General features: G+C 68.9%; 202 protein-coding genes, 9 pseudogenes and 1 riboswitch (2 of these 212 running past the window's edge). Of the genes and pseudogenes, 100 read left to right on the forward strand and 111 right to left on the reverse strand.

What is annotated here, in order from left to right; genetic code table 11:
* Positions 1–544, forward strand: the 3' portion of a protein-coding gene (locus G6N25_RS04600; RefSeq protein WP_083073211.1) for a GtrA family protein. It extends 155 nt beyond the left edge of the window; the window shows 544 of its 699 coding nt (coding positions 156–699); the start codon falls outside the window, past its left edge; it ends in the stop codon at positions 542–544.
* Here G6N25_RS04600 and G6N25_RS04605 read toward each other — a convergent pair.
* From G6N25_RS04605 to G6N25_RS04630, 6 genes are all read right to left on the reverse strand, one after another.
* Positions 490–1017, reverse strand: coding sequence for a PH domain-containing protein (locus tag G6N25_RS04605; protein ID WP_083073212.1), 528 nt, complete (start codon positions 1015–1017; stop codon positions 490–492). The two genes, G6N25_RS04600 and G6N25_RS04605, sit on opposite strands and share 55 nt — an antisense overlap.
* A 168-nt stretch (positions 1018–1185) precedes the next feature.
* On the reverse strand, positions 1186–2001 hold the full coding sequence (locus G6N25_RS04610) for a biotin--[acetyl-CoA-carboxylase] ligase (RefSeq protein WP_083073213.1): 816 nt from the start codon (positions 1999–2001) through the stop codon (positions 1186–1188).
* Between the two features lie 18 nt (positions 2002–2019).
* The gene (locus tag G6N25_RS04615; protein WP_083073214.1) at positions 2020–3600 is read right to left on the reverse strand and encodes an FAD-binding protein; all 1581 of its coding nucleotides are present in this window, start codon (positions 3598–3600) and stop codon (positions 2020–2022) included.
* Positions 3601–3623: 23 nt separating this feature from the next.
* On the reverse strand, positions 3624–5252 hold the full coding sequence (locus tag G6N25_RS04620; RefSeq protein WP_083073271.1) for an AMP-binding protein: 1629 nt from the start codon (positions 5250–5252) through the stop codon (positions 3624–3626).
* A 22-nt stretch (positions 5253–5274) separates the two neighbouring features.
* Positions 5275–5829 (reverse strand): nuclear transport factor 2 family protein, encoded by a 555-nt coding sequence (locus G6N25_RS04625; protein WP_456299214.1) that lies wholly within the window; start codon positions 5827–5829, stop codon positions 5275–5277.
* A gap of 82 nt (positions 5830–5911) precedes the next feature.
* A complete protein-coding gene (locus G6N25_RS04630) occupies positions 5912–7048 on the reverse strand; it encodes a PucR family transcriptional regulator (RefSeq protein WP_083073216.1) in 1137 nt (378 codons plus the stop codon).
* A 75-nt stretch (positions 7049–7123) separates the two neighbouring features.
* Here G6N25_RS04630 and G6N25_RS04635 point away from each other — a divergent pair, with 75 nt between their 5' ends.
* The 6 genes from G6N25_RS04635 to G6N25_RS04660 all read left to right on the forward strand — a co-directional run bounded on the left by G6N25_RS04635 (position 7124) and on the right by G6N25_RS04660 (position 13110).
* Positions 7124–8773 carry an acyl-CoA carboxylase subunit beta gene (locus G6N25_RS04635; protein ID WP_083073217.1) on the forward strand — a complete coding sequence of 550 codons (1650 nt, stop codon included), beginning with the start codon at positions 7124–7126 and terminating at the stop codon, positions 8771–8773.
* Positions 8770–9003: an acyl-CoA carboxylase subunit epsilon gene (locus G6N25_RS04640; RefSeq protein WP_083073218.1), complete on the forward strand. Its 234-nt coding sequence runs from the start codon at positions 8770–8772 to the stop codon at positions 9001–9003. Before G6N25_RS04635 ends, G6N25_RS04640 begins: the two co-directional genes overlap by 4 nt.
* Positions 9000–9647, forward strand: a complete 648-nt coding sequence (locus G6N25_RS04645) for a Maf family protein (RefSeq protein ID WP_083073219.1) — start codon at positions 9000–9002, stop codon at positions 9645–9647. Before G6N25_RS04640 ends, G6N25_RS04645 begins: the two co-directional genes overlap by 4 nt.
* Before the next feature lie 209 nt (positions 9648–9856).
* The gene (locus G6N25_RS04650; protein WP_083073220.1) at positions 9857–10750 is read left to right on the forward strand and encodes a sulfurtransferase; all 894 of its coding nucleotides are present in this window, start codon (positions 9857–9859) and stop codon (positions 10748–10750) included.
* Positions 10747–11166: a SufE family protein gene (locus tag G6N25_RS04655; protein ID WP_083073221.1), complete on the forward strand. Its 420-nt coding sequence runs from the start codon at positions 10747–10749 to the stop codon at positions 11164–11166. The genes G6N25_RS04650 and G6N25_RS04655 overlap by 4 nt, the downstream gene beginning before the upstream one ends.
* Positions 11167–11301: 135 nt before the next feature.
* Positions 11302–13110, forward strand: coding sequence for an acetyl/propionyl/methylcrotonyl-CoA carboxylase subunit alpha (locus tag G6N25_RS04660; RefSeq protein ID WP_083073222.1), 1809 nt, complete (start codon positions 11302–11304; stop codon positions 13108–13110).
* 33 nt (positions 13111–13143) lie between these two features.
* Here the strand turns inward: G6N25_RS04660 and G6N25_RS04665 are convergent, their stop codons facing one another.
* Both G6N25_RS04665 and G6N25_RS04670 read right to left on the reverse strand, forming a co-directional pair.
* A complete protein-coding gene (locus tag G6N25_RS04665) occupies positions 13144–13932 on the reverse strand; it encodes an RNA polymerase sigma factor SigF (protein ID WP_083073223.1) in 789 nt (262 codons plus the stop codon).
* Entirely contained in the window at positions 13929–14366 is a 438-nt protein-coding gene (locus G6N25_RS04670; RefSeq protein WP_083073224.1) for an anti-sigma factor, read from the reverse strand. Before G6N25_RS04670 ends, G6N25_RS04665 begins: the two co-directional genes overlap by 4 nt.
* A gap of 107 nt (positions 14367–14473) precedes the next feature.
* Between G6N25_RS04670 and G6N25_RS23475 the strand changes: the two genes are divergently transcribed.
* Positions 14474–14620, forward strand: coding sequence for a hypothetical protein (locus tag G6N25_RS23475; RefSeq protein ID WP_169924610.1), 147 nt, complete (start codon positions 14474–14476; stop codon positions 14618–14620).
* 106 nt (positions 14621–14726) lie between these two features.
* Here the strand turns inward: G6N25_RS23475 and usfY are convergent, their stop codons facing one another.
* The 4 genes from usfY to G6N25_RS04690 all read right to left on the reverse strand — a co-directional run bounded on the left by usfY (position 14727) and on the right by G6N25_RS04690 (position 17554).
* Positions 14727–15038 (reverse strand): protein UsfY, encoded by a 312-nt coding sequence (usfY, locus tag G6N25_RS04675; RefSeq protein WP_083073225.1) that lies wholly within the window; start codon positions 15036–15038, stop codon positions 14727–14729.
* Between the two features lie 127 nt (positions 15039–15165).
* On the reverse strand, positions 15166–15549 hold the full coding sequence (locus tag G6N25_RS04680) for a hypothetical protein (RefSeq protein WP_083073226.1): 384 nt from the start codon (positions 15547–15549) through the stop codon (positions 15166–15168).
* 144 nt (positions 15550–15693) lie between these two features.
* Positions 15694–17049: an L-lysine 6-transaminase gene (gene lat, locus G6N25_RS04685; RefSeq protein ID WP_083073227.1), complete on the reverse strand. Its 1356-nt coding sequence runs from the start codon at positions 17047–17049 to the stop codon at positions 15694–15696.
* 52 nt (positions 17050–17101) lie between these two features.
* Positions 17102–17554, reverse strand: coding sequence for an Lrp/AsnC family transcriptional regulator (locus tag G6N25_RS04690; RefSeq protein WP_083073228.1), 453 nt, complete (start codon positions 17552–17554; stop codon positions 17102–17104).
* Positions 17555–17584: 30 nt separating this feature from the next.
* Between G6N25_RS04690 and hglS the strand changes: the two genes are divergently transcribed.
* From hglS to G6N25_RS04725, 7 genes are all read left to right on the forward strand, one after another.
* On the forward strand, positions 17585–18820 hold the full coding sequence (gene hglS, locus G6N25_RS04695) for a 2-oxoadipate dioxygenase/decarboxylase (RefSeq protein WP_083073229.1): 1236 nt from the start codon (positions 17585–17587) through the stop codon (positions 18818–18820).
* Positions 18817–20328 carry an L-piperidine-6-carboxylate dehydrogenase gene (amaB, locus tag G6N25_RS04700; protein ID WP_083073230.1) on the forward strand — a complete coding sequence of 504 codons (1512 nt, stop codon included), beginning with the start codon at positions 18817–18819 and terminating at the stop codon, positions 20326–20328. Before hglS ends, amaB begins: the two co-directional genes overlap by 4 nt.
* 109 nt (positions 20329–20437) lie before the next feature.
* Positions 20438–21133 (forward strand): methyltransferase domain-containing protein, encoded by a 696-nt coding sequence (locus G6N25_RS04705; RefSeq protein WP_083073231.1) that lies wholly within the window; start codon positions 20438–20440, stop codon positions 21131–21133.
* A 109-nt stretch (positions 21134–21242) separates the two neighbouring features.
* Complete coding sequence (locus G6N25_RS04710) at positions 21243–21905, forward strand: TetR/AcrR family transcriptional regulator (protein ID WP_083073232.1); 663 nt, start codon at positions 21243–21245, stop codon at positions 21903–21905.
* A 32-nt stretch (positions 21906–21937) separates the two neighbouring features.
* Positions 21938–26485: an ATP-dependent helicase gene (locus G6N25_RS04715; RefSeq protein ID WP_163672361.1), complete on the forward strand. Its 4548-nt coding sequence runs from the start codon at positions 21938–21940 to the stop codon at positions 26483–26485.
* Between the two features lie 4 nt (positions 26486–26489).
* The gene (nei2, locus tag G6N25_RS04720) at positions 26490–27245 is read left to right on the forward strand and encodes an endonuclease VIII Nei2 (RefSeq protein WP_083073234.1); all 756 of its coding nucleotides are present in this window, start codon (positions 26490–26492) and stop codon (positions 27243–27245) included.
* A gap of 110 nt (positions 27246–27355) precedes the next feature.
* Positions 27356–27706 (forward strand): DUF732 domain-containing protein, encoded by a 351-nt coding sequence (locus G6N25_RS04725; protein WP_083073235.1) that lies wholly within the window; start codon positions 27356–27358, stop codon positions 27704–27706.
* Positions 27707–27716: 10 nt separating this feature from the next.
* Here G6N25_RS04725 and pstS read toward each other — a convergent pair whose 3' ends face one another.
* Both pstS and G6N25_RS04735 read right to left on the reverse strand, forming a co-directional pair.
* Complete coding sequence (pstS, locus tag G6N25_RS04730; protein WP_083073272.1) at positions 27717–28823, reverse strand: phosphate ABC transporter substrate-binding protein PstS; 1107 nt, start codon at positions 28821–28823, stop codon at positions 27717–27719.
* A 128-nt stretch (positions 28824–28951) separates the two neighbouring features.
* Positions 28952–29869: an alpha/beta hydrolase family esterase gene (locus G6N25_RS04735; RefSeq protein ID WP_083073236.1), complete on the reverse strand. Its 918-nt coding sequence runs from the start codon at positions 29867–29869 to the stop codon at positions 28952–28954.
* 204 nt (positions 29870–30073) lie between these two features.
* On the opposite strand from G6N25_RS04735, the gene G6N25_RS04740 reads away from it, so the two are divergent.
* The 3 genes from G6N25_RS04740 to G6N25_RS04750 all read left to right on the forward strand — a co-directional run bounded on the left by G6N25_RS04740 (position 30074) and on the right by G6N25_RS04750 (position 31334).
* On the forward strand, positions 30074–30427 hold the full coding sequence (locus G6N25_RS04740) for a DUF732 domain-containing protein (protein WP_083073237.1): 354 nt from the start codon (positions 30074–30076) through the stop codon (positions 30425–30427).
* A gap of 268 nt (positions 30428–30695) precedes the next feature.
* Positions 30696–31040 carry a DUF732 domain-containing protein gene (locus tag G6N25_RS04745; RefSeq protein ID WP_083073238.1) on the forward strand — a complete coding sequence of 115 codons (345 nt, stop codon included), beginning with the start codon at positions 30696–30698 and terminating at the stop codon, positions 31038–31040.
* An 81-nt stretch (positions 31041–31121) separates the two neighbouring features.
* A complete protein-coding gene (locus G6N25_RS04750; protein ID WP_083073273.1) occupies positions 31122–31334 on the forward strand; it encodes a hypothetical protein in 213 nt (70 codons plus the stop codon).
* Positions 31335–31343: 9 nt separating this feature from the next.
* Here G6N25_RS04750 and G6N25_RS04755 read toward each other — a convergent pair whose 3' ends face one another.
* From G6N25_RS04755 to G6N25_RS04785, 7 genes are all read right to left on the reverse strand, one after another.
* On the reverse strand, positions 31344–34256 hold the full coding sequence (locus G6N25_RS04755) for an arylsulfatase (protein WP_083073239.1): 2913 nt from the start codon (positions 34254–34256) through the stop codon (positions 31344–31346).
* A gap of 38 nt (positions 34257–34294) precedes the next feature.
* Positions 34295–36937: a magnesium-translocating P-type ATPase gene (gene mgtA / locus G6N25_RS04760; protein ID WP_083073240.1), complete on the reverse strand. Its 2643-nt coding sequence runs from the start codon at positions 36935–36937 to the stop codon at positions 34295–34297.
* A gap of 90 nt (positions 36938–37027) precedes the next feature.
* Positions 37028–38161, reverse strand: a complete 1134-nt coding sequence (locus G6N25_RS04765; protein WP_083073241.1) for a PPE family protein — start codon at positions 38159–38161, stop codon at positions 37028–37030.
* A gap of 139 nt (positions 38162–38300) precedes the next feature.
* Positions 38301–39437 carry a PPE family protein gene (locus G6N25_RS04770; RefSeq protein WP_083073242.1) on the reverse strand — a complete coding sequence of 379 codons (1137 nt, stop codon included), beginning with the start codon at positions 39435–39437 and terminating at the stop codon, positions 38301–38303.
* A 160-nt stretch (positions 39438–39597) separates the two neighbouring features.
* Positions 39598–40458 carry a pseudouridine synthase gene (locus G6N25_RS04775; RefSeq protein ID WP_179961701.1) on the reverse strand — a complete coding sequence of 287 codons (861 nt, stop codon included), beginning with the start codon at positions 40456–40458 and terminating at the stop codon, positions 39598–39600.
* Positions 40459–40466: 8 nt separating this feature from the next.
* Positions 40467–42221 (reverse strand): glycerol-3-phosphate dehydrogenase/oxidase, encoded by a 1755-nt coding sequence (locus G6N25_RS04780; protein WP_083073244.1) that lies wholly within the window; start codon positions 42219–42221, stop codon positions 40467–40469.
* A gap of 67 nt (positions 42222–42288) precedes the next feature.
* Entirely contained in the window at positions 42289–43728 is a 1440-nt protein-coding gene (locus tag G6N25_RS04785; protein WP_083073245.1) for an NAD(P)H-quinone dehydrogenase, read from the reverse strand.
* Positions 43729–43800: 72 nt separating this feature from the next.
* Here G6N25_RS04785 and G6N25_RS04790 point away from each other — a divergent pair, with 72 nt between their 5' ends.
* Positions 43801–44286 carry a gamma-glutamylcyclotransferase gene (locus tag G6N25_RS04790; protein ID WP_083073246.1) on the forward strand — a complete coding sequence of 162 codons (486 nt, stop codon included), beginning with the start codon at positions 43801–43803 and terminating at the stop codon, positions 44284–44286.
* A 58-nt stretch (positions 44287–44344) separates the two neighbouring features.
* Here G6N25_RS04790 and G6N25_RS04795 read toward each other — a convergent pair whose 3' ends face one another.
* From G6N25_RS04795 to G6N25_RS04805, 3 genes are all read right to left on the reverse strand, one after another.
* Positions 44345–45232 carry a hypothetical protein gene (locus G6N25_RS04795; protein WP_083073247.1) on the reverse strand — a complete coding sequence of 296 codons (888 nt, stop codon included), beginning with the start codon at positions 45230–45232 and terminating at the stop codon, positions 44345–44347.
* A 137-nt stretch (positions 45233–45369) separates the two neighbouring features.
* The gene (locus G6N25_RS04800; protein ID WP_083073248.1) at positions 45370–46539 is read right to left on the reverse strand and encodes an amidohydrolase; all 1170 of its coding nucleotides are present in this window, start codon (positions 46537–46539) and stop codon (positions 45370–45372) included.
* A complete protein-coding gene (locus G6N25_RS04805) occupies positions 46536–47720 on the reverse strand; it encodes a M20 family metallopeptidase (RefSeq protein ID WP_083073249.1) in 1185 nt (394 codons plus the stop codon). The genes G6N25_RS04800 and G6N25_RS04805 overlap by 4 nt, the downstream gene beginning before the upstream one ends.
* 120 nt (positions 47721–47840) lie before the next feature.
* Between G6N25_RS04805 and G6N25_RS04810 the strand changes: the two genes are divergently transcribed.
* The 8 genes and pseudogenes from G6N25_RS04810 to G6N25_RS04845 all read left to right on the forward strand — a co-directional run bounded on the left by G6N25_RS04810 (position 47841) and on the right by G6N25_RS04845 (position 60782).
* The gene (locus G6N25_RS04810) at positions 47841–48635 is read left to right on the forward strand and encodes a purine-nucleoside phosphorylase (protein ID WP_142272541.1); all 795 of its coding nucleotides are present in this window, start codon (positions 47841–47843) and stop codon (positions 48633–48635) included.
* 4 nt (positions 48636–48639) lie between these two features.
* Positions 48640–50232: a phospho-sugar mutase gene (locus G6N25_RS04815; RefSeq protein ID WP_083073250.1), complete on the forward strand. Its 1593-nt coding sequence runs from the start codon at positions 48640–48642 to the stop codon at positions 50230–50232.
* A 1315-nt stretch (positions 50233–51547) separates the two neighbouring features.
* Positions 51548–52822: a hypothetical protein gene (locus tag G6N25_RS24080; protein ID WP_158084860.1), complete on the forward strand. Its 1275-nt coding sequence runs from the start codon at positions 51548–51550 to the stop codon at positions 52820–52822.
* A 146-nt stretch (positions 52823–52968) separates the two neighbouring features.
* Positions 52969–54177 (forward strand): hypothetical protein, encoded by a 1209-nt coding sequence (locus tag G6N25_RS04825; protein ID WP_083073251.1) that lies wholly within the window; start codon positions 52969–52971, stop codon positions 54175–54177.
* 98 nt (positions 54178–54275) lie between these two features.
* Entirely contained in the window at positions 54276–55349 is a 1074-nt protein-coding gene (locus G6N25_RS04830) for an AAA family ATPase (RefSeq protein ID WP_083073252.1), read from the forward strand.
* Positions 55350–57423: 2074 nt separating this feature from the next.
* Positions 57424–57909: pseudogene (locus tag G6N25_RS24550) on the forward strand (PE family protein); the annotation flags it as partial.
* A gap of 291 nt (positions 57910–58200) precedes the next feature.
* On the forward strand, positions 58201–59547 hold the full coding sequence (locus G6N25_RS04840; protein WP_083073253.1) for a hypothetical protein: 1347 nt from the start codon (positions 58201–58203) through the stop codon (positions 59545–59547).
* A gap of 164 nt (positions 59548–59711) precedes the next feature.
* Positions 59712–60782 carry an AAA family ATPase gene (locus G6N25_RS04845; protein WP_083073254.1) on the forward strand — a complete coding sequence of 357 codons (1071 nt, stop codon included), beginning with the start codon at positions 59712–59714 and terminating at the stop codon, positions 60780–60782.
* Positions 60783–61518: 736 nt separating this feature from the next.
* On the opposite strand, the gene G6N25_RS04850 is transcribed toward G6N25_RS04845, so the two are convergent.
* Positions 61519–62433, reverse strand: coding sequence for a tyrosine-type recombinase/integrase (locus tag G6N25_RS04850; protein WP_232065700.1), 915 nt, complete (start codon positions 62431–62433; stop codon positions 61519–61521).
* A gap of 239 nt (positions 62434–62672) precedes the next feature.
* Here G6N25_RS04850 and G6N25_RS04855 point away from each other — a divergent pair, with 239 nt between their 5' ends.
* The 10 genes and pseudogenes from G6N25_RS04855 (at position 62673) to G6N25_RS04900 (ending at position 77052) form a co-directional block, all read left to right on the forward strand.
* Positions 62673–64070 (forward strand): PGRS repeat-containing protein, encoded by a 1398-nt coding sequence (locus G6N25_RS04855; RefSeq protein ID WP_083073255.1) that lies wholly within the window; start codon positions 62673–62675, stop codon positions 64068–64070.
* Between the two features lie 196 nt (positions 64071–64266).
* The gene (locus G6N25_RS04860) at positions 64267–65574 is read left to right on the forward strand and encodes a hypothetical protein (RefSeq protein WP_083073256.1); all 1308 of its coding nucleotides are present in this window, start codon (positions 64267–64269) and stop codon (positions 65572–65574) included.
* A 170-nt stretch (positions 65575–65744) separates the two neighbouring features.
* Positions 65745–66812, forward strand: coding sequence for an AAA family ATPase (locus G6N25_RS04865; RefSeq protein ID WP_163672363.1), 1068 nt, complete (start codon positions 65745–65747; stop codon positions 66810–66812).
* Positions 66813–68953: 2141 nt separating this feature from the next.
* Positions 68954–69379, forward strand: a pseudogene (locus G6N25_RS24555) (PE family protein); the annotation flags it as partial.
* A 138-nt stretch (positions 69380–69517) separates the two neighbouring features.
* Entirely contained in the window at positions 69518–70708 is a 1191-nt protein-coding gene (locus G6N25_RS04875; RefSeq protein WP_142272906.1) for a hypothetical protein, read from the forward strand.
* A 165-nt stretch (positions 70709–70873) separates the two neighbouring features.
* A complete protein-coding gene (locus G6N25_RS04880) occupies positions 70874–71950 on the forward strand; it encodes an AAA family ATPase (RefSeq protein WP_163672366.1) in 1077 nt (358 codons plus the stop codon).
* A gap of 20 nt (positions 71951–71970) precedes the next feature.
* Positions 71971–72252, forward strand: coding sequence for a hypothetical protein (locus G6N25_RS04885; protein ID WP_142272910.1), 282 nt, complete (start codon positions 71971–71973; stop codon positions 72250–72252).
* Between the two features lie 1567 nt (positions 72253–73819).
* Positions 73820–74479, forward strand: a pseudogene (locus G6N25_RS24560) (hypothetical protein); the annotation flags it as partial.
* A gap of 53 nt (positions 74480–74532) precedes the next feature.
* Positions 74533–75810 (forward strand): hypothetical protein, encoded by a 1278-nt coding sequence (locus tag G6N25_RS04895; RefSeq protein WP_083077634.1) that lies wholly within the window; start codon positions 74533–74535, stop codon positions 75808–75810.
* Between the two features lie 165 nt (positions 75811–75975).
* Positions 75976–77052: an AAA family ATPase gene (locus G6N25_RS04900; protein WP_163672370.1), complete on the forward strand. Its 1077-nt coding sequence runs from the start codon at positions 75976–75978 to the stop codon at positions 77050–77052.
* A 37-nt stretch (positions 77053–77089) separates the two neighbouring features.
* Here G6N25_RS04900 and upp read toward each other — a convergent pair whose 3' ends face one another.
* Positions 77090–77713, reverse strand: a complete 624-nt coding sequence (gene upp / locus G6N25_RS04905) for a uracil phosphoribosyltransferase (protein WP_083076380.1) — start codon at positions 77711–77713, stop codon at positions 77090–77092.
* A 162-nt stretch (positions 77714–77875) separates the two neighbouring features.
* On the opposite strand from upp, the gene G6N25_RS04910 reads away from it, so the two are divergent.
* The 3 genes from G6N25_RS04910 to G6N25_RS04920 all read left to right on the forward strand — a co-directional run bounded on the left by G6N25_RS04910 (position 77876) and on the right by G6N25_RS04920 (position 81106).
* Positions 77876–78715 (forward strand): alkaline phosphatase family protein, encoded by an 840-nt coding sequence (locus G6N25_RS04910; RefSeq protein ID WP_232065917.1) that lies wholly within the window; start codon positions 77876–77878, stop codon positions 78713–78715.
* A gap of 49 nt (positions 78716–78764) precedes the next feature.
* Positions 78765–80039 carry a protein export chaperone SatS gene (satS, locus tag G6N25_RS04915; RefSeq protein WP_083076376.1) on the forward strand — a complete coding sequence of 425 codons (1275 nt, stop codon included), beginning with the start codon at positions 78765–78767 and terminating at the stop codon, positions 80037–80039.
* An 83-nt stretch (positions 80040–80122) separates the two neighbouring features.
* Entirely contained in the window at positions 80123–81106 is a 984-nt protein-coding gene (locus tag G6N25_RS04920) for a VWA domain-containing protein (protein WP_083076372.1), read from the forward strand.
* 4 nt (positions 81107–81110) lie between these two features.
* Here the strand turns inward: G6N25_RS04920 and G6N25_RS04925 are convergent, their stop codons facing one another.
* Positions 81111–82118 (reverse strand): VWA domain-containing protein, encoded by a 1008-nt coding sequence (locus tag G6N25_RS04925; RefSeq protein WP_083076392.1) that lies wholly within the window; start codon positions 82116–82118, stop codon positions 81111–81113.
* A gap of 107 nt (positions 82119–82225) precedes the next feature.
* Here G6N25_RS04925 and G6N25_RS04930 point away from each other — a divergent pair, with 107 nt between their 5' ends.
* On the forward strand, positions 82226–82474 hold the full coding sequence (locus G6N25_RS04930; protein WP_083076368.1) for an AbrB/MazE/SpoVT family DNA-binding domain-containing protein: 249 nt from the start codon (positions 82226–82228) through the stop codon (positions 82472–82474).
* Entirely contained in the window at positions 82471–82815 is a 345-nt protein-coding gene (locus G6N25_RS04935; RefSeq protein WP_083076364.1) for a PIN domain-containing protein, read from the forward strand. The genes G6N25_RS04930 and G6N25_RS04935 overlap by 4 nt, the downstream gene beginning before the upstream one ends.
* Before the next feature lie 182 nt (positions 82816–82997).
* On the opposite strand, the gene G6N25_RS04940 is transcribed toward G6N25_RS04935, so the two are convergent.
* From G6N25_RS04940 to G6N25_RS04950, 3 genes are read right to left on the reverse strand one after another with little or no spacing between them, the layout of a single operon-like run.
* A complete protein-coding gene (locus G6N25_RS04940; protein ID WP_083076360.1) occupies positions 82998–84098 on the reverse strand; it encodes an adenosine deaminase in 1101 nt (366 codons plus the stop codon).
* Entirely contained in the window at positions 84095–85381 is a 1287-nt protein-coding gene (locus G6N25_RS04945; protein WP_083076357.1) for a thymidine phosphorylase, read from the reverse strand. Before G6N25_RS04945 ends, G6N25_RS04940 begins: the two co-directional genes overlap by 4 nt.
* Entirely contained in the window at positions 85378–85776 is a 399-nt protein-coding gene (locus G6N25_RS04950; protein WP_083076353.1) for a cytidine deaminase, read from the reverse strand. Before G6N25_RS04950 ends, G6N25_RS04945 begins: the two co-directional genes overlap by 4 nt.
* Before the next feature lie 251 nt (positions 85777–86027).
* Between G6N25_RS04950 and sdhC the strand changes: the two genes are divergently transcribed.
* From sdhC to G6N25_RS04985, 7 genes and pseudogenes are all read left to right on the forward strand, one after another.
* Positions 86028–86366 (forward strand): succinate dehydrogenase, cytochrome b556 subunit, encoded by a 339-nt coding sequence (gene sdhC, locus G6N25_RS04955; protein WP_232065918.1) that lies wholly within the window; start codon positions 86028–86030, stop codon positions 86364–86366.
* Positions 86363–86833, forward strand: a complete 471-nt coding sequence (locus tag G6N25_RS04960; protein ID WP_083076346.1) for a succinate dehydrogenase hydrophobic membrane anchor subunit — start codon at positions 86363–86365, stop codon at positions 86831–86833. The genes sdhC and G6N25_RS04960 overlap by 4 nt, the downstream gene beginning before the upstream one ends.
* Positions 86834–86890: 57 nt before the next feature.
* Entirely contained in the window at positions 86891–88645 is a 1755-nt protein-coding gene (sdhA, locus tag G6N25_RS04965) for a succinate dehydrogenase flavoprotein subunit (protein ID WP_083076343.1), read from the forward strand.
* A complete protein-coding gene (locus G6N25_RS04970; protein WP_083076339.1) occupies positions 88645–89427 on the forward strand; it encodes a succinate dehydrogenase iron-sulfur subunit in 783 nt (260 codons plus the stop codon). The genes sdhA and G6N25_RS04970 overlap by 1 nt, the downstream gene beginning before the upstream one ends.
* A 110-nt stretch (positions 89428–89537) precedes the next feature.
* Positions 89538–90155, forward strand: a pseudogene (locus tag G6N25_RS04975) (carboxymuconolactone decarboxylase family protein); the annotation flags it as partial.
* A 9-nt stretch (positions 90156–90164) separates the two neighbouring features.
* Positions 90165–90905, forward strand: a complete 741-nt coding sequence (locus G6N25_RS04980) for a helix-turn-helix transcriptional regulator (RefSeq protein ID WP_083076332.1) — start codon at positions 90165–90167, stop codon at positions 90903–90905.
* A gap of 112 nt (positions 90906–91017) precedes the next feature.
* Complete coding sequence (locus G6N25_RS04985; protein ID WP_163672372.1) at positions 91018–92097, forward strand: alpha/beta hydrolase; 1080 nt, start codon at positions 91018–91020, stop codon at positions 92095–92097.
* Here the strand turns inward: G6N25_RS04985 and G6N25_RS04990 are convergent.
* Positions 92066–92968, reverse strand: coding sequence for a sigma-70 family RNA polymerase sigma factor (locus G6N25_RS04990; protein ID WP_083076329.1), 903 nt, complete (start codon positions 92966–92968; stop codon positions 92066–92068). The two genes, G6N25_RS04985 and G6N25_RS04990, sit on opposite strands and share 32 nt — an antisense overlap.
* Before the next feature lie 32 nt (positions 92969–93000).
* Here G6N25_RS04990 and G6N25_RS04995 point away from each other — a divergent pair, with 32 nt between their 5' ends.
* From G6N25_RS04995 to nagA, 4 genes are all read left to right on the forward strand, one after another.
* Positions 93001–94320, forward strand: a complete 1320-nt coding sequence (locus tag G6N25_RS04995) for an aspartate aminotransferase family protein (RefSeq protein ID WP_083076325.1) — start codon at positions 93001–93003, stop codon at positions 94318–94320.
* 144 nt (positions 94321–94464) lie between these two features.
* The gene (locus G6N25_RS05000; RefSeq protein WP_083076322.1) at positions 94465–95691 is read left to right on the forward strand and encodes a D-alanyl-D-alanine carboxypeptidase family protein; all 1227 of its coding nucleotides are present in this window, start codon (positions 94465–94467) and stop codon (positions 95689–95691) included.
* Entirely contained in the window at positions 95688–97046 is a 1359-nt protein-coding gene (locus tag G6N25_RS05005; protein WP_083076319.1) for a sugar porter family MFS transporter, read from the forward strand. The genes G6N25_RS05000 and G6N25_RS05005 overlap by 4 nt, the downstream gene beginning before the upstream one ends.
* Positions 97047–97060: 14 nt before the next feature.
* Positions 97061–98164, forward strand: a complete 1104-nt coding sequence (gene nagA, locus G6N25_RS05010) for an N-acetylglucosamine-6-phosphate deacetylase (protein ID WP_276005206.1) — start codon at positions 97061–97063, stop codon at positions 98162–98164.
* Here nagA and yhjD read toward each other — a convergent pair.
* Entirely contained in the window at positions 98161–99189 is a 1029-nt protein-coding gene (gene yhjD, locus G6N25_RS05015) for an inner membrane protein YhjD (protein ID WP_083076312.1), read from the reverse strand. The genes nagA and yhjD overlap by 4 nt on opposite strands.
* A gap of 8 nt (positions 99190–99197) precedes the next feature.
* A complete protein-coding gene (gene trpS / locus G6N25_RS05020) occupies positions 99198–100217 on the reverse strand; it encodes a tryptophan--tRNA ligase (RefSeq protein WP_083076309.1) in 1020 nt (339 codons plus the stop codon).
* Positions 100218–100348: 131 nt separating this feature from the next.
* Here trpS and G6N25_RS05025 point away from each other — a divergent pair, with 131 nt between their 5' ends.
* Positions 100349–101143 (forward strand): alpha/beta fold hydrolase, encoded by a 795-nt coding sequence (locus G6N25_RS05025; protein WP_232065919.1) that lies wholly within the window; start codon positions 100349–100351, stop codon positions 101141–101143.
* Here the strand turns inward: G6N25_RS05025 and G6N25_RS05030 are convergent.
* Complete coding sequence (locus tag G6N25_RS05030; RefSeq protein ID WP_158084922.1) at positions 101140–102369, reverse strand: NADP-dependent isocitrate dehydrogenase; 1230 nt, start codon at positions 102367–102369, stop codon at positions 101140–101142. The two genes, G6N25_RS05025 and G6N25_RS05030, sit on opposite strands and share 4 nt — an antisense overlap.
* A gap of 168 nt (positions 102370–102537) precedes the next feature.
* A riboswitch (SAM riboswitch) is annotated at positions 102538–102657 on the forward strand.
* Positions 102658–102847: 190 nt separating this feature from the next.
* Here G6N25_RS05030 and G6N25_RS05035 point away from each other — a divergent pair.
* Genes G6N25_RS05035 through G6N25_RS05045 form a run of 3 tightly spaced genes read left to right on the forward strand, consistent with a single transcriptional unit; the run spans position 102848 to position 106082 of the window.
* Positions 102848–104215 (forward strand): bifunctional o-acetylhomoserine/o-acetylserine sulfhydrylase, encoded by a 1368-nt coding sequence (locus G6N25_RS05035; RefSeq protein WP_083076301.1) that lies wholly within the window; start codon positions 102848–102850, stop codon positions 104213–104215.
* An 11-nt stretch (positions 104216–104226) separates the two neighbouring features.
* On the forward strand, positions 104227–105351 hold the full coding sequence (gene metX / locus G6N25_RS05040) for a homoserine O-acetyltransferase MetX (RefSeq protein WP_083076298.1): 1125 nt from the start codon (positions 104227–104229) through the stop codon (positions 105349–105351).
* The gene (locus G6N25_RS05045) at positions 105348–106082 is read left to right on the forward strand and encodes a class I SAM-dependent methyltransferase (RefSeq protein WP_083076294.1); all 735 of its coding nucleotides are present in this window, start codon (positions 105348–105350) and stop codon (positions 106080–106082) included. Before metX ends, G6N25_RS05045 begins: the two co-directional genes overlap by 4 nt.
* Before the next feature lie 181 nt (positions 106083–106263).
* Here the strand turns inward: G6N25_RS05045 and G6N25_RS05050 are convergent, their stop codons facing one another.
* The 3 genes and pseudogenes from G6N25_RS05050 to G6N25_RS05060 form a co-directional block, all read right to left on the reverse strand.
* Complete coding sequence (locus tag G6N25_RS05050; RefSeq protein WP_083076291.1) at positions 106264–107298, reverse strand: aminotransferase class V-fold PLP-dependent enzyme; 1035 nt, start codon at positions 107296–107298, stop codon at positions 106264–106266.
* Between the two features lie 26 nt (positions 107299–107324).
* Positions 107325–108697 (reverse strand): annotated as a pseudogene (locus tag G6N25_RS05055) (HNH endonuclease signature motif containing protein).
* Between the two features lie 78 nt (positions 108698–108775).
* Positions 108776–110236, reverse strand: a complete 1461-nt coding sequence (locus G6N25_RS05060; RefSeq protein WP_083076286.1) for an FAD-dependent oxidoreductase — start codon at positions 110234–110236, stop codon at positions 108776–108778.
* Positions 110237–110494: 258 nt separating this feature from the next.
* Between G6N25_RS05060 and G6N25_RS05065 the strand changes: the two genes are divergently transcribed.
* The gene (locus tag G6N25_RS05065) at positions 110495–111094 is read left to right on the forward strand and encodes a DUF732 domain-containing protein (protein WP_083076284.1); all 600 of its coding nucleotides are present in this window, start codon (positions 110495–110497) and stop codon (positions 111092–111094) included.
* Here G6N25_RS05065 and G6N25_RS05070 read toward each other — a convergent pair.
* Both G6N25_RS05070 and G6N25_RS05075 read right to left on the reverse strand, forming a co-directional pair.
* Positions 111091–111366 (reverse strand): DUF3017 domain-containing protein, encoded by a 276-nt coding sequence (locus G6N25_RS05070; protein ID WP_083076282.1) that lies wholly within the window; start codon positions 111364–111366, stop codon positions 111091–111093. The genes G6N25_RS05065 and G6N25_RS05070 overlap by 4 nt on opposite strands.
* A 3-nt stretch (positions 111367–111369) precedes the next feature.
* Positions 111370–112218 carry a bifunctional methylenetetrahydrofolate dehydrogenase/methenyltetrahydrofolate cyclohydrolase gene (locus tag G6N25_RS05075; RefSeq protein WP_083076280.1) on the reverse strand — a complete coding sequence of 283 codons (849 nt, stop codon included), beginning with the start codon at positions 112216–112218 and terminating at the stop codon, positions 111370–111372.
* A gap of 26 nt (positions 112219–112244) precedes the next feature.
* On the opposite strand from G6N25_RS05075, the gene G6N25_RS05080 reads away from it, so the two are divergent.
* From G6N25_RS05080 to G6N25_RS05090, 3 genes are read left to right on the forward strand one after another with little or no spacing between them, the layout of a single operon-like run.
* On the forward strand, positions 112245–113450 hold the full coding sequence (locus G6N25_RS05080; RefSeq protein ID WP_083076278.1) for an NADH:flavin oxidoreductase: 1206 nt from the start codon (positions 112245–112247) through the stop codon (positions 113448–113450).
* A gap of 29 nt (positions 113451–113479) precedes the next feature.
* Positions 113480–116164 (forward strand): FHA domain-containing protein, encoded by a 2685-nt coding sequence (locus tag G6N25_RS05085; protein ID WP_163672374.1) that lies wholly within the window; start codon positions 113480–113482, stop codon positions 116162–116164.
* A 36-nt stretch (positions 116165–116200) separates the two neighbouring features.
* Positions 116201–118609 carry an ATP-binding cassette domain-containing protein gene (locus G6N25_RS05090; RefSeq protein WP_083077354.1) on the forward strand — a complete coding sequence of 803 codons (2409 nt, stop codon included), beginning with the start codon at positions 116201–116203 and terminating at the stop codon, positions 118607–118609.
* A 20-nt stretch (positions 118610–118629) separates the two neighbouring features.
* Here the strand turns inward: G6N25_RS05090 and G6N25_RS05095 are convergent, their stop codons facing one another.
* Genes G6N25_RS05095 through G6N25_RS05110 form a run of 4 tightly spaced genes read right to left on the reverse strand, consistent with a single transcriptional unit; the run spans position 118630 to position 122811 of the window.
* Positions 118630–119214: a GTP-binding protein gene (locus G6N25_RS05095; RefSeq protein WP_083077356.1), complete on the reverse strand. Its 585-nt coding sequence runs from the start codon at positions 119212–119214 to the stop codon at positions 118630–118632.
* Positions 119195–119569, reverse strand: a complete 375-nt coding sequence (locus G6N25_RS05100) for a DUF742 domain-containing protein (RefSeq protein WP_083077358.1) — start codon at positions 119567–119569, stop codon at positions 119195–119197. The genes G6N25_RS05095 and G6N25_RS05100 overlap by 20 nt, the downstream gene beginning before the upstream one ends.
* Positions 119570–119575: 6 nt before the next feature.
* The gene (locus tag G6N25_RS05105) at positions 119576–120037 is read right to left on the reverse strand and encodes a roadblock/LC7 domain-containing protein (RefSeq protein WP_083077359.1); all 462 of its coding nucleotides are present in this window, start codon (positions 120035–120037) and stop codon (positions 119576–119578) included.
* Entirely contained in the window at positions 120034–122811 is a 2778-nt protein-coding gene (locus G6N25_RS05110; RefSeq protein WP_142272881.1) for a sensor histidine kinase, read from the reverse strand. The genes G6N25_RS05105 and G6N25_RS05110 overlap by 4 nt, the downstream gene beginning before the upstream one ends.
* 241 nt (positions 122812–123052) lie before the next feature.
* Between G6N25_RS05110 and G6N25_RS05115 the strand changes: the two genes are divergently transcribed.
* Both G6N25_RS05115 and G6N25_RS05120 read left to right on the forward strand, forming a co-directional pair.
* A complete protein-coding gene (locus G6N25_RS05115) occupies positions 123053–123517 on the forward strand; it encodes a tRNA (cytidine(34)-2'-O)-methyltransferase (protein ID WP_083077361.1) in 465 nt (154 codons plus the stop codon).
* A 184-nt stretch (positions 123518–123701) separates the two neighbouring features.
* Complete coding sequence (locus G6N25_RS05120; protein WP_158084941.1) at positions 123702–124979, forward strand: IS110 family RNA-guided transposase; 1278 nt, start codon at positions 123702–123704, stop codon at positions 124977–124979.
* A gap of 274 nt (positions 124980–125253) precedes the next feature.
* Here G6N25_RS05120 and G6N25_RS05125 read toward each other — a convergent pair whose 3' ends face one another.
* A complete protein-coding gene (locus G6N25_RS05125; RefSeq protein WP_083077364.1) occupies positions 125254–125901 on the reverse strand; it encodes a nitroreductase family protein in 648 nt (215 codons plus the stop codon).
* A 23-nt stretch (positions 125902–125924) separates the two neighbouring features.
* Here G6N25_RS05125 and G6N25_RS05130 point away from each other — a divergent pair, with 23 nt between their 5' ends.
* Complete coding sequence (locus G6N25_RS05130) at positions 125925–126335, forward strand: TIGR03667 family PPOX class F420-dependent oxidoreductase (protein WP_083077365.1); 411 nt, start codon at positions 125925–125927, stop codon at positions 126333–126335.
* Positions 126336–126414: 79 nt separating this feature from the next.
* Here the strand turns inward: G6N25_RS05130 and G6N25_RS05135 are convergent, their stop codons facing one another.
* Positions 126415–129693: an error-prone DNA polymerase gene (locus tag G6N25_RS05135; protein ID WP_083077367.1), complete on the reverse strand. Its 3279-nt coding sequence runs from the start codon at positions 129691–129693 to the stop codon at positions 126415–126417.
* Positions 129694–129859: 166 nt separating this feature from the next.
* On the opposite strand from G6N25_RS05135, the gene G6N25_RS05140 reads away from it, so the two are divergent.
* Positions 129860–131227 (forward strand): wax ester/triacylglycerol synthase family O-acyltransferase, encoded by a 1368-nt coding sequence (locus tag G6N25_RS05140; RefSeq protein WP_083077368.1) that lies wholly within the window; start codon positions 129860–129862, stop codon positions 131225–131227.
* Positions 131228–131357: 130 nt separating this feature from the next.
* Here G6N25_RS05140 and G6N25_RS05145 read toward each other — a convergent pair whose 3' ends face one another.
* A complete protein-coding gene (locus tag G6N25_RS05145) occupies positions 131358–131693 on the reverse strand; it encodes a hypothetical protein (protein ID WP_083077370.1) in 336 nt (111 codons plus the stop codon).
* A gap of 604 nt (positions 131694–132297) precedes the next feature.
* On the opposite strand from G6N25_RS05145, the gene otsB reads away from it, so the two are divergent.
* Both otsB and G6N25_RS24085 read left to right on the forward strand, forming a co-directional pair.
* The gene (gene otsB, locus G6N25_RS05150) at positions 132298–133461 is read left to right on the forward strand and encodes a trehalose-phosphatase (protein WP_083077372.1); all 1164 of its coding nucleotides are present in this window, start codon (positions 132298–132300) and stop codon (positions 133459–133461) included.
* Between the two features lie 120 nt (positions 133462–133581).
* Positions 133582–136859, forward strand: a pseudogene (locus G6N25_RS24085) (PE family protein).
* Positions 136860–136976: 117 nt separating this feature from the next.
* On the opposite strand, the gene G6N25_RS05160 reads toward G6N25_RS24085, so the two are convergent.
* Genes G6N25_RS05160 through G6N25_RS05170 form a run of 3 tightly spaced genes read right to left on the reverse strand, consistent with a single transcriptional unit; the run spans position 136977 to position 138546 of the window.
* A complete protein-coding gene (locus G6N25_RS05160; RefSeq protein ID WP_083075108.1) occupies positions 136977–137369 on the reverse strand; it encodes a type II toxin-antitoxin system VapC family toxin in 393 nt (130 codons plus the stop codon).
* Positions 137369–137644 carry a type II toxin-antitoxin system Phd/YefM family antitoxin gene (locus tag G6N25_RS05165; protein WP_083075106.1) on the reverse strand — a complete coding sequence of 92 codons (276 nt, stop codon included), beginning with the start codon at positions 137642–137644 and terminating at the stop codon, positions 137369–137371. Before G6N25_RS05165 ends, G6N25_RS05160 begins: the two co-directional genes overlap by 1 nt.
* Positions 137645–137673: 29 nt before the next feature.
* The gene (locus tag G6N25_RS05170; RefSeq protein WP_083075104.1) at positions 137674–138546 is read right to left on the reverse strand and encodes a MaoC family dehydratase; all 873 of its coding nucleotides are present in this window, start codon (positions 138544–138546) and stop codon (positions 137674–137676) included.
* 95 nt (positions 138547–138641) lie between these two features.
* Between G6N25_RS05170 and G6N25_RS05175 the strand changes: the two genes are divergently transcribed.
* The 3 genes and pseudogenes from G6N25_RS05175 to G6N25_RS05185 all read left to right on the forward strand — a co-directional run bounded on the left by G6N25_RS05175 (position 138642) and on the right by G6N25_RS05185 (position 142482).
* Complete coding sequence (locus G6N25_RS05175) at positions 138642–139355, forward strand: histidine phosphatase family protein (RefSeq protein WP_083075102.1); 714 nt, start codon at positions 138642–138644, stop codon at positions 139353–139355.
* Positions 139356–139397: 42 nt separating this feature from the next.
* On the forward strand, positions 139398–141398 hold the full coding sequence (locus G6N25_RS05180; RefSeq protein ID WP_083075100.1) for an SDR family oxidoreductase: 2001 nt from the start codon (positions 139398–139400) through the stop codon (positions 141396–141398).
* Between the two features lie 128 nt (positions 141399–141526).
* Positions 141527–142482, forward strand: a pseudogene (locus G6N25_RS05185) (nucleoside hydrolase).
* 123 nt (positions 142483–142605) lie between these two features.
* Here the strand turns inward: G6N25_RS05185 and G6N25_RS05190 are convergent.
* The 3 genes from G6N25_RS05190 to guaA all read right to left on the reverse strand — a co-directional run bounded on the left by G6N25_RS05190 (position 142606) and on the right by guaA (position 146563).
* Positions 142606–144213 (reverse strand): DNA polymerase Y family protein, encoded by a 1608-nt coding sequence (locus G6N25_RS05190; RefSeq protein ID WP_276004631.1) that lies wholly within the window; start codon positions 144211–144213, stop codon positions 142606–142608.
* Complete coding sequence (locus G6N25_RS05195) at positions 144171–144818, reverse strand: hypothetical protein (RefSeq protein ID WP_083075098.1); 648 nt, start codon at positions 144816–144818, stop codon at positions 144171–144173. Before G6N25_RS05195 ends, G6N25_RS05190 begins: the two co-directional genes overlap by 43 nt.
* 191 nt (positions 144819–145009) lie before the next feature.
* A complete protein-coding gene (guaA, locus tag G6N25_RS05200; RefSeq protein WP_142272726.1) occupies positions 145010–146563 on the reverse strand; it encodes a glutamine-hydrolyzing GMP synthase in 1554 nt (517 codons plus the stop codon).
* Between the two features lie 66 nt (positions 146564–146629).
* Here guaA and G6N25_RS05205 point away from each other — a divergent pair, with 66 nt between their 5' ends.
* Together G6N25_RS05205 and G6N25_RS05210 are read left to right on the forward strand one after the other, a co-directional pair.
* On the forward strand, positions 146630–147436 hold the full coding sequence (locus G6N25_RS05205; protein ID WP_179961702.1) for a beta-phosphoglucomutase family hydrolase: 807 nt from the start codon (positions 146630–146632) through the stop codon (positions 147434–147436).
* Positions 147433–149799, forward strand: a complete 2367-nt coding sequence (locus G6N25_RS05210) for a glycoside hydrolase family 65 protein (protein ID WP_083075094.1) — start codon at positions 147433–147435, stop codon at positions 149797–149799. Before G6N25_RS05205 ends, G6N25_RS05210 begins: the two co-directional genes overlap by 4 nt.
* Here the strand turns inward: G6N25_RS05210 and G6N25_RS05215 are convergent.
* Positions 149793–150359: a TetR/AcrR family transcriptional regulator gene (locus G6N25_RS05215; RefSeq protein WP_083075092.1), complete on the reverse strand. Its 567-nt coding sequence runs from the start codon at positions 150357–150359 to the stop codon at positions 149793–149795. The genes G6N25_RS05210 and G6N25_RS05215 overlap by 7 nt on opposite strands.
* Before the next feature lie 60 nt (positions 150360–150419).
* Between G6N25_RS05215 and G6N25_RS05220 the strand changes: the two genes are divergently transcribed.
* Complete coding sequence (locus G6N25_RS05220; RefSeq protein WP_083075091.1) at positions 150420–151316, forward strand: TauD/TfdA dioxygenase family protein; 897 nt, start codon at positions 150420–150422, stop codon at positions 151314–151316.
* A gap of 4 nt (positions 151317–151320) precedes the next feature.
* Here the strand turns inward: G6N25_RS05220 and G6N25_RS05225 are convergent, their stop codons facing one another.
* From G6N25_RS05225 to guaB, 3 genes are all read right to left on the reverse strand, one after another.
* Positions 151321–153054, reverse strand: a complete 1734-nt coding sequence (locus G6N25_RS05225) for a GMC oxidoreductase (RefSeq protein WP_083075122.1) — start codon at positions 153052–153054, stop codon at positions 151321–151323.
* A 786-nt stretch (positions 153055–153840) separates the two neighbouring features.
* Entirely contained in the window at positions 153841–154968 is a 1128-nt protein-coding gene (locus G6N25_RS05230; protein ID WP_083075121.1) for a GuaB3 family IMP dehydrogenase-related protein, read from the reverse strand.
* A gap of 14 nt (positions 154969–154982) precedes the next feature.
* A complete protein-coding gene (gene guaB / locus G6N25_RS05235) occupies positions 154983–156581 on the reverse strand; it encodes an IMP dehydrogenase (RefSeq protein WP_083075089.1) in 1599 nt (532 codons plus the stop codon).
* Positions 156582–156743: 162 nt separating this feature from the next.
* On the opposite strand from guaB, the gene G6N25_RS05240 reads away from it, so the two are divergent.
* Complete coding sequence (locus G6N25_RS05240; RefSeq protein WP_083075087.1) at positions 156744–157154, forward strand: DUF5319 domain-containing protein; 411 nt, start codon at positions 156744–156746, stop codon at positions 157152–157154.
* A 27-nt stretch (positions 157155–157181) separates the two neighbouring features.
* Here G6N25_RS05240 and G6N25_RS05245 read toward each other — a convergent pair whose 3' ends face one another.
* The 3 genes from G6N25_RS05245 to G6N25_RS05255 form a co-directional block, all read right to left on the reverse strand.
* Positions 157182–157979: an anti-sigma-D factor RsdA gene (locus G6N25_RS05245; protein WP_083075085.1), complete on the reverse strand. Its 798-nt coding sequence runs from the start codon at positions 157977–157979 to the stop codon at positions 157182–157184.
* Positions 157972–158547 carry a sigma-70 family RNA polymerase sigma factor gene (locus tag G6N25_RS05250; protein ID WP_083075083.1) on the reverse strand — a complete coding sequence of 192 codons (576 nt, stop codon included), beginning with the start codon at positions 158545–158547 and terminating at the stop codon, positions 157972–157974. Before G6N25_RS05250 ends, G6N25_RS05245 begins: the two co-directional genes overlap by 8 nt.
* Before the next feature lie 81 nt (positions 158548–158628).
* Complete coding sequence (locus G6N25_RS05255; RefSeq protein WP_083075081.1) at positions 158629–159417, reverse strand: hypothetical protein; 789 nt, start codon at positions 159415–159417, stop codon at positions 158629–158631.
* A 390-nt stretch (positions 159418–159807) separates the two neighbouring features.
* On the opposite strand from G6N25_RS05255, the gene G6N25_RS05260 reads away from it, so the two are divergent.
* The 3 genes from G6N25_RS05260 to G6N25_RS05270 all read left to right on the forward strand — a co-directional run bounded on the left by G6N25_RS05260 (position 159808) and on the right by G6N25_RS05270 (position 161023).
* Entirely contained in the window at positions 159808–160104 is a 297-nt protein-coding gene (locus G6N25_RS05260; RefSeq protein WP_083075079.1) for a WhiB family transcriptional regulator, read from the forward strand.
* A 200-nt stretch (positions 160105–160304) separates the two neighbouring features.
* Complete coding sequence (locus G6N25_RS05265; protein WP_083075119.1) at positions 160305–160718, forward strand: type II toxin-antitoxin system RelE/ParE family toxin; 414 nt, start codon at positions 160305–160307, stop codon at positions 160716–160718.
* Positions 160715–161023, forward strand: coding sequence for a helix-turn-helix domain-containing protein (locus tag G6N25_RS05270; protein ID WP_083075077.1), 309 nt, complete (start codon positions 160715–160717; stop codon positions 161021–161023). Before G6N25_RS05265 ends, G6N25_RS05270 begins: the two co-directional genes overlap by 4 nt.
* On the opposite strand, the gene G6N25_RS05275 is transcribed toward G6N25_RS05270, so the two are convergent.
* The 4 genes from G6N25_RS05275 to G6N25_RS05290 all read right to left on the reverse strand — a co-directional run bounded on the left by G6N25_RS05275 (position 161012) and on the right by G6N25_RS05290 (position 164126).
* On the reverse strand, positions 161012–162112 hold the full coding sequence (locus G6N25_RS05275) for a cytochrome P450 (RefSeq protein WP_232065920.1): 1101 nt from the start codon (positions 162110–162112) through the stop codon (positions 161012–161014). The two genes, G6N25_RS05270 and G6N25_RS05275, sit on opposite strands and share 12 nt — an antisense overlap.
* A 277-nt stretch (positions 162113–162389) precedes the next feature.
* Positions 162390–162851 (reverse strand): hypothetical protein, encoded by a 462-nt coding sequence (locus G6N25_RS05280; RefSeq protein WP_142272723.1) that lies wholly within the window; start codon positions 162849–162851, stop codon positions 162390–162392.
* A gap of 754 nt (positions 162852–163605) precedes the next feature.
* On the reverse strand, positions 163606–163857 hold the full coding sequence (locus G6N25_RS05285) for a type II toxin-antitoxin system RelE family toxin (protein WP_083075072.1): 252 nt from the start codon (positions 163855–163857) through the stop codon (positions 163606–163608).
* Complete coding sequence (locus G6N25_RS05290) at positions 163854–164126, reverse strand: type II toxin-antitoxin system Phd/YefM family antitoxin (RefSeq protein ID WP_083075070.1); 273 nt, start codon at positions 164124–164126, stop codon at positions 163854–163856. Before G6N25_RS05290 ends, G6N25_RS05285 begins: the two co-directional genes overlap by 4 nt.
* A gap of 170 nt (positions 164127–164296) precedes the next feature.
* Between G6N25_RS05290 and vapB the strand changes: the two genes are divergently transcribed.
* Positions 164297–164521 carry a type II toxin-antitoxin system VapB family antitoxin gene (vapB, locus tag G6N25_RS05295; RefSeq protein WP_083075068.1) on the forward strand — a complete coding sequence of 75 codons (225 nt, stop codon included), beginning with the start codon at positions 164297–164299 and terminating at the stop codon, positions 164519–164521.
* Positions 164512–164922, forward strand: a complete 411-nt coding sequence (locus tag G6N25_RS05300) for a PIN domain nuclease (RefSeq protein WP_083075066.1) — start codon at positions 164512–164514, stop codon at positions 164920–164922. The genes vapB and G6N25_RS05300 overlap by 10 nt, the downstream gene beginning before the upstream one ends.
* A 192-nt stretch (positions 164923–165114) precedes the next feature.
* On the opposite strand, the gene groL is transcribed toward G6N25_RS05300, so the two are convergent.
* The 12 genes from groL to glmS all read right to left on the reverse strand — a co-directional run bounded on the left by groL (position 165115) and on the right by glmS (position 177855).
* Positions 165115–166740 carry a chaperonin GroEL gene (groL, locus tag G6N25_RS05305; protein ID WP_083075064.1) on the reverse strand — a complete coding sequence of 542 codons (1626 nt, stop codon included), beginning with the start codon at positions 166738–166740 and terminating at the stop codon, positions 165115–165117.
* A gap of 83 nt (positions 166741–166823) precedes the next feature.
* On the reverse strand, positions 166824–167126 hold the full coding sequence (gene groES, locus G6N25_RS05310) for a co-chaperone GroES (RefSeq protein ID WP_003873391.1): 303 nt from the start codon (positions 167124–167126) through the stop codon (positions 166824–166826).
* Positions 167127–167430: 304 nt separating this feature from the next.
* Positions 167431–168462 carry a tRNA (adenosine(37)-N6)-threonylcarbamoyltransferase complex transferase subunit TsaD gene (tsaD, locus tag G6N25_RS05315; RefSeq protein WP_083075062.1) on the reverse strand — a complete coding sequence of 344 codons (1032 nt, stop codon included), beginning with the start codon at positions 168460–168462 and terminating at the stop codon, positions 167431–167433.
* Positions 168459–168926, reverse strand: coding sequence for a ribosomal protein S18-alanine N-acetyltransferase (gene rimI, locus G6N25_RS05320; protein ID WP_083075060.1), 468 nt, complete (start codon positions 168924–168926; stop codon positions 168459–168461). Before rimI ends, tsaD begins: the two co-directional genes overlap by 4 nt.
* Positions 168923–169543, reverse strand: coding sequence for a tRNA (adenosine(37)-N6)-threonylcarbamoyltransferase complex dimerization subunit type 1 TsaB (tsaB, locus tag G6N25_RS05325; RefSeq protein ID WP_083075058.1), 621 nt, complete (start codon positions 169541–169543; stop codon positions 168923–168925). The genes rimI and tsaB overlap by 4 nt, the downstream gene beginning before the upstream one ends.
* Positions 169540–170010 (reverse strand): tRNA (adenosine(37)-N6)-threonylcarbamoyltransferase complex ATPase subunit type 1 TsaE, encoded by a 471-nt coding sequence (gene tsaE / locus G6N25_RS05330; protein WP_083075056.1) that lies wholly within the window; start codon positions 170008–170010, stop codon positions 169540–169542. Before tsaE ends, tsaB begins: the two co-directional genes overlap by 4 nt.
* Positions 169997–171052, reverse strand: coding sequence for an alpha/beta fold hydrolase (locus G6N25_RS05335; RefSeq protein ID WP_232065922.1), 1056 nt, complete (start codon positions 171050–171052; stop codon positions 169997–169999). Before G6N25_RS05335 ends, tsaE begins: the two co-directional genes overlap by 14 nt.
* A 52-nt stretch (positions 171053–171104) precedes the next feature.
* Positions 171105–172271, reverse strand: a complete 1167-nt coding sequence (gene alr / locus G6N25_RS05340; protein WP_179961650.1) for an alanine racemase — start codon at positions 172269–172271, stop codon at positions 171105–171107.
* Positions 172272–172376: 105 nt separating this feature from the next.
* Positions 172377–173762 (reverse strand): glutamate decarboxylase, encoded by a 1386-nt coding sequence (locus tag G6N25_RS05345; protein ID WP_083075050.1) that lies wholly within the window; start codon positions 173760–173762, stop codon positions 172377–172379.
* A gap of 31 nt (positions 173763–173793) precedes the next feature.
* Entirely contained in the window at positions 173794–175218 is a 1425-nt protein-coding gene (locus G6N25_RS05350) for an NAD(P)H-hydrate dehydratase (protein ID WP_083075117.1), read from the reverse strand.
* A 39-nt stretch (positions 175219–175257) separates the two neighbouring features.
* A complete protein-coding gene (locus tag G6N25_RS05355; protein ID WP_142272722.1) occupies positions 175258–175965 on the reverse strand; it encodes a rhomboid-like protein in 708 nt (235 codons plus the stop codon).
* Positions 175966–175977: 12 nt separating this feature from the next.
* On the reverse strand, positions 175978–177855 hold the full coding sequence (gene glmS, locus G6N25_RS05360) for a glutamine--fructose-6-phosphate transaminase (isomerizing) (RefSeq protein ID WP_083075048.1): 1878 nt from the start codon (positions 177853–177855) through the stop codon (positions 175978–175980).
* A 492-nt stretch (positions 177856–178347) separates the two neighbouring features.
* Between glmS and G6N25_RS05365 the strand changes: the two genes are divergently transcribed.
* Both G6N25_RS05365 and G6N25_RS05370 read left to right on the forward strand, forming a co-directional pair.
* A complete protein-coding gene (locus G6N25_RS05365) occupies positions 178348–178530 on the forward strand; it encodes an Rv1535 family protein (RefSeq protein WP_083075046.1) in 183 nt (60 codons plus the stop codon).
* 61 nt (positions 178531–178591) lie between these two features.
* Positions 178592–179431, forward strand: a complete 840-nt coding sequence (locus tag G6N25_RS05370) for a dienelactone hydrolase family protein (RefSeq protein WP_083075045.1) — start codon at positions 178592–178594, stop codon at positions 179429–179431.
* 32 nt (positions 179432–179463) lie between these two features.
* Here G6N25_RS05370 and G6N25_RS05375 read toward each other — a convergent pair whose 3' ends face one another.
* The 9 genes from G6N25_RS05375 to eccCa form a co-directional block, all read right to left on the reverse strand.
* Positions 179464–180741 carry a hypothetical protein gene (locus G6N25_RS05375; RefSeq protein WP_163672377.1) on the reverse strand — a complete coding sequence of 426 codons (1278 nt, stop codon included), beginning with the start codon at positions 180739–180741 and terminating at the stop codon, positions 179464–179466.
* 2 nt (positions 180742–180743) lie between these two features.
* Entirely contained in the window at positions 180744–181064 is a 321-nt protein-coding gene (locus G6N25_RS05380) for a hypothetical protein (RefSeq protein ID WP_083075041.1), read from the reverse strand.
* Positions 181065–181121: 57 nt separating this feature from the next.
* Positions 181122–182459 carry a phosphoglucosamine mutase gene (gene glmM / locus G6N25_RS05385; protein WP_083075039.1) on the reverse strand — a complete coding sequence of 446 codons (1338 nt, stop codon included), beginning with the start codon at positions 182457–182459 and terminating at the stop codon, positions 181122–181124.
* Between the two features lie 96 nt (positions 182460–182555).
* Positions 182556–183020, reverse strand: coding sequence for a 30S ribosomal protein S9 (rpsI, locus tag G6N25_RS05390; RefSeq protein WP_083075038.1), 465 nt, complete (start codon positions 183018–183020; stop codon positions 182556–182558).
* A complete protein-coding gene (gene rplM / locus G6N25_RS05395) occupies positions 183017–183460 on the reverse strand; it encodes a 50S ribosomal protein L13 (RefSeq protein WP_083075036.1) in 444 nt (147 codons plus the stop codon). The genes rpsI and rplM overlap by 4 nt, the downstream gene beginning before the upstream one ends.
* A 255-nt stretch (positions 183461–183715) precedes the next feature.
* Positions 183716–184012, reverse strand: a complete 297-nt coding sequence (locus G6N25_RS05400; protein ID WP_083075034.1) for a WXG100 family type VII secretion target — start codon at positions 184010–184012, stop codon at positions 183716–183718.
* Positions 184013–184026: 14 nt separating this feature from the next.
* A complete protein-coding gene (locus G6N25_RS05405) occupies positions 184027–184338 on the reverse strand; it encodes a WXG100 family type VII secretion target (RefSeq protein ID WP_083075032.1) in 312 nt (103 codons plus the stop codon).
* Between the two features lie 41 nt (positions 184339–184379).
* A complete protein-coding gene (locus tag G6N25_RS05410) occupies positions 184380–185624 on the reverse strand; it encodes a type VII secretion-associated protein (protein ID WP_083075030.1) in 1245 nt (414 codons plus the stop codon).
* Positions 185621–189241, reverse strand: coding sequence for a type VII secretion protein EccCa (eccCa, locus tag G6N25_RS05415; RefSeq protein WP_083075028.1), 3621 nt, complete (start codon positions 189239–189241; stop codon positions 185621–185623). Before eccCa ends, G6N25_RS05410 begins: the two co-directional genes overlap by 4 nt.
* A gap of 130 nt (positions 189242–189371) precedes the next feature.
* Between eccCa and eccD the strand changes: the two genes are divergently transcribed.
* Together eccD and mycP are read left to right on the forward strand one after the other, a co-directional pair.
* Positions 189372–190730, forward strand: coding sequence for a type VII secretion integral membrane protein EccD (gene eccD / locus G6N25_RS05420; RefSeq protein ID WP_083075113.1), 1359 nt, complete (start codon positions 189372–189374; stop codon positions 190728–190730).
* Positions 190727–192025 (forward strand): type VII secretion-associated serine protease mycosin, encoded by a 1299-nt coding sequence (gene mycP, locus G6N25_RS05425; protein WP_083075026.1) that lies wholly within the window; start codon positions 190727–190729, stop codon positions 192023–192025. Before eccD ends, mycP begins: the two co-directional genes overlap by 4 nt.
* Here mycP and eccB read toward each other — a convergent pair.
* Positions 191954–193384 (reverse strand): type VII secretion protein EccB, encoded by a 1431-nt coding sequence (gene eccB / locus G6N25_RS05430; RefSeq protein WP_083075024.1) that lies wholly within the window; start codon positions 193382–193384, stop codon positions 191954–191956. The genes mycP and eccB overlap by 72 nt on opposite strands.
* 205 nt (positions 193385–193589) lie before the next feature.
* Between eccB and G6N25_RS05435 the strand changes: the two genes are divergently transcribed.
* Both G6N25_RS05435 and G6N25_RS05440 read left to right on the forward strand, forming a co-directional pair.
* Positions 193590–194411, forward strand: coding sequence for a cutinase family protein (locus G6N25_RS05435; RefSeq protein WP_232065924.1), 822 nt, complete (start codon positions 193590–193592; stop codon positions 194409–194411).
* Positions 194412–194442: 31 nt separating this feature from the next.
* A complete protein-coding gene (locus G6N25_RS05440) occupies positions 194443–195150 on the forward strand; it encodes a cutinase family protein (protein ID WP_083075022.1) in 708 nt (235 codons plus the stop codon).
* On the opposite strand, the gene truA is transcribed toward G6N25_RS05440, so the two are convergent.
* From truA to infA, 8 genes are all read right to left on the reverse strand, one after another.
* The gene (truA, locus tag G6N25_RS05445; RefSeq protein WP_083075021.1) at positions 195147–196007 is read right to left on the reverse strand and encodes a tRNA pseudouridine(38-40) synthase TruA; all 861 of its coding nucleotides are present in this window, start codon (positions 196005–196007) and stop codon (positions 195147–195149) included. The two genes, G6N25_RS05440 and truA, sit on opposite strands and share 4 nt — an antisense overlap.
* A complete protein-coding gene (gene rplQ, locus G6N25_RS05450; protein WP_083075019.1) occupies positions 195988–196539 on the reverse strand; it encodes a 50S ribosomal protein L17 in 552 nt (183 codons plus the stop codon). The genes truA and rplQ overlap by 20 nt, the downstream gene beginning before the upstream one ends.
* A gap of 32 nt (positions 196540–196571) precedes the next feature.
* Positions 196572–197615 (reverse strand): DNA-directed RNA polymerase subunit alpha, encoded by a 1044-nt coding sequence (locus G6N25_RS05455; protein WP_083075017.1) that lies wholly within the window; start codon positions 197613–197615, stop codon positions 196572–196574.
* Between the two features lie 133 nt (positions 197616–197748).
* A complete protein-coding gene (gene rpsD, locus G6N25_RS05460; RefSeq protein ID WP_083075015.1) occupies positions 197749–198354 on the reverse strand; it encodes a 30S ribosomal protein S4 in 606 nt (201 codons plus the stop codon).
* A gap of 23 nt (positions 198355–198377) precedes the next feature.
* Positions 198378–198794: a 30S ribosomal protein S11 gene (gene rpsK / locus G6N25_RS05465; RefSeq protein ID WP_083075013.1), complete on the reverse strand. Its 417-nt coding sequence runs from the start codon at positions 198792–198794 to the stop codon at positions 198378–198380.
* A gap of 6 nt (positions 198795–198800) precedes the next feature.
* Positions 198801–199175 (reverse strand): 30S ribosomal protein S13, encoded by a 375-nt coding sequence (gene rpsM, locus G6N25_RS05470; protein ID WP_007167900.1) that lies wholly within the window; start codon positions 199173–199175, stop codon positions 198801–198803.
* A gap of 232 nt (positions 199176–199407) precedes the next feature.
* On the reverse strand, positions 199408–199521 hold the full coding sequence (gene rpmJ / locus G6N25_RS05475; protein ID WP_003879483.1) for a 50S ribosomal protein L36: 114 nt from the start codon (positions 199519–199521) through the stop codon (positions 199408–199410).
* A gap of 50 nt (positions 199522–199571) precedes the next feature.
* Positions 199572–199793, reverse strand: coding sequence for a translation initiation factor IF-1 (infA, locus tag G6N25_RS05480; RefSeq protein WP_003418601.1), 222 nt, complete (start codon positions 199791–199793; stop codon positions 199572–199574).
* A gap of 247 nt (positions 199794–200040) precedes the next feature.
* On the opposite strand from infA, the gene G6N25_RS05485 reads away from it, so the two are divergent.
* Genes G6N25_RS05485 through rfbC form a run of 4 tightly spaced genes read left to right on the forward strand, consistent with a single transcriptional unit; the run spans position 200041 to position 203456 of the window.
* Positions 200041–200904 (forward strand): LLM class F420-dependent oxidoreductase, encoded by an 864-nt coding sequence (locus tag G6N25_RS05485; RefSeq protein ID WP_083075011.1) that lies wholly within the window; start codon positions 200041–200043, stop codon positions 200902–200904.
* A gap of 35 nt (positions 200905–200939) precedes the next feature.
* Positions 200940–201806 carry an LLM class F420-dependent oxidoreductase gene (locus G6N25_RS05490; protein ID WP_083075009.1) on the forward strand — a complete coding sequence of 289 codons (867 nt, stop codon included), beginning with the start codon at positions 200940–200942 and terminating at the stop codon, positions 201804–201806.
* A gap of 26 nt (positions 201807–201832) precedes the next feature.
* A complete protein-coding gene (gene rfbB, locus G6N25_RS05495; protein WP_083075007.1) occupies positions 201833–202828 on the forward strand; it encodes a dTDP-glucose 4,6-dehydratase in 996 nt (331 codons plus the stop codon).
* 1 nt (position 202829) lies between these two features.
* Entirely contained in the window at positions 202830–203456 is a 627-nt protein-coding gene (rfbC, locus tag G6N25_RS05500) for a dTDP-4-dehydrorhamnose 3,5-epimerase (RefSeq protein WP_083075110.1), read from the forward strand.
* Positions 203457–203665: 209 nt separating this feature from the next.
* Here the strand turns inward: rfbC and G6N25_RS05505 are convergent, their stop codons facing one another.
* From G6N25_RS05505 to G6N25_RS05520, 4 genes are all read right to left on the reverse strand, one after another.
* Positions 203666–204124, reverse strand: a complete 459-nt coding sequence (locus tag G6N25_RS05505; protein ID WP_163672379.1) for a hypothetical protein — start codon at positions 204122–204124, stop codon at positions 203666–203668.
* On the reverse strand, positions 204121–204309 hold the full coding sequence (locus tag G6N25_RS24430) for a DUF4226 domain-containing protein (protein ID WP_083075003.1): 189 nt from the start codon (positions 204307–204309) through the stop codon (positions 204121–204123). Before G6N25_RS24430 ends, G6N25_RS05505 begins: the two co-directional genes overlap by 4 nt.
* A gap of 95 nt (positions 204310–204404) precedes the next feature.
* Entirely contained in the window at positions 204405–204908 is a 504-nt protein-coding gene (locus G6N25_RS05515; RefSeq protein ID WP_142272727.1) for a hypothetical protein, read from the reverse strand.
* Between the two features lie 103 nt (positions 204909–205011).
* Positions 205012–205842: a DUF4226 domain-containing protein gene (locus G6N25_RS05520; protein ID WP_083074999.1), complete on the reverse strand. Its 831-nt coding sequence runs from the start codon at positions 205840–205842 to the stop codon at positions 205012–205014.
* A 114-nt stretch (positions 205843–205956) separates the two neighbouring features.
* On the opposite strand from G6N25_RS05520, the gene G6N25_RS05525 reads away from it, so the two are divergent.
* Genes G6N25_RS05525 through mmsB form a run of 3 tightly spaced genes read left to right on the forward strand, consistent with a single transcriptional unit; the run spans position 205957 to position 209524 of the window.
* On the forward strand, positions 205957–207477 hold the full coding sequence (locus tag G6N25_RS05525) for a CoA-acylating methylmalonate-semialdehyde dehydrogenase (protein ID WP_083074997.1): 1521 nt from the start codon (positions 205957–205959) through the stop codon (positions 207475–207477).
* Positions 207478–207484: 7 nt separating this feature from the next.
* Positions 207485–208645, forward strand: a complete 1161-nt coding sequence (locus G6N25_RS05530; RefSeq protein ID WP_083074995.1) for an acyl-CoA dehydrogenase family protein — start codon at positions 207485–207487, stop codon at positions 208643–208645.
* A 9-nt stretch (positions 208646–208654) separates the two neighbouring features.
* Positions 208655–209524: a 3-hydroxyisobutyrate dehydrogenase gene (mmsB, locus tag G6N25_RS05535; protein ID WP_163672381.1), complete on the forward strand. Its 870-nt coding sequence runs from the start codon at positions 208655–208657 to the stop codon at positions 209522–209524.
* Positions 209525–209535: 11 nt separating this feature from the next.
* Here mmsB and G6N25_RS05540 read toward each other — a convergent pair whose 3' ends face one another.
* The 10 genes and pseudogenes from G6N25_RS05540 to secY form a co-directional block, all read right to left on the reverse strand.
* Complete coding sequence (locus G6N25_RS05540) at positions 209536–210039, reverse strand: MarR family winged helix-turn-helix transcriptional regulator (RefSeq protein ID WP_083074991.1); 504 nt, start codon at positions 210037–210039, stop codon at positions 209536–209538.
* 8 nt (positions 210040–210047) lie between these two features.
* Positions 210048–211106, reverse strand: coding sequence for a pyridoxal phosphate-dependent aminotransferase (locus tag G6N25_RS05545; protein WP_083074988.1), 1059 nt, complete (start codon positions 211104–211106; stop codon positions 210048–210050).
* A complete protein-coding gene (locus G6N25_RS05550) occupies positions 211106–212125 on the reverse strand; it encodes a 3-oxoacyl-ACP synthase III family protein (RefSeq protein WP_083074986.1) in 1020 nt (339 codons plus the stop codon). The genes G6N25_RS05545 and G6N25_RS05550 overlap by 1 nt, the downstream gene beginning before the upstream one ends.
* Positions 212126–212143: 18 nt before the next feature.
* Positions 212144–212791, reverse strand: coding sequence for an SRPBCC family protein (locus G6N25_RS05555; RefSeq protein ID WP_083074984.1), 648 nt, complete (start codon positions 212789–212791; stop codon positions 212144–212146).
* Positions 212772–214514, reverse strand: coding sequence for a thiamine pyrophosphate-binding protein (locus tag G6N25_RS05560; protein ID WP_083074983.1), 1743 nt, complete (start codon positions 214512–214514; stop codon positions 212772–212774). Before G6N25_RS05560 ends, G6N25_RS05555 begins: the two co-directional genes overlap by 20 nt.
* Before the next feature lie 48 nt (positions 214515–214562).
* Complete coding sequence (locus tag G6N25_RS05565; protein ID WP_142272719.1) at positions 214563–215279, reverse strand: anti-sigma factor family protein; 717 nt, start codon at positions 215277–215279, stop codon at positions 214563–214565.
* A 64-nt stretch (positions 215280–215343) separates the two neighbouring features.
* Positions 215344–215880 carry a sigma-70 family RNA polymerase sigma factor gene (locus G6N25_RS05570; RefSeq protein ID WP_083074979.1) on the reverse strand — a complete coding sequence of 179 codons (537 nt, stop codon included), beginning with the start codon at positions 215878–215880 and terminating at the stop codon, positions 215344–215346.
* 63 nt (positions 215881–215943) lie between these two features.
* On the reverse strand, positions 215944–216744 hold the full coding sequence (gene map / locus G6N25_RS05575; protein ID WP_083074978.1) for a type I methionyl aminopeptidase: 801 nt from the start codon (positions 216742–216744) through the stop codon (positions 215944–215946).
* Positions 216745–216809: 65 nt separating this feature from the next.
* Positions 216810–217361: pseudogene (locus tag G6N25_RS05580) on the reverse strand (adenylate kinase); the annotation flags it as partial.
* Positions 217358–218683: a preprotein translocase subunit SecY gene (gene secY / locus G6N25_RS05585; RefSeq protein ID WP_083074976.1), complete on the reverse strand. Its 1326-nt coding sequence runs from the start codon at positions 218681–218683 to the stop codon at positions 217358–217360. The gene secY and the pseudogene G6N25_RS05580, both read right to left, overlap by 4 nt.
* Positions 218684–218894: 211 nt before the next feature.
* On the opposite strand from secY, the gene G6N25_RS05590 reads away from it, so the two are divergent.
* The 4 genes and pseudogenes from G6N25_RS05590 (at position 218895) to G6N25_RS05605 (ending at position 223373) form a co-directional block, all read left to right on the forward strand.
* Positions 218895–219812, forward strand: coding sequence for a class I SAM-dependent methyltransferase (locus G6N25_RS05590; RefSeq protein ID WP_083074975.1), 918 nt, complete (start codon positions 218895–218897; stop codon positions 219810–219812).
* Between the two features lie 741 nt (positions 219813–220553).
* A pseudogene (locus G6N25_RS05595) lies at positions 220554–222188 on the forward strand (IS1634 family transposase).
* A 288-nt stretch (positions 222189–222476) separates the two neighbouring features.
* The gene (locus G6N25_RS05600) at positions 222477–223142 is read left to right on the forward strand and encodes a CAAX protease (protein WP_232065702.1); all 666 of its coding nucleotides are present in this window, start codon (positions 222477–222479) and stop codon (positions 223140–223142) included.
* A gap of 54 nt (positions 223143–223196) precedes the next feature.
* Positions 223197–223373: a hypothetical protein gene (locus G6N25_RS05605; RefSeq protein ID WP_179961651.1), complete on the forward strand. Its 177-nt coding sequence runs from the start codon at positions 223197–223199 to the stop codon at positions 223371–223373.
* Positions 223374–223376: 3 nt separating this feature from the next.
* On the opposite strand, the gene G6N25_RS05610 is transcribed toward G6N25_RS05605, so the two are convergent.
* Both G6N25_RS05610 and G6N25_RS05615 read right to left on the reverse strand, forming a co-directional pair.
* On the reverse strand, positions 223377–224039 hold the full coding sequence (locus tag G6N25_RS05610) for a GNAT family N-acetyltransferase (protein ID WP_083073918.1): 663 nt from the start codon (positions 224037–224039) through the stop codon (positions 223377–223379).
* Between the two features lie 9 nt (positions 224040–224048).
* On the reverse strand, positions 224049–225407 hold the full coding sequence (locus G6N25_RS05615) for a xylulokinase (RefSeq protein WP_083073919.1): 1359 nt from the start codon (positions 225405–225407) through the stop codon (positions 224049–224051).
* A 30-nt stretch (positions 225408–225437) separates the two neighbouring features.
* On the opposite strand from G6N25_RS05615, the gene G6N25_RS05620 reads away from it, so the two are divergent.
* Positions 225438–226427 carry an NAD(P)-dependent oxidoreductase gene (locus tag G6N25_RS05620; protein WP_083074021.1) on the forward strand — a complete coding sequence of 330 codons (990 nt, stop codon included), beginning with the start codon at positions 225438–225440 and terminating at the stop codon, positions 226425–226427.
* On the forward strand, positions 226424–227077 hold the full coding sequence (locus tag G6N25_RS05625; RefSeq protein ID WP_083073920.1) for an L-fuculose-phosphate aldolase: 654 nt from the start codon (positions 226424–226426) through the stop codon (positions 227075–227077). Before G6N25_RS05620 ends, G6N25_RS05625 begins: the two co-directional genes overlap by 4 nt.
* Here the strand turns inward: G6N25_RS05625 and G6N25_RS05630 are convergent.
* Positions 227056–227922 carry a helix-turn-helix transcriptional regulator gene (locus G6N25_RS05630; protein ID WP_083073921.1) on the reverse strand — a complete coding sequence of 289 codons (867 nt, stop codon included), beginning with the start codon at positions 227920–227922 and terminating at the stop codon, positions 227056–227058. The two genes, G6N25_RS05625 and G6N25_RS05630, sit on opposite strands and share 22 nt — an antisense overlap.
* A gap of 75 nt (positions 227923–227997) precedes the next feature.
* Here G6N25_RS05630 and G6N25_RS05635 point away from each other — a divergent pair, with 75 nt between their 5' ends.
* Positions 227998–228636: a class I SAM-dependent methyltransferase gene (locus G6N25_RS05635; protein ID WP_372506919.1), complete on the forward strand. Its 639-nt coding sequence runs from the start codon at positions 227998–228000 to the stop codon at positions 228634–228636.
* A 197-nt stretch (positions 228637–228833) separates the two neighbouring features.
* On the forward strand, positions 228834–229772 hold the full coding sequence (locus G6N25_RS05640) for a class I SAM-dependent methyltransferase (RefSeq protein ID WP_083073922.1): 939 nt from the start codon (positions 228834–228836) through the stop codon (positions 229770–229772).
* A 7-nt stretch (positions 229773–229779) separates the two neighbouring features.
* On the opposite strand, the gene sppA is transcribed toward G6N25_RS05640, so the two are convergent.
* Positions 229780–230686 carry the 3' portion of a signal peptide peptidase SppA gene (sppA, locus tag G6N25_RS05645; protein WP_083073923.1) on the reverse strand. The gene runs 884 nt beyond the window's last position, so only the last 907 of its 1791 coding nucleotides appear in the window; the start codon falls outside the window, past its right edge — the gene reads right to left on this strand; its stop codon occupies positions 229780–229782.

Below are 230686 nucleotides of genomic sequence, written 5' to 3' on the forward strand. Positions count from 1 at the left end.
GCCCAAGCCGGTGACCGCGAAGGTCATCGCGGGCATCGTGGCGGTCATCGCGTCCTACGTGTTGAACCGGGAGTGGAGCTTCCGCGATCGCGGCGGGCGCGAGCGGCACCACGAGGCGCTGCTGTTCTTCGCGTTCAGCGGCGTCGGGGTGCTGCTGTCCATGGCGCCGCTGTGGATCTCCAGCTACGTCCTGCAGCTGCGGGTGCCGACGGTGTCGCTGACCGTGGAAAACATCGCCGACTTCATTTCGGCCTACATCGTCGGCAACCTGCTGCAGATGGCGTTCCGCTTCTGGGCGTTCCGGCGCTGGGTGTTTCCCGACGAGTTCGCGCGCAACCCCGACAAGGCGCTGGAGTCCACGCTCACCGCGGGCGGCATCGCCGAGGTCTTCGAGGACGCCTTCGAGGGCGGCCTAGAAGGCCTGGACGGCTTGGAAGAGGGAAACGTCACGCCGTTGCGGGCCTGGCGCGACAAGGCGATCCGGCTCGCTCAGTTCGGCGACGCGTCGGGCCCGGCGGAGCCCAGGGTGTCGAAGACCTCGTGATACAGCAGCGAGTGCACCTCGCGTAGGCGCGGAATGTCGTAGAACTCCAGCGGGTCCTGCGACGCCGACTCGATGATCAGCGTCCCGGTGCGAAACATCCGCTCGAACAGCCTGTCCCGGAACTCCACGCTGTTGATCCGCGCCAGCGGGATGTCGATCCCGCTGCGCGTCAGCACCCCGTGCCGAAACATCACCCGTCGGCTGGTGACGACGAAGTGTGTGGTCAGCCAGCTCAGGAACGGCCACAGCGTCAGCCAGCCGATCGTCACCAACCAGATTCCCCAGATGACGCCGTAGACGATGTTCTTGGCGAGTTGCTGCCAGTGCGTCGAGTTGAGGTAGCCGGACCCGAACGCCGCCAGCGCGGTCGCCAGGATGAGCACCACGACGGGCCAGATCAAGCGCTTCCAGTGCGGATGGCGGTGTATGACGACCTGTTCGCCGGCGGCCAGGGCGTTGTCCGGATAGCTCATGGTCGCGACATTAGTGGTCGGGCCCGTAAGTTCGTCGGGGTTGTTGCCAGAGGTCGCCGGCGCCGAGTCTGCGTTGGTGGCATCGAGACTGCGCTCAGATCGCGTGGGAGCGCCTCAGCGTCGCTCCCACCGCAGTCTCGGCGCCCCAACGAACTCATGGTCGCGACATTAGCCGCGCAGATGAACGACGTCACCGGCGGAAACCACGACGGACTCGGCTCCCGTCTCCAAGCACAGCCGGCCCTGGTCGTCGACGCCGCTCGCGGTCCCGACGAGCTCCCTGCCCCCGGGCAGCTGCGCGCGCACGAGGGCGCCGATGGTCAGGCTGCGGGCGCGGTAGTCGGCGGCCAGCCGCCAGTCGGCCCCGCGGGCGGCCCGCCAGGCGACGATGCGCCCGCCGAGCTCCCGTAACACGGCGCGGACCAGCCGGCCGCGATCGGGTGCGGCCACGCCGAGGTCGAACAGCGAGGTCGCGCCCGCGCCGTCGACCTCCTCCGGGGCCTGGGTGACGTTGAGCCCCACGCCGATGACCACGACCGGCTTGGCGACCTCGGCGAGGATCCCGGCCAGCTTGCCGCCCGAGGCCAGCACGTCGTTGGGCCACTTGAGACCCGCGTGAACGCCGACCGCGTCAAGCAGGGGGGCCACCGCGTCGACCACCGCCACCCCGGTGGCCAGCGACAGCCAGCCCCATCCCGCCGCCGGGACGTCGACGACGCTCACGCCGACCGACATCGTGATCTGGGCCCGCGGGGACGCCGACCATCCGCGGCCGTGGCGTCCGCGACCGGCGGTCTGATGCTCGGCGATGAGCACGGCCCCGGCGATGTCGTGTCCGGCGGCCGCACGGGCCAGCAGGTCGGCGTTGGTGGACGCTGTTCCCTCGACGACGTCGAGCTGTCGCCAACCCAGTCCGGTGCCGATCAACTCGGCGCGCAGGGCGGCGGCGTCCAGTGGTGTCCTGAGCTGATCGCGGTCGTTCACTGGATCCAGCCTAGGTACTCAGCGGCGCCGGTCTCGCATGTCTAGAACGGCCAGGTGGCTGAACAGCATGCTGGTCCCGATCGGGTTGCCCCCGCCGGGATACGCCGTGCCGCTGGGCGCGGCCATGGTGTTGCCGGCCGCGTACAGGCCGGGGATCGGCTCGCCGGAGGTGTCGAGCACCCGCGCCGCGGCGTCGGTGCGCAGGCCGCCCTTGGTGCCCAGGTCGGACAGGCCGAACGCCGCGGCGTGATACGGCGGCGAGTCGATGGGCACCAGCGGCGACGCGCCCCCCGAGAAGGCGCGGTCGAAGGCCTCGTCGCCGCGGCCGAAGTCCTCGTCGACGCCGGAGGCGGCAAAACCGTTGAACCGGGCCACCGTTGCGGCCAGCCGCTCGCCCGGCACGCCGATCTTGGCGGCCAGTCCCTCGAGGGTGTCCGCGGAGTGCCACAGGCCGGCGGCGACGTACTTCTCGGTCTCGACGACGGTGACGTTGGTCGCCTTCACCGGCGGCACCTCGCCCTCCTTGTCGTCGTAGATCATCCAGTACGGCAACGTGATTGACCCGTTTTGCAGCAGGGCGATGATCTCGCGACCGGCCCGGTCGTAGGCCCGGGACTCGTTGACGAACCGGTCGCCGTCCTGGTTGACGAAGATGCCGCCGGTGAACCACAGCGCGAACGCGGACCGGCCGTCGGGATGGGTCATGCCGGGCGACCACCACGCCTGGTCCAGCAGGTCGGTGTCCGCGCCCGCGGCGATGCCGGCCTGCAGCGCCAGGCCGCGACTTCCCGGGCCGCCCATGGTGTCTCGCGCCACGCCCGGCACCCCGTATCGGCGGCGCAGCTCCTCGTTGCGTTCGAAGCCGCCGGCGGCCAGCAGCACGCCCAGCCGGGTGCGGATGGCCCGCCGTTCGCCGTCGCTCTCCACGATCGCGCCCACGATCCGATCGCCGGAGCGCACCAGCTCGACCAGGGCGGTGTCGCGCCGCAGCGACGCGTTCGGGTACTGCCCGATGGCCGTGAGGAACCGTGCGATCAGGGCGCGGCCGCCGATGTAGTAGTCGGCCGGGGGTTCGGCGCCGAGCCGGTCGGCGTCTAGCGGCCCGCGGATCGCCTCCCGCAGCTCGGGGGCGGCGGCCACCTTCCAGGGCTTCGCGGCGATGTGGCGCTGACCGTCCAGGCGCGCCTTCGGCGCCTTACCGTAGTAGTCGGGCCAGGGCAGCGGCACGAACTTCAGGTAGGGGTCGGCCTCCAGGTACTCGATCAGCCGGGCGCCGCCGCGGACATAGGTCTCCTGCAGCTCGCGCGGGGTGCGGTCGCCGACGACGGCGTGGTAGTAGGTGAGGGCGTCCTCGATGGTGTCGTCGAAGGAGCCGGGGGCGCCGGCCCGGACCAGCACCGGATTGCACGGGAACCAGACGCCGCCCCCGCCGGAGTAGGCGGTGGTGCCGCCGAACTTGTCGGTCGCCTCGACCAGCAGCACGTCGAGGCCCTCGCGCGCCGCGGTGTAGGCGCCGGTGACGCCGCCGCCGCCCGACCCGGCGACCAGGACGTCGCATTCGGCCGCCCAGTCCGCGGTTCCCAACGGGCGCGCGTCCATCAGCGGAGACTACCTCGCCGCGGTCACAAATAGCGCTGCCGGCCGTGCAACACGAATTCCGCGTCGAGCGAGCGCTTTTCGTCGGCGCTCATCCGGTGGTACGCAGGCACTCCGCGCCCGGCCCACCGGTACACCGGTTCGTCGGTGTGCCATCGCTGTCGCTGCAGCACGCGCTTGAGCACCTTGTTGGTGCCGGTGACGGGCAGGCTCGAGGACAGCCGCAGGAACCGGGGAGCGCCCTTGCGACCCAGGTCTTTCTGACCGGACAGGAAGGCAGCGAACCCCGCGGTGTCGAAACGCTCGGGATCGGCCACCTCGATGGCCGCCATCACCTGATCACCGGACCGCGGATCCGGCACCGCATAAACCCCGGCCGCGACCACTTCCGGATGCCGACGCAAGACACGCTCGATCGTCAGCGCGGAGATGTTCTCGCTGTCGATCCGGATCCAGTCACCACGGCGGCCGGCGAAGTACAGGAAACCCGCCTCGTCCCGATACCCGAGGTCACCGGTCCAATACCAGCCGTTGCGGATCCGCTCGGCGTCGGCATCGTCGTTTTTGTAGTAGCCCTCGAACATCCGGGTGCCCGCCTTGTCGACGATCTCGCCCACGGCCTCGTCGGAATTCAGCACCTGGCCGTGTTCATCGAGCAGCGCGGGCGGACAGTCGGCCAATGTCTGCGGATCGACCACGGCGACGCCGGCGTGGGCCGCCCGGCCCAGCGCCCCCGGCGGCGCGTCCGGATCGTGTGCGACGGCGCCGCCACCCTCGCTTGAGCCATAGCCCTCCAATAGTTCCGCGCCGAAACGGCGCCGAAACTCCACCTGGTCATCCGGTGACGCCTCGGTGCCGAATCCGCGGATCAATCGGTTGTCGGCATCGTCGGGCCGCTCGGGTGTGGCCATCAGATAGGCGAGTGCCTTACCCACATAGGTGAAGAACGTCGCGCCGAAGTACCGCACGTCGGGCAAAAACCGCGACGCCGAGAACGCCGGTGTCAGGCACACCGTGGCACCGTTGGCCAGCGCCGGCGCCCACAGCGCCATGATCGCGTTGCCGTGAAACAGCGGCATGCAGCAGTAGTCCACATCGGCGCGGACATGGCCGAACTTCTCGCTCGCCGTGTGCGCGATCCAGGCCAGCCGGCCCTGGCTGCATCTGACCGCTTTCGACGCGCCCGTCGTCCCCGAAGTGAACAGCAACAAGAACAACGAATCCGCGCCGACTCCCGGGGCAACGGCCGGTTCGACACCGCACGCATCGATGCGCCGGCGATAGCCGGGGTGGTCGACTTGCAGGAACCGGTCCGGTTCCAGCCCCAGGTCCAGCCCGCGCAACCGCTGCATCCCTGCGGTGTCGGTGACGATCAATTGGCAATCCGTGTGCCGGATCTCGGCCGCCAGCTCGGCGGCGCCCCGGGTCGGGTTGATGCCCACCACGGTCGCCCCCACCAGCGCCGCCCCGCCGAGCCAGAAGACGAAGTCGGGCACGTTCTCCAACAGCACCCCGATGTGGAACGGCCCGTCGCGGCGCATCGATTGCGCCAACGCGCCGCGCGCCGCGGATTCGCGGACCACCTCGTCCCAGGTCCAGTCGTGGTCGCGGGTGCGCAGCCCGATGTGCTCGTCCCCGAGACGATCGAGCAGCATCGCCGCGATGTCGACCCACACCTCAGGCCGACGCGTGCACGAGGTCCAGGTACTCCTGGGGCAGCTCGTCGCGCGACAGCTTGGTCACGCTGACCACGCCCGGGTTGTAGGAGTCCTCGCCAATGATCTTGCCGCTCTGATCAATTGGCCACAGCAGCAGCTGCCGGAACACCACCAGGTAGTCCCCGTCGGGGTCGTCGACCGGCATCCCGAGGATGCGGGTCAGCTCCGCCGCCGGGTATAGCTGCTTGAGCAGACCCTCGGTCACCACGCAGTCATCGTCGACGACGAGCCGCTGCACCTCGAACTCCAAGATGTTGGTCCGGGTCGCCAGGAAATCGGTGTAGTAGGCGCGCACCCCGTCCGTGGTTTTCGCGCCCACATCTTCGGCCCCGTGCCAAAAGTGGTAGGCCGGCTCGGGGCTCAGCGTCGCCATCAGCCGCTCCAAATCCGGCGCGGCCTCCGCCTTCATGTGCTCGATCACGACGCTCAACACCGCCCGGTGCCGCTCGTTGGTGGTTTCTGCCAACCGCTTCTCCAGCGGTTCCCAGGTCTGGTTGGGGTCGATGATTGCCATGCGCTCATCATCACGAATTCGGCGGCTCGCGGTCATCCGCCAACCGTCGACCGAATCCGCCGATCCGGCCGACGACCGTCGGTCAGGCCTGATCCGGCTCGGCGAGTTCGGCCGAGGACAGCGCGATCCGCCGGATCATGAGTACCAGGGTGGCCGTGAATCGATCCATCGGATCGTTGAGATCCCACCCCATCCGCGCCTCGACGTGCGCGAGCCGCGCCGCGACGGTGCTGTGATGCAAATGCAGTTCCGCGGCCGTGCGCCGTAACGACCCGAATACGAAGAAGGCCTCCACGGTGTCGACGTCGAGCGCACCCGTCGGTGAGGCAGCAATCTCGTTGATCCGCACTACATCTCGGTGCCGGCGCACCCGGTCCAGGGGGATATCGGCCAGCAGCTCCAGCGCGCTGAGCCGCTCGTAGGCGACGGCGCGCCTGCCGTAACCGGTCGACGATGCGAAGCGCAGCGCCCCCAGGGCCTGGCGCCACGATGTGGCGGCGGCCAACGCTTCGACGCTGGCACCGATGCCGACCCAGGGGCCCCGGTCCGAGCCGACGGTCCGCGGTCCCGGGAAAGCGGTGATGATCGCGCTCTCCAACCCGTCGGAGAGCGCTCGGGTGTCGATCGCCCCCTGACACAGCACGGCCACCGCGTTCCCGATGACGGTCGAGCGCACGGACGAGCCCGGAAGCTGGTGCGCGATGATCCGCAGCGCTTCGGGCGGCGAGCGGGCGGACACCGCGAGCACGCAGATGTCGCGCTTCTCGTCCAACCCGAGCAGGCGGACGGCCCGCACCCGGTCCTCCCGCCCCTCCTTGCCGGACAGCACGACTTCGAGCAGCGCGGGATCCCCGATGTGCAATTCGCCAGACGCCCCGGCGCGGGTCGGCACCCGGCGCAGCGTGTGGCACACCCGATCGAGCAACACCGGATCGAGGGCGTGCCCAGGACCGGTGCGTTCCAGCCGCACGCTGGGCTCATCCGCCGACGCCGGCGGCGGGTCCCCGTCCGGGTCCAGCCGGCCCGTCGCGTCGTAACGAATCACCGTGCCCGACGCCCACCGCGCGGTGACGGGGCATTCGGCCAGCAATGCCGCGCACCGCACTACCGTGTCGGCGTTGGCCCCCGACTCGTGGAGTTGGTCGAAGTAGGAAATGATCCGCAGCACGGACGCGGAGTCGGATCCCAGTTCCGACATCCGGACCGGATCGGCGTTCATCAGCGGAGGCTACCGTCATCGGCCGACCTCGCCCTTCACAGGGATGGCCTACCAGCCACGCTAAGCTCGACTCCCATGACAAGCGTTACCGACCGCTCGGCTCATACCGCAGAACCCGCCAAGGAGCACACCATCGACATCCACACCACCGCGGGCAAGCTGGCCGAGCTGCACAAGCGGCGAGAGCAGTCGCTGCATCCGGTCGGTGAGGCCGCCGTCGAGAAGGTGCACGCCAAGGGCAAGCTGACGGCGCGCGAGCGCATCCTCGCGTTGCTGGACGAGGATTCGTTCGTGGAGCTCGACGCGCTGGCCAAGCACCGCAGCACCAACTTCGGGCTGGAATCCAACCGCCCGCTCGGCGACGGCGTGATCACCGGCTACGGCACCATCGACGGCCGCGACGTGTGCATCTTCAGCCAGGACGCCACCGTGTTCGGGGGCAGCCTCGGCGAGGTGTACGGCGAGAAGATCGTCAAGGTCCAGGAGCTGGCGATCAAGACCGGCCGCCCGCTGATCGGCATCAACGACGGCGCCGGCGCCCGCATCCAGGAGGGCGTCGTCTCGCTGGGCCTGTACAGCAAGATCTTTCGCAACAACATCCTGGCGTCGGGCGTCATCCCGCAGATCTCGCTGATCATGGGCGCGGCCGCCGGCGGGCACGTCTACTCCCCCGCGCTGACCGACTTCGTGGTGATGGTCGACCAGACCAGCCAGATGTTCATCACCGGGCCCGACGTCATCAAGACGGTCACCGGCGAGGACGTCACCATGGAGGAGCTCGGCGGCGCGCACACCCACATGGCCAAGTCGGGCACGCTGCACTACGTCGCGTCGGGTGAACAGGACGCGTTCGAGTGGGTGCGCGACCTGCTGGGCTACCTGCCGCCCAACAACTTCACCGACGCGCCCCGCTACGCCGAGCCGCACCCCGAGGGCCCGATTGAAGACAACCTCACCGACGAGGACCTCGAGCTGGACACGCTGATCCCGGACTCGCCCAACCAGCCCTACGACATGCACGAGGTGATCACCCGCATCCTCGACGAGGACGAGTTCCTGGAGATCCAGGCCGGTTACGCGCAGAACATCGTGGTCGGGTTCGGGCGCATCGACGGCCGCCCGGTGGGCATCGTGGCCAACCAGCCGACGCAGTTCGCCGGCTGCCTGGACATCAACGCCTCGGAGAAGGCGGCCCGCTTCGTGCGGACCTGCGACTGCTTCAACATCCCGATCGTCATGCTGGTGGACGTGCCGGGCTTCCTGCCGGGCACCGGCCAGGAATACAACGGCATCATCCGGCGCGGCGCCAAGCTGCTGTTCGCCTACGGCGAGGCCACCGTTCCCAAGATCACCGTCATCACCCGCAAGGCCTACGGCGGCGCGTACTGCGTCATGGGCTCCAAGGACATGGGCTGCGACGTCAACCTGGCCTGGCCGACCGCCCAGATCGCGGTGATGGGCGCCTCCGGCGCGGTCGGCTTCGTGTACCGCCAGCAGCTGAAGGAAGCGGCCGCCGAGGGCGCCGACGTCGACGCGCTGCGCCTGCAGCTGCAGCAGGAGTACGAGGACACGCTCGTCAACCCCTACGTCGCGGCCGAGCGCGGCTACGTCGACGCGGTGATCCCGCCGTCGTACACCCGCGGGTACATCGCCACGGCGCTGCGCCTGCTGGAACGCAAGATCTCGCACCTGCCGCCCAAGAAGCACGGGAACATCCCCCTGTGAGCGACGAGCCGCGGCGGCCGCACGAGCCGCACATCCGGATACTCAAGGGTCGGCCCACCGACGAGGAGCTGGCCGCGCTGATCACCGTGCTGGGCAGCGTCAGCGCCGCCGCCCCCCAGCCCGCCGAGCCCGAGCGCACCCGCTGGGGGCTGCCGGTCGACAGGCTGCGTTACGCGATGTCCAACTACCAGCGGATCACCCTGCAGCAAATGACCCACATGAGGCAGTGACCCGGCTGGTGCTCGGGTCGGCGTCCGCGGGCCGGCTCACGGTGCTGCGCCAGGCCGGCGTCGAACCGCTGGTCAGGGTGTCGGGCGTCGACGAGGACGCCGTCGTCGCCCGCCTGGGCCCGGACGCGTCGACCGACGACGTGGTGTGCGCCCTCGCCCGGGCCAAGGCCGAACGCGTCGCCGGCGAACTCGACGGCGGTGTCGCGGCCGATTGCATTGTCCTTGGCTGTGATTCGATGCTGCGCCTCGACGGCCGGCTCTGCGGCAAGCCGGGATCGGCCGATGCCGCCGTGAGCCAGTGGCGCCTGATGGGCGGCCGGTCCGGCCAGCTGCACACCGGGCACTGCCTGCTGCGGCTCAGCGACGGCGAAATCACCCATCGCGAATGCCAATCCGCTTGCACCACAGTGCATTTCGCCGCGCCGACGGACGCGGAGCTGCGGGCCTACGTCGCCAGCGGCGAACCACTGAAGGTGGCCGGGGGGTTCACCCTCGACGGGCTGGGCGGCTGGTTCGTCGACGGGATCGACGGCGACCCGTCGAACGTCATCGGCGTGAGCCTGCCGCTGCTGCGGTCGATGGTGCGGCGGGTGGGGCTGTCGGTGGCCGCCCTGTGGGCGGCCAGCCCGGGGCTTTCGCCGTGAAGCTACGGCTGCCGGGCGTTCGCTGTGAAGCTACGGCTTTCGGTGTGAAGCCAGGGCGTCGATGCGGCCATTTTCCCGCCGAGCGTTCACACCCAAAGCCGTAGCTTCACACGCAAAGCCCAGGCTTCACACCCGAAGCGCCGGGACGCGCGGTGGAGCCGCAAGCACTGAGAAATCGCCGCCGTTCGGCCAGCGGTAGGCTCGGGACCGTGGCATTACCCCCCGATCCAAGCCCCACCCTGACGGAATACGCCCACCCCGAACGGCTGGTCACCGCCGACTGGCTGTCCGCCAACATGGGCGCCCCCGGCCTGGCGATCGTCGAATCCGACGAGGACGTGCTGCTCTACGACGTCGGCCACATTCCCGGCGCCGTCAAGATCGACTGGCACACCGACCTCAACGACCCGCGGGTCCGCGACTACATCGACGGCGAGCAGTTCGCCGAGCTGATGGACCGCAAGGGCATCGCCCGCGACGACACCGTGGTGATCTACGGCGACAAGAGCAACTGGTGGGCGGCCTACGCGCTGTGGGTGTTCACGCTGTTCGGCCACCCCGACGTCCGCCTGCTCAACGGCGGGCGCGACCTCTGGCTGGCGGAGGGGCGGGAGACCACCCTGCAGGTCCCGACCAAGACGTCGACCGGCTACCCCGTCGTGCAGCGCAACGACGAGCCCATCCGCGCCTACAAGGACGACGTGCTGGCCATCCTCGGCGGCCAGCCGCTGATCGACGTGCGATCCCCGGACGAGTACACCGGCAAGCGCACCCACATGCCCGACTACCCGGAGGAGGGCGCGCTGCGGGCCGGCCACATCCCCACCGCCCGGTCGATCCCGTGGGGGAAGGCGGTCGACGACAGCGGCCGATTCCGCGGCCGCGAGGAACTCGAAGAGCTCTACGGCTTCCTGCAGCCGGACGACAAGACCGTCGTCTACTGCCGGATCGGCGAGCGGTCCAGCCACACCTGGTTCGTGCTCACGCACTTGCTGGGCAAGGCCGGGGTCCGCAACTACGACGGATCGTGGACCGAGTGGGGCAACACCGTGCGGGTGCCCATCGTCGCCGGCGAAAGCCCTGGGGCGGCGCCGGACCGATGACCCTTCCCGCGCCGCTGGCCGAGGTGGTGTCCGACTTCGCCGAGGTGCAGGGCCAGGACAAGCTGACGCTGCTGCTGGAGTTCGCCAACGACCTTCCAGCCCTTCCGTCCGATTTGACCGAGGCGGCGATGGAGCCGGTGCCCGAGTGCCAGTCGCCGCTGTTCCTGCACGTCGACGCCAGCGACCCCACCCGGGTGCGGCTGCACTTCAGCGCGCCCGCCGAGGCGCCGACCACCCGCGGGTTCGCGTCGATCCTGGCCGCCGGCCTCGACGAGCAACCCGCCGCCGACATCCTGGCCGTGCCCGAGGATTTCTACACCGACCTCGGTCTGGCCGCCCTGATCAGCCCGTTGCGGCTGCGCGGCATGTCGGCGATGCTGGCCCGCATCAAGCGGCGATTGCGCGAGATCTCCTGAAAAACCCCGAAATTCCGGCCCGCCTCGCCGGCGCCCGCGGCGCGGCGCTTAGACTTCCCCCGACATCGTTGTAAGAAATTCTCTTAGAGAAGCCCGCAGAAGCAACTCTGCGAAAGATGCCAAACAGGAGGCGCAGTGGCTAGTCACGCCAGCTCGAGGATCACTGGAATTTCCAAGGTCCTTGTCGCCAATCGCGGTGAGATCGCCGTCCGGGTGATCCGCGCGGCCCGCGACGCGGGCCTGGCCAGCGTGGCGGTGTACGCCGAACCCGACGCCGACGCGCCGCACGTGAGCCTGGCCGACGAGGCGTTCGCCCTGGGCGGTCAGACCTCCGCCGAGTCCTACCTGGACTTCGCCAAGATCCTCGACGCGGCGGCCAAATCCGGCGCCAACGCGATCCACCCCGGCTACGGCTTCCTGAGCGAGAACGCCGACTTCGCCCAGGCCGTCATCGACGCCGGCCTGATCTGGATCGGGCCCAGCCCGCAGTCGATCCGCGACCTCGGCGACAAGGTCACCGCCCGGCACATCGCCGCCCGCGCGCAGGCGCCGCTGGTGCCCGGCACCCCCGACCCGGTCAAGGACGCCGACGAGGTGGTGGCCTTCGCGAAGGAGTACGGCGTGCCGATCGCGATCAAGGCGGCCTTCGGCGGCGGTGGCCGCGGCATGAAGGTGGCTCGCACCATCGAGGAGATCCCGCACCTCTACGAGTCCGCCGTGCGCGAGGCGGTCGCGGCGTTCGGCCGCGGCGAGTGCTTCGTGGAGCGCTACCTGGACAAGCCGCGCCACGTCGAGGCGCAGGTGATCGCCGACCAGCACGGCAACGTCGTCGTCGCCGGCACCCGGGACTGCTCGCTGCAGCGCCGCTTCCAGAAGCTGGTCGAGGAGGCGCCGGCGCCGTTCCTCACCGACGCGCAGCGCAAGGAGATCCACGAGTCCGCCAAGCGGATCTGCAAGGAGGCGCACTACCACGGCGCCGGGACCGTCGAATACCTGGTCGGCCAGGACGGCCTGATCTCCTTCCTGGAGGTCAACACCCGCCTGCAGGTCGAGCACCCGGTCACCGAGGAGACCGCGGGCATCGACCTGGTGCTGCAGCAGTTCAAGATCGCCAACGGCGAGAAGCTGGACCTCACCGAGGACCCCACGCCGCGCGGGCACGCCATCGAATTCCGGATCAACGGCGAGGACGCCGGGCGTGGCTTCCTGCCCGCCCCCGGCCCGGTCACCAAATTCCACCCGCCGACCGGCCCGGGCGTGCGGCTGGACTCCGGGGTGGAGACCGGCTCGGTGATCGGCGGCCAGTTCGACTCGATGCTGGCCAAGCTGATCGTGTACGGCGCCAACCGCGCCGAGGCGCTGGCGCGGGCCCGGCGCGCCCTCGACGAGTTCGAGGTCGAAGGCCTGGCCACCGTGATCCCGTTCCACCGCGCGGTGGTGTCCGACCCGGCGTTCATCGGCGACGAGGACGGCTTCTCGGTGCACACCCGCTGGATCGAGACCGAGTGGGACAACACCGTCGAACCGTTCACCGGCGGCGAGCCGATCGACGAGGAGGACGCCCGGCCCCGCCAGAAGGTGGTCGTCGAGGTCGGCGGCCGCCGCCTCGAGGTGTCGCTGCCCGGCGACCTGGCGCTGGCCAACGGCGCGGGAGACGCCGGTGTCAGCGGCGTCATCCGCAAGAAGCCCAAGCCCCGCAAGCGCGGGTCGCACGGCGGCGCGGCGGCCTCCGGGGACGCGGTGACCGCGCCCATGCAGGGCACCGTGGTCAAGGTCGCGGTCGAGGAGGGGCAGGAGGTCGCCGTCGGCGACCTGGTGGTGGTCCTCGAGGCGATGAAGATGGAGAACCCGGTCACCGCGCACAAGGAGGGCACCATCACCGGGCTCGCGGTCGAGGCCGGCGCCGCCATCACCCAGGGCACGGTGCTCGCCGAGATCAAGTGAGCCGCCGAGGCCGAAGGCGAAAGGTCGCGCCCGCTATTGCAACTGGTCCCGCAGCCGCGCCAGCGACTTGGCCAGCAGCCGGGACACGTGCATCTGTGAGATGCCGACCCGTTCGGCGATCTGCGTCTGCGTCATCGACTCAAAAAACCTGAGTACCAACACCATTCGTTCCCGCTCGGGCAGCGCCTCGAGCAGGGGGCGCAGCGCCTCGCGGTCCTCGATGCGATCGAGGCCGGCGTCCACGTCGCCCAACGTGTCCCCGATGGCGCGGGCGTCGTCATCGTCGCCGCCACCGCCGGTGTCGATGGACAGCGTGTTGTAGGAACTGCCCGCCACCAGGCCCTCCACCACCTCGTCGCGTTCCATGTCGAGCTCCGCGGCGAGCTCGGTGGCGGTCGGCGCCCGGCCGAGCCGTTGCGACAGGTCGGCGGTGGCGGCGCCGAGCCGTAGGTGCAGCTCCTTGAGGCGCCGCGGAACCTTGACCGACCAGCTGTTGTCCCGGAAGTGGCGGCGGACCTCCCCCATGATGGTCGGAACCGCGAACGACACGAAGTCCGACCCGGCCTCGACGTTGAAGCGAACCACCGCGTTGACCAGCCCGACCCGCGCCACCTGAACCAGATCGTCGCGCGGTTCGCCCCGACCCTCGAACCGGCGGGCGATGTGGTCGGCCAGCGGCAGGCAGCGCTCCACGATCTTCTCCCGCTGGCGCTGAAATTCCATCGAGTCGGTGCCGACACCCGCCAACTCGCGGAACATCTCCGGGACGTCGGCGTACTCGTTCGGGCGCGAAACCGAACCGCGGGGAGTTCGCGACGTCACCTGCTAGAGGCCGCCCGTCGCGCGGTCAGGGTGATGCCGAAAACGCTGCCGGCCTCGTTGGGTTCGCGGCCGTCGTGGAAGGTCTGGACGTCGTCGGCCAGCGACGTCAGGACGTGCCAGCTGAAGCTGCCGGGCGCCACCACGTCGTGGGTGTCGCACGCCGCGGAGGCCTCGACGATCAACTCGTCGTCGTGCGGGTCGACCACGACGATCAGCGTCGCGTCCGGGGTGGCCGAGCGGATCAACCGGGTGCACACCTCGTCGACCGCGAGTCGCAGGTCCGCGACGGCGTCGAAGTCCAGATCCTCGAAGGTGCCGATGGCGCCGACGAGCGTGCGCAGCATGGCCAGGTTCTCCAGGCGCGCCGCAACGTGCAATTCAACGGCCCGATGGCCGCGTTGGCGTTGGTGGGCGCGCAGTCCCGCGTCGGTCATATGGTCTCCCGGCAATGTCCGATCGACACTACTACTGCCGTGCGGGCCGCCATCGACCGTCGGTTCCAATCGGTTAGTCATGATCGCCGCCGGGTATTCCGCCCGACATGGACGGGCCCGAAACGACCGATCTCCGGGCGCGCCGACTCAGGCGCGTCGCGGTGATCGCCGGGATCACGCTGCTCGCATTGATCATTCTGGCAGTAGGCATCTATGTCGGTGCCTTCGTGATCCTGTCCCCCATGATGGGGTGACCACGCTGGCGCAACTTTTCCCGCACTCATGGTGTTAGGGCTGATACCCATTCGCCGGGCGCGGTAATCCCTCGATCCCCGTTCGCAATAGGAGGATTGGGACCGCTCAGCTGGCCGGCCGCTGCCTGCGCACTTCGGGATGCTCGGTGTACCAGCGATCGCAGAGCCTGCGTATCCGCCGGTGCTCGACCGCGAGCCAGGCCAGGCCCAACACCGCGACGGCGATGGCGGCGACGCCCGCGGTCATTCCCTCGTCGTAGTGTCCGCTGCCGAAGGCCGCCAGGCTTCCGCACCCCCCGATCACGCCCACGACGACCAACAGGTATCCGGGCCAGTGCAGGACGTCGATCAGCGACTCGCCGGCGAGCGGCCGCGTGGTCCGCAAGTGATCGACGGGGTCATGATAGGTGTCTCCCATGGCTGCTCCTATCGGCGATCTTTGACGTTCTATGCAGCTCAAATATGGGTCGCACCCTCAACGGTAGATCTCGCCGGACGCATTGGCGAGACCTCGGAACAGACTCGGAGCAAACTCGAAGAAAACGTCAGAGGGCCAGTACGGGGCCGGCGATCGGCGCGACGCCCAGGCCGAGCGCCACCACCATCAGCGTCAACAGAAACCAGCCGGCGCCGTGCCATCCCCACCAGGTGCCGCGGGCCTTCCAGACCCGGTAGGTCCGCAGGAACGCCCACAGCCCGGAGGCCAACAGGATCAGCGGACCGCCGAGCGCCAGCAGCGTCCGCTGGGGCGCCCCACAGGCCACCGTGTCGACGCCCGAAGCCGGGCAGGTGCTGACCCACAGCGCGGCCAGGATCACGAAGCCGACCCCCGCGGCGGCGGCCAGCACGGCAAACCGGATGGCGGCGCGCACCTCGCGGTCTTCCTGCCCCAGGTGATCGCCGGGTGACCGCTCGTCGGCTTTTTGCATCGCGTGCCCCTCGTGTCCTGCGTCTGGCTGCTCTTAGTCCATCGTGCGCCGCGTCGGATTAGTTACCGCGCCGCGGCGGGTGCCGGCCCGAATGGGAGATCGCACCAGGACAGATACCCGCCGACACCGCACGGTAAACGGCCCCTAACCGCGCGTCACGGCCGTCAAGGCGGCGCGAACGGCGCGGATCGCCGCGTCGATTTCCGCGCGGGAAACGGTCAGGGCGGGGCGGAACCGGATTCCGTCCCGGCCGGAGGGCAGCACGATCACGGCGCGCTGCCACAGCCGGCGGATCAGCTCGTCGCGGTCGGCGGCGGTCGGCAGGCTGAACGCGCACATCAACCCGCGCCCGCGGGGGTCGAGAACCAGCGCCGGGAAGTCGTCGGCGAGTTCGTCGAGCCGATCGCGCAGGTAGCGGCCGTGCTCGGCGGCCCGCTCGAACAGCTCGTCGGACTCGATCACCTCGAGGATGCGGCGGGCGCGCACCATGTCGGCGAGATTGCCGCCCCACGTCGAGTTGAGCCGGGAGGCGACCGCGAAGACGTTGTCGGCGATCTCGTCGACGCGGCGGCCGGCCATCACGCCGCACACCTGCGTCTTCTTGCCGAACGCCACGACGTCGGGGGCGACGCCCAATTGCTGGTAGGCCCAAGCGGTTCCGGTCAGCCCGCAGCCGGTCTGCACCTCGTCGAAGATCAGCAGGGCGTCGTATTCGTCGCACAGCGCGCGCATGGCGGCAAAGAACTGCGGCCGGAAGTGCCGGTCGCCGCCTTCGCCCTGGATCGGTTCGGCGATGAAGCACGCGATGTCGTGCGGGTGGGCCTCGAATGCCGCGCGGGCCTGGCGCAGCGACTCGGCTTCCAGCGCGTCCATCGCAGGCCCGGACTGCCCGGGCCGGAGGTACGGCGCGTCGATGCGCGGCCAGTCGAATTTCGGGAAGCGGTCCACGGCGACCGGGTTGGTGTTGGTCAGCGACAGCGTGTAGCCGCTGCGCCCGTGGAACGCGCCACGCAAGTGCAGCACCCGGGTGCCGAGCGCCGGATCGATGCCGCGCTTCTCGTTGTGCCGGCTCTTCCAGTCGAACGCGGCCTTGAGCGCGTTCTCCACCGCCAGCGCGCCGCCGTCGACGAAGAACAGATGCGGCAGCGCCGGGTCGCCCAGCACCCGCGCGAAGGTCTCGACGAAGCGGGCCATCGCGACCGTGTACACGTCGGAATTGCTCGGCTTGTTCAGCGCGGCGCTCAGGAGCTCCGCCCGGAATTCCTCGTCGTCGGCCAGCGCGGGGTGATTCATGCCCAGCGCCGACGACGCGAAGAACGTGAACATGTCGAGGTAGCGCCGGCCGTCGCGGGCGTCGACCAGGTACGAGCCGGACGAGCGCGCCAGGTCGAGCACCAGGTCGAAACCGTCGGCCAGGATGCTGCGCGACAGCACGTCGTGCACCCGGTCGGGCCCTATGTGCGGGCCGGCGAGCGCGACGGGGTTCACGGCGGCGGTCATGCCCCGATGATAGCGTGGTTTTTACGGAATCATGACGCTGATACAGGAAACATTATGGTATGTATTGCCGATCACTGTAAAAAGTATTGAGGATGATGGTGCTTCGGGTCTGGACGTTGGCCGTGGTGCGGATCCTCCGCAACAGATCCTCGAGCGCCCGCGCGGACTCCACCCGCACCAGCAGGACGTAGCTTTCTTCCCCGGCCACCGAGTGACACGATTCGATCTCCTCGATGTGTTCCAGCCGGGCGGGCGCATCATCGGGTTGAGAGGGATCCAGGGGAGTGATGGCCACGAACGCCGACAGCCGGTGCCCGACCGCCTCCGGGTTGACCCGCGCGGAGTATCCCGACACCACCCCGCGCGACTCCAGCCGGCGCACCCGCGACTGGACCGCCGACACCGACAGCCCGGCGCTGGCGGCCAGCTCCGCCAGCGTGGCGCGCCCGTCGGCGACCAGCTCGCGCACCAGGATCCGGTCGATGTCGTCGAGCGTCTCACCCATGGCCGGAGACTATCGCAGGGACGACACCCCGTGAGCCCGGCCAAACGACTGGTGACCTGGCAGCTGCGCGCGCGGTTCGCCGCCGGGCTGTCGGCGATGTACGCCGCCGAGGTGCCCGCGTACGCCACGCTGGTCGAGGTCAGCGAGCAGGTCAACGCGGACCACGTGGCACGCCATCCGGGTGCCGAACGCTACGGCTCGCTGCGGCGGGTGACCGCCGAGCGGCACGGCGCCATCCGGGTGGGCGGCCCGGCCGAACTGGCCGACGTCGCCGATCTGTTCGCGGCGTTCGGCATGCTGCCGGTGGGCTACTATGACCTGCGCTCGGCCCGCTCCCCCATCCCGGTGGTGGCGACCGCCTTTCGGCCCATCGATCCAGACGAGTTGGCGCGCAACCCGTTTCGGGTGTTCACGTCGATGCTGGCCACCCGCGACCCGCGCTACTTCCGACCCGGCCTGCGCGCCCGCGTGGAGACGTTCCTCGGGCGCCGCCACCTGTTCGACCCCGCGCTGCTCGCCCGGGCGCGCATCATCGCCGCCGAGGGCGCCTGCGACGCCGAGGAGGCGGAGGCCTTCGTCGCGGCGGCGGTGGCGGCGTTCGCGCTGTCCCGCGAACCGATCAACAAGTCCTGGTACGACGAGTTGTCGCGGGTGTCGGCGGTGGCGGCCGACATCGCGGGGGTCGGTTCCACCCACATCAACCACCTGACGCCGCGGGTGCTCGACATCGACGAGCTGTACCGGCGGATGACCGCGCGCGGCATCGCCATGATCGACGCCATCCAGGGCCCGCCCCGCACCGACGGTCCCGCCGTGCTGTTGCGGCAGACGTCGTTTCGCGCCCTCGCCGAGCCGTGCCTGTTCCGCGACCGCGGCGGCGCCGTCAGTTCCGGAACGCTGACGGTGCGGTTCGGTGAGGTCGAGGCGCGCGGCGTCGCGCTGACGCCGCGCGGGCGCGCGCGCTACGACGCGGCAATGGCGGCCCCCGATCCGGCGGCGGTGTGGGGCCAATACTTTCCGTCGACCGACGAACAGATGGCCGCACAGGGGCTGGCCTACTACCGCGGCGGCGCCCCGTCGAAACCCGTCGTCTACGAGGATTTCCTGCCCGCATCGGCGGCGGGGATCTTCCGCTCCAACCTCGACTCCGACGCCCGGCCGGCCGACGGTTCCGACGACTCGGGTTACGACGCGCAGTGGCTGGCCGGGGCCATCGGCCGCGACATCCACGACCCGTACGCGCTCTACCAGGAGGCATCCGGATGAGTACCGAGGAGCTACGAACGCGGGCGCTCGAAGCCTGCGCGGCAATCGGTGTCGGCGCCGAGCTGGGCGAGCCGGGCGGGCGCGGCCTGCCCGCCCGCACGCCGATCACCGGCGAGGCGCTCGGCACCGTCGCACCCACCACGCCCGAGTGGGCCGATCGCGCGATCGCCGAAGCGGCGCAAGCGTTTTCGGCCTGGCGGGCCACGCCGGCCCCGGTGCGCGGCGCCCTGGTCGCGCGGCTCGGCGAGCTGCTCACCGCGCACCGGGACGACCTCGCGACGTTGGTGACCCTCGAGGTCGGCAAGATCGCCTCCGAGGCGGCCGGCGAGGTGCAGGAGATGATCGACGTCTGCCAGTTCGCCGTCGGGCTCTCGCGCCAGCTCTACGGCCGGACCATCGCCTCGGAGCGCCCCGGGCATCGGCTGCTGGAGACCTGGCATCCGCTCGGCGTGGTCGGGGTGATCACCGCGTTCAACTTCCCCGTGGCGGTGTGGGCGTGGAACGCCGCGGTGGCGCTGGTGTGCGGGGACACCGTGGTGTGGAAGCCCTCGGAGCTGACGCCGCTGACGGCCCTGGCCTGCCAGGCGCTGATCGGGCGGGCCGCCGCCGACGTCGGCGCCCCGCCCGCGGTGAGCGGCCTGATCCTGGGCGAGCGCGACCTCGGCGAGCGGCTGGTGGACGACCCGCGGGTCGCCCTGGTGTCCGCGACCGGTTCGGTGCGGATGGGCCGGGCGGTGGGGCCCCGCGTCGCCGGGCGCTTCGGGCGGGCGCTGCTGGAGCTGGGCGGCAACAACGCGGCCATCGTGACGCCGTCGGCCGACCTCGACCTGGCCGTGCGCGCCATCGTGTTCGCCGCCGCCGGCACCGCCGGTCAGCGCTGCACCAGCCTGCGCCGGCTGATCGTGCACCGCTCGGTGGCCGACGATCTGGTGGCGCGCGTCGTCGCCGCCTACCGGCAGCTGCCCCTCGGCGACCCGTCGGCGCCGGGCACGCTCGTCGGGCCGCTGATTCACGAGACCGCCTACCGCGACATGGTGGGGGCCCTGGAACGGGCGCGCGCCGACGGCGGCGACGTCACCGGCGGCGAGCGCCGGCAGACCGACCATCCGAGCGCCTACTACGTCGCGCCGGCCGTGGTCCGCATGCCCGCGCAGACCGCGATCGTGGCCACCGAGACGTTCGCGCCGATCCTCTACGTGCTGACCTACGACGGCCTGGACGAGGCGATCGCGCTCAACAATGGTGTGCCGCAGGGCCTTTCGTCGGCCATCTTCACCACCGATCTGCGGGAGCCGGAGCGTTTCCTGGACGGATCGGACTGCGGTATCGCCAACGTCAACATCGGCACGTCCGGCGCCGAGATCGGCGGGGCGTTCGGCGGTGAAAAGCAAACCGGGGGCGGGCGGGAGTCCGGCTCGGACGCGTGGAAGGCTTACATGCGGCGCGCCACCAATACCGTGAACTATTCCGGCGAGTTACCGCTGGCCCAGGGCGTGCGGTTCGGATAAACGCCGGCCCGCCAAACTTTCCCCAGCGGCGAGCCGCGTCCTAGGCTAGGGGGCGCAGAGCGTGGCTGCGGCTTCACGGCGCCCGGGGCTGGCAGCGGGGGGAGGACGAGTGGATCTCTCGGTACGCAGCACGCTGCCGGAAGTGCTGGACGACGAGGACGTCGACATCGCCGACTACCGGCGCTGCCTGGCCGAGCTCGCCGTCATCAATCGCCTCACCCTCACCCATCGCCCGACATTGCGCTGGCTGGCGCGCGCGACGAAAGCGTTGCCCGCCGGTGAGACATTCTCCGTGCTCGACGTCGGCTACGGCGACGGCGATTTGTTGCGCGCCATCGCGCGCCGGGCGGATACGCCCGGGCCGAGGGCGCGATTATCGGGCATCGATCTCAACCCGCGAAGCGCCGCCGTCGCGCGCGGCGCAACACCGGCGGACATGACCATCGACTACCGAACGGGCGACGTATTTTCCTACACGCCGGACGAGCCGGTGGATTTCATCGTCAGCTCGCAGGTCACGCATCACCTCAGCGACGAGGACGTCGTCGAATTCCTGATCTGGCTCGAGACGAATTCCGTATACGGCTGGCACATCGCGGACCTTCACCGCCATCCGCTGGCTTATTACGGCTTTCCGGTGCTGGCCGGACTGATGCGGTGGCATCCCATCGTGCGCTCCGACGGCATGATCTCCGTCGCCCGCAGTTTTCGGCGCAGGGATTGGCAAGCGTATCTGGACAAGGCGGGATTGAAGGCGGAAATCTCTTGGCACGCATTCCGGTTCTGCGTGCGCCGGATCAAATGAGGGGCCGCCGGAGGACCACGGCGACCGCGGCGCGGCCCCGAGCTGCCCGAATCCATCCCGTGAACGCGGTCTGAATTAAGACTCAGCCTCCGTGGGTACTATCTGACACATGCCAACAGCTAGGAGGCGGTTGTCCCCCGAGGACCGCCGAGCTGAGCTGCTTGCTCTGGGGGCGGAGGTTTTCGGGAAGCGGCCTTACGACGACGTCCGCATCGACGAGATCGCCGAGCGCGCCGGGGTGTCCCGGGCCCTGATGTATCACTACTTCCCCGATAAACGGGCGTTCTTCGCCGCGGTCGTCAAGGACGAGGCCGACCGGCTGTACGAGGCCACCAACCAGCTGCGCCCCGCCGGCCTGACGATGTTCGAGGAGATCAGGACCGGTGTGCTGGCCTATATGGCCTATCAACAACTCCATCCGGAGTCCGCGTGGGCGGCGTATGTCGGTCTCGGCCGGTCCGACCCGGTGCTGCTCGGCGTCAGCGACGAGGCCAAGAACCGGCAGATGGAACACATCATGGGCCGGGTCGCCGAACTGGTGAGCGCGGTCCCCGGGCACACCCTGGAACCCGACATCGAGCGGCACCTGCGGGTGATCCTGCACGGTTGGCTCGCGCTCACCTTCGAGATCTGCCGCCAGCGGATCATGGACCCCACGACCGACGCCGAGGGGCTCGCCGACGCCTGTGCGCACGCCCTGCTGGACGCCATCGCGCGCATCCCGAAGATTCCGGACGGGCTGGCCGAGGCGATGTCCACCGCGCGACTATGAGGCCTGTCGGTGTGCCTTGGCACCATGGTTAGGTGAGCAACCCTGACCCGTTAGGCCGGTTCAGCGCGATCACCCGCGAATGGTTCGCCAGCACCTTCGCCGCGCCGACCACCGCGCAGGCGGACGCCTGGGACGCCATCGCCGACGGGCACAACACCCTGGTGATCGCGCCGACGGGCTCCGGCAAGACGCTGGCGGCGTTCCTGTGGGCGCTGGATAGCCTCGCCGGCGCCGCCGACCGGCCCGCGGGCACCCGCGTGCTGTACGTGTCGCCGCTCAAGGCGCTCGCCGTCGACGTCGAGCGCAACCTGCGCACCCCGTTGGCCGGGCTCACCAGGATCGCCGAGCGCCGCGGCCTGCCGGCGCCCGACATCAGCGTCGGGGTCCGCTCGGGTGACACCCCGCCCGCGCAGCGCCGCCAGCTCCTCGCGCGGCCGCCCGACGTGCTGATCACCACCCCGGAGTCGCTGTTTTTGATGCTCACCTCCGCGGCGCGCGAAACCCTGGCCGGCGTCCAGACGGTGATCGTCGACGAGATCCACGCCATCGCCGGCGGCAAGCGCGGCGCGCACCTGGCGGTGTCGCTGGAGCGCCTGGACGACCTGCGCGACGGGCCGCCCGCGCAGCGCATCGGGCTGTCGGCCACCGTGCGCCCGCCCGAGGAGCTGGCGCGGTTCCTGTCCGGCGGAGGCCCGACGACTCGGACAACCATAGTGGCCCCGCCGTCGGCCAAGACGGTGGAGCTCGCCGTGCAGGTGCCGGTGCCCGACATGGCCAACCTGGCGAATAGCAGCATCTGGCCCGACGTCGAGGCGCGGCTGGTCGATTTGATCGAATCGCACGGCTCGACCATCGTGTTCGCCAACTCCCGGCGGCTGGCCGAGCGACTCACCGCCCGGCTCAACGAGATTCACGCCGAACGGTCCGGGATCGAGCTGACCCCGGAGCCCAACCCGCGGGTGGCCGGCGGGGCGCCGGCGCACATCATGGGCAGCGGCCAGACCTGGGGCACCGGCGCCGTCCTGGCGCGCGCCCACCACGGCTCGGTCAGCAAGGAGCAGCGCGCCCTGGTCGAGGAGGACCTCAAACGCGGGCTGCTCAAGGCGGTGGTGGCGACGTCGAGCCTGGAACTGGGCATCGACATGGGCGCGGTCGACCTGGTGATCCAGGTGGAGGCGCCGCCGTCGGTGGCCAGCGGCCTGCAGCGCATCGGGCGGGCCGGGCACCAGGTCGGCGAGGTCTCGCGCGGGGTGCTGTTCCCGAAGCACCGCACCGACCTGATCGGCTGCGCGGTGAGCGTGCAGCGCATGCTGGCCGGCCAGATCGAGACCATGCGGGTGCCCGCCAACCCGCTGGACATCCTCGCGCAGCAGACCGTGGCGGCGGCCGCGCTCGAGCCGCTCGATGCCGACAAGTGGTTCGACACGGTGCGCCGCGCCGCCCCCTTCGCCACCCTGCCGCGCAGCGTGTACGAGGCCACCCTGGACCTGCTGTCCGGAAAATATCCGTCCACCGAGTTCGCCGAGCTGCGGCCGCGGCTGGTCTACGACCGCGACACGGGCACCCTGACCGCGCGGCCCGGCGCCCAGCGCCTCGCCGTCACCTCCGGCGGCGCCATCCCCGACCGGGGGCTGTTCACCGTCTGGCTGGCCACCGAAAAGCCTTCGCGGGTAGGCGAACTCGACGAGGAGATGGTCTACGAATCCCGTCCCGGTGACGTGATCTCCCTCGGCGCCACCAGCTGGCGGATCACCGAGATCACCCACGACCGGGTGCTGGTCATTCCCGCGCCGGGCCAGCCGGCCCGGTTGCCGTTCTGGCGCGCCGACGGCGTCGGGCGCCCGGCCGAGCTCGGCGCCGCGCTCGGGGCGCTCACCGGCGAGCTGGCCGGCCTGGGCCGCGACGCGTTCGACAAGCGTTGCGCCGGTTTGGGTTTCGACGCCTACGCGGCCGACAACCTGTGGGGGCTGCTGGACGAGCAGCGGGCCGCCGCCGGGGTGGTGCCCACCGACACCACCCTGCTGGTCGAGCGGTTCCGCGACGAGCTGGGCGACTGGCGGGTGATCCTGCACTCGCCGTACGGGCTGCGGGTGCACGGGCCGCTGGCGCTGGCCGTCGGCCGGCGGCTGCGGGAACGCTACGGCATCGACGAGAAGCCGACCGCCTCCGACGACGGCATCGTGGTGCGCTTGCCCGACACCGGGTTTTCCGCCGCGGACGCCCCGCCGGGCGCGGAGCTGTTCATCTTCGACGCCGACGAGATCGACCCGGTCGTCACCGCCGAGGTGGGCGGTTCGGCGTTGTTCGCGTCGCGGTTCCGGGAGTGCGCGGCCCGCGCGCTGCTGCTGCCCCGCCGGCATCCCGGCCGCCGCTCGCCGCTGTGGCACCAGCGCCAGCGCGCGGCCCAGCTGCTGGACGTGGCCCGCAAATACCCCGACTTCCCGGTGGTGCTCGAGACCGTCCGCGAATGCCTGCAGGACGTGTACGACGTGCCCGCGCTGGCCGGGCTGATGGCCGGCATCGCCGCGCGCACGGTGCGGGTGCTGGAGACCGAAACCGCGCGGCCCTCCCCGTTCGCGGCGTCGCTGCTGTTCGGTTACGTGGGCGGGTTCGTGTACGAGGGCGACACCCCGCTGGCCGAGCGCCGGGCCGCGGCGCTGTCGCTGGACAGCACGCTGCTGGCCGAGCTGCTCGGCCGCGTCGAGCTGCGCGAGCTGCTCGACGCGGACGTCGTCGCCGCGACCGGCCGCCAGCTGCAGCACCTGTCCGACGACCGGGCCGCCCGCGACGCCGAGGGCGTCGCGGACCTGCTGCGGCTCCTGGGCCCGCTGACCGAGGACGAGGTCGCGGCCCGGGCCGCGGCCGAGGACGTCGGGGGCTGGCTGGAGGGCCTGCGCGCCGCCCGGCGCGCGCTGACGGTGTCGTTCGCCGGCCGCGGCTGGTGGGTGGCCATCGAGGACATCGGCCGGCTGCGCGACGGGGTCGGGGCGGCCGTCCCGCCGGGCGTCCCGACCACCTTCACCGAGGCCGTCGCCGATCCGCTGGGCGAGCTGCTGGGCCGCTACGCGCGCACCCACACCCCGTTCACCACGGCCGAGGCCGCGGCCAGGTTCGGGCTGGGGCTGCGGGTGACGGCCGACGTGCTGGGCCGGCTCGCGAGCTCGTCAGGTTCGGGAGGCCGGCTGGTGCGCGGCGACTTCGTCGCCGCGCCCGACATCGCCGGAGGCGAGCAGTGGTGCGACGCCGAGGTGTTGCGCATCCTGCGGCGGCGGTCGCTGGCGGCGCTGCGCGCGCAGGTGGAGCCGGTGAGCACGGCCGCGTATGGGCGGTTCCTGCCGGCCTGGCACGGCATGTCGTCGGGCCACTCCGGGCTGGACGGGCTGATGGCCGTCATCGACCAGCTGGCCGGCGCCCGGATGCCCGCGTCGGCGATCGAACCGCTGGTGCTGGCCTCGCGGATCCGCGACTACGCCCCGGCGATGCTCGACGAGCTGCTCGCCAGCGGCGAGGTCACCTGGTCGGGCGCCGGATCGATCTCGAGCAGCGACGGCTGGATCGCGCTGCACGCCAGCGAGACCGCGCCGTTGACCCTGGCCGCGCCCGCCGAGATCGACCTCACCGACGCGCACCGGGCGATCCTCGACACGCTGGCCGGCGGTGGCGCGTACTTCTTCCGGCAACTCGCCGTGGACGGAATCGCCGAAACTGCGCTCAAAGAGGCGCTGTGGGAGCTGATCTGGGCCGGCCGGGTCACCGGCGACACGTTGGTCCCGGTGCGTGCACTGCTGACGGGCGCTGGGGCCCGTAAGCGCTCCGCCCCCGCGCACCGCACCCGCCGCCCGCCGCGGCTGAGCCGCTACAGCGTCGCGCACGCCCAGCACCGCGCCACCGACCCGACCGTGGCCGGCCGCTGGTCGGCCCTGCCGGCCCCCGAACCGGATTCCACCGTGCGGGCGCACTACCAGGCCGAGCTGCTGCTGAACCGCCACGGCGTGCTAACCAGGGGCGCGGTGACGGCCGAGGGCGTGCCGGGCGGCTTCGCGACGCTATATAAGGTGCTGAGCACCTTCGAGGAGGCCGGCAGGTGCCAGCGCGGCTACTTCGTCGAGTCGCTGGGCGGCGCCCAATTCGCCGTCGCCTCCACCGTCGACCGGCTGCGCAGCTACACCGACGGGATCGACCCGGAGCGGCCCGAATACCGGGCGGTCGTGCTGGCCGCCGCCGACCCGGCCAACCCCTATGGTGCCGCGCTGCCCTGGCCCGCCTCCGCCGGCGACGGCGCGGCACGGCCGGGCCGCAAGGCCGGCGCGCTCGTCGCGCTGGTGGACGGCGAGCCGGCCTGGTTCCTGGAGCGCGGCGGACGGTCCCTGCTGACCTTCACCGACGACCCCGCGGCCGACCACGCCGCGGCCGCGGCGCTGGCCGACCTGGTCGCCGCCCGGCGCGTCGCGTCGATCCTGGTCGAGCGCATCGACGGGACGCCGGCGTTGCAGCCGCGCCCCGGCGGGCCGGGCCCGGTCGTCGAAGCACTATCGGACGCCGGATTCGTCCGCACCCCACGCGGAATGCGGCTGCGGTAACCCGATGCCCGAGGGCGATACCGTCTGGCACACGGCGGCCGTGCTGCGACAGCACCTGGCCGGGCGGACCCTGACACGCTGCGACGTCCGGGTGCCGCGGTTCGCCACCGTCGACCTCACCGGACAGGTGGTGGACGAGGTGATCAGCCGGGGCAAGCACCTGTTCATCCGCGTCGGGCGGGCCAGCATTCACTCGCACCTGAAGATGGACGGCAGCTGGCGGGTCGGCAACCGGCCGGTGCGGGTGGATCACCGGGCACGAATCATTTTGGAAGCAAACGGGATTCGCGCGGTCGGCGTCGACCTCGGGGTATTGGAGATCGTGGCACGCGACCGGGACGGCGACGCGGTCGCCCACCTGGGGCCCGACCTGATGGGCGAGGACTGGGACCCCGCGCGCGCCGCCGCCAACCTGAGCAGCCGCCCGGACCGGCCGATCGCCGAGGCGCTGCTCGACCAGCGGGTGCTGGCCGGGATCGGCAATGTCTACTGCAACGAACTCTGTTTCGTCAGTGGACATCTGCCCACCGCGCCGGTCGGCGCGGTGGCCGACCCGCGTCGGCTGGCCTCCCGCGCGCGAGACATGCTGTGGGCCAACCGCTTCCGCTGGAACCGCTGCACCACCGGCGACACGCGGGCGGACCGGCGGCTGTGGGTCTACGGGCGAGCCGGGCAGCCCTGCCGTCGCTGCGGCGCCCGCATCGACTACGACGACACCGGTGACCGGGTGGCGTATTGGTGCCCGTCCTGTCAGCGCTGAAGGAGCCGCCGACCACTAAACCAGGTTTCACCCGTTCGCTCGCGACGTGCGATGATCGCAAGTCAGCGGCTTGCCTTGCCGCCAGCACGGCTCAGCGGGGAGGTTCGGCTATGACCACCGGCCACCCGCGCTCGCCCAAACCCCGGCGACCACGATCGGCCGGCCTTGCCGTGGCGGTCGCGCTGCTGGGCCTCGCGGGAGCGGCAGCCCCGGCCGCGCGCGCCGACGCGGTCGACAACGCGTTCGTGGCGGCGGTGAAGGCCAAGGGCATCGACTTCCCCTCGCCGCAGGCCGCGATCGTCGCCGGCCACGAGGTCTGCGATCAGCTCGATCTCGGCATGCAGAAGTCCGACGTGGCGTCCGAGGTGATGAATAACAGCAAGCTCGACGGCTATCACGCCGGGTACTTCGTCGGCGCGAGCGTCGCCGCGTACTGCCCGAGGCACCGCTCGTCGACCTGATGGCCCCGGCTCACGAGACGGCGTCGACCGCGGTCGACAAGCGCGACATAAACTCATTCGGGATGGGGACATATCCGTTGTCCGCCAGGCCATTCTGGCCGGCGCCGATCGTGCTTTGCAGGAACGCCTTCACGGCGGAACCGACCTGCGGGTCGGGGTACTTCGAGCACACGACCTCATACGTCGCCAGCACGATCGGGTAGGAGCCGGGCTGGTTGGGCCGGTAGAACGAGATCGTGTCGAGGGCGAGGTCGTTGCCCTCCTTGATGAACCAGGCGGCGGAAATCGTCTTGCCCACCGAGTCGGTGCTGATCGCCACCGGGTCCGGATCCGCCGACGTCACGACCCTGGCCATATTCAGCTGTTGGGCCTGGGCGAACGACCATTCGATGTAGGTGATCGACCCCTCGGTGGTTTTGACGGCCGCGGCGGCGCCGTCGTTGCCCCTGGCGCCCTCGCCGACACCGCCGTTGAACTTCTTCCCGGCGCCCTTGCGCCACTCGCCGTTGGACGCGGTATCGAGATATTTCTGGAAGTTGTCCGTGGTGCCGGACTCGTCGCTGCGGAACACGACGCGAATCGGCTCGGCGGGCAGGGCCACGCCCGGGTTCAGCACCTGGATCGCGGGATCGTTCCAGGTCGAGATGCCCCCGCTGAAGATCCTGGCCGCGTTCGGGCCGTCGAGGTTCAACGACGTCACACCGTTAACGTTGTAGGCGATGGCGATGGGCCCGAACACCATCGGCAGGTTCCACACCGGCGAACCGCACCGCTGCTGCCCCCTGGCGTACTCGTCCTTGCTCAGCGGCGAGTCGGAGGCGCCGAAATCGGTTTGGTTGCCCATGAATTCGCTGATCCCCGCGCCGGAGCCGTTGGGCGTGTAGTTCAGGGTCTGGCCCGGGCAGGCTTGTTCGAAGGCCTTGACAAAACGGTCCATCGCGTTGAGCTGCGCCGTGGAGCCGCTGGCCTTCAGGGTCGGCTTGCCGCCGCAGGCCACCTTCGCCGACGACTCGCCCGTCGCGCTTCCCCCGGTGCCGTTGTTGTCACCGCCACACGCCGACAGCAGCACCGCGCCCGCGGCCAGGACGCTCGCGACGCCAAACCGATTGACTCGCACCGCAATATCTCCGTACGGCACGGCCGAGACAACCGCCGCCACCGTGGCCGCGGCCCGCAAAACTGCCGTCTTCCTCGCGGCCATGAGGCATGGTAACAAGATCGCCCCCGCGCGCCGATCGGCCAGGTCTAGCCGCGCGTGTGCGCAAGAAAAAACTGCGCGATGACGTGTGAGGCGTCCAGCGCGCGCGAGGTGCGCCCGATGATCGCCTGGGGCAGATATTGTTTGCCGCCCGGCCAGGTGTGCCCGCCGTTGTCGATCTGGTAGAAGACCACCTCGGTGGACGCCGCGCACGCCGCGGAATCGAAGCGGTGAACGACGGTGCCGTCCCCCACGTCGGGCAACACCTGCGCCGACGGCACGCCCTGGCAGCCGTCGACCGAGCGCCACTTGCCCACCACGTCGTTCGCCGCCATGGAATGGCTGACCCCGCCGCGGCCGTGCACCTTTCCGCCGTTGAACGGCACCAGCGGATCGGCGGTGCCGTGCGCGTCCAAAACCGACACCGGCCGCGACGGATTGCAGGGCACCCCGGCGCCCAGCGTGCCCGCGATCGGCGCGATCGCGGCGACGAGGTCGGCGCGGTCACAGGCCAGCCTGTTCGACATGAAACCGCCGTTGGACATGCCGGTGGCGAAGACGTGCCCGGGCGCGATGTTGTATTCGCTTTCCAGCTTGCCGGCCAGCGCGGCCAAAAACCCGACGTCGTCGACATGGCGGCGATCGGCCGGTGACGCCCCCCGCCCGTCGGCCCAGCTTTTGTCGTAACCGTCGGGATAGGCCACGAGCAGGTTGTCGACGTCGGCGACGGTGTCGAAGTCGGTCAGCCCCCGCTGCCCGACTCCCGTACCGCCGCCGCCGTGCAGGCTGAGCACCAACCCGACCGGATCGCCGGGCGGCACGTGCAGGGTGTAGGTCCGGTCCATGCCGCCGGAACGCAAGGTGCCGGGCAGATCCCGCGCGCTGGCCGCCGACACGTGCTGCACGCCGCAGCCGGCCACACACGCCGCCAGCACGGCGAGCGGCAACCATCGCGCGTGCGGCATGCCGTCAAATTACCGATCGCTCCCGCGAATCCACGAGTCCGGGGGGCCGAGGCGTCGGCCGTCGGCGGACACTAGCCCGAAGTTGCGCTGTTCGCAATCTCGGCGACGACTGTTTCGCCCCTACTCGTAACGTTTTGGCAACGTTCTAGGCCAGACTTTAAGGTGACAAAGCCATCGCACTTATGTTCCAGGGGAGTATCGGAAATGACGAGTGTCCGTACCCGTAATCGCGGCCCGCGGTTGACGCTGTTGGCCGCCGCCCCCCTCCTGGCGGTCGGGCTGCTCGGCCCGCTGGAAGCCGCCCCGACCGCCCACGCCGACGGCACCGACGACGCTTTCATCGCCGCGCTGCACGCCCACGGCATCAGCCACGAATCACCCAAGTCCGCAATCGCGGCCGGCCACCTGGTTTGCCACCAGCTCGACATGGGCAAGACGCAGGAACAGATCGCGACCGACGTGATGAACAGCAGCACCCTCGACGGCGACAACGCCGGCTACTTCGTCGCGCTTGCCGAGCGCGCGTACTGCCCGCAGTACGCGGACGTGCCGTCGTGACGGTGTCTCGCTTCCCCTGACCCGGCGACGCCGGGGCGTCGGCGGGCTCCCGGCGATCCGGGAGCCGGCCGCGGCGCCGCGCGCCCGGCGCGACGCCTCCCCGGGTTCCGTGGTGAACGGGTTGTTGCCAGCGACGGAACAGGCTTCCGATCCCACTGATCGCAATCTCGGGGACCGGCGCGTGTGGGAAGCTGTAACGTGCGGCGGCCGCGGCCTAACGTGCCCGGCCAGCAACCAACTGCGATTTTGCTCTGTGGGAGTGTCGGAAATGACGAGCACCCGGCTACGCGTGCGCGGCGCCTCGCGGGTGGCGTGGGCCGCCCGGCTGGTGCTGGTGAGCGTCCTCGGCCCGTTGGCGGCGGTGGCCGCGACCGCCCATGCCGACGCCACCGACGACGCCTTCCTGGCGGCGCTGACGAGCAAGGGCATCCACTTCGGATCACCGCAGAAGGCCTTCGTCGCCGCGCACGAGGTGTGCGACGAGCTCGGCAACGGCAAGACCCCGGTCCAGGTCGCGTCGACCGTGCAGAGCAACAGCGACATGGACGGCTACCACGCCGGTTTCTTCGTCGGCGCGAGCATCCGCGCGTACTGCCCGCAGTATTCGTCTTAACGCGATCGCAACGCCGCCCTCGTCGGCACGTGATCTGCCCGTGCCTAAAATTCGGGTACCAACTATCGCGGAGAACCATTGGTGGTATCGAGAATCCTGGTCGGCGCCACGCTCGCCGTCGGGGCTGCGGTCGCGGTGGCGGCACCGGCCGGCGCCGACCCGAGCGTGTTCAACAACCTCAGTTGCAGCTGCCCGCAGACGGTCTCCAACGGCGGGCCCTCGCTCATCGACCAGATGGAGCGGGGCATCCAGGCCGGCCAGTCCGGCGTGGATGCCGTCCACGCCGACGAGTGACGGTCGGCGTCAGCCCGCCGCGCCCCGCCCGACGGCCTGCACCGCCGCGTGCTCGTGCAGCGCCCGCTCGGCGTCGTGCTGGACGGGCTTGAGGTCGAAGACGACCTCCCTGACGGTTCCGGTGAAGGCGTAGGGCGCCCTGTCCTCGTAGTCGCGGTCGACGACCAGGCCGTTGTCGCGGCTGATGTCCATCCCCGCGTAGGACGTGAAGGCCAGCGGCACCGTGGTGGCCATCTCGCCCTCACCGATCAGCCGGTCGTCGGCCCACAGCGTCACCCGGCCGCCGGAGCCGGGGACCGGCCGCTCGGATTCGAACAGCATCCGCACCGTCACCTCGCCCGTGGGGATCGGCTCGGTGGACACCTGCCGGTAGGTGTCCACGCCCAGGTACGAATACGTGTGGTGCAGCCGTCGCCTCTCGTCGACCCACAGCGCAAAGCCGCCGATGAAGTCGCCGTTGGCGACGATCACGCCCTGCGCGCCGCCGTCGGGGATCACCAGCCGGGCCTCGATGGCGTACGAGCGGCCGAGGATGCGCGGGACCATGCCGCGCTGGATGTTCTGCACGTCGCCCTTGAAGGCGAACCGGGTGGTGGTCGGCAGCGGCGGCAGGCTGCCGAACATCACCGCGATCCCGCCCAGCAGCGGCAGCACCCGGTTACGTTCGGCCTCCTCCCACCACAGCCGCTTGAGCTCGGCCAGCTTGTCGGGGCGCTCGGCCGCCAGGTCGCGGGCCTGGGAGAAGTCGTCGGGCAGGTAGTACAGCTCCCAGACGTCGGCGTCCGGGTCGTAGGTGCCGGGCGCGAACCGCTGCAGCGTCTCGGGGGACAGGTCCCACGGCGCCTTGTCCAGCCGGGCGCAGGCCCACCACCCGTCCCGGTAGATGGCGCGGCTGCCGAAGTTCTCGAAGTACTGCACCGTGTGGCGCTCCTCGGCCGCGGCGTCACCGAAGGTGTGGACGAAACTGGTCCCGTCCATGGGTTCCTGATCGAAGCCGTCGACGTGGGTCGGCTCGGGTAAACCGATGGCCTCCAACACGGTTGGGGCGATGTCGACGCAGTGGGCGAACTGGGAACGCACCTGGCCGTCGGGCCGGATCCGGCTGGGCCAGGCGACCACCATCGGGTCGCGGGTGCCACCCAGGTGGCTGGCCATCTGCTTGCCCCACTGGAACGGGGTGTTGTTGGCATGCGCCCACCCGCTCGCGAAATGCGGCGCGGTGAACTCGTCGCCGAGCGCCTCGACGCCGCCGTATTGCTCGATGAGCTCCAGCTGCTGGTCGGCGTCGAGGAGCAGGCCGTTCAGGAACGTCATCTCGTTGAACGAACCGGTGATCGTGCCCTCCATGCTGGCGCCGTTGTCGCCCCAGATGTAGAAGACCAGCGTGTTGTCCGATTCACCGAGGTCGTCGATCGCGTCGAGCAGCCGCCCGACGTTCCAGTCGGCGTTTTCGGAGAACCCCGCGAACACCTCCATCTGCCGGGCGTAGAGCTTCTTTTCGTTGTCCGACAGGCCGTCCCACGCGGGGAACAGGTCGGGCCGCTCGGTGAGCTCGGTGTCGGGCGGCACGATCCCCAGCTGCTTCTGCCGTTCGAGCGTTTTGCGCCGGTAGACGTCCCAGCCCTCGTCGAACTCGCCGCGGTAGCGGTCGGCCCATTCCTTGAACACGTGGTGCGGCGCGTGGGTGGCGCCGGTCGAGTAGTACATCATCCACGGCTTCTCGGGGTCCTGGGCCCGCACGCCGTGCAGCCACTCGACGGCCTTGTCGGTGAGGTCGTCGGGAAAGTAGTAGGGCTTGCCGTCCTTACCCTGGGGCACGCCTATGACGGTGTTGTCCTGGGTGATGATCGGGTCGTACTGGCCGGCGGCGCCGGTCAAAAACCCCCAGAAGTGGTCGAATCCCCAACCCAGCGGCCAGTTGTCGAACGGCCCGGCGGCGCCCTGGACGTTGTCCGGGGTCAGGTGCCACTTGCCGAAACCGCCGGTGACGTAACCGTTGTCGCGCAGGATGCGGGGCAGCGACGCGCAGCTGCGCGGCTTGACCGTCGAGTAACCCGGGAAGGGGCCCGGGAACTCGCAGACCGACCCGAAGCCCACCCGGTGGTGGTTGCGCCCGGTCAGCAGCGCCGCCCGGGTCGGCGAGCACACCGCGGTGACGTGGAAGCGGTTGTAGGTCAACCCGTTTCGCGCCACCCGGGTCAGCGCCGGGGTTCGGATGGCGCCGCCGAAGGTCTCCGGGCCGCCGAACCCGGCGTCGTCGATGAGCACGATCAGCACGTTCGGCGCGCCGTCGGGCGCCTTGGCCCCGGGAACGATCGTCCAGTCGCCCACCGACTCCGCCATGGTGCGGCCGACGGTGCCGCCGAAGGCGCGTTGCGGCAGCGGCAGCCGGGTGCGGTCGGGATTGAACTTGCCCATCGCCTCCTCGAGCGCGGCGCCCAGGCTCCGCAACGTCGAACGGCTAAGCTCGGCAACCGATTTCATCGGCGATCCGGCCAAGGCTTGTTCCACGGCGAGGCGGCCCTGCGCCGGCGTCACGGCGATGATCACCGCGCTGCCGGCGGACAGCGCCGCCCCGATCTTGTCGGCCAGCCCGCTCTTGATCCGGTGGTCGGCGAACGTGCCCGCCAACGCCCCGGCCGCCGCGGCCGCGGCCGCTCCAAAGAAGGTGGCCAGCAGCGCCGGCGAGAACAGGCCGACGGCCAGGCCCGCCCCGGCCCCCCACGCGGCGCCGCGGCGGCCCAGCCGGTTGCCGGTGTCGACCAGCACGGGGTTGCCGTCGGCGTCCTTGCCGACCAGCACCGCGCCGCGCAGCGGGGCCCGCTTGGCCTTGGTGTGATCGGTCAGCGTCTCGAAGTCGCGGCGAGCCGAATCGAGATCCTGATAACCGGCGACGATGACCAGCGCGTGGTCTTCGCTCATAAAGAAACTCCTCGTTGGTCGGGCGGGTCGCAGGGAGATTATGTCCGAACGCCGGTGACGTAGTGGAAGCGCGCGGCGCGGCGCCGGACGCGATGGGCGTGTCCGCGGGTGCGATGCGGCTCGCCGGCGGGGCGTATCGGTTCGGCGTAGAACATCATCTTGGCGAGCTCCACGAGAACCAGGTAGACGAGGACGAAGCCGCCCAGCACGGCATAGAACTGCCATGGCAGCGGCCTGAAGCCGAGGGTGTGCGCCAGCGGCGAAATCGTGAGAACGACGCCGACGGCGACCACGGTGAGGCTGGTGCCGGCCAGCAACGCGCTCGGCCGGCTGCGGAAGAACGGGACCGTGCGCGTGCGGATGGCGAAGATGATCAGCGTCTGGGTCGCAAGCGATTCCACGAACCAGCCGGTGCGGAATTCGATGGCGCCGGCGTGCAGCACGCCCAGCATCAGCCCGAAGGTCAAGAAGTCGAACAGCGAGCTGATGGGCCCGAAAATCAGCATGAACCGGCGGATGAAGGCGACGTTCCAGTGCGACGGCGCCTGGAGCTGTTCCTCGTCGACGCGGTCGGTGGGAATCGCCAGCTGCGAGCTGTCGTAGAGAAGGTTGTTGAGCAGGATCTGGCTGGGCAGCATGGGCAGGAACGGCAGCAGCGCCGACGCGGCGGCGGCGCTGAACATGTTGCCGAAGTTGCTCGATGTGCCCATGAGCACGTACTTGATGGTGTTGGCGAAGATGCGCCGGCCCTCGGCCACGCCGGTGGCCAGCACGCCCAGGTCTTTTTCCAGCAGCACCACGTCGGCCGCGTCCTTGGCGACGTCGGTGGCGCTGTCGACCGAGATCCCCACGTCGGCGGCGTGCAGGGCGAGCGCGTCGTTGACACCGTCGCCGAGGAAGCCGACCGATCGCCCCTTGCGGCGCAGCGAGGTGATCAGCCGGGCCTTCTGCTCGGGGGAGATGCGGGCGAAGATGGTGTGATTTTGCGCGACGGCCACGAACTCGTCGTCGCCGAGGGGCTCGAGCTGCGCGCCGGTGACGGTGCCCTTGGACGCCAAACCGAGGTCGGCGCAAACCTTTTCGGCCACTCGCGGGTTGTCGCCGGTGGCTATCTTGACCTCGATGCCCAGGGCGGCCAACCGGGACAGGGACTGGCGCGCCGCGGATTTGGGTTCGTCGGCGAACACCAGAAAGCCGGCCAGCGTCAGGTCGCGTTCGTCGGAGGGGGTGATCCCAGTCAGTTCGGTCAACCCGGGCGCGGGTTTGGCGGCCACGGCCACCACCCGCCGCCCGGCGGCGAACAGGGCCGCCAGGGTGTCCTGCGCGACGGGGTCCGTCATCGTGCAGCGGGCCAGCACCTGCTCGGGCGCGCCTTTGACCACGAGCACGCGCTTCCCGTCGTCGTCGACCAGGACCGACGTCGCGCGGCGCTCGTGGTCGAACGGCAGCAGCGCGACCCGGTGCACACCACCGCCGACCAGCTGCTGCGGCCGCGGGGACTCCCAGAGCGCGGCGTCGAGCGCATTGCCGCTGGCGCCAACCGATTCCGGGTCGACGTCGGTGGCCAGCAGCCCGAGCCGGCGGACCGACTCGTCGCGCGCGCCGGCGGCGTCAACGGTGTCGACCAGGCGGATTCGGCCCTCCGTCAGGGTGCCGGTCTTGTCGGTGATCAAGATGTCGATGTCGCCCAGATCCTCGATGCACACCAACCTTTTGACGAGCACCTTGGCCTTGGCCAGTTGCCGCGATCCCGTCGCGAGGCTGGTGCTGACCACGGCGGGCAGCAGCTGCGGGGTGATGCCGACCGCGATCGCGAGCGAGAACAGCACGGAATCGATGACCGGTTTCCGCAAGAGCAGATTGCTGACCAGGATGACCACCATCAGCGCGATCGCGACCTGCAGCAACAGGTAGGAGAACCGGCGCAGCCCCACCTGGAAGTCGGTTTCGGGTTGCCGCTTGTCCAAACCCGCTGCGATGCGCCCGAATTCGGCGGACGTGCCGGTGGCGTACACCACCCCGGTGCCCTCCCCGGCGCTGACGATGGTGCCCATGAACGCCAGGTCGGTCGATTCGGCCAGCTCGGCGCCGGCGGGCACCGGCTGCGGCGACTTCTCCGAGTTCAGCGACTCCCCGGTCAGGATGCTTTCGTCGCATTCCAGGCCGCTGACGTCGATCAACCGGACATCGGCGGGCACGGCCTCGCCCAACGACAGCCGAATCACGTCGCCGGGAACCAGATCGGTGACGTTGACCGTGACGAATTTTCCGTTCCGGCGCGCGACGGCGTTGTGGTGCACCCGTCCGTGCAATTCGGCGGCGGCGTGCTCGGCGCGGTATTCGTTGACGAAGCCCAAACCTATGCTGGCCGCGAGGATCACGCCGATGATGACCGCCTGCATGCTGTCGCCGAGAAAGTACGAGACGATGGCGGTGCCGGCCAACAGGATGAGGACCGCGTTGCGCAGTTGACGGCCCAGCACGGCGAGCGCGTTGACCTGATGGGTCCGCACCGCGTTCGGGCCGTACCGCGCCAGCCGGGCGGCCGCCTGCGCGCCCGCGAGGCCGGCCGCCGAGCTGTCCAACCATCGCAGAACCTCGTCGACGGGGGCCGCGGCGACCCGCGCGGCGGTCAGCGCCGCCGGTTCCGGCGCCGTGGGCGCCTTCGGTGTTATCGACATCGCGGGGCTTCTCCTAGCGCACCAGTTTGTTGTTCACCGTTTGTCTGCCCGAGTCCGGAGCCTTCGGCAGGCCGCCCCGAACCCGGGGCCTCATCCCGCCGACGGCGGCCGGGTCATGAACGTGCCCTTGATCTCCAACCCGAATTCGATGTCGTCGTAGTCGCGGCCCTCCCGCCGGCGGCGATTGCCCGCCGCGACCCGCGGCGGCATCAACGGTGGCAGCGTGGGCGACCCGGATTCCAGCGGAGAAAGCGGGGACACCGCCGCCGCGAGTTGCACCGGTGTTTGCGTGGCGGGCAGCATCCCCACCAGGGTGGGCGGCGCGGTCAGCTTGCCGATCGAAACCCCCACACCCACCGCGGCCGTCGGCGTCGTTGCCGATCCCACGGCGCGGATCGCGCTCACCATCTCACTCGTCGCCGCCCCCAGGGCCGCCTCGCCCTCCGCCAGGCCCTGGCCCACGTCGCCGCCCAGACCCTGAACCGCCTGGGCCGTGGCGGTCTGCGCTATGTAGCTGAGCAGGTTGATCGGAATGCCGCCCGCGATGAACTGGTTCGCGTAGGTGTTGAGCAGCCCGAACCAGCCCGCCTGGGGGTTGAAGCCGCCGGGGGTGCTGAGCAGGTTCGTCAGGAAGTCCCCGATCGCCGATTGGGCCGAGGCGGCGGCGGGCACGGCACCGGCCTGCGCGGCGGCCGCGGCCGGGTCGGCGATCGGGGGCGGCGACGAGAACTGCGGCAGCGCGAGGGCCTGCGCCGTGGCGGCCTGGTAGCGGTACATCGCCACCGTGTTGTTCGCCCACATGCCCTCGTACTCGCCTTCGGTCGCGGCGATGGCCGCAAGGTTGTTCCCGAACCAGTTCGTCGCCACCAACTGCGCCAGCCGCGTCCGGTTGGCGCCGACCGCCACGGGGACGACCACCGCCCCCCGGGCCGATTCGAATGCGGCCGCGGCGGCCCGCACCGACGACGACAGTTGCTGGCACTGCTGCGCGGTGGTGCGCAGCCAGGAGAGGTAGGGCTGGGCGGCCTGGACCATCGCCGCCGACGACGGTCCCGTCCAGGAGTCATTCAGTGACGACAACACCGAGGCGTGCCGGCCGACGGATTCCTCCAGCTCGATGCCCAGCTGCCGCCACACGTCGGACGCCTCGATCAACGACCCCGCACCGGGCCCGGAGTGGATCAACGCCGAGGTGACCTCGGGCGGCGCCGTCAGGAAATCCATGACGTCTTACCGCGGGATGAGCGTGGGATCGGCGAATGCGTTATGCGACTGGACATTTCGGTGTCCTACTGCCTGTCGCTGTTGACCTGCCCGGTGGCATCGTTCGGCGTGCGCAGCGGTCGGGCACCATAGTCGGCTCTCACCCACCCGAGGGCGACCGGGGCATCACTTTTCCCTTGACCTGCGCGCCGACTTGGAGATCCTCGTACTTCGGCTGCTTCCTCTTGCGCCAGCCGCTGCCCGCCGAGATCGGCGGCGGCATCAACGGCGGGAGCATGTCGAACCCGGAGTCCCCCGCGGGAAGCGGCGACGCCGCCGACGCGAGTTGCACGGGCGTTTGGGCGCTCGGCATGATCCCGACCACGGCGGGCGGCACGGTCAGCTTGCCCACCGTCACCCCCGCGCCCAACGCGCCCGTGGGCGCCGCCGCGGGTATGGCGCGGATCGCGCTCGCCAGATCGCCGGCGATCCCCCCAAAGGCCGACTCCCCCTCCGACAAGCCTTGGCCGACTTCGCCGCCCACGCTCTGCAGCGCCTGGGCCGAGGTGTTCTGCGCGGCATAGCTGAGCAGGTTGATGGGGAAGCCGGACGAGATGAACTGGTTGGCATAGGTGTTGGCCAGTCCGAACCAGCCGGAGTTGGGGTCGAAGCCGCCGGGGGTGCTGAGCAGGTTCGTCAGCAAGTCCCCGATGGTCGATTGCGCCGACGTGGCGGTGGCGGGCACGGCGCTGGCCTGGGTGGCCGCCGCCGTCGGGCTGGCGATCGCGGCCGGCGACGAGAATTGCGGCACGTCGAGGGCCTGCGCCGAGGCCGCCTGATAGCGATACATCGCCGCGGAATTGTCGGCCCACATGGCCTGGTACTGGTCCTCGGTCTGGGCGATGGCCGCGAGGTTGCCGCCCAGCCGGTCGGTGGCCACCAGCCGCGCGAGCCGGGTTCTGTTGGCGGCGACCTGGGCGGGCTGCACCACGCTCGATTGAACCTGGCCGAAGGCCGCGGCGGCCGTCCGCGCCGACGAGGCCAGCTGCTGGCACTGCTGGGCGGTGGTGCGCATCCAGGTGAGGAAGGGCTCGACGGCCTGGGCCATCGTCGCCGCCGACGGCCCCCGCCAGGCCTGCGTCAACGAGGACACCACCGACGAGTAGATGGGGGCGGTCTGTTCGAGCTCGACGCCGAGGTGTTGCCACGCGCCGGACGCCTCGATCAGTGACTCCGCGCCGGGCCCGGAGTGGATGAGCGCCGAGGTGATCTCGGGCGGCAACGAGATGAAGTCCATGATTGTCACACTCACCATGCCGGAAACGGCCTCGAAAACTCGCGCTGACCGCGCCACGAAAACCCGTCAAACATTGCGCATCGACGCCTCCCGTGCCCGGATCCTTCGCCGACAACGATATACCGGTGGCCACGCCTTGGTTCCCGACCGCGCTGACCGCTTACGGGCCCGGCCGGCGGCTGACGAACTCGCGGTGAACCCCGGTGAGCGGGTCGGTGAACGCGATGCGCCGCGCCAGCAACCGCAGCGGCGCGCCGAAGTCGTCGGCCGGCACGTCAATGACGTTGGGATACAACGGATCACCTTCGATCGGCACCCCGAGCGAGGCCATGTGTACCCGCAGCTGGTGGGTGCGCCCGGTGCGCGGCGTCAGCCGGTAGAGGCCGTGTGGGGCTACGAGTTCCACCAACGTCTCCGCGTTGGGCGCACCGGGCTCGCAGACCGCCTGCAGGCGGCCCCGGCGCTTGACGATGCGGCTCCGAACCACCCGCGGCAACACCAGCGCCGGATCGACCGCCGCCCGCGCCAGGTAGGTCTTGGCGACCAGGCCCCGGGCGAACAGCGTCTGGTAGGCGCCGCGCGCCTCGCGCCGGGCGGTGAACAGCAGCACCCCCGCGGTCAGCCGGTCCAGCCGGTGCGCCGGGCTGAGCTCCGGCAAGCCCAGCTCCCGGCGCAGCCGCACCAGCGCGGTCTGCGCGACGTGGCGTCCCCGCGGCATGGTGGCCAGAAAGTGCGGCTTGTCGGCGACCACGATGTCGGCGTCGCGGTAGAGCACCGGGATGTCGAACGGCACCGGCACCTCGTCGGGGAGTTCGCGATACAGGTAGACGACCGATCCGGCGGGCAGCGCCGTGGCCTCGTCGACCACGGCGCCGTCGGCGTCGACGACCTCCCCGGCCAGCACCTTGGCGCGGGCCCGCGGGCCGAACCGGGCGTCCAGCTCGGCCAGCACCGGTCCCCCGCGCAGCCGCACCCGCGCGGGGCCGAGCCCGTCGCGCACCGGAAGCGGCGCGGATTTCAGGCGCGCCCTCAACTGAGCGGCACCGGCTCGAGGATCTCGGCGCGCGCCTCGGGCGCGCTGGCCCGCAACTCGTCCGCCGACACGTCGTCGGGCTGGGCCTGCGACAGGATCTCGGCCTCCACCCGCGCCGTGTAGTTGGCGACCTCGCGGTCGACGTCCTCGGCGCTCCACCCCAGCACCGGCGCCACCACCTCGGCCACCTCGCGGGCGCAGTCGACGCCGCGGTGCGGGTATTCGATGGAGATGCGCATCCGGCGGGCCAGGACGTCCTCCAGGTGCAGGGCGCCCTCGGCGGTGACCGCATACAGCGCCTCCACCCTCAGGTAGCCCGGCGCCTCCTTGATCGGGCTGAGCAGGCCGGGGGTTTCGGCCGCCAGGCCCAGGACGTCGTCAATCAGCGAACCGTAGCGGTCCAGCAGGTGGCGCACCCGGTACGGGTGCAGGCCCTGCAGCGTGGCGACGTGTTCGACCTGGTTGACCAGCGCGAAGTAGCCGTCGGCGCCCAGCAGGCTCACCTTCTCGGTGATCGACGGCGCCACCCGGGCCGGGACGAACTGGGCGGCGGCGTCGATCGCGTCGGCGGCCATCACCCGGTAGGTGGTGTATTTGCCGCCGGCGATCGCGATCAGGCCGGGCGCGGGCACGGCCACGGCGTGCTCGCGGGACAGCTTGGACGTTTCCTCGCTTTCGCCGGCGAGCAGCGGCCGCAGCCCGGCGTACACCCCGTCGATGTCGGCGTGCGTGAGCGGGGTGGCCAGCACGGTGTTGACGGTGCCCAGGATGTAGTCGATGTCGGCCTTGGTGGCCGCGGGGTGGGCCAGGTCGAGGTCCCAGTCGGTGTCGGTGGTGCCGATGATCCAATGGCTGCCCCACGGGATGACGAACATCACCGACTTCTCGGTGCGCAGGATGATCGCGACGTCGCTGACGATGCGGTCCCGCGGCACCACCACGTGCACGCCCTTGGACGCGCGCACCTGGAACCGCCCGCGCTGCTTGGACAGCGCCTGGATCTCGTCGGTCCACACCCCGGTGGCGTTGACCACGACGTGGCCGCGGACCTCGCTGATCGCGCCGTCCTCGGAGTCGCGGACCCGCACGCCGGTCACCCGGTCGCCCTCGCGCAGCAACGCGACCACCTGGCTCGACGAGCGCACCACCGCGCCGTAGTGCGCGGCGGTGCGCGCGACCGTCATGGTGTGGCGGGCGTCGTCGACGACGGTGTCGTAGTAGCGAATCCCGCCGATCAAGGAGGTGCGCTTCAGGCCCGGGCACAACCGGAGGGCGCCGGCGCGGGTCAAATGCTTTTGCGCCGGAACGGATTTCGCGCCGCCGAGGCGGTCGTAGAGGAAGATGCCGGCGGCGATGTAGGGGCGTTCCCACCCGCGCCGGGTGAGCGGAAACAGGAACGGCAGCGGCTTGACCAGGTGCGGTGCCAGCTTGGTCAGCGACAGCTCGCGCTCGTAGAGGGCCTCGCGGACCAGGCCGAATTCCAGTTGCTCGAGGTAGCGCAGCCCGCCGTGGAACATCTTCGACGAGCGGCTCGAGGTGCCCGACGCGAAATCGCGCGCCTCGACCAGCGCCACCTTGAGCCCGCGGGTGGCGGCGTCCAGTGCGCACCCGGAGCCCACCACGCCGCCGCCGATGACCACCACGTCGAACTGCTCGGCGCCGAGCCGCTCCCAGGCCAGCGCGCGTTGCCGCGGTCCCAGCTCGGAGGCCGGCGAGCGCTGCTCGCCGGGTGCGTGGATCGGATCGCTCACGGCGCAGGTCTCCTCATCGCCGAAACTCCCGTCGGTTACTGGCCAGTAGGACGCTGCTTTACCAAGGCTAGTCCAGATCGTCGTGGGCCATCAGCCGACGAGCGGCCTCGGTGATCGAACCGGACAGCGACGGGTAAACGGCCAGCGTCTGCGCCAATTCGTTCACGGTGATGCGGTTTGTCACGGCCACCGCGATCGGCAGGATCAGCTCGGAGGCGATGGGCGCCACGACCACGCCGCCGATCACCACGCCGGTGGACTTCCGGCAGAAGACCTTCACGAATCCCTGCCGCAGCCCCGACATCTTGGCTCGCGCGTTGGTCCGCAGCGGCAGCATGATCGTGCGGGCGGGCACCGAACCGTCGTCGATCATCGACTGCGGCACCCCGACCGCGGCGATCTCGGGCCTGGTGAACACCGTCGCCGCCACCGTGCGCAGCCGGATCGGGCTGACGCCCTCGCCCAGCGCGTGATACATCGCGATCCGGCCCTGCATGGCGGCGACGGACGCCAAAAGCAGCAGCCCGGTGCAGTCCCCCGCGGCGTAGATGCCGGGCACCGAGGTGCGCGAAACCCGGTCCACCGGTAGGTAATTGCCGGGGCCCAGCTCGATGCCGACCCGTTCCAGGCCGAGGCCGCCGGTGTTGGGGACCGACCCGATGGTCATCAGGGCGTGGCTGCCCTCGACGGTGCGCCCGTCGGTCATGGTGACCAGCACGCCGGCTTCGGTGCGGGTGACCGATTCCGCGCGGGCGTTCTTGAACAGCCGGACGCCGCGTTCGGCGAAGGACTCCTCCAGGACCGCCGCGGCGTCGGCGTCCTCGTACGGCAGCACCCGGTCCCGGCTGGCCGCCACGGTCACCTGCACGCCCAGCTCGGTGTAGGCGCTGACGAACTCGGCGCCGGTGACCCCGGAGCCCACCACCACGAGGTGATCGGGCAGCGCCTCCAGGTCGTAGAGCTGCCGCCAGGTCAGGATGCGCTCGCCGTCGGGCCGCGCCGACGGCAGGATCCGCGGGCTGGCGCCGGTGGCGATCAGCACGACGTCGGCCTCGTATTCGCTGGTGACGGGGCCGTCGGGCCCCGGATCGGAATGGGTGGCCCTGACGCGGTGGCGGGCCAGGCCGGGCGCGGAGTCGATCAGCTCGCCCCGGCCCGCGACCACGTGCACGCCCACGCTGAGCAGGTGGGCCTTGATGTCGGCCGACTGCGCCGACGCCAGCGCCTTGACCCGGGCGTGGATCTGCGGCAACGAGATCTTGGCGTCGTCGATGTCGATGTCGATGCCCAGCCGGGGCGCTCGACGCAGTTCGGTGCGCAGCCCGGTGGAGGCGATGAACGTCTTGGACGGCACGCAGTCGTCCAGAACCGCCGCGCCGCCGATGCCGTCGGAGTCGATGATGGTCACCTGGGCGGCGTCGGGGTGTTCCGGGCGCAGCGTGGCGGCGACCAGCGCGGCTTCGTAACCGGCCGGGCCGCCGCCGAGGATCACGATGCGGGTCACCACACGCCCTAACCTAATCGCCCGCGAACCGCTCGGGTGAATAGCGCTCGGGCCTGTGCCGTTTAAGCTTTCCCCGTGCCGCTCTACGCCGCGTACGGGTCGAACATGCATCCCGAGCAGATGCTGAAGCGCGCACCCCACTCGCCGATGGCCGGAACGGGCTGGCTGCACGGGTGGCGGTTGACGTTCGGCGGCGAGGACATCGGCTGGGAGGGGGCGCTGGCCACCGTCGTCGAGGACCCGGGCTCCAAGGTGTTCGTCGTCCTCTACGACATGACGCCGGCCGACGAGATGAACCTCGACCGGTGGGAGGGCTCCGAGTTCGGCGTCCACAAGAAGATCCGCTGCAGGGTGGAGCGGCTGTCGTCGGACACCACCACCGATCCCGTGCTGGCGTGGCTGTACGTGCTGGACGCCTGGGAGGGCGGCCTGCCGTCGGCGCGCTACCTGGGCGTGATGGCCGACGCCGCCGAAATCGCCGGCGCGCCAGAGGATTACGTGCACAACCTGCGGACCCGCCCGGCCCGCAACATCGGCCCCGGCACGAGCGCCCAAGACTGATCGCGAGCGTGCGTGTTTGTACACGACACGCCGCGTCCGGCCGGCATTCTGCGCACGCTCACGCGGCGCTGGCCCGCTCCAGTCGCCGTTCGATCCGGGCAACAAGTTCGCGGGGTCGATACCTGACGTCCCCGAAGACGATCGGCACGACTAGCCACCCCAAGTCCTGGAGCGCCGCGGAACGCCGGCGATCCCGGAGAAAGGCGTCCGGCCCGCTGTGCCAGTCGACGCCGTCGTACTCGGCCGCTACGCGGCAAGCGGGCCAGGCGAAGTCAAGCCGCCAGGTTCGGCCGGTCAGGTCGACGATCTCGTACTGCAACACGGGCGGCGGCAGGCCGCCGTCGAGCATGACCAGCCGCGCCTCGCTCTCCATCGGCGACTCGGCCAGCGGCGAGGCCAACTCGAGCAACTCCCGAGCCGCGACGACGCCGCGCCGCCCGGAATGCCGCCTGAGCACGCGCCGCAGCCCGTCGCGGTCGCAGGTGCCGCCGCGCAACGCGGCGTCCAGCGTCGCCAGGGCTCTTGGCCTGCGCAGGCCGCGCGCCACCTCGATCGCCGTCCACGCGGGCGTGGTGGCCGGCCGGCCGGCGACGATGGCCAGCGGCGCGCCCGCACGGCGGTGTACCACCAGACCGCGGGTCGGCCGCAATTGTTGCCCGCCGGGATTGAGCACGTGCAGGTCCCTGTCCTCTTCAGTGTCGAAGCCGTATGCAGCCGCCGCGGTGCTCAGGCACACCGCGATCGTCGTCCCCGTCGCCAAATCCAGGCCGCGCAGTCGCAGCGCGTCGGTGATCTCGCCGCGGCCGTAAACTCCATACCAAACCTTTTGCAGCACACCGCATTTCAGGCCAAACTCCAGGCCGCGGCGGGTGAGGTGGGTCAACGCCTGGGCGGAGGTCACCACGCCGCCCTGCGCATCGAGCAGCCGTTCGAGCTCCGCATTCACGCCCGGTATCGTCGGCGCACCGCGGCGAGCCCACAATTCACCCCTGTGCACCCCTGTTGACCCCTGCCGAGCGTGCGCAGAATGCCAGCAGCGCGCGGCGTGTCGTGTGCAAACACGCACGCTCGCGGTCGAAGGGGTTACAAAAGACCAGCCTGCTCGACGATGTTGACCAGCACGCGCAGCCCGATCGCCAGGGCCCGCTCGTCGAGGTCGAACGTCGGCTGGTGCAGGTCCAGCTGCGGCCCCTCGCCGGACCAGACGCCCAGCCGCGCCATCGCGCCGGGAACCTCCTCCAGATACCAGGAGAAGTCCTCGCCCCCGCCCGACTGCCGGGTATCGGCCAGCGCGTCGGGGCCGACGGCCTCGATCGCGTGGGTGAGGATGCGCGTCGAGACCTCCTCGTTGACCACCGGCGGCACGCCGCGGTGGTATCGCAGCGTGTGCTCGATGCCCAGCGGCGACAGCAGCGCGGACACCGCCTCGCGGATGATCTCCTCGAGGCCGACCCAGGTCTGCCGGCTCGCGGTGCGCACCGTGCCGGCCAGCACGCCGGTCTGCGGAATGGCGTTGGCGGCCACGCCCGCATTGACCGCGCCCCACACCAACACCGTGCCGTTGCGCGGGTCGATGCGGCGCGACAGCACCCCGGGCAACCCGGTGATCAGGGTGCCGAGCCCGTAGACCAGGTCGGCGGTCAGGTGCGGCCGCGACGTGTGCCCGCCGGGCGAGTACAGCGCGATCTCGATCGAGTCGGCGGCCGAGGTGATCGGGCCGTGGCGGACCGCGACCTTGCCGACCTCGAGCCGGGGGTCGCAGTGCAGCGCGAAGATCCGCGACACCCCGGACAGCGCCCCGGCCGCGATGGCGTCGATCGCCCCGCCGGGCATCAACTCCTCGGCGGCCTGGAAGATCAGCCGCACCCCGACCGGCAGCTCCGGCACCGACGCCAGGGCCAGCGCGGTGCCCAGCAGGATCGCGGTGTGCGCGTCGTGCCCGCAGGCGTGCGCGACGTTCGGCATCGTCGAGGCGTACGGCGCGCCGGTCAGCTCGGCCATGGGCAGCGCGTCCATGTCGGCCCGCAGCGCGATCCGCGGCTCATGCTCGGGACCCATGTCGCAGACCAGCCCGGTCCCGCCGGGCAGCACCTTCGGGTTCAGGCCCGCGTCGGCCAGCCGCTCGGCGACGAACTGGGTGGTGGCGTACTCCTGCCGGCCCAGCTCCGGGTAGCGATGGATGTGCCGGCGCCACGCGATCAGGTCCTCGTGGTGCGCGGCCAGCCACGATTCGGCGGTGTCAACCAGGCTCATGTGGCGGCCCGGCGTTCCGCCGCGGCCAACACCCGGTCGCGTTCGTCGGGGGCCTGAGCCAGCTGAACGACCGTGCGCGCCAACATGATCGCGCCGTCGACGACGGCACGGTCGGCGCTGGGACCGGCGGCGGCCGCGGCGAAGGCGCGCTGGTGCACCGTCGCACCGCCGGCGTCGACGCCGATCACCGGGTGGATCCCCGGCAGCACCTGCGTCACGTTGCCCATGTCGGTGCTGCCCAGGGGAAGCCGCGCCTCGACGTCGGGCGCCACCGGCTCGCGCCCGAGCCGGCGCATCTCCTCCCGGCAGACCCCGGCCAGCCACGGGTCGGGTTTGAGCTCGGCGTAGGGCGGTGCGGGGTTGTCGATCTCGTATTCACAGCCGGCGGCCAGCGCGCCCGCGGCGAAGCACGCGAACATCCTGCCCTCCAGCTCCCGCAGCGAATCCGAATCGAAAGCCCGCATCGCGTACTGCAACGTCGCGCGCCCGGGGATGACGTTGACGGCCTGCCCGCCGTTGGTGACGATCCCGTGCACCAGTTGCCCCGGCGCCAGCTGCTGCCGCAGCACCCCGATGGCCACCTGCGCGACGGTCACGGCGTCGGCGGCGTTGAGCCCCAGGTGCGGCGCGACGGCGGCGTGCGATTCCTTGCCACGGTAGTCCACGATCACCTCGGACAACGCCAGCGAGCGGGCCCCGGCGATGTCGGTCGGCCCGGGATGGACCATCACCGCCACGGCGACGTCGTCGAACGTCCCGGCCCGCAGGAGCAGGGCTTTCCCGCCGCCGGCCTCCTCGGCGGGGGTCCCCACGAGCGCCACCGTCAGCCCCAGGTCGTCGGCCACCTCGGCGAGCGCCAGCGCGGTGCCCACCGCCGACGCCGCGATGATGTTGTGCCCGCAGGCGTGCCCGATCTCGGGCAGGGCGTCGTACTCGGCGCAGATCCCGACGACCAGCGGCCCGCTGCCGAAGTCGGCGCGGAAGGCGGTGTCCAAACCGCCTGCCCGCGCGGTGATCTCAAAACCGCGCTCGGCGACCAGCGCCTGCGCCTTGGCGCAGCTGCGATGCTCCGCGAACGCCAGCTCGGGCTCGGCGTGAATCGCGTGGGACAACTCGACGAGGTCGCCGCCGCGCCGCCGCACGACGTCCTCGACGCCGTCCAGTGCGGTTGCGGTGGGCATTCTGGCAGTATCCCACCGCCCGGGTCCCGCCCTCCGCGAGCAGCCGCAGAATCGCACCGCGAGGTCGCCTCGCGTGCGATTCTGTGTCTGCTCGGCGTCGCCGGGCTAGGCTCCCGCAGTGTGAGCGACCCCGACGAACTGGCTCGGCGGGCGGCGCGGGCGATCGCCGAGCGCACCGGCATCCCCGAGCACGACGTCGCGATCGTCCTGGGGTCGGGATGGCGGCCGGCCGTCGCGGCGCTCGGCTCCCCGACCGTCGCGCTGGCCCAGGCGGAGCTGCCCGGATTCGCACCGCCCACCGCCGTCGGGCACACCGGCGAGCTGCTGTCGATGCGCATCGGCGAGCACCGGGTGCTGGTGCTGGTCGGTCGCGTGCACGCCTACGAGGGGCACGACCTGTGCCACGTGGTGCACCCGGTGCGGGCGGCGTGCGCGGCCGGGGCGCGCGTCGTCGTCCTCACCAACGCGGCCGGCGGCCTGCGCCCGGACATGACGGTCGGCCAGCCGGTGCTGATCGGCGACCACCTCAACCTGACGGCGCGGTCGCCGTTGGTCGGCCCGCAATTCGTGGATCTCACCGACGCGTATGCGCCGCGGCTGCGCGAGCTCGCGCGCCGGGCCGACCCGGAGCTGACGGAGGGCGTCTACGCCGGCCTGCCCGGGCCGCACTACGAGACGCCCGCCGAGATCCGGGCGCTGCGGCTGCTGGGCGCCGACCTGGTGGGCATGTCGACGGTGCACGAGACCATCGCGGCCCGGGCCGCCGGCGCCGAGGTGCTCGGCGTGTCGCTGGTGACCAACCTGGCCGCCGGGCTCAGCGGCGAGCCGCTGAGCCACGCCGAGGTGCTGGCCGCCGGGGCCGCGTCGGCAGGCCGGATGGGCGCGCTGCTGGCCGCCGTGATAGCCCGGCTCTGACGACGTGACGCCCGAGGAGTGGATCGCCCACGATCCCGACCCGAAGACCGCCGCCGAGCTCGCCGCGTGCGGTCCCGACGAGCTCGCCGCGCGGTTCGCCCGCCCGCTGCGGTTCGGCACCGCCGGGTTGCGCGGTCCGGTGCGCGGCGGGCCCGACGCCATGAACGTCGCGGTGGTGTCCCGGGCCACGTGGGCGGTGGCGCAAGTCCTCAAGGATCGCGGCCTGGCCGGCGCGCCGGTGATCGTCGGGCGCGACGCCCGGCACGGCTCGGCGGTCTTCGCCACCGTGACCGCCGAAGTGCTTGCCGCCGAGGGATTTCCGGTGCTGCAGGCGCCCGGGCCGGTGCCCACGCCCGTGGTCGCGTTCGGGGTGCGCGAGGCCCGCGCCGCCGCCGGGATACAGATCACGGCGTCCCACAATCCGCCGACCGACAACGGCTACAAGGTGTACTTCGACGGCGGCATCCAGATCGTGTCCCCCACGGACCGCCGCATCGAGGCGGCGATGGCCGACGCTCCCCCGCCCGACCAGATCGCCCGCGCGCCGGTCGCGCCCGCCGACACCGGCCTCGTCGAGCGCTACATCCGGCGCGCGGCGGCGGTGCGCCGCTCCGACGGTTCCGTGCGGGTGGCGCTGACCCCGCTGCACGGGGTCGGCGGCGCGGTGGCCGTCGAAACGTTGCGGCGCGCGGGACTCCACGAGGTGCACACCGTCGGGGCCCAGTTCGCGCCCGACCCCGACTTCCCCACCGTCGCGTTCCCCAACCCCGAGGAGCCCGGCGCCGCCGACGCCTTGCTCGCGGTCGCCGCCGATGTCGAGGCCGACGTCGCGATCGCGCTGGATCCCGACGCCGACCGATGCGCGGTCGGCATCCCCTTGGGGAGATCCGGGGCGACCGGCTGGCGGATGCTGTCCGGCGACGAAACCGGTTGGCTGCTAGGCGATTACATCCTGTCGCACGGGAACACAGCCGGTGCAGTGGTGGCCAGCAGCGTGGTGTCGTCGCGCATGCTGTCGAAGATCGCCGCGGACCATGGCGCGACCCACGTCGAGACCCTCACCGGCTTCAAGTGGCTGGCGCGCGCCGATGAGAACGTGCCCGGCGGACGCCTGGTGTACGCCTATGAGGAGGCGATCGGGCACTGCGTCGACCCGGACGCGGTGCGCGACAAGGACGGCATCAGCGCCGCGGTGCTGGTGTGCGATCTGGTGGCCAGCCTGAAGCGGCGGGGTCGTTCGGTGCCCGGCGCGCTCGACGACCTCGCCCGGCGGCACGGCGTGCACGCCGTCGCGGCGGTGTCACGACGGGTCGCCGACGCCGACGAGGCCGCCGAACTGATGCGGCGGCTGCGGGCCGCCCCGCCGAGTAGGCTGGCCGGCTTCGCGGCCACCACCACCGACATCGCCGACGCGCTGATCTTCACCAGCGGTGACGACGAAGCTTCGGTCAGAGTGGTGGTCCGGCCCTCGGGGACGGAGCCGAAGCTGAAGTGCTACTTGGAGGTTCACTGCGCGGTGACCGAAGACCTGCGACTCGCCCGGGAACGGGCCGGCGCGCTGCGCGACGAACTGGTCGCTTCGGTACGACGGTGGTGAGCTGCGGACGGTCTGGGGTAATCGCCATGTCTGCTATGCCGTCATAGCGACAACGAGAGTGCCGGCTACTCGCCATCCCACGACGCTTTCTGGTGTGTCAAGAGGACCAGCCAGATCCCAAAATGGCCGCTGTGCAACCACTTCAGGGCATGTGACAACAGAGCGATTCACTGAGGGAGAGCCGGGCTCGGGTAGCTCACGGTGAGGGCCCGTCCTTACGGGTCGGCGAGCTGGACATACCTGAGAAGAACCTGAGTCAGCGGGACTTTCGACAGACATTTGCTGATCACTTCAAGAACACACAGCCTAGCAATCTCCGTGAAGTTAAATAGTAGCTGTTATTACACTGTTTCCACGTATATCAGCAACATTGATCTGCCGCTGTGATAGTTCAATTTGAAAGTACCTGCGGGTAACAAGCAGGACCCGTACCCGCTCCCCGCTCAAGATAGCTCCATCCATTGCCATATAACAGCCTGGCAAGGAATACGGTGAATTGCCGAGTTTGCTGCGACGCACGTCGCAAACATGTCTACGACATGTCGTGAAGCCCTAGGCCATCGGGCACAAACCTGAGAAAAAACGAGATTACCCCCAACCCTCCCGGTTCCCTGATGGACGCGGCCCGTGTCGCCGTCCAGGTAGGCACCCCCCAACAGCACCCGTCACCCCCGGGCGCAGCCCGCGGTGACCGCCGCCGTCAATTCCCGCATCATCCGTGCTGCGGCGGCCACCGCGAAGACAAGACCTACGGTGCCCACACCAGCCAATGGAGTACACCGATAAGCTGGCCGCCGCCTACCTGGGCAACAAGGCGGGGACCCTAAATACGCTGTGATCAAAGGCGATCGCCGAGAAACGCCTTCGTCAACACCGACAAGATCCCCACACCTCGCCGGCCCGCCGACCCGGCCACACCCGCCCCGATGGCGACATTTGCTTCCCACGTCACGAGCCTCGGCGGGTGACCGTCAGACACGTCCGCACTGCCGTCGGGTCAGCACTCGACGACGCCTCCAATCCCGTGAAGGGCAGCGGGGCGAAAACACCACCAAATCCTGGGCGTGGCAGCGCCCGCAAGCATTCCAAAAGACCAATAATTCCGGGGTTATTTTGAACGGAATTTTTTGCTGCGAAATTCCTATCACCGCAGCTCATTGACCACTTTATTGCGCGAATTCCTCAATGTAATTCTCAGGTATGTTCAGCGTGTCGTAATCCCAAACACACTGCGAATCCAGAACGAAAGTCACCAGCCCCCAGCTTTAAACACGGCTCTGACTCGTTTTATCGGTCATGACAGGAAGGCGCTCCCATGAAGCGTAAGCAGCACAGCACCAGGCGGGACCGCCGCAACGCCAAGGCGAGCCGTGGCCGTGTGGTCGGCTTAAGCACCGCAGCCGGCGCGTTCCTGACCGCCGCGATGACCCCGGTGGCCGCCGCACCTTCTGCCCAGGCCGGGGTACTTGACATGATCATCAACCCCATCATCCAACCCGTGATGGGCGCCGTCAGCACCGCCGCTAACGCAGGCACCACCGCGATCAACGGTATCGGTGCGGGCGCGCTCGCAGGCCTGCATACCGCAGCCCTCGAAGGCATCACCAACAGCCTCAACGCCAGCGCCGCCGCCTTCCAAGGCGTTCATTCGGCTGCCCTGGCCAGCATCACCAACAGCCTCACCGCCAGTGCTGCCGCCTTCAACACCGGCGGACTCAACACCGCCCTAGAAGGCCTGCATGCCAGTGCCGCTGCTGCCTTTAGTGGTGGGGGACTCAGCGCGGCCGCGGCTAACGCTGCCGGGAATGTTCAACTGAACAACCTCGTGTACGGCGGCTTCAGCAACGTCTACAACATGATCTACACCGCCGGCCAAACCTGGATAGCCAGCCCCACCGGCCAACAAATCGACGGGATACTCAACGCGCCGTTCCTCTACCTGTTCGGGCGCGATCTGATCGGCAACGGTGTCAACAACTTCACCGGCCCCAACACCTCACTGCTCGGCCAAACCGGGCTCTTCGGCACCCTCCACGACGGTGGATTCCTCTTCGGCAACGGCGGAGCAGGCGCAGCCGGCACCGCCGCAAATCCCCTCGGGCAGGCCGGCGGTGCCGCCGGATTGTTCGGCAACGGAGGCAACGGGGGGACAGGCGCGAACATCACCAGCGCCTCAGGAATCCACCTCAACGACGGGGGCGCCGGCGGTCCCGGCGGCATCCTGATGGGCAACGGCGGCACCGGTGGTATCGGCGGCGACACTATCGGCCTCTTCGGCGGTGCCGGCGGCCGAGGCGGCGCCGGTGGCTTCCTGTTCGGTAACGGCGGCGCCGGCGGCAACGGCAGCACCGGCGTCGCTTCATCCCCCGGTAACGGCGGTGTCGGCGGTAACGGTGCCTGGCTGGTCGGCAACGGGGGCAGCGGTGGTAGCGCATCCGGCAGCGGGAATGGTGGTGCGGCCGGTTTGGGCGGGATGCTCGCCGGCAACGGCGGCAACGGCGGTGACGCTGCCACCGCCACGCGTATCCGCGCCGGGGGCCTCGCCGGGCTTCTCGGCCAAAACGGCTCCCCCGGCAGCGTGACCCCCTAGCGCGGATAGACCTGACGGTCCTGCATGCAACGGATGCAGGCTACGGACACCCAGACCACCCACAGTAAAGGAAGTAAACGCACATGAAACAGCTAGCAGGCCCTCTGCCCCTCGTCATCGCGGCCGCCGCGACAATATCCGCGGGCATGATCGCCCTCACCCCGACGGTCTCCAACGATCTGGCCGCCGACATCCAACACAGCATGACCGATCTGCAGCAACGCGCGGTCGAATTCACCGACTACGTCGCCAACCCCATCCAAGACTGGATCACCACATTCCAGGCCGCGAGCACCAACCTCTCATCGCTGTACACACAATTTCAGCAATTTCCGTTCGCGGCTTCACAACAGATCGCCGCCAACTTTTTGCAATACGCAGTCCAATACGTGCAGCCCTACCAAGCGTTCGGAACCGGCGCGGTCGGCTACCTTCTCGGGACCGCCGCTACACCGGGTAGCGCGGATTTCATACCGGAGATCCTCATTGGACTGACTGATCTGGCGGCGGGAAACTTCGCCGCTGGGATTCCCGCACTTACGTCAACGATATGGGGGGGTCTTGCCTTAGATGTTTTTAAACCGCTCGAGGGCATCCCCACAATTCTTAATCCGATTACGCAGAACCTCGCGAACGCGACCGACTACCTGACAACCACCGGAATAGCCAATATCGCCGGGTACTTTGCCGATCACTTTATGGGCACGGTTTTCACTCCGCTCGGTGTGGGGGTCCAGAATGTTTACAATTCACTCGTCGCGGGAGATCCGCTCGGCGCTGTGATCAACGCGATCGATATTCCCGCGCTGGTGACAAACTCGGTGTTCAACGGAACCCTCAACGCAAAAACCGGGCTCTACAGCACCGGCTTGATCGCTGATGGGTCTGCCGGTTTCCTCAAGTACCTCATCACCGTGACCCCCCAAGGGCTTGCCAACAAGATGGTCGCTCCCAACGCCCAGAACATCATGAGTGGCGGCAGCCTCGAGTACGCGTTGGGATACTTGGGGAACGTCCTGGCCACCGGGTTCCCCACCCCGCAAATCGCCTTCGACAACCTACTCAACGTCATCCGAACCTATGCGGGTATCCCTAGTGCGGCGGCCGCCGCGGCGGCGAATGGAAGCGAGTTCGCGGCCCTGGCCCCGGCAGCCAGCAACGCCATGGCCGGTCTGTCGGCTGGTGTGCTCAAGGCATTTGATCCGGCGGCGGTGACCAATATCGCCGCGTCGCTGGGCCCGTCGTTGGCCGCAGAAGTCGCGGGATCATTGGGGGCGAATCTCGCGGGATCGTTGGCGACAACCCTGTCGGTCGACCTCTCCAAGGTTGCGCTGCACATCCTGTCGGCGCTGTAAGCCCTCCTGTTGTTGTGGCTGCGGTGTATGCCGGCGACACCTATGTGGTGGTGTGGCACTAATTCCTCACTGCCAGCGGGCATGTCCGGTGGTCGCTGATGTCTGTGGGCTGGCAGCAATGGGATGACGAAGACACCACCGACGAGGTCCTGGCCGCTACCGGTATCTGGCTGATTCCACGGACACGCCCGGTGCTCGAAAAGTCGAGATGCCGAAACGTCACCACCAACACCGGTCGGGAGGCGCACGCGGATGCCGCACTGGCTCGCGAGTGTCAGGAAGTGCTGGAGTGGGCGCAAGCACGCATCGACGAACTGATCGGTGTGGCCGAGGCTAAAGACCACTTCACGACATGGCGCACCGCCCTACAAAACGACCACCATCATCGTGTTGAGCACGGCGGCGCGGTGACGTCCTGCCGGGAAAACCATATGGTGTTGCTCGGCGCGCCGGGCACAGCGAAAAAAACGTTCGCCCGAGTGATCGCTGAAGTGCTGTTCGGACTCGGCACAATCACCCGCCCGGAGGTCACCGAGATCACCGCCCACGACATCGTGGCGGGTGATCCTTCGCGCAGCGCGGCCAGGATGAAAACTGTGTGCGACGACGCGCGTGGTGGGGTGTTGCTCCTCGACGAAGCCCACCAACTGGCCCCCCACACCGACAACCACCCTCACGGTGGGGATGTGATCGCCGCCCTGCAGACCCACGTCGCGGATTACCGCGGCGAACTGGTCGTCATCCTCGCCGGCCACCCCACCCCCATGCAGAACTTCCTCACCACCCATGCCGGGCTGGCCGGTCGCTTTCCCCACACCGTGGCTTTCACCAGCCCCACCCCCGACGACATCGTGGCTCTCGGGCGCCGCTTAGCCGGCAAGGAAAACCTGATCGTCGAAGACACCGCATGGGAACTACTGCGCACCGAAGCGGCCCGACTGCGATCCATCCCCTACGGCCACGGCACACTGCTCGATGTTGCCGGTAACGCCCACTACGCATGTGACGTGATTCTGACGTGTCGGCGTGCACGGCTGCGCCGGCTACACCGACTCGCACCCCACCGCCGTGACCTCGAACACCTCGTACGCACCAACCCCGGTGTTCTCCACGTCAACACCACCGACATGCAACGCGCCCTCACCGCAACACACCCAGCCGTGACCACCTAAACCAACGACTGCCCGCAGCCATAGAAATCCCCCCGCCGGCATCGCTAGTGACCAGTGCGGACGGACTGGGGTCCTCGCCCTGGCCGCTATGCCGTACAGCGCCAATGAGAGTGCCGGCTCGCCATCCCCGGCGACGCTTTCTCGCATGTTAAGAGGACCAGCCAGATCCCAAAAGACTGCTGGGCAACCACTTCAGGGCAAGCGGCAACGAAGCGATTCGCTGAGGGAGAGCCAGACTTGGGTAGTTCACGGTGAAGGGCCGGTCCCTACCGGCCGACGAGCTGGACATACCTAGGAAGAACCTGAGTCCGCGGGACTTTCGACAGACATTTGCCGATCACTTCGAGAACACACAGCACAGCAATCACTGTGGACCTTAGAAGTTACTAGTAGATATATGTTTCTGCGTAGATCAGCAACATTTATCTGATGCTGTGATAGTTCAGTTTGAAAGTACCTATCGGTAACAAGTGGGACCCGCACCCGCTCCTCACTCACGATAGCTACGCTCATTGCCATAGAACCATTTGGCAAGGAATATAGTGAATTATCTGATTTGCTGTGACACGCTTCGGAAGCGTGTCTCCGACACGTCGTGGTCGTCCTAGCCCCTCAGCACAAACCTGAGAAAAGCCGGGATTACCCCCAGCCTTCGCGATCCCCCGATGGATGCGACCGGGTCACCGTGCGGTAGACACCCCGAACAACACTAGTCACCCGGGCCCAGCCCCGCGGTGACCGTCACGTCGATTCCCGCGTCAAATATACTGCGCCGGCCCCCGCGAAGACGGGCATCCAGCGCCCACACCGGCCAACAGGGGATGCCGATAAGCGGGCCACCGCTCACCTGGGCAACAGGGCAAGGACCCTAAATACGTTGTGATCGACGACGATCGCCAAGAAGCATCTTCGTCGACGCCGACGAGATCGCCACACCCCGCTGGCCCGGCCGCACCCGCCTACCAGACCCTCCAGGTCGCGGCCCCGCCCCGATGGCGACGTTTGCTTCCCGCGTCGCGAGCCTCGGCGGGTGATCGTCAACACGGCCGCACTGCCGTCGGTTCGATATTCGACGATGCCCCCAATCCCGTGAGGGCAACGGGGCGGAAATGCCACCAAATCCTGGGTGTGGCAGCACCCGCAAGCATTCCAAAAGGCCAATAATTTTAGGGTTATTTTGAGTGGATTTTTTGCTGCCAATTTCCTATCACCGCAGCTTATTACCCATTTTATTGCGCGGTTTCCTCGATGTAATTCCTAGGTATGTTCAGCGTGTCGTTATCCACAACACACTGTGAATCCAGATCGAAAGTCACCAGCCTCCAGCTTTAAGCACGGCTCCGACTCGTTTTATCGGTCATGACAGGAAGGCGCTCAGATGAAGCGTAAGCAGCACAGCATGAGGCGGGACCGCCGCAACGCGAAGGCCAGCCGTGGCCGTGTGGTCGGCTTAGGCACCGCGGCCGGCGCATTCCTGACCGCCACCATGACCCCGATGGTTGCGCCGCCCGCCCAGGCCGGGGTGCTCGACATGATCATCAACCCGATCATCCAACCCATCATCGGCGCTACCAGCACCGCTGCCGCCGCGGGCACCACCGCGATCAACGGTATCGGTGCGGGAGCGCTCGCAGGCCTGCAAACAGGCGCCCTCCAAGGCCTCACCAACAGCCTCAACGCGAGCCCGGCGGCCTTCCAAGGTGTGCATTCGGCCGCCCTAGCCAGCATCACCAACAGCCTCACCGCCAGTGCTGCCGCCTTCAACACCGGCGGACTGAACGCGGCCCTGGAGAGTATGCATGCCAGCGCAGCGGCTGCCCTCAACGTCAGCAGCGTCAGCGCCGCCCTCGAAGGCCTGCATGCCAGTGCCGCCGCTGCCTTTAGCGGCTGGGGGCTCAGCGCCGCCGCGGCTAACCCTGCCGGAAACGTTCAACTGAACAACCTCGTGTACGGCGGCTTCAGCAACGTCTACACCACGATCTACACCGCCGGCCAAACCTGGATCACCAGCCCCACCGGCCAACAAATCGACGGAGTCATCAACGCCCCCTTCCTCTACCTGTTCGGACGCGACCTCATCGGCAACGGCGTCGGCGGAGCCCCCATCACCAACACCTCCCCATTCGGGACATGGCTGCCTGTCGGCAACCTCCACGACGGCGGGTTCTTGTTCGGCAACGGCGGGGCCGGCGCGGCCGGCACTGCCAGTAATTTGAATGGTGGTGCTGGCGGTGCCGCCGGGCTGATCGGCAACGGTGGTGTTGGCGGCGCCGGATTCAGCCCTACCAACGGTCTCGGTGGTGCCGGCGGCGCCGGCGGTGCCGGCGGCTTCCTGATGGGCAATGGCGGCGCCGGCGGCGCCGGCGGCATGGCCGGGGTCCCCCCGGGGGGCGGCCGCTCCGGTGCCGGGGGCCCCGGTGGGAACGCCGGCTGGCTGTTCGGCAACGGCGGCGCTGGCGGTGCTGGTGGCGCTACCAACCCCGCCGGCGGTTACGGCGGCACCGGTGGCGCTGGTGGGAACGCCGCCCAGCTGGTCGGCAACGGCGGCTCCGGTGGTTCAGCCCCGAACAACATCTACGGCAATGGCTTTTACCTTTCTGGCAGATCCGGTGGCAACGCCGGTCTGGGTGGGCTGTTAGCCGGCAACGGCGGCAACGGCGGCAACGGCGGCAACGCCACCCCCGGCTACAGCTACAGCGGCGGGCGGGGTGGTGCCGCCGGCTTCGCCGGGCTCCTCGGCCAGTCCGGTATGGCAGGCGCCAACGGGGCGCCCGGCTTATAGCCCCTTGGGCGGAATGGCCTCTGCACGCCCACGAATACCCAGACCACAGACAGCAAAGGAATAAAGCGCATGCAACAGCTCACAGCCCTTCGGCCCCTCGTCACCGCGGGCGCCGCGGCAGTAGGTGCCAGCCTGATCGCCCTGACACCGGCGGTCTCCAACGATCTCGCCGCCGACCTGCAGCACAGCGCAGCCGCCATCCAGCAGCGCGCGGTCGAACTCGCCAGTACCGATTACGCCGTCAACCCGATCCAAACCTGGATCGGCGTCTTTACGAACTCGGCCGCCAACCTACAGACGCTTTACAGCGACTGGGTGGCCCAGGGTCCTGCACTGCTCTCGCAACAGCTGGCCGCGAACTGGATGCAATACGCGAGCCTCTACGTCGGCTCGTACCAAGGAGCGGCCAATGGTGCTCTCAACTTCTTCACCGGTAACGCCCCCGTGACCGTGACCACCGTCGGACATTTTTGGCCACTTGTGACAACTGCAATCACTGAGATCGGGTCGGGTGACATCAACGATGCGGTTGCGAATCTGACCGCCGCCTTGGCCTTCCAACCAATCGAACTCATTCTCCAACCGCTCGAGAATATCTTGAACATTCCGATATACCTCACCCGGAATCTCGCTAGTGCTACCTATGACGCATTGTCCACTCCGAGCAGCGACCCCAGCTCTATATCGAGCCTCATCGTCGGGCTTGGCGCGTTTGTGCTCTTTCCGTTTGCGGGCGATCTTAACGTCTCGCTCGGTGGTAGCCTTCAGGCTGCTTACGACGCGTTCGCTGCCGGGAACGTGCTCGATGGGGCGCTCAACTTGCTCAATACTCCGGGCGCGGTAACAAACGCTCTGCTCAACGGTATTGCCGGTGGTAATGGTAGTGGCATAACAGGCATCCTTACTCCTAAGGTGTCGGGATTCGCCGGTGGCACCGGTTTGGTTTCTTTGTTGGTGAATCTCTTCCCCCGCTTCTTAGCGTCGGACATCGTGGCTCCCGGTGCGACTAACATCACAGACGGCGGCAGTCTCGCCACGACGTTCCAGACATTGTTGACTCAACTGGCCACCGGTTGGCCAACTCCTCAGCAATGGGTCGATAACACAGTTAATCTCGTCCAGACGTACTTCGGCGTGGGCGGTCTCACCGGCGCAGCGTCGGCGGCGAATGGAAGCGGCTTCGCGGCCTTGGCCCCGGCGGCCAGTAGTGCCATGGCGGGCCTATCGGCTGGTTTGCCTGGTTTGTCGGCTGGTGTGCTCAAGGCGTTTGATCCGGCGGCGGTGACCAATATCGCGGCGTCGCTGGGCCCGTCGTTGGCCGCGGGATCGTTGGGGGCGAATCTGGCGGGGTCGTTGGCGACAACGCTGTCGGTGGATCTGTCCAGGGTGGCGTTGCACATCTTGTCGGCGTTGTAAGCCCCTCCTGTTGTTGTGGCTGTGGCCGTATGCCGGCGACCCGATCAGCGGTCGCCGGCATACCACCGGGGTGTGGGAGGTACCTCGATGATCCGGTGGGTGGCGCGTGTGTGGTGGTGTGGCGCTAATCCCTCACCGCCAGCGGATATGACCGGTGGTCGTTGATGTCTGTTCACTGGCGAGAGTGGGATGACGAAGACACCGCCGGTGAGGTGTTGGGTGCTACCGGTATCTGGCTCATCCCACGAACACCCGCGCTAGTCGTGGAGCCCAGATGCCGAAACGTCACCACCAACACCGGTCGGGAGGCGCGCGCGGGAGTTGGGCTGGCTCGCGAGCGTCGGGAGGTGCTGGAGTGGGCGCAGGCACGGGTCGATGAGCTGATCGGTTTGGCCGAGGCCAAAGAGCGCTTCGCGATGTGGCGCACCGCCCTACAAAACAACCACCATCGTCTTGAGCACGGCGGCGCGGTGACGTCCTGCCGGGAAAACCACATGGTGTTCCTCGGTGCGCCGGGCACAGCGAAAAAAACGTTCGCCCGAGTGATCACTGAAGTGCTGTTCGGAATCGGCACCCTCACCCGCCCGGAGGTCACCGAGATCACCGCCCACGACATCGTGGCAGACGATCCTTCGCGCAGCGCGGCCAGGATGAAAACTGTGTGCGACGACGCGCGTGGTGGGGTGTTGTTCCTCGACGAGGCCCACCGACTGGCCCCCAACACTGAAAGCCCCTCTTTTGGTGGGGATGTGATCGCCGCCCTGCAAACCTACGTCGCGGATTACCCCGGCGAGCTGGTGGTCATCCTGGCCGGCCACCCCACCCCCATGCAGAACTTCCTCACCACCCATGCCGGGCTGGCCGGCCGCTTCCCCCACACCGTGACCTTCGCCAGCCCCACCCCCAACGACATCGTCGCTCTCGGGCACCGCCTCGCCAGCAAAGAAAACCTGACCATCGAAGACACGGCATGGGAACTACTGCGCACCGAAGCGGCCCGACTGCAGTCCATCCCCCACGGCCACGGCACACTGCTCGATGTCGCCGGCAACGCCCACTACACCCACGACGTCATCCACACCTGCCAACGCACACGACTACGCCGACTCCACAAACTCGCACCCCACCGCCGCGACCTCGAACACCTCCTCCACACCAACCCCGGTGTCCTCCACGTCAACACCACCGACATGCAACGCGCCCTCACCGCAACACACCCACCCACAGGAATATGAAACGGCGTATCGACGCTCATCCCACAATGCCGAAACCCAGGGGACACCAGCACCGTCGACAACCAGACCCGACAAGCGTTGTCCCCTTCCCCATTGCGAGGCTGGTGGCGGGTTGGCGGTCCGGTCCGGTGGCGGGCCGCCTGTCGCGTCGTTCAACGTTGTTCGATTTGGGAGGGCCGGGTGCGTCGTGGTGAGGGCTGGTCTTTACCGGTCCGGTCGGGGAGCTAAACGTACTTAAGAAGAACCTGAGTCCGCAGCATTTTCGACACACATTGACCGATCACTTCAGAAACCCACAGCACAGCAATCGATATGAAGTCATAAATCAGCTGGTAGCTAACGTTTCTATAGATGATAGCAACCCTTGTCCGGTACTGTGATAGTTCAGTGTGAAAGTACCTACCAGTAACAAGCCAAACGCGCACCCGCCGCCCACTCACGATAGCTCCACCCTGTGCAATAGGGTCGTCTGACAAGGAATATAACGAATTGTCGAGTTTGCTGTAGCCACGTCGAAAGCGTGTACCCGACAGGTAGCGATGGCCCTAGGCCATTGGCACAAACCTGAGAAAAAGCGAAATTACTCTAATCTTCGCGATTCCCTGATTTGGCGTGACCCGGGTCGTCGTCCAGGGAGACACCTCGAACGACACCACCGATTGCACTTGCAGGGCAGCAGTTTGAACGACCCCAAGGTCGGCGCCCGCGTGACGGCGTGACCCGGCGGGCTGGGGGTTTAGAGGTCGCCGAGTTTGAGGCGTCGGGTTTCGGTGAGGGCGCGCTCAGCGGCGGTGTCACTGCTGTAGCGGTCGACCATCTGGCGGGTACGCCAGCCCGCGACCTGCATCAGCGAGCCTTCGGTACCGCCGTGGGAGAGATAGCGGCTGGCGAAGGTATGTCTGAGCCGGTGGATATAAAAACCCTCGATACCCACAGCGGTGGCGCGGCCCAGCAGCGCGATCCGCAGACCGGTGTAGCCCAGCTGAGCCCGGCCCCCGGTTTCTGTCAGCCACAACGCCGGTGTGTCACGAAGCGGGTGACGTTGGCGCACCCGCAGGTAGCGGTCGATGACCGCGCCGGTCTGTGTTTGGAACGGGACGTAACGACCCCTGCCGCCCTTGCCTTTACGGATGGTGACCACGCCGGTGACGAGATCGACGTCATACACGGACAACGCCAAGAGCTCACCGGCACGCATCCCGGTCTCCACCAACAGCCGCAGGCAGGCCTCATCACGGCGATCGTGGAGTTCTTTGCCGGCGCACGCCTTGAGCATCAACCGCAACTCCTCATCGGTCAGCCGTTCCACCACCTTCAAATCGAGCTTGGGTGGCTTGAGACCCAGGAAAGGATCATGATCAATTTCCTGTTCATTGGCCAGCCACGCGGCGAAGCGGCGCACGGCCTGCTGGCGGATGCGTGCGGTCGCCGGTTCGGCACCGGAATCCAGCAGATGAGCGATCCAACGCTGCAGAGCAGCCCGGGTGAAGGGATGTACCTCGGATTCGGCCGCGCACCAGGCGAGGTAGTAGCGCGCACCCCGCAGATAGGAATCGATGGTGTAGAGCGCTTTACGGTCGGCCTGCATCGCCACGTGCCAACTGGGCAGAAACGCCGCCAAATCCTGGGGGGTGGCGGCACCGTCAAGCATTTCAGAATGATAATAATTTTGGGGTTACTTTGCGCAAGCTTTTTGCTGCCCATTCCTATCACCGCAGCTAATCACCCATTTAATTGCACAAATTCCTCAACATAATTCTTAAGTATGTTCAGCCTGTCACTAACCAAAAGCACACTGCGAACCCAGAACGAAAGTCGCCAGCACCCGATTTCTTCTCTACGTACGGCTCTGACACATCGCTCTACCGGTCACGACAGGAAGGCGCCCCAATGAAGCGTAAACAGCACAACACGAGACGAGACCACCGCTCACGCAACGCCAAGGCGGCTCGTCGCGGCCGTGTCGTCGGCCTCGGCACCGCGGCCGGCGCGTTCCTGACCGCCACCATGGCCCCGGTAGTCGCCGCACCTCCAGCCGAGGCTGGGGTGCTGGACATGATCATCAACCCGATCATCCAACCCATCATGGGCGCCGCCGGCACCGCCGCCACCGCGATGAACGGTATCGGTGCAGGTGCGCTCGCGGGCCTACACACCGCAGCCCTCGAGAGCCTCACCAACAGCCTCAACGCCAGCGCAGCAGCCTTCCAAGGTATGCATTCGGCCGCCCTAGCCAGCATCACCAACACCCTCAACGCCAGCGCTGCCGCCTTCAACACCGGCGGACTCAACACCGCCCTGGAAGGCCTGCATGCCAGTGCCGCCGCTGCCTTTAGCGGCGGGGGGCTCAGTGCTGCGGCGGCTAATTCTGCCGGGAACGTTCAACTGAACAACCTCGTGTACGGCGGCTTCAGCAACGTCTACAACACGATCTACACCGCCGGCCAAACCTGGATCACCAGCCCCACCGGCCAACAAATCGACGGAGTCATCAACGCCCCCTTCCTCTACCTGTTCGGGCGCGACCTGATCGGCAACGGCGTCGACGGCTTCACCGGCCCCAACACCTCGCTGATAGGCAGTCTCGGGCTCAACGGCACCCTCCACGACGGCGGGTTCCTGTTCGGCAACGGCGGAGCAGGCTTGAACGGTACCGCCGCTCACCTCGCCGGCACTGCAGGCGGCTCCGCGGGGTTAATTGGCAACGGCGGCGCCGGCGGATCCGGCTTTGCCGGCGGTGGCACTGCTGCCCTCGGCGCTAACGGGGGTAGCGGCGGCTTTCTGATGGGCAACGGCGGTGCCGGCGGCTTCGGCGGTAGCGGCGGCGTCAGCAGCTCCATCACTGTGTACAACGGTGCTGCCGCCGGCAATGGTGGCAGCGGTGGCTGGCTCTTCGGCAACGGGGGCGCCGGCGGTAACGGCGGCCTCGGTGGTACCAGTAGCACTAACGTCGGCGGTGCAGGCGGTAACGGCGGCGTCGGCGGTAACAGCGCGATACTCGTCGGCAACGGCGGCGACGCTGGGGTTGGAGGAAACGGCGGGGCTGGCGCCGCGGCTGGCAAGGCAGGTGGCCGCGCCGGTTTCGCCTACCTGGGTGGCAACGGCGGGATCCTCGCAGGCGACGGTGGCGACGGTGGTATCGGCGGCAACGGCGGTGCAGGCGGTACCGGTGCTGCGGGCGGTACCGCCGGTCGCTTCGTGAGTAGCGGCACTCCTGGCGGAATCACTGGGCTGCTCGGCCAGGAAGGCGCACCCGGTGCAAACGGCCAAGCAGGCGCACACGGCTAGCCGGGGATAGCCATTAGCCGTGGCGCGTTCATCGATGTCACAGACCTCGAAACCGAACCTACAACGAACGCGCCAAGCCGTTCAGCTGGACTAAGACCCCAGACGAACCCCTCGCAAAATCAAACCTAAATCCATCAACAACACGCGACACCAGTCTACGAACAGCCAGACCACGGACAGCAAAGGAACGATACGCATGCAACAGCTCGCAGCCAGCCGGCCCCTCGTAATCGCAGGCGCCGCCGCAATAGGCGCCAGCCTAATCGCTTTGACACCGACGGTCGCTAACGACCTCGCAGCGGACGCCCAGCGCAGCACGGTGATTATTCAGCACCACGCTATAGAACTCGCCGACACCGTCGCCAACCCGATCCAGACCTGGGTCGACACCTTCAGTACGTTGGGGATCAATCTGCAGGCGCTGTGGGCGCAGTTTCAGGCGGTGCCGTTCGCCTTATCGCAGCAGCTCGCGGCTAACTTTCTGCAGTACGGAGTCGATTATGTGTCGGCATTCCAAAACGCCGCCATCGCCGCTGATGCCCAATTCCTGAACACTGGTAGCTCCGCCTATTTTGTACCAGGTCTCGAGCTAGCAGGAACCGAACTGATGTCAGGCCAGATCGCGAAAGGCGTCACTCAATTATACAATACGGTGTGGAACCTTCCGATCACGAATATAGGATATAAGCTATTTCCACTTCTGAATCTCCCTGGCTACATTCTCCAGAATGCGACAAACTTTTCTAACAGCATGGCAGAAACAGGTGTACCGGCTTTCGTTCTTCAAACTGTCTTTGGTATACCGGGCAATTTCTCGACCGCGCTGGGAAATGGCCTTCAAGCCGTGTATGACTCGTTCACGGCCGGTGATCAATTGGGCGCCGTGATCAACGCTATTGACATTCCAGGCGAAATAGCCAACTTGGTTCTCAACGGCACATATAATGGGTTCGATGGGTATAGCGAAGGCATCTTCAGCGCCGCTCCTGGGGGCACTAACGGGCTAGTGCAACTGCTCACATCCGGGGGGCCCCAGATATTTGCAGCCGATATGGTTGCTCCGAATGCCCAGAACATTGTGCAGGGCGGAAGTATCGCGACGGCGTTCGGGAACTTTGTGAACACGCTGAACTTTTGGAACCCGGCGACCACGAGCTGGCCTACCGTGCAGAGTCTTTTCGATGGCATTCTTGGCGTCTTTCGCTATGTCCTCGAGGACATCGGTGGCGCACCCGCCGCGGCGGCGAATGGAAGTGGCTTTGCGGCTTTGGCGCCGGCGGCCAGTAGTGCCATGGCTGGTCTGTCGGGTGGTTTGCCTGGTTTGTCGGCTGGTGTGTTGAAGGCGTTTGATCCGGCGGCAGTGACCAATATTGCGGGGTCGTTGGGTCCGTCGTTGGCGGCGGAGGTCGCGGGATCATTGGGGGCGAATCTGGCGGGGTCGTTGGCGACAACCCTGTCGGTCGACCTCTCCAAGGTTGCGCTGCACATCCTGTCGGCGCTGTAAGCCCCACCATTTCGTTGTTGCTGCGGTGGTGTGCCGGCGGCCCGATCAGCGGTCGCCGGCATACGCCCGGGTGTGGGAGGTATCACGATGACCGGGATCTGGTGGGTGGCGCCCGGGTGGTGGTGTGGCGCTAACCCCGTACCACCAGCGGGTATGACAGGCAGTCACTGATGTCTGTGGGCTGGCGAGAGTGGGATGACGAAGACACCACCGACGAGGTCCTGGGCGCTACCGGTATCTGGCTCATCCCACGAACACGCCCAGTGCTCGCGGAGCCCAGATGCCGAAACGTCACCATCAGCACCGGTCGCGACGCGCGCGCGGATGCTGTCCTGGCCGCGGAGTGTCAGGAGGTGCTGGAGTGGGCCCAAGCACGCATCGACGAACTGATCGGTCTAGCCGAGGCCAAAGAACACTTCACGACATGGCGCACCGCCCTACAAAACAACCACCGTGTCGAGCACGGTGGCGCAGTGACCTCCTGCCGAGAAAACCACATGGTGTTCCTCGGCGCACCGGGCACAGCCAAAAAAACGTTCGCCCGAATCATCGCTGAAGTGCTATTCGGGTTAGGCACCCTCACCCGCCCACAAGTCACCGAGATCACCGCCCACGACATCGTGGTAGACGATCCTTCACACAGCGCCGCCAGAATGAAAACCGTGTGCGACGACGCGCGTGGTGGGGTGTTGTTCCTCGACGACGCCCACCAGTTGGTCCCCCACACCGAAAGCCTCTCCTGGGGTGGGGATGTGATCGCCGCCCTGCAGGCGTGCGTGGCGGATTACCGCGGCGAGCTGGTCGTCATTCTCGCCGGCCACCCCACCCCCATGCGGGAGTTCTTGACGGCTCATGCGGGGCTGGCCGGTCGATTCCCCCACACCGTGGCTTTCACCAGCCCCACCCCCGACGACATCGTGGCTCTCGGGCACCGCTTAGCCGGCAAGGAAAACCTCCACGTCGAAGACACGGCATGGGAACTACTCCACACCGAAGCGGCCCGGTTGCGGTCGATCCCCTACGGCCACGGCACGCTGCTCGACGTCGCCGGCAACGCCCACTACGCATGTGACGTGATTCTGACGTGTCGGCGTGCACGACTACGCCGACTACACCGACTCGCACCCCACCGCCGCGACCTCGAACACCTCCTCCACACCAACCCCAGTGCCCTCCACGCCAACACCACCGACATGCAACGCGCCCTCACCGCAACACACCCAGCCGTGACCACCTAACCAACGACTGCCCGCGGCCATAGAGGACCCCCGCCGGTATCGCTAGTGACCATTGCGGACGGACTGGGGGGTCATCGTCACAGCCTGGTATGCCGTCACAGCGGCCAGGAGAGTGCCGGTCCTTACCGGGCCGGCGAACTGTACGTACCTATGAAGAACCTGAGTCCGCAGGGTTTTCGATGCACATTTGCCGATCACTTCGGAAACACACCGTCCAGCAATCCTCAAAAAGTTGTAAAAACACTGTTAGTGTCGCTGTTGCTGCACACATCAGCAACATCTTTCCGACATTGCGATAGTTCAGTTTGAAAGTACCTGCCGGTAACAAGCCCGGCCCGTACCCACCCCCCACTCACGATAGCTGCACCCATTACCATTAGGCTTTTTGGCACGGAGTACAGCGCATTACTGAGTTTGCTGTTGCTGGCTTCGCCAGTATGCATCCGACACATCGTCCTAACCCGATGCCACCGGGAGCCAAACTTACTTTTTCTCAGGATCACCCTCAGCCGTCGCGATTCCTCTGCCCGACCCGACCCGTGTTGTCGTCTAGGTAGACCCCTCCAACAACACCCGTCACCCCGGCCAGCCCGCGGTGGCCATCGCCCTCGATTCCCGCGTCATCCACACTGCACCGGCCCACACGAAGACAAGACACCCACTACCCACGCCGGCCAGTAGGGGACACCGAGAAGCGGGCCGCCCACTCACCCGGGCAACAGGGCAAGACCCCCTAATTACGCTGCCCTCAAAGACGATCGCCGAGAAACGTCTTCATCAACACCGACGAGACTCCCACACCTCGCTGGCCCGCCGGCCCGGCCGCACCCGCCTCCCAGACCCTCCCGATCGCGGCCCCCACCCCGATGGCGACGTTCCCTTACCGCGCCACGAGCCTCGGCATGTAACCGCCAACACAGCCACACAGCCGCCGGGTCGATACTCGACGATGCCACCCCCATCTCGTGAGGGCAACGAGCAGAAATACCACCAAACCTGAGGCATGTCAGCGCCCGCAAGCATTTTCGAAAGGCCAATAATTTTCGGGGCTATTTAGACGGATTCTTTTGCTGCCAATTTCCTCTCACCACAACCAATTGCCCAGTGTATTGCGCGATTTTCTCGACGTAATTCATAGGTATGTTCACCTCTGTTACCAGCCAGAAACACAGGGTGAACCAGATCAACAACGGCCAGTACCTGGTTTTTTCTCAAGTACGGGCTCGGACACCTCGTTTTATCGGTCATGACAGGAAGGCGCGCAGATGAAGCGTAAACAGCACAACATGAGGCGAGACCGCCGCAACGCGAAGGCGGCGAGCCGTGGCCGTGTCGTCGGCCTGGGTACCGCCGCCGGCGCATTCCTGACCGCCACCATGACTCCGATAGCCGCCGCACCCCCGGCTCAGGCCGGGGTGCTCGACCTGATCATCAACCCGATCATCCAACCCGTGATGGGCGCCGTCGGCACGGCCGCCGCCGCGGGTACCACCGCGATCAACGGTATCGGCGCGGGCGCACTCGCGGGCCTTCACACCGGTGCCCTCCAAGGCATTACCAACAGCCTCAACGCGAGCGCGGCGGCCTTCCAGGGTGTGCATTCGGCCGCCCTGGCCAGCATCACCAACAGCCTTAACGCCAGCGCCGCCGCCTTCAACCCCGGCGGACTCACCACCGCCCTAGAAAGCCTGCATGCCAGCGCCGCCGCTGCCCTCAGCGGTGGAGGGCTCAGTGCCGCTGCGGCTAATTCTGCGGGGAACGTTCAGCTCAACAACCTCGTATATGGCGGCTTCAGCAACGTCTACAACATGATCTACACGGCCGGCCAATCGTGGATTGCCAGCCCCACCGGCCAACAAGTGGACGGGGTACTCAACGCGCCGTTCCTCTACTTGTTCGGACGCGACCTGATCGGCAATGGCGTCAACAACTTCACCGGCCCCAACACCACGCTGATAGGCCAGACCGGGCTCTTCGGCAACCTGCAAAGCGGCGGATTCCTCTTCGGCAACGGCGGAACCGGCGCCGCCGGAACCGCCGCACATCCTCTCGGGTTTACCGGCGGGGCCGCCGGACTGATCGGCAACGGCGGCAACGGCGGCGTCGGTTTCCCTGGCAAAGCCGGGGTTCCCACTAGCAATGGTGGTGCCGGCGGTGCCGGTGGCTTGCTGATGGGCAACGGCGGCGCCGGTGGTGCCGGCGGTGCTCTCACCGCTGGCTACTTCGATGCCGCCACTGGAGGTGCTGGCGGCTCCGGTGGTTTGCTGTTCGGCAATGGAGGTGCCGGCGGTGCCGGCGGCGGCGTAGGCGCCGGCGCCCCCTATGCCAGCGCCGGCACCGGTGGTGCCGGCGGTAATGCCGCCTGGCTGGTCGGACACGGCGGTGCGGGCGGCGCCGGCGCTGCCGGTCCATACGGGGGTAGCGGCGGTAGCGGTGGTTTCAGCGGGCTGCTGGCCGGCAACGGCGGTGCCGGCGGCAATGGCGGTTTCGGCAGTTACGCCGGCTACGGCGGGCGCGGTGGTGTTGGTGGTCTCGCGGGGATCCTCGGCGCGAAGGGTGCGGCTGGAATCAAGCCCACCAGCTAATTCCACAGATCGCGTTTTCAGACATCCGGTTCATAGACCAGTAAAGGAACTCAGCTCATGCAACAGCTAGCAGCCCTTCGGCCTCTCGTCACCGCGGGCGCCGCGGCGATAGGTGCCAGCGTGATCGCCCTAACCCCAGCGATCTCCAACGACATCGCATCCGACCTGCAGCACAGCGCTGCCACTATCCAGCAGCGCGCGGTAGAGCTGACCGATTACGTCGCCAACCCCATCCAAACCTGGATCAACACGTTCGAGGCGGCCGGCATCAACCTCCAGTCACTCGCCGCGCAATATGCACAGCACCCCTTCCCAGTACCGCAGCAGATGGCCGCCAACTTTTTACAATACGGAGTCCAGTACGTGACGCCATACACGCAGGTCGCAAACAGCGCTGTCAATTTCTTCCTCGGGACTGGCACGAACGATCTCGTGCCGCTCCTGCAAGCCGCGGCGGTGGCGGCGTCGGCGGGCCAGATCTCGACCGCAGTGCTCGACGTGTACAACGCCGTGTTCGGAAAACCGATACTCGACTTCGGAGCGCCACTCGAAACGATTCCGCAGATCCTTAACCCCATTACGCAGAATCTCGCGAACACGAGTAGTTACCTGACAACCACCGCTCTACAGAATGTCGGTGCAGTAGTTACGATTAATCTTCCCCAATCGTTGGAGCAGACGCTCGGCACGAGCCTGCAAAATGTTTACAACTCATTCGCGGCCGGAGATCCGGTGGGAGGATTGATCAATGCGGTCGATATCCCCGGCGCATTGACAAACACATTCCTCAACGGTCTTCCGCAAGCAAACGGCACCTACAGTGAAGGCCTGCTTAGTGCTGGACAATATGGCCTTGTTAAGGCAATTGGAATAACCACCGCCCAGGGGCTTGCGCAGAAGATCGTCGCTCCCAAGGCCCAGAACATCATGACCGGCGGCAGCCTGTCGTATGCGTTGGGGCAGCTGCTGAACCTGGTGACGACGGGCTTTCCCACCCCGCAGACCATCGTCAACAATGCGGTGAATTTGTTGCAATATCTTTTCGCCAACCCAAGTGGGGCGGCCGCCGGCGCTGTTAACGTGGGCAACTTCGCAGCCCTGGCCCCGGCAGCGAGTGCCTTGCCTGGTTTGTCGGCTGGTGTGCTCAAGGCGTTTGATCCGGCGGCGGTGACCAATATTGCTGCGTCGTTGGGTCCGTCGTTGGCCGCAGAAGTCGCAGGGTCGCTGGGGGCGAATCTGGCGGGGTCGTTGGCGACAACACTGTCGGTCGACCTCTCCAAGGCGGCGCTGCACATCCTGTCGGCGCTGTAGCAGCCCCTCCTGTTGTTGTGGCTGCGGTGTGTGCCGGCGACCCGATCAACGGTCGCCGGCACACCACCGGGGCGTGGGAGGTACCTCGATGACCTGGTTGGTGGCGTCCGGGTGGTGGTGGGGCGCTAATCCCTCACTGCCAGCGGGCATGTCCGGTGGTTGCTGATGTCTGTGAGCTGGCGAGAGTGGGATGACGAAGACACCACCGACGAGGTCCTGGGCGCTACCGGTATCTGGCTGATCCCACGAACACCCCCGGTGCTCGTGGAGCCCAGATGCCGGATCGTCACCACCAGCATCAGTCGCGACGCGCGCACGGGAGTTGGGCTGGCCGCGGAGTCTCAGGAAGTCCTGGAGTGGGCCCAAGCACGCATCGAGGAATTGATCGGTCTAGCCGAAGCCAAAGAACACTTCACGACATGGCGCACCGCCCTACAAAACAACCCCCACCATCATCGTGTTGAGCATGGTGGCGCGGTGACCTCCTGCCGGGAAAACCACATGGTGTTCCTCGGCGCACCAGGCACAGCGAAAAAAACGTTCGCCCGAGTGATCGCCGAAGTGCTGTTCGGGTTCGGTGTAATCACCCGCCCGGAGGTCACCGAGATCACCGCCCACGACATCACTAGGGATGATCCTTCACACAGCGCGGCCAGGATGAAAACTGTGTGCGACGACGCCCGCGGTGGGGTGCTGTTCCTCGACGAAGCCCACCAACTAGCCCCCCACACCGACAACCCCTCTCTCGGTGGGGACGCGCTCACCACCCTGCAAACCTACGTCGCGGATTACCCCGGCGAGCTGGTGGTCATCCTCGCCGGCCACCCCACCCCCATGCAGAACTTCCTCACCACCCATGCCGGGCTGGCCGGCCGCTTCCCCCACACCGTGGCCTTCACCAGCCCCACCCCCAACGACATCGTCACCCTCGGGCACCGCCTCGCCCGCAAAGAAAACCTGACCATCGAAGACACCGCATGGGAACTACTGCGCACCGAAGCAACCCGACTGCGATCCATCCCCCACGGCCACGGCACACTGCTCGACGCCGCCGGCAACACCCACTACGCATGTGACGTCATCCACACCTGCCAACGCACACGACTACGCCGACTCCACAAACTCGCACCCCACCGCCGCGACCTCGAACACCTCCTCCACACCAACCCCGGCGCCCTCCACGCCAACACCACCGACATGCAACGCGCCCTCACCGCAACACACCCAGCCGTGATGGCCTAAACCAACGACTGCCCGCAGCCATGGACGACTTCAACCGGCCGCTGGCATTGCTATGGACCATTGCGGACGGACTGGGGTTCCTCGTCCTGTCTGCTATGCCGCCACAGCGACCAGGGGAGTGCCGGTCCTTACCGGCCGACGAGCTGGACATACCTAAGAAGAACCTGAGTCCGCAGAACTTTCGACAGACATTTGCCGATCACTTCAAGAACACACAGCACAGCAATCTCCATGAACTCGAATATCTGCTGGTAGAAACCGATCCTTCATATATCAGCAACATAGATTCACCACTCCGATAGTTCAGTTTGAAAGTACCTGCCGGTAACAAGTGGGACCCGCACCCGCTCTCCACTCACGATAGCTACGTTCATTGCCATAAGGCTGTTTGACATGACATATAGTGAATTATCTGGTTTGCTGTGGTGCACTTCGGAAGTGTGTCTCCGACACGTCGTGGTAGTCCTCCCCCCTCAACACAAACCTGAGAAAAAGCCGGGATCACCCCAGCCTTCGCGATCCCCCGACGGACGCGACCCAGGTCACCGTGCGCTAGACACCCCGAACAACACCAGCCACCCGGACCCAGCCCCGCGATAACCACCACCGTCAATTCCCGCGTCATCCACGCTGTACCGGCCACCGCGAAGACGGGCATCCAGTGCCCACGCCAGCCAATGGAGAACGCCGATAAGCGGGCCGCCGCTCACCTGGACAACAGGGCAAGAACCCTAATTACGTTGTGATCGACGACGATCGCCGAGAAGTGCCTTCGTCACCGCCAACGAGATCGCCACACCTCGCCGGCCCAGCCACACCTGCCTACCGGGCCTCCAAGTCGCGAGCCCCCACCCCGATGGCGACGTTTACTTCCCGCGCCGCGAGCCCCGGCGGGTGACCGCCAACACGGCCGCACTGCCACCGGATCGATACTCGACGATGCCCCCCATCTCGTGAGGGCAACGAGGTGGGTGACACCCAGCCGTGGGTGCGACAGCGCCGGCAAGCATTTTCGAAAGGCCAATAATTTTCGGAGCTATTTAGGCGGATTCTTTTGCTGCCAATTTCCTATCACCGCAGCTCATTACCCATTTTATTGCGCGGTTTCCTCGACGTAATTCTTAGGTATGTTCAGCGTGTCGTTATCCAAAACACACTGTGAATCCAGAACGAAAACCGCCAGCCCCCAGCTTTAAACACGGCTCCGACTCGTTTTATCGGTCATGACAGGAAGGCGCTCCAATGAAGCGTAAGCAGCACAGCATGAGGCGGAACCGCCGCAACGCGAAGGCGAACCGTGGCCGTGTCGTCGGCCTCAGCACGGCCGCGGGTGCGTTCCTGACCGCCACCATGGCCCCGGTAGCCGCCGCGCCTCCAGCGCAGGCCGGGGTGCTGGACATGATCATCAACCCCATCATCCAACCCGTGATAGGGGCCGCCAGCACCGCCGCGACCGCGGGCACCACCGCGATCAACGGTATCGGCGCGGGAGCACTCGCAGGCCTGCAAACGGGCGCCCTCCAAGGCCTCACCAACACACTCAACGCCAGTGCTGCCGCCTTCAACCCCGGCGGACTCAACACCGCCCTAGAGAGTATGCATGCCAGCGCCGCCGCTGCCCTCAACGTCAACAGCGTCAGCGCCGCCCTCGAAGGCCTGCATGCCAGTGCCGCCGCCGCCCTCAGCGGTGGAGGGCTCAGCGCTGCCGCAGCTAACCCTGCCGGAAACGTTCAACTGAACAACCTCGTGTACGGCGGCTTCAGCAACGTCTACAACACGATCTACACCGCCGGCCAAACCTGGATAGCCAGCCCCACCGGCCAACAACTAGACGGAGTCATCAACGCACCCTTCCTCTACCTGTTCGGACGCGACCTCATCGGCAACGGCGTCAACGGATTCACCGGCCAAAACACCACGCTGCTCGGCCAAACCGGACTCTTCGGCAACCTGCAAAGCGGCGGGTTCTTGTTCGGCAACGGCGGTGCAGGCGCGGCCGGAACCGCCGCAAATCCCACAGGTCTTCCCGGCGGTGCCGCCGGACTGATCGGCAACGGCGGCGCCGGCGGCGCCGGTTTCTCGGGTGTCTCCGCCGGTGGTTACGGTGGCGCGGGCGGTGTCGGCGGCTTGCTGATGGGTCACGGCGGCGCCGGTGGCGTGGGTGGTGCTGCCAGCGGCGTCGGCGGTTATGCCGGAAGTGGTGGCGCCGGCGGCAACGCTGGCTTGATATTCGGTAACGGGGGCAAGGGAGGCGCCGGCGGCACGGCCCTCGCGTACGAAGGCCAAGGCGGTTTCAACGGTGGTAATGGCGGCAATTCCGCCTGGCTGGTCGGTAACGGTGGTATAGGGGGCGCCGGCGGCGCCGGCTACTACGGCAGCTTTGGCGGCAACGGTGGCCTTGGTGGGCTGCTGGCTGGCAACGGCGGCAACGGTGGCAATGGAGGTGCCGGGCTTTTCTTCAACCGTCCCGGCGCAGGGGGCCTTACCGGAATCCTCGGCCAACCTGGTGTGGCTGGCAGCCCGAGCTAATACTCCATTAATTCACGAACAACTCGACCTCAGACAGCAAAGGAACTAAGCCCATGCAACAGCTAGCAGCCCTCCGGCCCCTCGTCGCCGCGGGAGTCGCGGCGATGAGCGCCAGCATGATCGCCCTGACGCCAACGGCAGCCACCGATCTCACCCCCGACCTCCAGCACGGCGTTGCGGCTGTCGAACAGCACGCTGTAGAGCTGACCGATACCGTCGCCAACCCCATCCAGACCTGGATCACCACATTCGAGGCGGCGGGCATCAACATCCAGTCCCTTATCGCGCAATATGCACAGCACCCCTTCCCGGTGGCACAGCAGGTGGCCGCCAACTTTTTGCAGTACGGAATGCAGTATGTGAACCCGTATACGCTGGCCTCAAAGGCCGCCACCAACTTCTACCTCGGGACCGCTAAGAGCTCTTTCGTACCGGGCCTGCAATCGGCAATTATCAGCGCGACACAAGGCAATATCACCGGTGCCGTTACAGACCTGTACGACGCTTTTTACGGCACTCCTATAGTATCCATCCTCCACCCACTGCAAACGATCCCGTCAATCTTCAACCCAATCACACAGAACCTTGCGAATGCGAGTAAGTACTTGACAGTCACCGCTCTGACCAACGTCGGGTCGGTAGCGACGATTGACATCCCAACCTACGCCTTCAACACGGTGCTGGGCACAAGCCTTCAAAATGTCTACAATTCATTCGCCGCCGGTGATCCGGTGGGGGGTTTGATCAACACGATTGATATCCCCGGCGCAGTGACCAACGCGTTCCTCAATGGTCTTCTGCGGCCAGACGGGACCTACGTAAGTGGCGTGCTGAGCGACGGCGGCGCCAATGTAATTAACGGCCTGGTCGGTGTAATCGGGATAACGAGCACCCAGGGGCTCGCGAAGCAGATCGTTGCTCCCAACGCCCAAAACATCATGGCCGGTGGGAGCCTGTCGTATGCGTTGGGACAGCTGCTGAACCTGGTGACGACTGGCTTTCCCACCCCGCAGACCATCGTCGACAATGCGGTGAATTTGTTGCAATATCTTTTCGCCAACCCCGGTGCGGCGGCCGCCGCCGTTAACGTGGGCAACCTCGCGGCCCTGGCCCCGGCAGCGAGTGCCTTGCCTGGTTTGTCGGCTGGTGTGCTCAAGGCGTTTGATCCGGCGGCGGTGACCAATATCGCGGCGTCGCTGGGTCCGTCGTTGGCCGCAGAGGTCGCGGGGTCGCTGGGTTCATCGTTGGGGGCGAATCTGGCGGGGTCGTTGGCGACAACACTGTCGGTCGACCTGTCCAAGATGGCGCTGCACATCCTGTCGGCGCTGTAAGCCCCCTCCTCTGTTGTTGTGGCTGTGGTGTATGCCGGCGACCCGATCAGCGGTCGCCGGCATACGCCCGGGTGTGGGAGGTACCTCGATGATCCGGTGGGCGGAGCGCGTGCGGTGGTGTGGCGCTAATCCCTCACCGCCAGCGGGCATGACAGGCAGTCACTGATGTCTGTGGGCTGGCGAGAGTGGGATGAAGAAGACACCACCGACGAGGTCCTGGGCGCTACCGGTATCTGGCTCATCCCACGGACACGCCCGGTTCTTGTGGAGCCCAGATGCCGTGTCGTCACCACCAACACCAGTCGCGACACGGGCGCGGATGCTGTCCTGGGTCGTGAGCGTCAGGAGGTGCTGGAGTGGGCGCAAGCACGGGTCGATGAACTGATCGGTCTAGCCGAAGCCAAAGACCACTTCACGATGTGGCGCACCGCCCTACAAAACGACCACCACCATGATGGTGTTGAGCATGGTGGCGCGGTGACGTCCTGCCGGGAAAGCCACATGGTGTTTCTCGGCGCACCAGGCACAGCGAAAAAAACATTCGCCCGAGTCATCGCCGAAGTGCTGTTCGGACTCGGCACAATCACCCACCCAGAAATCACCGAAATCACCGCCCACGACATCACCGCGGATGACCCCTCACACAGCGCGGCCAGGATGAAAACCGTGTGCGACGACGCCCGCGGCGGAGTGTTGTTCCTCGACGAAGCCCACCAACTAGCCCCCCACACCGACAACCCCTCTCTCGGTGGGGACGTGATCGCCGCCCTGCAGGCGTGCGTGGCGGATTACCGCGGCGAGCTAGTGGTCATCCTCGCCGGCCACCCCACCCCCATGCAGAACTTCCTCACCACCCATGCCGGGCTGGCCGGCCGCTTCCCCCACACCGTGGCCTTCACCAGCCCCACCCCCAACGACATCGTCACCCTCGGGCACCGCCTCGCCCGCAAAGAAAACCTGACCATCGAAGACACCGCATGGGAACTACTCCACACCGAAGCAACCCGACTGCGATCCATCCCCCACGGCCACGGCACACTGCTCGACGCCGCCGGCAACACCCACTACGCATGTGACGTCATCCACACCTGCCAACGCGCACGACTACGCCGACTCCACAAACTCGCACCCCACCGCCGCGACCTCGAACACCTCCTCCACACCAACCCCAGTGCCCTTCACGCCAACACCACCGACATGCAACGCGCCCTCACCGCAACCCACCCACCCGTGACGGCCTAACCGACATGCCGACACCCGCCGGCATCGCTATGGACCATTAGCGGGGCCCGTATTGACGATCGCCCGCATCGCCGAGACCCGGCACGATATAGGTGATTTCGTTGAGCCCGTCGTCGATGGCGGCCGTGAACAGTCGCGCGTTCGGCGCCGCCTTTTCCAGCGCCGCAATGCCCTCCGGTACGGCCACCGCACACAGCACAGTGATGTCCGTCGCGCCGCGGCGGTGCAGCAGACCCACGGTGTGCTTCATCGACCCGCCGGTGGCCAGCATGGGCTCTAGCACCATCACCGGCAGCTCGGTCAAGTCGTCGGGCAACGACTCCAGATAGCCGCTCGCCTGGTGGGTTTCCTCATCGCGGGCGACGCCGACGAATCCGACCCTGGCCTCTGGTAGCAGCGCGAGCGCCTGGTCGAGCATGCCCAGTCCGGCACGTAACACAGGCACCAGCAGGGGCGGGTTGGCCAGCCGCACGCCGAGCGTCTCGGCCAGCGGAGTGCGGATCGGAAATGTCTCGCGCCCCGCGTCGCGGGTGGCCTCGTAAACCAGCATCGCCGTCAGGTCGCGCAGCGCGGCCCGAAAAGCGGCATTGTCCGTGCGTTCATCGCGAAGCGTGGTCAACCGACCGGCGACCAGCGGGTGGTCGATGACGCGCACATCCACGAAAATTGACCCTATATAACGATCGGGCTTAGCTGTGCTGACACGCTCGCGCGCGTCCCGTCCGCGCCGTAATCCCACTCATATACTCCCCGAGTGCTTGCCAGCATTGTGGATCCGGGAAGGCTCGTGGCCAAGGGGTATCGGGCTCTGCGGGTGGGGAGTATTTTGCTGATTCTGGCGGCGCTGTGTGCGACGCCGGGCTTCCCATTGACCTCCCGGGTAGATCTCTCGGCGGCCGCGCTCCCCCGGCCCGCGCACGTGGTCATCGTGGTGGAGGAGAACCGTTCCGAGGGCAACATCATCGGCAGCAAGTCGACGCCCTTCATCAATGCGCTGGCCGCCCACGGCGCGAACATGGCCCAGTCGTTCGCCGAAGCACACCCCAGCGAGCCGAACTACTTGGCGCTCTTTGCCGGCAACACATTTGGAGTGACCAAGGACGTGTGCCCGGTCAATGGCGGCGCCGTACCCAATTTGGGTTCCGAATTACTCGCCGCCGGCTATACATTCATCGGCTATGCCGAAGACCTGCCCGCGGTCGGCTCGCCCGTTTGCAGCGCGGGCAAGTACGCGCGCAAGCATGTCCCGTGGGCCAACTTCACCAACGTCCCAGCGGCAAACTCGTTGCCGTTCTCCGCATTTCCGATGGGAAACTACGCCAACCTGCCGACCGTCGCGTTCGTCATTCCCAACAACGAGAACAACATGCACGACGGTTCGATCGCCGCGGGTGACGCCTGGCTGAACCGCCAGCTATCGGGGTACGCCAACTGGGCGGTGGCCAACAACAGCCTGCTCATCGTTACCTGGGACGAGGACGACAGCAGCAGCAGTCGCAACCAGATCCCGACGGTGATCTACGGCGCGCATGTGCAGCCCGGTACCTACAACGAGCAGATCAGCCACTACAGCGTGCTTTCCACCCTGGAACAGATGTACGGGCTGCCCAAGACGGGTAACGCGGTGAACGCCGCGCCGATCGCCACCATCTGGAGCCCGTAGCGGCTACCGGGCCGGGCAGCCGCGCCCGGCCGTCGCTATTCTGTGCCGCATGGCTGCTGACCTCGTGCCCATCCGCCTGAACCTGTCCGCTGGTGACCGCTACACCGTGTGGGCACCGCGCTGGCGTGACTCCGGCGACGAGTGGGAGGCGTTCCTTGGCAAGGACGACGACCTGTACGCCTTCGAGACAGTTTCCGATCTGGTCGCATTCGTGCGTTCCAACTCCGACAACGATCTGGTCGATCACCCGGCGTGGAAGGACCTGACAACCGCCCACGCGCACAAGCTCGATCCCGCCGAAGACAAGCGGTTCGATCTGATCGCCGTCGAGGAGCTGGTGGCCAAGAAGCCGACCGAGAAGTCGGTGACCGCGCTGGCGGAGACGTTGGCAATCGTGTCGTCCATCGGATCGGTGTGTGAGCTGGCTCCGGTTTCGAAGTTCTTCAACGGCAACCCCAGTCTCGGCACGGTGTCGGGCGGAATCGACTACTTCACCGGCAAGGCCGGCGCCAAACGCTGGAATTTGATCGCCGAGGTCATCGGGCACAGCTGGGACGGCGTGCTCAGCGCGATCGACGAGATCATCAGCACCCCCGAGGTCGATGCCGCGCTGTCGGCCAAGATCGAGGACGAACTGGCCGAAGAACCCGAAGAGGAAGCCGAACCGGCCGAGGACGCCGAGGACGCCGCCGAAGACACCGACTCGGCAGCCGACGAAGGCTCCGACGGCCAGGAGAAGGACCGCGCGGCCGACGACACCGTCGTGCTCGGCGGCGACAAGGACTTCTGGCTTCAGGTGGGCATCGACCCGATCCGCATCCTGACGAGCTCCGGCACGTTCTACACGCTTCGCTGCTACCTGGACGACCACCCAATCTTCCTGGGCCGCAACGGAAGAATCAGCGTGTTCAGCTCCGAGCGGGCGCTGGCGCGCTACCTCGCCGACGAGCACGACCACGACCTGGCGAACCTGAGCACCTACGACGACATCCGTACCGCCGCGACCGACGGCTCGCTGGCGGTCGAGGTCACCGACGACAACATCTACGTGCTAAGCGGGCTGGCCGATGACCTCGCCGACGGGCCGGACGCCGTGGATCGCGAGGAGCTCGACCTGGCCGTCGAGCTGCTCCGCGACATCGGCGACTACTCCGAGGAGAGCACGGTGGACAAGGCGCTCGACCCGGGCCGGCCGCTGGGCAAGCTGGTGGCCTACGTGCTGGAGCCCGGCTCCGTCGCGCCGCCCACGCCCCCTCATACCGCGGCGGTGCGGGAGTGGGAGAAGCTGGAGCAATTCGTCGATGGGCGGCTCAGGCGCGAATAGCGCGCGTTTGACGGGCCATCGAGACTCATCTTTACTGGCGGCAGCATCCGCCGCCGGACAGGCTACACGGGAGGGTGAGGTTGGTGTCGCTTCCCGGGATCGGCCCGTTACCCCTGTACGGGTTCCAGCGTCCGGGCATGTTGGTGTTCGGGCTGGTCCCGCTGGCGCTTTTCGCCGTCTACCTGATCGTCCAGACCCGACGCCGGCGCCGCCTGCGCCGGTTCACCGACGCGGAGGTGTCGCAGCCGCCGTGGCGGCACGTTCCGATCGCGGTTTCGCTGCTGTCCCTGATCCTGTTGACCATCGCGCTGGCCACCCCCACGCACGACATGCGCATCCCGCGCAACCGCGCCTGCGTCGTGCTGGTCATCGACATGTCGAACTCCATGCGGGCGACCGATGTCGAGCCCAACCGGCTGAAGGCGGCCGAGCAGGCGGCCGGCCAGTTCGCCAGCCAGCTGACACCGGGGATCAATCTCGGGCTGGTCGGTTTCGCGGGGACGCCCTACCTGCTGGTGCCGCCGACCCCCCAGCACCAGGCGGCCCTGGATGCGCTGAAGAAGCTTGAATTCGGCGACGGCACGGCGACCGGCGAGGCCATCTTCACCGCCCTGCACGCGGTCGGGGCCACCGCCGTCGTGGGCGGGGACACCCCGCCACCGGCCCGCATCGTGCTCCTGTCCGACGGCGGCGAGAACAAGCCGTCCGACCCGAACGATCCGCACGACGGCGCCTACACCGCGGCGCGCCTGGCCAAGGACCAGGGGGTGCCCATCTCGACGATCTCGTTCGGCACCAAGGCCGGCGAGATCGAGATGGACGGCCAGCGGGTGGCGGTGCCGGTGTCGACGGACCAGATGAAGACGATCGCCCGGCTGTCCGGCGGGCAGTCCTACACCGCCACCAACATCGGCGAACTCAACAAGAGCTACGGCGCCATCGAGAGCGACATCGGGTATCGCACCGTGCCCGGCCCCGGCAGCGCCGGGTGGCTGCGCCTGGGCGTCATCGCGGCGCTGGTCGCGACGGCGCTGGCCCTGTTGCTCAACCGACGGCTTCCGATCTGATCGCTCAGGCGGGCAGCCTGTTGTTCAGGACGAGACCGGCCAGCACGGCGCCGGCCAGGATCACCGCGCCGAGCAGCATCCAGGCGAGGCTGGCGTCGCCCTTCACGGTTTCGTAGCCGATCTGGCGCTGCAGCGTCGAATAGACTTGCTCGAGCGACTCCAGGCTGTCGGCGTGAAACGCCTGGCCGTCGGTGATCTTGCAGATTTCCTGCAGGGTCTGGTCGTCGACGGGAACCGGGATGGTGGCGCCCTCGTAGTCGACGGTGCCGTAGGGCGTGCCGAAGGAGATCGTCGAGATCTGCACCTCCTCGGCCTTGGCGGCCCGGGCGGCGGTGAACGCCCCCTGCGGGGCATTGGGATCGAGCGGGACGTTTTCGGCGCCGTCGGATTCCAGCACGATCCGCGCGGGTGGCGGGCCTTCGCCGCCGCCCATCACCGACCCGACCGTGGCGATCGCCTGCAGCGCGGTGAAAATGCCTTCTCCCGTCGCGGTTTTCGGCATGGGCTTCAGGCGGTCGATCGCCGCCTTGACGGCGCCGCGGTTCGTCGTCGGGGCGACCAGCAGCGAGGCGTTGGCCGCGAATTCGACCAGCCCCAGGTTGATGGCCGGCGTCAGCTCGTCGGCGAATTTCTTGCCGGCCTCCTGCGCGGCGGCGAGCCGGGTCGGCGGGACGTCGTTGGAGGCCATGGATTCCGAGACGTCGATGACCAGCATGACGACCGCACGGTTGAGCGGGATCCGGATGTCGGAGGTCGGCCCGGCCATGGCGGTGGTCAGCAGCACCAACGACGTGGCGAGCAGGATCGTCGGCACGTGCCGCCACCGGCCGGCGCGCATCGGCGCGACGCGCTCCAGCACCTCCATGTTGGCGAACCGCAGCACGCGCCGGCGCCGGGCGAATTGCACCGCGACATAGATCCCGATCATCAGCAGCACGATCAGCAGGAACAGGAAGAACCAGGCGTTCTGGAAGCCCGTGAGCGACACGGGGCCCAGCAGCGGCAGCTTCATGTCCAGCCACACTATTCGTCCCACGCCGACGGTGCATGGCCCGCCGGCGACCAGATCGCGGCCCTGGGCCGCGTATCCTTACCTCAAGGATCTAGTAAGGAGTTGCCGTGGACACTGCGGCCAAGCTGACATCAAAGGGACAGGTGACCATCCCGAAGGCAGTGCGCGACGCACTCGGTCTCAAAGAGGGCGACGACGTGATCTTCCGGGTGGAAGGCAATCGAGCGGTGCTGGCCCGGACACCAGACTTCCTCACCCTTGCCGAAACGATCCGGGTCCCGGCGGCGAAACGCAACGTCGCGTGGGATGAGGTGCTCCGCCGCACCAGGGCCGCTCGAGCCGCAGACCGCCGTTGACCGCGATCATCGACACCAACGTCCTTGTTCGTCATCTGACCGGCGATCCGCCTGAAATGGCGGCCCGGGCCACGGCCTACCTCGAGACCGAGCGAGAGTTACTGCTGACCGACCTCATCGTGGCGGAGACGGTGTATGTGTTGGAGTCCTTTTACCAAGCACCCCGTAGCCAAGTTGCCCAAGCCATGAGATCGCTCATCGCATTCGACTCGATGGTATGCGTGGACCCGGCGCTTCTTTTGCGTGCGATCGAGGTCTACGAGACCGACCGGATCGACTTCGCCGAGGCATACCTGGTCGCATGCGCCGAAAGCACCGGGATTAGCGAAATAGCCTCTTAGGACCGATCCATCGACCGCATCACTACGATCAAACGGATTGAACCACCACCGGTCTGATCCGCACCCGCGCGCATAGCCATCGAATGCCAGCGCAACCAGACAGCACGCAAAGAGCGCCGAAAACGTTGGGAACGCTGCCATTTCGGACCACGCGATGCGCCCGATGACGGCGAGCCGCCGTCCTAACCGATCAACACCGCATATCGCGGCTTGATCACCTCGTCGATGATCGCCAGCCGCTCGTCGAACGGGATGAACGCCGACTTCATCGCGTTGATGGTGAACCGCTCGAGGTCGCTCCACCCGTAGCCGAACGCCTCGACCAGCCGGTGCATTTCGAGGCTCATCGAGGTGTCGCTCATCAGCCGGTTGTCGGTGTTGACGGTCACCCGGAACCGCGTGCGGGCCAGCAGATCGAATGGGTGGTCGGCGATGCTTTTCACCGCCCCGGTCTGCACGTTGGAGCTGGGGCACAGCTCCAACGGAATTCGCTTGTCGCGCAGGATGGATGCCAGCCTGCCCAACCGGACTTCTCCGGTCTCGGGCCCGTCTCCCAGGACGTCGATGTCGTCGACGATGCGCACCCCGTGGCCGAGCCGGTCGGCGCCGCAGAACGCGATCGCCTCGTGGATCGACGGCAGCCCGAACGCCTCGCCGGCATGAATGGTGAAGCGCGCGTTGTTGTCTCGCATGTACTCGAAGGCGTCCAGGTGCCGCGTCGGCGGATTGCCGGCCTCGGCGCCCGCGATGTCGAACCCGACAACCCCCTTGTCCCGGAACCGGATCGCCAGCTCGGCGATCTCCCGCGACACCGCGGCGTGCCGCATGGCGGTGACCAACAGCCGCACCACAATCGGCCGGCCCGCGGCCGCACACGCCTTCTCCCCGTCGGCGAAACCCGCCAGCACGGCATCGACGATCTCGTCGAAGGACAGCCCGCGGTCGATGTGCAGCTCGGGGGCGAACCGCACCTCGGCGTAGACGACGGAATCCGCGGCCAGGTCCTCCACGCACTCGTAGGCGACGCGGTACAGCGCATCGGGCGTCTGCATCACCGCGACGGTGTGCGAGAACGGCTCCAGGTAGCGCTCCAGCGACCCGCTGTGCGACCGGGTGCGAAACCACGTCGCCAGCTCCTCGACGTCGGTGGCGGGCAGCCCGTCGTACCCGGTCTGGCCGGCGATGTCGATCACGGTCGCGGGGCGCAGCCCGCCGTCGAGGTGATCGTGCAGCAGGGCCTTGGGCGCCTTTTTGATCTGCGACATGTTCAGCGGTGACGTCATGTGCCGATCCGATCGATGATCAGCGGCCGCGAAACCGGCCGTGCGTCGCCCACGCTGTAGCCGCCGTCCAGCGCGGCCATCGCGGCGCCGAAGAGTTCGGGGGTATCGGTGTAGAGGGTGAACAGCGGCTCACCGGCCGCGACCGGCTCGCCGGGGCGACGGTGGATCCTGATTCCGGCGCCCGGCTGCACCGGATGGCCCGGACGGGACCTGCCCGCGCCGAGCCGCCAGCTTGCCAGCCCCACTGCCATCGCGTCGATATCGCCCATTGTGCCGCCCCGGCCGGCGGTCACGGTCTCGGAACACGAACCGATCGGCAACGGTACCGACAAATCACCGCCCTGGGCGGCGACGAGCCGGCGGAATCGGTCCATCGCGGTGCCGTCGCGCAGGGTCTGCGCGGGATCGCGGTTGTCGATCCCGGCCAGCTCGAGCATCTCGGCGGCCAGCCGCAACGTCAGCTCCACCACGTCGGGCGGCCCGCCGCCGGCCAGCACCTCCAGCGACTCGGCGACCTCGATCGCGTTGCCGACGGTCGCGCCCAGCGGGCGGTTCATGTCCGTCAGCAGCGCGCGGGTAGGCACCCCGTGCGCGGCGCCCAGCTCGATCATCGTGCGCGCCAGCTCCCGGCTGGCCGCCTCCGAGGTCATCAGCGCCCCGGACCCGACCTTCACGTCGAGCACCAGCGCGCCCGCCCCCTCGGCCAGCTTCTTGCTCATCACCGAGCTGGCGATCAGCGGCAGCGACTCGACGGTGGCGGTGACGTCGCGCAGCGCGTACAGCTTGGCGTCGGCCGGCGCCAGCTCGCCGGCGGCGAAGATGGCGGCGCCGACGTCGCGAAGCTGGTCGCGCACCCGCCGGTTGGACAGCTCGGCGGTGAACCCGGCGATGGAGTCCAGCTTGTCCAGGGTGCCCCCGGTGTGCCCGAGCCCGCGGCCCGACGCCTGGGGCACCGCCGCGCCGCAGGCGGCGACGACGGGCACCAGCGGCAGGGTGATCTTGTCCCCGACTCCGCCGGTCGAGTGCTTGTCGACGGTCGGCACGCGCAGGTCGGTGAAGTCCAGGCGCTCACCCGACGCCAGCATGGCCGCCGTCCACCGGGCGATCTCGCCGCGGTCCATGCCGCGCCACACGATCGCCATCAGCAGCGCCGACATCTGTTCGTCGGCGACCCGGCCGTCGGTGTAGGCGTCGATGACCCAGTCGATGGCGGCGTCGGACAACCGGCCGCCGTCGCGCTTGGTCCTGATCACCGCCGGCGCGTCGAATGCGAAGTCCGTCAAGGGCGTTCCCGCGGGAGATCGGCGCCGAACGCGTCGGGCAGCAGCTCGCCGAGGCCGCGGGGCCTCACCGGATGGTCGATCAGCAGCCCGGGGCCGCCGTGCTCCAGGAGCACCTGACGGCACCGCCCGCACGGCATCAGCGGGCGTCCTTGCGCGTCCACACACGCCAGCGCGACCAGCCGGCCCCCGCCGGTCGAATGCAGGGCGCTCACCACGCCGCATTCGGCACAGAGACCAAGGCCATATGAGACATTTTCCACATTGCAACCGGTGATGACGCGGCCGTCGTCGACCAGCGCGGCCGCCCCCACCGGGAATCGCGAGTACGGCGCGTAGGCCCCCTTTGCCGCCTGGATTGCCCTGTCGCGCAGCAGGTTCCAATCGACACCAGGCATAACGCGACCCCGCTCACCGATGGCTGACTTGAGACAGTCACCCTACCTCTGACACGGCGGTTCGGTCGGCGGACTGTTGGCGCAAGCCGCGACCCGGCCGCGTTAGGCTGAACTGCCCGAGCGTCGTTCAAAGCCAAGAAGGCGGTGAGGACTGGGTGAGCACACAGACGACTACCGCGGACCCGGCAACACGGCAGGGAGCGTCGCGCAAGCGCCGGCCGCCCCGGACCCTGTATCGGGGCGACCCCGGCATGTGGTCGTGGGTGCTGCATCGCATCAGCGGCGCGACGATCTTCTTCTTCCTGTTCGTCCACGTCCTGGACGCCGCGATGCTGCGGGTGAGCCCGCAGACCTACAACGGCGTGATCCACGACTATCAGACCCCGATCGTCGGCCTGATGGAATACGGCCTGGTCGCCGCGGTGGCATTCCATGGGCTGAACGGGATCCGGGTCATCCTGATCGACTTCTGGTCCGAGGGGCCGCGGTATCAGCGGCTGATGTTGTGGATCGTCGGCGTCGTCTTCCTGCTGCTCATGGTTTCGGCCGGCGTGGTGATCGGCATCCACATCATGGAGCACGTCCGGTGAGCAGCCCCGACCTGCAGCTCGGACGCGGCCAGATCGCGCCGGTGCGGCAGCGCTCCCACGACCGCCCCGCCAGCCTGGACAACCCGCGCTCGCCGCGGCGCCGGGCCGGCATCCCGAACTTCGAGAAGTTCGCCTGGCTGTTCATGCGGTTCTCGGGCATCGCGCTGTTTTTCCTGGCGATCGGGCACCTGTTCATCATGCTGATGTGGGACGACGGCGTGTACCGCATCGACTTCAACTACGTGGCGCAGCGCTGGGCCTCGCCGTTCTGGCAGTTCTGGGACCTGGCGCTGCTGTGGCTGGCGCAGTTGCACGGCGGCAACGGCCTGCGCACCATCATCGACGACTACAGCCGCAAGGACCGCACCCGCTTCTGGCTGAACAGCCTGCTGCTGTTCTCGATGGGGTTCACGCTGGTGCTGGGCACCTACGTGCTGGTGACCTTCGATCCGAACATCGGAGGCTGACATGTTTGCGCCACCTCCTCCTCATCGCTCCGCTCTGCATCGTCGGAGGCTGACGAGGTGATCCAGCAACACCGATACGACGTGGTGATCGTCGGCGCGGGCGGCGCCGGGATGCGGGCCGCCGTCGAGGCCGGCCCCCGCGTGCGCACCGCGGTGCTGACCAAGCTGTATCCCACCCGCAGCCACACCGGCGCCGCCCAGGGCGGCATGTGCGCCGCTTTGGCCAACGTCGAGGACGACAACTGGGAATGGCACACCTTCGACACGGTCAAGGGCGGCGACTATCTCGCCGACCAGGACGCGGTGGAGATCATGTGCCGGGAGGCCATCGACGCCGTGCTGGACCTGGAGAAGATGGGGATGCCGTTCAACCGCACCCCCGAGGGCCGCATCGACCAGCGCCGCTTCGGCGGGCACACCCGCGACCACGGCAAGGCCCCGGTGCGCCGGGCGTGCTACGCCGCCGACCGCACCGGCCACATGATTTTGCAGACCCTGTACCAGAACTGCGTCAAGCACGACGTGGAGTTCTTCAACGAGTTCTACGCGCTGGACCTGGTTTTGACGCAGACGCCGAGCGGCCCGGTGGCCACCGGTGTGGTCGCGTACGAGTTGGCGACGGGCGAGATCCACGTCTTCCACGCCAAGGCCGTCGTGATCGCGACCGGCGGTTCGGGCCGGATGTACAAGACCACCTCCAACGCGCACACGCTGACCGGCGACGGCATCGGCATCGTGTTCCGCAAGGGACTCCCGTTGGAGGACATGGAGTTTCACCAGTTCCATCCGACCGGCCTGGCCGGCCTGGGCATCCTGATCTCCGAGGCGGTGCGCGGCGAGGGCGGCCGGCTGCTCAACGGCGACGGCGAGCGGTTCATGGAGCGCTACGCCCCGACGATCGTCGACCTGGCGCCGCGGGACATCGTCGCGCGCTCAATGGTTTTGGAGGTCTTGGAGGGCCGTGGCGCCGGCCCGCACAAGGACTACGTCTACATCGACGTCCGCCACCTCGGCGAGGACGTGCTGGAGGCCAAGCTGCCCGACATCACCGAGTTCGCCCGCACCTACCTGGGCGTGGACCCGGTGCACGAGCTGGTTCCCGTCTACCCGACGTGCCATTACCTGATGGGTGGCATCCCGACCACCGTCACCGGACAAGTGTTGCGGGACAACACTTCCGTCGTTCCGGGGCTGTACGCGGCCGGTGAGTGCGCGTGCGTGTCGGTGCACGGCGCCAACCGGCTGGGCACCAACTCGCTGCTGGACATCAACGTCTTCGGCCGCCGGGCCGGCATCGCCGCCGTTCATTACGCGCGGGGGCACGACTTCGTCGACATGCCGCCGGAGCCGGCGGCGATGGTGATCGGCTGGGTGGGCGACATCCTCTCCGAGCACGGCGACGAGCGCGTCGCCGACATCCGCGGCGCGCTGCAGCAGACGATGGACAACAACGCCGCGGTGTTCCGCACCGAGGAGACGCTGAAGCAGGCTTTGACGGACATCCACGCGCTGAAGGAGCGCTATTCCCGAATCACCGTGCACGACAAGGGAAAACGTTTCAACAGCGACCTGCTGGAGGCCATCGAGCTCGGCTTTCTGCTGGAGCTGGCCGAGGTCACCGTGGTGGGCGCGTTGAACCGCAAGGAATCCCGCGGCGGGCACGCCCGCGAGGACTATCCGAACCGCGACGACGTCAACTACATGCGCCACACGATGGCCTACAAGCAGGGCACCGACCTGCTCAGCGACATCGCGCTGGACTTCAAGCCCGTCGTGCAAACCCGCTACGAACCCAAGGAACGGAAGTACTGATGGCCGAGCCGGCCCTGCCGCCCATCCCCGACGGCGCGGTGATGGTGACCGTGAAGATCGCCCGGTTCAACCCCGACCAGCCCGACGCCTTCGCGGAAACCGGTGGCTGGCAAAGCTTTCGGGTGCCCTGCCTGCCCAGCGACCGGGTGCTCAACCTGCTCATCTACATCAAGAGCTACCTCGACGGGACGCTGACCTTCCGGCGCTCCTGCGCCCACGGGGTGTGCGGGTCGGACGCCATGCGCATCAACGGGGTCAACCGGCTGGCCTGCAAGGTGCTGATGCGCGACCTGCTGCCCACCCAGAAAAAGGGGAGGGGGCCGGGCAAGCCGCTGACCGTCACCGTCGAGCCGATCCGCGGGCTGCCCGTGGAGAAGGACCTCGTGGTCGACATGGAGCCGTTCTTCGACGCCTACCGCGCGGTGAAGCCCTACCTGATCACCACCGGCAACCCCCCGACGCGCGAACGCATCCAGAGCCCGACCGACCGCGCCCGCTACGACGACACCACCAAGTGCATCCTGTGCGCGTGCTGCACCACCAGTTGCCCGATCTTCTGGCACGAGGGCAGCTACTACGGTCCCGCGGCGATCGTCAACGCGCACCGCTTCATCTTCGACAGCCGCGACGAGGCCGCCGCCGAGCGCCTGGACATCCTCAACGAGGTCGACGGCGTGTGGCGGTGCCGGACCACGTTCAACTGCACCGAATCCTGCCCGCGCGGCATCGAGGTCACCAAGGCCATCCAGGAGGTCAAGCGCGCGATCATGTTCTCGCGCTGAGCGCCCTTTTTTGGCCGCGAGCGTGCGCAGTTGTACGTCCGCGCGCGGCGTGTCGTGTACAAACACGCACGCTCGCGGCAAAAGGCGCAAAAGGGCCAAAAAGTGGGCCGTCACGTATTGGCGGGCCGTCTCGTCTGAGGGGTATGACACAGAAAACCCGCATCGAGCCCCTGCCCCCGAAGCGCGCCGGACTGCTGACCCGCGTCATGTACCGGGTGGCCAAGCGGCGCTACGGCCAGGCTCCCGAGCCGTTCGCCGTCGCCGCGCACCACCGCAAGCTGATGATCGCCAGCGCCGTGCACGAAACCATGCTCGACCGGGCGTCGACAACGCTGCCCGTCAGCGTCCGCGAACTCGCGGTGTTGTGGACCGCGCGCGCCATCGGCTGCTCGTGGTGCGTGGACTTCGGGTCCATGCTGCAGCGCCTCGACGGCCTCGACATGGAACGCCTCAGGGAGATCGACAATTACGCCACCTCAACGGCTTTCACCGACGACGAGCGCGCCGCCATCGCCTACGCCGACGCGATGACCGCCGACCCGCACACCGTCACCGACGAGCAGGTCGCCGACCTGCGGGCCCGCTTCGGCGACGCCGGGGTGATCGAGCTGACCTATCAGATCGGGGTGGAGAACATGCGGGCGCGGATGAACACCGCGCTGGGCATCACCGAGCAGGGCTTCAATTCCGGTGACGCGTGCCGCATCCCGTGGGTCACCGCGAGCTAGAGTGGCGGCATGCGCGTCTGGGAGCTGGGCTCGGGCCGGCTCATGGTTGCCGGCGGGTTTTCGGACCTGGCCGTGCACCATCACCCCGCGGTCCAGGTCACGCTCGGTGGACGCGGCGCTTTGCGGATCACCCGCGACGGCGACACGCAGCGCGCCTGCCGGCTGGTCGTGGTCGGCAGCGGAGCGCGCCACGCGGTGCGCTCGGATTCGGGATCCGGGGCGTTGACGCTGTACTTCGGGCTGCAGACGCCGGAGGGCGTCGCGCTGAATGCGTTGGCGCGTCACGGTGTCCGGATCGTCGATGACGGGCGGCAGCTGGCCGAGAGGACGGCCGCGCTGCTGGACGCCGACGGCCCGCGCGCCGCGGCGGATTTCCTCGTCGGCGAGCTGTGCGGCATGGACCGCCCGCGCCCTCGGCCCGTTCACCCGCAGCTGCGGCGGGCGATCGACGTCGTGTCCAGCCGGGTGCCGGACCACCTCGACGTGGCCTCGGTCGCGGGCGCCGTTGCGCTGTCACCCGATTACCTCGGGCGGCTGTGTAAACAACAGACCGGCGTCTCGTTCTCGGCCACGATCCGCTGGACGCGGCTGGTGTCCGCCGTGGGCCACCTCCTCGACGGCCGCTCCGTCACGGATGCCGCCCACCTGGCCGGGTTCGCCGACGGCTCGCACGCCAACAGGGTGTGCTGGGAGATGACCGGCGCGGCGCCGCGCGAGCTCGCCGAAGCGGTTCGCGAATCCCGGATCTGACGGATCCGTACAAGCGTTCCCGTCGTGGTTGGCCCACGCTTGGGGCATGCCCGTGATGTCCCGGCCCGAACCCGCATCCCGCCGCAAGCACCAACAACACGAAGGAAATCCCATGGCACCGTTACGTATTCGCGCCCAAGCCGCCGTGGTCCGCGGCCTCTTCGCCTTGCCCAGGCCGGCCCGCCGGCTGCTGGCGGGCGCGCCGTTGCGGATCGACGGGCAGGAACTGGACCTCGACGCCCAGCTTGCCATCCGTCTCAAAAACGCCTCGGGCTCCGACGTTTTCGCCGGCCGCATCGAGGAGGCCCGGGCCCGGTACGACGGGCTTCCGCTCATCGTCGGCTACGAACCGGCCCGACCCGTCACGCCGCTCGAGGTCGGCATCCCCGCCGAGCACGGCGTCATCCCGGCCACCCTGTACACCCCCGCGGACGCGCCCGACCCGTCCGGGCTGCTGGTGTATTACCACGGCGGCGGCTTCTCGGTCGGCTCACGGATCAGCCACCAACCCGTCGCGCGTTTCGTGGCGCATCACGCCGGCGTGCGGGTGCTGTCGGTCGACTACCGGCGCGCGCCCGAGCACCCGTTCCCCGCCGCCCTCGAGGACGCGGCCGCCGCGTTCGAGTACGCGCACCGCCACGCCGCCGACCTGGGCGCGGACCCCGACCGCATCGCGGTCGGCGGCGACAGCGCCGGCGGCAACCTCGCCGCGGTGACCGCGCAGCAGGCGGCGCGACGGGGCGGCGCGGTCCCGGCGTTTCAGCTGCTGATGTACCCGCCGACGGACCTCAGCACGCGCCCGCCTTCCCGCGAGCTGTTCGCGCGCGGCTCGACGTTCACCGACGACGACCTGCGGTGGGCCCTGGCCAACTACGTGCCCCCGGGGACCGACCTGAGCGACCCGCGGCTGTCACCGCTGCACGGCGAGGCTACCGGCCTGCCGCCGGCCTACATCGCCAGCGCCGGCTTCGACCCGCTGCGCGACGACGCCGTGCTCTACGCGGACAAGCTGCGGGCCGGCGGGATCCCGGTGACGCTGAGCCTCCAGCTCGACCTGCCCCACGGCTACCTCAACTTCGTCGGCCTCGGCGGCCGGTTCGCCGAAGCCGCCGTCGAGGCCGCCGGCGCGCTGCGGCTCGGTCTCGCCGGGCGCCCGCGCGTCAGGGTCGCCGGCGCAGCGGAGAGCCGGTGAACTTGTCCGGGTTGGCGACATCCCAGAGGGCGCAGACCTTTCCGTCGCGCACCGTGACCGCCGTGATCCGCGGCATCATCTCCCGATACCCGTCACCGGCGGGGCAGCCGCCCGTGTAGATGCCCAGCTCGCCGTTGACCAGCCCCAGCTGATACGACGCGAACATCGCCGGGCCGTACCGTCGCGCCAGGCCCACCATGAACCGGACCACCTTGTCCGCGCCGTGGATGACCTGAACCGCCGTGGGCGCCTTGCCATCCGAATCGCCGGTGAACGTCACGTCCGGATGCAACAGCGCCACCACGGCGTTCACGTCGCCCGCGGCCATGGCCGCCAACAACTTGCCGACGACCTCGTCGTGCGACGGATCGGGTTTCGGCGGCGGCTCCGCGGCGACGGCCTTGCGGGCCCGCGACGCCAGCTGCCGCGCCGCCGGCTCGTTGGTTCCCAGCACCTCGGCCACCTCGGCGAAGGGCACCGCGAACCCGTCGTGCAGCACGAACGCGACCCGCTGGTCGGGAGACAGGCGCTCCAGCACCACCATCGCCGCGAACCGGGCGTCCTCGCGGGCCACCACGGCGGACAGCGGATCCGTTTCGTCCAAGCCGGTGACCACCGGCTCGGGCAGCCAATTGCCGGTGTAGGCCTCGCGGCGGTGCGCGGCCGAGCGCAACCGGTCCAGGCCGAGCCGGCTGACGACGGTGGTCAGCCACGCGCGTAGGTCCGTGATCGCCTGGTTCTGCCCGTGCCAGCGCAGCCACGCTTCCTGGACGATGTCCTCGGCGTCGGCCACGGTGCCGGTCAGCCGATAGGCGACCGCCATGAGATGCGGCCGCAGGGCCTCGAATTCGGTGACCTGCGTTGAGGTCATGGCTCCAGGCTAGCGTTAGGCTCGCACACAACATGACCGACCACCTTTGGCTGCACTTCGCCCGGCACGGCCCGGGGATCACGCCGCCGATCATCGCCCGCGGCGAGGGCGTCACCATCTTCGACGACCGCGGCAAGCCCTACCTGGACGCGCTGTCCGGCCTGTTCACCGTGCAGGTCGGCCACGGCCGCACCGAGCTCGCCGAGGTCGCCGCCCGGCAGGCGAGCACGCTGGCGTTCTTCCCGCTGTGGGGATACGCCACCCCGACCGCGATCGAGCTCGCCGAGCGCCTCGCGCGCTACGCCCCGGGCGACCTGAACCGCGTCTTCTTCACCACCGGCGGCACCGAGGCCGTCGAGACCGCCTGGAAGGTGGCCAAGCAGTACTTCAAGCTCACCGGCAAACCCGGTAAGCACAAGGTGATTTCGCGGTCGGTCGCCTACCACGGCACCACGCAGGGCGCGCTGGCGATCACCGGGCTGCCGCGCTACAAGGCGCCGTTCGAGCCGGTGACCCCGGGCGGCTTCCGGGTGCCCAACACCAACTTCTACCGCGCGCCGGAGCCATTCGCCAACGACGCGAAGGCCTTCGGGCGGTGGGCCGCCGACCGGATCGCCGAGGCGATCGAGTTCGAAGGGCCCGACACCGTCGCCGCGGTGTTCCTGGAGCCGGTGCAGAACGCGGGCGGCAGCATTCCCGCTCCCCCAGGCTATTTCGAACGGGTGCGGGAAATCTGCGACGAGTACGACGTGTTGCTGGTCTCCGACGAGGTGATCTGCGCGTTCGGCCGGATCGGGTCGATGTTCGCCTGTGACGACGTCGGCTACGTGCCCGACATGATCACCTGCGCCAAGGGCATGACGTCGGGCTACTCGCCGATCGGCGCGATGATCGCCAGCGAGCGATTGTTCGAGCCGTTCAACGACGGCGAAACCATGTTCCCGCACGGCTATACCTTCGGCGGCCACCCGGTGTCGGCGGCCGTGGCGCTGGCCAACCTCGACATCTTCGAGCGCGAGGGCCTCAATGATCGCGTCAAGGAGCACGCGCCCGCCTTCCGCGCCACCCTGGAGAAGCTGTACGACCTGCCCATCGTCGGCGACGTCCGCGGCGAGGGGTACTTCTACGGCGTCGAACTGGTCAAGGACCGGGCGACCAGGCAGACCTTCAGCGACGACGAGCGCCGGCCGCTGCTGCGCCGGGTCTCGTCGGCGCTGTTCGAGGCCGGGCTCTATTGCCGCACCGACGATCGCGGCGATTCCGTCATCCAGCTGGCGCCGCCGCTGATCAGCGGCCAGGCCGAGTTCGACACCATCGAGGCCACCCTGCGCGGCGTGCTCGAACACCTCTGACCGCGAGACTGCAACTAGCGACACGTTTCGCGAGTAGCGCCGTCGTGGAATGCAGTTTCGCGGCAAAGGTGAGTAACTTCCGTCCCACCAGTCACAGCGCGGCTCCCCGGAATCCGGCCGCGGATCGCCTAGTCTGCACACACAATGAACTTCCTACGCCCCGTGTCTTGCCTGGCAGCGGCCGTTTTTTTGGTGGCCGCGCCGGTGGCACCCGCGTTCGCCGAACCGCCCCCGCAGCCCAACGCCGGCCCCGGGAACTGCCCGTACCAGGTGAACACCCCGCCCGCGGTGGATTCGTCGGAGGTCCCCACGGCCGGTGACCCGCCGATCCCGCTGGCGGTGCCCCCGAAGCCGGTCGGCGGCGAGGCGCTGGGCGGCTGCGGCATCGTCGCCGCGCCCGGCACGCCGCCGCTGCCGGGCGACGTGTCCGCCGACGCGTGGCTGGTGGCGGACCTGGACAGCGGCGCGGTGATCGCCGCCAAGGATCCGCACGGCCGTCACCGCCCGGCCAGCATCATCAAGGTGCTGGTCGCGATGGCCTCCCTCAACACGCTGCCGCTCAACAAGTCCGTCCAGGGAACCGACGACGACGCGGCCGCCGAGGGCACCAAGGTCGGCGTCCAGGCCGGCGGCGTGTACACGGTCAACCAGCTGCTGCACGGGCTGCTGATGCACTCCGGCAACGACGCCGCGCACGCGCTGGCCATGCAGCTCGGCGGCATGCAGACCGCGCTGGAGAAGATCAATGTGCTGGCCGCCAAGCTCGGCGGCCGCGACACCCGGGCGGCGACACCGTCCGGGCTGGACGGGCCCGGCATGAGCACCTCGGCCTACGACGTCGGCCTGTTCTACCGCTACGCCTGGCAGAACCCCACCTTCGCCGACATCGTCGCGACCCGGACGTTCGACTTCCCCGGCCACGGCGACCACCCCGGCTACGAGCTGGAAAACGACAACCAGCTGCTCTACAAGTATCCCGGCGCGCTGGGCGGCAAGACCGGCTACACCGACGACGCCGGGCAGACCTTCGTGGGCGCCGCCAACCACGACGGGCGCCGGCTGGTGGCGGTGCTGCTGCACGGGACGCGGCAGCCGATCGCGCCGTGGGAGCAGGCGGCGCACCTGCTGGACTACGGGTTTTCCACGCCGCAGGGCACCCAGGTCGGCACGCTGATCGAGCCCGACCCCTCGCTGCTGCCCACCAGGCACGACGCGGCCGACCGGCCGGGCAATGCCGCTCAGGCCGCCGGGCTGGTGCCGGCGGCGGACGCGCTGCCGGTGCGGGTGGGCGTCGGTGTCGTCGGCGCCGTCATCGTGTTTAGTTTGATCATGGCCGCGCGCTCGATGAACCGCCGACCCCAACACCGGTGAGATCGCGGCCCGCGCGGTCGCGGGGCCCGCTGCTTGGGCTCACCGCCGCCGGCGTCGGCGTCATCTACGGCTACGACCTGTCCATCATCGCCGGCGCGCAGCTGTTCGTCACCGAGGATTTCGGGCTCACGACGCGGCAGCAGGAACTGCTGACGACGATGGTGGTGCTCGGCCAGATCGCCGGGGCGCTCGGCGCCGGCGTGCTCGCCAACGCGATCGGGCGCAAGAGGTCGATGGTGGGAATCCTCGTCGCTTACGCGGCGTTCGCGCTGCTGGGCGCGCTCTCGCCGGCGCTGCCGATGCTGCTGGCGGCGCGGCTGCTGCTGGGTCTGACCATCGGCGTGACGGTGGTGGTCGTCCCGGTATACGTGGCGGAGTCGGCTCCGGCGGCGGTGCGCGGCTCGCTGCTGACGGCCTATCAGCTGGCGATCGTCAGCGGGCTCATCGTCGGCTACCTCACCGGCTATCTGCTGGCCGGCAGCCACGGCTGGCGATGGATGCTGGGGCTGGCCACCGTGCCGGCAATGCTGTTGCTGCCCTTGGTGATTCGGCTGCCCGATACGGCCCGGTGGTACCTGCTCAAGGGCCGGGTCGACGACGCCCGCGCCGCCCTGCTGCGCGCCGAGCCCACCGCGAACGTCGACGAGGAGCTTGCCGAGATGGCAACCGCCCTGGGCGAAGGTGGCGGCGGCCTGTCCGAGATGCTGCGAAGGCCATACCTGCGCGCCACCGTCTTCGTGATCACGCTCGGCTTCCTGATCCAGATCACCGGCATCAACGCGATCATCTATTACAGCCCCCGAATATTCGAAGCCATGGGCTTCACCGGCAATTTCGCGCTGCTGGCCCTGCCGGCGCTCGTTCAGGTCGCCGGCTTGGCGGCCGTGGGCGCCGCGCTGCTGCTCGTCGACCGGCTGGGCCGGCGCCCAATCCTGTTGTCCGGCATAGCCATGATGATCGCCGCCGACGTCGTCCTGATAGCGGTGTTCGCCCGGGGTCTGGGCGGCGCGATCCTCGGGTTCGCCGGCATACTGCTGTTCATCATCGGCTATACCCTGGGTTTCGGCTCCCTGGGCTGGGTGTACGCGAGCGAAAGCTTCCCGACCCGGCTGCGGTCCCTCGGCTCGAGCACGATGCTCACCTCCAACCTCGTGGCCAACGCCATCGTCGCCGCCGTTTTCCTGACCCTGCTGCATTCCCTGGGCGGCGCGGGGACTTTCGCGGTGTTCGCGGCTTTCGCGGTGGTCGCCTTCGGCTTCGTCCACCGGTACGCGCCGGAGACCAAGGGGCGCCAGCTCGAGGACATCCGGCACTTCTGGGAAAACGGTGGGCGGTGGGAAAACCCGTGCCCCTGATCGGCGCCGCAACCATGGTGCTCGACGGGCGGGTCAACCGGCCCGGGTGGCTGGCGGCGTCCGGCGGCCGGATCGAGGCCTGCGGGGCCGGCCCGCCGCCGCGGCCGGCCGACCGCGACTTCCCCGATTGCGTTGTGGTGCCCGGCTTTATCGACATGCACGTGCACGGCGGCGGCGGAGCCTCCTACACCGACGCCGACGGCATCGCCGCGGCCGCGCGATTTCACCTGGGGCACGGCACCACCACGACGCTGGCCAGCCTGGTCACCGCCCCGCCGGCGGAGCTGATCGCCGGGGTGCGCGCGCTCGCCGCGGCCACCCGGCGCGGCACCGTCGCGGGCATCCATCTGGAGGGGCCGTGGCTGAGCCGGGCGCGCTGCGGGGCGCACGACCCCACCCTGATGCGCGACCCCGATCCGGCCGAGATCGACGCGGTGCTCGCCGCCGCCGACGGCGCGATCCGGATGGTCACGCTGGCACCCGAATTGCCCGGCGCCGACGCGGCGATCCGGCGTTTCCGGGACGCGGGTGTCGTTGTGGCCCTGGGCCATACCGACGCGACCTACGCCCAGACCCAACGCGCCATCGCCGCGGGCGCCACCGTCGGCACCCATCTGTTCAACGCGATGCCGCCGCTGCACCACCGCGAGCCGGGACCGGCGCTCGCGTTGCTGCAGGACCCGGGGGTGACCGTCGAACTCATCGCCGACGGCGTGCACGTGCACCCGGCCGTCGTGCGCGCGGTGATCGGGGCCGCGGGGCCCGACCGGGTCGCCGTCATCACCGACGCCGTCGCCGCGGCCGGCTGCGCCGACGGCGCGTTTCGGCTCGGCCCGGTGCCGATCGACGTCGCATCCGGCGTCGCACGGGTGCGTGGGACGTCGACGATCGCCGGCGGCACAGCCACCATGGATCGGCTCTTCTGCAACCTGGTCGGGACCGGCTCCGACCCGGCGCTGGAGGCCGCGGTGCGGACGACGGCGGCGACGCCGGCGCGGGCCCTCGGGCTCGAGCGGGTGGGCGCCCTGCGGGTGGGCGCCGACGCCAATCTTGTTGTGCTGGACCGCGATTTGCGAGTCGGCGCCGTCATGGTCAACGGCCGGTGGGTGGGCGACTAACGCAGCCGGCGGGTCAACCGCGAAAACGTCAGCGCCCCAACGGCTCCCAAACCCATCGCGGTCAGCGTCTGACGGGTGGTGAGCCCCTCGTCGAGCTGTACCCGCGGGGCGATGATCGCGGGTGGCGGCGGGTCGACGGGCCTGGCGCGCGGATCCTCGGAAGCCGTGGCGGCCCAGGCGGTGGCGAACAGGACGAGATACGCGGTGATGTAGGAGAACACCATCAGGCCCAGCACCGGCCCGAACGTGGCGCCCGCCGGGCTGCGCACCACCGCCTGCAGGTAGATCGATGCGACCTGTTTGAACAGCTCGAAGCCGATCGCCGCCATCAACCCGGCCCGCGCCGCGTCGAGCAGGTTGACCTTTTCGCGCGGCAGCCGGCCGATCATCCAGGTGAACAGCAGCCACGACACCAGCATCGAGATCACTACCGAGACGCCCCGGAAGACCCAGTTGAACACCGAAAACTCCGGTATGCCAAACCATCTCAGTATCGCGCGCATCGGCCCGGCGTGGCCGAGTGCGGTGAGCGCGACGGTGGCGACGATCACCGCGAACGTCCCGACCATCGCGATCAGGTCGGATATTTTGTTGCGCACGAAGCCCGGTGAGTCCAGCTGCCGTTCCCACCACATCGAGGTCACCGCCGCCCGCAGGTGCGATATCCAGCCCAACCCCGCCCACGCGGCGGTGGCCAGGCCGATGACACCCACGGACGTCCGCGCGTCGATCGCCGAGTCGATCAGGTCCAGCAGCTGTTGACCCAAAGCCCCGGACACCGAGGACCGGACGTGGTCGTCGATCGTGTTCAGCAGCTCGGGCCGACGGGACAGCAGGAATCCGAACAGCGCGAAACCGACCATCAGCAAAGGAAATAGCGCGAAGATCGTGTAATAGGTGAGGCCGGCCGCGAAAAAGCCGCCGTTGCGGTCGTCGAAGCGTTGGTAGGCGCGCAGGACATGGTCGAACCACCCAAACCGGGCCCGCAACCGATCCAGGATCCCTGGCTTGGCCGGCTCGCTCATCGTGAAACCTATTCCCGTTGCGGAAGAAAGCCTAACCGATCGTAGACCCGCCGAACGGTTTTGCCGGCCACGTCCTCGGCCCGTTGCGCCCCGGTCGCGAGCACCGACTCCAATTCGGCGCGATCCGCCATCAATTCGTCGACGCGGGCCTTGATCGGCCGCACGAACTCGACGACGGCGTCGGCGGTGTCCTTTTTCAGGTCGCCGTAGCCGCGCCCGGCGTAGCCCGCGACGAGCCGGTCGATGCCGGCCCCGGTGATCGCCGACTGGATGCTCAGCAGGTTCGACACGCCCGGCTTGGCGTCGGTGTCATAGCGGATCTCGCGCTCGCTGTCGGTCACGGCCGAGCGAATCTTCTTGGCGGACAAGGCGGGATCGTCGAGCAGGTTGATCAGCCCGGCGTCGCTCGCGGCGGATTTGCTCATCTTCGACGTCGGGTCGCCCAGGTCGTAGATCTTGGCGGTGGCCTTGGGAATGAGCACGTCCGGGACGACGAAGGTGCCGGGGAAGCGGCCGTTGAACCGCTGCGCGATGTCGCGCGCCAGCTCGAGGTGCTGGCGCTGGTCCTCCCCCACGGGAACCAGATCGCTGTCGTAGGCCAGCACGTCGGCGGCCTGCAACACCGGGTAGGTGAACAGGCCCACGGTGGTCGAGTCGCCGCCGTGGCGCGTCGACTTGTCCTTGAACTGCGTCATCCGCGACGCCTGGCCGAAGCCGGTGAAGCAACCCAGCACCCACGCCAACTGGGCGTGGGCGGGCACGTGGCTCTGCACGAACACGGTGGCGCGGCCGGGGTCGATGCCCAGCGCCAGGTACTGGGCGGCGGTGACCAGGGTCCGGCGGCGCAGCGCCTCGGGCTCCTGCGGGACGGTGATGGCGTGCAGGTCGACCACGCAGAAGAAGGCGTCGTGGTCGTCCTGCAGCGCCACCCACTGGGTGACGGCGCCCAGCGCGTTGCCGAGGTGAAGCGAGTCGGACGTGGGCTGCACGCCGGAGAAAATCCGGCTGGATCCGGTAGCGGTGCTCATGATGACCCGATCTTTTCACGCACGGACCGGTGATTGTTTGCAGTACCGGCGGTACCGCCATTACTGTCGGGTTCATGGGGAGCAACATGGGGACCCGTCCGCCGATCCACCTCGGTTCCGGGGAGCCGGTCCTGCTGTTGCACCCGTTCCTGCTGTCCCAGACGGTGTGGGAGACGGTGGCCGAGCAATTGGCCGGCACCGGCCGCTACGAGGTGTTCGCCCCGACGATGGCCGGCCACCACGGCGGGCCGCCGGCCGGCACCTGGTTCCTGTCCTCCGCGGTGCTGGCCGATCACGTCGAGCGCCAGATGGACGAGCTGGGCTGGAAAACCGCGCACATCGTCGGCAACTCGCTGGGCGGCTGGGTCGCGTTCGAGCTGGAGCGGCGCGGGCGGGCGCGCAGCGTCACCGGCATCGCGCCGGCGGGCGGCTGGACGCGCTGGAGCCCGGCCAAGTTCGAGGTGATCGGCAAGTTCGTCCTGGGCATTCCGCTGTTGGCGCTAGCCTGGCTGCTCGGGCCACGGGTGCTGCGCCTGCCGTCCAGCCGCCGGTTGGCCACCTACGCGCTCAGCGCGTCACCGCGCGGGGTCAGCGACGCCGACCTGCTCGGCTGCGTCGACGACGTCGCCCACTGCCCGGCCTACTTCCAGCTGCTGGTCAAGGCGCTGCTGCTGCCCGGACTGCGCGAACTCGCGCAGAACGCCGTCCCGGCGCACCTGGTGATCTGCGGAAAGGATCGGGTGATCCCCGCACCCAGGTTTACCAGGCACTTCACCAACCACCTGCCCGACGATCACCAGGTCACCGTGCTCGACGGCGTGGGGCACGTTCCGATGCTCGAGGCCCCGGAACGCGTCACCGACGTGATCACCGGCTTCATCGAGCGGTGCTACCCGTCGTCGGGCCGCCACCAGTCCACGGGCTAGTTGGCTAGGGCCTTCTCCAGGTTCTCGGCGATGGAATTGAGGAACTCCTCGCTGTTCTGCCACTCCTGGTCGGGGCCGATGAGGATGGCGAGGTCCTTGGTCATCTTGCCCTCCTCCACCGTGGAGATGACGACCTCTTCCAGCTTCTGGGCGAATTCGATCACCTCGGGGGTGTTGTCCAGCTTGCCGCGGTGCTGCAGCCCGCGGGTCCAGGCGAAGATGGAGGCGATCGGGTTGGTCGAGGTCGGCTTGCCGGCCTGGTACTGACGGAAGTGGCGGGTGACGGTGCCGTGCGCGGCCTCGGCCTCGACCGTCTTGCCGTCGGCCGTCATCAGCACCGACGTCATCAGCCCCAGGGAGCCGTAGCCCTGCGCGACGGTGTCCGACTGGACGTCGCCGTCGTAGTTCTTGCAGGCCCACACGTAGCCGCCCTCCCACTTGAGGCAGGCCGCGACCATGTCGTCGATCAGCCGGTGCTCGTAGGTGAGGCCCTCGGCCTCGAACTGCTCCTTGAACTCCTCGTCGTAGATGCGCTGGAACTCGTCCTTGAACATGCCGTCGTAGGCCTTGAGGATGGTGTTCTTGGTGGACAGGTACACCGGCCATTTGGCGTTGAGGCCGTACGCGAAGGACGCGCGGGCGAAATCGCGGATGGAGTCCTTGAAGTTGTACATCCCCATCACGACGCCGCCGTCCTCGGGGATGGACACCACCTCGTGCACCATCGGCTCGCTGCCGTCGGCCGGGGTGAACGTCAACGTGACGGTGCCCGGCTTGTCGACCTTGAAGTTCGTCGCCCGGTACTGGTCGCCAAAGGCGTGACGGCCGATGACAATTGGCTTGGTCCAACCCGGAACCAGCCGCGGCACATTGGAGATCACGATCGGCTCGCGGAAGATGGTGCCGCCCAGGATGTTCCGGATCGTTCCGTTGGGCGAGAGCCACATCTTCTTCAGGTTGAACTCGGCGACGCGCGCCTCGTCGGGGGTGATGGTCGCGCACTTGACGCCCACGCCGTGCTTCTTGATGGCGTAGGCCGCGTCGATCGTGACCTGGTCGTCGGTGCGGTCGCGGTGCTCGATGCCCAGGTCGTAGTACTCCAGGTTGATGTCGAGATGCGGCAGGATCAGCATGTCCTTGATGAGCTTCCAGATGACGCGGGTCATCTCGTCACCGTCGAGCTCGACTACCGGGCCTTTGACCTTGATCTTGCCGTCGTTGGACATCTGCGTCCGAATCCTCCAGCCGTGGGGGGAGCGTGGGTGAGCGGTTGCTCGTGAGGCCAGCCTACTAGGAGCCTTCACCGCGCCCTCACGGAAGGTGAGGGCTCGACGTTGGCTTGGAATTGGCTCGGAATTGGCAAGGACTCGCCGGCATGCGATAGGCTTCACATCGGTCATGAGCGCCAGCGCTAAGCCCCGGCTCGCTGGCCGGCAACCCTCCAACCGCGGTGGGGTGCCCCGGGTGATGACCAGGTTGAGTAGCCACAACCGGCTATCCGGCAAGCGCGGGTCCGCCATGACGGGCCCCCTGAGTAGACAGGGAAACGTGATGCGCATCCAACCAGCTCAGTCGCGTCTCATCGTGTGCCGGTGCTAGTCGCCGGGCCGCCGGTTGACGTCATCGGATGATGGCGTCCCGGACGGCTGCGAGCGCCCCGATACCCGATCGCCCCTAGTTCATCCTGAGCAGAAAGCACCGCACGTGAGCTCCGAGAACAGCACCGATACCGATCCGACCGCGCATTGGTCGTTCGAGACGAAGCAGATTCACGCCGGCCAGCAACCGGACTCGACGACCAACGCCCGCGCCCTGCCGATCTACCAGACCACGTCCTACACCTTCGACGACACCACGCACGCCGCCGCCCTGTTCGGGCTCGAGGTCCCGGGCAACATCTACACGCGGATCGGCAACCCGACCACCGACGTCGTCGAGCAACGCATCGCCGCGCTGGAGGGCGGCGTGGCCGCGCTCTTCCTGTCCTCCGGGCAGGCGGCTGAGACATTCGCCATATTGAACCTCGCATGTGCCGGCGATCACATCGTGTCCAGCCCGCGGCTCTACGGCGGCACTTATAACCTGTTCCACTATTCGCTGGCCAAGCTCGGCATCGACGTCAGCTTCGTCGCGGATCCCGACGACCTGGACTCGTGGCAGGCGGCGGTGCGGCCGAACACCAAGGCGTTCTTCGCCGAGACCATCTCCAACCCGCAGATCGACGTGCTGGACACGCCCGGGGTCTCCGGGGTGGCGCATGCCAACGGTGTGCCGCTGATCGTCGACAACACCATCGCCACGCCCTACCTGATCCAGCCGTTCGCCCAGGGCGCCGACATCGTGGTGCACTCGGCGACCAAGTACCTCGGCGGGCACGGCTCGGCGATCGCGGGCGTCATCGTCGACGGCGGCACCTTCGACTGGACGCGGGGCCGCTTCCCCGGCTTCACCACGCCCGACCCCAGTTACCACGGCGTGGTGTATGCCGAGCTGGGCCCGCCGGCATACGCGATCAAGGCGCGGGTGCAACTGCTGCGCGACTATGGTTCGGCCGCTTCGCCTTTCAACGCGTTCCTGGTGGCCCAGGGCCTGGAAACGCTGAGCCTGCGCATCGAGCGCCACGTCGCCAACGCGCAACGGGTCGCCGAGTTTTTGGCCGGCCACGAGGGCGTGCTGTCGGTGAACTATGCGGGACTGCCCGGCTCGCCGTGGCACGAGCGGGCAAAGAGGCTGGCGCCCAAGGGAACCGGCGCCGTGCTGGCGTTCGAGCTGGCCGGCGGCGTCGAGGCCGGCAAGGCCTTCGTCAACGCGCTGAAGCTGCACAGCCACGTCGCCAACATCGGCGACGTGCGCTCCCTGGTGATTCACCCGGCGTCGACCACCCACGCCCAGCTGAGCCCCGAGGAGCAGCTGACCACCGGCGTCAGCCCGGGGCTGGTGCGGCTGGCCGTCGGCATCGAGGGCATCGACGACATCCTGGCCGACCTGGATCTCGGCTTCGCCGCGGCGCGCGCTTTCGACGGCGGGTCGGCCGGGGCCAGTAGCGACCCGCAGGCCGTGGCGGCGTTCTGAGGGGTTGTGGCATGACGATCTCCGACGTCCCGACCCAGACGCTGCCGGCCGAAGGCGAAGTCGGCCTTGTCCATATCGGCTCGCTGACCACCGAAAGCGGCGCGGTCATCGACGACGTCTGCGTCGCCGTCCAGCGCTGGGGCGAGTTGTCGCCGACGCGCGACAACGTGGTGGTGGTCCTGCACGCCCTCACCGGCGATTCGCACATCACCGGGCCCGCCGGTCCCGGGCATCCCACGCCCGGCTGGTGGGACGGGGTGGCCGGGCCGGGCGCGCCGATCGACACCGACCGCTGGTGCGCGGTGGCCACCAACGTGCTGGGCGGCTGCCGCGGCTCCACCGGCCCCAGCTCGCTCGCCCGGAACGGAAAGCCTTGGGGCTCTAGGTTTCCGCTGATCTCCGTGCGCGACCAGGTGGAGGCGGACGTCGCCGCGCTGGCCGCCCTCGGCATCGACGAGGTCGCGGCCGTCGTCGGCGGATCCATGGGCGGCGCAAGGGCTTTGGAATGGATGGTCGGCCACCCCGCCCGGGTCCGGGCCGGCCTGCTGCTCGCGGTCGGCGCGCGCGCCACCGCCGACCAGATCGGCACGCAGACCACCCAGATCGCGGCCATCAAGGCCGACCCGAACTGGCAGGGCGGCGACTACCACGAGACGGGGCTTCGGCCCGACGCTGGCCTGACGATCGCGCGCCGCTTCGCCCACCTGACCTACCGGGGCGAGGTCGAACTCGACACCCGGTTCGCCAACGACGGTCAGGGCTGCGAGGACCCGGCGAACGGCGGCCGCTACGCGGTGCAGAGCTATCTCGAGCACCAGGGCGACAAGCTGCTGGCCCGCTTCGACGCCGGCAGCTACGTGATCCTCACCGAGGCGCTGAACAGCCACGACGTGGGCCGGGGTCGCGGTGGGGTGGAAGCGGCCCTGCGCGCGTGCCCGGTGCCGGCGGTGGTCGGCGGCATCACGTCCGACCGCCTCTACCCGCTGCGCCTGCAGCAGGAGCTGGCCGAACTGCTGCCGGGCTGCGCCGGGCTGCGTGTCGTCGACTCCATTTGCGGGCACGACGGCTTCCTGGTGGAGTCCGAGGCGGTCGGCGAGTTGATCCGCAAGACACTCGAATTGGCCGACTCACCGTGACCCGCACCAGCCAAGACCGCTCCCTCTCCTTCGGCTCGGCGGCCGCGGCCTACGAGCGGGGCCGCCCCTCCTATCCGCCCGAGGCGATCGACTGGCTGATACCGCGCGGCGCGCGCCGGGTGCTCGACCTGGGCGCGGGCACCGGGAAGCTGACCACCCGGCTGGTGGAGCGCGGCCTCGACGTGGTGGCCGTCGACCCGATTCCCGACATGCTCGAGGTGCTGCGCACGTCGCTGCCGGAGACGCGTGCGCTGCTGGGCACCGCGGAAGAGATTCCGTTGGAAGACAACAGCGTTGACGCCGTGCTGGTCGCCCAGGCATGGCACTGGGTGGATCCCGAGCGCGCGATTCCCGAGGTGGCCCGCGTGCTGCGGCCCGGCGGGCGGCTGGGCCTGGTGTGGAACACCCGCGACGAACGGCTGGGCTGGGTGCGCGAGCTGGGCCGGATCATCGGTTCCGACGGCGACGGGGGCCGCTTCGACGTCACGCTGTCCGCCTCGTTCACCGAGCCGGAGCGCCATCAGGTCGAGTGGACGAATTACCTTACGCCGCAAGCCCTGATCGACCTGGTGGCATCGCGCAGCTACTGCATCACCTCGCCGACCGAGGTCCGCACCAGAACACTCGAACAGGTGCGTGAGTTGCTGGCCACCCATCCGGCGCTGGCGAATTCGACCGGCCTGGCGCTGCCCTACGTCACCGTGTGCATACGGGCGACGCTGGCGGGGTGACGGTTTAAGCCGTGTTCGTTAGTTAGGCCGCGGCCAGGTTTGACTGTGAATCCTGGGCTTCGCGTGTGAACGCTGGGCGGAAAAACCGGCCGGATCCCGCCGCTGGAGCACACTCAAAGCCCTGGCTTCACACCGAAAGCCCTCAGCTCACAGTCGATCGCAACGACGGCCGTGGTTCGACTCAGCGCCGAAGCGCGTCGAGGAGCCGGTCGAGGTCTTCGTCGGTGTTGTAGAGGTGAAACCCCACGCGGGTCGCGCCCGCGCGTACGGACGCCCGGATACCGGCCTTTCGCAGCGCATCGGCCGCGTGGTCGGCGGAGAAGGACACGATCGCCGACTCCGATGCGGCCAACCGCAACTCGGCGCGTAAGTGATTCGCGAGTGCCAGCGTGTGGGTCTCGATGGCGGCCCGATCCAGCGACGCCAGCCACGTCAGAGACAGCGCGGCGCCCGCCACGCTGAACCAGGCCGGCGACGCGTCGAACCGCCGGGCGTCGTCGGCCAGCCGCATCGGCAGCCCGTACAGCGACGACCACATGTCCGCGCCGGCGTACGGGCTGGCCGCGTGCGGGACCAGCGCGTCAAATACTCGCTGGCTCAACGACATCCAGGACACGCCGCGCGGGCCGAGCAGCCATTTGTAGCTGGCGGCGACCGTGACGTCGGTCCACGGCAGCGTGACATTCTTCCAGCCCAGGGCCTGGCTGACGTCGAGCACGGTGATGGTGGCGGATTCGGCGGCGCTGCGCCGTAGCGTCTCGACGTCGAGCACGGCGCCGTCGGCGGACTGGGCCAGGCTGGCCGCCGCGACGTCGAAATCGCCGGCGGCCTCCTCGAACTGGCCGGGCGCCAGCTCGGTGACGGTGACGCCGCGTCCGGCCTGGGCGGCGAAGGGGAAAGCGACGCTGGCGAATTCGCCACGCAAGGTCGCCACCCGGCTGCCGTCGGGTATCGCCGCGGCGACCAGACCGATCGACGACGACACGCTGGTCCCCAGCGCCACCCGGCTCTCGTCGGCCCCTATCAGCGACGCGTATGCCGCCCGGCTGGCGCGGATCGGCTCGTCGAACGCGCCGACCTGCAGCCGGCCTTCTTCCCACGACCGCATGCAGTCGCGCAGCGCGTCAGCCGTAAACCGCGGCGGCAAGCCGAATGTGGGGGTATCGAGGAATCCGTCGGCGCCGACGAACTGCGCACCGAACGCGTCACGGGCCATCCTGCATTTCACCATGAACGGACGCGCTACGGGTCGTCGTCTTCGTCGTCGTGGTGGAGGAGTTTTTCGGGGTGCCAGTAGGTGTTGGTTCTGGGTTGTCCGTGGTCAAGGTGGGCCGGGGGGATCCATTCGGTGTCGCCGTGGGTGTTTTTGCGGGTGCTCCAGCCGCCGGGTTGCACGATGTGGTGTTGGGTGGGGCACCCGAAGGCCAGGTTGTTGACGTCGGTGTCGCCGCAGGTGGTGTAGGGCTCGACGTGGTGGACTTCGCACCAGTACCCGGGCACGGTGCAGCCGGGTGCGGTGCAGCCAAGGTCTTTGGCGTACAAGACGATCCGCTGGGCGGGGGAGGCCAGCCTTTTGGTGTGGTACAGGGCTAGGGTTTTGCCCTTGTCGAAGATGGCCAGGTAGTGGCGGGCGTGGCGGGATAGGCGGATCACATCACTCATGGGCAGGATGCTGCCCCGCCGGTCAGGCCCCGCCCGGCGGCGGCCTCGAGCTCGGCCAGGGTGGTGGTGACGATGATGGAGGCGGGTAGGCCGTTGTGTTGGCCGAGGTTTCCGGAGGCGAGCAGGGCGCGCAGCGCGGCATTGAGACCATCGTGTTGGCGCTGCGCCGGGGAGCGGGAGTCTTTATCGATCACCTCTTGGCTGGGGGTGCCGTCCACGGTGGGGGCCTGATCGTCGGGGTTGCACATGCCGGGGGCGGCCAGCTTCGCCCACACGGCTTCCAGGGTGGCCCGGGCTTCGGGGGTCAGCCAGCCGCGCAGCGCGGACATGCCGTCGGCTTCCTGCTTCCCCAACGTCACACCGCGCCGCCGCGCTCTATCGTCGTCGCGATACAGGCCGTCGGGGTTGAGGCAGTCGGCGAGGGTGTCGGCCAGCGCGCCGAGTTGTTCGGGTCGATGCTGGGTACCCAGCCGGGCGAGGTGTTTTTCGGCGCGTTCCCGGGTCGCCGCGTCGATCCAGCCGGGTAGTTGGTGGTAGAACCGGCGGATCACCGCCACTTGCGCGCCCCCCAGTTTCCCGTCGCGTTGGGCGGCTGCGGTTTCGGCTAGCACCGGCGCCAGTGGTTCGCCGGTCAGGGCGCGGCGGGGCCCCAGATCGGCGGCCTCGTGAATGCGCCGACCCGCCTCGGCGCGGGTGATCAACGCCCATTCGGCGATGGCGTGCGAGAGCGTGCCGCCCAGTTCTTCGGGGGTGGCCTGGCGGGCCAGGTGGTTGATGGGTGCGTGTTCGAGTGCGGGCAACCGACGCCTTACCCGTTCGCAGCGTTGCAGCCAGGCCAGCCACTCCGGGGTGGTCAGCGATTCAGAATTCAGCGCCGCCACCCGATCAACCGCCGCGTCGAGGGCGTCGAAGGCAGCCGTGATCGCCTCCCGATCCACCACGCTGCCAGCCATGACCCGAAACTATCGAAGCCCACCGACAAAAAACCCGGCCCAGTGACCACTGAAACCAAAGTGACACAAGTTATTTCGTCAGAAGGTCAACCCGGAGAACATGGTCCGATTGGGATCGTACTTCTGCCGCACGGTCGTCAGCTGCGACAGGTTCGAGCCGAAGTAGCGCGACGCCGCCGTGTTGGGCTCGAGGTAGTTCACGTAGCCGCCAACCGAAAACTGTTGCACCGCTTGGTGTGCGGAACTCAGCCATCGCGTCGCGGCGGCCACCTGGTTGCCGGCGGGCTCGACGTACCACTGCAACGCCGCGGCCTGCTGGCGCCACGGGAAGGCCGTGTCGCCCGCGGCCACGTCGCCGACCGCGCCGCTCAGCGGGTCGACGAGCACCGAGGCCTGGCCGGCCGTCGCGGGCCACTGCCCGATCGCCGCCGCGATCGCATGGGCCGCAGCGGAATCCACCGTCGGGATCACATCGGATCCGGCGACGAAGCCGCGGGGTGACGGTGTCGTGGTGCCGCCGGCCAGGTACATCACCAGGTCCGCGCGGCTGAGCGTCTTGTTCTGAATCGCGCTGGGGGCCACCCCAACCGCGGACTTGATCGCGTCGATGACGCCCGATCCCGCGCCCGCCGGGCAGGTCGCCAGCACGTGGCAGTCCGGCTGGCTCCCACCGACCGAGAGATCCACGATCCCCCACGCGTTTCGATCGGCTGCGCTCAGCCACGACTGCCAGCCGGCGAGCACCTGCACCGCCGACGACGGCGGGAAGTCGAGCCGGACGACGTCAGTGTCGCCGGTTGGGAAGGTCGCGAAGGTCATCGAAGTCGTCACCCCGAAATTGCCGCCGCCACCACCACGGAGCGCCCAGAAGAGATCCGGATGGTCGTTGGCGGACGCGGTGACCACGTCGCCGCCGGGCAACACCACCGTGGCCGACTGCAGCGCGTCGCACGTCAGGCCGGCGTGGCGCGAATCGGCTCCCAACCCGCCGCCCAGCGCCAGTCCCGCGATGCCGACGGTCGGGCAGCTGCCGGACGGGATCGCTCGGCCGGCGCCGGCCAACGCTTGATGCACCGCGTACAGGGTGGTCGCCGGCGTGACGGTGACGTTCCCGGCGCCGTCGACGTTGGCCCCGCCGGGAAGCCCGCGCAGGTCGAGCACCATCGCGCCGGGCGCGCTCGACGCACCGATGTACGAGTGGCCGCCGCCACGCGGAGCGACCTTGAGCTTGTTCGCCGACGCGAACGAGACCGCCCTCTGCACGTCCGACTGCGACGAAACCCTGACCACCGCCGCGGGATTGGAGTTGTTATACAGCGAATTGAAAACCTGTTTGCCCGTGGCGAATTGAGCACCGCTGGCGGGCAGTAGCACGCTGCCGCCGATCGATGAAGCCAGACCGCCCCAGCCGCTACCCGGGTCCGCGGCCGCCCGTGCGGTCTCGAAAACCGCTCCGCTCGCTAGCATTCCGACGGCGCAGCGAAGGAAAGCCTGGCGCGAGATCCCATGGTTGAACGCACCGCTGCGATTCGACGTCATGGGCCGGATTCTCGACCATCTCGCGCCCGAAAATCCGGCGTCACCGCGAGTGTCGGATAACAGTGTGGCGTCGATCGGCCGGCGTTGGCCCGGACAGGTCCCGCCCCAATAATCGACGCTCCCGGCGCCCCCGCCTTACGAAACGCTTATTGTGCAAAGCTTTATCTCACCGTGTTGTAAATGTGACAGTCATAGATCAGAGTTCCTAGCGTGATTTGAGTGCGACAAATGCACTCGGAGGCAAACGGGGGAGACTGCATGAAAACACCGGTGACCACTCAGCGTTGGATCTGGACGTTTCGTCACCAGCCCCTGACCATCCGCCTGCTGGCCGCCGCCGCCGGCCTGCTCACGGCGGCCGCGGCATTCGCGGCACCGGCCGAGGCGGACCCCAACGACGACAACTTCATCGACGCGCTGAACCACGCCGGCGTCGACTTCGGTCAACCGGGAAACGCGATGTCCGTGGGTCAGTCCATCTGCCCGATGCTCGCCCAGCCGGGCGGCAACTTCGCCGCCGCCGCGGCGAGCGTCTCCCACCGGGGCATGTCACCGCAGATGGCCCAGATGTTCACCACCATCGCGATTCAGATGTACTGCCCCCAGGAGATTGCCAACATCACGAGCGGCAACCTGGCCGGCGCTCTGCCGGGCGGCATCCCCGGAATGCCGGGCGGCGGAATGCCCGGCGGCATGCCCGGTGGCATCCCCGGCATGCCCGGCGGCATCCCCGGAATGCCGGGCGGCGGAATGCCGGGCGGCATGCCCGGTGGCATTCCCGGCATGACCGGCGGCGTCCCCGGCATGCCCGGCATGACCGGCGGCCTATCCCAGATCCCCGGCGTCCCAGGGATTTAGCGGGTGCCCAGCGGGTCGATGGTCGACGCGATGTAGACCATCGACGCCGCGACCGTCGCCGTGGTCACGAAGTCGATGCCCTTGCCGCGGACGACCAGAAGGCCGGCCCGATCCTCGCTCAACACCAACCGCAGGACCGCCGCCACGCCGACGCCGATGCCGATCAGCAGGGCCCCGCGGCGCCAGAAGTTGGCCCCCGCCAACGCGAAAGCCGCGGCGAAGATCAACCCCACCACCACGATCGGCCACTGGGCCCGTAGGGTCGCGCGCACGCCTTATCGCCGTCCCTCGGCCAGCTCGACGACGTTGGTCAGGAGGAACGCGCGGGTAAGCGGGCCGACGCCACCGGGATTCGGCGACACGTGCCCGGCCACCTCCCACACGTCAGGATGCACATCGCCGACGAGTCCGTTCTCGGTGCGGCTGACGCCCACGTCGACGACGGCGGCGCCGGGGCGCACCATGTCGGCGGTCAGCAGATGCGGGACACCGACGGCCGCCACGACGATGTCGGCCTGCCTGGTCAACGCCGGCAGGTCGCGAGTTCCCGTGTGGCACAACGTTACCGTCGCGTTCTCCGAACGGCGGGTCAGCAGCAGCCCCAGCGGGCGGCCGACCGTCACACCCCGGCCGATGATCACCACGTGCGCCCCGGCGATCTCGACCTCGTAGCGGCGCAGCAGGTGCACGATGCCGCGCGCGGTGCACGGTAGCGGCGCCGGCTCCATCAGCACCAGCCGGCCCAGGTTCGTCGGGTGCAACCCGTCGGCGTCCTTGTCCGGGTCGACACGCTCCAGCGCCGCGTTCTCGTCCAGGTGCTTCGGCAGCGGCAACTGCACGATGTAGCCGGTGCACTCGGGGTTGGCATTCAGCTCGTCGATCGTCTCGTTGAGCGCGGCCGTGGTGATGTCGGCGGGCAGGTCGCGGCGTATCGACGTGATGCCGACCTTCGCGCAGTCGGCGTGCTTGCCACGGACGTAGGCCTGCGAGCCCGGGTCGTCACCGACCAGGATGGTGCCCAGCCCGGGCGTGCGACCCGCCGCGGTCAAGGCCGCGACCCGCTCCTTCAGGTCAACGAAGATCTCGTCGCGGGTGGCCTTGCCGTCCAGTGTGATTGCGCCCACGCCTGACAGTCTGGCACGCTCCTGTCATGTCTACCGCCCCGGATGTGTTCAGCCCGGCCACGCTGGGTCCGGTAACGCTGCGCAACCGCATCATCAAGGCCGCGACGTTCGAGGCGCGCACCCCCGACGCGCTGGTGACCGACGACCTGATCGAGTACCACCGGCTGCCGGCCGCCGGCGGGGTGGGCATGACGACCGTCGCCTACTGCGCCGTCTCCCCCGGCGGGCGCACCGAGGGCAACGGACTGTGGATGCGCCCGGAGGCGGTGCCCGGGTTGCGGCGGCTCACCGACGCGATCCACGCCGAGGGCGCGGCGGTGAGCGCCCAGATCGGCCACGCCGGCCCGGTGGCCAACGCCAGGTCCAACAGGGCCACCGCGCTGGCGCCGGTGCGGTTCTTCAACCCGATCGGGATGCGGTTCGCCAGGAAGGCGACCCGCGACGACATCGACGACGTGATGGAAGCGCACGCCAACGCCGCCCGGCTGGCCATCGAGGCCGGCTTCGATGCGGTCGAAATCCATTTGGGCCACAACTATTTGGCGAGCGCGTTCCTGTCACCGCTGATCAATCGTCGCAACGACGAGTTCGGCGGTTCGCTGCAGAACAGGGCGAAGGTGGCCCGCGGCCTGGTCATGGCGGTGAGGCGCGCCGTCGACGAAGAGGGGGCCCGGATCGCGGTCACCGCCAAGCTCAACATGGCCGACGGTGTCCGCGGCGGCATCAGCACCGAGGAATCGCTGACCACCGCCACATGGCTGCAGGACGACGGCGGGCTGGACGCGATCGAACTCACCGCGGGCAGCTCGCTGGTCAACCCGATGTATCTGTTCCGCGGCGACGCACCGATCAAGGAGTTCGCCGGCGCGTTCAAGCCGCCGCTGCGCTGGGGCATGCGCATGACGGGCAAAAAGTTCCTTCGCGAGTACCCCTACCGCGAGGCCTATCTCTTGCGCGACGCCAAGCTGTTTCGCGCCGAGCTGACGATGCCGCTGATCCTGCTCGGCGGCATCACCAACCGGGACACGATGGACCTGGCGATGGCGGAGGGATTCCAGTTCGTCGCGATGGCCCGGGCTTTGCTGGCCGAGCCCGACCTGATCAACCGGATCGCCGCCGACGGCGCCGCGCACAGCGTGCATTCGGCGTGCACGCACTGCAATCGGTGCATGCCCACGATCTACAGCCGCACCCGCTGCGTGGTCACCGGCGCGCCCGACGCTGCCGGGTAAAAAAGGTTCTACAAGCTACAGTTGTGGCAATGACTGCACCAGTCCCGCCGACGTTAACCGTTCGTAGTGACGGGTCGGAGCGCACCTTCGCAGCGGGTCACGACGTGGTGGTCGGGCGGGACCTCCGGGCCGACATGCGCATCACGCACCCGCTGATTTCGCGCGCCCATCTGTTGCTGCGCTACGACCAGGGTCGGTGGCTGGCGATCGACAACGGTTCGCTCAACGGGACCTTCGTCAACGGGCGCCGGGTGCCGGTGATCGACATCCACGACGGCCAGAGCATCAACATCGGAAATCCCGACGGGCCGCTGCTGACCTTCGAAGTCGGCCGCCACCAAGGGATGGCGGGGCGCCCGCCCCGGACCGAGTCGATGGGCATCCCCGTGGCGGCCCACGCGGCGGGGGCGTGGCCGGCCTCACAGACCTCGGGCCAACCGGGTCCCCCCGTCGCCGCCCCGCCGGCGCCGCCGCCCGTGCCCCCCGGGCGCCAGCCGGCGTGGGCCGCGCCGCCGTTGCGGCGGCCGCACCCCGGCCCACCCCAGCCGCCGGGACCGCCCGTGTACCCGACCAGCGGCGGCGGGCGGCCACCCGCGTATCCGACCAGCGCGCCGCCACCGCCGCCACCCAATTTCCACCCGCAGATGGCCGGCGCGGGTTCCGTGGAGTCCCCGCAGGCGGCGCCGCACACCCGGGCGTCGCCCAGCGTCGCCAAGCCGCCGGAGGTGGCGAACCTGGCGACGAAGATGTTCCAGGCGTTGTTGCCCTCTCGCTCCGGGGCGCTGCAGAAGCCGTCCGGCGCGGTCACGATCGGCCGCGCGACCGACAACGACATCGTCATCCAGGACGTCCTGGCGTCACGCCATCACGCGTTTTTGACCCAGACCCCGCTGGGCACCGAGATCCGCGACGCGCACAGCGTCAACGGGACCTTCGTCAACGGCGTCCGGGTCGGATCCGCGGTGCTGACCGAGGGCGACGTGGTCACCATCGGCAACGTCGACCTCGTCTTCACCCGCGACACCCTGGTCCGCCGCACGGAAGCCGCCACGCGCACCGGCGGCCTGGAGGTCAACTCCGTCTGCTTCGAGGTGGACCACGGCAAGCAACTGCTCGACCACATCTCGCTGACCGCGCGGCCCGGCACGCTGACCGCGATCATCGGCGGGTCCGGCGCCGGCAAGACCACGCTGTCGCGGCTCATCGCCGGATACACCAGCCCCACGGCGGGCACGGTGAGTTTCGAGGGTCACAACATCCACGCCGAGTACGCGTCCATGCGCAGCAGGATCGGGATGGTCCCGCAGGACGACGTCGTGCACCGCCAGCTGACCGTCAACCAGGCCCTGGGCTACGCCGCCGAACTCAGGCTGCCACCCGACACCAGCAAAGAGGAACGGGCCCAGATCGTCGCCCAGGTGCTCGAGGAACTCGACATGACCCAGCACGCCAACACCCGGGTCGACAAGCTGTCCGGCGGCCAGCGCAAACGGGCCTCGGTGGCGCTGGAGCTGCTGACCCAGCCCTCGCTGCTGCTCCTCGACGAGCCGACCTCCGGTCTGGACCCGGCGCTGGATCGCCAGGTCATGCTGATGCTGCGCCAGCTCGCCGACGCGGGCCGCGTGGTGCTGGTGGTGACCCACTCGGTGTCCTACCTGGACGTGTGCGATCAAATCCTGCTGATCGCCCCCGGCGGCAAGACCGCGTTCAACGGCCCGCCGGACCAGGTCGAGGCCGCCATGGGAACCCGCAATTGGGCCGACATCTTCGCCAAGGTGGGCGCCGATCCCGACGAGGCCAACCGCCGTTTCAAGGAGCGCGACCAGCAGGCGTCGCAGGCGCCGTCCCCCCAGAGTCCCGCCGACCTGGGCGAGCCGCCGCAAACCGCCTTGCTGCGGCAGCTGTCCACGATCGCCCGCCGCCAGGTCCGGCTCGTCATATCCGACCGTGGCTACACCATCTTCCTGGCGGTGCTGCCCTTCCTCATCGGCGCGCTGTCGCTGACCGTGAAGGGCCCCCACCCCGGCCTCGGCCCGGCCGACCCGCTCGGACCCGCGCCCACCCAGCCGCAGTACATCATGGTGCTGCTGAACATCGGCGCCGTCTTCATGGGCACCGCGCTGACCATCCGTGACCTCATCGGCGAGCGCGCCATCTTCCGCAGGGAGCAGGCCGTCGGCCTGTCCACCACCGCCTACCTGCTGGCCAAGATCGCCGTCTTCTGCGTCTTCGCGACCGGCCAGGCCGCGGTGGCGACGATCATCGTGCGGCTCGGCAAGGGCGCCCCCACCCAGCCCGCCCTATTCTTCGGCAATCCCACCTTCTCGCTGTTCCTCACCGTCGCCGCCACCTGCATCGCGTCGGCGATCCTCGGCCTGCTGCTGTCGGCCTTGGCGCAGTCCAACGAGCAGATCACGCCGATGTTGGTGGTGTCGATCATGTCGCAGCTGGTGCTCTCCGGCGGGATGATCCCGGTCTACCAGCGTTTGGGTCTGGAGCAGCTCGCCTGGCTGACGCCCGGGCGCTGGGGCTACGCCGCGGGCGCGTCGTCGATCGACTTTCCGGCGCTGGTGAAAGTCAAACAGATCCCGACCAACGACCCGCTGTGGCAGCACTCCAAACACATCCTGCTGTTCGACATGGCCATGCTCGCGGTGCTGTCGATCGGCTACGCCGGCTTCGTCCGATGGCATATCCGGCTCAAACGGCACTGACCCGACGCGCGGCGAGGCGACCTCTAGCCTGGTCTGATGGATCCTCCCGTGCTGACGGTGCGGTCGGACCGATCGGAAGGTAACTTCGCGGCGGGCCGCGACGTGGTCGTCGGCAGCGACCTGCGCGCCGATCTGCGCGTGGCGCACCCGCTGGTCGCCCGCGCCCATCTGCTGCTGCGTTTCGACGACGGTAGGTGGATCGCGGTCGACAACAACTCGCTGAACGGGGTCTTCCTCGACGGCCGGCGGGTGCCGAGGGTCGACATCCGCGACGGCCAGACCATCACCATGGGCCGGCCCGACGGACCGCGGATCACCTTCGGAATCGGACATCAACCCGGCGCCCCGCCGCGGGCATACCGGCCCGACGACGTGCAGCGCACCACCGCCGTCCCGATCGTCCCGCGGGGCGGGACGGGGCCGCCGCCGGACCTGAACCCGCCCACCCAGATCGGCGTGAGCGGCGAGGTGGCGGAGTTCCCGACCACCAGGGTCAAGGCCCCGGGGCCCGAATCCGGGCGCAGGCCGTCGGCGACGCGCGCCGCCTGGATCGGTCGGGCGCTGGAGAACGACATCGTCGTCCACGACGTGCTGGCATCGCGCCATCACGCGTTCCTGACCCCGACGCCGGTCGGCGCCGAGATCCGCGACGCGCACAGCATCAACGGGACCTTCGTCAACGGGATCAGGGTCGGATCCGCGGTGCTGGCCGAGGGCGACGTGGTCACCATCGGCAACGTCGACCTGGTGTTCTCCGGCGGCACCCTGGCGTGCCGCCAGGAGGTGGCGGCGCGCACCGGCGGCCTGGAGGTGCGCGAGGTCGACTTCAGCATCGACGGGAAGAACCTGCTGGACGGGGTCTCGCTGACCGCCCGGCCCGGCACGCTGACCGCGATCATCGGCGGGTCCGGCGCCGGCAAGACCACGCTGTCGCGGCTGATCGCCGGGTACGCCACCCCCACCGCCGGCTCGGTCACGTTCGAGGGCCACAACATCCACCGCGAGTACGCGTCGCTGCGCAGCAGGATCGGCATGGTCCCCCAGGACGACGTCGTGCACCGCCAGCTGACCGTCAACCAGGCCCTCGGCTACGCCGCCGAGCTGCGGCTGCCGCCCGACACCAGCAAGGCCGACCGCGAGCAGGTCGTCGCCCAGGTGCTCGACGAGCTGGGGCTGACCGAGCACGCCGGCACCCGCGTCGACAAGCTGTCCGGCGGCCAGCGCAAACGCGCGTCGGTGGCGCTCGAGCTGCTCACCGGGCCGTCGCTGCTGATCCTCGACGAGCCGACCACCGGCCTGGACCCCGCGCTGGACCTGCAGGTCATGACCATGCTGCGGCAACTGGCCGACGCCGGGCGCGTCGTGCTGGTCGTCACCCACTCGCTGACCTACCTCGACGTCTGCGATCAGGTGCTGCTGCTGGCGCCCGGCGGCAAGACCGCGTTCCTGGGGCCGCCCGGCCAGATCGGCGCGGCCATGGGCACCACCAACTGGGCCCAGGTCTTCGCGAAGGTGGGCGCCGACCCCGACGAGGCCAACCGCCGCTTCCGGGCCCGACGGGAAGCCCCGGACAGATCGGCGCCCCCGGAGGCGGCGCCGGCCGACCTCGGCGTCCCGGCGCGCACCAGCCTGCGCCGGCAGTTCTCCACGGTCGCCCGCCGCCAGGTCCGGCTGGTCGTCTCCGACCGCGCCTATTTCGCGTTCCTGGCGCTGTTGCCCTTCATCCTGGGCGCGCTGTCGCTGACCGTGCCCGGGAACACCGGGTTCGGCGTCGCCGCACCGACCAGCGGAACGCCCGACGAGTCCGCGCAGATCCTGATCCTGATGTCCCTCGCGGCCGTCTTCATGGGCACCGCGCTGACGATCCGCGACCTCGTCGGCGAGCGCGCCATCTTCCGGCGCGAGCAGGCCGTCGGCCTCTCCGCGGGGGCCTACCTGGGCGCCAAGCTCACGGTATTTTGCGCGTTCGCGATCACCCAGGCGGCGATCGCGACGGCCATCGTGCTGGCCGGCAAGGGCACGCCCACCCAGCCGGCCGTGCTGCTCGGCAACGCCAGCTTCGAGCTGTTCGTTACCGTCGCCGCGACCTGCGTGGCCTCGGCGATCCTGGGGTTGGTGCTGTCGTCGCTCGCACGCTCCCACGAGCAGATCATGCCGCTGCTGGTGGTGTCGCTCATGCTGCAGCTGGTGCTGGCCGGTGGCATGGTCCCGGTGACCAACCGGATCTTCCTCGACCAGCTGTCCTGGCTGGTGCCGTCGCGCTGGGGGTACGCGGCGGCGGCGTCGACGGTGAATGTGCGGGCCCTGGTGCCCGGTTCGCTCATCCCCGGGGACGGCCACTGGTCGCACACGCGCGGCGCGTGGCTGCTCGACATGGGGATGCTCGCCGCGCTGTCGGTGGTCTATGCCGCCGTCGTGCGGTGGCGCATCCGGCTCAAGCGCTGAGCCTCAGCCGTCCAGGCGGGTCAGCTCGCGGCCAGGGATTCCAGCGCGTATTCGCTGACCGCGATGAGCGCGTCGGTGGCCGACCTGCGGTCGCGGGCGTCGACGGTGATCACCGGGATGTGGGCGGGCAGGGTCAGCGCCTCGCGCACCGCGCCCACGGGATAGCGTGGCGCGCCGTCGAACTCGTTGACCGCGATCAGGAACGGCAGGTTGCGGTGCTCGAAGAAATCGACCGCGGCGAAGCTGTCCTCCAGGCGCCGGCAGTCCACCAGGACGATCGCGCCGATGGCGCCGCGCACCAGGTCGTCCCACATGAACCAGAACCGGCGCTGGCCCGGGGTGCCGAACAGGTAGAGCACCAGCTCCTCGTCCAGGGTGATGCGGCCGAAGTCCATCGCGACCGTGGTGGTCTTTTTGTCCGGGGTGGCCTCGAGCGTGTCGACGCCGGTCGAGGCGTCGGTGAGCATCGCCTCGGTGCGCAACGGCATGATCTCCGAGACCGCCCCGACGAAGGTGGTCTTGCCGACGCCGAACCCGCCCGCGATGACGATCTTCGTCGAAGCGTGGGCGCCGGCAGGGTGCGCCTCAGAGTGCCTTAAGACCACGCAGTGTCCTTCCTATGAGTTCGTGGCGCTCGTCGCGGGTGGAACGCTCGGTCAAGGTCCTGTGCACCCGAAGGTAACCGGACAGCACCAGATCGCCGACCAGGACGCGCGCGACGCCGACCGGCAAATCCAGCCGGGCCGAGATTTCCGCGACCGACGGGCTGCCCGCGCACAGGTGGATGATCTTGCCTCTCGCGTCGTCGGCCGGCCAGCGATGATCCAGGCCCGCCCGCAGCGTCTGTATCGGCGCTTCCAGGGGAAGGTCGACGTCGGTGTCGGTCCGCCCGGACGTCAGGGTGTACGGACGGACCAGGTTCGCCTCACGGGAGGCCGGCCACGGCTCGCGTCTGTCCATCGCGGCTCACGGGCTCGGCGACGATGCAGGCCGCGTGGCGGCGTGAGGAGGAGCCGAGCGATGTGGCGAGTGCTCTACGGCGGGTCGGCGGGTGGACTGCACCACGCCGCCCACCCGTTCGACGAGGATGGCCATCTCGTAGCCGATCTGGCCGATGTCGCAGGACGTGACGGCCAACGTCGCCAGGTGCGAGCCGTCGCCGACGCGCATCAACAACAGGTAGCCGTTCTGCATCTCGACCACCGACTGCAGCACCTGGCCGCCCTCGAACAGCTGCGCGGCGCCGGTCGCGAGGCTGGCCAGCCCGGAGGCGACCGCGGCCAGCTGATCGGCGCGTTCGCGCGGGAGATGCTCACTGGCGGCGACCGGCAGCCCGTCGACGGAGACCAGCAACGCGTGCGCCACCCCCGGGACCTCGCGGGCGAACTTCGTCACCAACCAGTCCAGCGAGTTGCCAGCAGACGTCATCCCTGATCAGTTCCCTCACTCGTCTCGCGCGCATGCGACCGTGCGGAGCGCACGCCACCGAAATGGCTGCTGAAGGAGGCGCGCACCGCCTCGGGGTCGCGCCCCGCGGCCGCGTGCTGCGGCTGCCGGCCGGAATGGGCGCCGTTGTCCTGCCCGACAAGGCCTACCACGTTGGCCGCGCCGGGCACCAGCCGGGCGCCGGGCGTGCGGACCGGCAGCCCGTGCTCGGCGGTGTGCGACTCGACGGGCTTGTCCTCGGCGGCCGCGGCCAACGACCACCCGCGGTCCCACACCGACTGCCAATCCAGGTCGGGGCTGTTGACCAGGTCGTGCGGATCGCCGAGCATCTCCGCGAGCATCCGCCGGTAGATCACGTCGTCATCGGCGGGCGCCGTGGGGGCCTTCGGGCCTTCGGGAATGGCCGGGATCGATTCTCCGGCAGCGGGACCCGCGGGCCGGGCCGGCGGGCCTTCGGCCCGTTCGGTAGCGCCCCGCGAACGCGCGGAGAAGAACGCCGACGTGTCCGAGACGGCCGCGGGCTTGGGTGGTTCCGGTGCCGGCTCCGGCGCTTGTTCGCTCGGCCCGCTCTCCCACCACGGAGTGGCGAGCTCGCGCCGGTGCCGCCGGGGTTCGTGCTCGGCGGGCGGGGCGGGAACGTCGGTGATGCCGCTGGAACCCGGGCTGCGGCGCGGCAACAGCGTGACCGCGGGTCCCGGCTTCTCCCAACCGTTCTGGTTTGCCGACTCGACCCCGGGGGCGTGCTCGTCGGCGGCCGCCGGCGCGGCGATCGCGCTGGCGAGTTTGGCGCTGGGCGACGACACCGCCCGTCCCCGGCCGCCGCGCTGCTCGGGGGCCGCCGTCACGCCCTCGAGCACCGTCGGCGGCAGGTAGATCTCGGCGGTCGTCCCGGAGCCCGCCTCGTTGGCGGCCGGCCCGCGCAGCCCGACCCGGATGCCGTGCCGGGCGGCGATCCGGCCCACCACGAAAAGACCCATGTGGCGGGCGTTATCGGGGGTGACCTCGCCGCCGGCCCGCAGCCGCATGTTGGCCATGCGCCGGTCCGCGTCGTTCATGCCCAAGCCGGAGTCGGAAATCCGCAGCACCACCCCGGCGTCGCCGCCGCGCGCCGCGGAGACGCGCACGGTGGTCGTCGGCGGCGAGTAGCGCAGGGCGTTGTCGATCAGCTCGGCGAACAGGTGGATGACACCGCCGGCCGCCGCGCCGATCAGCGAGCAGTCGGGCAGGCCGGCGATCTCCACCCGGCGGTAATCCTCGACCTCGGACACCGCGGCGTTGATCACGGTCGACAGCGGCACCGGCTCACGCTGGTCGCGGGCGAGCTGTGCGCCCGCGAGCACCAGCAGGTTGGCGCTGTTGCGGCGCAGCCGGGCCGCCAGGTGATCCAGCCGGAACAGGTTGTCGAGGCGCTCGGGATCCTCCTCGTTGCGCTCCAGCCGGTCGATCAGCGCCAGCTGCTGGTCGACCAGCGAGCGGCTGCGCCGCGACATGGTCTCGAACATGTCGTTGACCAGCAGCCGCAGCCGCGCCTCGTCGCCGGCGAGCAGCAGGGCCTGCGTGTGCAGCTCGTCGACCGCGTGGGCGACCTGGCCGATCTCCTCGGTGGTGTACACCGGCAACGGCCGCGGAATCGGTTCGGCGCCACCGGCTTTGACGCGCGCCACCTCCTCCTCGAGGTCGGTGTGGGCGACCCGGAGCGCGCCGTCGCGCAGGAGGCGCAGCGGCCGCACCAGCGCGCGCGCCACCAGCAGCACGACGCCGAGCGCGATCACGATGGCGGCCAGCACCAGGGCGGTGTCGAGGATCGCGGCGTCGCGGCGGGCGTCCGCCGTGGCGTGCACCGCCTTCGTCACCGACGCGGTGGCGTCGGTGACGACCAGCTCGGCGATCCCGTCGGTGGTCTGGATCGAGCGCAGCAGCTCGGGGTTGTCGACAAGGACGCTGGCCGGGTCGGACATGATCGCCATCCGGGTCACCATTTGCTGCTGCAGCGTCTTGGCCTCGGGCGACCCGGCACCCAGCACTTCGCTCATCCCGAACAGCGTCGACGGTTCGGTGCCCGCCAGGGTGATCATCGAGGTCCGCAGTTGCGGCTCCGGAAGGTCGGCGCCGCGGGTCACCAGGATTTCCTGCATCGTCATCTGCCCGCGCGCCCCGACCGCCCGGCTCAGGCCCTGCGCCTCGGCGCGGATCCGCTCGTCGTCGACGCGCACCGAGGCGTTGACGACGTCCTCGGCCGTCAGCAGGATCGGGGCGTAGGTGGTCACCCGGTTCCGCAAACCGATGCTGTTGTCGGCCACCTTGTCCAGCAGCCCCTGCCCGCCGTTCAGCAGGGTGCTCACTCCCGATCGGACGTCGGGGGTCACGTCGGTGTCCGCCAGCCGCGTCTGCAGCTCGTACTTGCGCGCCGCGTAGTTCTTCTTCGCGCCCTCGAGGTCACGCCCGGTGGAGCCGGCCAGCAATGCGACGTCCAGTGCCGACATGTATTTGGTGATCGCCGGCAGCGCGTCGGCGCGGGCGGCGGCCAGCTTGAGGCCGCCCGAGTTGGCCATCGCGTCCCTGACGCGCAGCCCGCCGAAAACCGTCGCCAAAATCAGCGGGACCAGCACGATCGCCAGGACCTTGTAGCGGACCGGCCAGTTGCTCGGCGACCAGGCCGGCGGGCGTTTGGCCGGCGCCGCCGCGGCGACCGGGGCCTCCGTGAACTCGGGTGGGACCGCCTCGACCGGAGTGGCCGGGCGGGTGAACATGGTCACGGGTTCGCGGCCGGGAGCCCGGCCGGCGCTCGGAGAAACGAGAGGCTCATGAGACTTCCTGCTTTATTTCGCAACTGCCCCGCGCAGATGGCGCGAGCGATAAACGCCTGGCAATCCGACGAGTATGCCAGCCCGCGGCCGAGGACTCCACAGTTCCTACTGAGTAGGCAGAGCCCTCCAAGCCGGGCCGCTACACCGGTGCGCAAGTCTGGCAAACGATCGGCTTTGCCATGATCGGCTGATGTTCCGGCTGTTGTTCTACACCCCGCGCATCGCGCCCAACACGGGCAACGCCATCCGGACGGCGGCCGCCACGGGCGCCGAATTGCATCTGGTCGAGCCGCTGGGCTTCGACCTGTCCGAACCCAAGCTGCGGCGGGCCGGCCTGGACTATCACGACCTCGCCTCGGTCACCGTGCACGCGTCGCTGCAGGCCGCGTGGGACGCGCTGGCGCCCGCGCGGGTGGTCGCGTTCACCTCGCACGCGACCATGTCGTTTGCCGACGTCGACTACCGGGCCGGCGACGTGTTGATGTTCGGGCCGGAGCCCGACGGGCTGGACGCGGCGACCCTGGCCGACGCGCACATCACCGAGCGGGTGCGCATCCCCATGCTGGCGGGCCGGCGCTCGCTGAACCTGTCCAACGCCGCGGCGATCGCCGTGTACGAGGCCTGGCGCCAGCACGGCTACGCCGGAGCGGTCTAGCGGCCCGCTCGGCTCCGCGAGCGTGCGTAGTAAGAGAGCTATGTCGTGTGTTGGTGAAGAGGTTGAAGACGTCCTCCTGGTGTCGTTGACGGGTTCGAGTCCCAAAGACATCCAGGAGGACGTTATGAGTCAGGGTAGTGGTTTGTCGCGTGGTGATAAGCGCCGTAATGCCAAGTTGGCGCGGTTGCGTGAGTTGGTTGCGGTCGGCAACGCGATCGTGGGTATTGATCTGGCCGATAAGAAGCAGGCCGTGGTGGTGTGTGGTCATGATTCGCAGGTGCTGGCGCGTAAGACGGTCAAGGCCAGGGCCTGGGAGTTGGGTCCGGTGCTGGACTGGGCGCGTGGTGTTGCCGAGAGATGCGGGTTCGTTGGTGTGACGGTGGGTTGTGAGCCGACCGGGCATCGCTGGATGGTGGTGAATCAGATTGCTGTCCAACGGGGTATAACGCTGGTGTGTGTGAACCCGATGCTGGTGGGACGGGCTCGAGAGGCCGAGGACTACACCCGGGACAAAAGCGATGACAAAGATGCGATGCTGATCGCGCGGTTGGTGGCCCAGTTGCACTGTTATGTCCCGGAATGTGCTGAGGAAACCTGGGCGCGGCTGCGCCAGTTGGGGGCGCGCCGCGAGCGGCTAGTTACCGAGGCCACCGCGTGCGTGCAGCAGTTGCGTGATCTGCTCGAGTGCGCTTGGCCCGCTGTGTTGGAAGCTGCGTCCAAACCCTTTGATGCGGCTAATTGGTGTGCGGGGTTGGCCGTGGTGTTGGAGCGCTGTGAGGGCCACCCGCAGCGGCTGGCTCGGTGGGGTCTGGCCCGGTTTGAGGCCGCGGTCATCCGTGAATTGCCCCGTTGGGGCGCCCAGCGGCGACGCCGGCGCATCATCGAGGCGATGTTTGTGGCGTTGATCGACCCGGTCGGGGTGATGACCCAGCGCCGCGGTGCACTCGAACGCGCTCGCGGGGTTTTGGCTGACTGGCGGTGGACCAAAACCCGCCTGGCCCAGGTGCAGACCTGCATGGTCGAGGTGCTCGATGAGCTGGGCCTGACCGACTACCTGACCAGTATTCCCGGCCTCAGTGCGGTCGGGGCGGCGGCTATCTTGGCCGAAACCGGCGACCCGGCCCGTTTTGACAGCCCCCGCGCGCTGGTCAAACACGCCGGGCTGTGCCCGCGTGAGAACGCCAGCGGCACCTTTCAGGGCCGATCGCGGATTTCCCGACGCGGCCGGCCTCGGCTGCGGCTGGCCGCCTGGCGCGCGGCGTGGGGCGCCATCCAGCACAACCCGGTCATGGCCGCCCGCTACCGCTATCTGACTACCCGCCCACACAATCGGCTCACCGACGGACAGGCCCGAGCCGCCATCGCCGCCGCGCTGCTGCGCTGGATCCATGTCATCGCCACCGGCTGCGTGCACTGGGACGCCACCATCGCCGGTGCCACCGACCTGCCCACCGCTGCCTAAGGAGGAACCCACCGAATAACCCCCGGTTGGGGCCAAGCTCCACGCGCGCCCGAGGCATCACCAAATGACCTCGCCAGACACCATGAGCAGGCCCCGCCCGGTCCTCACCAAACTCGGTTGCACGCAGTTGGGACACCAAACCCGTTTGACGAACTACGTCGAGACCAGGACCAGGCAGGCCACCCCAACCCTTGACAAAAACCACTTACGGAGGTGTCTGTACACGACGCGCCGGGCGTTGCCGGCATTTTGCGCACCTTCGAGCACACGCTGGTTACCAGGCGTTCCAGTGCGTGACCCGCTCGGCGGGCAGCCGCTTGGCCGGCCGAAAGTCGGTGCCCTTGGTGTAGGCGATCGGGAACAGCCCGCCCTGGCTGTACGTGTCGTACGGGATGCCCAGCACCTCGGCCGCCCGCTTTTCGCCGTCGTCCAGCAGGTGCAGCGTCGTCCAGCAGGTGCCCAGCCCCCGCGAGCGCAGCGCCAGGCAGAAGCTCCAGACCGCCGGGAACAGCGACGCCCAGAACGACGCGCTCAGCCCCAGCGGCGCCCGCTCCACGCGACCCTCCAGGCAGGGAATCAGCAGGACCGGCGCCTCGTGCATGTGCTCGGCGAGATAGGTCGCGGAATCGCGGACCTTGCCCATCCGCTCGCCACGCGTGTCCCCCTCGGCGTATTCCGGCGAGGGCAGGCTGAGGTAGCCGCGGGCGTTGGCCAGGTAGATGTCGGCGATCGCCTTCTTCTTGCCGGCGTCCTCGACGAACACCCATTGCCAGCCCTGCGCGTTAGAACCGGTGGGCGCCTGCAGCGCCAATTCGAGGCATTCCATCAGCACGTCGCGGCCCACCGGCCGGTCGAAGTCGAGGCGTTTGCGGACCGAGCGGGTAGTGGTCAGTACTTCGTCGACGGACAGGTTGAGGGTCATGTGTGGAGACTACATTTGCCCTCATGAGCGTCGAACTGACACAAGAGATTTCCAGCAGGCTCACGTCCGACCACTACGGGTGGCTAACCACCGTCGCCAAGTCCGGGCAACCGGTCCCGCGGCTGGTCTGGTTCTACTTTGACGGCACCGGGCTGACGGTGTATTCCCAGCCGCGGGCGGCCAAGGTCGCCCACATCAAGGCGCGCCCCCAGGTGAGCCTGAACCTGGATTCCGACGGCAACGGCGGCGGAATCATCGTCATCGCCGGCATCGCGGCGGTGGACGCCACCGACGTCGACTGCCGGAAGGACGAGCCGTACTGGGCGAAGTACGGCGAGGAAGCCGAGAGATTCGGCCTGACCGAGGCGATGGGCTCCTACAGCACCCGGCTGACGATCACCCCGACCAAGGTGTGGACGACGCCCACGGGCTAGCTCTTCTCGCCGAGCGTGCGTGTTTGCACACGACACGCCGAGGATTGTTGGCATTCTGCGCACGCTCGGCGCGGCGGAGTCAACGGAAGTCGCGGGACTTCGAGCCGACCCTCAGGGAAATGCGGCCCAGCCGCTCGGCGACGACGGTGATTGCGCCGCTGGCGTTTTGGACCTGCCCGCGGATCAGCAGCGCCGGCGCCGTGTTCGCCAGCTTGCGATGCCGCGCCCACACCCCCGGCGTGCAGAGCACGTTGACCATCCCGGTCTCGTCCTCGAGGTTGAGAAACGTCACCCCCTGGGCCGTCCCGGGCCGCTGCCGGTGGGTGACCGCTCCGGCGATCAGCACGCGGTCGCCGTCGGGCACGCCGAGCAGCTTCCCGGCGGGCACCACGCCCAGCGCGTCCAGGTCGGCCCGCAGGAACTGCGTCGGATAGCTGTCCGGGGAGACGCCGGTGGCCCACACGTCGGCGGCGGCCAGCTCCAGCCCGCTCATCCCCGGCAGCTCCGGGATGTGCGACGACGACCCCACCCCGGGCAGCCGGTCCGGGCGTTGGGTCGCGGCCGCCCCGGCCGCCCACAGCGCCTCCCGCCGCGACATGCCGAAGCAGCCCAGTGCCCCGGCCGTCGCCAACGCCTCGGTCTGCGGCACGGAAAGCTGCAGCCGGCACGTCAGGTCCAGCAGGGAGGCGAACGGGCCGTTGGCCTTTCGCTCCTCGACCAGCCGCTGCGCGAGGTCGTCACCGATGTGGCGGACGGTGCCCAGGCCGAGGCGGACCTCCGTCCCGGCGTTCTCGAGGGTGGCGTGCGCCAGGCTGGCGTTGACGTCCGGCCCGCGCACCGTGACCCCGTGCCGGCGCGCGTCGGCCACCAGCGACTGCGGCGAATAGAAGCCCATCGGCTGGGCGCGCAATAAAGCGGCGCAGAACGCCGCCGGGTGATGCAGCTTGAACCACGACGAGTAGAACACCAGCGACGCGAAACTCAGCGCATGGCTTTCGGGGAAGCCGAAATTGGCGAAGGCCTCCAGCTTTTCGTAGATCCGGTGGATCACCTCGTCGGGGGCGCCGTGCAGCCTGCGCATGCCATCGTAGAACCGGCCGCGCAGCCGGCGCATGCGTTCGGCCGAGCGCTTGGAGCCCACGGCGCGGCGCAGCTGGTCGGCCTCGGCCGCGGTGAAGCCGGCGCAGTCGACCGCGAGCTGCATCAACTGTTCCTGAAAGAGCGGGACTCCCAACGTCTTTAGCAGCGCCGGTTCCATGGACGGGTGTTCGCACTCGACCTTGTCGAGTTTGTTGCGCCGCCGGATGTAGGGGTGCACCGACCCGCCCTGGATGGGGCCGGGCCGGATCAGCGCGACCTCGACCACCAGGTCGTAGAACTCCCGCGGCCTGAGCCTGGGCAGGGTGGCCATCTGCGCGCGCGACTCCACCTGGAACACGCCGACGGAATCGGCGCGCTGTAACATCTCGTACACCGCAGGCTCGGAGAGGTCCAGCTTGGCCAGGTCCACCTCGATGCCCTTGTGTTCGGCCAGCAGGTCGATCATGTAGTGCAGCGCCGAGAGCATGCCCAGCCCGAGCAGGTCGAACTTCACCAAACCGATTGCCGCGCAATCGTCTTTGTCCCACTGCAGGACGCTGCGGTTGGCCATGCGCGCCCACTCCACCGGGCACACGTCGGCGATCGGGCGGTCGCAGATCACCATGCCACCGGAGTGAATGCCCATGTGCCGCGGTAGATTCCGGATCTGGGTCGCCAAATCGATCACCGGCTCGGGAATGCCCTCGATTTCCGGTGAATCGGCCGACCCGTTCCAGTGGCCGATCTGCTTGCTCCACGCGTCCTGCTGCCCCTGCGAGAAGCCCAGGGCACGGGCCATGTCGCGCACCGCGATCCGCGACCGGTAGGTGATGACGTTGGCGACCTGGGCGGCGTAGTCGCGACCGTATTTGTCGTAGACGTACTGGATGACCTTTTCCCGTTGGTCCGACTCGATGTCGATGTCGATGTCGGGCGGCCCGTCGCGGTCGGGCGACAGGAAGCGCTCGAACAATAGCCCGTTGTCCACCGGATCCACCGCGGTGACGCCGAGGGCGTAGCAGACGGCGGAATTGGCCGCCGATCCCCTGCCCTGGCACAGGATGTTGTTGTCTCGGCAGAACCGGGCGATGTCGTGCACCACCAGGAAGTATCCTGGAAACGTCAGCTGCGCAATGACTTTCAGCTCATGCTCGATCTGGGTGTACGCTCCGGGGGCGCTCTCGGGCGTTCCGTAGCGGTCGCGCGCACCCGCCATGGCCAAGTGCCGCAGCCAGCTGTCCTCGGTGTGCCCGTCGGGCACGTCGAACGGCGGCAGCTGCGGCGCGATGAGGTCGAGCCCGAACGCACACCGCTCGCCGAGTTCGGCGGCGGCGGTCACCGCGTCGGGCCGCTGCGCGAACAGCCGGGCCATCTCCTCACCGGACCGCAGGTGCGAGCCGCCTAGCGGGGCCAGCCACCCGGCGGCGGAGTCCAGGGACTGCCGGGCCCGGATGGCGCCCATCGCCATCGCCAGCCGGCGCCGCGACGGCCCCGCGAAATGCGCCCCGGTGGTGGCGACGACGCCGACGCCGAAGCGCGGTGCGAGGGCGGCCAGCGCCGCGTTGCGCTCGTCGTCGAGCGGCTGCCCGTGCTGGGTCAGCTCGACGCTGACCCGATCGGCGCCGAACCGGTCCACCAGGTCGGCCAGCGCCCGCTCCGCCGCGTCCGGACCACCCTCGGAAAGCGCTTGGCGCACACTGCCTTTGCGGCACCCGGTCAGGACGTGCCAGTGCCCGCCCGCGGCCTCGGTCAGCGCGTCGACGTCGTAGCGGGGCTTGCCCTTCTCCCCGCCGGCCAGGTGCGCCGCGGCCAGCTGCCGCGACAGCCGCCGGTACCCCTCGGGGCCGCGGGCCAGCACCAGCAGGTGCGGGCCGGCCGGATCGGGCCGCTCGGTGCGGGCCTCGCCGCCCAGCGACAGTTCCGCGCCGAACACGGTGCGCAGGTCGAGTTCGGCGGCCGCCTCGGCGAACCGCACCGCCCCGTACAGGCCGTCGTGGTCGGTCAGCGCCAGGGCGCGCAGGCCCAGCCGGGCGGCCTCCTCGACCAGCTCCTCCGGCGTGCTGGCCCCGTCGAGGAAGCTGAACGCCGAATGCGCGTGCAGCTCGGCATAGGCGACGGACGAGCGGGCCGGCCGGGCGTCGTCCGGCGGGTGGTACGCGGCCCGCCTGCGCGACAGGGGGCCGTCTTCCGGGAGCTCCGGCGCGCCGGCATGGCGCGGCTTGCTGTCGAGCACCCGCTCCATTTCCGCCCAACTCGGCGGCCCGTTAGACCAGCCCACACCCACAGTCTATCGAATGTTTGTTCGATTAAACCACGGGCCAGGACAACGGTTGTTAAACGGATCTTCAACTCCTAAACAAGCTCTTAACGCTGCGGAGCTACCCGCGCATAAGGTGCCGCGCAGATACTGGTACAGGGGCGAAAATCGACGGTGGGGGCTGAGCATGGCGCAGGTGAAGACACTGGATACGGCTTTTCTCAAGGCTCAAGATGCCGATCGGCAGGCGAGCCTGGCGATCGGCGCGGTCGCCATCGTCAACGGCACCGCACCCGATCACGAGCTTCTGAAAGGGCGTTTGGCGGAACGGATTCGGCCGATTCCGCGGTGCACTCAGGTGCTGCGGACACAGGACCTCGAGTGGGTCGACTATCCGGAGTTCGACCTCACCCATCACGTGCGCCGGGTGGCGATTCCGCGCCCGGGCGACGACGCCGGGCTGTCCCGCGTCATCGCCCACGCGCTGGAACGTCCCCTGGACCCGGACCGCCCGCCGTGGGAGTGCTGGGTCATCGAGGGCCTGAAGGGCAACCGGTGGGCGATCCTGATGAAGATCCACCACGGCCTGGCCGACGGCAACTCCGCCACCCACCTGCTCGCCAGGCTCTGCGACGAAGCCGACGGCGACGCATTCGCCAGTCACGTTGGCGCCGAGCGTGTTTCGCCACCATCAGCCCGGCAGGCCGGCTGGGCCGACGCCCTGGGGCGGGCCGCCGCGGTCACTGCCGGGGTCGCGGCACGCGCGGTCACCGGCACGGCCGGAAACGCCGCAACCGCCATCGGGGTGATCTGGCCAGCATCGCGCCCTGTCCGTCCGACCACCGCCATGCGGCGATACAGCACGGTGCGCGCGCCACTGGCCGAGGTCGACCGCGTATGTCATAAGTTCGGCGTCGGCGCCAACGACGTTGCGCTCGCCGTCGTCACCGAAGGCTTCCGGGAGATGCTGCTGCGTCGCGGCGAACAGCCCCGTTCGGACTCACTGCGCACCCTGGCGCCGCCGCGCTCGGCTACCCTGCCGTATCTGCCCGTCGAGCACCACGATCCGATTCAGCGACTGCGGGCGGTGCATGGCGGGCTGAACCAGACGCAGCCCCGGAGCAGGGCCGCCGACTTTCCGCCGTTCGTGTTGTGCGCCAAGGCACTTCAACTGTTGATCCGGCTACCGCAAAGCGGTGTCGTGACTCTGGCCGCCAACGCGCCGGGGCCACGCCATCGGCTGCGGCTGATGGGCCAGACGGTGGAGCGCTTGCTGCCGATCCCGCCGACCAGCCTGCAGCTGAGCACCGGGGTCGCGGTGCTCAGCTATGGCGATGAGCTGGTATTCGGCATCACCGCCGACTACCGCGCCGCGTCCGACATCGAGCGCCTTGCCGCTGGTATCGAACTGGGAATGGCGCGCCTGGAAGCGCTGAGCCGAGACTCCGTGCTGCTGTTCACGAAAAACGGCCCCCGCAAGCGAGCCTCGCGCGCACTTACCGGTGGAGCCCAACGGGGGCGGGCGTCCGCGGTGACCGCACCAGGGCGGTGCTGACGGGCGATCGCCGGTGTCCATTCCCATTCGATGCCATTCGACCCGATGCGTCGGCGATCGGAATCGGTTCGCCAACAAGCATTTCGGGCGTACGGCCTGATCTGGTCGGGCCAGCGGCGGCCCGCCGAGGTCAGGTTGCGGGCTGCCCGGGCGGGATCGCGCCGTCGCAGCCACCAGGCGGTGGCGGGCCCGGGAGGGGTTCGTCGCCGCCGACGCAGTCGTAGTAGAACTGAGGGCCGACCATCCAGGTTTTCATCCACTGGTGCCAAAACGACCCGTCGGGGTACTTCTCGCCGTCACACACGGCCAATTCACCCCAACCCCATCGACCACCCGGGCAGTAGCCCTTTGTCATGTCGGGCTTGTGCGGGTCAGGCGGATCAGCGCTGGCAACCGCAGTCGAAAACACAAACACCGCAGCGCAACCCAATATCGCGGCGCCATGGCGAGTACCCTTGAGCTTCATTTCGGACTCCCTAAAAACCTAGAAACTTTGAATCAATACAGCCGATTCCAAGCGATGATCAGAACTTGTGGATGAACCACGGCAATGAGGTGTAAGCGAACGGACGTTCCTGGGGACAATCTCGAGTCCGGGCATTGACTCACTAGTCTGGGAGGGCACAACCGTCTTTTCGAATGGTTTACGACGCGCTTTTCGACAGTTTACGACGCCGCGGATTGGCGGCGTCACTCTGGCTGCGTTCACACCGCTCTGGGTTACCGCACGCCGACCGAGCACGTTGCGGCATATAGGCACACCCCTATGGTCTGCGAGATCAACTGAATTCGGATCAAAAAACCCGACCCTAAAACGGGGTGGACTCAGTAACGGGGACTCACGACGAACGAACTTGCGCCCTGGTTTCCCTCTCCACCTCGCCCAACTCGGACGGCATCGAGGAGAACCTTGCCCATGGCTGTGCCGCCGCATCGGCTCGAACGAACGTCCGCCGGAGACTCCACCGCGCCGCGCGCAGGTACAGAGAAATCAAACGTCCGCACAGCAATTGACTACCGTGACTACCGGCACCTGCGCCGCGACTGTGTTCAGGCGAGGAAGGTTGGTCATGCGTAAGTTGGAACCGGTCATCATCGACCCGCGCCGCCACGACGCGGTGTTGTTCGACTCCGCGCTGGATCCTGCCAGGGTGCTGGTCCGGCAGCTCCGGGACGCCGGCGTCGGCACCGGCGTCTTTTCACCCGGCGATAACCGCCGCGACGCCCTGATCGAGGCGGCCGATCGCCTGGCGGTGCGGCCCGGCCGAGCCGTCGTCGTCGCGGTCGACGCGGCGGGCGTCGAGGCCGCGCGCGACGGTGGGTTCGCCTTGGTCGTCGGCGTCGACCGGACCAATGGCGGCTTGCGGCGCTCCGGCGCCGACGCGGTCGTGGCCGACCTGAACGAGATCGCCGTGCGCACCGGGGACCGCCGGATGTCGCAGCTGCCCGACGCATGGGAAGCCCTGGACGACCTGGCCGCCCGGCGGCCGGCGGTGTTCTTCGACTTCGACGGCACCCTGTCAGACATCGTCGACGACCCGGACGCGGCAAGGCCGGTCGCCGGCGCGGTCGAGGCGCTGCGGAAGTTGGCCGCGCGCTGCCCGGTCGCGGTGCTGTCCGGCCGCGACCTCGCCGACGTGACGCGGCGGCTTGGCGTGCCCGGCATCTGGTATGCCGGCAGCCACGGTTTCGAGCTGACCGCGCCCGATGGAACACACCACCAAAACGAGGACGCCGCGGCGGCCATACCCGTGCTCGAACGGGCGGCCGCCGAGCTCCGCGACCGGCTCGGATCGATTCCCGGAATCCTCGTGGAGCACAAGCGATTCGGCGTTGCCGTGCACTACCGCAACGCCGCCCGCGACCGCGTCGGCGAGGTGACCGCGGCGGTGCACGAGGCGGGTCGGTGCGATGAGCTTCGGGTGACCACCGGCCGCGAGGTCGTCGAGCTGCGCCCGGATATCGACTGGGACAAGGGGAAAACCCTCCGCTGGGTGATGGACCACCTGCATGACACCGACCCGGGCCCGCTGGTGCCGATCTACGTCGGTGACGACATCACCGACGAGGACGCGTTCGACGCGGTGCGCCCAGAAGGTATCCCAATCCTGGTGCGGCACAACGAGGACGGCGACCGTGCCACCGCCGCACTGTTCGCCCTCGACGGCCCCGCACGGGTCGCCGAATTCACCGAAAGGCTGGCGCGGCGGCTAAGTGACGCCCACGTGAATTAACTTGTGACCTTTGGTCATTGACCCGCGACTTTTCCTGCCAACACCCTGCGAACTGCGCCGAATTCCAGAACATCTGGTATTGAGCAACGCTAAGCTTTGCGCCGACTCGGGAGGTCAGACATGTCATTTGTCATCGCGTCACCGGACATGGTGGCGTCGGCAGCAGCGGACTTGGCCGGCATCAGATCGGCGATCGGCGCGGCGAACGCGGCGGTGGCGGGTCCGACGGCCCAGATCCAGGCGGCGGCCTCCGACGAGGTGTCGACGGCGATCTCGACGCTGTTCGGCGAGTACGGCCAGGCGTACCAGGCGGTCGGCGCCCAGGCGGCGGCGTACCACGACCAATTCGTCCAGGCGCTGAGCGGCGCCGGCCTCGCGTACGCCGGCACCGAGGCCGCCAACGCCCAGCAGACTCTTGAGCAGGACCTGCTCGGCGTCATCAACGCGCCCACCGAGACGCTGCTAGGCCGCCCGCTGATCGGCAACGGCGCCAACGGCGGGACGGTCAACGGGGTGGGACAAGCCGGGGGCGCAGGAGGGATCCTCTACGGCAGCGGCGGCGCCGGCGGGAACAGCACGAACCTGGGAGTGGCCGGCGGTTCCGGTGGCTCTGCGGGGTTGATCGGCAATGGCGGGGCCGGCGGGCGGGTGGGCCGGGCGGATACGGCGGGGCCGGCGGCCACGGCGGGTGGCTGTTCGGCAGCGGCGGCCCGGGCGGAGCCGGCGGCAACGGCACGACCAACGAAATCGCCGGCGGCTTTGGAGGACCGGGCGGCAGCGCCGGGCTCTGGGGTAACGGCGGCGACGGCGGGACCGGCGGAGCGGGCGCGGCCGGCACCGCGGGCGTCAACATCGGCGAAGCCGGCACCGCCGGCGGCAACGGCGGCAACGGCGGCGCCGGCGGCAACGGCGGGTGGCTGTACGGCAACGGCGGCCTCGGCGGCGACGGCGGGGCCGGCGCGGACGGGGGCGCCGGGGCTGCCGGCAGCATCGGTGGCATCGGCAACACCAACGGGGGCACCGGTGGCGACGCCGGTTCCGGCGGGGCCGGCGGGGCCGGCGGTCGCGCCGGGCTGTTCGGCAACGGCGGCGACGGCGGCGCCGGCAACATCGGCGGCGACGGCGGCAATGGCGGCAGCTACAACGGCATTCCAAGGGCCGGCACCGGCGGCGACGGCGGCCTGGCCGGTGCCGGCGGGGCGGCGGGAGCCGGCGGCAACGGCGGGTGGCTGGTCGGCAACGGCGGCACCGGCGCCACGGGCGGCAACGGCGGCGCCGGTGGGGGCGGCGGCGGCGACTTCAGCGGCGGCGGCCAAAACGGGACCAGTCAGGCCGGCGGCAGCGGCGGGGCGGCCGGGTCCGGCGGGAACGCCGGGTGGCTGTATGGCACGGCCGGCAACGGCGGAACCGGCGGCGACGCCGGCGCGGGCGCGAACAGCTCCACCACCGCGCTCGGCGGCAACGGCGGCGCCGGCGGGCGCGCCGGGCTGTTCGGCGCCGGCGGGACGGGCGGCGCCGGGGGCCTCGGCGGGGAGGACAGCTCCAGCGGCCCCGGTGGTGGCAATGGCGGCAACGGCGGCAACGGGGGAACCGGCGGGTTGCTGGTCGGTGATGGCGGGGCCGGCGGGAACGCCGGGGCCGGCGGGGACGTCACGAGCGTCGGGACCGCGGGCACGGGCGGGACCGGAGGGGCCGGCGGGAACGCCGGGTGGATTTATGGCAACGGAGGCGCCGGTGGGATCGGCGGGGGCGGCGGTGTCCAGCAGGCCACCGGCAGCGGCGGCGACGGCGGCGCCGGGGGCGGCGGCGGGCACGGCGCGTGGCTGTTGGGCAGCGGCGGGAACGGCGGAATCGGCGGCGCCGGCGGGAACAACACCGGCATCGGTATGGGCGCCGGGGCCGGCGCCAACGGCGGGGCCGGCGGCAATGCCGGGCTGATCGGCGCCGGCGGGGCAGGCGGGAACGGCGGCGCCGGCGGCACCGTCACCCAAAGCTCCGCCACCTTGAGCGGCGACGCCGGCAACGGCGGCAACGGCGGCGCCGGCGGCTCGCTCTACGGCAGCGGCGGGGCCGGCGGGAACGGCGGGGTTGGCGGCAGCAATACCGCCGGCGCCGCCAGTAACACGCCTCACGCCGGGGCCGGCGGCAACGGCGGCGCCGGCGGCGCCGCCCGGGGGATCGGCAACGGCGGGGCCGGCGGGGCCGGCGGCGGCGGCGGCGTCACCACCGATGGCACCGCCACCAACAACGGCACCGCGGGCAGCGGCGGCAACGGCGGCAACGGCGGCAGCGCCGCGTGGTGGGGCAACGGCGGCGCCGGCGGCCAGGGCGGGCTCGGTCAAGCCGGCAACAACAACACCTCCACGAGCACCGGGGCACTCGGCGGCGCCGGTGGCAGCGGCGGGAACGGCGGCAACGGCGGCAACGCCGGCCTGCTGTACGGCAACGGCGGCAATGGCGGCGCTGGCAACGACGGCGGCGCCGGCGCCATGGGCAACGCCGGCAACCGTACGAGCACCGGCAGCACAATCAATGGTGGTGACGGCGGTGCCGGTGGCAACGGCGGCGACGGTGGCGCCGGCGGCCGGGGCGGTCTCGTGTTCGGCGGCAACGGCGGCGCCGGCGGCGCCGCGGGCAATGCCGGCGCTGGTGGCGTCGGCGGCTCCGGCGCCCACAACGCCACTTCGGCCGGTGCCGGCGGCAACGGCGGTACCGGTGGCACAGGCGGAAACGGCGGAAACGGCGGGAGCGCACCCGGCCTCTTCGGCAGCGGCGGCAACGCCGGCAATGCCGGCAACGGCGGCAATTCCGGCGCCGGCGGCCAAGGCGGCGGTGGCAGCCCCACCCACAGCGGCCCGGGCGGCGACGGCGGTACCGCCGGTTCCGGCGGTACCGGAGGTACAGGCGGAAGCGCCTCCGGGCTCTTCGGCGGCGGCGGTAGCGGCGGCCACGGCGGCACCGGAGGCGACGCCGGTGGCGGTGGCCAGGGCGGCGAGGACAACGAGAACCCGCCCGTCGGCTCCAACGGCGGCAACGCGGGCACCGCGGCCCCCGGCGGCGACGGTGGGGCCGGCGGGAACGCCGGGGTGATCGGCAATGCCGGCAGCGGCGGTAGCGGCGGCGCCGGCGGGTCCGGTGGCACCGGCGGCGCCGCCGGTGGTACCAGTGGCGGTACCGCCGGCAACTCCAGCAACGGCGCCGACGGCGGAAACGGCGCCGGCGGCGGCAATGCCCAGTACATCGGCAACGGCGGAACCGGTGGCAACGGCGGAAACGCCGGCGCCGGCGGTAACGGCGGGGTCGGCACGCTCCCGGGCACCCCCGGCGCCGGCGCCCCCGGCGGCACCGGCGGGAAGCTATCCGGCGGCGCCGGCCCCCACGGGGCCGACGGGACCTAGTTCGCTTTCAGTGTGAATCCTGGGCGGCAACTGCCCGGCGTGTCGCCGCCCAGGATTCACACTCGACGCCTCAGGCGCACACTCAACGGGCCAGTAGACCGCCTTTGTGGTGGCTGATCAGGACAGGGCGATCACCGTCATGCCCAACGCCTCGGCGGCGTCGCGCATGCGGTCGTCGTAGGTACACAGCCGGCCAAGATCGGCGCCGAGCCGCTGCGCTGTCGCCAGGTGAATCGCATCGAGGCTGCGCAGGTCGAACGGCAGCAGCCCGCCGGCAAGATCGAGCACCCGGTTGTCGAGGCGAAGCAGGTCGAGGCCGGCCAGCGCCCGGCGTCCGGCCTTCCGGGCTGATTCACCCTGACGCAGCAAAGCCCGCATGACCTCCGTCCGGGCCAGGGCGCTCGACACCCGGGGCCGGTGGGTGCGAAGGTACCGACGCAGCGCGTCCGACTCCGGCTCACGAACCGCGAGTTTGACGATGGCGGACGAGTCGAGATAAATGGCCGCCATCAACGCTCATGCTCACGCAGACGGGCAAGTGTCACGGACGGCAATTCGACGCCCGCTTCGAGGTCGATCGGATCGGGGAGGTCATCGAAATCGACTGTGGCACGCTGTATTTCGCCGCTTGCAAGCATCTGCCCGTAAGGGCCCGCTTCCGGCATCGGCGAAAGAAGGGCGACGGGCCGACCGCGGTCGGTGATCTCGATCGTCTCTCCGGCCTCGACGCGGCGGAGGAGTTCGCTGGCCCGCTGCCGCAGCTCGCGCACGCCCACCGCAGTCATGTGCTAACGGTAGCACATGACCAGCCCAGCTAACCCTCCGCGTACTCCACCGCGCCGTCGTCGAGCACCACCCGGGTGCCGGCTCCTTCGGCGCCAGAAGCCTCGGTGCGAAACACCGCCCTGCCCGGTTCGGTGCGCCAGATCAGCGTGGTCAGCGTCTCGCCGGGAAACACCGGCGAGGTGAACCGCGACTCGATCGAGGTGATGTTGGCGGCCACGCCCTTGCCCAGCTCGGCGACCAGCGCCCGGCCCGACACCCCGTAGGTGCACAGCCCGTGCAGGATCGGCTTGGGGAACCCGGCCAACTCGCGGGCGAACCAGGGATCGCTGTGCAGCGGGTTGCGGTCGCCGGACAGCCGATAGATCAGCGTCTGGTCCTCGCGCGTCGGCAGCGGGATCCGGGCGTCGGGCTCGCGGTCGGGAAACTCCGCTGCGGCCGGCCGTTGACCCGGCACTCCCCCGAACCCGCCCTCACCCCGGATGACCAACGTGGTGAGCGTCTCGGCGACCAGCTTCCCCGAGTCCGGGTCGGTGCCGCGGCCGCGCAGCACCAGGATCGCGTTCTTGCCCTCGCCCTTGTCCTGGATGTCGGCGACCTCGGAAACCACCGACAGCTTGCCCGCGGGCGGCAGGGGTGCATGCAGCCGGATGGCCTGCGATCCGTGTAAAAGCATGGCCCAGTTGAACGTTCCGACCTTGCCGGCGGCCCCGAACGCCGGGCAGCAGATCACCGCGTAGGTGGGCAGCACCTGCTGGGTGATGCCGTGGCTGTTCTCGGTGGTGAACGACAGGTCCTCGGTCCCGCAACCGACGCCGAGGGCGTACAGCAGGGTGTCCCGGTCGGTCCATTCGAACAGCATCGGCTCGGTCACCGCGCCGACGGCACTCGGGTCAATGGCCATGCGGGTCTCCTCTCACCGGGCGAAAATTCGCGCTTCCGCCACCTAACCTTCGCAAACCCTTCCCACCGGCACCCTCGGCGGGGCAGGCTATCGGCATGCGCAGGCGCAGCCCGATCGGGAAGGCCGCAAAGGCAATCGCCGTGCTCGCCGCAACGGTAATCCTCGGCGCCTGCGGCGGATCACCGCAGGCGCGCAGCATCACGGTGACGTTCGTCCGGCATGCGGAGTCGGAGGCCAACGCCGGCGGGATCATCGACACCGACGTGCCGGGCCCGGGCCTGAGCCCGGAGGGCAAAGGGCAGGCCGAACAGGTCGCGCACCAGCTTGCCCGCAACAACTACGACAGCGTCTACGCCTCCACCATGGTGCGCACCCAACAAACCGCCGCGCCGCTGGCCGCCGAGCTCGGCAAGCAGGTGGAGGTGCTGCAGGGCGTCCAGGAGATCAACGCCGGCTGGTTCGAGGGCAAACCCGAGACCATGGCCTCCTCCACATATCTGCTGGCGCCGGCGGACTGGCTCAACGGCGATGTCGGGGACAGCATCCCCGGGTCGGTCAGCGGCAAGGAGTTCAACGACCGATTCAGCGCGGCCATTCAGAAGATCTACGACAGCGGCCACCGCAACCCGGTGGTGTTCTCCCATAAATTCGCCATCGAGTACTGGACGCTGATGAACGCGAAGAACGCCAAGGACAGCCTGGCGGCCAGCCATCCGCTGCCCAACGTCGGCCGCGTGGTGATCACCGGGAACCCCATGACCGGCTGGACGCTGGTGGACTGGGACGGCATCCGCAGCTTCGCCGGCTGAGCCCGGTTGACGGTGCGGCCACGAGCCGCCACGATGGCTTGCATGCGGTATGTCGTTACCGGCGGTACCGGGTTTATCGGGCGCCGCGTCGTGTCTCGCCTGCTGGAAACCCGGCCGGACGCGCGGGTGTGGGTGCTGGTCCGCCGCGAGTCGCTGGGGCGCTTCGAACGCCTCGCCGCCGACTGGGGTGAGCGCGCGAAGCCGCTGGTCGGCGAGCTGCCGGGGCTGTCGCTGACCGACGAGACCCTCGCCGAGCTGGGCCCCGTCGAACATGTGGTGCATTGCGCGGCGATCTACGACATCACCGCCGGCGAGGCCGAGCAGCGGGCCACGAACGTGGAGGGCACCCGCGCGGTGATCGAACTGGCGCGGCGGCTGGGCGCCACGCTGCACCACGTGTCGTCGATCGCCGTGGCGGGCGACTTCCCCGGCGAGTACACCGAGGACGACTTCGACGTCGGGCAGCGGCTGCCGACCGCCTATCACCGGACGAAGTTCGAGGCCGAGTCGCTGGTGCGGTCGACGCCCGGGCTGCGTTACCGGGTCTACCGCCCGGCGGTGGTGGTGGGCGATTCGCGCACCGGGGAGATGGACAAGGTCGACGGGCCGTACTACTTCTTCGGCGTGCTCGCCAAGCTGGCCGCCATGCCCAGGTTGACCCCGATCCTGTTGCCCGACACCGGGCGCACCAACATCGTCCCGGTCGACTACGTCGTCGACGCGCTCGTCGCGCTCCTGCGCACGGAGGGCCTAGATGGTCGCACTTTCCATCTCACCGCGCCGAAAACCGTTGGGCTGCGCGACATCTACCGCTGCGTCGCCAAGGCGGCCGGGCTGCCGCCGCTGCGCGGGTCGTTGCCCCGCTCGGTGGCCGCGCCCGTGCTCAAGGCGCGCGGGCGCGCCAGGGTGCTGCGCAACATGGCGGCCACCCAGCTGGGGATCCCCGCCGAGGTGTTCGACCTCGTCGACCTGGCGCCGGAGTTCGTCAGCGACGAGACACGAAAAGCGTTGCAGGGAACCAATATCGAGGTCCCTGAGTTCGCAGCCTACGCGCCCAGGCTGTGGCGGTACTGGGCCGAGCACCTGGACCCCGATCGCGCGCGGCGCGACGACCCGAAGGAACCGCTGCGGGGCCGGCACGTCATCATCACCGGCGCCTCCAGCGGCATCGGGCGGGCGTCGGCGATCGCCGTCGCGGCAAGGGGCGCAACGGTATTCGTGCTGGCCCGCAACGCCGACGCGCTGGATCAGCTGGTGGCCGAGATCCGCGCCGACGGCGGGCAGGCGTACGCGTTCACCTGCGACGTCACCGACTCGACGTCGGTGGAGCACACCGTCAAGGACATCCTGGCCCGCTTCGACCACGTCGACTATCTGGTGAACAACGCCGGCCGGTCGATCCGGCGCTCCGTGGTCAACTCCACCGAGCGGCTGCACGACTACGAACGGGTCATGGCGGTCAACTACTTTGGCGCCGTGCGGATGGTGCTGGCGTTGCTGCCGCACTGGCGCGAGCGCCGGTTCGGCCACGTGGTCAACGTGTCCAGCGCCGGCGTGCAGGCGCGCAACCCCAAGTACAGCTCGTACCTGCCCACCAAGGCGGCGCTGGACGCGTTCGCCGACGTCGTCGGGACGGAGACGCTGTCCGACCACGTCACGTTCACCAACATCCACATGCCACTGGTCCGCACGCCCATGATCGCGCCGTCGCACCGGCTCAACCCGGTGCCCGCGATCAGCCCCGAGCGCGCGGCGGCGATGGTGGTGCGCGGCCTCGTCGAGAAGCCGGCGCGCATCGACACCCCGCTGGGCACGCTCGCCGAGGCCGGCAACTACTTCGCGCCGCGCACGTCGCGGCGCATCCTGCACCAGCTGTACCTCGGCTACCCCGATTCCGCCGCGGCGCGCGGACTGCCTTCCGGCACCACGGCGCCGCCGTCGAAACGCAGGCCGAAGCGGCCGGTCCGCGCCGTGGCCCGCGGCATCCGGACACCCCGACCGGTCAAACGGCTGGTGCGATTGGTGCCCGGGGTGCATTGGTAGGCATCAGGCGATACCCGGCGCAACGACTGGCAGTGCGGCCGAGTCTCACTTAGCTCTGGGGCGGCTTTCGTACCGCATTGGTCGAAATCCCGGATTGAACCTAAGCGGTTCGACGTATCGTTACCGCGATGAACGCCGTTTTCGTCGATGTCGACACCGGCATCGACGACGCCATGGCGCTGGTGTACCTGCTGGCCAGCGCCGACGCCGAGGTGGTCGGCATAGCCTCGACCGGCGGAAACATCCACGTCGAGCAGGTGTGCGCGAACAACCTGGGTTTACTCGAATTGTGCCGGGCCCCATCCATACCCGTGTCCAAGGGCGCCGACGAGCCGTTGCGCGGACACTGGCCGCATCATTCAAAGTTCCACGGCGCCAAGGGCTTAGGGTACGCCGATCTTCCTCCCACCGATCGCCGGCTCACCGGTCACGACGCCACCGCGGCGTGGGTGGCCGCGGCGCACGCCCATCCCGGGGAGCTGATCGGACTGGTCACCGGCCCGCTGACCAACCTGGCGCTCGCCCTGCGCGCCGAACCCGAGCTGCCGACGCTGCTGCGGCGCCTGGTGATCATGGGCGGCGCGTTCGGTGACGACACCAACCCGATGGCCGAATGGAACATCCGGGTCGATCCCGAGGCCGCGAGCGAGGTCTTCGCCGGTTGGGCTGGGCGACAACGGCTTCCGATCGTCTGCGGGTTGGACCTCACCCGACGCGTCGCCATGACCCCGGAGATCCTGGCCAGGCTGTCAGCCGCCGGGTCTGCAGCGGAACCCTCCCCCTTGATCCCAGTGATCGAGGACGCGATGCGGTTCTACTTCGAATCTCACGCCGACCGCGGACACGGCTACGTCGCGTACCTGCACGATCCGCTGGCCGCGGCGGTGGCGCTGGACCCGCAGCTGGTCACGGCCCGGGCGGCGACGGTGGACATCGAATTGGCGGACATCCCGACGCGCGGCGTGACGACCGCGTCGCCGGGGGCCGAAAGGCCAACGCGCTGATCGCCACTGACGTGGACCCGCCGGTGTTCTTCGACCGGTTCATCGAACGGGTCGGGCGGTTCGCACGCCGGCTCGGCTGACCTTCGCCGAACGTGCACTGACGGCGGAAAAATGGCCCGAAATTTCGCCCTGAGAACACGCTCGGCGTCAGGACGTTACCGGGAAGACGATCGTGCGCGTGCCGACCTGATCATGGCGGTGCTTTACTCGTAGCTTCCCTCGAGATACCACCGCCGTTGGCGGTAGCACAGCAGAAACGCTCGCTCGCCCTCCAGCAAGACCTGGGCGCGGGCGGTCCGGCCCACCCCCAGGTCGGGATCCCACCACCGCTCGTCGACCGGCCAAGGCCCGGACCACCAACGCAACGGCTCGTCTCGACCGTGCACGGTCAGCCGCGCGGGGTCGGCGGAGAACGCCCCCCTGCCGGTCACCCGTACCGGGTTTCCTTGGGCGTCAAGCAGTTCCACCGGATCGTCGAGCAACACGGCCGGTGACGGCTCCGGCAGCTGGCCGGGCCACGGCTGACCCGGGTCGGCCCGCGGTACCGGCTCCTCGCCCAGCGGGGTCAGCGTGATGCGTTCGGCCGGTCCGCGGCCGCCGGACAGCACCGGCACCCGCACCGCCTCGGGCCCGAGCAGGCCCTGCACCCGCACCAGCGCCCGACGGGCCCGCAGCCTGTCCTCCTCGCCCAGGCCGCCCCACAACGGCAGCTGCAGCGCCTCGGCGGACACCACCTCCACCGCCTGCAGCCGCAACAGCGTCACCGGCGCGGTCGGGCGGCGCCGAATCGTCCGGTCGCTCAACCACCCGTCCAGCTGCCAGCGCACCCGGTCGGCGGTGGCGTCCTCGGTCAACGGCTCGGCGCACCGCCACACCCGTTGCAGCTCTTCGCCGTTGGCGGTGACGGCGTGAATGGCCAGCCGGGTGCAGCCCACCCCGGCGGCCATCAGCGCCCGGTGCAGTGTGCCTGCCAGCGAGCGCCCGGCGAAGGCCGCGGCATCGACCCGGTCGATCGGCGGATCGCAGTCCAGCACGGCCTCGAGCTCCGCCGGCGGTTCGCGTCCGGACGGTCCCCGCTCGGGTTCGCCGCGGGCGAACCGGTGCGCGGTCACCCCGTCGGCGCCGAACCTGGAGGCCACGTCGGTGCGGGACAGCGCGGCGAACCGCCCGATGGTGCGAATCCCCATCCGCCACAACAGGTCCGCCAGGTCCTCCCGCCCCGGGCCGGACAGGCTCGGCTCGGTGGTCAGCTGCCGGATCGACAGCGCCGACAGAAACCGCGCGTCGCCTCCCGGCTCCACGACCCGGCCCGCGCGCGCGGCGAAGACCGCGGTGGGCAATTGGTCGGCGATCCCGACCTGACACTCGACGCCTGCCGCCGCCACCGCGTCGATCAGCCGCTCGGCCGCCTGCTGTTCGGAGCCGAAATAGCGGGCCGCCCCGCGTACCGGCAGCACCAGGAGCCCGGGTCGCAGCACCTCGGCGCGTGGCACCAGATCGTCCACCGCCGCGATCACCGCTTCGAAGAAGCGGGCGTCGCGGTCGGCGTCGGCGGCCGCGACGTGCAGTTGCGGGCACCGGGCCGCCGCCTCCCGGCGGCGCAGCCCTCGCCGCACCCCCGCCGCACGGGCGGCCGGCGAGCAGGCGATCACCCGATTGGCCAGGGTGACCGCGACCGGGGCCGTCGCGGGGAGGCCCGCTGCCGCCACCACCGCGACCGCGGGCCAGTCCATGCACCAGATCGCCAGCACCCGGGAGGCCACGAGGATCACCCGGCTCGCGCCCGGCCGATCACCCGTTTGCCCGCGCATACTCCGCTGATCTGCAGCCGTATCTCGCTGATCCGCCCAAATCCAGGGCGGTTGCACGCCGTGATCTCGTACCCGCAGACCCGGGCCGCAAGCCGTGTCGGCGCCCCTTGCCAGTCGCCGTCGGTGACCAGCAGGGTGCACCCTCTAGTGCGGGCCCGCGCCACCACCGCCCGCGCCCGGGTCTGCGACACCCGGCGCCCGCCCAGGCCGAGGACCACCAGATCCATGCCGTCGATGAGCACCGCGGCCACCTCCACCGGATCGGTTCCGGGATCCGGTATCACCGCGAGCCGGCTCAGATCCGCCCCCCTCTCCACGGCGGCCAGCAGTCCGATATCCGACTGGCCGACGATGGCAACGTTGCCCCCGGCCGCCGTCGCCGCGGCCACCATGCTCAGCAGCAGCGACCGGGCCCCCGACAGCACCGCCACCGTTCCCCGCGGCACCAGCGCCTGCTCGGTCAGCTCCAGCGGCAGGTCATCGGCGGGGGCGACGACGGCGTGCCCGGACATCTTCCCGGACATCTCAGCCATCCGCCGGTGCAGCGATTCCAGCTGCTCAGCGCGGTTTTCCTGCCGCAGGCCGGAGGCGAAAGCCGTAGTCATGGCCAGCCTCCCGCGCACTCTTTTCGAAATTATGTTCGATACATTGGGGAGTAAACACCCGCCCTCTGACAACCGTCAAGCTGCGGCCTTATGCCACCCAACCCGCGAGACTGTAACTGGCAACGCATCGCCCGAGTAAGGGCGTCGGTGGTTGCAGTCTCGCGGCAATGGGCAATAGGAAATAGCCAGGGCTATTCCCACTCGATAGTGCCCGGCGGCTTGCTGGTGATGTCCAGCACCACGCGGTTGACCTCGGCCACCTCGTTGGTGATACGGGTCGAGATGCGCTCCAGCACTTCATAGGGCACCCGCGTCCAGTCGGCGGTCATGGCGTCCTCGCTGGACACCGGGCGCAGCACGATCGGGTGCCCGTAGGTGCGGTTGTCGCCCTGCACGCCGACCGAGCGGACGTCGCCCAGCAGCACCACCGGGCACTGCCAGATCAGGTTGTCCAAGCCGGCGGCGGTCAACTCCTCGCGCGCGATCAAGTCGGCGCGCCGTAGCGTGTCCAACCGCCCGGCGGTCACCTCGCCGACGATCCGGATACCCAGCCCCGGCCCCGGAAACGGTTGGCGCGCAACGATTTCCTCCGGCAGCCCCAGCTCCCGCCCGACGGCGCGCACCTCGTCCTTGAACAGCAGCCGCAGCGGCTCGACGAGGGTGAACTTCAGGTCGTCGGGCAGGCCGCCGACGTTGTGGTGGCTCTTGATGTTCGCGGTGCCGCTGCCCCCGCCGGACTCCACCACGTCCGGATACAGCGTGCCCTGCACCAGAAACTCAACCGGCTTGTCCCCCAACACATCCCGCACCGCGCCCTCGAACGCCCGGATGAACTGCCGGCCGATGATCTTGCGCTTGCCCTCGGGATTGGTCACCCCCGCCAGCGCCTCGATGAACGTGTCCGCCGCGTCGACGGTGACCAGGTTGGCGCCGGTGGCGGCGACGAAATCCCGCTGCACCTGCGCGCGTTCGCCGGCGCGCAACAACCCATGGTCGACGAAGACACAGGTCAGCCGATCCCCGATGGCCCGCTGCACCAGCGCCGCGGCCACCGCCGAATCCACCCCGCCGGACAGCCCGCAGATCGCACGCCCGTCGCCGATCTGGGCACGCACCTGCTCGATCAACGCACCGGCGATATTCGCGGGCGTCCAATCCGCCCCGAGCCCGGCGAAGTCGTGCAGAAACCGATTAAGCACCTGCTGCCCGTGCGGGGTGTGCATCACCTCCGGGTGGTACTGCACCCCGGCCAGCCGCCGCCCCCGGTTCTCGAAGGCGGCCACCGCCGCGCCCGCGCTGCTGGCCACCACGTCGAACCCGTCCGGTGCGGCCGTGACGGCGTCGCCGTGGCTCATCCAGACCGGCTGGACGCTCGGCAGTCCCGAATGCAGTTCGCCGCCAAGGACTTTCAGCTCGGTACGACCATACTCACTGGTGCCGGTGCGGGCGACGGTGCCGCCGAGGGCCTGCGCCATGGCCTGAAACCCGTAGCAGATGCCGAACACCGGCAGCCCGAGGTCGAACAGCGCCGGATCGAGTTGCGGGGCGCCGTCGGCATAGACGCTGGCCGGCCCGCCCGACAACACGATCGCCACCGGATCGCGGGCCTTGATCTCCTCGACCGAGGCGATGTGCGGGACGACCTCGGAAAAGACCCGCGCCTCGCGGACCCGACGGGCGATCAACTGCGCATACTGTGCACCGAAGTCGACCACCAACACGGGCCGCGGCGAGGGTGATTCCACGCCCACCGAGTCTAGTGGCCGCCGGCGTGCCACAAATCCGTCCGGCGCCGCAAGGCCCGCGGACCGCTGGCGGCGCACGGGCAAGCATGGTGGAGTGGTACCGGCCAACCCCGATACCCGAGAGTGAGGTACACCGTGCTGGGTCTGCCAGAGAAGGTGCATGCCTGCCTGTTCGACCTCGACGGTGTGCTCACCGATACCGCGAGCGTGCACACCAAGGCCTGGAAGGCCATGTTCGACGCCTACCTCTCCGAACGGGCCGAGCGAACCGGAGAAAAGTTCGTCCCCTTCGATGCGGCCGCCGACTACCGGCAATACGTGGACGGCAAGAAACGCGAGGACGGGGTCCGGTCGTTTCTGAACAGCCGGGGAATCGAGCTTCCCGACGGCACTCCGGACGACCCCGACGACGCCGAGACGATCTACGGCCTGGGCAACCGCAAGAACGAGATGTTCCAGAAGGTCCTGCACGACGACGGCGTCGAGGTCTTCGACGGGTCGCGGCGCTATCTGGAGGCGGCCTCGGCCGCGGGCCTCGGCATCGCCGTGGTGTCCTCCAGCGCCAACACCCGCGACGTCCTCGAAATCACCGGTCTCGACCGGTTCGTCCAGCAACGGGTGGACGGCATCACGCTGCGCGACGAGCACATCGCCGGCAAGCCGGCCCCCGACTCCTACCTGCGCGGGGCGCAGTTGCTGGGCGTCGGCCCCGACGCCGCGGCCGTCTTCGAGGACGCGCTGTCGGGCGTGCAGGCGGGCCGCGCCGGCGACTTCGGCTACGTGGTGGGCGTCGACCGGGTGGGCCAGGCCGAAGATCTGCGCCGCAGCGGCGCCGACGTGGTGGTCACCGACCTCGCCGACCTGCTGTCATGATCACTGAGGAAGCCTTCCCCGTCGAACCGTGGCAGGTCCGCGAGACCCGGCTCGACCTGAACCTGCTGGCCCAGTCGGAATCCCTGTTCGCCCTGTCCAACGGGCACATCGGGCTGCGCGGCAACCTCGACGAGGGCGAGCCCTACGGCCTGCCGGGCACCTACCTGAACTCCTTCTACGAAATCCGGCCGCTGCCGTACGCCGAGGCCGGCTACGGCTACCCGGAGGCCGGCCAGACGATCGTCGACGTCACCAACGGCAAGATCATCCGGCTGCTGGTCGAGGACGAGCCGTTCGACGTGCGCTACGGCGAATTGATCTCCCACGAACGGACCCTCGACCTGCGCGCCGGGACGCTGACCCGCCGCGCGCACTGGCGCTCGCCCGCCGGCAAGCACGTCGGGGTCGTCTCCACCCGGCTGGTGTCACTGGCCCACCGCGGCGTCGCCGCCATCGAGTACGTCGTCGAGGCCGTCGACGACTTCGTCCGCGTGACCGTGCAGTCCGAACTGGTCACCAACGAGGACCAACCGGAGACCTCGGGCGACCCGCGGGTGTCGGCCATCCTGGAGAACCCGCTGGAGGCCGTCGACCACGAAAGCACCGACACCGGAGCGCTTCTCATGCACCGGACGCGGAGCAGCGCCCTGATGATGTCGGCCGCGATGGATCACGAGATCGACGTTCCCGGGCGCGTCGAGTACAGCACCGACGCGCGCCCCGACCTGGCCCGGACCACGGTGATCTGCGGGCTGCGCGCGGGGCAGAAGCTGCGCATCGTCAAATACCTGGCGTACGGCTGGTCGAGCATGCGCTCCCGCCCGGCGCTGCGCGACCAGGCCGCGGCCGCCATCCACGGCGCCCGCTACAGCGGGTGGCAGGGTCTGCTGGACTCCCAGCGGGCCTACCTCGACGACTTCTGGGAAAACGCCGACGTCGAGGTCGAGGGCGACCCCGAGTCCCAGCAAGCGGTCCGCTTCGGGATGTTTCACCTGCTGCAGGCCAGCGCGCGCGCCGAACGCCGCGCGATCCCCAGCAAGGGGCTCACCGGAACCGGGTACGACGGCCACGCCTTCTGGGACACCGAGGGTTACGTGCTGCCGGTGCTCACCTACACCGCGCCGCATGCGGTCGCCGACGCGCTGCGGTGGCGGGCGTCGACGCTGCGACTCGCCAAGGAGCGGGCGGCCGAACTCGGCCTCGAAGGGGCCGCCTTTCCCTGGCGAACCATCCGCGGCCAGGAGTGCTCGGCCTACTGGCCGGCCGGCACCGCGGCCTTCCACATCAACGCCGACATCGCGATGGCCTTCGAGCGGTACCGCACCGTCACCGGCGACACGTCCCTGGAGAAGGAGTGCGGCCTCAAGGTCCTGATCGAGACCGCCCGGCTGTGGATATCGCTCGGGCACCACGACCGGCACGGCGTCTGGCACCTCGACGGCGTCACCGGGCCCGACGAGTACACGGCGGTCGTCCGCGACAACGTCTTCACGAACCTGATGGCGGCCCACAACCTGGTCACCGCCGCCGACGCCTGCAACCGCCACCCCGAGGAGGCGGAGGCGATGGGCGTCACCACCGAAGAAGCGGCCGCCTGGCGCGACGCCGCCGACGCCGCCAACGTTCCCTACGACGCCGAGCTGGGCGTGCATCAGCAGTGCGAGGGGTTCACCACCTTTGCGGAGTGGGACTTCGAAGCCAACACCACCTATCCCCTGCTGTTGCATGAGGCGTACGTGCGGCTCTACCCCGCGCAGGTGATCAAGCAGGCCGACCTGGTGCTGGCGATGCAGTGGCAGAGCCACGCGTTCACCGACGAACAGAAGGCGCGCAACGTCGACTACTACGAGCGGCGCATGGTGCGCGACTCGTCGCTGTCGGCCTGCACCCAGGCGGTGATGTGCGCGGAGGTCGGGCACCTGGAGCTGGCCCACGACTACGCCTACGAGGCCGCGCTGATCGACCTGCGCGACCTGCACCACAACACCCGCGACGGGCTGCACATGGCCTCGCTCGCCGGCGCCTGGACCGCGTTGGTCGTGGGCTTCGGCGGCCTGCGCGACGACGAGGGCATCCTGTCCCTGGATCCCCTCCTGCCGGACGGCATTTCGCGACTGCGGTTCCGGCTGCGGTGGCGGGATTTCCGGCTGACCGTCGACGTCAACCACTCCGACGTCACCTACGCGGTGCACGACGGGCCGGATCATGAACTGGTCATCCGGCACGGCGGAGAGGAGATCACGCTGGGCACCGACGCGCCGACGACCATCGCGGTGCGCGCCCGCAAGCCGCTGCTGCCGCCGCCGCAGCAGCCGCCGGGCCGCGAGCCGATGCACCGGCGAGCGGTGTCGCGGGCTCAGTGAGGCTCGGCGATCCGGGCCATTTCGTCGGCGACCACCTGCCGCAGTTCGGCGTCCGTCAGCTCTTCGATCCCGGTCGCTGAGCGCAGGATCGGCTCGAACAGCCGCCAACCAAATTGCAGCGCAAGGGCATTGGCGACCGCCAGCCGCGCGCTGGTGTCGTTGTCGTGGAGCGGCCGCACCCAGTCGAGCAGGATTGCGATGTTGGGAAAGCGCTTCTGCAGCTGCCCGGCCGGATACCCGTCGAGCACGGTGCGCGCCATGACGCGCATCTGCCGGTCGAGCGCCCGCTCGATGACATCGGGGGGCGCTTCGGAGCGCAGCAGGTCGGTCAGGTCGGCGCCCAGGTGATCGAGCACGGCGCCGACGAGACGTTCCTTGGTGCCGAAGTGGCGAAACACCAGCCCGTGGTTGACGTTGGATCGCGCGGCGATGTCGCGGATCGACGTCGCGGCCGGACCGCGCTCGGCGAATAGGTCGGTGGCGGCCGCCAGGATCGCGGCGACCACCTCGTCGCGCCCGGAGGGCATTTTCCCGCGGCTGCTTGCAGAACGTGTAGTCACGTGACTACACTACCGAATGTAGTCAGTTGACTACACCTGATTTGGTACAAAGGAGAAACCATGATCGGCCAGACAACCGTCACCAAGCTGGGCAGCCGCATCGGCGCCCGGATCGACGGCGTGCGCCTGGGAGGCGAGCTCGACCCCGCCTCCGTCGAGCAGATCCACCAGGCGCTGTTGACCCACAAGGTGATCTTCTTCCGTCACCAGCACCACCTCGACGACGAGCAGCAGCTCGCCTTCGCCGGCCTGCTGGGCACGCCCATCGGCCACCCGGCCGCCGGGGCGCTCGCCGCCAAGAACGCGCCGATCATCACGCCGATCGACTCCGACTACGGCAAGGCGACACGCTGGCACACCGACGTCACGTTCGCCGCGAACTACCCGGCGGCCTCGATCCTGCGCGCGGTCACCCTGCCCAGCTATGGCGGGTCGACGCTGTGGGCCTCGACCGCGGCGGCCTACCAGCACCTGCCCGAACCGCTCCAGTGGCTCGTCGACAACCTGTGGGCGCTGCACACGAACCGCTACGACTACGTCGACCCCGAGCTGTCACTGACTGACGCGCAGCGGGCGTTCCGGCAGGCGTTCGAGAAGCCGGACTTCCGCACCGAGCATCCCGTGGTGCGGGTGCACCCGGAGACCGGTGAGCGGACACTGCTGCTGGGGGATTTCGTGCGCAGCTTCGTCGGGCTGGACGGCTACGAGTCGACCATGCTGCTCGAATTGCTGCAGCGTCGAATCACCATGCCCGAGAACACCGTTCGCTGGAACTGGGCGCCGGGCGACGTCGCCATCTGGGACAACCGGGCGACCCAGCACCGGGCGATCGACGACTACGACGGCCAGCGCCGGCTCATGCATCGGGTCACGTTGATGGGCGACGTGCCCGTCAACGTGCACGGGCAACGCAGCCGGGTGGTCAGCGGCGCCCCGCTCGAAGCGATCGCCAGCTGAGGGGTCAGCTGGCCGAGGTGATCGGCCAGCTGAGCGCGCCCGGCGCGTGGGCGGGCACCACCGGATGCTCGGGCGGGATGGGGGCCAGCCGGCGGTAGGTGTCGCCCTGCAGCGGCCGCTGGTCCTTCTCCCCCTTGTTCGGCCACAGCGACGCGGCCCGCTCGGCCTGCGCGGTGATGGACAGCGACGGGTTGACGCCCAGGTTCGCCGAGATGGCCGCGCCGTCCACCACGAACAGCGTCGGATAGCCGTGGACCCGGTGATACGGGTCGATGACGCCGCTGTCGGGGCTATCGCCGATCACCGCGCCGCCGAGGAAGTGGGCCGTCAGCGGGATGTTGAACAGCTCGCCCCAGGTGCCGCCGGCCACGCCGTCGATCTTGGCGGCGATGCGGCGGGTGACCTCGTTGCCGATCGGGATCCACGACGGGTTCGGCTCGCCGTGTCCCTGCTTGCTCGAATACCAGCGGATGCCGAGCTTGCCGCGCTTGGTGAACGTGGTGATCGAGTTGTCCAGGTGCTGCATCACCAACGCGATCAGGGTCCGCTCGCTCCACTGGTGGACGTTGATCATCCGGATGATGCCGCGCGGGTCCTCGCGGGCCTGGTCCCGCAACTGCCTCCACCGCGGCACGTCGGTGCCCTTGGGGCCCTTCGGGTCTGGCCCGTCGGTCATCAGGGTCTGCAGCAGCCCCATGGCGTTGGAACCCTTGCCGTAACGTACGGGCTCGATGTGGGTGTCCGACGTCGGATGGATCGACGACGTGATCGCCACCCCGTGGGTCAGGTCGAGATCCGGCCGGACCTCCAGCGTCGCGGCGCCGACGATCGACTCGGAGTTGGTGCGGGTTAGCACGCCCAGGCGCTTCGACAGGCGGGGCAGCCGGCCCTGGTCGCGCATCTTGAACAGCAGATGCTGCGTGCCCCAGGTGCCCGCGGCCAGGATCAGGTGCGCGGCGGTGTAGGTGCGCCTGTCCCGACGCACCCAGCTTCCGGTGCGGACCGTGTCGACCTCCCACAGCCCGTCGGCGCGCTGCCCGAAGCCCTTCACCGTCGTCATCGGAATCACTTGTGCCCCGGCAGATTCCGCGAGGCCGAGGTAGTTCTTCACCAGGGTGTTCTTGGCGCCGTAGCGGCATCCCGTCATGCAGCAGCCGCATTCCAGACAGCCGGTGCGGTCGGGGCCCGCGCCGCCGAAGTACGGATCCGGGACGGTCTTGCCCGGCGCCTTGGTGCCGTCGGGGCCGAAGAACACGCCGACCGGGGTGGGCACGAAGGTGTCGCCGAAGCCCATCTCGTCGGCGACCTCTTTGACGATGCGGTCGGCGTCGGTGAACGTCGGGTTCTTTACCACGCCCAGCATCCGTTGCGCCTGTTCGTAGTGCGGCATCAGCTCGTCGCGCCAGTCGGTGATGTGGGCCCACTGCCGGTCCGTGAAGAACGGCTCCGGCGGCACGTACAACGTGTTGGCATAGTTCAGCGAACCGCCGCCCACCCCGGCCCCGGCCAGGATCATCACGTTGCGCAGCGGGTGGATCCGCTGGATGCCGTAGCAACCGAGCTTGGGCGCCCAGAGGAACTTGCGCAGGTCCCAGGACGTCTCGGCGAACTCCTGGTCGGAGAAGCGGCGGCCCGCCTCCAACACGCCCACCCGATAGCCCTTTTCCGTCAGTCGCAGCGCACTGACACTGCCCCCGAATCCCGAACCGATGATCAGGACGTCGTAATCCGGCCTCATCTGGGCAGTATGCCCGCCGTCACACGTTGCCCGCCACGGCCCCCGCGCGTTGGCGATTACCTTTTCTGTGCCGAGATCGACGTTTTGGTGGTGGTCGAATTCGCCCGGGTCAGCGTCGAGTACCGCCCGCATCGGTGGTTACCCGCGTGGGGCAATGATGCTGCCTGAAACTTGCTAGCGCATGTGCTATCACGTTGGCGAATCAGTCATGGCCTGACCCGACGAACTTACGAGCGCAACCACTATTTCCCCAACTCGTTTCAGATTCTCCGCCGGGTCGCGCACTGCTCGTTTTGCCGGCCGGTGCCTGGGACGCTGACGCCGGCGGTGGCTTCATTTCGTTGCGCGGTACGCGGGCGGACGGGTATCCGCCTTTACGTTCGAAACTGTCGTCCCGCTTGTCCTTCTGCATGGCGATGTACTCCTGCCTCGACCGTATTATCAAATTACGCATTGTAGAAGTCCAGGTACCTGACTTCGCTCCAACGGATCAGCAGGCCCTTTTCCAGGCTCTGCGGCAAACCGTCGCCGCCCAGCTCGAAACGACCGTCGGTGGTTAGTTCAACCTGCTCGGCCAGGCAGCACCCACGTCCAGCCGCTCACCGGTCGCCCTTGACGAAAGTGTCCTGCAACGACGTAGTACCCGTAGAGCCAATATGTGAGCGGGGGGCCACCAACACAGCTGCTCAACTTGACGATCATGACGGGCCGACGGGCAGTTGTTTGCCACGCTAGCGTGACGCTCGGCGGCGAGAAGCCGCGCGAGGCGGCGAGAGACGGCGAGAATCAGCTCCCGACTGTCAGGCCGACCTTCTGGAACTCCTTGAGGTCGCAATAGCCGGCCTTGGCCATCGACCGGCGCAGGCCGCCGACCAGGTTCAGCGTGCCGAACGGGTCGTCGGACGGGCCGCCCAGCACCCGCTCCAGCGGCGGGCGCTCACCGACGGCGATCTGCAGCAGCGCCCCGCGCGGCAACGACGGGTGCGCCGCCGCGGCCGGCCAGAACCACCCGCCCCCGAGCGCCTCGGCGGATTCGGCCAGCGGCGTGCCCAGCACCACCGCGTCGGCGCCGCAGGCGATGGCCTTGGCCAGCTCGCCGGAGGTGTGGATGTCGCCGTCGGCCAGCACGTGCACGTACCGGCCGCCGGTCTCGTCGAGGTATTCGCGGCGCGCGGCCGCGGCGTCGGCGATCGCGGTGGCCATCGGCACGCTGATGCCCAGCACCTCGTCGCTGGTGGTCACCCCCCGGGTGGAGCCGTAGCCGACGATGACCCCGGCCGCGCCGGTGCGCATCAGGTGCAGCGCGGTGCGGTGGTCGAGCACACCGCCGGCCACGACGGGAATGTCGAGCTCGGCAATGAAGGTCTTGAGGTTCAGCGGCTCACCGTCGCTGGCCACCCGCTCGGCCGAGACGATCGTGCCCTGCACGACCAGCAGGTCGACGCCGGCCGCCACCAGCACCGGCGTCAGCGCCCGGGCGTTCTGCGGGCTGACCCGCACCGCGGTGGTCACCCCCGCCTCGCGGATGCGCGCCACCGCCGAGCCCAGCAGGTCGGGGTCCAGCGGCGCCGCGTGCAGCTCCTGCAGCAGCCGGATCGCCGCGGAGGGCTCGGGCTCCTTCTCGGCGGCCTCGAGCAACTGCGCAATCTTGGCCTCGACGTCGGCATGCCGGCCGATCAGCCCCTCGCCGTTGAGCACGCCCAGCCCGCCGAGCCGGCCGAGCTCGATCGCGAACTCCGGCGACACCAGCGCATCGGTCGGGTGCGCCAGCACCGGGATCTCGAAGCGGTAGGCGTCGAGCTGCCACGCCGTCGACACGTCCTGCGACGAGCGGGTGCGCCGCGACGGGACGATGCTGATTTCGCTGAGTTCGTAGGTGCGACGGGCGGCGCGGCCCATCCCGATCTCGACCATGGCCAGTTCGCTGTTCACCGCGCGTAGTAGTTGGGTGCTTCGACGGTCATGGCGACGTCGTGCGGGTGGCTCTCCTTGAGGCCGGCCGCCGTGATCCGGACGAACTGCGCATGTTGGAGCACCTCGATGGTGGGCGAGCCGGTGTAGCCCATCGCGGCCCGCAACCCGCCGGTCAGCTGGTGGATCACCGACGACAGCGGTCCGCGGAACGGCACCCGGCCCTCGATGCCCTCGGGCACCAGCTTGTCCTCGCTCAAAGCATCGTCGGCGAAGTAGCGGTCCTTCGAATACGACTTGCCCCCGCCCCTACCCTGCATGGCGCCCAGCGACCCCATGCCGCGGTAGCTCTTGAACTGCTTGCCGTTGACGAAGATCAGCTCGCCGGGCGCCTCGGCGGTGCCGGCCAGCAGCGAGCCCAGCATGGCCGTCGACGCGCCCGCGGCCAGCGCCTTGGCGATGTCGCCGGAGTACTGCAGCCCGCCGTCGGCGATCACCGGCACGCCATGCGGACGGCAGGCCGCTACCGCTTCCAGGATCGCGGTGATCTGGGGCGCGCCGACGCCGGCCACGACGCGCGTCGTGCAGATCGATCCCGGTCCCACGCCGACCTTCACCGCGTCGGCGCCGGCGTCGATCAGGGCGGCGGCGGCCGCCCTGGTCGCCACGTTGCCGCCGATCACCTCGACGCGGTCGCCGACCTCGGCCTTGAGTTTGCCGACCATGTCGAGGACCAGCCGGTTGTGGGCGTGCGCGGTGTCGACGATCAGCACGTCGACCCCGGCGTCCACCAGCATCATCGCGCGCACCCAGGCGTCGCCGCCGACGCCCACGGCGGCGCCGACCAGCAGCCGGCCGTCGCTGTCCTTGGTGGCCAGCGGGTGTTGTTCGGTCTTGACGAAGTCCTTGACGGTGATCAGCCCGGTCAGCCGGCCGTGGCCGTCGACGATGGGCAGCTTCTCAATCTTGTTGCGCCGCAACAGCCCCAGCGCCGCGTCGGCGCTCACGCCCTCCTGGGCGGTGATCAGCGGGGCCTTGGTCATCACCTCGGCCACGGGCTTGGTCTGGTCGACCTCGAAGCGCATGTCGCGGTTGGTGATGATGCCGACCAGCGCGCCGGAGTCGTCGACCACCGGCAGCCCGGAGATCCGGAACTTCGCGCACAGCGCGTCGACCTGGGCCAGGGTGTTGTCCGGGCGGCAGGTGACCGGGTCGGTGACCATGCCGGCCTCCGAGCGCTTCACCATCTCCACCTGGGCGGCCTGTTCGGCGACGGGAAGGTTGCGGTGCAGCACGCCCATGCCGCCCGCGCGGGCCATCGCGATGGCCATCCGCGACTCGGTGACGGTGTCCATCGCCGAGCTGACCAGCGGCACCTTGAGCCGGATCTTGCGGGTGAGCTGGCTGGAGGTGTCCGCCGTGGCGGGCACCACGTCGGACGCCGCGGGCAGCAGCAGCACGTCGTCGAACGTCAGCCCCAGCATCGCCACCTTGTGCGGGTCGTCGCCCCCGGTCGGCACCGGGTCGTCGGCCAAGCGCCCAATATGCGCCTCGCGCACGTACGGACTGGCGACCAGGGCGGAGCTGTCTTCGAGGTGGGACATGCCACGGGTCATCGGTGAGGCCCTCCATACGCATGCGGAGTGAGAAGCCCATCCTATCGGCTCGCCCGCCCCCCGGAGTCGCCTGCTCGGGCGTGCCGCGGGCCCGACACGATACGGAAACGGCGGGTAGCCACCTGCTGGCGCTATGACGGGCCCCCTGCGTAGGCTAGAGGCGTGCGTGACCACCTCCCACCGGGTTTGCCGCCCGACCCGTTCGCCGATGACCCCTGCGATCCGTCGGCGGCGCTGGATGCCGTCGAGCCGGGCCAACCTTTGGATCAGCAGGAGCGGATGGCGGTCGAGGCTGACCTGGCCGACCTGGCCGTTTACGAGACCCTGTTGGCGCACAAGGGAATTCGCGGACTCGTGGTGTGCTGCGACGAGTGCCAGCAAGACCACTACCACGACTGGGACATGTTGCGGGCCAACCTGCTACAGCTACTCATCGACGGCACCGTCCGCCCGCACGAGCCCGCCTACGACCCCGAACCCGATTCCTACGTCACCTGGGATTACTGCCGGGGCTACGCCGACGCGTCGCTCAACGAAGCGACGTCGGACGCCGACGGATTTCACCGCCGCTAACGCCCGGCCCCGCCTGACCGACTCGCCTTAGGGTGAGTCGTCCGGTGCCTGCGGGGGCGGCGTGGTCGTGTGCCCGTGGTGGCGATGCCGGCCGGAAGATGGGCTCGGTGACGGGCTGGGCGACGCGCTCGGTGTCGTCGTGCTGGCCACCGTCGGCGGTTTGCTGGTCGGGGTGGTCGAGTCGACCGGAGCGCTCGGCGGCCTCGTCGCGGACGCCGGCAGCGTCGCGTTCGGGTTGCGCGATTCGATCCTCGCATTCAGCAGGTCCACCTCGTCCATCAGGGCGTTCCGGCTGGCCCCGTCGTTCATCGACTGCACGGCGCTGCTGACCTCGGCCAGCTGATTTTGGGCCTCGATCCATTGGCCCTGGTCGATCATTTGCTGAACCTTCGCCAGCTCGGCCTTGGCGGACAACGTGATCTGACCGTCGTTGACCCGCGGCTGGTCGAAGAACATCGCGTGCAGGCCGTACAGCGCATCCCCGGGACGGGCCTCGACCACCATGGCGCCGAACCCGCTCAGCACCAACAGCGTCGCGGCGACCGATCCGATCGTCGCCATGCCGCGGCGCGCGTGCCGGCGCTCGGCTATTCCGGTGCGCAGCGCCTCGACGGCCTCCTCCGGCGACACCAGCGCACTGGCCGGCGGCCATCGCAGGTCGTCGCGCCAGTCCTCCAGCAGGACGGCCAGCGCTTCGAAATTGGGGTCGTTGAAGTCGTCCAGATCGACCGGCCGGCGGTCGGCGAGCGCGTTGATGAGCAGATCGGTGCGGGCCAACTCGTCCAGGGCCGGTTGGTCCGGCAGCGCATAACCGGGATCAGGCATAGTCACCTGCCGCGACGATTTCGGACTTGAGCCGGGACAGCGCCCGGTGCTGGGCCACGCGGACCGCTCCGGGGGTGGCGCCGACGGCGGCGGCGGTCTCCTCGGCGGACAGGCCGACGACCACACGCAGGATCAGGATCTCGCGCTGCTTGGCGGGCAGGATCTCGAGCAATTCGTTCATGCGGCTCACCGAGTCGGCTTCGAGCGCCCGCTGCTCCGGGCCCGCGTCGGGCGACCAGCGCTCCGGAACCGTCTCGGCGGGATAGGCGCGGTCACGGCCGGCCGCCCGATGGGCGTCGGCGACCTTGTGGGCCGCGATGCCGTACAGGAACGCCAGGAAGGGGCGCCCCCGCTCCCGGTAACGCGGCAGTGCCGTAATGGTGGCCAAGCACACCTCCTGAGCCACGTCGTCTGCTGACAGGCCACCCCGGTCGACCGTGCCGACTCGCGCTCGGCAATATCGCACGACAATCGGACGGATGGTCTCCAGCACCTCCCGCAGTGCGTTCCGGTCTCCCGCCACGGCCTCCGCAACCACAGCGTCGAGACGTTCCCCTTGCATTGTCATCGACGGCGGTAGCTCCAACGTTACGAATGGGACACATCGCGGGCTAACTAACGAACTGACAATAACGGTCGGAAGGCCGATTCAAGCGGAACGCCACGCGCCCCCGGCGCGCCGCACCTGGCCTGCGCAGACATCTCGAATTTCCAGCAGCTTTTGGGCCGAAAATGTGACACTTTCGATGTCGATCAGCAAGCAGGCCAGCGCCCAGCGGAGCGGTATCAGGCCCAGGCAGCCGGTGGCGTCCAACGCCGCCTCCGCGACCGTGCGGGCGCGGTCGACGTCGCCGGCGCTGCACAGGGCCGCGGCCAGCACGACGTCGCTTTTGACCCGATGCCGGGCCGACGGCTGTCCCATCGCCCGCGACAGCTCGACGGCCTCCTCGGCGTGCCGCACGGCCGATTCACCGTCGCCGGAGGCCATCGCCAGCTCGGCGGCCACCCACCCGCGGCGCACCGGCAGCCGGTCCGGCACCACGCCGGGCCGCGTGTCCACCCGAGCCAACAACGTTGCCGCGGCGGCGAAGCGGCCGACGCCCAGCGCGTCGGCCGCCAGTCCGATCAGCGCGTCAGCGCAGGCTTCGGGATCCGCGCCGGCCAGCGTCAGGGCGCGCCCGTCCCACCCCCGCGCCAACGTGTGCCAGCCGAGCTGGCGCAGAAACGATCCCCGCGTGCTGTGGGCCAACGAGAGCAACTCGGGCGACGGCAGGCCGCGTCGCAGCGTGTCCAGGTCGCGGTAGGCGCTGCCGTAGCGGCCCTGCCCGCCCGCGGCGACGGCGCGCAACCAGAGTTGCTGTGGCGTGGTCGCGGCGGGCAGCGGCCAGCTGCCGGGTTGGTCCCCGAAGGCGGCGGCGACCAACTTTCGCTGAATCATCGACGTGCGGCTAGTTTCAATCACGGTGATAGTAGTAAACACTTCGTGGTGTCTGCGTTACCGAACTGTTAATCACAATCGACCGTGTACTAATTGCTGTCTCCACTTCCTCGGGTCCTGAGCTGGGAAATCTCGGTTCGGTCAAGTGCCTGGTAGCAGGGTCCTTGGTCGGCAAATGGGTCCTAGATGAACGGTGAGTTAATTCTGCTACAACGCTTATATATTTTGCCGGGCTAAGTGGCTATTGACGGAAATTCGCCGTCGCCCCTAAGTTCTACGGTTGACGGGTAGTCATCGGTGACGCCACCCCAAAATCAGTTGCACAATCGTTATTCGGACGCTTCGCGAACCTGACCATCTGGGCGTGCCGTGCAGAGAGGGAACGATCCAATGCCACAGCCGGAGCAGCTACCCGGGCCCAACGCCGACATCTGGAACTGGCAACTGCAAGGCCTGTGCCGCGGTGTTGACTCGTCGATGTTTTTCCACCCGGACGGCGAGCGTGGCCGCGCCCGCATGCAGCGCGAGCAACGCGCGAAGGAGATGTGCCGGCACTGCCCGGTGATCGCGGAGTGCCGTTCCCATGCGCTGGAAGTCGGTGAGCCGTACGGCGTCTGGGGCGGCCTGTCGGAAGCCGAGCGCGAGTTGCTGCTGAAGGGCGACGTCGGCCGCCGCCGGTCGGCCTGATCGCGCGCATCCAGCTGAGCGAAATCGCGATAGCGGACATCGTGTGCTGAGCGGTGCCCTTCTGCCTTGGCGGCCTTGTCGATAACCGGGGTCTCGGCGGTGCCTGGTTTAACCCGTCCGCCGAGGCCTGCCGGGGCCTTCGGGGTCGGCCCCAGAATCATGTTTAGCTGATATCAGTTAAACATGATAACATGTGCTACATGCGGAAATGGGAGGTCGATCTGACCCTCATCGAAGCCTGGATGGACGCGCTCGACGACGACGAATACGACAACTTGATAGCAGCGCTGGAGCAGTTGGAGGAACACGGCCCAGTAACCCGGCGACCGTTCGTGGACACCATCGAGGGGTCAAAGCATCCGAACATGAAAGAGCTTCGTCCGCGCGCCACGAAGGCCGGAGCCTACATTCGTGTGCTGTTCGCCTTCGATATCAGATCGCGGGCAATCATGCTGATCGCTGGAGACAAGGCGGGGAATTGGTCCAAGTGGTATGCCAAGCACATCCCCATCGCCGACGACCTGTTCACTGCCCATCAGAAGGGTCTGCATAGGGAGGAAGCCGAAGCAACCAAAGCCATGAATCCGAAGGCAAGGAAGGGGAAGAAACGATGACCAATCTCGACGATATGCGCCGTCGTCGCCCGGGCAACCGGACCCGTATTGACGCGATCAAGGCCGAGATGGACCGCGAAGTCACCCAGTATCGTCTCCGTGAACTGCGCGAGGCCGCTGGCTTCACGCAGACGACCCTCGCTGCGGCTATTGGCGTTGGCCAGAACCGTGTCTCCCAGATGGAGCACGGCGAGCTGGGCACTAGTCGTGTGGACACTCTCCGTAGGTACGTTGAGGCGACGGGCGGTGAACTGGAGGTCTCCGTGAAGCGTCCGGACGGTTCACGGGTCCTCCTAAGTCTCTAGCTGCATCCCGACCCAGCTCAGTGGCAGCGACTTGAGCGCGAAACTCTTCGACGGGAACTTGATCTCGGGGGTGTAGCCCTGCGGCAGTTCGAAGTCGGGGATCTGCCTGAGCCACTCGTCGACAATGATGGTCAGTTCGATCCGCGCCAGGTGGGAACCCAGGCAGCGGTGCACTCCGCCGCCAAATCCCCAGTGCCGGTGCATCTTTCCATCCATGACCAGGTTGTCGGTGGAGATCGCGTCGGTGCCGTCGCGGTTGATCGCGGCCGTGCACAACCGCACCGGTGTGCCGGGCGGAAGCGTCATGCCGCCGACGTTGACGAAGTCGGTGGTCACCCGGGCCGCCAGCGGCGCCGACGGCTCAAGCCGGACGATCTCTTCGATGAAAACCCTGGTCTGCTCCGGTTTCTCGCGAAGCTCTTGGCGCAGCCGCGGCCTACGGGCCAATTCATAGAGTGAGAAACCGATCGCCGCGGCTACCGTGTCCAGGCCGGACAGGATCAGCAGGTGGCTCATGCCGAGCAGCTCGAGGTCGCTCAGGTCACCCGGATCGGCCATCACCTGCGACAACATGTCAGAGCCCGGGCTCTGCCGGCGTCGTTGAATAGCGTCGGCGAAATACGCCAACAGCGCGTTACCTTCGGGCTTGCCGTCCACCGCGGCGTCCTTCCAGGCGATCACGCTGTCTCGGTCCTCCTGTGGCAGCCCGTAGAGGTCCATGAACACCCCATAGGGGTACAGGCGCGCGAAGTCCGCCATCGCCTCGCACCCGTTTCGGCCGGCAAGGGCGGCGATCATGTCAGTGGCGTGGCGCTGCATCACCGGCCGGGATTTCGCCAGTGCCTGCGGGCTGAAGTGCGGCTGCAGGACCTTGCGGTAGCGGGTGTGCTCGGGAGGGTCGAACGCCGAGGGCAACACCGGCACCGGGCTGCCGGGAGGCTGGAGCGCCAGTTGTGCCGAGAAGAGCTTGGGTTGGCATAGGGCCGCCAGCACGTCCTCGCGGCGGGTCAGGTAGTAGGCGCCGTTCATGAACACGACCGGCCCGGCGTCCCGCAACGCCTTCCATCCGGCACCTCGATCGGCGGCCATCGGCAACGCGGAATGCTCCAGCCGCGGCAGGTGAAACGTGCCCGGCGTACTTTCGCCGACACCGCCACCCGCGTGGGTTAGACCTGAGTTAGCTTCTCGCACACCAAAATTCATCGTGACTCTTCTTCGAAGACAGACGTGGGGAAATAGACCGACGCGGTGGGCGTCGTGTTTTCTGGTCGGACGGCGTGGCCCGCTACAGCTGCGGGCGATTCAGCACGAGCGCGTCGGCCTCACAGGGCCGGGTCGGACGGCACGACAGCGCGCCGCCGGCCTATCAGCAGCGGATGACGCAGAGCTGGGTCGACGTATCTCGGTTGGCAGGGGCGGCCGCGGATGCGACCCGGTGGGCGCCGGCCGGCTGAAACTCTGGTGCGGCAAACGACGCCGGCAGCGCCGACCAGCCCGATTGAGGTGACAAATGGGCCCAACTGACGGGCAGATCGCGCGTCATCCACGTGCTGTGGAACGGCTTCTTATCCGTCGGTGCAGAAGCCGGTGAAAAGCCATGGCCCAGATGGCTGACGAGTTGGACGGCAGCATGACGTCGCACCTGGCTGGCATCCGCTTGGACGCCGTGGGTTGCATGGGTCCATGCCGCCGGCTCCGGCAGTGCGGCCGCGGCGAACTGGGGACGCAACGAGGACCCTGCGATCAGGGCGACAAACAGGCTCAGCGCGGCGACGATTGCGACGGTCAGCTGCCATCGCCGAGTCGTACCAGCGCGCCGAGGATCCACAGTGGCGCGACTGTACAACACCAGCCTTGGGCGGCAACCCCGGCGAGCTGTGAAAACGATCAAAGTCTGGCGTGCGTTGCCGCGGATGGCGTACGTGCAGTGGGTGCGGGCCGCAGGGGGCAAGCCGGCAACCGCTCGTGGACACCCTCGAGGGGAAGGAACGACGACCAATCTGCGGCCGATGCTTTCAGTCGCAGGATCGTGGGTTGGCAGGTCGCACCCGCCGGTGACAGCTTCGATTCGCGGTCGATCGAGGGCGACGGGCGGGGCGAGGCTCTTGCTCAGCTGGCCGGGCATGGAACGCGTGGCTGGGCGTACCTGTGTATTACATTGAGCGAATCGTGGCAACAAAATAGACAATTAACTTCGACGATATGTATTAGCAGCAAATCTGCTTGAAGCACACGGGAGACTATTACCCGAATTGGGCGAAATAGGCGGCCCTAGAAAAATAATTTATTGGCAGCCTAGAGTAGCGTGACACGGCGTGGTTGCCGGATGCCAACAAAGCCATGATGTGAGCGTCTCGATCCGCTCACAACAGGCAGTTCAATCCACCCTCAACGTGCCGGTGTGATTTCGCCAACGGCGATGGCCCCCTTCACGAGAAGGGGGCCATCGTTTACCGTCGCGCTTGTCAGCCGCGTGTGCGGCGACCCGTTGCGGACCTCGACGTAGTTGCGCGTGCGTGGTTGGCCCGCCGGATGCGCCATGGTTCCGACAACGGTCCGCCGATTCGACGGGGCCGAATGCGTCACCGATAGGCGTCGCTGCGCTTGGCCACGTTGAACACCGTCACCTCACCGGCGCCATCGTCGATGGAGTACACCACCCGATACTGTCCGAAGCGCACACGCCAATCAGCGTGACTGCCAACGAGTTTCTTGGCCTTGACGGGCGGCGGGTCGTGGGACAGACCGATGACCACCTGCAGAGCCGTTTCCAACTCGGCACGCGGAAGCCGCTGCAACTGCTTGAGTACGTCGGGGTGAAAAGAGACCTTCATCCGGCCGCGAACGCGTCCGCGTCGACACCAAGCGCATCGAGCATCTCTGCGAGAGGCATGGCACGAAACGAGTTGACCCGTAGCTCACGCAGCCGGAGCGCATCGACGACGTCAGCGTGCTCGTGCAGCCGCTCATAGTCGGCCAAGCTGATGATCACCGCGACCTCGGTACCACTGTCGGTGATGATGGCTTCTTCGCCTGTCGCGGCCACCGCCCGCACAACCGCTCCCAGGCTCCCGCGGAGATCCCGCAGACTATGAGTACTCATGTGCACAGATGTTACACAGGCTCAAGAACGTTGCAGCGGTCCTGAATTCATGAGCCCGGGACTCGGCCACTGCGATCGGCAGGGCTCCGGCCTGGTGGCGGCGTGGGATGGATTGTTGGGAGACAGCCACCGCGACGATAGACTGATATCAACGATATCGGGAGGTATGCATGGCAGATGTACTCATTCGGGGATTGTCCGATGCCGCTGTGGCCCGCATCGACGCCGACGCGGCTTCCCAGGGGGTGTCGCGCAATGAATACCTTCGCCGCAGATTTGAGTCTGAACGATCCGCCGGTCCGGACAGCAAACTCACCGTCGAGGATCTCCGTCGGGCTGCCGAGGCCGCCAAGGATCTTGACGATGGACAGGTAATGGAGTCTGCGTGGCGGTAACCTCGTGGCTCATCGACAAGTCGGCCTACACCCGCCTTGCAGCATCCATCGATGCCCAGATGTGGGTAGATCGAATCGAACGCGGTCTGGTTCGGATCAGCACCATCACACGACTTGAAATTGCCTACTCGTTTCGGAGTGCTGTGCAAGCGCGCGAAGAATCGGCCTCACCGCCGCTTACTTTGATGCCCTTGGAGTATCTGACACCTGCGGCCGAGGAGCGTGCGATCGCGGTTCAATTGCTCCTCGCCGACCGTGGCCAGCACCGTGCACCATCGATTCCTGATCTGCTGATTGCGGCCACCGCCGAGGTCGCTAATCTGACAGTCTTGGCTCTGGACAAGGACTTTGATCTGATAGCAGATATCACCGGGCAACCGATCGAGCGCCTACGTTTATGAGGCCGTCCTCAGTCGGGCCCATTCCGCTTCCTGGTCACCGGCGACCCCGCTGACGCCATCACACTGCTCGAGGGCCTGCGGTCTTTACTGGGCCGCGACGAGCATTAAGGCACATAAGAGCGCGGCCGTGAAACCCCAGAGACGAAGCGTCCCCGGCCGCGGGACCGGGGACGCTTCGGTTGATGCGCGAACTCAGTGATGGTGGTGATGACCGTGGCCGTGGCCGTGGTCGTCCGCCTCCTCGGCCGGCTTGTCCACGATCGCCGTCTCGGTGGTGAGCACCATGCGAGCCACCGACGCCGCATTGACCACCGCGGACCGCGTCACCTTCACCGGGTCGATGACTCCCTCACCGACCAGGTCGCCGTAGCGCAGCGTCTCCGCGTTCAGCCCCTGCCCGGCGGGCAGCTCCCTGACCTTGTTGACCGCGACGGCGCCGTCCAGCCCGGCGTTGGTGGCGATCCAGTACAGCGGGGCCGCCAACGCCTCGGAGAACACGTCGACGCCGACCGCCTCGTCGCCGCTAAGCGACGCACGCAGTTCCTTCAGCGCCTTACGGGCCTGGATGAGCGCCGATCCGCCGCCCGCGACGATGCCCTCCTCGACGGCGGCCTTGGCGGCCGCGACGGCGTCCTCGACGCTTTCCTTGCGTTCCTTGAGCGCGGTCTCGGTGGCGGCACCCACCTTGATGACGGCCACCCCGCCGGCCAGCTTGGCCAGCCGTTCCTGCAGCTTCTCGCGGTCCCAGTCCGAGTCGCTCTTCTCGATCTCGGCGCGCAGCTGCTTGATGCGGGCTTCGACCGCGTCCTTGGAGCCGCCGCCATCGACGATGATGGTGTCGTCCTTGCTGACCACCACGCGGCGGGCCGAGCCCAGCACGTCGGTGCCCACCTCGCGCAGCACCAGGCCGGCGTCGGGGTTGATCACCTGGCCGCCGGTGACCACCGCCAGGTCATCGAGGAACGCCTTGCGCCGGTCGCCGAAGAACGGCGCCTTGACCGCGACCGCCTTGAGCGTCTTGCGAATGGAGTTGACGACGAGCGTCGCCAGGGCCTCGCCCTCGATGTCCTCGGCGATGATCAGCAGCGGTTTGCCCGATTCGGCGACCTTCTCGAGCATGGGCAGCAGGTCGGGCAGCGAGCTGATCTTCTCCTGGTGCAACAGGATCACCGGGTCGTCGAGCACGGCTTCCTGGGAGTCGAAGTCGGTCACGAAATACGCCGACAGGAAACCCTTGTCGAAGCCGACGCCCTCGGTGAACTCCAGCTCGGTGCTCAGCGTCGAGGATTCCTCCACGCTGACCACGCCGTCGGCACCCACCTTGGCCATCGCCTCGCCGACCAGCTCACCGATGTGCCGGTCGCGCGACGACACGGTGGCCACCTGGGCGATCGCGTCCTTGCCAGACACCGGGGTGGCCGACGCGAGCAACGCCTCGGACACCGCGTCGCCGGCCTTGCCGATTCCGATGCCCAGCGCGATGGGGTTCACGCCGGCGGCAACCATGCGCAGGCCGTCCTTGACCAGCGCCTGTGCCAGCACCGTCGCCGTGGTGGTGCCGTCGCCGGCGACGTCGTTGGTCTTGGTGGCCACCGACTTCACCAGCTGGGCGCCCAGGTTCTCGAACGGGTCTTCCAGGTCGATCTCGCGCGCGACGGTGACGCCGTCGTTGGTCACGGCCGGTCCGCCGAATGCCTTGGCCAGCACCACGTGCCGGCCGCGCGGCCCCAGCGTCACCCGCACCGCGTCGGCGAGCTTGTTCACGCCCGCCTCCATCGCGCGGCGTGCGGTTTCGTCGTACTCAATGATCTTGCTCATCAGGCTCCTTCACGCCGAACGCGTGCCGCCCCGGAAATCACCCGCGGTTAGCGCGCGGGGATCGCCGGGGCGGAACACGGTCCTTACTTGGATACGACAGCCAGCACGTCGCGCGCGGACAGGATCAGGTACTCCTCGCCGTTGTACTTGATCTCGGTGCCGCCGTACTTGCTGTAGATGACGGTGTCACCCTCCGACACGTCCAGCGGAATCCGCTTCGCGCCGTCGTCGTCCCACCGGCCGGGGCCGACTGCGACGACGGTGCCTTCCTGCGGCTTCTCCTTGGCGGTGTCAGGAATGACCAGACCGGACGCGGTCGTGGTCTCGGCCTCGTTGGCCTGCACGAGAATCTTGTCCTCGAGTGGCTTGATGTTCACCTTCGCCACGATTGGAGCCCTCCACTAGTTAGATCGGGTCCGGGCCAGCCCCGAACCGTCCGAATTATCAGTTAATCCGGCATCCATCCGTGCCCTCGCGCCGTCGTCGCGGGTGCCGACACAGGGCTTGGTCGATTGCCACCTAGCACTCTATACATGCGAGTGCTAGCACTCAAGGCCGCCTCCCTGCTTCCCCTATTCCTGCCCTATTCCTGCCCTATTCCTGCCCTATTCCTGCCGCGAACGTGCACAGTTGGACGCATTTCCGCGGCGCGCCATGCACAGACACGCACGCTCGCGGCGGTTGATAGACCTAAACCTGGCCTTTCAGCACCGGCAGGCCGGGGTCGCTGGGCACGTCCAGCGGCGACGGTGGCGCCCCCGCGGCCACGAGGTGCGCGGCGAACGACGCGATCATGGCGCCGTTGTCGGTGCACAGCCGGGGCCGCGGGATCCGCAGCGCCAGGCCCGCCGCCGCGCAGCGCTGGGTGGCCAGCTCCCGCAGCCGCGAGTTCGCGGCCACTCCCCCGGCGATCAGCAGTGTGGAAACGCCGAGCGCGGTCGCCGCGCGCACCGCCTTCATGGTCAGCACGTCGGCGACGGCCTCCTGGAAGCCGGCGGCGATGTCAGCCGTGCCCGCGTCGGGGTGGCTTTCCACATACCGCGCCACGGCGGTCTTGAGCCCGGAGAAGCTGAACGCGCACGGGTCGTCGGCGGGGCCCGTCATGCCGCGGGGGAACGCGGGGATCTCCGCGGCCTCTCGGCCGCAGGTGCGGGCCAGGTCGTCGAGCACCTTGCCGCCCGGGTAGCCCAGCCCCAGCAGCCGCGCGACCTTGTCGTAGGCCTCGCCGGCGGCGTCGTCGACGGTGCTGCCGAGTTCGACGATCGGCTGCCCGAGCGAACGTACGTGCAGCAGGTGGGTGTGTCCGCCCGACACCAGCAGCGCAACGCACTCGGGCAGCGGCCCGTGCTCGTACACGTCGGCGGCCAGGTGCCCGCCCAGGTGGTTCACCGCGTAGAACGGCACCCCCCAAGCGGCCGAATACGCCTTGGCCGCGGCGACTCCCACCAACAACGCGCCGGCCAGGCCGGGGCCGATGGTCGCGGCGACGATGTCCGGCTTGGTCAGGCCGGCGGCCGCCAGCGCGCGCCGCATGGTGGGTCCGAGCGCCTCGAGGTGGGCCCGCGAGGCGATCTCGGGGACGACGCCGCCGAAGCGGACGTGTTCGTCGACGCTGGAGGCCACCTCGTCGGCCAGCAGGGTGACGGCGCCGTCCTCGTCCAAGCGCGCGATACCGACTCCCGTTTCGTCGCAAGAGCTTTCGATGGCCAGGATTGTGGTCACTGCGCCTCCCGCCGCATCGTGTACGCGTCGGCGCCGCTGGCCCGGTAGTAGCGCCGGCGCAGGCCGATCCGCTCGAAGCCGACGCTGCGGTACAGGGCGATGGCCGCCTCGTTGTCGGTGCGGACCTCCAGGTAGACCACGCCGCCGTCGGCGAAGGCCAGCAGCTCGCCGAGCAGCCGGCGGCCGATGCCCCGGCCCTGATACGCCGGGTCGACGCCGATGGTGTGCACCTCGTACTCGAACGGCGGCGTGCGGCCCAACCTGGAGATGCCCGCGTACCCGACCAGCGCGCCGCCGGCGCGCGCGCCGACGTAGCGGTTGTGCGTGCTCGCCAGCTCGCGGTGGAACGCCACGGCGGGCCAGGGGTCGTCGCCGTCGAACAGCAATGCCTCCAGCTCCGCGCACCTTTGCGCGTCGGCTTGTGTCAACGCGCCGACGGTCACGGGCTCGCTGGGGGCGGTCATCGGCGCGCCGCCAGGGGCTTGGCGTCGGGCCGGCGCAGATACAGCGCCACCAGCGGCGCGGGTTGCTCTGACCAATCGGACACCGCGGCAACCAGTCCGGCCGGCGTCGGGTGGACCGGCTCGCATACCGGCAGGCCGAACAGCGCCGCGTGCTCGGGCGAGCCGGCGACCGCCCGGGCCGCGCCGGGGTCGACGTCGGCCGGGGCGTTCACTCCCGGTCCGCCGGTGCGGACCCCGCCGCGGTAGCGGGCCCAGTAGACCTCGCGCCGGCGGGCGTCGGTGACCACCAGGACGTCGCCGGTGGTTTGCACCCCGATGGCGTCCAGGCTGCACACGCCGTGCACGGGGATGCCCAGCGCGTGCCCGTACGCGGCGGCGCTCGCCATCCCGACCCGCAGACCGGTGAACGGGCCCGGGCCGCAGCCCACCACGACGGCGTCGAGATCGGCCATCGTCAGCGCGGCATCGGCCAGCGCGGCCAGCACGTTGGGAGTGAGCCGCTCGGCGTGCGCGCGGGCGTCGAGGGTGACCCGTTCGGCCAGCACCTGATCGGGCAGCCGAACGACGCCCGCCGTGACGGCCGGGGTTGAGGTGTCCAGGGCGAGAACGAGATTCACGGGTGCCCCCACTCCCACGTCGCGATCCGCACGTCGGAGTGGCTGACGCGCTCCAGGCGGACGGCGAGGTGCCGCTCGGAGAGGCGCTCGGCGAGGCCCTCGCCCCACTCCACCACGACGACCGCGTCGTCGAGATCGGTGTCGAGGTCCAGCGAATCGAGCTCACCCAGCAGGTCGGCACCGTGATGGTCCAGCAGCCGGTACATGTCGACGTGGATCATCGCCGGCGCGCCGGGCCGCCGCGCCGGATGCACCCGCGCCAGCACGTAGGACGGCGACGTGACCGGGCCGTCGACGCCCATCACCGCGGCAATTCCCTTGGCCAGCACGGTCTTCCCCGCGCCGAGCGGACCGGAGAGCACCACCACGTCGCCGGCCCGCAGCCGCTCACCCAAGCGCGACCCCAGCGCGACGGTGTCCTCGACGCGTTCGAGCGTGGCGGTTCCCCGCGTCTCAGCCCTGGCCACGGCGGCGCAACCTTTCCCGGAATCGCCGGTACCACAGGGCCATTGCGCCCGGAACGGCCCGGTTCACCAGCCGGACCAGCCCGTCGTTGATGGCGTCGGGCTTGTCCAGCAGCGCCAGGTGGCTGGCCCCGCCGACGATGACCAGCTCGGAGAGCGGCAGCGAGGCCGCCATCTTCCGCGAGTATTCGTCCGGGGTGAGCAGGTCGTGGTCGCCGCAGGCGACCAGCGTCGGCACCTTCAGCAACGTCCACAGCCCGGCGGTTTCGTCGTGGTGCTCTAAGGCGTCCAGGAAGCCCACCATGGTCGGGATCGGGGTGCCGTTCATCATCCGCTGGGAGAACGCGTCCAGGCTCCGGCTGACCTGCATGTCGCTGAAGGAGGCCGCCCGCAGGATGGGCCCGATCAGGGAACGAGACACGTTGCGGCCGCGGTGCATCAGCTTGGGCGCCGACCGGGCCGTGAACCGGATCGCCTCCAGCGCAGGGTTTTTCACGATCTCACCCAGCGGCGAGCGCGTCACCCCTTCGGCGGCGGAGGAAATCAATGCGGCGCCGACGATCCGGTCGCCGTAGCGGTCGGGGAATTGGCGGGCGTGCGACAAGACGGTCATGCCGCCCATCGAATGGCCGACCAGCACGATGACGCCGCGGGGGGTGACCTCCTTCAGCACGCTTTCCAGGTCCTGGCCCAGCTGGGTGAGCGTGTAGGTCTCGGGCGCGCCTTCGCCGGACCGCCCGTGCCCGCGCTGGTCGTAGAAGATCATCCGGACGCTCCGACCCAGCCGATCGGGGAGCCGGGTCCGCTGAAAATGGAAGGCGCCCATGCGCAGACAGAATCCATGGACGAAGACCATGGTCACCCGCGCGTCCACCGGACCGGCTTCGCGGACCGCCAACGGCACGCCGTCGGGGGTGGTCACCACGTAACTGCGGTCGCGGTCCAGCGCGCCGAAATCCTCATCGGCGTAAGGGTCTTCGACGGTGGCGCGCTGGGTCACGGACCGGCGGGCGGACGCCCCGACGATGGTGGCGACGGCGGTCAGCCCGGCGCCCCCCGCAAGCCAGGCCCTGCCGCTCTGGCGCCCGCGGGTTGTGTCACGGCTCAACGGTTTGCGCCTCGCGGTAGGTTCTGCCGATCCGCCCCCGGGGGCTGGTGACCACTTCGTAGTGGATGGTGCCCAGCAGGTCGGCCCAGTCCTGCGCGGTGGGTTCGCCGCCGGCGCCGGGCCCGAACAGGATCGCCTCGTCGCCCTCGGCCACGTCGGGCCGTCCGGGCCCCAGGTCGACGAGGAACTGGTCCATGCAGATCCGCCCGACACCGGGTCGCCGCCTGCCGTTGATCAGCACCTCCAGCCGCCCGCCCAGCGCCCGGAACACGCCGTCCGCGTAGCCGATCGGCAGCAGCGCCAGGCTGGTGTCGCGGTGCGCCGTCCAGGTATGGCCATAGGACACGCTCTCGCCGGCGCGAATCGACTTCACCAACGCAACAGGACATTTCACCGTCATCGCCGGAATCAACCCCATGTCGCCGAGCTGGGGAACGGGGCTGAGGCCATACACCGCGATGCCGGGCCGCACCAGGTCGAAGGCCAGGTCGGGGCGCGACATGGTGGCCGACGAATTCGCCAGGTGCGCAACCTCGAACCGCAGCCCCCGGTCGCGCGCCTGCGCCAACATGCCGGTAAACCGTTGGGCCTGAACGTCATTGACGGGATTGTCGGGCTGGTCGGCATGCACCATGTGCGACATCAGCCCCCGCAACCGGATCGCGTCCTCGGCGACGGCGAGGCGCAGCGCGGTCAGCATCGCCGGATAGTCCGCCGGGGCGACGCCGTTGCGGTTCAGCCCCGTGTCGACCTTGACGGTGACCGGAGCCGTCCGTCCGGTCCGGCGCACCGCGTCCAGCAGCTCGTCGAGCTGGCGCACCGAGGACACGGCGATCTCCACGTCGGCCAGCAGCGCGGGCCCGAAGTCGATGCCGGGCGGATGCAGCCACGCCAGGATCGGCGCGGTGATTCCGTCGGCGCGCAGCGCCAGCGCCTCGTCGACGGTGGCGACGCCCAGTTCGGCCGCTCCCGCGGCCAACGCCGCCCGCGCGACCCGGGTGGCCCCGTGGCCGTAGCCGTCGGCCTTGACGACGGCCATCACCGGCGCGCTGCCGGCATGCTCGCGCAGCACCCGGACGTTGTGCGCGATCGCGCCCAGGTCCACCGAGGCCTCGGCGTGAACACCCGGCGTCAGGGATATCGGCCTAACTGCCACGGCCGCCATTGTCCCAGAAACCCAAAACGCGCCGCGAAACTGTAACTAGCGACGCCGCCACTCGCGATTTGTGTCGCCAGTTACAGTCTCGCGGCGGCAAAAGCGCTAATGCGCAAAATGCTGGGCGTCGTAGTGCCCGCCGGGCCTGAGCTTGTCCAGCGAGGCCAGCGCGGTGCGGGCGTCGTCGTGCAGCGCCCGGGCCAGGTCGGCGGAGAGCCCCTCGCGGACCACGATGCGCAGCACCGAGACGTGGGTGGCGTTGTCGGGCATGGTGTAGGCGGGCACCTGCCACCCGTAGCCCCGCAGCTCGTGGGAGACGTCGAACTCGGTGTAGCCACGGTCGCGGGCCAGCCGGAAGCTGACCACCGGGATCGCCGAACCGTCCGAGATCAGCTCGCAGTGGTCGCCGTCGCGCAGCTGCTCGCCCAGCCAGCGCGCTGTCGACGACAGGCTCTGCATGACCTTGGTGTAGCCGTCGCGGCCCAGCCGCAGGAAGTTGTAGTACTGGCCGACCACCTGGTTGCCGGGGCGGGAAAAGTTCAGCGTGAAGGTCGGCATGTCGCCGCCGAGGTAGTTGACGTGGAACACCAGGTCCTCGGGCAGGTGCTCCTTGCTGCGCCACACCACGAACCCGACGCCGGGGTAGGTCAGCCCGTACTTGTGGCCGCTAACGTTGATCGACACCACTCGGGGCAGCCGGAAATCCCACTTCAGCTCCGGGTGCAGGAACGGCACCACGAAGCCGCCGCTGGCGGCGTCGACGTGTACTGGGACGTCCACGCCCCCGTCGGCCGCCAACTTGTCCAGCGCCGCGCAGATCTCGGCGATGGGTTCGAGCTCACCGGTGTAGGTGGTGCCGAGGATCGCCACCACCCCGATGGTGTCCTCGTCGACGGCGTCGATCACCTGCTCGGGGGTGATGACGTAGCGTCCCTCCTCCATCGGCAGGTAGCGCGGTTCGACGTCGAAGTAGCGGCAGAACTTCTCCCACACCACCTGGACGTTGGAGCCCATCACCAGGTTCGGGGTGCGGCCCTTCCAGTCCTTACCGACCTTTTGGCGCCACCGCCATTTCAGCGCCAGCCCGCCCAGCATCACCGCCTCGCTGGAGCCGATGGTGGACACCCCGCACGCGCTGGCGGGGTCGTCGTCTTTCAGGTGTTCGGCGTGGAACAGGTCGGCCACCATGCAGACGCAGCGCTGCTCGATGGCCGCGGTCGCCGGGTATTCGTCCTTGTCGATCATGTTCTTGTCGAACGTCTCGGCCATCAGCTTCCCGGCCTCGGGGTCCATCCAGGTGGTGACGAACGTGGCCAGGTTCAGCCGCGAACTGCCGTCGAGCATCAGCTCGTCGTGGATGAACCGATAGGCGGCGTCGGGATCCATCGACTCCTCGGGCAGCCGCAGCGCGGGCACCGGCGCGGTGAACATGCGGGTCGTGTAGGCGGGGGCGATCGAGTGCGCCGGCACGGACGGATGACTGCGGGACACGGCGGATCCTTTCGTTAGGTCGTGATGCGGGCTACAGGGCTGCCAGGGCGGCCCGGATGTGCGGGACCATTCGCGACGACGACGTCGGCACTTCTCCGGGGCCCGGGTCGGCGGCGGACAGGGCCGCGGCGCGCGCGTGCACGAAGGCCGCGGCCGCGGCCGCCTCGGCCGCCGGCAATCCCGACGCCAGCAGCGCGCCGATCATCCCGGACAGCACGTCGCCGGAGCCCGCGGTGGCCGCCCAGGACTGCCCGGCGGGATTGAGGTAGACCGGGCCGCCGGGGTCGGCGATGACGGTCACGTTCCCCTTGAGCAGCACGGTGGCGCCGAACGTGCCGGCCAGCGCGCGGCAGGCGCCGACGCGATCGTCCCCGGGCGGATGTCCGGCCAGCCGCGCGAACTCACCGGCGTGCGGGGTCAGCACCGTCGGCGCGTCACGGTTGACGACGAGCTCGGGGTGGGCCGCCAGGATGGTCAGCCCGTCGGCGTCGACGATCACCGGAAGGTCGGTGTCCAGCGCGAACCACAGCGCCGCGGCCCCCGTCTCGTCGGTGCCCAGCCCGGGCCCGACGACCCAGGCCTGCACCCGCCCGGCCGCCGCCGGGGTGGGCGCCGCGATCACCTCGGGCCACCGCGCCAGCACCTCGCGGTGCGCGCTGCCGGCGTAGCGGACCATGCCGGAGGTCGCCGCGACGGCGGCGCCGGTGCACAGCACCGCCGCACCCGGATACGTCGACGAGCCGGCCATCACCCCCGTCACGCCCTGGGTGTACTTGTCGTCGCGGGGGCCGGGCACGGGCCAGCGCGCGGCCACGTCGGCGGCCTCGAAACCCAGCAGGTCGGTGGGCGGCAGGTGCAGCCCGATGTCGATCAGCTCGACGCGGCCGCAGTCGGCGAGCGCGTGCACGGGCTTGAGCCCGCCGAAGGTGACGGTCAGGGCGGCGTGCACCGCGGGGCCGGTGATCGCGCCGGTCGCCACGTCGATACCGCTGGGGATGTCGACGGCCACCACCGGCGCGGCGCTCGTCCCTTTCAACGCGGCGAACACCTCGGCCGCCGCCGGTCGCAGCGGGCCCGAGCCGGAGATGCCGACCACCCCGTCGATGACGAGATCGGTTGTGGCCGAGACCTTCTCCACGACGCGGCCGCCGGCCTTGCGGAACGCCGCGAGCCCCTTGCGGTGGGTGTGGTCCGGGTTGAGCAGCACCGCGTCCGCGGCCGCGCCGCGACGGCGCAGGAAGGTCGCCGCCCACAGCGCGTCGCCGCCGTTGTCGCCCGAGCCGACGACCGCGCACACCCGGCGGCCGGCGACCCCGCCCGTGCGGGCGGTCAGCTCCGCGATGATCTCGGTGGCCAGCCCGAAGGCCGCGCGGCGCATCAGGGCACCGTCGGGAAGGCTGGCCAGCAGCGGCGCCTCGGCGTCGCGGATCGCGTCTACAGGGTAGTAATGCCGCATCGACGCAAGCATTCCATGCCCGACTGGACGGCGCGGAGGCTACGCCCGCCGAGGGCCGACGCGCCGGAAGGCGGTCTTGAGTTTCGCCGGATTCAGCGGCGGGCGCCTGCGCTCGCGCGCCATCGGATAGAAGCAGAGCCCGATGAGGATCGAGGCGAAGTGCCCGATCGCGGTGAAGTTCAGCTCGACGCGGTCCATCGTGATCAGCGGGAAACCGAAGATGATCAGCAGCACCCCGAGATAGCCCCAGCGCCAGGGCCGCGCGATGTGATAGGTCAGCACGGCCATCACCCCGACGAGGAAATAGCTGACCCCGATGTCGCGGGCGTGCACCATCCGTTCCGAGGCCTGGTGTTCCTCGATCGCGAAGTAGAGGATGCCCTCGCTGATATAGGTGGCGAGGATGTGGGCGGTCAATCCCACGGTGAGCCAACGCAGGTGGCCAAGCCAGTGTTCGGCCGGCGCGAGAAACAGGGTGAACAGCAGCAGGTACGGTTCCAGGTTCCTCCCGTCGATCCACAGCAGGCTGGAGAACAGCACACCGAGCGGGTCCGTCGCCAACGCGTGAATGTTGGTGGAGCGGTGCAGCAGCACCCAGTGCAATTGCCGCCCGGGCAGTTCGTTCTGGATGATCGTCGTGATCAGCAGCGCCACCAGCCACGTGTAGGTCAGCGGCGCGCCGGTGACGAAACGCCACATCGTGAGCCACATGCCCCGCAGCCGTGTCCCCACCGATGCGTGCGCCACGATGATCACCCTCTATTCGACGGTGACGGACTTGGCCAGGTTCCGCGGCTTGTCGACATCGTAACCGCGGGCCTGCGCCACCGACGCCGCGAACACCTGAAGCGGGATGGTCGACAGCAGCGGCTGCAAAAGTGTTGACACCGAAGGGATTTCGATCAGGTGATCGGCGTAGGGGCGCACGGTGTCGTCGCCCTCCTCGGCGATCACGATGGTCACCGCGCCGCGGGTCTGGATCTCCCGGATGTTGGACAGCAGCTTGGCGTGCAGCGTGGCCGACCCCTTGGGCGAGGGCATCACCACGATGATCGGCAGGCCGTCGTCGACCAGCGCGATGGGGCCGTGTTTGAGCTCGCCGGCGGCGAACCCCTCGGCGTGCATGTAGGCCAGTTCCTTGAGTTTCAGCGCGCCCTCCAGCGCCACCGGGTAGCCGACGTGGCGACCCAGGAACAGCACCGTCGACGATTGGGCGAACCGATGCGCCAGGGCCGCCACCGGTTCGATCGTCGCGAGCACCCGGGCCACCAGGTCCGGCATCGCTTCCAGCTCGCGGTACTCGCGCTCGACCTCGTCGGGGTATTTGGTGCCGCGGGCCTGCGCCAGCGCCAGGCCGACGAGGTAGTTGGCGGCGATCTGCGCCAGGAAGGTCTTGGTGGAGGCGACGCCGATCTCCGGGCCGGCGCGGGTGTAGAGCACCGCGTCGCACTCGCGCGGGATCTGCGAGCCGTTGGTGTTGCAGATGGCCAGCACCTTGGCCTTCTGCTCCTTGGCGTGCCGGACCGCCTCCAGGGTGTCCGCGGTCTCACCGGACTGCGAGATGGCGACCACCAGCGTGCTGCGGTCCAAAACCGGGTCCCGGTAACGGAATTCGCTGGCCAGCTCCACTTCCACCGGCAGCCGCGTCCAGTGCTCGATCGCGTACTTCGCGAGCAGCCCGGAGTGATAGGCGGTGCCGCAGGCGACCACAAACACCTTGTCGATCTCGCGCAGTTCCTGATCGGACAGGCGCTGTTCGTCGAGGACGATCCGGCCGTCGACGAAGTGCCCGAGCAGGGTGTCGGCCACCGCGGTGGGCTGCTCGGCGATCTCCTTGAGCATGAAGTACTCGTAGCCGCCCTTTTCGGCGGCGGCCAGGTCCCAGTCGATGTGGAAATGCCGGGCGGTGGCGGTCACGTCGTTGCCGTCGAAGTCGGTGATCCGGTAGCCGTCCGCGGTGATCACCACGGCCTGGTCCTGGCCGAGCTCGACGGCGTCGCGGGTGTGCGTGATGAACGCCGCGACGTCGGAGCCGACGAACATCTCGCCGTCGCCGATCCCGAGCACCAGCGGCGTGGAGCGACGGGCGGCGACGATGGTGCCCGGCTCGTCGGCGTTGGCGAACACCAGGGTGAAGTGGCCGTCGAGCCGGCGCAGCACCGCCAGCACCGACGCGGCGAAGTCGCCCGCCGTCTCGCCGTGCCGGTAGGCCTGCGCCACCAGGTGCACCGCGACCTCGGTGTCGGTGTCGCTGGCGAACTCCACGCCGGCGGCCTCCAGCTCGTGGCGCAGCGCCGGGAAGTTCTCGATGATGCCGTTGTGGACGACGGCGATCGTGCCGGCGGCGTCGCGGTGCGGGTGCGCGTTGCGGTCGGTGGGACGACCGTGGGTGGCCCAGCGGGTGTGGCCGAGGCCGGTGGTGCCGGCCGTCGCCGCGGGCGCCATTTCGGCCACCGCCTCCTCCAGGTTGGCCAGCCTGCCGGCGCGACGACGCACGGTGAGTTTGCCGCGGGGGCCGCTGCCGTCGACCAGCGCGATCCCCGATGAGTCGTAGCCGCGATATTCCATCCTGCGCAGCGCGTCCATGACGACCTCGCACGCCGGGCCCCGGCCGACGTAGCCGACAATTCCGCACATTCTGACCAGGGTAGTGCAGCCGCCACCCGACGCCGGTCGCACGCGGCTGACCTGGGGCGATGCCGTCAGGAGGCGACCGAGGCCGTTCGCGCCCGCATCGATGTCAATTCACACGCCATTCACAAAGCCGAAGCCCTTTTCACCTGATGTATTGCTGACGTTTTCGAATGTTTCGTCGCGCCGGGGTAGCCCGCACCTAAACTTCGCAATATCGGTACGTTTGGCAGCCACGGGCGGGAAGTCACCGGGATCGACGAAGGATTACCACCGCGCGCGGCTCCCGGCGACGATGACATTTTAATAGCGCTGCGGCACAACGGGTTCGGTGCTTACCGGGATCGCCGCAAATTCGTATTGGCGTCCTTTGCCGTAAGTTCGTTACGGATATCAATGTCAACAATTCCCTTGACCCCGGCGGGCCAAATAGCCGAAGGGCCGCGCACCGAAATGCTAAACGGGTAAACCCCGCGCAACGTCTTCCAGGAGGGAATCATGGCCGCTGTTCTGCACGACGACGCGGTGACGAGCCCGCCCGCGCCGCCGCGGCTTCCCCGCTTGCCGATCGGCGCCGCGGGCGACCCGTTGGTGGACGCGGCCGTCCGTTTGCTGAGCATTCCGCTGCGGCACGCGTACGCGGTGCTGTGGCGGGTGGGCCTGCTCGAGGTCACGGCGTAACGAGCGGCCGGCGCCGTTCTAGCCGATCCGGCACGCCACGGCGATGCGCTAACGTCGACGCGTGCCCCGCATCCGCAAGCTCGTCGCAGCCCTCGGCCGCCGCGGCCCGCACCGAGTCTTGCGCGGTGACCTGGCCTTCGCCGGTTTGCCCGGGGTGGTGTATACGCCGGAGGCCGGGCTGAACCTGCCGGGCGTGGCCTTCGGTCACGACTGGCTCACCGGCACCACACGCTATTCGGGTCTGCTGGAGCATCTGGCGTCGTGGGGCATCGTGGCCGGCGCCCCCGACACGCAGCGCGGCGTGGCGCCGTCGGTGCTGAACTTCGCCTTCGACCTCGGCACCGCCCTGGACATCGTGGCGGGCGTGCGCCTCGGCCCCGGCGACATCAGCGTGCACCCCGCCAAGCTCGGCGTGGTGGGGCACGGGTTCGGCGGCTCGGCGGCCGTGTTCGCGGCGGCCGGCATGCCCGGCAAGCCCGCGGCGGTGGCGGCGATCTTCCCGTCCGTCACCAGCCCGCCGGCCGAGCGGCCGGCCGCGACGTGCAAGGTCCCCGGGTTGATCCTGACCGCGCCGGGCGATCCGAAATCGCTGAATTCCAACGCGCTGGCGCTCTCGCGGGCCTGGGACGCGTCCACGCTGCGGGTCGTCAACAAAGCCGAACCCGCGGGCCTGGTCGAGGGCCGGCGACTGACGAAGGTATTCGGTCTGGCCGGCCCGCACCGACGCACCCAGCGATCGGTTCGGGCGCTGCTGACCGGCTACCTGCTCTACGCGCTGGGCGGCGACAAGGCCTACCGCGACTTCGCCGATCCCGACGCGAAGCTGCCGGGGACCGTCCCGGCGCATCCGGAGGCCCCGCCGGTCGCCCTGGAAGAGAGGATCGTCGCGCTGCTGAAGTGACGCGCCCGGCGGCGGCGCGCGGCCGTGCGCGATCACCGCCCCGCCTGCGGAAGCTGATCGGCGGCGATCTCGCACGGCGTTGATCCCTCGTCGGCCGCGGGCGCCGGGCCGCCGGTCGACGGCGCGGCCACCGGCGCGGGCGAGGCGGGCGCCTCAGCCGGCGCGGGCGGGGCGGGCGGCGCGTCAACCGGTGCCGGCGGTCCGTCCGCCGGCGGTGCCGCATCAACCGGTCGAGCCCCCTCGGCGGGCTTGGCCTCCTCGGTCTTGTCGACCTCTTCCGGCTCGTCAGGCCCGTCGTCGACAACATGGTGCTCGTCGTCGGAGTGGAAGGGGTCCCCGTCGAACGGATCCTCGGCCGCCGAACCCAGCAGGGAACCCATCGCATCGACGATCCGGCTGGCCAGCCCGCCGAGGCCGCCGATGTCGCCGCTCGGATCGCCCGCACCGAGCGCGGTCCCCAGGTCCGGGAGCGGCGTCGCCGGAAGGGTCGGCGCGGCGGGCGTCACGGCCGGGGCCGGCGCTGGATCCGCCGGCGGGCCGGGAAACGCGGCGGGGGTGACCGGGGCGGCCGGCGCCGGCGCTCCCGTCGGGGCCGGCGGAAGCGGTTGATAGCCAGGCGAAAGATCGCCCGGAAACTCGAAGCACGCCGACGGCGCGGCGGCCATCCTGTCGATGACCATGTCGTAGGCCGTCGCCACCCCGTCCACCGTCGAACGCATCGTCGTCAGCCAGTCGTCGCGAATCTCGTTGTCCACGTGGGGGATTACCTGCTGGCGGATCACCTCCTCGGCGCCCGGCCGGTCCCCCACCCCGGTGGTGACGGCGTCCGACGCCGCCAACCACGTCGGACGCTGCGCCCGCGTGCGATCGTCGATGGCGATGGCCGTCGCGACCTTGGAGTCGACCAGATACCACAGGTTGTCGCGCAGCGACTCGCATCGCTGGGCCGCCGCGCGGACTTCGGTGGCCACCGCGTTCGCGGCGTCGCAATGACGTTGCAGGAACCCAACCGCGGAGTCCCCGCCCGGCCCCCTCCACGCCGCGGCCAGCTCGGCGAGCTGGGCGCGCTGGGCCCGCAACGCCTCCGAGACCGCCTCACCGGCCGCCCGCAGTTCGGCGCAGTCGCGGTCGAGCGCACGAAGGTCGAGACCGTCTTCGCTGTCGTACCAGTCGCGGATCTGGGACGGACGCGACGTCAGGTCGGGATGCCGGTAGCCGAGCGCATGGCAGGCCCACACGTAGCTCTGGGTGTGCTCGACGGCGGGCCGGCCCTCGGCGAGGCGTTCGGCGACGTCCAACCGATCGGCCACGATCAGGCGATCCGCGCGGCGGCATACAGTTCGGCATCGGCGTAGCGGTCGGCGCCGGCCCGCAGCGCCACGGCGGTCTCGACGGCCGCCCGCGACCACTGCGACACCTCGGCCGTCAGCCGCTCCAGCTGCACGCGCAGCGCATCGCCGCGCGCGGCGTGCGCCCGGCCGGCGCCGGCCCCGCCAAAGGTCAACCGCGCCAGGTGATCCGCGAGGGCACGGTCGATGAGCTCGGCGGCCGCGGCCAACCGATCGGCGACGCCGTGCACCGCCGCGACGTCGACCTCGGTGCGGGCGAGGGTGGCTCGGCTATCGAATCTCATGCCTAATCCGACGCCCGACGCCGCGCCGGGGTTCCGGCACATGCAACGGCCGAAGGATCAGCGCGCGGCGCTCACCGCTTCGGCAAGCCGGGTGGCGACCCGCTGCGCGACGCCTTCCTCGGGCGCCTCCACCATGACCCGGATCATCGGTTCGGTTCCGGAGGGCCGCAACAGGATTCGGCCGGTGTCGCCCAGTTCGGCCTCGGCCTTCTCGACCGCGGATCGCACCGAGGGCGCCGCGGCGGCGGTGGCCTTGTCGGCGACCTTGACGTTGATCAGCACCTGCGGCAGCGTCCGCATCGCCGAGGCGAGATCGGCCAGCGCCGAGCCGGTTTGCACCATGCGCGTCATCAAGCGCAGCCCGGTGACGATGCCGTCTCCGGTGGAGCCGACCGCGGGCATCACGATGTGCCCGGACTGCTCGCCGCCGAGGCTGTACTCGCCGGCCCGCAGCTCCTCCAGGACGTAGCGGTCGCCGACGCCGGTCGTGCGCACCGCGATGCCGGCCGAGCGCATCGCCAGGTGCAGCCCGAGGTTGCTCATCACGGTGGTCACCAGGGTGTCGGAGGCCAGCTCGCCGGCGTCTTTCATCGCCAGCGCCAGCACCACCATGATGTGGTCGCCGTCGACGAGTTGCCCGTCGGCGTCGATGGCCAGGCAGCGGTCGGCGTCCCCGTCGTGCGCCAAACCCAGGTCGGCGCGGTGGGCGACGACGGCCGCCTTCAGCGAGTCCAGGTGCGTCGAGCCGCAGCCGTCGTTGATGTTGAGCCCGTCGGGGTCGGCGTTGATCGCGATCACCCGCGCACCGGCCGCGCGGTAGGCGCGCGGGGCCACCGCCGACGCCGCGCCGTGCGCGCAGTCGACCACCACGGTCAGGCCGTCGAGCCGCAGCGTGTTGGTCTTGCTCAGGTGGCGCAGGTAGCGGTCGTCGGCGTCCTCGGCGTCGATGCGGCGGCCGATCCCGGCGCCGACCGGGCGCAACCCGGGTCCGGCGGCCACCAGCTCCTCGATCCGGTCCTCGGTGTCGTCGTCCAGCTTGTGGCCGCCCGGGCCGAAGATCTTGATGCCGTTGTCGGGCATCGGGTTGTGCGACGCGGAGATCATCACCCCGAAGTCGGCGTCGTAGGCGCCGGTCAGGTAGGCCACCGCGGGCGTCGGAAGCACCCCGACCCGCAGCGCGTCGACGCCCTGGCTGGTCAGCCCGGCGATCACGGCGGCCTCCAGCATCTCGCCGCTGGCGCGGGGATCGCGGCCGACCACGGCGACCCGCCGGCCGGGTCCCACGGAACTCGCCAAGCGCCGCGCCGCCGCCGCGCCCAGCGCCAGGGCCAGCTCGGCGGTCAGCTCACGATTGGCGACCCCGCGAACGCCGTCGGTGCCGAATAGTCGACCCATGCCTCTCCTCTTTACCGCGAGCGTGCGTGTTTGTACGTCGACACGCCGACGGATGCGTACAACTATGCACGCTCGCGGCCAGAAAGTGATCGCCGATCAGCGCTTGCTGTACTGAGGCGCCTTACGGGCCTTCTTCAGGCCGTACTTCTTGCGCTCGGTGGCGCGCGGGTCACGGGTGAGGAAGCCGGCCTTCTTCAACGGGGGCCGGTCGTCCGGGAAGGCCACGATCAGGGCCCGGGCGATACCCAGGCGCAGCGCGCCGGCCTGGCCCGAGGGGCCGCCGCCGTGCAGGAGGGCAAAGATGTCGAAGTTCTCCACCCGGTCGACGGTGACCAGCGGGGCCTTGATGAGCTGCTGGTGCACCTTGTTGGGGAAGTATTCCTCCAGGCTGCGGCCGTTGAGGTCGAACTTGCCGGTGCCGGGCACCAGGCGCACCCGCACGACGGCCTCCTTGCGGCGGCCGACGGTCTGGATGGGCCGGTCGAAGACGAACGACTCGCTGGGCGCGGCGGCCGGTGTCTCGGCCGCGGCTTCTTCCACGGCGTCGGTTGTCTCGGTCACTGGGCCACCTGCTTGATCTCGTACGGAACCGGCTGCTGGGCGGTGTGGGGATGCTCCGGGCCGGCGTAGACGCGAAGCTTGCGCTGGATCTGACGGCTGAGCTTGTTCTTGGGCAACATGCCGACGATCGCCTTCTCCACGACGCGGGTCGGGTGCTTGTCCATCAGCTCGCCGATCGTGCGCTTGTGCAGCCCGCCGGGAAAGCCCGAGTGACGGTAGGCCAGCTTGTGCTGCAGCTTGTCGCCGCTGATGGCGACCTTGTCGGCGTTGATGACGATGACGAAGTCACCGCCATCGACATTGGGGGCGAACGTCGGCTTGTGCTTGCCACGCAGCAGGTTGGCTGCCGCGACGGCAAGGCGACCAAGCACCACGTCCGTGGCGTCGATGACGTACCACGACCGCGTGGTGTCACCCGCCTTGGGCGCGTATGTGGGCACAGCGCTTACCTCAACTATCTCTGCGGGCCTCTTGGCGAGGCTATGGATCCCGGGTCGAGCCGGGTGCCGGTCAGGCGGCCCTGGTGAATCCAGGGCGGGGCTTGATCTCGGCGACCGACATTGACCCGAGGCCCCGGCGTATCACACGCCAACCGAGCAGCTTACCGATGCGCGTCCCCGCAGGTCAAAATGACTGTGTGGCCCCGGCGGCTCTCCTCCGCCGAGACCACACAGGGGCTATTCGGTTATCCGCCGCTACCTGGCCCAGGCGCCGGCCGCCCGGCGATCGGCGTTCGCCACCTCTTCCGCGCCATCACGGACCGCATGTCCGAGGTCGACGAGTATCTGGTTGAGCGCGGCCGCCGCCTGGTGCCACTTCAGCTGTTCGGCCTGGTACGCGGCCGCCGCCTCGCGGGTCCACAGCTCCTGCAACGGGGCGATCTGCGATCTCAGCTCGTCGAGCGCCGCATTGAAACGGGCGGACGTGGTGTGGATCTCCTGGCGCACCGAGCCTTCGATTTCGCCGAAGTTGTAGGACAGCACGGCGTCCACGGGTACTCCCCCGATCACAGGCTGCCGCCGGCGGCGGCGACGTGGTGGGCGTGGTTCTGGCCGGCCTCGCCCAGCGTGGCCGCGTTGCGCCGGATGGTGTCGGCGATCGTGCGCAGCACGTGGTAGAGCCGCATCGACTCGGCGTTCCAGCGATCCACCACCTCCTTGAACCGCAGAGCCGCGGGCCCGCCCCAGACCGTGGGCGGCACGTTTCCGATGCGGCCGATGAAGGCCCGCAGCATCGCCCGGATCTCTTCGTTGCGGGCGTCCGTCGTGTCCGCGACCGAACGCATCAGGTCGAAGTCGGTGCTCAGTGTGTTCGCCATATGAATAGGACCGCGCCGACCCCCATTCGGTTCCACCCGGTTCATCCGATCGCGTGGGCGGAGCGCACCGCCTGTTCGCACGCCTCGCGGACCGCCTCCTCGCCGCCGGGCCGGCTCTGGCATCCGATGCTGATGCGGACCGGCCCGTCCAGCAACACGGTCCACCGGACATGATGGCCGGCGCGCACTTCGCGGTAGATCACCGCAGGCCGGCCGGCGCTGTTTCCGGACGGGTTGAAGTCGACGAACACCCCGGCGGGTTCCGCGTCGATCGCGCGTTTCAACCGCTCCGCGGTGCCCGCCAGCGTTTCGCCGGCCACGGGCGACTGCGTGATGTGCAGCGCCGCTTCGGGATCCGACGGCGACGTGACCAGGACCCGCGCCGATCCGGGCCCGGTGACCACCCGCTGCGTGGGCCAGTCGGCCGGCACCGCCAGCGCCACCCGGCCCTCGACCAGAAACGTCGTCGGCACCGTCTGCACCCGGGCCGGCGGCGACAGGCCGGGACGGCCCGCGGGCGCCACCGCCGACACCGCCAGCGACGACCCCGTCAGGACGACGGCGGCCCCCGCAAGCCCGGCCGCCACCCGCGCCCGCGACGCGACACCGCCGGCATGGGCGGTGGGCCGCGGCTCAGGCGGCCCAGACGGCACCGACGAGGCCGTCCGGGCCAGCCGACGCAGCCGGGCGTCACCGATTTCCGTCACCGCCGCGCCGCTGCCGCGCACCGCTCCGGCGATCAACGCCCCGAACGCCGGCGCCCCGGCGACCGTGCTTGGCGCGTCGATCAACGCGACCGCACCGGCCATGCCCGCGACGACGCTCGCGACCTCCACGGCGACGGAATGCGGTTGCGCCCCACGGGGTATCGCGACGACCCGGGGACCGACGATCACCACCAACCGTTCCGCGATCTCCACCACCACCGCCGCGTCGCGCTCGGCGTCGCACGCCAGCTTCAGCAGCCACGAGCGGGGCCGCGCGAGCACGTCACCGGCCAGGGACCGGGCGGCCGCGGTCACCACGTCGACGCGCGCCGACGCCCACCACGATGGGTGCACGACGACCAATCCGTTGGGGTGCGCCGCGCTCGGTGACCGCAGCGCGGCGCGCCACAGCGAATGGACGGCGACGGGTTGTCCGCCGACCAGCCCGACCGGGTCGTCGATCGCGCCGAGCGCCTCGGCCACGAGCTCTGACGTGTCGGTGTGATCGGTTGTGTCACAGCATAATCGGCGGATCGTTCCCGGGCCGACTTCGACGATCGCACGGTGTGCAGGGCTCACGGGGGTGGGCTCCAGGCCACTTGCAGGAGCCGTTCGTCACCGTTGCGAGTGATCAGGACGCCGCGGCCCGGCGGCAGCCGCGCGGGGCGCGCCGAACCCAGCAGCGGGCCGTCGTCCGGGCGTCCGCTCATCATCAGCGCCATGCAGCCGAGGTCACGCAGGCCCGCCAGCAGGGGCTCGAACAGTGCGCGCTCGGCGCTGCCGCTGCGCCGCGCCACGACCAGGTGCAGCCCGAGATCCCGTGCGTAGGGCAGGTATTCGAGGATGCCCGCCAGTGGGTTGCCCGCCGGGGCGGCGACCAGGTCGTAGTCATCGACCAGGACGTAGATGTCCGGGCCGCACCACCGGGACCCGGCGCGCAGCTGCGCCTGGCTCGCGTCCGCAGACGGCATCCGGCGCCGCAGGAGGTCGAGCAGGGCCGGCAGCGACGCGGCCAGCGCGGCCGGCGACACGGCATAGCCGCCAAGGTGTTCCGACTCGACGACACCGAGCAGGGAGCGCCGAAAGTCGACGATCAGCAGCTGCGCCTCCGCCGCGGTCTTGGTGCGAACGATTTCCCGGCACAGGGTCCGCAGTGTGGCGCTCTTTCCGCACTCGTTGTCCCCCAGGATCAACAGGTGCGAGTGCCGCGCGAAATCGATTGCGACCGGCCGCAGTCCGCGCTCGTCGAGGCCCAACAGGATCTGCCCGCCGAGTTCGGCGCCCGCCCGGCGGACGACGGTGTCGCGGTCCACGTGCGTGGGCAGCAGGGGTATCGGCGGCGCGACCGATCCACCGTGCGGGATGTCGTCGAGGGGTGTGGCGATGATCATGTGCAGCCCGTCGCCGGAAAGTCCACGGCCCGGTCTGTCGTCGGGCACCTGCCGCGCCCGGCCGCGGTCGACCTCGGAGTCCGCGGGATCGCCCAGCCGCAACTCGATGCGGGTGCCGACCTGATCCTTCAGCGACGGTCTGATGTCGGCCCAGCGCGACGCCGTCAGCACCACATGCACGCCGAACGAAAGCCCTTGGGCCGCCAGGGCGGTGATCGGCGCCTCGAGCGCCTCGAACTCGTGCCGCAGGCCCGCCCAGCCGTCGACGACGAGGAACACGTCGCCGGCCGGCGCCGCGCCGGCCCGATCGGCCTCCCGCGATCGGACGATGGATTGCATCTCGGCGACGATCCGCCGGACCAGGTCCGGCTCGGCCCGGCCGGCGACGGCGCCAACGTGCGCGATACTCCGCACCGACGCCAGCGCTCCGCCGCCGAAGTCCAGGCAGTAGAACTGCACTTGCCCCGGATCGTGGGTGGCGGCCAGCGCCGTGATGAGCGTGCGCAGCGCCGTCGACTTGCCCGATCGAGGTGCCCCGACGATCGCCACATTGCCCGCGGCCGCGGACAAGTCGACCATCAGGGGCGTGCGGCACTGCTCGAATGGCCGGTCGACGATGCCGATCGGCACGGTTAGACCGCCTGGCGCGCAAGTGGTTTCGCGCAGGAGGGTGTCCAGTGCCGGCGGCGCGTCCAGCGGCGGCAGCCAGACTTGGTGCGCGGGCGGTCCGTGTCCGGCCAGGCGGTCGAGGACCGCGTGCAGCAGGGTTCGAGTGGGCGAGGCGGCCGTCTCCGCCGCGGGAGTGACCGGGCCGGCCGCCCGGGTGCTGAACGGCCGCACCGACGGCGCCGCCGGCGCGCGGGCCGACGTGCTCGTCCGCAGCGGTCCCGACACGAATGCGGCCTGAAAACGGGTCGGCTCGCCGTTGCTCGCGCGCAGGAAACCCGCGCCGGGCGTGTTCGGCAATTGGTAGGCGTCGGGCGTTCCGAGGGCCGCTCGCGATTCCCCGGCGGTGAGGGTTTTCAGGCAAATCCGGTAGGAGAGGTGGGCTTCGAGCCCCCGCAGCCGGCCCTCGTCGAGGCGCTGGCTGGCGAGCAGCAGGTGCATGCCCAGCGACCGGCCGAGCCGGCCGATGGCGACGAAGGTGTCGGCGAAATCGGGGTGCTGGCTCAGCATTTCGGAGAACTCGTCGACGACGATGAACAACGTCGGCAGGGCGGTCAACCGGCGATCGGCCCGCCGCGCACGTTCGTAGGCCGCGACGCTGCCGCACCGCGCGGTCCGCAGCAGTTGTTGGCGACGGTGCATCTCACCGGCCAGCGTGTCGCGCATCCGGGCCACCAGCGGCGCCTCCTCGGCGAGGTTGGTGATGACCGCGGCGACGTGGGGGGCCCGCGCCAAATCGAGAAACGTTGCGCCGCCCTTGAAGTCGATGAGCAACAGGTTGAGCACCTCCGGCGAGTTGCGCGCCATCATGCCGAGCGCGATCGTGCGCAGCAGCTCCGACTTGCCCGACCCGGTGGCGCCCACGCAGAGCCCGTGCGGGCCCATTCCGTTTTCGGCGGGCTCCTTGATATCCAGCTCGAGCGGCGCGCCGTCGACCGTGGTTCCGAGGGGAACGCGGAGCCGATCGTGGTCGTTTTGGCCGCGCCACAGCGTGATCGGATCGATGTCGGCGACATCGCCGGTGGTCGTCGCGCCGACCCGATACCTGGCGAGCCGGCGGGCGCATATCAGCGCGTCCAACGGATCCAGCCGGTCGGGACGCGGCACCGGTTGGGACTGGCCGGCGCATCCGATCGTCAATGCCGTCCCCTCACCACCGGTGCCGACCTGGAGGATGGTCGCACCCGTCACGCCGGCGGCATCGGGGTCGGCGTGACCGTCGAGATCGGCGACCACCACCACGTGTGGCGGTCCGGCGCCGGTGAGCGCGCGCCCCGCCTCGGCCAGGCTCCGATACACCATGCGGGCAGGCCCCACCGCATCGGCGGCGGCCGGATGCTGGTTGTGCGGCAACCATTTCAGCCAATCCCAGTGGGCTCGATGCGGCTCGCTGATCGCCGCGACGATCAGCAGCTGGTCCGGCGGATGCAACACGGCCAGCTGGCAGATCATCGCGCGCAGCAGTCCGCGCGCCACGGCCGGCTCGCCGTCGATCGTCACGGTCTCACCGCCACGCAAGCCGACGGCGATTGGCGCGTCGGCGATCGTCGAATGCGCGTCGATGAAGCGGCGCAGGGCCGTGGCGGTGACCGGGTCCGACGGCCCTTGCGGCGGGGTCTCGGGGGCCACCAGGCGCGCGGCGAGAGGCCGGGTTCCCGCGCCAACGCGGACAAGGCAAAAGTCGGGGTCGCCGGCCCGCCGCTCCCACATCCGTGGGCCGCCGACCAACGTCCACAGCGTATCCGGTTCGGGATGGCTCCAGCTCAGTGAGACCCGTTGCGCGTCGGCGATTTCTGCGACGGTACCGCGGAGCCGGCTGAGATATCCGAGGTAGGCGGCGCGGTCGGCGTCGATGCCCCTGCCCCGCGGGCGGCGCCCCGCCGCCACCGTCACCGCCGCCGAAACCAGCATCATGATCGGGAACGCCACGAACATGGGGCTGCGGGTCATGGGCGAGCCGGACGAGAAAGCCACCGCCATCGTCGCGAGGCTCGCGACCGACATGACCGCCGGCGCCAGGAACAGCGGCAGGCCCGATGATCTCGGCGGCGGTAGGCCGGGTGGCGACTCAACGGCGATGTCGGCCGTCGCGACCGCCGGCGGCGACCGGCGCGCCGCCGGCACGAAACACTGCGTCATCGCTGGCCCTCCCCATCGTGTGGCGACGGTAGGCAGCACCGGGATCGGCCGCAAGTCGCCTGTGGACAACCGAATATCCCGCGATCGAAAACGCGCTAACGTGCCGCTCATCCGACTGAAGGGAGCACCGGTGCCCGCCTCCGATCCGGGGCTGCGGCGCGTGTCGGTTCATGCCGGCGCCGCCGTCGCCGACCTGGCCCTGCCCGCCGCCGTTCCCGTCGCCGTCCTGATTCCGTCGATCGTCGACATCCTGGAGGGCCGCGGCGTGGACGGTCCCGCCGATCCGGAGGCGCGGCGTTACCGGCTGTGCCGCCCGGGAACGCCCGCTTTGGATGCGTCGGCGACGTTGGCGCAGAACGATATCCGGGATGGTGCCGTTCTGGTCCTGACCGAGTCCCCGACACGGCCACCCGTCCTCCGCCACGACGACGCGGCCGAGGCCGTGTCGGCGACGCTGGAAACGGCCCGGCCCGGGAGTCACGCCCGGCGCGACCGGACGAACCGGCTCGCCGGCGCGGTCGCGGCGAGCCTCCTGACCGGCATCGGTGCGCTGGCGCTCACCCGAAACACCCTCAGCACCAGCGTTTCCGGCGCCGCGGCATCGGCCGGCGCCGTCGCCCTCCTCGGTGCGATGGTCGCGCACCGCGCCTATCGGGACGCGACGGCCGGCCTTGCGCTGAGCGTGATCGCCACCGCATTCGCGGCGGTCGCCGGTTTTTCCGCGGTGCCCGGCGCCCCCGGCATCCCCAACGTGCTGCTGGCCGCGACGGCGGCGGCCGTCGCATCGGTGCTGGCGATGCGCGTATCGGGCTGCGGTGCCGTGACATTGACCGCGATCGCCTGCGTCGCGCTGGTCATCGCCGGCGCCGCGCTGGTGGGCGTGCTCACCGCCGCCCCGCCGCACGCCGTCGGCTCGGTTGCCGCCCTGGCATCCCTCGGCCTGATCGGGGTGGCGGCGCGGATGTCGATCGCGCTGACGGGGCTGTCACCCCGGCCGGCGTCCGCGGCGGAACCAGAGACCGCGGATCGGCTGGCCGGCAAAGCGATCCGCGCCGACAGCTGGCTGGCCGGCCTGCTCGCCGCATTTTCGTCGTCCGCCGCCGTTGGCGCCATTGCCACGGTGCTCGCCGGCGCACCGCGGCTGTCCTGCATCGCTTTTGGCGCCCTCACCGGCGCGTTGCTGCTGCTGCGCGCCCGCTCGGTCGACGCCGGAAAGGCGCCGGCGTTGGTGATCGCCGGAATCGCCGTCACCGCAACGACGTTCGGTGTCGCCGCCCTAAGGATGCCGGAGCACGGGGCATGGATCACCGCGTTGGCGGCAACCCTGGCCGCGGCGGCGATCTACCTGGGCTTCGCCGCGATCTCGCTCTCACCCGTGGCGCGCCGCGGCGTCGAGGTCCTGGAGCGTCTGGCGCTGGTCGCCATGGCGCCCCTGACTTGTTGGGTATGCGGCCTCTATGGCGCCGTTCGTGGATTGAGCCTCACATGAGGCCATCGCGCCTGCTGGCGGTGGTGGCGGTCACGGCGCTGTCTCAGCTGGGAGTGCCGGCAGCACAAGCTATTTCGCCGCCACAGATCGACAACAGGTTGCTGCCGAAGCCGGCCCGGCCGGCGCCACCGTCGCCGACCGTGCAACGCGAGGTCTGCGCGACGCTGACGGGCGACTCCGGGCCGGCCCGCGACCGGGCCGCGGACCTCGTCGACCTGCCGCGGGTCTGGCAGCTCACCCGCGGCGCGGGCCAGCGCGTCGCGGTCATCGACACCGGCGTGTCGCGGCACCACCGCCTGCCCGATGTGGTGCCCGGAGGCGACTACGTGTCCACCGGCGACGGCACCCAGGACTGCGACGCGCACGGCACCCTGGTGGCCGGAATTATCGCCGCCGCACCGGATTCCAAGGCCGACGGCTTCGGCGGGCTGGCGCCCGACGCGACCCTGATCGGCATCCGCCAGTCCAGCGCGAAGTTCGCTCCCGCCGGCGACCGGTCCCACGCCGGGGTCGGCGACGTCGACACCATGGCGCAGGCCATCAGGACGGCCGCCGACCTCGGCGCATCGGTGATCAACGTTTCCTCGGTCGCCTGCGCTCCCGTCGCGTCGGCGCTCGACGACCGCGCGCTGGGCGCCGCGCTTGCCTACGCGGTCGACGTCAAAAACGCGGTCGTCGTCGCCGCGGCGGGCAACACCGGCGGCGCCGCGCAGTGTCCGCCCCAGCGACCCGACGCGACGTGGCAGACCGCCACGGTCGTGGTCAGCCCGGCCTGGTACGACGACTACGTGCTGGCCGTCGGTTCCGTCAACGCCGAAGAGAGGCCGTCGGCCTTCACGCTCGCCGGGCCCTGGGTGGACGTCGCGGCTCCCGGCGAGGCGGTGACGTCGCTCGGTTCGCAGCCCGTGTCCGGCACCAGTTATGCCGCTCCCGTGGTCAGCGGGCTGGCCGCGCTGATCCGGGCCCGGTTCCCCGCGCTGACCGCGCGGCAGGTGATGCGGCGCATCGAATCGACCGCGCATCACCCGCCGGCCGGATGGGATCCGCTCGTCGGCAACGGCGCGATCGATCCCCTGGCGGCGGTCAGCACCGACTTCGGTCCGCCGGCAAACGCCTCCACACCGCCTCCGGTTCCCGTCCCGATCACCCCGCCGCCGCCCCCACCGCCGCGTCCCGGCGCACCGGGAACCGCGTTGCGCGGCGCGGCCGCCTGCCTTCTGGCGCTAGTGGGAGTCCTGGCGGTCGGTGCGGCCATGGGCCGGTTGCGGCCCCGCCACCGCGTCCCGGGCGACTGACGCGTCCCGCCGGCTCAGTTCCGGCCCGGACGGCAGGACCGCCAACACCGGCCAGGGCGCGGGGGTCGGCACCGAAAGACCGAGGTCGCGCGCCGCGTCGTCGTCGTGGATCGCAAACCGCACCCCGGTGTCGGTGACGAGGTATCGCGTGCCGCCCCGGCCGTTGGTCCGCACGAAGGCGCTCCGGCCGGGCGGCACGTAGACCGCGTCCAGCGCGGGGCCCCGGCCATCGGCCTGCGCCAGGGTCACCGGCGCCTGGCCGCCCGGCACCGGCAGGCCGGCCCCGGCGAGCAGCGCGATCTCGAAATTTCCGGACGGCAATGGCCTCCCGGCCGCGCAGACGGTGGCGCCGTCGTCCCACAGGGTTGGCGGCCGGTCGGGAAAACTGGCCACCGGCAGCGTGTCCACGATTGCGGCGGCGCGGATCGCGTCGGGCGCCACCGGGATCGGGTTGACGGTGCCCTGCGAATTGCCGAGACGCAGGAGATCGGCGGCCACCCGGCCGATGCGCTGGACCCCGGCGGCCAGGACGACGTAATACTCCTCACCGTCGCCGCGCGTGACGCGCAGCACACCGCCGATCGGCAATCCGGGCAGGCCGGGCGCCTGGCCACCGGCGCCGGGAATGCGTGGGGCGCTGATCGGCGCCGCCTCGGGCACGGCGTTCAGCAACGCCTGCGAGACCGGCCGCGGCGCGTGGCCCTCCAGCCTGAGGGCCCGCACGACGGCCGGGTCGGCGATGTCGACCACCGCCCGCTGCCCGTCGTAGAGCAGGTAGGCCGGCGAACCCGAGGCGGGCGCGACCAGGATGGCCCGGTCTGGGCCGAGGCGATGGACCGACGGCCCATCGGTGGGCCCGACGACGACCGTCGTCGCGGCCGCGCCGTCCGTGTCGCAGATCGTCCAGGTCGATTCGTCCGCCGACAGCGGCGTGCCGAGAAGCTGCGGTGCGCCCGGGATGCCAAGCAGCGGGCCGCGTTTGGTGCGGGCCAGGTCGGATTCGCGGACCGGTCTCGGGTTGTCGGCCGTCGCGGCGATCAACCGCGCCGAAGACAAGTTCAGCACCGGATGCCACCTGTCGCCGACCCGCACGTACAGCGCCCCGGATGGTTGGGCCACCACGATCCGCGCCCGGTCGAGCTGTGCGTGCGGCCCGAGCAAACCCAGAACCGCGCATCCCGCCATGGCGACGGCCGCCAGCACGCACCCGGCCGTGAGCGCCGCGGCCTGCCACCGCATCGCGCCGTTCACCGCGCCGATGTCCCCGCCCAGCAACGCGCATTCCATGCGGCGCAGCAGAAACCGGTAGCCGCTGACCTGCAGCCGGGTCGTCGGCCGGCGCGGCGATGATCGGTCCAAAATCCCTCCGGGGGAAGTGTCGAATCCGTCTCCGGCCTCACGGTAGGCCGCAGGTCAACGGCGCCGCGGCGGGTTATCCACAGGTCGCCCAGGTTTCGTTGTCCCCGGATCCGGGTAAAATTTGGGGGTGTTTTCTCACCGCATACCTCACCGCACACGCGGCCCTCGGGCGGGCGGCGCGCGGTCGGCGGGCCGCTGGGTCGGCCTGGGGGCTTCCGCGCTGGTCGCCGCCACCGGCCTGCTGTTCGCCCCCACCGCTGTGCCCGTCGCCTCCGCCGATAACTGCCCCGACGCCGAGGTGATCTTCGCGCGCGGCACCAACGAGCCCCCCGGCCTCGGCCGGGTCGGTGACGCCTTCGTCGACTCGCTGCGCCAGCAGACCGGCGGCATGAACATCGACACCTACGGGGTGAACTACGCCGCCAGCAAGCTGCAGCTGCACGGCGGTGACGGCGCCAACGACACGATCAATCGCGTCAAACAGACGGTGCAGAAGTGCCCGAACACCAAGATCGTGTTGGGCGGCTATTCGCAGGGCGCGTCGGTGATGGACATCGTGGCCGGCGTTCCCATCGGCGGCATCAACTGGGGCAGCTCGCTGCCGCCCGAGTACGCCAACAACATCGCGGCGGTTGTCACCTTCGGTGACGTGGCCGACCGCGCCGGCGGAACGCTGCCGACCCAGAGCGCGATGCTCGGGTCCAAGGCGATAGACCTGTGCAACCCCAACGACCCGATCTGCCACGCGGGCCCGGGCAACGAGTGGAGCGGGCACACCGAGGGCTACATCCCCGTGTACACCACGCAGGCGGCGGCTTTCGTCGCATCCAAGCTGCTGACCGGGACCGGCCAGCAGGTGCCCGGCTTTGGGCCGCAGGTTCCCGGATATGGCCCGCAGACGCCGGTGTACGGCCCGCAGAGTCCGTCGATACACGGGAACGTCCCGCCGTACTCGCCCAACGCGCCGTACCCACCGAACTCGCCGAATACGCCGAACACGCCGTCTCCCCAGGCCCCGCTCGTCTAGGCCGCTCGGGTTCGCGCATTACTATCGGGTGATGACGCGTCGCCCGGTCGATCTACCGCCACAGGCGAATCCGGGCGGCGGACCACGTGTCGCCAACCGCCTGGCCGGTTTCCGGGCCGCCGCATTGCTCGCCGTGCTGATCGCCCCGGCGGCCGCGCCCCTGACGGCGGCGATTCCGGTGGCGTCGGCGGCGTGCCCGGGCGCCGAAGTGGTTTTCGCTCGGGGCCGGGAGGAGCCACCCGGGGTCGGTTTCGTCGGCGGGGCGTTCGTCAATTCGCTGCGCTCCAAGGTGCATGTGCCCGTCGGGGAGTACGGGGTCAACTATCCCGCCGACATCGATCCGGCGAAGGGCGCCAACGACATGAGCGCCCACGTTCAGTCCATGGCGAAGAGCTGCCCGAACACCCGCGAGGTGCTCGGCGGTTATTCGCTGGGCGCCGTGGCGGCAGACCTGGTGATCGCGGAGACCAAACCGGGGTTCGGGTTCAGCAACCCGCTGCCGCCGGGTGCGGATCAGCACGTCGCGGCGGTCGCGTTGTTCGGCAACGGCACCCGGCGCATCCTCGGCCCGGTCCCCGATTTCAGCCCCGCGTTCGCCGGTAAGACGATCGAGGAGTGCGCGAGCGGCGATCCGATCTGTTCGGGCGGCGACGCGCAATGGTCGTCACACCTGCAGCCCGCATATATCAACTCGGGGCTGGTGGATCAGGCCGCCGGCTTCGCCGCCGCCAGGATCTAACCGGGCCTGCGCAGGTCCCGGGTGATCATAACCCGCGCCGCCAGTTGGTCGTCCGGCGGATAGTCCACGCCGATCAGCGTCAGCCCGTGCGCCGGGGCGGCGGCGAAGTCGCTGGATCGGTCTGTCGCGGAAAGCAATTGGCGGCACCACGACGGCGGACGCCGGCGTTCGCCGACGGCCAGCAGCGCCCCTACCAGCGACCGCACCATCGACCAGCAGAACGCATCGGCGGTGACGTGCACCGTGATCGCATCGCCCTCGCGCGACCAGTCCAACCGCTGCAAGTCGCGGATGGTGGTGGCGCCGTCGCGCCGACGGCAGAACGCCGCAAAGTCGTGTAGCCCCAGCAGGTCTCGCGACGCGGCGGCCATCGCGTCCAGGTCCAGCGGGCGCGGCCAGGCGGTGACGTAGCGCGCCTGGTGCGGCTGCGCGCCGAACGGCGCCGTCGAGAGCCGGTAGACGTAATGGCGTCGCAGCGCCGAGAACCGTGCGTCGAAACCCGCTGGCGCGCGGGCGATATCGAGGACCCGGACATCGGCGGGCAGGAACCGGCCGAGGCGACGCACCAGGGGCAGGAACTCGGCTTCGCCGGCTCGCGGCGAGCGCGGGTACGCGTTGGGCAACACCTCAAGGGGCACGTCGACGTGGGCCACCTGCCCGGTCGCGTGCACGCCCGCGTCGGTGCGCCCGGCGCCGCGCAGCCGCACCGGCGTGCGGAACACCGTCGTCAGCGCCTCGTCGAGGACGCCGGCGACGGTGCGCTGGCCGGCCTGATCCGCCCAGCCCGCGAATTCCGTTCCATCGTAGGCGATGTCGAGCCGCAGACGGACGTCCTCACTAATTCTCGGTGGCCTCATTAGGCTCGTCGGCCGGGGCCTCCTCGGCCTCGACTTCCTCAGCCTTAGGCTCCTCCGCCGGAGCTTCCTCGGCCTTAGCCTCCACCGCCGGAGCTTCCTCGGCCGGAGCCGCGGGCGCGGCCGCCTTCGTCGACGCCTTCACCCGGCGCGCCCGATCGGCCTCCGACGTCACCGTCTTCTCCCGCACCAGCTCGATCACGGCCATGGGAGCGTTGTCGCCCTTGCGCGCCTCGACCTTGATGATCCGGGTGTAGCCACCGTTGCGGTCGGCGAAGAACGGCCCGATCTCCTCGAACAGCTTGTGCACGACGTCCTTGTCGCGGATCTTCTTGAGGACCTCTCGACGGTTGTGCAGCGTGCCCTTTTTGGCGTGCGTGATCAGCTTCTCCGCGTACGGCCGCAGCGCGCGCGCCTTCGGCTCGGTCGTCTTGATCTGGTTGTGCTCGAACAGCGACGTGGCCAGGTTGGCCAGGAGGGCCTTCTGGTGCGAAGACGACCCGCCGAGGCGGGGGCCCTTGGTGGGCTTGGGCATTGCTGACGCTCCTGTCTAGAAGTTCAAAAGCTTTAGAGCTGTTCGGTTTCCGCGTAGTCCTGGTCGTCGTAGGCGCCCTCGGTGGACCAGGTGCCGGTGGCGACGTCGTAGCCCGCGACCTCCGACGGGTCGAAGGTGGGCGGGCTGTCCTTGAGCGACAGACCCAGCTGGTGCAGCTTGACCTTCACCTCGTCGATGGACTTCTGGCCGAAGTTGCGGATGTCCAGCAGGTCGGACTCGGTGCGGCTCACCAGCTCGCCGACGGTGTGCACGCCCTCGCGCTTGAGGCAGTTGTAGGACCGCACGGTCAGGTCCAGGTCGTCGATCGGCAGCGCGAACGACGCGATGTGGTCGGCCTCGGCCGGCGACGGCCCGATCTCGATGCCCTCGGCCTCGACGTTGAGTTCCCGTGCCAGGCCGAACAATTCGACCAGGGTCTTACCCGCCGACGCCAGCGCGTCCCGGGGGGTGATCGAGCTCTTGGTCTCCACGTCCAGGATCAGCTTGTCGAAGTCGGTGCGCTGCTCGACGCGGGTGGCGTCCACCTTGTAGGTCACCTTGAGCACCGGCGAATAGATGGAATCGACTGGGATACGGCCGATTTCGGCGCCCGAAGCCCGGTTCTGCACCGCCGGGACGTAGCCGCGGCCGCGCTCGACGACGAGCTCGACCTCGAGCTTGCCCTTGTCGTTCAGCGTCGCGATGTGCATCTCGGGGTTGTGCACGGTCACACCGGCGGGCGGCACGATGTCACCCGCGGTCACCTCACCCGGGCCCTGCTTGCGCAGGTACATGGTGACCGGCTCGTCCTCCTCCGAGGACACGACCAGGCCCTTGAGGTTCAGGATGATGTCGGTGACGTCTTCCTTGACGCCGGGCACGGTGGTGAACTCGTGCAGCACGCCGTCGATGCGAATGCTGGTGACGGCGGCCCCGGGGATCGACGACAGCAGCGTGCGCCGCAGCGAATTGCCCAGGGTGTAACCGAATCCCGGCTCCAGCGGTTCGATGACGAACTGGGAGCGGTTGTCGGTGAGGACTTCCTCGGACAGTGTCGGTCGCTGAGAGATCAGCATGGTGTTTCTTCTTCTCCTTCTCGGCACCCGCTATTTGATGCCGTTTGGTTCTCGCGTCGACCCACTTCGCCCGGCTTCGCCGCGCTTGCGATCGCCGCAAGGTTTCCCGCACCGGCCGGCACAGGAAGTCTTTTTACTTCGAGTAGTACTCGACGATCAGCTGCTCGGCGAGTGGCACGTCGATCTGCGCCCGCTCCGGCAGCTGGTGGATCAGGATGCGCTGGCGCTCCCCCACCACCTGCAGCCAGCTCGGGATCGGGCGGTCACCCGCGGTCTCCCGCGCGATCTGGAACGGCACCGAGTTCAGCGACTGGTCCCGCACGTCGACGATGTCGTACTGCGACACCCGGTAGCTGGGGACGTCGACGCGCACGCCGTTGACCGTGAAGTGCCCGTGGCTGACGAGCTGGCGGGCCATCCGGCGGGTGCGCGCCAGCCCGGCCCGGTACACGACGTTGTCCAGCCGGCTCTCCAGGATCCTCAGCAGCTCCTCACCCGTCTTGCCGGGCTGCCGCACCGCCTCCTCGTAGTAGCGGCGGAACTGCTTCTCCATCACGCCGTAGGTGAAGCGGGCCTTCTGCTTCTCCTGCAGCTGCAGCAGGTACTCGCTCTCCTTGATCCGCGCGCGGCCGTGCTGGCCGGGCGGGTAGGGGCGCTTCTCGAAGGCCTGGTCGCCGCCGACGAGGTCGGTGCGCAGGCGACGCGATTTGCGGGTAATGGGTCCGGTGTAACGAGCCATTTCTATTCTCCTCCTAGACCCTGCTAGACCCTGCGCCGCTTCGGCGGGCGGACGCCGTTGTGCGGCTGGGGGGTGACGTCAGAGATCGCGCCGACCTCCAGGCCGGCGGCCTGTAGCGACCGGATCGCGGTCTCCCGGCCCGAGCCGGGGCCCTTCACGAAGACGTCGACCTTCTTCACGCCGTGCTCCTGCGCCTTGCGCGCGGCGTTCTCCGCGGCCAGCTGGGCGGCGAACGGCGTCGACTTCCGCGAGCCCTTGAAGCCGACGTGGCCCGACGACGCCCAGGCGATGACGTTGCCCTGCGGGTCGGTGATCGTCACGATCGTGTTGTTGAACGTGCTCTTGATGTGCGCGGCGCCGTGCGGGACGTTCTTCTTTTCCCGGCGGCGGGTCTTCTGCCCCTTCTTGGCGGCGCCTGCGGCTTTCTTAGCGGGTGGCATACGGGGTTACCTGGCCTTCTTCTTGCCTGCGATGGTGCGCTTGGGGCCCTTGCGGGTCCGCGCGTTGGTCTTGGTCCGCTGGCCGCGCACCGGCAGGCCGCGACGGTGCCGCAGCCCCTGATAGCAGCCGATCTCGATCTTGCGACGGATGTCCGCCTGCACCTCGCGGCGCAGGTCACCCTCCACCTTCAGGTTGGCTTCGATGTAGTCACGCAGGTGGGTCAGCTGGTCGTCGGTGAGGTCCCGGGTGCGCAGGTCCTTGTCGATGCCGGTGGCCGCCAGAATCTCGTTCGAGCGGGTACGGCCGACGCCGAAGATGTAGGTCAGGGCGATCTCCATCCGCTTGTCGCGCGGAAGGTCGACGCCGACTAGTCGAGCCATGGGTGGCGTTTCCTCTTTTTCTCGGCGGAGGTGTGATCCCAGTCCGTTCCCGCCCCAACGTTGAGGCGGGGCCCGGCCTCCGTCCGGGCGTGGATGAGCTGGCCCATCTCGTATAGATGCCAGCCGCTCACTGGTGCTGGGAGGTCTGCATTCAGTTGTATAAGCGGAAGCCCTGACTGATTGTCCGTCTCCTCCTCAGGCCGCTGCACGGCCTGCATCGTCGCCGGACGGACTAGCCCTGTCTCTGCTTGTGGCGTGGATCTGAGCAGATCACCATGACCCGCCCATGCCGACGGATCACCCTGCACTTGTCACAGATTGGCTTGACGCTCGGGTTCACCTTCACGGCCGTCTCGATCCTGTTCTGTCTACTCGTTCGGTGGTTGATCGGGCTTTTTACTTGTACCGGTACACGATGCGGCCCCGGGACAGGTCGTAGGGAGACAACTCCACCACCACCCGGTCCTCGGGCAGGATGCGGATGTAGTGCTGCCGCATCTTGCCGCTGATGTGGGCGAGCACCTTGTGGCCGTTCTCCAGCTCAATGCGGAACATCGCATTGGGCAGGGGCTCGACCACGCGGCCCTCGACCTCGATGGCACCGTCCTTCTTGGCCATACTCGTCAGGAATCCTCGTCTTTAGTGTCGTCCTCGTTTGCGCCCAGGTCAGCGCGACATTCACCGGACTTCAAACGTGAGCCGGTGACAGGAAATTCCTGGAATTTCCGAGGGACTGGGCACGCAAAAAGCCGGCGCGGATGCCGCACCGTTACTCCACGATACCTGGTCGTTCGCCCCGGCCAAAATCGTTCCGAGAGTCCTCGGGGGCCGGAATAGCGGCACGACGCCGCAGGTTGGAGACACCATGACCGACGCGCATGCCAGCTCGAAAGCAAGCAAACCCGATCTCGGCCGGTTCGGATCGTTCGGGCGCGGCGTGTCGCCCCAGCAAGCCAAGGAAATCGAGTCCCTGGGCTACGGGGCCGTCTGGGTGGGCGGTTCCCCGCCCGCGGAGCTGGCCTGGGTCGAGCCCATCCTCGAGGCGACGACGACGTTGCAGGTGGCCACGGGGATCGTCAACATCTGGACGGCGGCCGCCAGGCCGGTCGCCGAGTCGTTTCACCGGATCGACAAGGCCTACCCGGGGCGCTTCCTGCTGGGCATCGGTGTCGGCCATCCCGAGGCGCACAGCGAGTACCGCAAGCCGTATGACGCGCTGGCGGAGTACCTGGACCAGCTCGACGAGTACGGCGTGCCGGCCAACCGGCGCGTGGTGGCGGCCCTGGGTCCCCGGGTGCTGAAGCTGTCCGCCGAACGCAGCGCCGGCGCCCACCCCTACCTGACCACCCCCGAGCACACGGCGCGGGCCCGCGAACTGATCGGCCCGTCGGCGTTCCTGGCACCCGAACACAAGGTGGTGCTGACCACCGACACCGAGAAGGCCCGTTCGGTGGGCCGCAGGGCGCTCGACATCTACTTCAATCTCGCCAACTACCGCAACAACTGGAAACGGCTGGGCTTCTCCGACGAGGAAATCACCCGGCCCGGCAGCGACCGCCTGGTCGACGCCCTGGTGGCCTACGGCACGCCGGACCAGATCGCGGCACGGCTGAAACAGCACCTCGACGCCGGCGCCGACCACGTGCCCGTGCAGGTCCTCACCAAGGGTGAAAACCTGGTCTCGGCGCTGGCCGAACTGGCGGGGCCGCTCGGATTGGCCCAGTCTTGAGCTAGCGGACGCCGCGCATCTTTGGAGGGGACCCGATGACCGACGCAGTTGCACTGAAACCCGAGCTGGGCCGGTTCGGCGTCTGGTTGCCCACCCGCTCGGTCACGCCCGGACTGGCCGCAAAGATCGAATCGCTCGGGTACGGCGCCGTCTGGGTCGGCGGGTCGCCGGACGCGGAACTGGCCTGGGTCGAACCCGCCCTCGCGGCGACCGCCTCGCTGCAACTGGCGACGGGCATCGTCAACATCTGGTCCGCGCCGGCGCCGGCGGTCGCCGAGTCCTTCGCGCGCATCGAAAGCGCCTGCCCGGGAAGGTTTTTGCTCGGTATCGGGGTGGGCCACCGTGAGCACACCGAGGAGTACGTCAAGCCGTACGACGCGCTGGTCGACTACCTCGACGCGCTCGACGCCGCGGTGGTGCCAACCAGCCGTCGGGTGCTCGCCGCGTTGGGGCCGCGAGTGTTGCGGCTGGCGGCGGAACGCAGCGTCGGCGCCCACCCGTACCTGACCACCCCGGAGCACACGGCCAAGGCGCGCGAACTCGTCGGGAAGACGGTGTTTCTCGCGCCGGAACACAAGGTCGTGCTGACGACCGACCCCGGTGAAGGGCGCAGGATTGGCCGCGAGACCGTCGAGCACTACCTGGGGCTGAGCAACTACGTGAACAACTGGCTGCGGCTGGGGTTCACCGAAGACGACGTGCGCAAGCCCGGCAGCGACAGGCTGATCGACGCGGTCGTGGCCCACGGCACCCCGGAGGCCGTCGCCCAACGGCTCAACGAGCACGTGGAGGCCGGCGCCGACCACGTCGCGATCCAGGTGCTGGGTGGCTGGAACGAGGAGACGCTGCTGCCCGCGCTGAGCGAGCTGGCCGGGCCATTGGGGCTAACACCCCCGAGCTGAGCATCCCGCTCGGTTAAGGTTTGACCATGCGATTGCTGGTCACCGGGGGAGCCGGCTTCATCGGCGCCAATTTTGTGCACAGCACGGTGCGCGAGCACCCCGAGGACGCCGTGACGGTGCTCGACGCGCTCACCTACGCTGGGCGGCGCGAATCGCTGGCCGACGTCGAGGACGCCATCACGCTGGTGGAGGGCGACATCACCGACGCCTCGCTGGTGGCCACGTTGGTCGCCGAGTCCGACGCCGTCGTGCATTTCGCCGCCGAGAGCCACGTGGACAACGCACTGGACGACCCCGAGCCGTTCCTGCACACCAACGTGGTCGGGACGTTCACCATCCTGGAAGCGGTGCGACGCCACGGCGTGCGGCTGCACCACATCTCGACCGACGAGGTCTACGGCGACCTGGAGCTCGACGACCCGAAGCGGTTCACCGAGTCGACGCCCTACAACCCGTCCAGCCCCTACTCGGCGACGAAGGCCGGCGCCGACATGCTGGTCCGGGCCTGGGTGCGGTCGTACGGCGTGCGCGCGACGATCTCCAATTGCTCCAACAACTATGGGCCATACCAGCACATCGAAAAGTTCATCCCCCGCCAGATCACCAACGTGCTCACCGGGCGGCGACCCAAGTTGTACGGCAGCGGCGCCAACGTGCGCGACTGGATCCACGTCGACGACCACAACAGCGCGGTGCGCCGCATCCTCGACAAAGGCCGCGTCGGCCAGACCTACCTCATCAGCGCCGAGGGCGAGCGCGACAACCTGACCGTGCTGCGCGCGCTGCTGCAGATGATGGGGCGCGATCCCAACGATTTCGACCGTGTCACCGACAGGGTCGGCCACGACCTGCGCTACGCCATCGACCCCTCCTTGTTGTACGACGAATTATGCTGGGCGCCAAAGCATACCGACTTCGAGGAGGGTTTGCGGGCCACCATCGACTGGTATCGCGCCAACGAGTCGTGGTGGCGTCCGCTGAAGGACGCCGCGGAAGCCCGCTACGACGAACGTGGCCAGTGAGGTGAAGGTCCGCGAGCTCCGCGTCCCGGGCGCCTGGGAGATCACCCCGGCCCTCCACGGCGATTCCCGTGGCCTGTTTTTCGAGTGGCTCACCGACCGCGGGTTCACCGGGTTCGCCGGTCATCGGCTGGACGTCCGGCAGGCCAACTGCTCGGTGTCCTCGGCCGGCGTGCTGCGCGGCCTGCACTTCGCCCAGTTGCCGCCGAGCCAGGCGAAGTACGTTACCTGTGTGTCCGGCGCGGTCTTCGACGTGGTCATCGACATCCGCGTTGGCTCACCGACTTTCGGGCAGTGGGACTCGGTCCTGCTCGACGACTCCGCCCGCAGGACGATCTACATCTCCGAAGGCCTGGGCCACGGCTTCCTTGCGCTGCAAGACAATTCGACGGTGATGTACCTGTGTTCGGCGGAATACAACCCGCAGCGCGAACACACCATCCGCGCGACGGATCCGGCCCTGGCGATCGACTGGCCGCTGGTCGACGGCGCCGCCCCCAGCCTGTCCGATCGCGATGCCGCGGCCCCGAGCCTGGACGAGGTGCGCGCCGCCGGCCTCCTGCCCACCTGGGCGGAGACGCAGAGGTTCGTAGACGGCATGCGCAGCACCTACCAAGGGAAGAACCGGTAAGGCCGACGCGAGGCCCGACCGGGGCTACGCGCCAGCCGAATACGCCTTCATGCCGGTGCGCGCCGCGATGTCGGCCGAGGGTCGAACTTCTCCATGACTAATTCGCTAACGTGATAGCACATGCGCTAGCAAGTTTCAGGCAGCATCATTGCCCCACGCGGGTAACCAACGATGCGCCCGGTGGTCATTGTTGCGTTGGCCGCGACACGCTAACCCGCCCCCGGTATGTACGGGGGAAGTCCCTCCGTCGACCACCCCACCGGCTGATTGCGCCACTCTTCTAATCGGATCAGATGCTCGATATGTCCCAGGTCGACGTCCAGCACGAAGACGTATTCCCCAGCCCGCTGGGCGGTGACCTCGTAGGCCTCGGGGTTTGGGCTCTGCAAATCTAGACCGGACGGGCACTCTTCCCGCATCATGGCGCGGATCTCGTTGGCTCGCCGCTCGCCGTCAGCCACCTGGTAAATCGCCACGGTGACCGAGCGGGTGTATCCCGTTTCCCGGTCCCCCCAGCTGCACCACAATGAGTTGTCCCAGAACTTTTCGGCAGCTTCTGAGCTGGGTCTGACGTTGCTCGGCAGCATGTCGCTGATCTGGAAGTAGGGCTCCAGCTTCTCGGCGATGAGATCGCGACGCCCGGTATAGCTCCGCGGCGGTTCGCTCATGTCGCCGCCCCGGTCCGGGATCGCTCGGCGGTTTCGGTGACCACCCGATTGATGTCTTGCGCCTTGGCAGCAAGAAATTTGGCGAACGTGGCAGCACCTGTCGGGGGTCGGGCCCCTGGAGCCACACCAGCCACACCGGCACCGTCGAACTTCTCCATGACTGATTCGCAAACGTGATAGCACATGCGCTAGCAAGTTTCAGGCAGCATCATTGCCCCACGCGGGTAACCAACGATGCGTCCGGTGTCGGTGTGGCCATTGTTGCGTCGGGCGCGACACGCTAACCCGCCCCAGGTATGTACGGGGGAAATCCCTCCGTCGACCACCCCACCGGCTGATTGCGCCACTCTTCTGGCACGTCCGGCAGCGTGAAATCGTTCTGATACGCCGAGCAGCCAACGGTGCGGCCGATATCCAGTGCCACGTCGGCCAATTTGCTCAGGTCGATCCCCGTGCCCATCGGCATGATGTGGATGACGCAGTTGCCCACGACAGCTCTCACATGCCCCAGGTAATTCAGCACGAAGACGTATTCCCCCGCTCGCTGGCCGATGATCTCGTAGGCCTCGGGGTTAGGGCTCTGCAGATCCAGACCGGACGGGCACTCTTCCCGCATCATGGCGCGGATCCCCTCGGCCTCGCGTTCACCATCTGCCACTTGGTCGATCGACACCGTGACGGAGCGGGTGTATCCGGTTTCCCGGTCCCCCCAACTGCACCACAGCGAGTTGTCCCACAATTCCTCGGCAATTTCCGAGGTGGGCCGCATGTTCTTCGGCAGCATCGCGCTGATCTGGAAGTAGGGCTCCAGCTTCTCGGCGATGAGATCCCTGCGCCCGGTGTAGCTTTGAGGCGGTCGGGCCATTCAGTCACCTCCTTCGGTCACGTCAGCCTTCCGTTTGCGGGAAGGCCGTGATGATCTTCCCGTCACTCGCCGAAACAACGACGCGGGTGGTGAACACGTACCTGCCGTCCGGTAGCGAAATTTCTCGATATAGCGCGAATGTGTCGTTGTTTTGGTTGTACTCCACCCGCTCCGGGTACGCCAGCGTGGCACCAATCGCGTAATCGGCGAGGTAGCGCCAATTGCCCGCGGTGGGCCAACGCGTATCGGCGATGTCCTGCCACTCCTTTCCGTGCCTCGCTTGGATGTGTAACAGGCCGTACTTGTCGTTGCCGCAATACAGCACCGAGTCACCGGCGGGCAACGACCGGAATCGCGCGCTGATCGACGCATGGTAGAACGTCCTGACGACCTTGTCCGGGTCCTGGCCGCGGGCCCGGCACGCGCCCCACACCTTCGGTTGGTAGGGAGGAAAAGGCACCGGGGCCGGAGGCGGCTCCTGTGGTTTGGGGCCATATCCGAGAGCTTGGTAGGGCGGATCCAGCGACCCGAGTGTCGCCGCCCCGCCCCGGGATCCCTCGGCGGTTTCGGTGACCACCCGGTTGATGTCTTGTGCCTTGGCAGCAAGAAATTTGGAGAACGTGGCAGCACCCGCGGGGGTGTCTAGGGCCAGCGCCCGCTGATTCGCCACGGCGCTCTCGATGTCGGCCCCGATCGCGTCGAGCTGCCACCGCCCTCGCAGCACGCTGCCATAAGCGGCCCGCAGTGTGGGCACGACCATCCTGTCAGCCGCGCCAGGCACCCGGACGCTCTCAGCCAACACCGTTTCGCGGGCCCGCGCCGCACCGGCACCGAGACCGGTCTCTTCGGACACGGCGAAACGGTAATCAGGCCGTAAACGTGGGACAAGTCACCCGACTTGCCAGCACCAGAAGCGGTTACTAGGATATGCAAGTATTCGCGCATAACCGATATTTCGAGGGCACCCATGACCGCACAGATCCCGCACTTCATCGATGGGAAGCGCACCGCCGGCCAGTCCACCCGCACCGCCGACGTCTTCAACCCCAGCACCGGCGAGGTGCAGGCGAAAGTGCCGATGGCCGGCAAGGCCGACGTCGACGCGGCGGTGGCCTCGGCCGTCGAGGCTCAAAAGGGTTGGGCCGCATGGAATCCACAGCGCCGCGCCCGCGTGCTGATGCGATTCATCGAGCTGGTCAACAAGAACAGCGACGAGCTGGCCGAGCTGCTGTCGCGCGAGCACGGCAAGACGGTGCCCGACGCGCGCGGCGACATCCAGCGCGGCATCGAGGTCATCGAGTTCTGCATCGGGATTCCCCACCTGCTCAAGGGCGAGTACAGCGAGGGCGCCGGCCCCGGCATCGACGTCTACTCCCTAAGGCAGCCGCTGGGCGTGGTCGCGGGCATCACCCCGTTCAACTTCCCCGCGATGATCCCGCTGTGGAAGGCCGGGCCCGCCCTCGCGTGCGGAAATGCGTTCGTGCTCAAACCCAGTGAGCGTGACCCGTCGGTTCCGGTGCGGCTGGCCGAGCTGTTCGTCGAGGCCGGCCTGCCGCCGGGCGTGCTCCAGGTCGTCCACGGCGACAAGGAGGCCGTCGACGCGATCCTGCAGCACCCCGACATCAAGGCCGTGGGCTTTGTCGGCAGCTCCGACATCGCCCAGTACATCTACGCGACGGCCGCGGCGACCGGCAAGCGGTCCCAATGCTTCGGCGGCGCCAAGAACCACATGGTCGTGATGCCCGACGCCGACCTCGACCAGGCCGTCGACGCGCTGATCGGCGCCGGGTACGGCAGCGCCGGCGAGCGCTGCATGGCGATCAGCGTCGCGGTGCCCGTCGGGGAGCAGACCGCGGACCGGTTGCGCGCCAGGCTGATTGAGCGGATCAACAACCTGCGCGTCGGGCACAGCCTGGACCCCAAGGCCGACTACGGTCCGCTGGTCACCGAGGCCGCGGTGGCGCGGGTCCGCGACTACATCGGCCAAGGCGTCGACGCGGGAGCCGAACTGGTCATCGACGGCCGCGAACGAACCAGCGACGACCTGGCATTCGGTGACGCCAACCTGGAGGGCGGATTCTTCATCGGCCCCACCCTGTTCGACCACGTCACGCCCGACATGTCGATCTACACCGACGAGATCTTCGGGCCGGTGCTATGCATCGTGCGCGCTCATGATTACGAAGAGGCGTTGCGGCTGCCGTCGGAGCACGAGTACGGCAACGGCGTCGCGGTCTTCACCCGCGACGGCGACACGGCCCGCGATTTCGTATCCCGGGTGCAGGTCGGGATGGTCGGTGTCAACGTGCCGATCCCGGTCCCGGTGGCCTATCACACCTTCGGCGGCTGGAAGCGCTCCGGCTTCGGCGACCTCAACCAACACGGCCCGGCGTCGATCCAGTTCTACACCAAGGTCAAGACCGTCACGTCGCGGTGGCCGTCGGGCATCAAGGACGGCGCCGAATTCGTCATCCCCACAATGAATTAGAGCCACCATGTTCACCCTGAACGATGACGAGCGGGTCATCACCGAGACGGCCGCCGCGTTCGCCGCCAAGCGCCTCGCCCCGCACGCGCTGGAATGGGATGCCACCAAACACTTTCCGACCGACGAGCTGCGCGAGGCCGCCGAACTGGGCATGGCGGCCATCTACTGCCGCGAGGACGTCGGCGGCAGTGGGCTGCGCCGGCTCGACGGGGTCCGCATCTTCGAGCAGCTGGCCATCGCCGACCCGACGACCGCCGCATTCCTGTCCATCCACAACATGTGCGCGTGGATGATCGACCGGTTCGGCACCGCCGAACAGCGCAAGATCTGGATACCGCGGTTGGCGTCGATGGACGTTATCGCCAGCTACTGCCTGACCGAGCCCGGGGCCGGCTCCGACGCCGCCGCGTTGAGCACCCGCGCCGTCAAACACGGTGGTGACTATGTGCTCGACGGCGTCAAGCAGTTCATCTCCGGCGCGGGCGCCTCGGACGTGTATGTGGTGATGGCACGCACGGGAGAGGCCGGCCCGCGCGGCATCTCGGCCTTCGTCGTCGAAAAGGGCACTGAGGGCCTAAGTTTCGGCGGGCCCGAGGAGAAGATGGGCTGGCACGCGCAGCCCACCGCGCAGGTGATCCTGGAGGGGGTGCGGGTCCCCGCCGACGCGATGCTGGGCGGCGGGGACGGCGAGGGCGCCGGCTTCGGCATCGCGATGAACGGCCTCAACGGCGGACGGCTCAACATCGCGGCGTGCTCGCTCGGCGGCGCGCAGGCGGCCTTCGACAAGGCGGGGGCCTACGTGCGGGAGCGGCGGGCGTTCGGGTCCGCCCTGCTCGACGAGCCGACCGTCCGGTTCACCCTGGCCGACATGGCCACCGGGCTGGAAACCTCGCGGATGATGTTGTGGCGGGCCGCGAATGCGTTGGACGCCGACGACCCCGACAAGGTCGAGCTGTGCGCGATGGCCAAGCGCTACGTCACCGACACGTGCTTCGAGGTGGCGGACAAGGCCCTGCAATTGCATGGCGGCTATGGCTATTTGCGCGAGTATGGTCTGGAAAAGATCGTTCGCGATCTGCGGGTGCATCGAATCCTGGAAGGGACCAACGAAATCATGCGGGTGGTCATCGGCCGGGCCGAGGCCGCGCGGGTGCGTGCCAGCGCGTAGGAGGGTCAGTTGACGGCTATCGCGTTCCTGGGGCTCGGCAACATGGGCGGCCCGATGTCGGCGAACCTCGTCAGCGCCGGCCACACCGTGCGCGGGTTCGATCCGGTGGCCGCGGCCGCCGCGACCGCGGGCGGCGTCGCGGTATTCGACAGCGCCGCCGACGCGGTGGCCGACGCCGACGCGGTCATCACCATGCTGCCCAACGGCGACGTCGTCAAGCGCTGCTACGCAGACATTCTGCCGGCCGCGCGGTCGGGCGCGCTGTTCATCGACAGCTCCACGATCTCGGTCAACGACGCCCGCGAGGTGCATTCGCTGGCGGAATCGCGCGGGGTGTCGCAGCTCGACGCGCCGGTTTCCGGTGGGGTGAAGGGTGCCGTCGCCGGCACGCTGGCGTTCATGGTGGGCGGCGATGAGTCTGCGCTGCAGTGCGCCCGGCCGGTGCTGGAACCCATGGCGGGCAAGATCATTCACTGCGGCGCGGCCGGGGCCGGGCAGGCCGCCAAGGTGTGCAACAACATGGTGCTGGCGGTACAACAGATCGTGATCGGCGAGGCGTTCGTACTGGCCGAAAAGCTAGGGCTATCGGCACAGTCCCTCTTCGATGTCATCACCGGCGCCACCGGCAATTGCTGGGCGGTGCACACCAATTGCCCCGTGCCGGGCCCGGTTCCGACGTCACCGGCCAACAACGACTTCAAGCCGGGCTTCGCGACCGCGCTGATGAACAAGGACCTGGGCCTGGCGATGGACGCGGTGGCCTCGACCGGTTCGTCGGCGCCGCTGGGCACCCACGCCGCCGAAATCTACGCAAAGTTCGCCGCCGACCACGGCGCCTTGGACTTCAGCGCCGTCATCGAGATGTTGCGCTCGAGTTGATTCACGCCGGGTCAGAAGTCGCCGGCGTTGCGCCGCAACGTTTCGATCGATGACACCAGCGCCTCGGATTCGCCGGCGCCCATCCCGATGTCGGCGAACACCTGCTCGTTGAGCGTGACGGTGGCGTCCTCGACGGTGGAACGGCCGAGATCGGTGATCCGCACCAGCGTCGTCCGGCCGTCGGTGGGGTGCGGCACCCGCTGAACCAGCCCGTCGGCCTCGAGCCGGCGGATGGCGTGGGTCACGCTGGTGACGTGAACCTGCAACCGATCGGACGCCTTGGTAATGGGCAGCGCCCCCGTCCGGCTGAACGCCAGCAGCCGCAGCAGCTCGAAGCGGGAAAAGCTCAAGTCGTAAGGGCGCAAGGCATTCTCGACGCGGGCCAGCAGGATCTGGTGCGCCCGCATCACCGACGTGACCGCGACCATGCCCTGCGACACGTCGCCCCATCCGGCGCGCTCCCAGTTGTCGCGCGCCGCAGCGATCGGATCGCGTTTGGATCGTGAGTCGGCCACGCCCTTTCTTACCGCATCCGCGACCCCAGCGTGGCCTTTCCCGTGGCCGACAGCACGGCCAGGGACGACGCGCGGTTGCCCACGGTAATCCGCGCGCCGCCATCCGCGTAACAGCGGACCTGGAGTCCGCTGTCGGCGAATACCTCATGCCACGGCCGACCCCGCCCACCCCTCGACGGCAGGTACACGAAGTTCGCATGCGCGTCGGTCGTGTATATCCCCGTGGCGCTCAGGCGCATCTGAAGATAGCGGCGTTCGGCATTGATCGCCTGAATCCGCTGCAGCAGTTGGCCTTCCGCGTTGTACGACGCCGCCACCGCAAGCAAACTGGTGATCGCGACGCCGAACGGCAGCTGCTGGGCCCACAGCGTCGCGGCCAGCTCCGGCGACGCCACCCCGTACCCGATCCGCAGCCCGGCCAGCCCGTAGGCCTTAGAGAAGGTCCGTACCACCACCACGTTGGGAAAACGCGCGACCAGCGCCGAGACGTCGATCCAGTGCTCGGGGGCGGCGAATTCGATATACGCCTCGTCGAGCAGCACGAAGGTGTCGCGCGGCACCCGGCGCAGGAACCGCAACAGCGCGGCCCCGGGCGCCAGCGTTCCGGTCGGGTTGTGTGGGCGGCACACCACCACCACGCGGGCGCTCGCGGCGGCGTCGGCGAGGCTGTCGAGGTCGTTGTGACCGTTCCTCTCGAGGGGGACGGTCAGCGATTTCAGCCGCGCCATCCGCGCGATGATGGGGTAACCGTCGAAGGTCGGCGACGCCATGGCTATCGCGTCGCCCGGCGTGGTCAGCGCGTGCAGGGCCTGCAACGCCACGCCCGTCGCGCCGGCGCCCAGCACCACGCGGTCGGCGGGCAGGCCGATGCGGTTGGCGATCAGGCCGCGCAGCCGTTCGGGGAGGAACTCCGGATACCGATTCACCGCGTGGATGGAGCGGATCAACGCCGACCGTACCGCCGGCAGCGGCGGGAATGGATTTTCGTTGAGCGACAGCGCAAGTGGGTCGATGGCGTTGGGAAACGCCTCGTCGATTTCGGTGGCGAAGCGGCCGACGGGTTGCATCAGCCCCGCCCGCCCCAGCGCACCGCCGCCGCGCCGGCGAAGTCGCCGGCATGGGCGAAGGCCGCCATCATGACCACGTCGCCGGCCTTGACCTGACCGTCGGCTATCGCGCGGTCGAGGTTGATCGGGATTCCGGCGCCAAACAGGTTGCCGCACTGATCAAAAGTGTCCCGATGGCGTTCGGGGGGCAGCTCGAGCGCGTCGCGCCAATTGCGCAGGAACGCCCGGTTGGGCTGGTTAGTGACCAACAGATCGATGTCCTTGGCGGCCAAGCCGATTCGGTCACAGACCGCCAGCGCCACTTCGGGAACCTGTCGGTTGCCCCGGGCCAGCACCTTGGTGACCTTGCTTTCGGTGAAGCCGATGCTGCCCTCGCCGGGCCCGGCCTGCCACCACTTGCGCGGCGGGTCGTAGGAGAGCGTCATTTCACCGGCGTATTCGCCATAGGTGCGGCATTCGACGTCGAGGATGGGCGACCGGTCACCCACCGTGACCAGCCCGACCGCCGCCCCGTCGCCGGGCACCGCGGACTGCGCCTTGCGGCGAATCGTCGGCTGATCGAAGAACTGCCCGGCGGCGTTCTGTGCGATCGCGATCAGCGCGGTCCGCCCCTCCCCCGCCGACAGCAGTTTGCGAGCCACGTTGAGCGCCAGCACGAACGCGGCGCAGCCGCCGTTGTTCAGGTCGAGCACCCACGAGGGCCGCATGCCCAACCGGTGGGCGATGCCGCCGCCCTGGCCGTAGAACGCCATGTCGGGCACCTGGATGTGGGTGATCAGCACGTCGGCGCCTTCGATGACGTCGTGGCCGTGCCGGTCGATCAGGCCGTGCGCCGCGCGTTCGATCATGTCGATCGAACTCTCGTCCGGCGCGACGTGATGGCGAAACTTCGGGGCGCGGAACATCACGTTGTCGCGCAGGTCGTCGGATCCGGCGAATTGCGCGTAGTAGTCGGCGCCGATCGGGTCGCCGGGCAGGTAGGTGGAGACGTCGATGAGGCTGACGCTCGGCGTGCTCATGATGCGTTCACCCCGCCCTCACCGCATCCATACGGGGGTCACCGGAAGCCCGTTGCGGTGGCGGTACTCGGCGATCGCCTTGAGGTTCTTCAGCTCCAGCAGATGGCCGGCCCCGAACATGTCCCAGAAGTCGCCGACCCACACCGGGCGCTGCGGTGGCGCGGTCTCCGGGTACGGGTTGTGGTCGTAGAACGGGTGGTGGCAATTGGTCCACAGCACAACGGATCCGGGCTTGTCGAGGACGGCCTGGGCGTCGATGACGCGCATCAGATAGATCATCCACAGGTGCTTGCCCTGATCCCACGCGCAGTGGTAGTCGACGGTGCGGGCCTGCGGGTTGGCGACCGTCCGGGTGTAGATCCTGGTCTCCGAACCGAGCCGGTCGTGGGCCAGCCACAGGCCGGGTTCGTCGGTGGGGGTGAAACCGCGCAGGCTGTAGGTCCACTCCTCGAGGCTGCGCGTGTCGGCCATGTACTCGTACAGCTCGTCGGGCGGACAGTCGACGTAGTCGTTGACGGTGCAGTACTCCCCGAAGACCTGATCGTGCGGGTACACCGACCGCATCATGTCCATGATGACCGGGGTGGCCTTTTCCCGGGGGCTGGTTTCGATGCGGGTCACGCCATCGATGGGTGTGTGGATATCCTCAAGCGCTGGCAACGACATCGGCACGATTCTCCTCTACACTCGCAAGCTCTTGTGTGACAGTATCTTTGGCTGATCGACCGGTGAGAAATGGTGCGAACGGCGGGATCTCGTCGGCGGCGCATTCGACGCTGACCACGGCGGGGCCGTCGACGGCGAGCGCCGCGCGCATGGCGGCGGCGAAGCCGTCGAGGTCGCCGACGTCGACGGACGTCAGCCCCGGGAACATGGCCGCCAGGCCGGAACCCAACCGGCTGGAACGGAATCGGTTGTAGCTGTATAGGTCGTCATAGAACAGCTGTTCGCGGGTCACGCACATGGCGTGCGCGTTGTTGTTGAACAACACGAACGTCACCGGCAGCCGGTACTGCACCGCGGTATGAACCTCCATGCCGTGCATGAAAAACGCTCCGTCCCCGGCGATCACGACGGTGCGCCCGCCGGGCCGGCCGCTGCTCGGGCGCCCGAAGGCCATCCCGATGCCGGCGCCGAAGCTGTACCCCATGCCGCCCATGCCGAGCGCCACCGCGAACCTGCCGCCGCGCCGTGCCGGCAGGTAATGGACCGCCGCCGCGCCGGTGTTGCCGGCGTCGACGACGATGTCCGCCCCGTCGGGCACGCAGCCGTCGAGCACCGCCATCGCGTCGCGATAGCGGATGCCCGCGCTCCCGCACGGCGGCGGCGTCAGTTCCGTGCGCCGCACCGCATCGGGCACGCGCACGTGGGTGGGCCGCCCCGCCCCGGACAGCGCCTGGGTCAGCATGCGCAGCGAGCCGCGCAGGTCGTCGGTGTGGACGTGGGTGCACGGAACGTATGGCGGCGCGGAGCCGATGGAGACCGTCGGCACCGCGGCCAGCGCGTCGTCGAGGCCGGTGCGCGCGGTGACCGACAGCCGGGTGCCGACCACCAGGCACACGGCGCTGGCCGCCACCGCTTCGGCCACACCCGGGTGGCCCATGACGCCGGTCACCCCGAGCGCCGACGACGACCCGAGGCCCGGTGTGCCGGCGACGTCCTTCGCGTCGGGCACGGTCGCCACCCGCGCCCGCAGCACCGCGCGCAGCGCTTCCAGTTCCGCGCGGGCGTCGTCGCGGGCCACCTGCTCGCCGACGACGATGGTGACCGGGCCGGTCGCGTCGCGCAGCGCCGAAACGATCGGCTGGGGGTTGCCGATGGGACGCGGGTGCTGCGCGGCATGGCCGTTGCGTTCGGCGTCCACGCATCCCTGCTGAATGTCCTTGGGCAGCAACAAGACCGCCGGGCCGCCGGCGCGCGCCGCGCCGATCGCCCTCGACAGCGCCGGCACGATGTCGGCCGGTGTGAGCACTCGCTCGCACGACACCGACACCGCGGAGAACACCGCCCGCGCGTCCAGCGATCCGTTGTCGCCGCTGGTGTCCTGAAAGCCGCCGCGGCCGTCCATGGTGAGCGGGGTTTGGCCGACCAACGCCAGCACCGGAACCCGGCTTGTCAGCGACTCCCCAAGGGCCGCGACGAGATTCAGTGCCCCGCCGCCCGAGGTCGAGGCCACCACACCCAGCCCGGCCCCGCTGCGGCTGTATCCGTCGGCCATGGTTGCGGCGGAGAATTCGTGCTTGGCGAGTATCGCCGTGATGTCGGGCCGGAAGTGCGCGGCGTCGTACAGATCCTCGATGTTGGCGCCGTCCACGCCGAAGATGTGGTCGACGCCAACCGACGCGAGGCGCTCGACGATGTGGTCGACCACCCGCTGCTTCCTCGGCATGCCTGTAACACGACGCGCGGGTGCCTTCAGTTCACCCGCGCGCCGTGTTTACAGGGAACGCTGCAGCAGGACCTGGCCGCTCTCGGCGGAAACCACTTGCACGGCGGCGATCTGGTCGACCGGCGTCGAGATGCTGCCCGCGGGCGTCGCGGTGTGGCCGGGTTCGGCCACCCACGTCGCCAGCCGGGTTTGGCTGCCGTCGCGCCCCACCACGACCATCGCCAGCGTGTCATGGTGGGCATTCAGCGGGGCCAGGCAGACGCACCTCAGGTTGATCGAAGTCCCCCAGTGCTGGCCGCTGAGCTCCACCGTCGAGGCCAGCAGCGTGGTGCCGACCTGCGCCATGGGCTGCGCGGACGCGGCCACCTGCTGCGCGGGTGCCGAGGTGTACCCGTGCACACCGACCAAGACGCCGATTCCCAGCACCGCGGCCGCGGCGGCCGAGGCGACCCAGGTCACCAGCCGCGCGCGGCGCCGGCGCCAGCGCACGGCGGCCAACAGCGACGGCAACAACTCCGGCGACACCGGCACGGGTTGCGCGGCGCCGGGCTCGTCGATCGCGGCCACCTCTTTCGCGTCAAGCTGCGAAAGCAGGGCCGGCACGCCGCTCAGATCGGCGACGGCCTCCCGGCACGCTGGGCAGCCGGCCATGTGCGTCTCGAACTCGCGACGGTCGGAGGCAGACAACGACCCCAACACGTAGGCGGCATCCCACATCGAGTAGGTGTCGCCGGGAGGGCCGATACTCTGTAGCGGCGTCCTCATTTCATCCATCTCCTGTCACCCTTCAAGTATTTGGAGCCGACCGACAGCTGAGTGGGCTGCGCTGTCATCGGGTAACCCCAAGCTCCTGCAGAGTGAGCCGCAACGCCCGCACGGCATAGTGTAGTCGCGACTTCACTGTTCCTTCGGCTATCTCGAGGTCCGCGGCGATCTGCGCCGTGGACCAACCGCGGTAGTAGGACCGGTCGATCACGGCCCGGTGCTCGGCCGACAATTGGACCATCGCCTCGGCGATCAGCAGCCGGTCCAGCGCCGCGTTCACCTCGTCCGGCGTCGACTGCTCGGGCGCGCCCTCTTCGTCTAGCGAACCGACCACGTTGCGGAACCGCGCGCTGCGCCGGTCGTCGATGATCATGTTGCGGGCCACCGTGAACAACCATGCCCGCGCCGACCGCTCCGTGTCGCCGACGACCTCCGGATGCTGCCATGCCCGCAGCAGGGTCTCCTGAACCACGTCCTCGGCCTGGCTCGCGTCCCCCGTCAACCGGAGCGCGTAGCGCCACAGGACCGCGGCGTGTTCGTCGTAGAGCGCCTTCATCAGAGCGGCTTCGGCTGCCGCGGACGCACTCCTGGTACCGCCCATACGAGCCACTGGACCACCTCCCGCCAATTGACACGAGTCGAGTAGGTGTTTAGTTCACGCCCCTCAGCCCAGGGTGAGGATGCGCGGCCCGGCGTCGGTCACCGCGACGGTGTGCTCCCAGTGGGCCGCGCGCGACCCATCGACCGTCGTGACGGTCCATTCGTCGTCGAGCACCACGGTTTTGCCGGCGCCCAGGGTCAGCATCGGTTCGATGGCCAGCACCGAGCCCGGGGCCAGCAGCGGCCCCCGCCCGGGAGGGCCCTCGTTGGGCAGGAACGGGTCCATGTGCATGTGCCGCCCGATGCCGTGGCCCCCGTAGCCCTCCACGATCCCGAACGCGCGGCCGTAGCGGGTCTCGGCCGCGCGCGTGCCCGTCTCGATGGCGTGCGCCACGTCCGTCAACCGATTACCGGCGACCATCGCCGCGATCCCGGCTTCCAGCGACTCCCTGGTGGCCTGGCAGAGCGCGTCGTCGGCCGAATCGAGGGTGCCCACCCCGAAGGTGATCGCGGCGTCGCCGTGCCAGCCGTCCAGCACCGCGCCGCAATCGATGGACACCAGGTCACCGGGCGCCAGGATCTCCGCGGCCGACGGGATGCCGTGCACGACCCGGTCGTTCACCGATGCGCAGATCGACGCCGGGTAGCCGTGATAGCCCAGGAAAGACGGTGTGGCACCGGCTTCGCGGATCACCGACTCGGCGATCTGGTCGAGACTCAGGGTTGACGTCTCCGCGACCGCGGCCGCGTGGACCGCCCGCAGGGCGGCGGCGACGACGGCACCCGCGGCGGCCATCGCGTCGACTTCACCGGGGCTGCGCTGCGGCACGACCCTGCGACTACGCAGCCGCGCCAGCGCGCTCACCGTTACTTGCCCAGTTCTGATGGGCGGCGACCCGCTGCGCCCGGCTCCGCCGCGCTTGCGATCGCCCCCAACGCGCGCAGCGCCCGGGCGAACACCTCGTCCACCGTGCCGACGGCGTCGACGGTCTTCAACTCGCCTTTCAGCTGGGCACCGTAGTACTCCAGCAGCGGCGCGGTCTCGTCGCGATAGACCTTCATCCGGTTGAGGATGACGTCGTCGGTGTCGTCGGCGCGGCCGCGCGCCTTGAGCCGTTGCAGCAACTCGTCCCGCGAGACGCGGAACTCCACCACCGCGTCGATGTCGGTGCCCCGGCGTTCGAGCATTTCGTGCAGCGCCTTGGCCTGCTCCAGCGAGCGCGGGTAGCCATCCAGGATGAAACCGTTGGCCGCGTCGGGATCGTTCAGGCGGTCGTCGACGAGCTGGTTGGTCAGGTCGGAGGGCACCAGGTCGCCGGCGTCCAGGTACCGCTTGGCCTCCAGCCCGAGCTTGGTGCCGTTTTCGATGTTGCTCCGGAACAGCTCACCAGTGGAGATTTGCGGGATACCGAGCTTCTCGGCGAGCTTTTGGGCCTGCGTCCCCTTGCCCGCCCCCGGTGGCCCCAGCAAAACGACTCTCACTTGAGGAACCCTTCGTAGTTGCGCTGCATGAGCTGGCTCTCGATTTGTTTGACCGTATCCAAACCGACGCCAATCATGATCAAAACCGCAGTGCCACCGAACGGCAAATTCTGGACCGCCCCGCCGTTGCCGATCTGCAGGAACAGATTGGGCAGGACGGAGATGGCGCCCAGGTAGATCGAGCCCGGCAGCGTGATCCTGCTCAGCACATAACGCAGGTAGTCGGCGGTCGGCTTGCCCGGCCGGATGCCGGGAATGAACCCGCCGAACTTCTTCATCTCGTCGGCACGTTCGTCGGGATTGAACGTGATCGACACGTAGAAGTACGTGAAGAAGATGATGAGCCCGAAGTAGATGCTGATGTAGACGGGATCGCTCGGGTCGGACAGGTATTTGCCGACGAACTTGTCCCACCAGCCGTTGCCCAGGCCACCGCTGCCGCTGCGGACCAGCTGGGTGATCAGGTGCGGAATGTAGATCAGCGACGACGCGAAGATGACCGGGATGACGCCGGCCTGGTTGACCTTGAGCGGCAGGTACGTCGAGGTTCCGCCGTACATGCGCCGGCCCACCATGCGCTTGGCGTATTGCACGGGGATCCGGCGCTGGCCCTGCTCGACGAACACCACGCCGACGATGATGATCAGCGCGGCGGCGCAGACGGCGGCGAAGATGACCCCGCCGCGGCTGTCCAGGATCTGTTTGCCCTCGGCCGGAATGCGGGCCGCGATGCCGACGAAGATCAGCAGCGACATGCCGTTGCCGATGCCGCGTTCGGTGATCAGCTCACCCATCCACATCACCAGCGCCGCGCCGCTGGTCATCACCAGCACGATGACGACCAGGGTGAAGATGCTCTGGTCGGCGATGATGTCCAGCGAGCAGCCCTGCAGCAGCCCGCCGTTGGCCGCCAGCGCCACGATGCTGGTGGCCTGCAGCACGGCCAGCGCGATCGCCAGGTAGCGCGTGTACTGCGTCATCTTCGCCTGGCCGGACTGGCCCTCTTTGCGCAACTCCTCGAACCGTGGGATGACCACGGTCAACAGCTGCACGATGATGCTGGCGGTGATGTAGGGCATGACGCCCACCGCGAACACCGTGAGCTTGAGCAGCGCGCCACCGGAGAACAGGTTGATCAGCGAGTAGATCTGACCGGCCTCGCCGCCGCTGGCCTCCTTGATGCACTGCTGCACGTTGGGGTAGTTCACGCCGGGCGAAGGCAGCGCCGCCCCGACCCGATACAGGATGATGATGCCCAGCGTGAAGAGGATTTTCCGTCTCAGGTCGACTGTCCGCAGCGATGAGATGAAAGCCGAAAGCACTCTTCCTCCTGCGCAGCCGGGGGTCGTCGTCCTGCATCACGCGCCCAACTCCCGCAGGCCAGGACGTACGGCGTCGCGCGTCAAACGTGTACGAGACTAACAGCTGGTCTGGGCGGGCCGGTTCAAGACCCATGTAAGACACAGGACGACGACAGCCGCGAGGCGTAGAGTGCTGGTGGCTCGTTGCATTTGCTAAGTAAATGGGGGCACCATGACACGCACCGATCAAGACACCTGGGACTTAGCCTCGAGCGTGGGCGCCACGGCCACCATGGTTGCCGCGGCCCGCGCGCTGGCCAGCGCCGAAAGCAACGCGATCATCAATGACCCGTTCGCGGCGCCCTTGGTGCGGGCGGTCGGCCTCGACTTCTTCATCCGCCTGGTCGACGGTGACGTGGTCCCCGAGGCGGACGACGGCGCCGAACGGGACTTGCAGCTCGAGACCGATTCGATCGCGGTCCGCACCCGTTTCTTCGACGACTTTTTCCTCAACGCCGCGCGCGACGGTGTGCGGCAATCGGTGATTCTGGCCGCCGGCCTCGACGCGCGCGCCTACCGGCTGGCGTGGCCGACCGGGAGCGTGGTGTACGAAGTCGACCAGCCCAAGGTCGTCGAGTTCAAGAGCGCCGCCATGGCGAACCTGGGCGCCACCCCGGCCACCGACCGGCGAGCCGTCGCCATCGACCTGCGGGAAGACTGGCCGGACGCCTTGCGCGGCAACGGATTTGACGTGACGCAGCCGACTTCGTGGAGCGCCGAAGGCCTGTTGATGTACCTTCCGCCCGACGCGCAGGACCGGCTCTTCGACAACATCACCGAGCTCAGCGCGCCCGGAAGCAAGCTGGCCACCGAATACCACGGCGACTCCGGCCCGACGATGACGGAAAGGGCCGAGCAGTTCAACCGGCGGTGGGCCGGTTTGGGGTGCGACATCGACCTGTCCGGACTGTTCTTCGACGGCGAGCGCAGCAACGTTGTCGACTACCTGGCCGAGCGCGGTTGGCAGGTGACCACCCGGCCGCGGCGGGAATTCTTCGCCGATTACGGCCGCGTCTTTCCCGACGACGAGACGTCCCAGCTCCGCAACATCATCGCCGTCACCGCGACGCTGGGCTCAGCGCATTCGTGATCAGGCGGCACGCCTCTTCGACCAGAACTAACACCAAACCACAGGAAGTCGGCTATCGCCCTGCAGCGCCACCCACCACCAACGACCCGTCGCTGTGATGGCGAAGAGCGGGGGCAACCCGCAAGTGGCTAAGGTGATCCGAGGTGTGATCATCACCCGCGGCAAGGTCGGCCGCGTAGCCGTCTTCACTTCCCTGCGTGAAGACGGCAGCCGCGAGGGGTGCCCGAGTGGTATGGGATCAGCGAATCGAGTGCACAGCGTGGCCTCCAGGAATTGCGCGAGGTCGGTCTGCTGAATCGCTCCATCAGCTACAAACCCACTCCGTTGGAGAAAATCCCGATGCCGAGGTCCACCATTACACGCTGGTACCGCCGTTCGGGCGCACCGAGAAGCGCCGGCTCAGCGTCGTCCCGAAGAGCGTCAGCGCGTGATCGCCAGAGCATCACTTGCCGCTCCAGCAGCACAGTCGGACATCTGGGGAAGCAACGGATGACAGCCGTCACATCAACAATCCGCCCAACTCGGTGTAGAGTTGTCGGGGTAAGCCCTGAGGCATTCCCGGCGCCAGCAATGGTGTGTCTGGCCCCTCAGGGCAAAACGCTTTTTAGGGCCTAACGATGGAAGCCCACGACCTCCTGAGTTTGGACACCCTCGGCGATTCTGACGTGGCGTAGTTCTCTGACCTGCTGTTTCTGTCGCGCGGGTGGGTGTTTTGGGGTACTAACCGGGTAGGTTCGTGCGGTGGCGTACGTGCGGAAGGTGCGCACTGCCTCGGGTGCGGTGGCGGTGCAGGTAGCGCGCAAGGACCAGGGCAAGGTGGTGATCCTGGCGCATCTGGGCTCGGCGCATACCGATGCTGAGCTGGGCATTCTGCTCGATGTGGCCCACCAGGTGGTGCTTGACGGTCAGGCCGCTCTTGACTTTGAGGTCGGTGCTCGCGCTCAGTCGATGGCTCGGGTGGCCGACTTCCGGGAGCGCGCGTTGCTCGTTGCGCCGGTCCGGCCCAGCAACCCAGCAGCGGTGGTGGCACCGGGGCGCACGCTGGGCACCAGTTCACGACTGCTCTATGACGTGCTGGCCCACGTGTATGACTGGCTCGGTTTCGGCGAGGTCGGCGATGAAGTGTTGCGGGACCTGGTGATCGCCCGGATCGTGGAGCCGACCAGCAAGATCGACGCGCTGCGAGTGCTGGCCGACCTCGGAGCAACACTGGTGTCGTACAAGACGATCGACCGCCACGTCCGCAGCCTCCATGCCGGCCCGGCCCGGATGTGCTCGCCGCGAAATGCTTTGCGCATTCCCGTGATTGCGGCGGTCTGTCACTGCTGCTCTATGACGTCACGACCTTGCATTGGGAAGCCGAGAAAGAAGACACGCTGCGCCGGGTTGGCTATAGCAAGGACCGCAAGGTCGACCCTCAGATCGTCGTCGGACTGCTGGTGGACCGCACCGGGATGCCTTTGGAGATCGGCTGTTTCGAGGGCAACACCGCCGAGACGACCACCATCGTGCCGATCATCCGCGGATTCGTCGAACGCCACCAACTGCAAGGGACGCCGATGGTGGTGGCCGCTGATGCCGGGATGCTCTCAGCGGCCAACCTCAAAGCCCTCGATGAGTTGGAGTTGTCGTTCATCGTCGGCTCCCGAATGACCAAGGCGCCTGGGGATCTGGAGTCCCATTTCCATTGGAACGGCGATGTTTTCACCGACGGGCAGATCATCGACACCGTCACACCCCGGCACGGAAACAGCACCGTCAACGACTGCAACAAACGTGCTGAGCCGGTCTGGGACCCCGAAGCCCACCCGGGCGCCTGGCGGGCGGTCTGGGCGTACTCGGCCAAACGGGCCCGCCGCGACCAGAAAACCCTGGCCGCCCAAGAAACCCGCGCGAGCCATCGTCGACGGCTCCAAGCAGGCCAAGACCGCCCGGTTCGTGAAGGTCCGCGGCGATGACCGGGCCATCGACGAGGCCAGCTTGGCCCGTGCCCAATCGCTGGTGGGCTTGAAGGGGTATGTGACCAATGTGCCGGTCACCGTGATGACGGCCAGCGAAATCATCGCGAAATACCACGACCTGTGGCACGTGGAGAAGTCGTTTCGGATGTCCAAGAGCGACCTGCAGGCGCGGCCGATGTTCAACCGGGTGCGTGACGCGATCGAAGCGCACCTGACCGTCGTGTTCGCCGCCCTGGCCGTCTCTCACGTCATCCAGTCGCGCACCGGCATATCCATCGCCAAAGCCGTCAAGGCGCTGCGACCGCTGCGCAGCGCCACCATCAACATCAACGGCGCCACCCAGACTTTCCCACCGGACATCCCCGACCCCGAGCGCAGGATCCTCACCGACCTCGGCTTCAAACCCGGGTACTAAGCCAAATGTCCAAACTCAGGTCCAACAGCACAGTCGGACATCTGGGGAAGCAACGGATGACAGCCGTCACATCAACAATCCGCCCAACTCGGTGTACAGTTGTCCGGGTAAGCCCTGAGGCATTCCCGGCGCCAGCAATGGTGTGTCTGGCCCCTCAGGGCAAAACGCTTTTTAGGGCCTAACGATGGAAGCCCACGACCTCCCGCTGGAAAATCTGATCTCCCCGCTCGCTACCAGCGCTATCGCGCGGCCGCCCGCGGCGACACCGCACGTGCCGCACGGCTCTACATGTGGAACTGCGAACTTTCCGCCGCCTACTGGCCTTCGATTGCGCTCGTCGAGGTCACCATCCGAAACGCCATCGATATCCAGCTCTGCTCGCACCTCGGCGTCACACGCGAACACGGGTGGCACGCTGAGATCCTCGCTGACCACCCGCGAATTCACCTCACAGACAAAGAACGCGAGAAGATCAAGAAGTCCCTCGACGCCTTCGACCGCAAGAACAACCCTCCCGGTCAGCCCCGCCGTGTGGAACCCACCGGTGGCGATATCGTCGCCGATCTCAGTCTCGGGTTCTGGGTGTCCCTTGTCGGAGAAGGCATCCCCCGCCGGCATGCAAACGTGTACGACTATTTCCAGAAGCTCTGGCGGCCATTTCTTTACAAAGCTTTCCCGCACTACGGCCCAGACGGCCGAAACTCGCCGGGCCCATTGCGCAACGACCTACGCACCTTCGAACTCCTCCGCAACCGCGTTGCCCACCATGAGCACATCTTCACCCTCAACCACGTCCACAACCTCGACAACATCATCGACATTGCGGGGTACATCAATCCAGATCTAGCGGACTACATCCGCAGTAACCAGCAGGTCACCGCGGTGACCGGTCGATACAGCAGTTACGTCCTTCAGCAGCCACACTCACGTTCCCAACGCGACAAGCCGCACTGACCTCCTATTTCAAACGCCACCCACACAACCAACTCAATCAAACGCACTGGTGTCGTGGTTCGGGACGCCGGCGAGCGCAACGACGTGGTGGCCTACCTGGCGGACCGGGGCTGGGAGCCGACGGTACACGGCACGCCGGAGCTGTACGCCGACAACGGCTTTGAGTTTCCCGACGCGCCATCCATGGTCGCGTTCGGCGATATCAAGTACGTGACCGCGACGTTGACGTAGCGCCTAGCGCGGCTCGGCGGCCGGAGCGCGGACGACCATCGGCACCGCGGGGAAACACCACGCCATCTCCGAGCGCGACTTGCGCAGCGCGGCGGTGCCATAACCCCTCTTGCGGTAATCGGGGTGGATCCAGATCCGCACGTCCACCTCGCCGCGCACCAGCTCGCCGAACACCATTCCGACCTTCTGCCCGGAATCGACGGCCACGAACCAGGCGGCCTCTTCGTCGTCGACCCGCCCCAGCGCCGCGATGATCTCATCATCGAGGTTGCCGGCCGGCCCGCCGGATCCGTCGCCGGCGCCCATCTCCGCGGTGCGGGTGGCGAAGATGTCGCGGTCCTGGTCGGCGGAGAAGGGCCGGAGCTCGAGGGTCTCCCCCGAGCTTGCCGGGCGCTCCTTGAGGGTGAAGCTCAGCTGCTTGTTCAGGTCCTCGAGTTCCGCCAGGATCTTCCGGCGCGAGTCGATGGTGAGCTGATCGAAGGACATGCTCATCACCGCTTCGGCGGCCGGGTGGGACGTGTCGAGCAACCGGACGATCGACTCCACTGCCGCCGCCTTGTTCTCGGACTCCACCACGACGTCGGCGATTTCGTGCCGACGCTCGAGAGCCTTCAACAGGGCGTCTGCGATCTCCCGACGGGCGGCTTTGCGGTCGTGGTCTGTCATTGCACAAGCCTAGAACGCCGCCGGAGGCAACGCGCCAGATCGTCGGCTTCCCAGCTCCAGGAACCGTTGGTAGCGATCCTCGACCGCGCCCGCCCAGGCGGGATCGGGCTCGACGACGCACCCGGTGGACGCCCAGCGCGCGGCATCGGCGATCGTGGTTTCCAGGCCGACTGCGATGCGCCCGAGGAAGGCCGCTCCCAGCGCCGCCCCCTCGGCCACCGCGGACACCTCCACCGGCCGGCCGGTCGCGTCGGCGACGGCCTGCATCCACGGCCGGACCCGGGTGCCGCCGCCGGCCGCGACGACGCGCGACACCGGCGTCCCGCCGAGCTCGATGAGCTGACGCACGACGAAGCCCGACGCCTCGTAGGCGGCCCGCCGCAGCGAGGCGGCGTCCTGGGTGAGGTCCAGGGCGTCGAGCACGGCCCGACGATCCGGGTCGTGGAACGGCGTGCGCTCCCCCCGTATGTAGGGCGACCACACCGGCACCCGGCGCGGATCGGCGGCCTGGACATCGCCCGGCCCGAGCAGGCGATCCACCCAGCCGAGGAACAAGCCGCCGGCGTTGCTGGCGCCGCCGATCTGGCTCTTGCCGGGAGTGGTGTGCGGAATCGTCCACAGGCCGGGCACCTGCCGGTGCTCGGCGATGGTCGTCCACACGATCAGGGTGGTGCCGCACAGCACCAGCACGTCGCCGTCGTGGTCGGCGCCGGCGACGAACTGCTCGCACAGGGCGTCGATCGCGCCGGTCGCCAGCGCGGCCCCGGTCCCCCGCACCTGCCCGACGGCCGCTCCGATCGTCTCCACCCGCGGCATCTGCTCGGGAGCGGCGCCACGGTCGGCGCAGGCCGCCGGACTCCACGCGGTGCCGTCGAACAGGGGGAAGGCCGTGGCGGCGGTGGCGACGTCGATCACCGCCTCCCCGGCCAGGGCGTGGTTGGCCACCGCGGGCGCGGGCCAGTATCCGGCCGCGCCGGGTGCCCGGGCGGCCGTCCAGCGCAGGAACTCGGCGGTCTCGCCCAGCGCCGGAAGCGGCTGGCTGTCGGCGCCCGGCGCCCGGCCCCTGCCGTCGCCGTACAGCAGCCCCGGCGTGATCGGCTTGCCCGCGGGGTCGACGGCGGTCAGCGACGGCACCATCGCCGAGACGGCCACCGCGCGCGCGTCCGGACAGCCCAGCCGCTGCAGGGCCGTCAACGGGCCGCGCCGCCACGCCTCGTCGGCGTCGTGCTCGAGGAGGTCGGGCGCGGGCACGCGCAGCCGGTGCGGAATGCGTGCCCGCGCGGCCACCCGGCCGTCGGCGTCGGCGGCGACCGCTTTGACCGCGGTGCTGCCGATGTCGATGCCGATTGTGAGGGGTTCGCGTGACACTGGCGTCACCGTACGCCAGCATTGGGGGTCGTGACGTCAAGACCGCGCGCCCTGGTGACGGCCCCGCTACGTGGGCCCGGGTTCGCCAAGCTCCGGGAACTGGCCGACGTGGTGTACGACCCTTGGATAAGTGAGCTTGAGCAGACCCCGCTGCGGATCTATAGCGCCGAGCAGCTGGCCGAGCGGATCGTCGGCGAAGGCGCCGATGTCGTTGTGGTGGAAAGCGACTCGGTGCGCGGCCCGGTGTTCGAGCTGGGCCTGCGCGCGATCGCCGCCACCCGCGGGGACCCCAACAACGTCGACATCGAGGGAGCCACCGCGGCGGGCATCCCGGTGCTCAACACCCCGGCGCGCAACGCCGACGCGGTCGCCGAGATGGCGGTGGCCCTGCTGCTGGCGGCCACCCGGCACCTGCTGGCGGCCGACGCGGATGTCCGCGGCGGCAACATCTTTCGCGACGGCAGCATCCCGTATCAGCGGTTTCGCGGCTGGGAGATCGCCGGGCGCACCGCCGGGCTGGTGGGCCTCGGCGCCGTCGGCCGCGCGCTGCGGTGGCGGCTGTCCGGGCTGGGCATGCGGGTCATCGCCCACGATCCGTACCACGACGAGGCGCGCCACGGCCTCGACGAACTGCTGGCCGAGTCCGACGTGGTGTCCCTGCACGCGCCGGTCACCGACGACACCGCCGGGATGATCGGCGCGCGGCAGTTCGCGGCCATGCGCGACGGCGCGGTCTTCCTCAACACCGCCCGGGCCCAGCTGCACGACACCGACGCGCTCGTCGACGCGCTGCGCGGCGGTAAGGTCGCCGCGGCGGGCCTGGACCACTTCGTCGGCGAATGGCTGCCCGTCGACCACCCGCTGGTGGGCATGCCCAACGTCGTGCTGACCCCGCACATCGGGGGCGCCACCTGGAACACCGAGGCCCGGCAGGCGCAGCTGGTGGCCGACGACCTGGAAGCGCTGCTGTCCGGCGGCACGCCCGCCCATATCGTCAACCCGGAGGTGCTAGCGCCATGAAGTTTGTTGACGACCCGGAAACCGCGGTGCTGGGCGCCGCCAAGGACATGCTGCGCCGGGGCCTGGTCGAGGGAACCGCCGGCAACATCTCCGCGCGGCGCTCCGACGGCAACATCGTCATCACGCCGTCGTCGGTCGACTATCGCGACATGGCGCTCGACGACCTCGTGCTGGTCGACCCCGAGGGCGCCGTGCTGCGGGCCGCGGACGGTCGATCGCCGTCGTCGGAGATGCAGCTGCACCTGGCGTGCTACCGGGCGTTCGACGACATCGGCAGCGTCATCCACAGCCATCCGGTGTGGGCGACCATGTTCGCCATTGCGCACCAGCCGATTCCGGCCTGCATCGACGAGTTCGCGGTCTACTGCGGCGGCGACGTCCGGTGCACCGAATACGCGGCGTCCGGCACGCCCGAGGTCGGCGCCAACGCGGTCGAGGCGCTCGAGGGCCGGGGCGCCGCGCTGATCGCCAACCACGGCCTGGTGGCCGTGGGGCCGCGGCCCGACAAGGTCCTGCACATCACCGCCCTGGTCGAGCGCACCGCCCAAATCGTTTGGGGCGCACGGGCCCTCGGCGGCCCCGTGCCGATTCCCGAGGACGTGAACCGCAACTTCGCCAGCGTGTATACCTATCTCCGCGCCAACGCCTGATGACCGCGCCACCGGCGGGGCGAGGCGCCGTGCGCGCGGCCGAACAGCCGGCTGAAGTAGCCGGGATCGGACACCCCGACCCGTCGGGCCACCTCCGCGACGGGTAGGTCCGTTTCGGCCAGCAACGCGCGGGCGGCGGCCATGCGGCGTTCGGTGATCCACTCGCCGACGGTGCGCCCGGTGCGGCGCCGCACCACGGTGGTCAGGTGCCCCGGGGTCACGCCGAGTTCGCCGGCCACGTCGCGCAGCGACAACGACTCGGGGTGACGCCGGTCGATCACCTCGAACACCTCGGCCAGCAGCGGTTCGCCGGCGCGCCGCAGCTCGGCGACCACCGGACCCGCCAGCCGCGCGAGGTCGATCAGCAACAGCGTCAGATGCGCCAGCGCCGCCTGGCGATAGCCGTCCTGCCGCGCGAGCAGTTCGGCTTCGATCGACCGGATCGAGGCGTCCCACGCCGACCGTCGCGCCGCGGGCACCTCCAGGCGCAGGATTCCGCCGGCGTGGCCGTGCAGGAATGGAAACAGCAGCGGGTGCGCCCGCCAGGCCGGCCACGGCGATCGCGCGTCCTCGCCCAGCGCGGCCGGGTCGAAGAACACCGCGACGCCGGCGTCGCGATCCTCGAACCGCCCGGGGTCGAGCACCCGACCCGCGGCCGCCACATAGACCAGCCCGGCCGCGGGCAGGTACCAAAGAGCCGGAAAGTCGTGGATGTGGCGACCGCGTTCGACGAAATCCTCGGGGCCAGAACGCACCACCGACACCGGGGGCGTGTCCGGATCGGTCCGGTATTCATAGATCGGCACCCCCGCGCGCTGCCGAACCAATCGAGTCGGTCGCGTCATAACCACCAAAGATAGTCCAAGTTTTACCGAGGATCACCCAATTCTTTGCGAATGCAGCGGTTCACCATGGATTGCGTGACGAAACATCATCCACATGATTACCTGCCCGCCGCCGGCCACGACGCGCTGCTCCCCACGTACGACCTGATGTCACGCCTGCTCGGCATGAAGAAGGTCCACGACACCCTGATCGCGCAGGCCGAGCTCGCCGACTGCCACCATTTACTCGAAATTGGCTGCGGCACAGGGAATGTCACCGTTACGGCCAAGCGCGCCTTTCCCCACCTGGAGGTGATCGGATGCGATCCCGACCCGCGGGCGCTTGACCGGGCGAAGCGAAAGGCGGACGGCATCCGCTTCGAACAGGGCTACGCGCAACAACTCCCTTACGCCGACGGCGAATTCGACCGGGTGCTGTCGTCGATGATGCTGCACCATATCGGCGAAGACGCGAAACCCGCTGCGGCGGCCGAGGTCTTCCGGGTCCTTCGCCCCGGCGGCAGGCTGCACCTGGTCGACATCGGCGGCGACATGACCGCCAACCACGGCCTGGTGGCGCGGCTCATCAGGCGCAGCCACCACGCGGCCGGCAACCTCGGCGACGCGATTCCACGACTGCTGCGCGCGGCCGGGTTCGACTGCACCGAGGTCGCATCGACGCCGCACCGCATTCTCGGGCGATTGAACTACTATCGCGCGACCCGCCCCGCCTAACGCCCTGACGGCGGTCGCTGGTCGAACGCCACCTTGACGGCGCGGCTGTCCACCCGGCCGGCGGCGGCCAGGTCCAGGTAGAGCACCCGTTCACGCGCCATCAATCAAGGTTGCCGGGAAACGGGGGAAGCGTACAGTGGTAGAAGCTTGTTATATTGGCTAAATATTAGACTGACTAGATCCGAACAGGGGAAAACATGACTTCCACCAGGTATGAGGGCGACACCTGGGACCTGGCGTCCAGCGTCGGCGTGACCGCGACCATGGTGGCCGCGGCCCGCGCCGTGGCGACCCGCGCCGACCGCCCGCTGATCGATGACCCGTTCGCCGAGCCGCTGGTCCGGGCCGTTGGCGTCGACCTGCTCACCCGGCTGGCGACCGGCGAGGTCAACCCGGCCGACCTGAACGACGTGCACGACGGCGCCGCGGGGTCCGCCGGGGCGATGTCCCGCATGGCCGACAACATGGCGGTGCGCACCAAGTTCTTCGACGAGTTCTTTCTGGGCGCGACGCGGGCGGGCATCAAGCAGGTCGTGATCCTGGCGTCGGGCCTGGACTCCCGCGCGTACCGGCTGGCCTGGCCCGCAGGCACCGTGGTGTACGAGGTCGACCAGCCGCAGGTCATCGAGTTCAAGACCCGCACGCTGGCCGAGCTGGGCGCCGCGCCCACCGCCGAGCGGCGGGTGGTGCCCGTCGACCTGCGCGACGACTGGCCCGCCGCGTTGCGCGACGCCGGATTCGACCCGGCCCTGCCGACCGCGTGGAGCGCCGAGGGCCTCCTCGGCTACCTGCCCCCGGAGGCGCAGGACCGCCTGCTGGACACCATCACCGAGCTCAGCGCCCCGGGCAGCACGATCGCCACCGAATTCGTGCCCGGCATCGTGGATTTCGACGCCGAGCGGGTGCGGGAGATGTCCGGTTCGTTCCGCGACCACGGCGTGGACATCGACATGGCCTCGCTGGTCTATGCCGGCGAGCGCAACCACGTCGTCGACTATCTCGGCACCAAGGGATGGGATGTCGAGGGGGTGACCCGAACGGAACTGTTCGAGCGCCACGGCATCGAGGTGCCCGCCCCGGAACACGACGACCCGCTCGGCGAAATCATCTTCATCAGCGGCAGGCTTGCCGGCTGAAACCCGGTCAGAGGCTCGAGTTACCCAGCCACAGCACGCTGGCGCCGCCCAGCGTCTGCTCGATGTTGTCCGAGATGTTGTGCACGATCCCGGCGATCGAGCGGCCGAGCAGCGCCCCGAGCGCGTCCGGCAGCGACGCGGCGGCCGGTTGCGACGAGGCTCGCGGTCGCACCAAGTCCAGCAGCGACGAACCCGGATAGCCGACGACGCGGACCTCGGCGTCCTCGTCGAGACCGGCCAGGACCTTGGCCCGGCGCACCGCGGTCCGGAACCCGCCGAGCTCGTCGACCAGGCCGCGCTCGAGCGCGTCGGCGCCGGTCCAAACCCGCCCCCGCGCAACGCGATTCACCGCATCGGCGCTCAGGTCGCGGCCCTCGGCGACGCGCTCGACGAAGTCGGTGTAGAACAGGTCCGCCTCGGCCTCCCGATGCTCCCGCTGCTCCGGCGTGAACGGCGCGTCGACCGACCAGGCGTCGGCATTGGCGTTGGTACGCACGGTATCCGACCCGACACCCAGGCGGCCCTTCAGCTCGCGAACGATCAGCTTGCCGGTGATCACACCGATCGAGCCGGTGATCGTGCCCGGATTGGCCACGATCGCGTCGGCGGCCACCGAGACGTAGTAGCCCCCGGACGCGGCGACGGCACCCATCGACGCCACCACCGGCTTGCCGCGCTCCCGGGCCCTCTTCACCTCACGCCAGATGGTCTCCGACGCGGTGACCGAGCCGCCGGGGCTGTCCACCCGCAGCACGATCGCGGACACCGAATCGTCAGCGGCGGCCTCCCGCAGCGCCGCCGCGATGGTGTCGCCCCCGGCGGTGGAGGTGCCGAGCGGCAGGAATTGGGGGCCGCCGCGCCCGTTGACGATCGCGCCGTCGACGGTGATCGCGGCGAAGGTCGGCTTCGGCCGG

It is taken from the genome of Mycobacterium heidelbergense, from assembly GCF_010730745.1.
GTDB classification, from domain to species: Bacteria; Actinomycetota; Actinomycetes; order Mycobacteriales; family Mycobacteriaceae; genus Mycobacterium; species Mycobacterium heidelbergense.

What these genes read in the sequence shown, in the direction of transcription:
- G6N25_RS04830 (WP_083073252.1), top strand. Translation starts at nt 54,276, where the DNA reads ATGTCTGTGGGCTGGCAGCAATGGGATGACGAAGACACCACCGACGAG.
- glmM (WP_083075039.1), bottom strand. Translation starts at nt 182,459, where the DNA reads ATGGGTCGACTATTCGGCACCGACGGCGTTCGCGGGGTCGCCAATCGT.
- guaB (WP_083075089.1), bottom strand. Translation starts at nt 156,581, where the DNA reads ATGACCCGTGGCATGTCCCACCTCGAAGACAGCTCCGCCCTGGTCGCC.
- G6N25_RS05140 (WP_083077368.1), top strand. Translation starts at nt 129,860, where the DNA reads ATGGCGCAGGTGAAGACACTGGATACGGCTTTTCTCAAGGCTCAAGAT.
- G6N25_RS04620 (WP_083073271.1), bottom strand. Translation starts at nt 5,252, where the DNA reads ATGCTGCTCGATCGTCTCGGGGACGAGCACATCGGGCTGCGCACCCGC.
- G6N25_RS04995 (WP_083076325.1), top strand. Translation starts at nt 93,001, where the DNA reads ATGACCGACCACCTTTGGCTGCACTTCGCCCGGCACGGCCCGGGGATC.
- G6N25_RS04635 (WP_083073217.1), top strand. Translation starts at nt 7,124, where the DNA reads ATGACAAGCGTTACCGACCGCTCGGCTCATACCGCAGAACCCGCCAAG.
- G6N25_RS04805 (WP_083073249.1), bottom strand. Translation starts at nt 47,720, where the DNA reads ATGCCCACCGCAACCGCACTGGACGGCGTCGAGGACGTCGTGCGGCGG.
- G6N25_RS04840 (WP_083073253.1), top strand. Translation starts at nt 58,201, where the DNA reads ATGCAACAGCTCACAGCCCTTCGGCCCCTCGTCACCGCGGGCGCCGCG.
- G6N25_RS05245 (WP_083075085.1), bottom strand. Translation starts at nt 157,979, where the DNA reads ATGCCTGATCCCGGTTATGCGCTGCCGGACCAACCGGCCCTGGACGAG.
- G6N25_RS05380 (WP_083075041.1), bottom strand. Translation starts at nt 181,064, where the DNA reads ATGAGATTCGATAGCCGAGCCACCCTCGCCCGCACCGAGGTCGACGTC.
- rfbB (WP_083075007.1), top strand. Translation starts at nt 201,833, where the DNA reads ATGCGATTGCTGGTCACCGGGGGAGCCGGCTTCATCGGCGCCAATTTT.
- G6N25_RS05170 (WP_083075104.1), bottom strand. Translation starts at nt 138,546, where the DNA reads ATGGCCATTGACCCGAGTGCCGTCGGCGCGGTGACCGAGCCGATGCTG.
- G6N25_RS05490 (WP_083075009.1), top strand. Translation starts at nt 200,940, where the DNA reads ATGACCGACGCAGTTGCACTGAAACCCGAGCTGGGCCGGTTCGGCGTC.
- G6N25_RS05180 (WP_083075100.1), top strand. Translation starts at nt 139,398, where the DNA reads ATGCGGTATGTCGTTACCGGCGGTACCGGGTTTATCGGGCGCCGCGTC.
- G6N25_RS04615 (WP_083073214.1), bottom strand. Translation starts at nt 3,600, where the DNA reads ATGGACGCGCGCCCGTTGGGAACCGCGGACTGGGCGGCCGAATGCGAC.
- G6N25_RS05365 (WP_083075046.1), top strand. Translation starts at nt 178,348, where the DNA reads ATGGCCGCTGTTCTGCACGACGACGCGGTGACGAGCCCGCCCGCGCCG.
- G6N25_RS05080 (WP_083076278.1), top strand. Translation starts at nt 112,245, where the DNA reads ATGTCTACCGCCCCGGATGTGTTCAGCCCGGCCACGCTGGGTCCGGTA.
- G6N25_RS24430 (WP_083075003.1), bottom strand. Translation starts at nt 204,309, where the DNA reads ATGTGCTATCACGTTTGCGAATCAGTCATGGAGAAGTTCGACGGTGCC.
- G6N25_RS04605 (WP_083073212.1), bottom strand. Translation starts at nt 1,017, where the DNA reads ATGAGCTATCCGGACAACGCCCTGGCCGCCGGCGAACAGGTCGTCATA.
- G6N25_RS04990 (WP_083076329.1), bottom strand. Translation starts at nt 92,968, where the DNA reads ATGACCTCAACGCAGGTCACCGAATTCGAGGCCCTGCGGCCGCATCTC.
- G6N25_RS04745 (WP_083073238.1), top strand. Translation starts at nt 30,696, where the DNA reads ATGACGAGCACCCGGCTACGCGTGCGCGGCGCCTCGCGGGTGGCGTGG.
- G6N25_RS04735 (WP_083073236.1), bottom strand. Translation starts at nt 29,869, where the DNA reads ATGCCGCACGCGCGATGGTTGCCGCTCGCCGTGCTGGCGGCGTGTGTG.
- rpsK (WP_083075013.1), bottom strand. Translation starts at nt 198,794, where the DNA reads ATGCCACCCGCTAAGAAAGCCGCAGGCGCCGCCAAGAAGGGGCAGAAG.
- G6N25_RS23475 (WP_169924610.1), top strand. Translation starts at nt 14,474, where the DNA reads ATGGACGGGCCCGAAACGACCGATCTCCGGGCGCGCCGACTCAGGCGC.
- G6N25_RS05640 (WP_083073922.1), top strand. Translation starts at nt 228,834, where the DNA reads ATGACTTCCACCAGGTATGAGGGCGACACCTGGGACCTGGCGTCCAGC.
- G6N25_RS04625 (WP_456299214.1), bottom strand. Translation starts at nt 5,829, where the DNA reads ATGGCAATCATCGACCCCAACCAGACCTGGGAACCGCTGGAGAAGCGG.
- G6N25_RS05100 (WP_083077358.1), bottom strand. Translation starts at nt 119,569, where the DNA reads ATGGACAGACGCGAGCCGTGGCCGGCCTCCCGTGAGGCGAACCTGGTC.
- G6N25_RS04800 (WP_083073248.1), bottom strand. Translation starts at nt 46,539, where the DNA reads ATGAGCCTGGTTGACACCGCCGAATCGTGGCTGGCCGCGCACCACGAG.
- G6N25_RS04755 (WP_083073239.1), bottom strand. Translation starts at nt 34,256, where the DNA reads ATGAGCGAAGACCACGCGCTGGTCATCGTCGCCGGTTATCAGGATCTC.
- G6N25_RS04825 (WP_083073251.1), top strand. Translation starts at nt 52,969, where the DNA reads ATGATCGCCCTCACCCCGACGGTCTCCAACGATCTGGCCGCCGACATC.
- G6N25_RS04855 (WP_083073255.1), top strand. Translation starts at nt 62,673, where the DNA reads ATGAAGCGTAAACAGCACAACACGAGACGAGACCACCGCTCACGCAAC.
- G6N25_RS05440 (WP_083075022.1), top strand. Translation starts at nt 194,443, where the DNA reads ATGACGCGTCGCCCGGTCGATCTACCGCCACAGGCGAATCCGGGCGGC.
- G6N25_RS05505 (WP_163672379.1), bottom strand. Translation starts at nt 204,124, where the DNA reads ATGAGCGAACCGCCGCGGAGCTATACCGGGCGTCGCGATCTCATCGCC.
- G6N25_RS04770 (WP_083073242.1), bottom strand. Translation starts at nt 39,437, where the DNA reads ATGGACTTCATCTCGTTGCCGCCCGAGATCACCTCGGCGCTCATCCAC.
- yhjD (WP_083076312.1), bottom strand. Translation starts at nt 99,189, where the DNA reads ATGAGCGAGCCGGCCAAGCCAGGGATCCTGGATCGGTTGCGGGCCCGG.
- G6N25_RS04860 (WP_083073256.1), top strand. Translation starts at nt 64,267, where the DNA reads ATGCAACAGCTCGCAGCCAGCCGGCCCCTCGTAATCGCAGGCGCCGCC.
- groL (WP_083075064.1), bottom strand. Translation starts at nt 166,740, where the DNA reads ATGAGCAAGATCATTGAGTACGACGAAACCGCACGCCGCGCGATGGAG.
- infA (WP_003418601.1), bottom strand. Translation starts at nt 199,793, where the DNA reads ATGGCCAAGAAGGACGGTGCCATCGAGGTCGAGGGCCGCGTGGTCGAG.
- G6N25_RS05065 (WP_083076284.1), top strand. Translation starts at nt 110,495, where the DNA reads ATGAAAACACCGGTGACCACTCAGCGTTGGATCTGGACGTTTCGTCAC.
- G6N25_RS24080 (WP_158084860.1), top strand. Translation starts at nt 51,548, where the DNA reads ATGAAGCGTAAGCAGCACAGCACCAGGCGGGACCGCCGCAACGCCAAG.
- G6N25_RS05060 (WP_083076286.1), bottom strand. Translation starts at nt 110,236, where the DNA reads ATGACGTCGAATCGCAGCGGTGCGTTCAACCATGGGATCTCGCGCCAG.
- G6N25_RS05550 (WP_083074986.1), bottom strand. Translation starts at nt 212,125, where the DNA reads ATGAGCACGCCGAGCGTCAGCCTCATCGACGTCTCCACCTACCTGCCC.
- G6N25_RS04980 (WP_083076332.1), top strand. Translation starts at nt 90,165, where the DNA reads ATGCGCGTCTGGGAGCTGGGCTCGGGCCGGCTCATGGTTGCCGGCGGG.
- G6N25_RS04725 (WP_083073235.1), top strand. Translation starts at nt 27,356, where the DNA reads ATGACCACCGGCCACCCGCGCTCGCCCAAACCCCGGCGACCACGATCG.
- truA (WP_083075021.1), bottom strand. Translation starts at nt 196,007, where the DNA reads ATGAGGCCACCGAGAATTAGTGAGGACGTCCGTCTGCGGCTCGACATC.
- G6N25_RS05115 (WP_083077361.1), top strand. Translation starts at nt 123,053, where the DNA reads ATGTTCCGGCTGTTGTTCTACACCCCGCGCATCGCGCCCAACACGGGC.
- metX (WP_083076298.1), top strand. Translation starts at nt 104,227, where the DNA reads ATGACGATCTCCGACGTCCCGACCCAGACGCTGCCGGCCGAAGGCGAA.
- rimI (WP_083075060.1), bottom strand. Translation starts at nt 168,926, where the DNA reads ATGACCGCCCCCAGCGAGCCCGTGACCGTCGGCGCGTTGACACAAGCC.
- nei2 (WP_083073234.1), top strand. Translation starts at nt 26,490, where the DNA reads ATGCCCGAGGGCGATACCGTCTGGCACACGGCGGCCGTGCTGCGACAG.
- usfY (WP_083073225.1), bottom strand. Translation starts at nt 15,038, where the DNA reads ATGGGAGACACCTATCATGACCCCGTCGATCACTTGCGGACCACGCGG.
- G6N25_RS05590 (WP_083074975.1), top strand. Translation starts at nt 218,895, where the DNA reads ATGACACGCACCGATCAAGACACCTGGGACTTAGCCTCGAGCGTGGGC.
- G6N25_RS05285 (WP_083075072.1), bottom strand. Translation starts at nt 163,857, where the DNA reads ATGAAGGTCTCTTTTCACCCCGACGTACTCAAGCAGTTGCAGCGGCTT.
- rpsM (WP_007167900.1), bottom strand. Translation starts at nt 199,175, where the DNA reads ATGGCTCGACTAGTCGGCGTCGACCTTCCGCGCGACAAGCGGATGGAG.
- G6N25_RS04655 (WP_083073221.1), top strand. Translation starts at nt 10,747, where the DNA reads ATGACCCTTCCCGCGCCGCTGGCCGAGGTGGTGTCCGACTTCGCCGAG.
- G6N25_RS05230 (WP_083075121.1), bottom strand. Translation starts at nt 154,968, where the DNA reads ATGGTCGAGATCGGGATGGGCCGCGCCGCCCGTCGCACCTACGAACTC.
- nagA (WP_276005206.1), top strand. Translation starts at nt 97,061, where the DNA reads ATGGTGCTCGACGGGCGGGTCAACCGGCCCGGGTGGCTGGCGGCGTCC.
- G6N25_RS05485 (WP_083075011.1), top strand. Translation starts at nt 200,041, where the DNA reads ATGACCGACGCGCATGCCAGCTCGAAAGCAAGCAAACCCGATCTCGGC.
- G6N25_RS04985 (WP_163672372.1), top strand. Translation starts at nt 91,018, where the DNA reads ATGGCACCGTTACGTATTCGCGCCCAAGCCGCCGTGGTCCGCGGCCTC.
- G6N25_RS04940 (WP_083076360.1), bottom strand. Translation starts at nt 84,098, where the DNA reads ATGACGTCACCGCTGAACATGTCGCAGATCAAAAAGGCGCCCAAGGCC.
- G6N25_RS05525 (WP_083074997.1), top strand. Translation starts at nt 205,957, where the DNA reads ATGACCGCACAGATCCCGCACTTCATCGATGGGAAGCGCACCGCCGGC.
- G6N25_RS04690 (WP_083073228.1), bottom strand. Translation starts at nt 17,554, where the DNA reads ATGGGTGAGACGCTCGACGACATCGACCGGATCCTGGTGCGCGAGCTG.
- G6N25_RS04845 (WP_083073254.1), top strand. Translation starts at nt 59,712, where the DNA reads ATGTCTGTTCACTGGCGAGAGTGGGATGACGAAGACACCGCCGGTGAG.
- sdhC (WP_232065918.1), top strand. Translation starts at nt 86,028, where the DNA reads ATGTGGTCGTGGGTGCTGCATCGCATCAGCGGCGCGACGATCTTCTTC.
- G6N25_RS05570 (WP_083074979.1), bottom strand. Translation starts at nt 215,880, where the DNA reads ATGGGCGGTACCAGGAGTGCGTCCGCGGCAGCCGAAGCCGCTCTGATG.
- rpsD (WP_083075015.1), bottom strand. Translation starts at nt 198,354, where the DNA reads ATGGCTCGTTACACCGGACCCATTACCCGCAAATCGCGTCGCCTGCGC.
- G6N25_RS04885 (WP_142272910.1), top strand. Translation starts at nt 71,971, where the DNA reads ATGGACGACTTCAACCGGCCGCTGGCATTGCTATGGACCATTGCGGAC.
- G6N25_RS04670 (WP_083073224.1), bottom strand. Translation starts at nt 14,366, where the DNA reads ATGACCGACGCGGGACTGCGCGCCCACCAACGCCAACGCGGCCATCGG.
- G6N25_RS05090 (WP_083077354.1), top strand. Translation starts at nt 116,201, where the DNA reads ATGGATCCTCCCGTGCTGACGGTGCGGTCGGACCGATCGGAAGGTAAC.
- G6N25_RS05050 (WP_083076291.1), bottom strand. Translation starts at nt 107,298, where the DNA reads ATGGCCCGTGACGCGTTCGGTGCGCAGTTCGTCGGCGCCGACGGATTC.
- G6N25_RS05405 (WP_083075032.1), bottom strand. Translation starts at nt 184,338, where the DNA reads ATGGCGAACACACTGAGCACCGACTTCGACCTGATGCGTTCGGTCGCG.
- G6N25_RS05225 (WP_083075122.1), bottom strand. Translation starts at nt 153,054, where the DNA reads ATGAGGCCGGATTACGACGTCCTGATCATCGGTTCGGGATTCGGGGGC.
- G6N25_RS04680 (WP_083073226.1), bottom strand. Translation starts at nt 15,549, where the DNA reads ATGCAAAAAGCCGACGAGCGGTCACCCGGCGATCACCTGGGGCAGGAA.
- G6N25_RS05105 (WP_083077359.1), bottom strand. Translation starts at nt 120,037, where the DNA reads ATGACGTCTGCTGGCAACTCGCTGGACTGGTTGGTGACGAAGTTCGCC.
- lat (WP_083073227.1), bottom strand. Translation starts at nt 17,049, where the DNA reads ATGACCGCCGCCGTGAACCCCGTCGCGCTCGCCGGCCCGCACATAGGG.
- amaB (WP_083073230.1), top strand. Translation starts at nt 18,817, where the DNA reads ATGAGTACCGAGGAGCTACGAACGCGGGCGCTCGAAGCCTGCGCGGCA.
- G6N25_RS05625 (WP_083073920.1), top strand. Translation starts at nt 226,424, where the DNA reads ATGAAGTTTGTTGACGACCCGGAAACCGCGGTGCTGGGCGCCGCCAAG.
- G6N25_RS05195 (WP_083075098.1), bottom strand. Translation starts at nt 144,818, where the DNA reads ATGACTACGGCTTTCGCCTCCGGCCTGCGGCAGGAAAACCGCGCTGAG.
- G6N25_RS04765 (WP_083073241.1), bottom strand. Translation starts at nt 38,161, where the DNA reads ATGGATTTCCTGACGGCGCCGCCCGAGGTCACCTCGGCGTTGATCCAC.
- G6N25_RS05260 (WP_083075079.1), top strand. Translation starts at nt 159,808, where the DNA reads ATGCCACAGCCGGAGCAGCTACCCGGGCCCAACGCCGACATCTGGAAC.
- G6N25_RS05125 (WP_083077364.1), bottom strand. Translation starts at nt 125,901, where the DNA reads ATGACCCTCAACCTGTCCGTCGACGAAGTACTGACCACTACCCGCTCG.
- G6N25_RS04950 (WP_083076353.1), bottom strand. Translation starts at nt 85,776, where the DNA reads ATGCCTGGTGTCGATTGGAACCTGCTGCGCGACAGGGCAATCCAGGCG.
- G6N25_RS05560 (WP_083074983.1), bottom strand. Translation starts at nt 214,514, where the DNA reads ATGCCGAGGAAGCAGCGGGTGGTCGACCACATCGTCGAGCGCCTCGCG.
- G6N25_RS05610 (WP_083073918.1), bottom strand. Translation starts at nt 224,039, where the DNA reads ATGACAGACCACGACCGCAAAGCCGCCCGTCGGGAGATCGCAGACGCC.
- G6N25_RS04740 (WP_083073237.1), top strand. Translation starts at nt 30,074, where the DNA reads ATGACGAGTGTCCGTACCCGTAATCGCGGCCCGCGGTTGACGCTGTTG.
- G6N25_RS05530 (WP_083074995.1), top strand. Translation starts at nt 207,485, where the DNA reads ATGTTCACCCTGAACGATGACGAGCGGGTCATCACCGAGACGGCCGCC.
- G6N25_RS05515 (WP_142272727.1), bottom strand. Translation starts at nt 204,908, where the DNA reads ATGCTGCCGAAGAACATGCGGCCCACCTCGGAAATTGCCGAGGAATTG.
- G6N25_RS05630 (WP_083073921.1), bottom strand. Translation starts at nt 227,922, where the DNA reads ATGACGCGACCGACTCGATTGGTTCGGCAGCGCGCGGGGGTGCCGATC.
- G6N25_RS05165 (WP_083075106.1), bottom strand. Translation starts at nt 137,644, where the DNA reads ATGACTGCGGTGGGCGTGCGCGAGCTGCGGCAGCGGGCCAGCGAACTC.
- G6N25_RS04630 (WP_083073216.1), bottom strand. Translation starts at nt 7,048, where the DNA reads ATGAACGCCGATCCGGTCCGGATGTCGGAACTGGGATCCGACTCCGCG.
- G6N25_RS05175 (WP_083075102.1), top strand. Translation starts at nt 138,642, where the DNA reads ATGCGCAGGCGCAGCCCGATCGGGAAGGCCGCAAAGGCAATCGCCGTG.
- G6N25_RS05350 (WP_083075117.1), bottom strand. Translation starts at nt 175,218, where the DNA reads ATGCGGCATTACTACCCTGTAGACGCGATCCGCGACGCCGAGGCGCCG.
- G6N25_RS05600 (WP_232065702.1), top strand. Translation starts at nt 222,477, where the DNA reads ATGTGGAACTGCGAACTTTCCGCCGCCTACTGGCCTTCGATTGCGCTC.
- G6N25_RS04865 (WP_163672363.1), top strand. Translation starts at nt 65,745, where the DNA reads ATGTCTGTGGGCTGGCGAGAGTGGGATGACGAAGACACCACCGACGAG.
- G6N25_RS05275 (WP_232065920.1), bottom strand. Translation starts at nt 162,112, where the DNA reads ATGGCCGCCGATCGAGGTGCCGGATGGAAGGCGTTGCGGGACGCCGGG.
- eccCa (WP_083075028.1), bottom strand. Translation starts at nt 189,241, where the DNA reads ATGACGCAGTGTTTCGTGCCGGCGGCGCGCCGGTCGCCGCCGGCGGTC.
- G6N25_RS05130 (WP_083077365.1), top strand. Translation starts at nt 125,925, where the DNA reads ATGAGCGTCGAACTGACACAAGAGATTTCCAGCAGGCTCACGTCCGAC.
- G6N25_RS05555 (WP_083074984.1), bottom strand. Translation starts at nt 212,791, where the DNA reads ATGTCGTTGCCAGCGCTTGAGGATATCCACACACCCATCGATGGCGTG.
- G6N25_RS04925 (WP_083076392.1), bottom strand. Translation starts at nt 82,118, where the DNA reads ATGAAGCTGCCGCTGCTGGGCCCCGTGTCGCTCACGGGCTTCCAGAAC.
- rplQ (WP_083075019.1), bottom strand. Translation starts at nt 196,539, where the DNA reads ATGCCCAAGCCCACCAAGGGCCCCCGCCTCGGCGGGTCGTCTTCGCAC.
- G6N25_RS04900 (WP_163672370.1), top strand. Translation starts at nt 75,976, where the DNA reads ATGTCTGTGGGCTGGCGAGAGTGGGATGAAGAAGACACCACCGACGAG.
- G6N25_RS05160 (WP_083075108.1), bottom strand. Translation starts at nt 137,369, where the DNA reads ATGGCGGCCATTTATCTCGACTCGTCCGCCATCGTCAAACTCGCGGTT.
- G6N25_RS05085 (WP_163672374.1), top strand. Translation starts at nt 113,480, where the DNA reads ATGACTGCACCAGTCCCGCCGACGTTAACCGTTCGTAGTGACGGGTCG.
- G6N25_RS05265 (WP_083075119.1), top strand. Translation starts at nt 160,305, where the DNA reads ATGCGGAAATGGGAGGTCGATCTGACCCTCATCGAAGCCTGGATGGAC.
- G6N25_RS05250 (WP_083075083.1), bottom strand. Translation starts at nt 158,547, where the DNA reads ATGACAATGCAAGGGGAACGTCTCGACGCTGTGGTTGCGGAGGCCGTG.
- G6N25_RS05290 (WP_083075070.1), bottom strand. Translation starts at nt 164,126, where the DNA reads ATGAGTACTCATAGTCTGCGGGATCTCCGCGGGAGCCTGGGAGCGGTT.
- G6N25_RS04895 (WP_083077634.1), top strand. Translation starts at nt 74,533, where the DNA reads ATGCAACAGCTAGCAGCCCTCCGGCCCCTCGTCGCCGCGGGAGTCGCG.
- G6N25_RS05545 (WP_083074988.1), bottom strand. Translation starts at nt 211,106, where the DNA reads ATGCAACCCGTCGGCCGCTTCGCCACCGAAATCGACGAGGCGTTTCCC.
- G6N25_RS04710 (WP_083073232.1), top strand. Translation starts at nt 21,243, where the DNA reads ATGCCAACAGCTAGGAGGCGGTTGTCCCCCGAGGACCGCCGAGCTGAG.
- mycP (WP_083075026.1), top strand. Translation starts at nt 190,727, where the DNA reads ATGAGGCCATCGCGCCTGCTGGCGGTGGTGGCGGTCACGGCGCTGTCT.
- G6N25_RS05145 (WP_083077370.1), bottom strand. Translation starts at nt 131,693, where the DNA reads ATGAAGCTCAAGGGTACTCGCCATGGCGCCGCGATATTGGGTTGCGCT.
- mgtA (WP_083073240.1), bottom strand. Translation starts at nt 36,937, where the DNA reads ATGTCGATAACACCGAAGGCGCCCACGGCGCCGGAACCGGCGGCGCTG.
- G6N25_RS04970 (WP_083076339.1), top strand. Translation starts at nt 88,645, where the DNA reads ATGGCCGAGCCGGCCCTGCCGCCCATCCCCGACGGCGCGGTGATGGTG.
- G6N25_RS04850 (WP_232065700.1), bottom strand. Translation starts at nt 62,433, where the DNA reads ATGCTTGACGGTGCCGCCACCCCCCAGGATTTGGCGGCGTTTCTGCCC.
- G6N25_RS05255 (WP_083075081.1), bottom strand. Translation starts at nt 159,417, where the DNA reads ATGATTCAGCGAAAGTTGGTCGCCGCCGCCTTCGGGGACCAACCCGGC.
- G6N25_RS05030 (WP_158084922.1), bottom strand. Translation starts at nt 102,369, where the DNA reads ATGTCCAACGACGGCAAGATCAAGGTCAAAGGCCCGGTAGTCGAGCTC.
- G6N25_RS05210 (WP_083075094.1), top strand. Translation starts at nt 147,433, where the DNA reads ATGATCACTGAGGAAGCCTTCCCCGTCGAACCGTGGCAGGTCCGCGAG.
- G6N25_RS05270 (WP_083075077.1), top strand. Translation starts at nt 160,715, where the DNA reads ATGACCAATCTCGACGATATGCGCCGTCGTCGCCCGGGCAACCGGACC.
- trpS (WP_083076309.1), bottom strand. Translation starts at nt 100,217, where the DNA reads ATGAGCACCGCTACCGGATCCAGCCGGATTTTCTCCGGCGTGCAGCCC.
- otsB (WP_083077372.1), top strand. Translation starts at nt 132,298, where the DNA reads ATGCGTAAGTTGGAACCGGTCATCATCGACCCGCGCCGCCACGACGCG.
- G6N25_RS04880 (WP_163672366.1), top strand. Translation starts at nt 70,874, where the DNA reads ATGTCTGTGAGCTGGCGAGAGTGGGATGACGAAGACACCACCGACGAG.
- G6N25_RS05190 (WP_276004631.1), bottom strand. Translation starts at nt 144,213, where the DNA reads ATGCGCGGGCAAACGGGTGATCGGCCGGGCGCGAGCCGGGTGATCCTC.
- G6N25_RS05565 (WP_142272719.1), bottom strand. Translation starts at nt 215,279, where the DNA reads ATGAGGACGCCGCTACAGAGTATCGGCCCTCCCGGCGACACCTACTCG.
- G6N25_RS05000 (WP_083076322.1), top strand. Translation starts at nt 94,465, where the DNA reads ATGAACTTCCTACGCCCCGTGTCTTGCCTGGCAGCGGCCGTTTTTTTG.
- glmS (WP_083075048.1), bottom strand. Translation starts at nt 177,855, where the DNA reads ATGTGCGGAATTGTCGGCTACGTCGGCCGGGGCCCGGCGTGCGAGGTC.
- vapB (WP_083075068.1), top strand. Translation starts at nt 164,297, where the DNA reads ATGGCAGATGTACTCATTCGGGGATTGTCCGATGCCGCTGTGGCCCGC.
- satS (WP_083076376.1), top strand. Translation starts at nt 78,765, where the DNA reads ATGGCTGCTGACCTCGTGCCCATCCGCCTGAACCTGTCCGCTGGTGAC.
- G6N25_RS05220 (WP_083075091.1), top strand. Translation starts at nt 150,420, where the DNA reads ATGATCGGCCAGACAACCGTCACCAAGCTGGGCAGCCGCATCGGCGCC.
- G6N25_RS05455 (WP_083075017.1), bottom strand. Translation starts at nt 197,615, where the DNA reads ATGCTGATCTCTCAGCGACCGACACTGTCCGAGGAAGTCCTCACCGAC.